Source organism: Pseudomonas sp. StFLB209, from assembly GCF_000829415.1.
In the GTDB taxonomy this organism is placed as follows: domain Bacteria; phylum Pseudomonadota; class Gammaproteobacteria; order Pseudomonadales; family Pseudomonadaceae; genus Aquipseudomonas.
Window position 1 is genome coordinate 3,911,053 of record NZ_AP014637.1, and the last position, 228,466, is coordinate 4,139,518.

Genomic DNA, 228,466 nt, shown 5'->3' on the forward strand with positions numbered 1-228,466 from the left:
TAGGTGGCTATTTGCCTGCATATTAGCTGGCACTCTTGTTGCTACGACTTGAGTATCGCTGTTGCAGTGTCAAAAAAATGCGGGCCTCACGAGAGATAATGTCCATGAGCCAAGGTGTTGAATTTAATCGCTTGATGTTGGATATGCGGGCCATGCAGATGGATGCCATGGCGGCGTCCAAGCCGGTCGGCAATGTGCCTGAGGTCGCTGGCAGTAACTTTGCCGACCTGCTGGGGCAGGCGATCAACAAGGTGGCCGATACCCAGGCAGCCTCCAGTCAGTTGTCCAATGCGTTCGAAATGGGCAAAAGCGGCGTGGACCTGACGGATGTGATGATTTCCTCGCAGAAGGCCAGCGTGTCCTTCCAGGCCTTGACCCAGGTGCGCAACAAGCTGGTGCAGGCCTACCAAGACATCATGCAGATGCCGGTTTAAGGGACGTACTGAGTCATGGCCGAAGCAGCATCTGATTCTGTCCCAGCGCGGGCGGGTAACCCGGACAAGAAGCCGCTGTTCGGCTTTGCTTTTCTGGAAAATCTTTCCGAAATGACCATGCTTCGTCAGGTCGGCCTCATGGTCGGTCTGGCAGCCAGCGTGGCCATCGGTTTTGCCGTTGTGCTCTGGTCTCAGCAACCCGACTACCGGCCGCTGTATGGCAGCCTGGCGGGTCTGGACAGCAAGCAGGTGATGGACACCCTGGGGGCGGCCAATATTCCTTACACCGTCGAGCCCAATTCCGGTGCTCTGCTGGTCAAGGCCGATGATCTGCAACGTGCCCGTATTCAGCTGGCCCAGGCCGGCGTCAGCCAGACCGATGCCAATATCGGCTTTGAGATTCTTGATAAGGATCAGGGGCTGGGTACCAGCCAGTTCATGGAAGCGACCCGCTATCGGCGTGGTCTAGAGGGTGAGCTGGCGCGAACCATTTCCTCGCTGAACAACGTCAAGGCGGCCCGTGTTCACCTGGCAATTCCGAAAAGCTCGGTGTTTGTCCGTGACGACCGTAAGCCGACCGCTTCGGTATTGGTCGAACTGTATCCGGGCCGTGCGCTGGAAGCCGGTCAGGTCGCCGCGATCGTCAATCTGGTCGCCACCAGCGTCCCTGAGCTGTCCAAATCACAGGTGACGGTGGTCGACCAGAAAGGCAACCTGTTGTCCGATCAGGCCGAGAACTCTGAGCTGACCATGGCCGGCAAGCAGTTCGACTACACCCGGCGCATGGAGAGCATGCTGACCCAGCGGGTGCAGAATATCCTGCAGCCGGTGCTGGGCAGTGATCGCTACAAGGCCGAGGTCTCGGCCATGGTTGATTTCAGTGCGGTGGAGTCTACCTCGGAAAGCTTCAATCCGGACCAGCCGGCCCTGCGCAGCGAGCAGTCGGTCAATGAGCAGCGCTCCAGCAGCACTGGCCCGCAAGGTGTGCCTGGTGCGCTGAGCAACCAGCCGCCAGGTCCTGCCACGGCACCGCAAAATGCGGCAGCCGGTGCCGGCGGTGCCGCGCCTGCGATTGCGGCGGGTCAGCCGCTGCTTGATGCCAATGGTCAGCAGGTCATGGACCCCGCCACCGGTCAGCCGGCGCTGGCGCCGTTCCCGACCGACAAGCGTTCGCAGTCGACCAAGAACTTCGAGCTCGACCGCTCCATCAGCCACACCAAGCAGCAGGCCGGTCGGGTTACCCGGTTGTCGGTCGCGGTGGTGGTCGATGACATGGTCAAGACCAACCCGGCCAACGGTGAAGTCACCCGGGCGCCCTGGAGCGCTGCCGACCTGGCCCGCTTTACCCGTCTGGTGCAGGACGCAGTGGGCTACGACGCCAGCCGCGGCGACAGCGTCAGTGTGATCAACGTACCGTTCTCCAGTGAGCGCGGCGAAGTACTGCCGGATATTCCGTTCTACACCCAGCCGTGGTTCTGGGACATTATCAAGCAGGCTGCCGGGGTGATTTTCATCCTGATCCTGGTGTTTGGTGTGCTGCGCCCGGTACTGAGCAACATCACCAACCCCAAGAGCAAGGAGTTGGGCGGCTTTGGTGGCGATGCCGAACTCGGTGGCATGGGCGGTCTGGATGGCGAACTGTCGAACGACCGGGTCAGCCTGGGTGGTCCGCAGAGCATCCTGCTGCCTAGCCCGACCGAGGGCTATGACGCGCAGTTGAATGCAATCAAGGGCTTGGTGGCCGAAGACCCGGGTCGTGTGGCTCAGGTCGTAAAAGAGTGGATTAACGCTGATGAATGACCGCGCCGTGGCTGTCAAGTTGACCCAGGTCGAAAAGGCCGCAGTTCTGTTGCTGTCGCTGGGCGAAACCGATGCCGCCCAGGTGTTGCGGCATATGGGGCCCAAAGAAGTGCAGAAAGTCGGCGTGGCCATGGCGCAAATGCGCAATGTGCACCGCGAGCAGGTCGAAGAGGTGATGAGCGAGTTCGTCGACACGGTCGGCGATCAGACCAGTCTCGGCGTTGGCTCCGATGGCTACATTCGCAAGATGCTGACCCAGGCGCTGGGCGAAGACAAGGCCAACGGCCTGATCGACCGCATCCTGCTCGGTGGCAACACCAGCGGTCTGGACAGCCTCAAGTGGATGGAGCCGCGTGCGGTGGCCGACGTCATTCGTTACGAGCACCCGCAGATTCAGGCCATCGTGGTGGCGTATCTGGACGCTGACCAGGCGGGTGAGGTGCTTGGCCACTTCGATCATAAAGTGCGTCTGGATATCATCCTGCGGGTGTCGTCGCTCAACACGGTGCAGCCGGCGGCACTCAAGGAACTCAACCAGATTCTCGAGAAGCAGTTCTCCGGCAATGCCAATACCTCCCGGACCACGCTGGGCGGCATCAAGCGTGCTGCGGACATCATGAACTTCCTCGACAGCTCCATCGAAGGCGCGCTCATGGATTCGATCCGCGAGGTCGACGAAGACCTGTCGACGCAGATCGAAGACCTTATGTTTGTCTTCAACAACCTGGCCGACGTCGACGACCGCGGCATTCAGGCACTGCTTCGCGAAGTGTCTTCCGATGTGCTGGTGCTGGCGCTCAAGGGTGCCGACGAGGCAATCAAGGAGAAGGTCTTCAAGAACATGTCCAAGCGTGCTGCCGAGCTGCTGCGCGACGACCTGGAGGCCAAAGGGCCGGTGCGGGTCAGCGATGTGGAGACCGCGCAGAAGGAAATCCTCACCATCGCCCGCCGAATGGCCGAAGCTGGCGAGATTGTGCTGGGTGGCAAAGGTGGCGAGGAAATGATCTAAGCCATGTCCAGCTCTGTAAAAGATTCGTTACCCAGTGATCTGATTCGCGCCAAGGATGTTCGTGACGCAGATGTCTGGGCCTTGCCCAGCTTTGACCCCTATGTGGAGCCCGAGCCGGAACCGGAGCCTGAGCCTGAACCGCTGGAGATGGAAGAGGTGCCGCTGGAGGAAGTCCAGCCACTGACGCTTGAAGAGCTGGAAAGCATTCGCCAGGAGGCCTGGAACGAAGGCTTCGCTACCGGCGAAAAAGAAGGTTTTCATAGTACCCGGATCAAGGTTCGCCAAGAGGCTGAAGTGGCTCTGGCGGCCAAGCTCGACAGCCTTGAACTGTTGATGAGCCAGTTGCTCGACCCTATCGCCGAGCAAGACACCCAGATTGAGAAGTCGCTGGTCCATTTGGTCGAGCATATCGCCCGCCAGGTCATTCAGCGCGAACTGCAAACCGACTCGCAGCAAATCGCCCATGTGTTGCGCGAAGCGTTGAAACTGCTGCCGATGGGCGCCAATAATCTGCGCATTTTTGTCAATCCGCAGGACTTTTCCGTGGTCAAGCTGCTGCGCGAGCGTCATGAAGAGAATTGGAAGATTCTTGAAGATGACGCGCTGATGCCCGGTGGCTGCCGCATTGAAACCGAGCACAGCCGGATCGATGCCAGTGTCGAGACCCGGATCAGTCAGGCGATTGCCCGCCTGTACGATCAGATGCATGAACAGGTCGCGCATCCGGCAGCGCCTGATCTGAGCATCGAACTGCCTGATGTTGAAGTGCCGCGCAGCAGTGATATCCCCGAGCAGCCGGTCGGCGCTGACTCGCTGGCGGCGGACGAAGAGCCGGGCCATGCGCCTTGAACGCCTGAGTTTCGCCAAGCGCCTGGGCGGTTACGCCAGCGCCATCGACCTGCCGACTCAGCCCGTGGTTGAAGGCCGTCTGCTGCGCATGGTCGGCCTGACCCTGGAAGCTGAAGGTTTGCGCGCAGCGATGGGCAGCCGCTGTGTGGTCATCAACGACGACAGTCACCATCCGGTCCAGGTGGATGCCGAAGTCATGGGTTTTGCCGGTGGCAAAGTGTTCCTGATGCCGGTGGGCAGTGTGGTCGGTATTGCGCCAGGTGCGCGGGTCGTGCCGCTGGCTGACACTGGCCGGCTGCCCATGGGCATGAGCATGCTGGGTCGGGTGCTTGACGGTGCCGGTCGCCCGCTCGACGGTCGCCCGCCGGTCAAGGCTGAAGACTGGGTGCCGATGGACGGCCCGACCATCAACCCGCTCAAGCGTGACCCGATCAGTCGGCCGCTGGATGTGGGCATTCGCTGCATCAACGGTTTGTTGACGGTAGGGCGTGGTCAGCGGCTGGGGCTGTTCGCCGGTACCGGGGTGGGCAAGAGTGTGTTGCTCGGCATGATGACCCGCTTTACTGAGGCCGACATCATTGTGGTCGGGCTGATCGGTGAACGGGGTCGGGAGGTGAAGGAATTCATCGAGCACATCCTTGGCGAAGAGGGGCTCAAGCGTTCTGTGGTGGTGGCCTCACCCGCCGATGATGCACCGTTGATGCGTTTGCGGGCGGCGATGTATTGCACCCGTATCGCGGAATACTTCCGCGATCGGGGCAAGAACGTGCTGCTGCTGATGGATTCATTGACCCGTTTTGCCCAGGCCCAGCGTGAAATCGCTCTCGCCATTGGCGAGCCGCCTGCGACCAAGGGCTACCCGCCATCGGTGTTTGCCCGTTTGCCCAAACTGGTGGAGCGTGCCGGTAATGCCGAGGCCGGTGGTGGTTCGATTACCGCGTTCTATACCGTGCTGTCTGAGGGTGATGATCAGCAGGACCCGATTGCCGACTCGGCCCGTGGCGTGCTGGACGGGCATATTGTGCTGTCACGGCGCCTGGCCGAAGAGGGGCACTACCCGGCCATCGATATCGAGGCCTCCATCAGCCGGGTCATGCCGGCGGTGGTCAGCCCTGACCATATGATGCGCGCGCAATACTTCAAGCAGTTGTGGTCCCGTTATCAGCAGACCCGTGACTTGATCAGCGTCGGTGCTTATGTGGCCGGCGGTGACCGGGAAACCGACCTGGCGATTCAGTTGCAGCCGGCACTGGTGCGCTTTCAGCGCCAGGGCCTGACCGAAAGCTTCAGCATGCAGGACAGTGAGGGTGCTTTGGCGGCGGTGTTCGGTCCGGCACCGGGCGGTTGATGAGCCATGGCACAGAGTCGTGCGGCGCGCCTGGCGCCGGTTGTGGAAATGGCCGAGTCGGCAGAGCGAACCGCGGCGCAGCGCCTTGGGCATGCCCAGGGGCAGGTCAATCTGGCGCACAGCAAGCTTGAGGAGCTGGAGCAGTTTCGCCTCAACTATCAGCAGCAATGGATCGACAAGGGCAACCATGGTGTTTCAGGTCAGTGGCTGATGAACTACCAGCGCTTTCTCAATCAGCTTGAAACTGCGATCGGCCAGCAGCGCAAGAGCCTCGCCTGGCATCAAGCCAACCTGGATCGGGCGCGCGGCGTCTGGCAGCAGGCCTATGCGCGGGTCGAAGGGTTGCGCAAGCTGGTGCAGCGCTACATTGATGAGGCGCGGGCGCTGGAAGACAAGCGTGAGCAGAAACTGCTCGATGAGCTGTCTCAGCGCTTGCCGCGTCACGAGATGTAGCGCCGATCATGGTCTAGTCTGTGTCTTATCATTGATGCAGCGCAGGAGTGGGTTATGACAGTCACTTGCGGTCTCTCGCCAGACGGTCGGCAAGTCACGCTGTTTATCGAGGGGAGGTTCGACTTCTCCTGCCATCAGGATTTTCGTGCCGCTTATGAAGCTTTTTCCGGCGAGCTGGATTATGTCGTGGACCTGCGCGGCACTCACTATCTGGACAGCTCGGCGCTGGGCATGCTGCTGTTGTTGCGCGACCATGCCGGTGGCGACCATGCGCAGGTACGGCTGATCAACTGCAGCAGCGACGTGGTCAAGATCCTGACCATCTCCAATTTCTCCAAACTGTTTACGCTAGGTTAAGTCTTGCAGTCTGTGGGGCAAGAGCTGCGGGTGCTGATTGCTGATGACAGTGCCAGTGACAGGCTGCTGTTATCGACCCTGATCAGTCGGCAGGGGCACCAGCCGCTGGTCGCTGCCAATGGTCAGGAGGCTGTGCAGCTGTATCGCGATCACCAGCCGCAGTTGGTACTGATGGATGCCCTGATGCCGGTCATGGACGGCTTCGAGGCCGCCCGTCAGATCAAGCAGATGGCCGGTCAGGCGCTGGTGCCAATCATCTTTCTGACCTCTCTGACCGAGGGGGAGGCGCTGGCCCGATGCCTGGATGCCGGCGGTGACGACTTTCTGGCGAAGCCCTTCAATCCTCTGGTGCTGGCCGCCAAGATCAATGCCATGAATCGACTGCGGCAACTGCAGGATACTGTGCTGCGCCAGCGCGACCTGATTGCCAGTCATCGTGAACATTTACTCAACGAACAGCGGGTGGCCAAGGCGGTATTTGACCAGGTGGCGCATTCCGGCTGTCTTGACGCATCGTGTATCCGTTATCTGCAGTCGCCTTATGCGCTGTTCAATGGCGACCTGATGCTGGCGGCCTATACACCGGCCGGGCACATGCATGTGTTTCTCGGCGACTTCACCGGGCATGGTTTGCCGGCAGCAGTAGGTGCCATGCCGCTGGCCGAGGTGTTCTACGGGATGACCGCCAAAGGCTACGAGCTGGCGGAAATCCTGCGGGAGATGAACGGCAAGCTCAAACGTATCCTGCCGGTAGACATGTTTTGTTGCGCCGCGCTGTTGTGCATCGATGCCGGTCAGCAGCAGGTCGAGCTATGGAATGGCGGGTTGCCTGACGGTTATCTGCTGCGCGCCGACAACGCCGGGTTTGTCCCGTTGCAGTCCCGGCACCTGCCGCTGGGCGTGTTGTCACCCAAGGCGTTCGAGGCGCATACCGAGGTTCACCCGTTGGGGGCCGGGGACCGGATCTTTCTGTTGTCTGATGGAGTGATCGACACCCGGGATGCTCAGGATCAGCTGTTTGGCTCGCAACGCCTGTGCGAAGTCCTGGCTGCCAATCGCGAGCCCGAGATGCTGATTCAGGAGATTCTCCAGGCGCTCAACGATTTTGGCGGCCGTGCCCGTGACGATGTCAGCATGCTGGAAATCAGTGCCGGGCATGGGGCGCTGCCGGCCACTGCATTGACTCAGGGCTGGTCCGACAGTGGTCTGGCGGAGCCGGTGGACTGGTCGGTGGCCTTCGAGTTTCGCGCTGCGACCCTCAAAGCGAGTAATCCGCTGCCTGGCGTGCTGCAACTGCTGCTGGAGCAGCGCGGCTTGCGTGAGCAGGCGGCCACGATTTACAGCGTGCTCACCGAGCTTTACAGCAATGCGTTGGAGCATGGCGTTCTCGGGCTGGATTCCACCCTCAAACAGGATGCGGCCGGTTTTGCCCGGTATTACGAGGCGCGCGCCAAGCGTCTGGCTGAGCTGCAAAACGGGTTCATCCGCCTGGAGTTGGTGCTTTGTTCTGCTGCGCAAGGCGGCAGGTTGCAGATTTGCATGCAGGACAGTGGCCAAGGTTTCGACGTCCAGGCGGTGCTGGCCAGGCTGCCGGATGATGCGGGCCTGCACGGTCGCGGGCTGCGCCTGATTCGCTCGTTGTGCCGGGATGCGCGATGGTCCGCCGATGGTTGTACGGTGCATGTGGAATTTGTCTGGGGGGCGATGGCATACTTGCCTTCGGGGTCTTGATCAAGGAGTGAGCAAGTGTCGTTCGTACAGATTGACTACGCGGTATTGAATACCTTGCAAGAGGTCATGGAAGACGAGTATCTGACGCTCATCGACGTCTTCCTGAGCGACTCCGAGCAGCGCCTGGCATTGCTTCGTCAGGCGGCGCGCAACCTGGCCGGCGGTACATCGCCTGATCTGACGGAACTGGGCCTGGCGGCGCACAGCTTCAAGGGCAGCAGCAGCAATATGGGCGCTCTGCGCTTGTCTGAATTGTGTCGTCAGCTCGAAGAGCAGGCCCGGCGTCAGGCGCTCGATGGCCTTGAAGAGCTTGTCAGCCTGATCGACAGCGAGTATCAGGCCATTCGCCAAGTGTTCAATGCCGAGCGACAAGTGCTGGTTGCTCAGACCTGAGTATTGCTCTGCTTGCTATCTCCCTTGTTAGTTTGGCCTGCATTTTGCTAATGCAATAGCATTGTGCTGCTTTATGTGGAGATCCCGATGCCCCTTGCTCCAGATGTGTTCCCCCAGGCGAATGTAGCGGCTCCGGCCAAGACCGGTGCCGTCAGTAATTCGTTCAAGCCTGCCGAAACCAGCAAGGCTGACGCCTCCAGCTTCTCTGATGTCTATGCGCAGCAGTCTCGCGACAAGCCTGCCGTCGAGCGCGATATACCGGCCAGGCCTGCTCGGGACAAGCCCGCTGCCGATAAAGACAAGGCGGTCGCAACCAAAGACAAGCCTGCTGCGGTCGGCAAAGACAAGCCGGATACGGCAGACAAGGCCAAGAGTGAGCCTGATCAGGTTGCCGGAAGCGGCAATTCGTTGCCAGTCCAGGCCAAGGGTCAGACCGCTGATGCTGATGATCAGAGTGCCGATCCGTCCGAGGCTGTCGAGCAACTGGTGGGGCTGCCGACGCTGATTCAGATTCCGGTTGAGGTCGCGGTTGACGCTCCGGTGTCGGCAGATGCGGCCATTGATGGCCTGCAGCAGTCCCAGCTCGCAGCGTCGCCGCTGGCAGCGGCGCCTGCGGCAACTTCTGCTGCTGTGGAAGAGGCGTTCAATCCGGAGGCTGACCCGCTTGACGGTCTGCATGCCTTGCAGTTTGCGCTTGAAAGTGCAGGCGGCAAGAGTCGTGCGGCTGCGCCGGTGGCGACTAATCAGGCCGGGCAGGCTCAGGCGAATCCGGACCTCAACGCCGACGACACTCGGGCGCAGAACGTTGTCAATAATCTGGCGAGCCTTAATGGTGACCCGGCAGCTCAGGATGGTTCTACCGAGAGCAGTGATCAGTCTTTTACTGCGGTGCTCGGTGATGGGCTTAAGGATGTAAAGAGCGCTGCCGGTGATACCCGGGTCGATAACTTTGCCGAACGTCTTGCCGCGTTGAGTCAGGCCGCCCAGCCGGCGCGGCCGGTGACTGCGCCGGTGGCTTCGCCATTGGGTCAGCCGTTGGCCATGCATCAGAGTGGCTGGACCGAGGGTATTGTCGATCGGGTCATGTACCTGTCGAGTCAGAATCTCAAGTCGGCAGAGATCAAGCTTGAGCCTGCGGAGCTGGGGCGTCTGGACATCCGTGTCAATATGGCGCCGGATCAACAGACCCAGGTGACCTTTGCCAGTGCGCATCTGGGCGTGCGCGATGCATTGGAGAGCCAGGTCGCGCGCCTGCGTGAGTCGTTCAGTCAGCAGGGCCTGGGTCAGGTTGACGTCAATGTCTCTGACCAGTCACAGCAACAAGCCCAGCAGCAGGCGCAGGAGCAGGCCAGTCGCGCGCAGCGTGGCGGGCGAGGGTCTATGGCGCAGGATGAAGTTGAGGATGAAGTGGCGCCGGCAGCGGTTGCTGCAGTGTCTCAGCCTGCCCAGCGGATTGTGGGTAGCAGCGAAATCGATTACTACGCCTGATCCGCAAAAAAGCGCGCCTGAAATTGCTCAGTGCGCGCTTTCCTTTGCTGTGCTCGCCACTCTGGCATAACACTTGCTCAAACTCTGTTACGTATCAACGAACCCCTTGAATACTGACGGATTATTGGCATGGCGAGTGACGCAGTTAAAGAGCCCGGCTCGAAAAGTAAACTCAAGCTCATCATTATCGGCGTTGTTGCCCTGTTGCTGGCGGTAGGCTTGTCGGCAGGCGCGACCTGGTTTCTCATGCACAAATCCGAGCCTAAGCCTGATCCGGCAGCGGCGGCTGCAGCGGCGAATGTCAAGCAGCCAGCGGTATTTGAAGCCATGACGCCGGCCTTTGTGGTCAACTTCAATGTCAATGGGCGCCAGCGCTATATGCAGGCCAGTATCACCATGCTCGCGCGTAATCCTGCCGACATGGAAGCACTGAAAGTGCATATGCCGACCATTCGCAATAATCTGGTCATGCTGTTCGCCGGTATCCCGTTCGAATCGCTGTCATCGCCGATCGGCCAGGAAATGTTGCGCCAGAAAGCCACGGCCAGCATTCAGGAAGTCGCTCAAAAAGAGCTGGGCAAGACTGTGATTGAGCAGCTGCTCTTCACCAACTTCGTATTGCAGTAGGACTCCAGGACATGGCCGTGCAAGACCTGCTGTCCCAGGATGAGATCGACGCGCTGCTGCACGGCGTGGACGATGGAATGGTCCAGACCGATAACGCAGTCGAGCCTGGCAGCGTCAAAAGTTATGACCTGACCAGCCAGGACCGGATCGTCCGGGGTCGCATGCCGACCCTGGAAATGATCAACGAGCGGTTCGCCCGTTACACCCGCATCAGCATGTTCAATCTGCTGCGCCGCTCGGCGGATGTTGCGGTGGGTGGCGTACAGGTAATGAAGTTCGGTGAGTACGTGCATTCGTTGTATGTGCCCACCAGCCTCAACCTGGCCAAGATCAAGCCGCTGCGCGGCACTGCCTTGTTCATTCTTGACGCCAAGCTGGTGTTCAAGCTGGTGGACAACTTCTTTGGCGGTGACGGGCGCCATGCCAAGATCGAGGGGCGTGAGTTCACGCCGACCGAACTGCGTGTGGTGCGTATGGTGCTCGATCAGGTATTTATCGACCTCAAGGAGGCCTGGCAGGCAATCATGGAGGTCAATTTCGAGTACATCAACTCGGAAGTGAACCCGGCCATGGCCAACATCGTCGGGCCCAGTGAAGCCGTCGTGATCTCGACCTTCCATATCGAACTCGATGGCGGTGGCGGCGACCTGCACGTGACCATGCCTTATTCGATGATCGAGCCGATCCGCGAGATGCTTGATGCCGGCTTTCAGTCTGATCTGGATGATCAGGATGAGCGCTGGATCAAGGCACTCAAGGAGGACGTGCTGGATGTATCGGTCCCGCTGACGACTACGGTTGCGCAGCGTCAGTTGCAGTTGCGCGACATCCTGCACATGCAGCCTGGCGATGTGATTCCTGTCGAGCTGCCCGAGGCGCTGGTCATGCGCGCCAACGGTGTGCCGTCATTCAAGGTCAAGCTCGGTTCGCACAAGGGCAATCTGGCCTTGCAGGTTATCGAACCGATAGAGCGGCGTTGACAGACCGTCGCGCCACAACCCAATTGCGTAATTGAATTACTGCCCGCAGAGGACAACCGATGGCTGATGAAAACGATATGACGTCTGCTGATGATCAGGCGTTGGCCGATGAGTGGGCTGCCGCGCTGAATGAAGCCGGCGAGGGAGGGCAGTCTGATATTGATGCGCTGCTGGCGGCTGATGAAGCGAGCCGCCCCAGCTCCAATCGTATGCCCATGGAAGAGTTTGGCAGTGTGCCCAAGAGCACTGCGCCGGTCACGCTCGATGGTCCGAACCTGGATGTGATCCTGGATATCCCGGTGTCGATTTCCATGGAAGTGGGCAGCACCGATATCAGCATTCGTAACCTGTTGCAGCTCAACCAGGGTTCGGTGATCGAGCTTGATCGCCTGGCGGGAGAGCCGCTGGATGTGCTGGTTAATGGCACCCTGATCGCCCATGGCGAGGTGGTGGTGGTCAATGAAAAGTTCGGCATTCGCCTGACTGACGTGATCAGTCCGAGTGAACGCATCAAGAAGCTGCGCTAAGTGAACCGCTGGTTGATGCTGTTGCTGGCTGCGCCTTTGGCTGTGCTGGCAGCCGAGCCGACAGCTCAGGCGGCTGCCCCGCAGGTGGGTAGCGCTCTGTCCGGTGGCTGGGGTGGGCAACTGTTGCAGTTATTACTGGGGCTGTTGCTGGTCATCGGGCTGATCTTTGTGCTGGCGTGGGTGATGCGTCGGGTTCAGGGGGCGTCGATCGGCAATCAGCAGGTTATCGAATTGGTTGGCTCCAGAGCTTTGGGGCCGCGTGACCGGCTGGTACTGGTTCAGGTGGGTAAGGAACAGATTTTATTGGGGATCACGCCTGGGCGTATCACGCCTCTGCATGTGCTCAATGAAAATGTTCAGGTGCCGGTTCGCGAGCCGGCCACTCCCGAGTTCGCCCAGCGCCTGCTGGAGCTCATGGGCAAGGATAAGGACAACAAGTGATGGGTGCCTTGCGTTGGCTGGTGGTGCTGTTGTTGGGGCTGGGAGCACCTGTGGCCCTGGCGGCCGATCCGTTGTCGATTCCGGCTATTACGCTGTCCAACGGGACTGACGGTCAGCAGGAGTATTCGGTCAGCTTGCAGATCTTGCTGATCATGACGGCGCTGAGTTTCATTCCGGCATTCGTCATGCTGATGACCAGTTTCACCCGGATCATCGTGGTGTTCTCGATTCTGCGCCAGGCTCTGGGCTTGCAGCAAACCCCATCGAACCAGATTCTGATTGGCATGGCGCTGTTTCTGACCATGTTCATCATGGCGCCGGTGTTTGATCGGGTGAACAACGATGCTCTGCAGCCTTATCTGGCTGAGACCCTTACTGCCCAGCAAGCGGTCGCCAAAGCCCAGGTGCCGATCAAGGACTTCATGCTGGCCCAGACCCGGACCAGCGACCTGGAACTGTTCATGCGTCTGTCCAAACGCACTGATATTCCTACACCGGATGCCGCGCCCCTGACCATCCTGGTGCCGGCATTTGTGATCTCTGAGCTCAAGACGGCGTTCCAGATCGGTTTCATGATCTTCATCCCGTTTCTGATCATCGACATGGTGGTGGCCAGTGTGCTGATGGCGATGGGTATGATGATGCTCTCGCCGCTGATCATCTCATTGCCATTCAAGATCATGCTGTTTGTGCTGGTTGATGGCTGGGCGTTGATTGTCGGTACTTTGGCTGGCAGTTTTGGCGGCGTATGAAGAGTCTGGTGGAGGCGTCGTTGTCATGACCCCTGAAGTCGCGGTCGATCTGTTTCGCGAGGCGTTGTGGTTGACCACCATGCTGGTGGCCATTCTGGTGGTGCCGAGCCTGATCTGCGGTCTTATCGTGGCCATATTTCAGGCGGCCACGCAAATCAACGAACAGACCCTGAGCTTTCTGCCGCGCCTGTTGGTGATGCTCATCACGCTGATTGTCACCGGTCCCTGGTTGTTGAAAGTGTTCATGGACTATGTCCTGAATCTGTTCAACAGCATTCCCACCTTGATCGGCTGAGGATCATGCAGCCATTGCTCATGCTGACCGACACCCAGATCAGCACGTGGGTGGCCAGTTTCATGCTGCCGTTGTTTCGTATTGTCGCTTTGCTGATGACCATGCCGATTATCGGCACGACGCTGGTGCCACGGCGTGTGCGCCTGTATTTAGCGGTCGCTATCACAGTGGTTGTAGCGCCGGTGCTGCCACCGGTTCCGGCTGTGCAGGCATTGGATCTCAGTGCGTTACTGCTGATTGGCGAGCAGGTAATCATCGGGGTTGGCATGGGGTTGTGCCTGCAGCTGTTCTTTCAAGTGTTCGTGATCGCCGGCCAGATCATCGCTACCCAGATGGGTATGGGCTTCGCCTCGATGGTTGACCCTGCCAACGGCGTATCTACAGCTGTGGTCGGGCAGTTCTTTACCATGCTGGTCACCCTGATGTTTCTGGCCATGAATGGCCACCTGGTGGTGCTGGAGGTTCTCATCGAGAGCTTCACTACGCTCCCGGTTGGCGGGGGCTTGCAGATCAACAGCTTCTGGGGGTTGGCCAATGGTCTGAGCTGGACGCTGGCAGCGGGGTTGCGTCTGGTTCTGCCAGCCATTGCCGCCTTGCTGATCATCAACATTGCGTTTGGCATCATGACTCGCGCCGCGCCGCAATTGAACATCTTCTCCATCGGTTTCCCGATGACTCTGGTGCTTGGTATGGTCATCTTGTGGATGAGCATGGCTGACATGCTGGGCCAGTATCAGCCAATGGCGGTCGAAGCCTTGCAGCAACTGCGAGATCTGGTGAGGGCGCGTTGAATGGCCGAGAGCGAGAGTGGTCAGGACAAGACAGAAGACCCCACGGAGAAGAAAATCCGTGACACCCGGGCTGAGGGGCAGATTGCCAGATCCAAGGAGCTGACCACGCTGGTTGTTACGCTTATGGGGGCGGTCGGGCTGTTGATATTTGGTGGCGGTATTGCCCAAATGATGCAGGAGTTGATGCGCGACAACTTCTCGATTTCTCGTGAAGCGCTCATGGACCCGACCTGGATGGGAACCATGCTTCTCAAGTCGGGAAAGTTCGCGATCATTGTCATGTTGCCGTTCATGGTCGCCATGCTGGTAGCGGCTCTGGTGGGGCCGATCCTGCTTGGTGGCTGGCTGTTCACGACCAAATCGCTGATGCCCAAATTCAGCCGGATGAATCCGTTGTCCGGCATCAAGCGCATGTTCTCGATGCATTCGCTGGTAGAGTTGCTCAAGTCGTTGGCGAAGTTTCTGATCATCCTTATCGTTGCGCTGGTGGTGATCGACGGCGACCGTGATGATCTGGTGGCTATCGCTTATGAGCCGCTTGAGCAGGCGATGATCCATAGTCTGCAAGTGGTGGGTTGGAGCACCTTGTGGATCGTGTCCGGGCTGTTCCTGATTGCGGCGGTGGATGTGCCGTTCCAGCTGTACGAGGCGCATAAAAAACTGCTGATGACCAAGCAGGAAGTGCGTGATGAGCACAAGAACAGTGATGGTAGTCCGGAAGTCAAACAGCGTATTCGCCAACTGCAGTTTCAGATGTCTCAGCGGCGGATGATGGCTGCAATTCCCGAGGCGGACGTGATCATTACCAACCCCACCCACTTTGCCGTAGCGCTCAAGTACGACCCTGAAAAGGGTGGGGCGCCGATGCTGCTGGCCAAAGGGGTGGATATGATTGCCCTGAAGATTCGTGAGATCGGTGCGCACAACCAGATCCTGATCCTGGAGTCGGCTGCCCTGGCGCGTTCGATTTACTACAGCACCGAGCTGGAAGAAGAGATTCCGGCCGGTCTGTATCTTGCTGTGGCGCAGGTGCTGGCCTATGTCTTTCAGATTCGTCAATTCCATGCCGGGCGCGCCAAGCGTCCGGATCCTTTGGGCGATCTTCCCATTCCGCCCGATCTGCAGCGCGACTCCTGATGACGATTTCTGCGTCGACGATGGGTGGTTTTATCGACGCGGTTGTGGCGGCAAAGTTGGACGGTTTCTTGCAATAGGCCAGTGCATGGCGCGTGGGGCGTCAAAGTTTTGGTCTGATGCAGGAAAGAACCGGTGGATCGCTCTCAGTTAATCAGTAACGCGCGCAGCAATCTGGCCGGGTTCGGGCGCGGCCAGTTGGGCGTGCCGATATTATTGCTGTCGCTGCTGGCAATGATGATGTTGCCAATCCCGCCGTTCCTGCTCGACGTGTTTTTCACCTTCAACATTGCCTTGTCGATCGTGGTTCTGCTGGTCTGTGTGTACGCCATGCGGCCGCTGGACTTCTCGGTATTCCCGACCATCCTGCTGGTCGCCACCCTGTTGCGTCTGGCGTTGAACGTCGCCTCGACCCGGGTGGTGCTGTTGCACGGCCAGGATGGTCACGACGCTGCCGGTAAGGTCATCCAGGCCTTTGGTGAGGTGGTGATCGGTGGTAACTACGTTGTCGGTATCGTGGTCTTCACCATCCTGATGATCATCAACTTCGTGGTAATCACCAAGGGTGCCGGGCGGATTTCCGAGGTCAGTGCGCGCTTTACTCTTGACGCCATGCCGGGTAAGCAGATGGCGATCGATGCCGACCTCAATGCTGGATTGATTGACCAGAACCAGGCCAAGGCGCGTCGTTCTGAAGTGGCCGCCGAGGCCGAGTTCTATGGCTCGATGGACGGTGCCAGCAAGTTTGTGCGCGGTGACGCTATTGCCGGTCTGCTGATTCTGTTCATCAACCTGATCGGCGGCATGCTGGTGGGCATGTTGCAACACAGCATGAGCTTTGGCGACGCCGGGCGTGTTTATACCTTGCTGGCGATCGGTGACGGTCTGGTGGCGCAATTGCCATCTCTGCTGCTGTCGACCGCAGCGGCGATCATGGTGACCCGTGCTTCCGGTTCGGAAGAAATGGGCAAGCAGATCAACCGCCAGATGTTCTCGTCTTATAAGGCGCTGGCGGTGTCGGGGGCGATCATGATCGTCATGGGCCTGGTGCCTGGCATGCCGCACTTTGCCTTCATTGGTCTGGGGGCAATCGCCTCGGGTGCTGCCTACTGGCTGTGGCGCCGTGACCAGAATGCCAAGGCTGTGGCGCTGGCCGAGGTGCAGCGTCAGCAGGACCTGCTGCCTTCGCCAGTGCGTGCCCAGGACTCCAAGGAGTTGGGCTGGGACGACGTAACGCCGGTCGACATCATCGGCCTGGAGGTCGGTTACCGGCTGATTCCGCTGGTGGATCGCAATCAGGGTGGTCAGTTGCTGGCGCGGATCAAGGGTGTGCGCAAGAAGCTTTCACAAGACCTGGGCTTTCTGATGCCCACGGTGCACATTCGCGACAACCTCGATCTGGCGCCCAGCGCCTATCGTTTGACGCTGATGGGGGTGATTCTGGCCGAGGCGGAGATTTATCCGGACCGTGAACTGGCGATCAACCCGGGTCAGGTGTTCGGTACCCTCAACGGTATCAATGCGCGCGATCCGGCGTTTGGTCTGGAAGCGGTGTGGATCGAAATCAGTCAGCGCAGCCAGGCCCAGTCGTTGGGTTACACAGTGGTGGATGCCAGCACCGTTGTGGCGACGCACCTGAACCAGATTCTCTACAAGCACTCCCATGAATTGATCGGCCACGAGGAAGTGCAGCAACTGATGCAGTTGCTGGCCAAGAGTTCGCCCAAGCTGGCTGAAGAGCTGGTGCCTGGGGTGCTGTCGTTGTCGGCGCTGCTCAATGTGCTGCAGGCGCTGCTGGCCGAGCATGTGCCGGTGCGTGATATCCGCACGATTGCCGAGGCCATCGCGAACAATGCGGCCAGGAGTCAAGATACCGCCGCGTTGGTGGCTGTGGTGCGGGTCGGGTTGAGCCGGGCGATCGTGCAAAGCATTGTAGGGACTGAGACAGAGCTGCCTGTCATCACCCTTGAGCCTAGATTGGAACAGATTTTGCTAAATAGTATGCAGAAGGCGGGTCAGGGTCAGGAAGAAGGCGTTCTTCTGGAGCCAAGCATGGCCGAGAAGCTGCAACGCTCGTTGATTGAGGCGGCGCAGCGTCAAGAGATGCAAGGCTCGCCGGTGATTTTGCTGGTGGCAGGTCCGATTCGGGCCATGCTGTCACGATTTGGACGATTGGCTGTACCGAACATGCATGTTCTGGCGTACCAGGAAATTCCTGACAACAAGCAAGTCACCATCGTAGCGACTGTCGGGCCTAACGGCTGAGGTAGTGAGTCATGCAAGTTAAGCGTTTTTTCGCCGCCGATATGCGTCAAGCCATGAAACTGGTTCGCGATGAGCTGGGCGCCGAGGCGGCCATCATCGGAAATCGGCGCATTGCCGGTGGCGTTGAGCTGACTGCTGCTCTTGATTACAAGCTGTCTGCGCTGGCGCCGCGGGTGCCGAACATGGAGCTTGAAGACGAGCTGCGCAAGACTCAGTCGCGGATCGTCTCGGCGCAAGCTGAACTCGAAAGTCGCAACGAAGGCGATGACGTATCGAGCAACCGTCAGTTGTTTTCTGGCTTGCCGCTGAGCGCTGCCGACCGGCACATCGAGCCGACCCTTGAAGAACCGCCGCGTCCTGCTGTTGCCGTCGCTGCACCCGGCGTTGCCGAGCCGACGCTGAACCAGCGTGCGTTTGACTCGATGCGCTCGGAGCTCAACGGCTTGCGCGAGCTGCTGGAAGTCCAGTTGGGTTCGCTGGCCTGGACGCAATTGCAGGGCAGTCGTCCGCAGCAGGCCAACCTGTGGCGGCGTCTGCAGCGCGTTGGCCTGTCCGGCCCGCTGTCGCGGGATCTGCTGGATATGGTTCCCGATATCGACGATCCCCGTCATGCCTGGCGCATGTTGCTGGCGCATCTGGCGCGGATGATCAATGTGCCTGACAACGAGCCGCTGGAAGAGGGCGGGGTGATCGCGATGGTCGGTCCGGCAGGGATGGGCAAGACCACTACGCTGGCCAAGCTGGCGGCGCGTTACGTGCTCAAGTACGGCGCGCAGAATATCGCGCTGGTGAGCATGGACAGCTTCCGGATCGGTGCCCAGGAGCAGCTCAAGACCCTTGGGCGTATTCTCAATGTGCCGGTGACCCACGTCGATCCGGGACAGTCCCTGGCCCAGGCGCTCGAACCGCTGATCCGCAAGCGTGTGGTGCTGATCGATACCGCCGGCCTGCAAGCCAGCGATCCGGCGCTGCGCCTGCAGCTTGAAAGCCTGGCCGGGCGCGGGATTCGCTCGCGCAACTATCTGGTCCTGGCCACTACCAGCCAGAAGCAGGTGTTGACCGCCGCTTACCACAGCTACAAACGCTGCGGGCTGGCCGGCTGCATCCTGACCAAACTGGATGAAACTGCCAGCCTGGGTGAAGTGCTGAGCCTTGCGATCGGGCATGAACTCCCCGTGGCCTATCTGACCGATGGGCCGCGTATTCCTGATGATTTGCATCTGCCACGCCGCCATCAACTGGTGAGTCGGGCCGTCAGTGTGCAAATGCAGGATGAACCCAGCGAAGAGGCTATGGCGGACATGTTCGCCGACCTTTATCACAACCCCGGCAAGCGAGTGGGGTGATTGATGAACACGACTAAAAAATTACTGCATCGGTGGTCTGCCAGGCATTGTTCGTCACGGAACGTGCAGCCCGTAATGTGGCTCCAGTCTACGCATGACAAGGTAAAGAAATAACATGGGCAGCATGCATCCCGTACAGGTTATCGCCGTGACCGGCGGCAAAGGTGGCGTTGGCAAGACCAACGTTTCAGTGAATCTGTCGCTGGCGCTGGCCGAGCTCGGCCGTCGCGTCATGCTGCTTGATGCTGATCTTGGTCTGGCCAACGTTGATGTTTTGCTGGGCCTTACGCCCAAACGCACCCTGGCCGATGTCATCGAGGGCCGCTGTGAGCTGCGTGACGTCCTGCTCCAGGGGCCTGGCGGAGTGCGTATCGTGCCAGCGGCCTCCGGTACCCAGAGCATGGTGCACCTGGCGCCCGCGCAGCATGCCGGCCTGATCCAGGCGTTCAGCGAGCTTGGCGACAATCTTGATGTGCTGGTGATCGACACCGCAGCCGGTATCGGTGAATCGGTGGTCAGTTTCGTGCGTGCCGCCCAAGAGGTCTTGCTGGTGGTCTGCGATGAACCGACCTCGATCACCGACGCTTACGCGCTGATCAAACTGCTCAATCGCGACTACGGCATGAACCGCTTCAGGGTCCTGGCCAACATGGCGCAGACGCCGCAAGAGGGTCGTAACCTGTTTGCCAAACTGACCAAGGTGACCGATCGTTTTCTGGACGTGGCCTTGCAGTATGTCGGCGCAGTGCCCTATGACGAATGTGTGCGCAAGGCGGTGCAAAAGCAACGTGCGGTCTACGAAGCCTTTCCACGCTCCAAATGCGCGCTGGCATTCCGAGCCATTGCCCAGAAGGTCGATACCTGGCCGTTGCCGGCCAATCCGCGTGGGCACCTTGAGTTCTTTGTCGAGCGACTTGTTCACCAGACCAGTGCAGCGGGACCGGTTCAATGACAGCCAGCGGTTATCAGATGTACAGCAAGGCATCAAGGAATTCGCAATACGAGTTGATTGAGCGCTATGCGCCACTGGTCAAGCGTATTGCCTACCACCTGCTGGCCCGTCTGCCTGCCAGCGTCCAGGTCGAAGACCTGATCCAGGCGGGCATGATCGGCCTGCTTGAAGTATCGACCAAATACGACTCCACCAAGGGTGCCAGTTTCGAAACCTACGCCGGCATTCGGATCCGTGGCGCGATGCTTGACGAGGTGCGTAAAGGTGACTGGGCGCCGCGTTCAGTGCATCGAAATACCCGGATGGTCAGTGATGCGATTCGCGCTATTGAAGCAAGAACAGGGCGCGACGCTAAAGATCATGAAGTTGCTGCCGAACTCCAGTTAAGTCTTGATGATTATTACGCTATCTTGAACGACACTTTGGGCAGTCGGCTGTTCAGCTTTGACGACCTGCTGCAGGACGGCGAGCATGATGGGCTGCACGAAGATGGCGCCAGCGGTTCGCTGGAGCCGTCGCGCGATCTTGAGGACGAGCGCTTCCAGAAAGCATTGGCCGATGCCATTGCCAATCTTCCGGAGCGTGAGCGTTTGGTGCTGGCGTTGTACTATGACGAGGAGTTGAACCTCAAAGAGATCGGTGAGGTCCTTGGGGTCAGCGAATCTCGGGTCAGCCAGTTACACAGTCAGTGCGCAGCCCGCTTGCGAGGTCGTTTGGGGGAATGGCGGGCGCGCTGACAGATCCATTGGTTTCAGGCCGGCTGTGCAGGGCTTGAGGTGTCGACTACCCGGACAAGGCAGGAGCCTGTCAATCAACTCTACAGGGTTGTTTGCAGGCGATTTGGCCGTGTTCTGGTGTCTGGTGCGTCGAGCGCTGGTTGCACCGGGGGGTTGCTGTACCTGTATTGAGTGAACGGCGGGTCCGGGGAGCGGGCTCGTTAAAGACTGCTTGGAGGTCGAATTGGACAAGAACATGAAAATCCTCATCGTTGATGACTTTTCAACGATGCGGCGGATCATAAAAAATCTGTTGCGTGACCTGGGGTTTACCAATACATCGGAAGCAGATGACGGTCTTACCGCGCTGCCGATGCTGCAAAGCGGTGCCTTTGATTTTCTGGTAACCGACTGGAACATGCCTGGCATGTCGGGTATCGACCTGCTGCGCCAAGTGCGTCAGGACGAGCGCCTGAAGAACATTCCGGTGCTGATGGTGACTGCTGAAGCCAAGCGTGAGCAGATCATTGAAGCGGCCCAGGCCGGTGTGAACGGCTATGTGGTCAAGCCTTTCACCGCCCAGGTATTGCAAGAGAAGATTGAAAAGATCTTCGAGCGCGTCAATAGCTGAGTGCATGCCGCGAGGGCGCTATGGATAACAATGATTCATTGGGTGACTTCGAGTCGACCCTGAAAAAACACGCGCACGAGCTGGTCGCCAGCCTTGAAAAAGGCAAATTCGGCGACGCCGTGCAACTGATCCATGAGCTCAACCAGGCGCGCGACCGCGGCCTGTATCAGGAAGTGGGCAAATTGACGCGTGAGCTGCACAGCGCGATCGTCAATTTCCATATCGATCCGCAGATGCCGCAAGCCGAAGAGGTGTCTCAGATCACTGATGCCGCCGAGCGTTTGTCGTATGTTGTAAGGCTGACCGAGGGTGCGGCCAACCGCACCATGGATCTGGTGGAGCAAAGCACACCGTTGATGAACAGCCTCAGTGACGACGCCAAGGCGCTGAGTGCCGACTGGGGGCGCTTCATGCGCCGCGAAATCGGTGCTGAGGAGTTTCGTGATCTGGCCAAGCGGGTGGACGGTTTCCTGTCGCGTACCGAGAAAGAGAGCCATGCCGTTGCCAGCCATCTCAACGACATTCTGCTGGCCCAGGATTATCAGGACCTTACCGGTCAGGTGATCAAGCGCGTGACGCAACTGGTCACCGAAGTTGAGAGCAACCTGCTCAAGCTGGTACTGATGGCCAGCCATGTCGATCGCTTTGCCGGGATCGAGCATGACCGTGAAGCGATGCAAGCAGAAAAAGATCCGAAAAAACATCTTGCTCAGGGTGAAGGTCCGCAGATTCATGCCGATAAACGGGAAGATGTCGTTTCCGGTCAGGATGATGTGGACGACTTGCTATCCAGCCTTGGCTTCTAAGGTCAGTTGACGGTTAATTTTAGGGAGCACCCCAATGAGCTTCGGCGCCGATGAAGAGATCCTCCAGGATTTTCTGGTAGAGGCCGGCGAAATTCTCGAGCAATTGTCTGAACAACTGGTCGAGCTTGAAAGTCGCCCGGATGACGCGGACTTGCTCAACGCAATTTTTCGCGGTTTTCACACTGTAAAAGGAGGCGCCGGCTTCCTTCAGTTGCATGAGCTTGTCGAGTGCTGCCACATTGCCGAGAACGTGTTCGACATCCTGCGCAAGGGTGAGCGTCGCGTTAACGCCGAATTGATGGACGTGGTCCTCGAAGCACTGGATACCGTCAACAGCATGTTCGGCCAGGTGCGTGAGCGCAGTGACATCACGCCTGCTACCCCTGAGCTGCTGCAGGCACTGTCACGGCTGGCAGAGCCTGAGTCAGCTGACGAAGTGGCTGCGGTGGCAGCGGCTCCGGAGCCGGCGCCGGAACCGGTGGTCGAGGCGGCTGCACCGGCTGCCGGGGAGGCCGGCTCCGACCTGATCACCGACGATGAGTTCGAGCGGCTGCTCGACTCCCTGCACGGCCCGGCCGGCAGCCCGGTCGCCGCTACGCCGTCTGCGCCAGCCGCGCCTGCGGCTGCAGCGAGTGATGAAATCACCGATCACGAATTCGAAGCGCTGCTCGATCAGTTGCATGGCAAGGGTTCGTTCGATGCCAGCGTCGCCACTGTCAGTGCTGCAGCACCTGCTGTCGCAGCGCCCGCTGGCGCTGCCTCGGATGAAATCACCGACGACGAATTCGAGTCGCTGCTTGATCAGTTGCACGGCAAAGGCTCGTTCAGCGGCGCTGTAGAAGCGGTGGCCGTTGCCCCTGCGGCACCTGCCAGCAGCCCTGCATCGGATGAAATCACCGATCACGAATTTGAAAACCTGCTCGACGAGTTGCACGGCAAGGGCAAGTTCGAACCGGCGGCAGTAAGCGGCGCGGTTGCCGCCGCAGCGCCGGCGGCCAAGCCGCCAGCCCCTGTCGCCAAGGTCGAGCCTGCGGTGGCCAAGCCTGCTGCTGCGCCTGCGCCCGCGGCGGCCAAGCCTGCCGCTGCCGCACCGGCCAGAGCTGCTGCCGCGCCAGCCGAGAAGCCGACCGCGACAGAAGCCGAAACCACGGTGCGCGTCGATACCGCGCGGCTTGACGAGATCATGAACATGGTCGGCGAGTTGGTGCTGGTGCGTAACCGTCTGGTACGCCTTGGCCTCAACAGCGGCAATGAAGCGATGTCCAAGGCGGTTTCCAACCTGGATGTGGTCACCGCCGACCTGCAAACCGCGGTCATGAAGACCCGCATGCAGCCGATCAAGAAAGTCTTCGGCCGCTTTCCGCGTCTGGTTCGTGACCTGGCACGCCAGCTCAAGAAAGAGATCAACCTGGAACTGGTGGGTGAAGAGACCGACCTGGACAAGAACCTGGTCGAGGCGCTCGCTGACCCGTTGGTGCACTTGGTGCGTAACGCGGTCGACCACGGTGTGGAAACTCCTGAGGAGCGTGAGGCCAGCGGCAAGTCACGCAGTGGCCGGGTGGTGCTGTCGGCCGAGCAGGAAGGCGATCACATCCTGTTGTCGATTTCCGATGACGGCAAGGGTATGGACCCGGCCGTGCTGCGCGCCATTGCGGTCAAGCGCGGCGTCATGGACAAGGACGCGGCCGATCGTCTCAGCGACAGCGACTGCTACAACCTGATCTTCGCCCCCGGCTTCTCGACCAAGACCGAGATTTCCGATGTGTCCGGTCGTGGGGTTGGCATGGACGTGGTGAAAACCAAGATTTCCCAGCTCAACGGTACGATCAACATCTATTCGACCAAGGGCCAGGGTTCGAAGATCGTCATCAAGGTGCCGCTGACCCTGGCGATCATGCCGACCCTGATGGTGATGCTCGCCGACCAGGCGTTTGCATTCCCGCTGGTCAACGTCAACGAAATCTTCCACCTCGACCTGTCGACCACCAATGTGGTTGACGGCCAGGAAGTGGTTATCGTGCGCGACAAGGCACTGCCACTGTTCTACCTCAAACGCTGGCTGATCAAGTCGGCAGCTCATGAGGAGCAGCGCGAAGGGCACGTGGTGATTCTGTCGGTCGGCACGCAGCGCATTGGTTTCGTGGTCGATCAACTGGTCGGCCAGGAAGAGGTGGTCATCAAACCGCTGGGCAAGATGCTGCAAGGCACCCCTGGCATGTCGGGCGCCACCATTACCGGTGACGGTCGGATTGCCTTGATCCTTGATGTTCCGAGCATGCTCAAGCGTTACGCCGCACGGCGTATTTGATTCTGGCCCCGGGGCAGTATTGTCCCGGGGTCTATTGGAGTGTTTATGGCAGTCAAGGTCCTGGTGGTGGATGATTCGGGTTTTTTCCGCCGCCGCGTTACGGAAATCCTCTCTTCGGACCCGCTCATTCAGGTGGTCGGTACCGCAACCAACGGCAAGGAAGCCATCGAACAGGCCCTGGCGCTCAAGCCTGATGTGATCACCATGGACTACGAGATGCCGATGATGGACGGCATCACTTCGGTCCGCCACATCATGCAGCGTATCCCTACGCCGGTATTGATGTTCTCCTCCCTGACCCACGAGGGCGCGCGGGTCACACTCGACGCGCTGGATGCCGGTGCGGTCGACTTCCTGCCCAAGAATTTCGAAGACATCTCGCGCAACCCTGACAAGGTCAAACAGTTGCTGTGCGAGAAGATCAACAGCATCGCGCGCAGTAATCGTCGTTTCAGCTCGTTTGGCAGCAGCTCGCAGTCAACGCCTGCGGCTACGGCATCCGCCCCGGCACCTGCGGCCAGCCCGAGTGTGCGGCGCACGCCGCCCCCTGTGGCGCCGGCGCCTGCTCCGGCGGCTACCCGGCCGTTGACCAGTCGCGCGGCGCCGGTCACAGCATCCGCCAGCCCGGCTGCTGCGCCGGCCCATGCTCATCATTCGCCGGCGCCACGGCGCAAGGCCTACAAGCTGGTAGCCATTGGCACCTCCACCGGTGGGCCGGTTGCGTTGCAGCGCGTGTTGACCCAATTGCCTGCCAACTTCCCGGCGCCCATCGTGCTCATCCAGCACATGCCGGCAGCCTTTACCAAGGCGTTTGCCGAGCGCCTCGACAAGTTGTGCAAGATCAGCGTCAAGGAAGCCGAAGACGGTGATCTGCTGCGTCCGGGTCTGGCGTTGCTGGCTCCGGGTGGCAAACAGATGATGGTCGATGGCCGTGGCGCGGTGAAAATCCTGCCCGGTGATGAGCGCCTGAACTACAAGCCGTGCGTGGATATCACCTTTGGCTCGGCGGCCAAGGCCTACGGTGACAAGGTGCTGTCGGTGGTCCTCACCGGAATGGGCGCCGACGGCCGTGAAGGTGCGCGCATGCTCAAGCAGGGCGGCAGCACCGTATGGGCCCAGGATGAGGCCAGTTGCGTGATTTATGGTATGCCGATGGCCATCGTCAAGGCTGATCTGGCGGATGCGGTGTACAGCCTGGACGATATCGGCCGGCACATCGTGGAGGCGTGCCTGTAATGGATGTACTGAGCCTTATCGGCCTGATTCTGGCGTTTGTCGCGATTCTGGGTGGCAATCTGCTTGAGGGTGGGCATGTCAGCTCGCTGGTCAACGGCCCGGCCGCGCTGATCGTGCTGGGCGGCACCCTGGCGGCTGCGTTGTTGCAGGCACCGATGAGTGCGTTCAAACGTGCCGTGCAGATCCTGCGCTGGATTCTGTTTCCGCCACGCATCGATCTGCCTGGCGGCATTGACCGGATCATTGGCTGGAGCATGACGGCGCGCAAGGAAGGCCTGCTGGGGCTGGAGAGCGTGGCAGACACCGAGCCTGACCCTTATGCGCGCAAGGGCCTGCAATTGCTGGTTGATGGCGCGGAGCCGGCGTCGATTCGCAGTATTCTGGAAGTCGATTTCATTACCCAGGAAAACCGCGATATCCAGGCCGCCAAGGTTTACGAAAGCATGGGCGGTTACGCGCCGACCATCGGCATCATCGGTGCGGTCATGGGCCTGATCCACGTGATGGGCAATCTGGCCGACCCGAGCCAGTTGGGTGGCGGTATCGCGGTCGCGTTCGTCGCCACGATCTATGGCGTGGCCAGTGCCAACCTGTTCCTGCTGCCGGTGGCCAACAAACTCAAGGCGATTGCCCTGCGCCAGTCGCGCTACCGCGAGATGCTGCTCGAAGGCCTGCTGTCCATTGCCGAGGGTGAAAACCCGCGCTCCATTGAGCTCAAGCTGCAAGGCTTCATGGAGTAACCGCATGTCCCGTCGCCGCCGCCACGAAGAGCATGAAAATCACGAACGCTGGCTGGTGTCCTACGCGGATTTCATCACCTTGCTGTTCGCCTTTTTTGTGGTGATGTACTCGATTTCGTCACTCAACGAGGGCAAGTACAAGATTCTGTCCCAGGCGCTGGTCGGGGTGTTCAATGACGCTGAGCGGACCATGCAGCCGATTCCGATCGGTGAGCAGCGGCCACAGACCACCCGGCCTGCCGAGCCTCTTCTGAAAGACAGTGAGCAGACCGACGCCGGTATCGGTGCCAAAACGGTCGATCCGTTGCAGGCCATCGCCGATGATGTGCGCGCCGGATTCGGCGACCTGTTGCGCTCCGACCAGATGACCGTGCGTGGCAACGAGTTGTGGGTTGAGATCGAGCTTAATTCCAGCCTGTTGTTCGGCAGCGGTGACGCCATGCCCAGCAATCAGGCCTTCAGCATCATCGAAAGGGTGGCCAATATCGTCAAACGCTTCGATAACCCGGTGCATGTCGAAGGTTTCACAGACGATCAACCGATCAACACCGCGCAGTTCCCGACCAACTGGGAGCTGTCCGCTTCACGGGCGGCGAGCATCGTGCGTCTGCTGGCCATGTACGGCGTCAATCCGGCGCGCATGGCTTCAGTGGGGTACGCTGAGTTTCAGCCAATCGCCAGTAATGCCACCGCGCAGGGGCGGGCGCAGAATCGCCGCGTGGTGCTGGTTATTTCCCGTAACCTGGATGTGCGCCGCAGTCTGACCGCAGGTGGTTCAGCCAATGCCACCCCTGATGCAGCATTACGGCGTGCTGGCACACAAACTGCACCGGCTCCGGCAAGTCCACCGTCAGGCACCAATGCCGTCAATTCTCCGTCACCCGCTCGCTAGAACGGTCAGGGACATTGCCGTGCACAAGGAATACAGCTAAATGAGAGTCTGGGCAGTCGCCAATCAGAAAGGTGGGGTCGGCAAGACCACCACGACCATTGCCCTGGCCGGCCTGCTGGCTGACTCGGGCAAGCGTGTGGTCGTGGTCGATCTGGACCCGCATGGCTCGATGACCAGTTACTTCGGCCATAACCCTGACGAGCTGGAGCACAGCGCTTTCGACCTGTTTCTGCATAAAGGTGCAGTGCCTCAAGGCCTGCCCGGCCAGTTGCTGCTGCCGACCAGCGATCAGCGGATTTCGCTGTTGCCGTCCAGTACCGCACTGGCCACTCTGGAGCGCCAGTCGCCAGGCCAGAGCGGCCTGGGCTTGGTGATTGCCAAAAGCCTTGCGCAACTGTGGCAGGATTTTGACTATGCGCTGATCGACAGCCCACCGTTGTTGGGCGTGTTGATGGTCAATGCGCTGGCGGCCAGTCAGCAACTGGCGATTCCGGTGCAAACCGAGTTTCTCGCGGTCAAGGGCCTGGAACGCATGGTCAACACGCTGGCGATGATCAATCGCTCGCGCAAGGTGCCGTTGCCGTACACCATCGTGCCGACCCTGTTCGATCGACGCACCCAGGCTTCAATGGGCACCCTCAAGCTGCTGCGTGACAGCTTCCCGGAACATGTCTGGAAAGCCTACGTGCCGGTCGACACCCGCCTGCGCGATGCCAGCCGGGCCGGAGTGACCCCTTCGCAGAATGACCCCAAGAGTCGTGGGGTACTGGCCTATCGTGCGTTGCTCAAGCACCTGTTGGCCGAACAACTGACAGCGCAGGTGGCCTGAGGTGACGTTTAAATCCTTGTTCGTGCGCTCAAGCCTGTGCACCCGGCAGCCGATAACCCGGTCAATGAGGCATGGCACTTTTTCTGGTTGGGTTCTGACATGATTCGCCCCGTAGATTTGGCAACCCGGCCACAGGTGGCTTTGCAGTCGTATCTGGATGCGCTGCTGCAAGACGTCACCGACGAGCTGTTGGTGGTGCCGGCGCCGGTTGATCATTTCGATGAATTCAAGGCGGCTGTGCTTGAAGAGCAGGCGCATGACGCCCGTATGCTGGCACCCAAACCGCTGGCAGTGGCTGTCGCGGCGCCGGCACCGGTGGCAGTACCGGTTGCTGTTGCGGTCCAGGCCAAGGTTCAGGCCAGGGTCGAGCTGCCGGTTCCGGTGGTGGTGCCTGAAGTGGTGGTGCCCAAGCTCGAGGTTCCGGTCGTCGAGGCGCTGGAGTCGGCCATTGCGCGGGCCGAGCCAGTGGCTGAGCTCAACACCCGGCTCGATCAGAGCCCGCCACCACCACCGGCCACCGATGGGCGTCCGGACTGGGCTGCCGAGCCGTTCGAGTGCCTGTTGTTCGATGTGGCGGGTTTGACCCTGGCGGTGCCGTTGGTGTGTCTGGGGGCGATCTATTCTCTGGAAGGGCAGGAACTGACGCCGCTGTTTGGTCAGCCTGACTGGTTCCTGGGCATCCTGCCGTGCCAGGCCGGCAACCTGAAGGTGCTCGACACCGCCCGCTGGGTCATGCCGGACCGCTATCGGGAAGATTTCCGCCAGGGATTGAAGTATGTGATTTCGGTACAAGGTTACGAGTGGGGGTTGGCGGTGCATCAGGTCAGCCGTTCGCTGCGCCTGGACCCGCAGGAAATCAAGTGGCGCGCCCAGCGCGGTCATCGGCCATGGCTGGCCGGTACAGTGATTGAGCATATGTGCGCCTTGCTCGATGTTGCACAGTTGGCCGAGTTGATCGCCAGTGGCGCGGTCAAGCAAATGAACACGCTCAGATAATCGATAATCATTGGCTGGCGCTTGTTGCGCTGCCTGCACAGCACTAGGTGAGGGGTTGGAAACATGAATAAGTCGTCTGCACAAGGTTCCGAAGATCCCATCCTGCAGTGGGTGACCTTCCGTCTGGACAACGAGTCGTACGGCATCAATGTGATGCAGGTCCAGGAAGTGCTGCGCTACACCGAAATCGCGCCGGTGCCAGGTGCTCCCAGCTATGTGCTGGGTATCATCAACCTGCGCGGTAACGTGGTCACGGTGATCGACACGCGCCAGCGCTTTGGTCTGGCCCCGGTCGAGGTCAGTGACAACACCCGGATCGTGATCATCGAAGCCGACAAGCAGGTGGTCGGTATCCTGGTCGACAGCGTGGCGGAAGTGGTCTATCTGCGTCAGTCCGAAGTCGAGACCGCGCCGAACGTGGGTAACGATGAGTCGGCCAAGTTCATTCAGGGCGTGTGCAACAAGAACGGCGAATTGCTGATTCTGGTTGAGCTGGACAAGATGATGACCGAGGAAGAATGGTCCGAGCTGGAGAACATCTGACCGATGCTGTGGATCGCTGTCGGTGTTCTGGGCATGCTCTGGGTCGTGACCCTGGTTGTGCTGCTGAATCATATCAAGCGCCAGCGTCAGCTCGATGAGCAGCGTAGCAAGGCTGATGAAGCCCGTGAGCAACGTCTGCGCGAGCTGGCCCGGCGAGTGGAAAACTTCCAGAAGGGCACGGTCGGCATGGGCGAGGATCTGCACGAACTGCGTGCCATCGTCGCCGTGTTGCCGGACAAGATCACGGCCCTGGAGCAACGTGATCCTTCGACCCTGACCTTTGCCCAGGCGGCGCGGCTGGTGGGGATGGGGGCCAGCGTCGAAGAGCTCACCCAGTCTTGCGGCCTGACCCAGGCCGAAGCGCAACTGATGAGCAAGCTGCACAAGAACAGTTGAAGGCGGCAAGCCACGAGCGGCATGGATGCCGCTTGTGGCTTGAAGTTCGCGCCTAGCGCCCTCTGAGCGGGGTGATGTCTTTTTCCCGCGGTGGGTCATTCGGCCCCTGGCCCGCCGGAAACTTGCCCTTCAAATGCCAGGCAAAAGCGATGATTTCGGCGATGGTGCGATACAGCTCCTGAGGAATGCTGTCGCCCAGCTCCAGGCGTGCCAGCAGCTTGACCAGTTCGGCATTCTCATAGATCGGCACTTCGTGCTCGCGGGCAATGCTGAGGATTTCTTCCGCGAGGCGGTCGTCACCTTTGGCGCTGAGGGTGGGTGCCTGCTGGCCGTCGTAGGTAAGGGCAATGGCCTGGCGAGGGTTGGCAAGGTCAGAATGGCTCATCAGGCGTTCTCGTCGATCCAGCGTTGTTCAAGGTGGGTACGTGGGCCTTGTGGTGCGCTGCCATGGGAGCACGCCAGCTCGCCCACCGCCAGGCCGCAGGCAACCAGGCGCTCGCGCAGGTAGCCAAGTTCGCGCTCGATCAACTGCGCACTGTCCTCGCGCTGGGCCCAGAGCTGGCTGGACAAAGTGCCGCGCACCAATTGCGCGTGAACCTGCAAAGGCCCCAGCGGCTCCAGATCAAAACTCAGGTCGATGCGCCAGAGCTGCTCGCGCTGCTGTGCTCCTGATTCCTCTTCGCGGCCCTGTTGTTCTTGCCGCTCTGGCGAGTCTTCGCGTTGTACCTTGACCTGCAGCGGCACGATTTCATGCGCATGGCGCATCGGCACTTCAGTCTGCCAGGTGGTCAGCTGGGTTCCATCGGGCTGGGTGCGGGTCTGTTCCAGCGCGCCGAGTTGATGGCTCTGCACCCGTGATACCGCTGCGGCCGCCAGTTTGAGCAACAGCTCCAGGTCATCTTTTTCTGCGCCTGCACCGGCATCGCGTGCCGGCAGCGGAAAGCTGCTCGGCATCACCGGCGGCGCGAGCTGGCCCAGAGTGCCCAAGGCGGCGCGGATGGCGCTGGGCATCACCCGGACCAGCGTGTTGGACGCGGCGGCGGCGCTGTAGGCGGTGTTGGCCGGCACTCCGGGCGGCAGGATCTGGGCGATCAGGCGCATCAGATTGGCTTTCATGTCCGGCAACTGCGTCAGGTTCTGGCCGGCCAACAGTTTTGACTCCATGAACAGGCCGCTGGCGTTAAGCGCTTGTGCCACATTGCGCGGGCTGGCCATTTGCTCAATGTCGGGAATATCGGCCAATAACTGGTCAACCCTGGCTTGCAGTGCAGGGGCGATCGGGGCCTGGCTGCGTGGCAGGTTCTGCAGGGCGTTGAACAAATTCTCCAGCGACCCTTGGCGGCTCTGTTGAGTGCTCAGTTGCTGAGCGACCGCCAATTGATCGAGGCCGCCGGGCAGGGGGACAAAGATCAGCGCTTGGCTGCCCAGCACCCGGGCGCTGAGCAGGCTGCCCAGCTTCAGTGGCTCTGGGCTGTCGATGCTCAAACTGGTGCCCGCCAGCGCGGTGTTGAGCAGCAGCACGATCGAGCGATACTGGCCGGTGAGCCCTTGGCCCGAGGCCGGGCCAGCGGGTTGGCCGGGACCCGAAGGCGCTGTGGTCAGTGAGTTGATGACCTGACTGGTCAGCACCTTGCCCTGCAACAGCGTACCGATCGGTATCTGCCGGGTATCGAGTTCGGTCTTGAGGTTATTCAATGCACTGTTGATCTGCTGCAACGACAGCGTCAGTTCATTGGGTGATGCTTGCGCCACCAGCAATTGGGTGCCGGGTGTCAGCGGCAGGTTGCTCGTCACCTGCAGGCTGGTCTGGTTACCGTTACCCAGCATCACCCGCAGCAGCAACTGAAATTGCTGGTCGATCTGCTTGAGGGTGACCACTTCAGCTTCGGCGGTCTGACCTTGGGGGATCAGATTGGCCGCAGCGTTGAACAGGGTCAGAACCTGATTGGCCGTGATGCTGGCACGCAGTTGGGCCAGGTTGGGATTGGCCGGCGGGACGCTGGCAATATCACCTGTCATTAAGCTGTGACCTGCTGAATTAGACGCTTTGGGGAGCGGGCTGCCATGTATAATCCCAGCTTTTTTTGCCGGGCTTGCAAGAACCTTGCATCAGTGTAACGGCCGTTACGAGGCCGACTTGAACCTCCATTTAACCCGCTCGCAGCGCCGTGTCTGTTCCGGCTGTGCGCAGTGTACTGGCGGATGTGTGCGATGAGTGTGACTCTACAGGCTGAGGGCCTGTGTTGCGAACGTGACGGGCGGCTGCTGTTCGAGCATCTTGACCTGCAATTGCGGTCGGGGGACATGCTGCAAGTCAGCGGCCCCAATGGCAGTGGCAAGACCAGCCTGTTACGTCTGCTCTGTGGCCTGATGCGCCCGGCCGCCGGGCAGGTTAGCCTCAACGGCCTGCCATTGGCCGGGCAGCGAGGGCAACCGGACCGTCATCTGCTGTGGATCGGCCATGCCACCGGGATCAAGGATGTGCTGACGCCACTGGAGAACCTCGCCTGGCTGTGCGCGCTGCATCAACCGGTGCCGCCTGCTGAGCTGTGGCAGGCGTTGGAGCGGGTGGGGTTACGCGGTTTCGAGGACGTGCCTTGCCATACCCTGTCGGCCGGTCAGCAACGCCGGGTGGCATTGGCCCGGCTGTATCTGCCCGGTCCTGATACCTGGATTCTTGACGAGCCGTTCACCGCGCTTGATGTGCACGGTGTGGCGCAGCTGGAGGCACGGCTGGTCGAGCACTGTGAGCAGGGTGGCTTGCTGGTGATGACCACCCACCACCTGCTGCAGCGTCGGCCGGCCGGTTACCGCAACCTTGATCTGGCGCAGGTGCAGGCATGAGGCAGGTCTTTATCCTTCTGCTGGGGCGCGAAGTCCGCCTGTTGGTCCGCCGTCCGGCGGAGTTGCTCAACCCACTGGTTTTTTTCGCTATCGTGATTGCTCTGTTTCCCCTCGCGGTAGGGCCACAAGCGCAGTTGTTGCAGACCCTGGCGCCGGGATTGGTGTGGGTCGCAGCGCTGTTGGCGGTGTTGTTGTCGCTGGACGGTCTGTTTCGCAGCGATTTTGAAGACGGCTCGCTTGAGCAGTGGGTCCTTTCGCCGCACCCGCTGGCGCTTATGGTGTTGGCCAAGGTGCTGGCACACTGGCTGTTTTCCGGGTTGGCGCTGGTGTTGCTGGCACCTGTGCTGGCCTTGATGCTGGGGTTGCCCACGCGCTGCGTGCCGGCACTGGTGGCGTCACTGTTGCTGGGCACCATGGTATTGAGCCTGTTGGGCGCGGTCGGTGCCGCGCTGACCGTCGGCCTCAAGCGTGGCGGTCTGTTACTGGCCCTGCTGATTTTGCCGCTGTACATTCCGGTGCTGATTCTGGGCAGCGGTGCGCTACAGGCGTCCCTGCAGGGCATGCCGGTTGCTGGCTACCTGCTGTGGTTGAGTTGCCTGGCGGTGCTGGCATTGACGCTCTGCCCATTGGCCATTGCTGAGGGCTTGAAAATCAGCGTAGGTGAATAATCGAGGTGCCGAGACCGCTGTAGCGGTCATCAGCGACCCCCTTGCAGGCGATGCGGGTAACCGGCCCATAGCGTTTGTGTAACCGTGAACAAAGGCAGTTTCATGAAAAGCAGCATTAGTTGGGCCTGGTTTCACCGTCTGGGCTCACCGAAAACCTTCTACGACTTCAGCGGCCGCTGGTTGCCCTGGCTGGCGGCGTTTGCCGCGCTGTCGCTGACTGTGGGAGTGGTCTGGGGTCTGGCCTTCGCGCCAGCGGACTACCAGCAGGGCAATAGCTTCCGGATCATCTATATCCATGTGCCCAGCGCCATCCTGGCTCAGTCGTGCTACATGATGCTGGCGGCCTGCGGCGTGGTGGGGCTGGTCTGGCGCATGAAACTGGCTGACGTCGCGCTGCAATGCGCGGCGCCCATCGGCGCCTGGATGACCGCCCTGGCGCTGCTGACCGGGGCGATCTGGGGCAAGCCGACCTGGGGGTCGTGGTGGGTCTGGGATGCGCGGTTGACGTCCATGCTGATTCTGTTGTTTCTGTATCTGGGGCTGATCGCGCTGGGCAACGCCATCAGCAACCGCGACAGCGCCGCCAAGGCCTGCGCGGTGCTGGCGATTGTCGGGGTGGTGAACATCCCGATCATCAAGTACTCGGTGGAGTGGTGGAACACCCTGCACCAAGGCGCGACCTTCACCCTCACAGAAAAACCGGCGATGCCCGCTGAAATGTGGCTGCCGCTGCTGTTCACCACATTGGGTTTTTACGCGTTCTTCGCCAGCGTGCTGCTGCTGCGCATGCGTCTTGAAGTGCTCAAGCGCGAGGCCCGGACCCGCTGGGTCCAGGATGAAGTGCTCAAAACCCTGGGGCGTCCGGTCACGCAGGTGCAACCATGAGTTTCGAATCCTTTGCCGACTTTCTGGCCATGGGCCGCCACGGGCTGTTCGTCTGGTCGGCCTATGGCCTGTTCGTGCTGGTGGTGTTGATCAATATCGCGTTGCCGCTGCTGTCCCGGCGCCGCTATTTGCAGGAGCAGGCCCGTCGCCTGCGCCGGGAGGGGAAGTGATGAACCCGCAGCGTAAAAAGCGTCTGCTATTGATCCTTGCGTTGCTGACGGGCATCGGCGTGGCGCTGGGGCTGGCCCTCAGCGCCCTGCAAGAGAACATCAACCTGTTCTATACCCCGACCCAGATCGCCAATGGCGAAGCGCCGCTGGACACCCGTATCCGCGCCGGTGGCATGGTGCAAAAGGGCTCATTGCAACGCTCGCCGGATTCGCTTGAGGTACGCTTTGTGGTCACCGACTACAACCGTTCGGTGACCATCCGCTATCAGGGCATCCTTCCGGATCTGTTCCGCGAAGGGCAGGGCATCGTCGCCCTGGGCCGGCTCAATGCCGCAGGCGTGGTCGAAGCCGATGAGGTGCTGGCCAAGCACGATGAGAAATACATGCCGCCGGAGGTCACCAAGGCTTTGCAAGACAGTGGCAAGACTGACAGCCCGACGCCTGCCGCAGCCGTTCCATCAGTCTCCAGGGAGGGGTAAGCCATGCTTCCCGAACTCGGCCATCTGGCCATGATTCTCGCGCTGTGCTTTGCCCTGGTCCAGGCCAGCCTGCCGCTGATTGGCGCCTGGCGCGGTGATCGCTTGTGGATGAGCATCGCCCGTCCCGCTGCCTGGGGGCAATTCGCGTTTCTGCTGTTCGCCTTTGGCTGCCTGACCCAGGCGTTCATGAGCGATGATTTTTCGGTGGCTTATGTCGCGCAAAACTCCAACAGCGCGCTGCCCTGGTATTACAAGTTCAGCGCGGTGTGGGGCGCCCACGAGGGTTCGCTATTGCTCTGGGCATTGATTCTGGGGGGCTGGACCTTCGCGGTGTCAGTCCTTTCACGGCAATTGCCACACGAGATGCTGGCCAGAGTGCTGGCGGTGATGGGCATGATCAGCGTGGGCTTTCTGTCGTTTCTGATTCTTACCTCCAACCCGTTCTTGCGCCTGTTGCCGCAGAGCCCGGCCAACGGCCGCGACCTCAACCCGTTGTTGCAGGATATTGGCCTGATCGTCCACCCGCCGATGCTGTACATGGGCTATGTGGGCTTTTCGGTGGCCTTTGCCTTTGCCATCGCGGCGCTGCTCGGTGGCCGTCTGGATGCCGCCTGGGCGCGCTGGTCGCGGCCATGGACCATGGTCGCCTGGGCATTTCTCGGCGTTGGCATCACCCTTGGTTCCTGGTGGGCCTATTACGAACTGGGCTGGGGCGGCTGGTGGTTCTGGGACCCGGTGGAGAATGCCTCGTTCATGCCCTGGCTGGTGGGCACGGCACTGATCCACTCACTGGCAGTGACAGAAAAGCGCGGCGTATTCAAAAGCTGGACGGTGCTGCTGGCCATCGCTGCCTTTTCCCTGAGCCTGCTGGGGACCTTCCTGGTCCGTTCCGGGGTGCTGACCTCGGTCCACGCCTTTGCTACCGATCCGGAGCGCGGGGTGTTTATCCTGGCTTTCCTGCTACTGGTGGTCGGCGGCTCGCTGACGCTGTTCGCGGTGCGTGCGCCGGTGGTCAAGAGCCAGGTCGGCTTCGCCCTCTGGTCGCGCGAAACCCTGCTGTTGGCCAACAACCTGCTGCTGGTGGTCGCGGCGTCGATGATTTTGCTGGGCACCTTGTATCCGTTGGTCATTGATGCCCTCAGCGGTGCCAAGATGTCGGTCGGCCCGCCGTACTTCAATACCCTGTTCGTGCCGCTGATGGCGTTGCTGATGGCGGTGCTGAGTGTCGGCGTGCTGGTGCGCTGGAAAGACACACCGGTCAAGTGGCTGTTGGGCATGCTGACGCCGGTGTTGATCGGCAGCGTGGTATTGGCGGTGGCGCTGGGCCTGATCCTTGGCGAAGGCCAGTGGGCGGTACTGGCCGTGGTATTGCTGGCTGGCTGGGTGGTGCTGGGCGCGTTGCGGGATATCCACGACAAGATCCGCCACAAGGGCCTGTTCAAAGGGCTGGCCGGTCTGAGCCGCAGTTACTGGGGCATGCAGCTGGCGCACCTGGGGCTGGTGCTGTGCGCGCTGGGGGTGGTGCTTTCCAGCCAGCACAGTATCGAACGCGACCTGCGCCTGGCGCCGGGGCAATCCACCGAACTGGGCGGTTACCGCTTCGTGTTCGAAGGTGCCCGGCATTACGAGGGGCCGAACTTCACGTCCGACCGGGGCACGGTGCGGGTCCTGCGTAATGAGCAGCCAATCAGCGTCCTGCACCCGGAGAAGCGTCTGTACACCGTGCAGCAGTCGATGATGACCGAGGCCGGTATTGATGCAGGCTTTACCCGCGACCTGTATGTGGCGCTCGGCGAGCCGCTGGAGCAGGGCGCCTGGGCGGTGCGTATTCATGTCAAACCGTTCGTGCGCTGGATCTGGCTGGGCGGCCTGCTGACCGGGCTGGGCGGTTTCCTGGCGGCGCTGGATCGCCGCTATCGGCTCAAGGTCAGCCAAAAGGTACGCCAGGCCCTCAGTCCTGCCGGAGCAATCTCATGAAACGCTGGATTCTGTTGATCCCCCTGGTGGTCTTTCTCGGCCTCAGCGCGCTGTTGTTTCGCGGCCTGTTTCTTGACCCTGCCGCGTTGCCGTCGGCGCTGATCGGCAAGCCGTTTCCCGAGTTCAGCCTGCGCGATGTCAGCAGCGCCAGGACCCTGACCCGTGCCGACTTGATCGGGCGCCCGGCGCTGGTCAACGTCTGGGCCACCTGGTGCGTGGCCTGCCGTGCCGAACACCCGGTGCTCAACCGGCTGGCGCAGCAGGGGGTGGTGATCCATGGCATCAACTACAAGGATGTGAACGCCGAGGCGCAGAAGTGGCTCAAGGACTTTCATAACCCTTACCAGCTCAATATCCGCGACGATGACGGTACGCTGGGTCTGAACCTTGGCGTATACGGCGCTCCGGAAACCTTCTTGATCGACAGCCAAGGCATCATCCGCCACAAATTCGTCGGAGTGATCGACGATCAGGTCTGGCGCGAGCAACTGGCCGGCCGTTATCAGGCACTGGTTGACGAGGCCCGGCCATGAAGCGCTGGCTGGCCGCTGCGCTGTTGAGTCTGGGGCTGACCGGTCTGGCCCAGGCCGCCATCGAGGCGCATACCTTTCGCGATGAAGCCGAGCGGGCGCGGTTTGCCGAGCTGACCCGCGAACTGCGCTGCCCCAAGTGCCAGAACCAGGACATTGCCGACTCCAATGCGCCGATCGCTGCCGATCTGCGTAAGGAAATCTACCGGTTGCTGGAAGAGGGCCGCAGCAATCGCCAGATCGTCGATTACATGGTCGATCGCTACGGCGAGTTCGTGCGCTACAAGCCGACCCTCACGGCCCGCACCTGGCTGCTGTGGTTCGGCCCGGCCGGCCTGTTGATCGTCGGCGGCGCTGTGATTGCGCTGATCGTCCGGCGTCGGCGCCTTGCGGTGCACAGCGATGCAACGCTTTCTGACGAAGAGCGCGAGCGTCTGGCGAATCTTTTGAATAACCACCCCATGGATAAACACCGGCAATGATCGATTTCTGGATGGCCGTCGGGCTTGTGTCACTGGTGGCTGCAAGTTTCCTGCTGATTCCGATCCTGCGTAGCCGCCCGCTGGCGGCTGCTGCGGATCGCACGGCAGTCAATATCGAGCTGTACGAAGAGCGGCTGGCGCAGTTGCAGGCCCAACGTGATGCGGGCGGGCTGAGTGCCGAGCAACTGGACATCGGCAAGGCCGAAGCCGCCCGCGAACTGCTGGCCGATACCGAAGGCAGCGACCGCGCCCGTGCGGCGGGCAGCCTGGGTAAAGCCTGGCCGTTGACCGCCGCCATCCTGGTGCCGCTGCTGGGGGTAGGTCTTTACCTGCATTACGGCGCCAGTGAGCGGGTCGAGCTGAGCCGGGAGTTCGCCGAACCGCCGACTTCGCTGGCAGAAATGACCCATCGCCTGGAGCGGACCGTCGAAGTCCAGCCCGAATCGGCCGAGGGCTTCTACTTTCTGGGCCGCAGCTACATGGCCCAGCAACGCCCGGCCGATGCAGCGCGGCAGTTCGAACGCGCAGCGGCACTGACCGGCCGTCAACCGGAACTGTTGGGGCAATGGGCTCAGGCGTTGTACTTCGCCGCGAACAAGACCTTTACCCCGCAGGTGCAGGCGCTGACTGACGAAGCCCTGAAAGCCGATGCCAACGAAGTCACCAGCCTGGGCTTGCTGGGCATCGCGGCGTTCGAGAGCAAGCGTTATCAGGACGCGGTGGACTACTGGACCCGCCTGCAACAGTTGCTGCCGGTTCAGGACCCGTCCCGTGCCGCGCTGGAAGGTGGCATCGCCAGAGCCCGTGAAAACCTCGGCACCACCGCGCCGGCGCCAGCCGTCAGTGGCCCGCAGCTCAAGGTCCGGGTCGAACTGGCCGCCGCGTTAAAAGACAAGGTACAGCCCGGCGACAGTGTATTCATCTTTGCCCGTGCCGTAGGCGGCCCGCCTGCGCCGTTGGCGGTCAGGCGGGTGACTGTGGCTGACCTGCCGATCGAGGTGCAGATGAGCGATGCCGACGCCATGATGCCGCAACTGAAACTGTCGAACTTCGCGCAAGTCCAACTCAGTGCACGGGTGTCGCGTGCCGGGCAGCCAACCAAGGGTGAATGGGTGGGCAACAGCCCACCACTGGCGACCAGCACGACGGCCCGTCAAGCGTTGATCATTGACCGTTCTGAATAGGTACTTGCCATGTCTGCTGTCATCACCTGGCGCCTTGCCCGCACAACCTTGCTGGCCGCCGTCATGGGCCTGAGCGCCTGTGCGGTACACCAGCCACCCTCCGGGCCGCGCAGCCAGGAGTCGATCAAGAGCCTGCCGGGCCCGTCGCAACCGGGCACGCCGAAGCCCAAGCCGAGCCAGCCTGTGAAACCGGCTCCTGCCAAAACCTCGGCCAGCTTCGCGCCGCCACCAGGCGGCAATAGTCATTGGGATCAGAAACTGGGCGTCTATGTGCTTGATGGCAAGACCAACACGTTTTATCGCCAGCGCACGTATTACCAGTGGAACAACGGCTGGAGCTGGTCAACCCAGCCTGACGGGCCCTGGCAGCCGACCGATGCCAATGGTGTGCCGGGTGGATTGGGGCAGAAGTTCGGTAATTGATGTGCGATGAGATTTTGACGGGTTGAGCGGTGTACATTCGCCGCGGCGGCGGTGGCGTCCTGCCCAGCGCACCTAAAGCCGGCTTTCGCACCAAATCGACACCTGCGCTTGGCCTGCGCCCAAGTCGCGTTCGGCGGCGCCTGCAAGATCGCATTTCAAATGATCTGTGCTCGGCTGTAGATCGTTGCCGTTGATTTTGCTTTTGATCTTTGAGCCGAGATGGCACAGGCGCCGCAAATCGCGACTTGGGCGCTGGCCGAGGGTAGGCGTTGATTCGGGGGAGAAACCGACATGGATGTCGCTGCTCTTGATATCAGGAGCAGGTGCGTTGGGCAGGACGCCCATCGCGCCGGCCCCCGAATCGACGCCGGACGGAGGGAAGTTCGCCCGCAGTCCAGACAACCGCGGCAAAGACTCTTGCGCAGAACGGAAGGTCTTCGCGGCTAAAGCCGCTCCTACTTGCCGGTGTAAATCTGGTCGAACACGCCGCCATCGATAAAGTGAGTCTTCTGCACGGTGCGCCAGTCACCAAAGGTCTTCTCAACCGAAAGGAAGTCGACCTTCGGGAAGCGATCCTTGTACTTGGCCAGCACCGTTTCATCACGCGGGCGCAGGAAGTTATTGGCCGCGATCTCCTGACCCTCAGGCGACCACAGGTACTTCAGGTAGGCTTCAGCCAACTCGCGTGAGCCCTTCTTGTCGACCACCTTGTCAACCACACTCACCGGTGGCTCGGCCTGGGCAGAAACGCTCGGGTAGATCACTTCAAACTGATCACGGCCAAATTCACGGGCGATCATTTCCGCTTCGTTCTCGAAGGTCACCAGCACGTCGCCGATCTGGTTGGTCATGAATGTGGTGGTCGCGCCACGGCCACCGCTGTCCAGAACCGGCACATGCTTGAACAGCTTGCCGACAAACTCCTTGGCCTTGGCTTCATCGCCGCCGTTTTTCAGGGTATAGCCCCACGCCGACAGATAGGTGTAACGACCATTACCCGAGGTCTTGGGGTTCGGCACGATGACCTCGACGCCATCCTTGATCAGATCCGGCCAGTCTTTCAGGGCTTTAGGGTTGCCCTTGCGCACGATGAATACCGTGGCGGAGGTGAACGGCGCGCTGTTGTTTGGCAGGCGCGTCACCCAGTCTTTGGGCACCAGCTCGCCGTTGTCGGCCAGGGCGTTGATGTCGGTGGCCATGTTCATGGTGATCACATCCGCCGGCAGACCGTCGATGACCGAACGGGCCTGCTTGCTCGAACCACCAAAGGACATCTGCACGGTGGCCTTTTCCTTGTGCTGGGCCTCCCAATGCTTCTGGAACGCGACGTTGTAGTCTTTATAGAAGTCGCGCATCACGTCGTAGGAGACGTTCAGCAGCGGCGCGGCCTGGGCGCTGCTGCCCAGAGCCAGGCCGGCGGCCAGCAGTGAGGCGGCGAATAGTTTCTTCACAGCAGATTCCTTTAGATGAGTGCGTCGTTGTTATGCGGCAGATATTCAGCTGCCGCGATCATAACGGCGGGGCACCTTGCCATTAAAGATTAAAAAAATATTTACTTATGCCCGATCGTCGAGTTTCGGGAACAGCGCGTTGCCGCACCGTGAACAGAACGCTGCGCCGTGTTCATGCTGTTTCTTGGCGCACACCGGGCAGTCGTGCTTGAGCTGTTCACCGCGCATGGCATTGGCCAGCTCGGCGGTGAAGATTCCGGTGGGGACCGCGATGATCGAGTAACCGATGATCATCACCAGCGATGAAACCATCTGGCCCACCGGGGTCTTGGGCACGATGTCGCCAAAGCCGACGGTGGTCAGGGTCACGATGGCCCAGTAAATGCCCTTCGGAATGCTGGTAAAGCCATGCTCCGGGCCTTCGATCACGTACATCAGGGTGCCGAACACCGTTACCAGGGTCGAGACGCTGGCCAGAAACACGATGATCTTCTGTTTGCTGCCGCGCAGTGCTTCGAGCAGGTAGTGGGCCTGGCGCAGGTACATGCCCATTTTCAGGACCCGGAAGATCCGCAACATGCGGATGATCCGCACGATCAACAGATACTGAGCGTCGCTGTAATAGATCGCCAGGATGCCGGGGATGATCGCCAGCAGGTCGACCAGCCCATAAAAGCTGAAAGCGTACTTCAATGGCCGGGGCGAGCAGTACAGGCGCAGCAGGTACTCGACGGCGAACACCGCTGTGAAGCCCCATTCGATCCAGGCCAGCGCGGTGGCGTATTCGGCGTGGATGCTCTCGATACTGTCAATGATGGTGACCAGCAGGCTGAGCAGGATGATCACCAGCAAGGTCTGGTCGAAGCGGCGGCCGGCGGGGGTGTCGGTCTGGAAGATGACCGTGTGCAACCGCTCGCGGCGGTTTGGGGTGGTGCTCATGGGTGGTCTCTGCGTGGCAAGGATGGCTCGGTGGTCATTCGACAGCGATGGCGAGCGTATTCAAGCGCTCAGCCTGTGATTTCGCCTCCTTGAGCAATTGCTCCCAGTCGCCTGGCTGCAGGTTAAGCCTTGTTCAGGGAAACGTCTGTTTCCCTGGTGCTGAAAAAGTTGTGAGAGTCTGCTCCTGGTTTCTGACGTTTACTACCTGCTGGATGTCAGATTTTTCCGAAATTTTGTGAGAGATTTCTGCGAAGCCGCCCGTTCGGGCATGCTCGGGGCTTGAGTCGGGCTACTGCTGCCAGCCCCCACCCAACGCCAGAAACAGATCGATCTGCCCCATCGCCACCTGGGTATTGGCCTGCGCCAGTTGTGCACGCATCTGGGTGTAGGTGCGGGTGGCCTGCAGGTCCGCCAGGAATGACTCCCGGCCGGCCTGGTAAAAGCGATGGGTCTGTTCGGCGGCTTCTTTGGCCGATTGCTCGGCTTCTACCAAGGCATCGCGGCGGTCGAGCAGGGCGGTGTACTGGGCCATGCTGGTCTGGGTTTCGCGGATGGCATTGAGCACCACGGCGTCGAAGCGCGCCAGCGCGACCTGGCTTGCCGCCTCGGCCTGATGGATGCGCGCCCGGGTGCCATTGCTCGGCACGGTCCAACTGATCAGCGGGCCGAAGCCCCAGCGGTTGGTGGCGGGTTTGCCCAGATGATCAAGAAAACCGATGGTCGCCACCGAGGCGCCAATGCTGATGTCCGGGTACAGCTCGCCGGTGGCCACGCCGATTTCGGCAGTGGCCATGTGCAGGTGACGCTCGGCCTGGCGGACATCGGGGCGGCGCTTGAGCAGCGCGGCGCCGTCGCCCACCGGAATGACCTGGGCGAGGTGCGGCAGCTCGGCGCAGTTCTCGACTCCGGCCGGCAGTTGCGCCACGGGTTTGGCCAGCAGCATCGACAGCCGGAACAGCGCGCTCTGGCGTAGCGCTTCATAGCGCGGCAGTTCGGCGCGCAGCGACTTGAATTGGGTCTGCGAGCGGGTCACCTGGGTCTGATCGCCACGCCCGGCATCGCGCAGGCGCTGGTTGAGGTTCACGCTCTGTTGTTGCAGGTCCAGCGACTGGTGAGCGATGGCCAGCTCTTCGTTGGCGGCGCAGACCTGGGTGTAGGCCCGCACCACGTCGGCCACCACGGTAATGCGCGCCGTATCAGCCGCCGCCTGGGTGGCGTCGACATTGGCCTGGGCCGCTTCGATGCCGCGTTGCAGGGTGCCGAACAGGTCAAACTGATACGAGGTGGTCAGACCCACATCACCCACGGTTGCCACCGGGACTTTTTCAGCCAGCAGAAAGGCTTCGCCCGATTCCTGTAAACGCTGGGCGCCGGCCTTGGCGCTGCCGTGAAAACCTCCGGCGGCTTCGGCCTCGGCGCTCTGGTAGCGCGAGCGTTGCAGGTTGGCCGCTGCGATGCGCAGGTCGGTGTTGCTGGCCAGCGCCTGGCGCACCAGCTCATCGAGTTGCCGGTCCTGGTACAGCCGCCACCAATGCTCAGGCACCGGCGCTGAAACCACATTGGCCGAGTTGCCCAGCGTACCTTGCAGGTCGGCACGATTGACTGCGGCGTCCTTGGGTGGCTGGTAGTCCGGGCCGACCACCTGACAGGCCGATAGCAGGGCGCCGACGCTCAGCGCCAGCAGGCGTAAGGCCGGTTTCATTGCGCGGCCTCCTGGTGTGAGGCGTCGATGATCGACACGGTGGCGGTACGTCCGGCGATCATGCGGAAATTCTCGGGCACTTGATCGAAGGCAATGCGCACCGGGATACGCTGCGCCAGGCGTACCCAACTGAACGCGGGGTTGACGTTGGGCAACAGGTTGCTGCTGCTGGTGCGGTCACGGTCTTCGATGGCGGCGACCATGCTCACGACATGGCCTGTCAGGCGCGCATTGTCGCCCACCACGCGGATATCGACCTTTGAGCCAATATGGATGCCGTCGAGCTTGGTTTCTTCGAAGTAGCCGTCGATGTGATAGGAGGCTGCATCCACCAGTGACAGCACCGGCCGCCCGGCAGTGACGAATTCATGGGGGCGTGGGGCGCGGTCGTTGAGGTAGCCATCCACCGGGCTACGGATCACCGAGCGATCCAGGTTCAGTTGCGCGGCGTCCACTGACACTCTGGCTTCATTGAGTGCTGACAGCGCCCGGGCCTCTTTGGACTGGCTCTCTTCCAGTTGTTCGCGCGATACCAGATTGCCCAGCGACCGGTTGCGGCGATTCTCGCGTTGCGCCTGCTGCCAGGTTTCCTGACGCTCGGCTGCGGTGGCCTGGGCCTGGCGCAGCGCCAGTTTGAAGCGGTCCTGGTCAATGCTGAACAGCACCTGGCCCTTGCTGACCTGCTGGTTGTCGCGCACCTGGACCTGCTGGATCAGCCCGGATACATCCGGGGCGATTTGCACGATGTCGGCGCGAATGTGCCCGTCGCGGGTCCAGGGCGCGAACATGTAGTACATCACCATGCGCCACACCAGCACGCTGGCCAGCGCCACCACAATTAACGTCAGGACCACGCGGCCCAGGGTCAGGATCGGTTTTTTCATGTCATCAGGTACCGGCTAAAGGTGTCCAGTACGCCCAGCAGCAGGGCATACAAACCTGTGTTGAACAACGCCCGGTGCCAGACCAGACGATAAAAGCGGGTGTGCGACAGCACAGCGTGAACAGCCAGAAACAACAGGTACGCCAGGCCCATCAGCACCAGAAAGGTCGGGATGAAGATCCCGTTGATATCCAGCTCGCCAATCATGCAGGTGCTCCATCGGGGCCGTGGATCGGTTGTTCGATGCTTTGGCCATTGACGTCGATGATCTCCAGCCCCGGCAGCAGTGCCAGGCGCAGGCCGCTCAGGGCATGCAGCAGGTGCAGGCGTGCCTGAGGTTCGGCCGGGGCCTGGCTGTTCAGCGCCCGCCGGGTTCGGTCCAGCGTCATCAGCAGGCCATTGGGGGCCGGCAGGCGCTCCCCGGCCTTGAGGCAGGCGGCAAAATAACCGCCGATCTGCGCGACCACCTGACGCAGCGGTGCCTGACAGGAGGTCGGGATCCGGGGTGTCCAGGCCAGCAGGTCAAGCAGGTTCAACGCCACCCGCAGTTCACGCAGTGGCGTGCTGCTGTCCTGGGCGGTCTGGGCCAGGCGTGGCACCTGCTGCATGAGGCGGTCGATCATCTGCACGCCCAGGCGCCGATGTTCGGCCAGAGTGGCCGGTTCGCTCAGGCTGACAATGTCCTGCCAGTTGAAACGGGTCATGCGGCGCACGGCCATCTCTACACCGAACGGGCGCATGATCAGCGTCCAGATGAACGCGAACAGCAGACCGGCGGGGCCGGCCAGATTGTTGTTGATAAACACCAGAAAGTCGGCGTCATAGGCGCCCTGCACGCTGACGAACGTCGCGGTGTTTACCGCCGTCAGCACCGTAGGCAGGAAGAATTTCGGCTGGGCGCTGAGGGTCGCCACCGTGATGAATGGCGCTGCAAAGGCCAGTACCAGCATCGGGAAGTCATGCACTGTGGGCAGCACCACGAACAGGTACAGGCTCGACAGCACCACCGAAACCAGGGTCCAGAAGAAGAACCGGTAGATCTGCGGCGCCGGGTCATCCATGGCGGCAAAGAAGCTGCACGACACTGCGGCCAGAATCACTGCACTGGCGCCGTCCTGCCAGCCCATGAAAATCCAGATCAGCGAAGCGACGACAATCGCCAGCACCGCCGAAGCCACCGAGTAGAGCATCAGACCGCGATCCAGCGCCGGGCTGATCCGTCCCAGCCGCCAGTGTCGGTACACCGCCTGCCAGGGCCGGCCATCATCGGCCTCGATAGCCTGTTGCAAGCTTCGGCAGTCCTGCCACAGATCGATCCACTCGCCCAGGCGATACAGGGCGTTGGAGAGCAGCAGGTGCTCGCGTTCGTCGAGCTGTTCGGCGTCCGGTTGCAGGCGTTGCAACGCCTGATGCAGATAGTCCCACTGCTCCGGTTGCAGGCCGCTGGCAGTGGCTCGCAGCCAGTGGCGCGCCTCGATCAGCAGGGCCGAAAGGTCGGCCATGCGTTCCGGGCAGCGCCGTTCCAGCGCCCACAGCGCGTCGTTGAGCGCGTCGATCACCGGCAGCAGATGGATCATCCGCCCGCGCAGTTCCAGCGCGTGTCGCACGGTCTGTTTATGCGCACCCTCATGGCGCAATTGGCCAATCATTGGCTCCAGGCTGTTGAACCCGGCGGCCATGGCGGTGCGCAGGCCCGCGACCTCGCCGGGGTCAACGTTGCGGCTGAGAAACTGCTCGCTGTACAGGGTGGCATCGCTGAACCATTTGTCGGTGCTGGCCCGGAACACCGGCGCCAGGCGCCGTGGCCAGAACATGGCGCCGACCACCGCGGCGCAGGTGATGCCGAGGAAGATTTCCTCGGTACGCGACACCGCGATTTCAAACACCGCCTGGGGGTTGTCCACGGCGGGCAAGGCAATCAACGGCATGGTGTAGCCGGCCAGCATCAGCGCGTAGCTGTTGGCGGTACGCAGGTGCAGCGACAGGTACAGCAGGGTGCCGGTCCACAAGGCAATAACGATGGCCAGCAGGATCGGCGTCTGGACGAAAATCGGCACCAGGATCACCGAGGCGCAGGCGCCAGTCAGTGTGCCTAGCGCCCGGTACAGGGCCTTGGAACTGGTCGGGCCGACAAACGGGCTGGCGACGATGTACACCGTGGCCATGGCCCAGTAAGGACGCGGCATTTCCATAACCAGCGCGATGTACAGTGCCAGCATCGAGGCAGCGAAGGTGCGTACTCCGTGCAGCCAGTCGCGGCCGGGCGGCAGGTCGCTGAGAAAGTCCTTCATGCTCAAGCCGGATCCCCCTCGGGCGGCAGCGCATCAGAAAACGCCTGCAGCACGCGCAGGGCAATTTGCAGGTCTTCAGCGGTGATGCCGCTCAGCACCCCTGCACGCAGGCGGGTCAGCTCGACCTCGATTGAGGCGGCCAGCTCGCGGCCCTTGTCGGTCAGGCTCAAGGCCTTGGCGCGGCGGTCGTTGGGGTCTTCGGTACGGCAGACGATCCCGGCCTTGCATAACTGGTCGAGCAGGCGCACCAGAGTCGGACTTTCCATCCCCGCAGCATGCGCCACCCTGACCTGATGCACCCCGTCGCCCAGGCGAGCGATGGCCAGCAGGGGACCGGCGCAGGCTTCGCTGATGCTGTAGCTGGACAGCGTGGCATGGCACAGCCGCCGCCAATGACGGGAGGCGGCGACTATGGTGCTGCTGATGGCGCGATGCAGGGTCGGGTCAGACATGGCTCAGGTCGTTAGGGTGAGTATTATTAGTGAGGACATTAATAGCTTGCTAACTATTACTATCCTGTAACAACCTGTTTCAGTCAAATGAAATTTCTTGCTTGCAGGCGCGGCTTCAGCCGCGAACACGCTCCGCCGCTGACTCAGCGAAAAACGCCTGCGCCGCTTCGACAAACCGCTGGTTGGCCAATGACAAGTACTCCTGAGGACGCCAGCACAGGCCAAAGCTCAGCAGTAACGGCGGATCGAACGGCACGCCGACCAGCCTTGGTTGCTGACGCTGGATTGAGCGCAGCAGGGTGCAGATGCCCATCCCGTCGCAGGCCAGGCGGCTGATCAGCGACACGAAGTTGCTCTCCAGGGCAATCCGGTAGCGGACCTGACGGTTGGCGCAGAAGGCGTCTAGCAGGTGACGCTGCAAGAAGCTCTGGTCGAACACCAGCATGTCGATGTCCTGCAGTTGCTCGGCGCAAATTGCTGTTTCGTTGGCCAGCGGGTGGTCGTGAGCCATGCACAGGACCATTTCGTCGCTGCCCAGCGCCACGTGCTCCCATTCAGGATCGATTCGGCGCTGCTCGAGCAGCGCAACGTCTATCTGCCGGTCCTTGAGGCGCTGGCGGATATCGTCAGCGCTGCCCTCGACCACGTGCATGGCCATAGCCGGATACCGCGCCCGAAACTGCGCCAGCAACTCAGGAATATGACCAATACCGTACAACGGCGGGATGCCGACGCGGATCTCGCCGCACTCCAGCGCGGTCAGGTCCTTGAGTGCTTGCCGCGCTCCGCGTAACTGCACCAGGCCAGCTTCTACCCGTTGCACGAACAACTGGCCTTCAGCGGTGATCGTCAGTTGCCGGCCGGCGCGGTTGAACAGTTGCACGCCGAGTTCTTCTTCCAGCCGCGCCACGGCCATGCTCAGCGCCGGTTGCGCCACATGCAGCGCCTGCGCCGCCTTGGTGAAGCTGCCCAGTTGCGCGACCGTGACGCAGTAAGTCAGTGCCTTGAGATTCATGACTCGCCATAGCTAACAAAAATTGATAGGTGGCATCACAAATGAATATTTTTTGTGATGAGCGCGATGCGGCAGGATGGTGTCACGTTTTCCAGCTCATGAGGGTTCGTTTTGAACACGCCGCGCATTTTCCTGATCCATGCCACTCCCTTGTCGATCAGCCCCATCAATACGGCCTTTGACCGGCACTGGCCGCAAGCCGAGCTTGTCAACTTGCTGGAAGACTCGCTGCCCCGTGATTTGAAGGCTGCCGGGCAGCTGACCCCGGCCATTATCCAGCGCTTTCTCGATCTGACCCGTTACGCGGTCAGTGCTGGTGCCGATGCCATTCTGTTTACCTGCTCGGCGTTCGGTGAAGCCATCGATGCCTGCAAGCGCGAAGTGAGCATTCCGCTGCTCAAGCCCAATGAGGCGATGATCGAAGCAGCGTTGGCACAAGGCAGCCGGATCGGGCTGTTGGCGACCTTTGAACCGACCCTGGCGTCGATGCGTGCCGAATTTATCGCGGCTGCCGAACGCCAGGGGCAGGCCTTGGACTTGCAACTGCAACTGGCTGAGGACGGCATGCAGATCCTGGCTCAGGGTGATGGCCCTGAGCATGACCGGCGAGTGGCGCAAGCAGCTGATGCGTTGGGGCCGGCTGAGGTGATCTGCCTGGCGCAATTCTCCATGGCCCGTGCCAGTGAGTGGGTGCGTCAGGTCAGCGGCCTGCCGGTGTTGACCACGCCAGACAGCGCGGTTCTGAAGCTGCGCGGCCTGCTCGATCAGGCTGGTTGATGACCGTTGGTCGGAAGGCGTGCAACTTTTATTCGGTGTTTGAGTCGCGCCATTCAAAAAACTGACACTGCGATGTCGCCGCCTATCCCGATTAATCCGGCGCCGGAGCTGAAACGGTCCTGCACAAGGACGGTCATCGGTGATATCGCAATAATGGCCAGGCGGCTCGGGCAACGATTCATTGACGCTTTCAGGGGGTCAACAAAAAACGCTCCAGGCCGATAGCGGTGGCGAACAGGGCAGGCCGAAAGGCCCGCTCCAGAGCCATTCTGTCGGTGCGCATGCGCACCTTGCGAGCCCCCTATGATTGACCTCGCCACCTGGAATTTGTCCGTTCCTGTCGGCATTCCCGCCACTACCATCAACACCCCGCAATTGGTGCGCGGCTACCAGGATGGTTACTTCCGCTCTGGCGAAACGCTGTTCTTCTGGGCGCCGGTAACCGGCTCGACCACTGACAACGCCAAGTACCCGCGCAGTGAACTGCGCGAGACCACCGCAGATGGTCGGGCTTTCAACTGGAGTTACACCTCGGCAGACAACGTTTTGCGTGCCGCCTTGACCGTTAACCAGGTGCCATCGAGCGGCAAGATTGTCATCGGCCAGATTCACGCTTATCAGAGTAATGAGCCGCTGCTCAAGGTGGAGTATCAGTACAAGGAGAAACTCCAGACCGGCAACATCGTTGCCAAACTGCGGCGCAACCCGGATGCCGAGATTGAAGTCATCACCCTGGCGCAAGGGGTGCCGCTCAATGTGCGCTTCAACTACACCATTGCGTTGACCAGCACCGGCGAGCTGAGCGTCAACGCTTATGATCACGACTGGAAAGTGCGCCTGGATCAGCAGTGGAGTACCAAACTTTTGTACTTCAAGGCCGGGGTCTATACCCAGGACAATACCGGCTATGCCAGTGAAGGGGGGGCGGCGACCTTTTATCTGCTGCGCATCAGCCACGACAAAAAGGCTTGAACCTTTGTAGGAGCAGCTTTAGCGGCGAAGCTAATTCGCGGCTAAAGCGGATCGCCGCCCGACCACTCCTACGGGGCAATGTCGATCAGTTCAGGCCCAGTTTGCCGCGCAGGGTCGAGAGGTCTTCGGCCAGGGTGTTGACCGGACCCACCAGTGCCTTGCGGTCGTTTTCCTTGACCTTGTCATAGGTCATAAAGCCGCCGTCAGCGGTCTGGTACTTGGCCAGGATCTTGTCCACCGAGGCGAAATTCTTGTCCACCTTGGCGGCAAAGGCTTTGTCCTGCTTCTCGATCTGCGGACGGAACAGGTCGACGATTTTCTTCGCGCCGTCAACGTTGCCCTGGAAGTCATACAGGTCGGTGTGGCTGTAGCGGTCTTCTTCGCCGGAGATCTTGGTGGCTGCCACTTCTTCGAGCAGCACGGCGGCGCCGCCGACTACTTTCTCCGGAGGGAAGGTCAAATCGGCAATGCGCTTTTGTAGGTCATTGACGTCAGCCATCAGCTTGTCAGCAATCGCGCCCTGATCTTGCGCGGTGTTCTTCTCGAACAGCGCGTGTTCCAGGCGGTGGAAACCGGTGAAGTCTTCGGCGTCCACGCCTTGTTCGTGGTCATCGACCCGCGAGTCGATGGAGGCGTCGAGGTCGCTGAACAGTTCGGCAATCGGCTCCACGCGCTCGTAGAACACACGGGTCGGTGCGTAGAGTTTTTTCGCGGTGGCGATGTCGCCTTTTTTAACCGCATCGGTGAACTGGCGGGTGTGGCTGACCAGTTCATCGATGTTTTCGGTCACGTAGATCTTGTAGTCGGAGATCGGGCCGACCAGATCCAGCGGTGCGGGGGCGGCAACGGCGGCGAGCGGTGCGCTCAACACACCAAGGGCGAACAGCAGGGCGAGCGGGGTCTTGTTCATATCGACTCTTCCAGTTGAGGTTCAGACAGATTTCGGTGAAGTGGCGGCCAGCAGCGAGCGACCGATGAAATCTTCATCATTGGTCACCCCCGGCAGGGTGAAGAAGTAACCGCCGCCGACCGGCTTGAGGTATTCCTCCAGCGGTTCACCGTTAAGGCGGGTCTGGACGGTAATGAAGCCCTTCTCAAGGTCAGCCTGGTAGCAGATAAACAGCAGCCCCATATCCAGCTGACCATTCTTGTTGACGCCGTTGGAGTAGTTGAACGGGCGGCGCAGAATCAGGTTCTTGCGGCTCTCAGGGGTGCGCGGGTTGGCCAGGCGAATATGCGAATCCAGGCGGGTCTTTTTGCCGTGCGGGTCGGCGGCGTAATTCGGCTCGTCACTTTCGAGCTTGCCGTCCATGGGCGCACCGCTGGCTTTGGTGCGGCCGAAGATCGACTCCTGCTCCTGCAACGGGGTACGGTCCCAGCGTTCGACGAAGTTGCGGATGATGCGTACCACCTGATAGCTGCCGTGCGCGGCCCAGGCCGGCTCGTCACTGCCGGGCTGGACCCAGACCAGTTCGTCCATCTGTTTCTTGTCGTTGGAGTCCGGGTTGGCCGAGCCATCACGGAAACCCAGGAAGTTACGCGCGCTCTCTGCCGGCTGACCGGGCTTTTTCGGTGCCTGCGGCGGTACGGTGCCTTCCTGCTTCCAGCGCACCAGCAGCAGGTCCGGCAGGTTTTTGACGATGTCGCGCAGGGCGTGGATGTTGGTGTCCGGGGTGTTGGCGCAAAACTGAATGCTCAGGTCGCCATGGCAACTGGCGGCGTCCAGCGCGTCATTGGGAAAACCGACCATACGGCTCAGCCGCTTGGGTTTTGCCGCTTGCAGGCCGAAACGCTCGTCGAACAGCGAATCGCCCACCGAAACGGTGATGGTCAGGTTGTCCGGGGTTACCAGTGGGCCGAGGATGCCGGAGTCCAGCGGTGGAAGCTTTGGATCAATGTCCTGGACCAGGCCGCCTTTCATCAAAAATGCGATGCGCTCGTTGAGGGTGCGCAGCAGTCGCTCCAGGTCTTGGCGGTCAGTGGCCAGTACATCGAAAGCGACGAACATGCCGGCCGCCGGGCGCGGGTTGACGATGCCGCTCTGGTGCACGCCATGAAAGGCGTTGCTGTCCTGGGTCTTGTCGCTGTTCGGTGCTTCGGTGACCTGCGCAGGTTTTGCGGCCATCGCTGGACCTGCCAGGCTGCTGCCGGCCAACGCCGCCCCGGCGGCGCCCAGCCCCATCAGCACGCGGCGGCGCTGGGGCGATTCGATCACAGCGGTTGCGTCTGGTTTTTTCATCTTGATTGAGTACTCCGCAGTCTTACAGGCTCGACAGGCCCAAGGCCGGATCGATTTGTTGCAGGGCATCGGCCAGCGCCGTGGACTGGCTGGCGATCAGTTGGCGGGCGGCGGCATCGACCTGATCGTAAGGTCGATAGCCGTCTGCGCTTTTCAGGCCGTTAAAGGTGCTGTCCAGGTTGGTCACGGCGCTGTCCAGGCGCTGTTGCAGGTCAGCGTGGTTCTTCGCCAGCAGTGGACGCAGCAGGTCGATGACCTTACGCGCGCCCTCAAGGTTGGCGGCAAACCCATTGAGGTCGGTGTGGCTGTAGCGTTCCTCTTCACCCTTGCTGCGGTTCTGCGCCAGGCTCAGCAGGTTGCGGATCACGATGCTGGTCAGTTGCTCCGGGGCAATGCTCTGGGCCAGCAGTTCCTGCTTGAGCCGCGCCACATCGGCACTGAGCTTTTGCGCCACAGGAGCAAGACCGTCGAGGCTGGCTTGCTTGAACAGACCGAATTCGATCCGGTGGAAGCCGCTGAAGCCTGGGTCTTGCTCACGTTGTTCGAAGTAATCGGCCCGGGCGTTGATGGTGTTGTCCAGTTCGGCCAGGCGCTGGGCGGCCGGGGCGATGCGCTGATAGGCGCTGCGCGCGGGCAGGTAGGCCGCCTGGGCAGCGTCGAGGTCGCCGGCTTCGATGGCTTGTTGCAAGCTGGCAACCGCTTTGATCAGCGCCGAGCCTTGCTGGCTCAGGTACACCCGGTACTCGGATAACGGGCCGATGAATGCGGTCATCGACGGGCGCGCCTTGGCCTGCGCCTCGGACTCGGCGGTCGGGGTCACGTGCAGGGTGCCGCGCGGGTTGCTCAGCAGGCCGCACGTGATGGCGTAATCGCCGGGCATCAGATTGGCGTTGATCACCTGGCTCATGCCGGGGGTGATGTTTTCGCGCTCTTCGACCACCAGCACGCCGTCGAGGATTTCCCATTCCACAGCACGTTCGGACTGGTTAACGATGCGGAAGCTGTGCTTGCCCGCCGGCACGGTCAGGGCATTGGGCTCGCAACTGCGCGGGTGAATATTGATCACCGTTTCGTTACCGGCATTGGCGGCACGCTTGTGCGCGGCCACTTGCGAGGCGTAGTAGAACAGCCCGCCAGCGGCGAACATCAGGACCACGGAGCCGGCGACGGCCACGCGCAGGGCACGGGGAGACCAGGCTCCCGATGAGGCGTTGGACATGAGTATCCCTTGAGACTAGTGATTCGTGACGGCCGGGCGCGGCGCCTGCGGCTGGTCTTTGTGCGGCAGGAAAAACAGCGTCAGGGCGGCCAGCAGATACAGCAGCCATGCGCCGAGCACACTGACGGTGGGGGCGTCCTGGTAACCGAACATCCCGGCCAGGATCGCGCCGGTCGGACCATCCATCGGCAGCGTGGCGCTGAAATCGAAGACCACCTCTTGCCAGTGGTTCCAGATACCGGCTTCATGCAGTGACCTGACCGAATTGGCCAGCACTCCGGCCGCCACGACGAGGATGAACAGCCCGGTCCAGCGAAAGAACAGGCTCAGGTTCAGGCGCAGACTGCCGCGGTACAGTGCCACCCCCACGGCTACCGAGACCAGCAGGCCGAGCAGGGCACCCAGCGGGGCGCCGGAGCCGGTGCTCTGCTGGAATACCGCGAGCAGAAAAAACACGGTCTCCAGACCTTCGCGGGCCACGGCGAAGAACACCATGGCAATCAACGCCCAGGTTTGATTGCGCGAACCGCTCAATGCGCTGTCCAGTGACTGTTGCAAATCGTCTTTGACCGAGCGCGCCACTTTGCGCATCCAGAACACCATGGAACTGAGGATGCCCACTGCCAGCAGGCCAACGATGCCTTCGAACAGTTCCTGCTGTTTTTGCGGAAATTCGGCGCTCATCAGTTCCAGGCCGCCACCGACGAACAAGGCCAGGGCGCCTGCGAGGAACACGCCGATCCACACCGCCGGCATCCATTGGCCGCGGCCGGTCTGTTTGAGATAGGAGGCAATGATGCCTACGATGAGCGCGGCTTCAATGCCTTCGCGCAGCATGATCAGAAAGGGAACGAGCATTTTTCACCAGGAATGACTACGGGCGGGTGAAGCGTTTCAAAGTGTTGCCACCGAAACAATGCGCAACATAATGATAGTCATTCCCGTGTAAGGGCCAGTTGTTTTTCCCTTATCCAAGGATTTCTGGCTGCTGTTCAGGGGCGGTTCAGGTGTTTGTCAAGCGCCGGTTGTCATAGCCAAAGCGTCTGGCGATGCCTTGTTTATCAATTCCAATCGGCGCTTTTAAACGGTTTTCAACGCACTAGTGGCGTGTCCGCAGCGTTGAGAATGGACTGTGCCAGGCGCACTCGCTCTGGGTTCGGGTAGTTGCGGTTGGCCAGGATCACCACGCCCCATTCGCGGTCGGCCATGAAGGCCACATAACCACCGAAACCATTGGTCGAGCCGGTCTTGTTGAGCCAACTGCCGGGTACTGGCTGCACGGGGGGGCGCAGTGCCTGCGCCGGTTGGGTCTTGAGCGCCATGTCATTGGAATTGCCTGCCAGCAGTGCCGACAGGTCCGCCGGTGGCGGATAGCTCTCCCAGGCCAGCGCCTGAATCGCCGGGCCAAAGCTGAAATAACCCGTGTGGGTCGCTCGCAGCGCTTCTTGCAACGGACTGGTTGGCGGGTGGCTGGCGATATTGGCCTCGACAAAACGGATCAGGTCGGCGCTGCTGGATTTCACCCCGTAAGCCTGATCGGCCAGTATGCCGGGATTGAGCCGTACCGGTTGGTCCTGCCGGTCATAGCCTTGGGCATACAGGCTCTGTTTGTCCGCAGGCACCTTGATCCAGGTCGCCGACAGCCCCAGGGCCGGCAGCAACCCTTGCTGCATGGCCTGGTCGAACGGCAGCCCCAGGCTTTTGGCGGCAATCATCCCGAGCAGGCCGATACTCGGGTTGGCATAGCTGCGATGCGTGCCGGGCAGGTACTGCGGCTGCCATGCCTTGAAGTACGCCATCAGTTGTTGCTCATCCTGCACTCGATCCGGCACCTGTAACGGGAAGCCGCCGGCCGTGTGGGTGGCCAGGTGCAATACGGCGACCTTGCCCAGGCGGCTGTCATGCAGGGCGGGCAGGTAGCTGTCGATCGGGGCGTCGAGCTGGAGTTTGCCTTGCGCCTGAGCCCAGGTGGCGAGGGTCGCGGTGAAGGTCTTGCTGATCGAGCCCAGTTCGAACAGCGTGTCGCTGGTCACCGGTGAGCCCGTGTCTTTGGCCGCCACGCCGAAATTATAGAAGCGCTGGACGCCATGGTCAGTGACCGCGATGGCCATGCCGGCGATACCGTTTTGTTGCATGACTTGCCGGGCGGCCTGCTCGATGAGCAGGTCCCGGGCCTGCGAATCGGTGGTCTGGCTCCAGGCCGCAGGGCTGCCGAGAAGGGCCAGCGTTACCGCGGTCAGCGTGATTGTTCGGTTCATTGTCAGTCCTGTTGCGCGGGGGGCCGGTACATTGCCTGCCAATAGGAGAACGCTCAATAGACATTTGTTCTCTGAATATTGGCGAATGCACGCGCTGTAACCACATGTGTCTGGCTGCATTGGGCACGTTTGCGTACCATGCCAGCTTTTTCGCGTGCCCACGCGCCGCCTGGTCTGGTAACCCATGAAATTCTCCCGTCTGCGCGCCGATGTTCTTGCCGGCCTGACTACCTCTTTTGCGCTGGTGCCCGAGTGCATCGCCTTTGCCCTGGTGGCGCATCTCAACCCGCTGATGGGCCTGTACGGGGCTTTTATCATCTGCATCCTGACCGCCCTGTTGGGTGGTCGGCCGGGCATGATCTCCGGCGCAGCAGGCTCAATGGCGGTAGTGATCGTCGCGCTGGTGGTCGAACATGGCGTGCAATACCTGCTGGCCACGGTGCTGCTCGGCGGGGCGCTAATGGTGCTGTTCGGCCTGCTGCGCCTGGGCAAGCTGGTGCGGCTGGTGCCGTACCCGGTGATGCTCGGCTTCGTCAACGGTCTGGCCATTGTCATTGCCATGGCCCAGCTCGAACACTTTCAACATGACGGCGCCTGGCTCAGCGGCCAGGCGTTGTACATCATGCTCGCCCTGGTCGCGGTCACCATGGCCATCGTTTACCTGCTGCCGCGTCTGACCCGTGCGGCACCGCCCGCATTGGTAGCGATTGTCGGGGTTGGCCTGGGGGTGTACCTGCTCGACCTGCCGACCCGCACCCTGGGGGATATGGCGCACATGGCCGGTGGTTTGCCGGCCTTTGCCTGGCCGCAAGTGCCCTGGACGCTGGAAACCCTGTACATCGTCGCGCCTTATGCGCTGGTTATGGCCATGGTGGGCCTGCTGGAGACGTTGCTGACCCTTAACCTCACCGATGAAATCACCGAGACTCGTGGTTACCCGGACCGCGAGTGCGTGGCGCTGGGGGCGGCGAACATGGTGTCAGGGGTGTTCGGCGGGATGGGCGGCTGCGCCATGATTGGCCAGACCGTGATCAACCTTGGCTCCGGCGGTCGTGGGCGGCTGTCCGGGGTTGTGGCCGGTGGCATGATCCTGATGTTCATCCTGTTTCTGGCGCCGCTGATCGAGCGTATTGCGCTGGCGGCGCTGGTTGGTGTGATGTTGGTGGTGGCGCAGCAGACCTTCGCCTGGGCGTCGCTGCGCATCCTGCGCAAAGTGCCGGTCAGCGACATGCTGGCGATTGTCGCGGTAACCGTGGTCACGGTGCTCACCGACCTGGCCATGGCGGTGCTGTTCGGGGTTATCGTCGCCGCGCTGGACTTTGCCTGGAAGCATGCCCGTGACCTGTATGTCGACAGCTATCAGGCCGTCGATGGCAGCAAGGTCTACAACGCGCATGGCACGCTGTTCTTTGCCTCGACCACACATTTTCTCGAACAGTTCTCGCCGCAAGATGATCCTGAGCAGGTGGTACTCGACTGTCAGCACCTGAGCTTCGTCGACTACTCGGCCATTGCCGCACTCAAAACCCTGCGCGAGCGCTATGAAAAGGCCGGCAAACACCTGCGCGTGATCCATCTGTCCGAGCGTTGCCGCAGCCTGCTGCGGCGTGCCGGCATCCAGCCACAAGGAGTGTGAACAATGACTGGCCCGACGCCGCTGCAAGCCTATGAACAAGCCCTGCAACGGGGCTTTCATGCTGATGCGTCCCAGCGTGATGCCGCTGAACAGTTGCAGGCCTGCTGGCAGGCGCTGGCTGATGGCGGCGGCGCCAGGGGCATCTACTTGTGGGGGCCAGTGGGGCGCGGCAAGACCTGGCTGATGGATCGCTTCCATGAAAGCCTGCAAGTACCGTCGCGGCGTCAGCACTTTCATCACTTCATGCGCTGGGTCCACAAGCGCATGTTTGAACTGACCGGCATCGCCCAGCCGTTGGCGGTGATCGCCCGGGAACTGGCGGCAGACGTGCGAGTGCTGTGTTTCGACGAGCTGTTCGTCACCGACATCGGCGACGCGGTGATTCTCGGCGGGCTGCTACAGACCATGTTCGAAGCCGGTGTGGTGCTGGTCTGCACCTCGAACATCCCGCCGCCGCAGTTGTACAGCCACGGCCACAACCGCGAACGCTTCCTGCCCGCCATTGCCGCGATCGAGCACTACATGCAAGTGGTCGAGGTCGATGGCGGCGCAGACCACCGATTGCATCCGGGGCAACTGCTGCAACGCTACTGGGTCAGCGAACCCGGCAAGCCCGGCGCCCTGGCTGAAATCTTCAAGGGCCTGACCCACGGCCAGACCGTGCACGACACTCAGGTCATGCTGGGCTACCGCAGCGTCAATGTCCTGCAACATACCGACAACGTGATCTGGTGCCGTTACCGCGACCTGTGCGAACAACCACTGGCGGCGATGGACTTCATCGCCCTTTGCGACCGTTTTGCCGTGGTCATGCTCAGCGAAGTACCGCTGCTCAGCGCTGTACAGCGCGAGGCGAAGATTGCCCGCGGCACCGAAGACGGCGTCGAACAGGTCAAAGCCGGTGACCGCGAACTGCCGCAACTGTCACCCAAAGATGACAGCGTGCGGCGCTTCATCGCCCTGGTCGACGAATGCTACGACCGCCGCGTCCCGCTCTATGTCGAAGCCCCCGTGCCCATGGACCAGCTTTACACCCAGGGCTACCTGGAATTCGCCTTCCGCCGAACTTTGAGCCGTTTGCAGGAGATGCAGTTGCAGCGGTTTAGTGAGTGAGTGAGAGAGCCCCGGCAGATTAAAACCCGTCCTGCCAAGCGCACCTGCTCCTTATAGAAAGAGCAGCGACTTCCCTGCCGGCTTTCCCACCAAATCGACACCTGCGTTCGGCCAGCGCCCAAGTCGCGTTCGGCGGCGCCTGCAAGAACATTCCAAAACAAATCGCGCATGGCTTGAGAACTTCGTTGCCGTTGCCGTTGCCGTTGCCGTTGCCGTTGCCGTTGCCGTTGCCGTTGCCGTTGCCGTTGCCGTTGCCGTTGCCGTAGATTTTGATTTTTGAGCCGAGATGGCACAGACGACGCGGGCCGCGACTTTGGCGCTGGCCGAGGGTAGGCGTCGATTCGGGGGAGAAACCGACATGGAGGTCGGTTTCAGGTGCGCTGGGCAGGGATGCCCATCGCGCCGACCCCCGAATCGATGCCGGACGGAGGGAAGTTCGCCCGCAGGGCGGACCCAAGCCAGGAGCAAGCGGTTTTCCCCTATTTTGCCAAGCACAAAATAGGGTCGCCCGTCGGGGCGAAACCCGCAGGCCAGACAACCGCGGCAATGAACCTGCCAAGACATCAGCTGTTCGCGGCTGAAGCCGCTCCTACAGCCGTTCAGGAAACCGCGTTGCGCCGCCGCTGCGCCAACAGATGCTTAGCCCCCTCGATCACCAACACCAGCACCGCCAGCCAGATCGGCACATAGGTCAGCCACTCATCAGCGCCGATACTCTCGCCCAGCAACAACGCCACGCCCACCAGCAACACCGGCTCCACATAACTGAGCAGCCCGAACAGGCTGAACGACAACAGCCGGCTCGCCAGCAGATAGCTGATCAACGCCGACGCACTGATCACCCCCAACAGCGGAATCAACACATACAACATCGGCGTCGCCTGCGCCGCCGCCGGATTACCGCTGACAATGAACCACACCCCGACCGGCAACATGAACAACATGTCAAACCACAGCCCGCCCAGATTGTCTGTCTGCAACCGTCGGCGCAGCACGAAATACACCGGATAACCGGCCGCGACCACCAGCGTCTCCCAGGAAAAACTGCCCAGTCGCCACACTTCATGCGCCACCCCAAACGCAGCAAAGGCTGCCGCCACCTTCTGCAGGTGCGACAGGTGCTCGCCATACACCAGACGCCCGGTCAGGATCATCGTCAGTGGCAACAGAAAATAACCCAGCGACACCTCCAGGCTGCGACCGTGCAACGGCGCCCACATGAACAACAGCAACTGCACACCCATCAGAAACGAAGACAGCATGATCCCCGGAATCAGCACCGGGTGACGCAAAATGCGCGCGCCCAGCGCCTTGACCAGCGGCCAGTCACCGCACATGAACATGAACAGCGTCACGCACGGCACCGTCAGCAGCATGCGCCAGCCGAAAATCTCTTCACCGCTGAGCGGGGCCATCAACGAGGTGTAGTAGTACATGACTCCGAACAGACAGGAAGCCAGTACCGAAAGCGCAATTCCTTTCTGCACGAGGGACTCTTGGGAAGGCAATGGATGAAAGAGAAGGGTTGCACCGCAGTGGTGCAATGCCTGCCTATTCTAAGGACTGTTCGCGATTCAAAACAGTCGTGTAGTTGAAAATGCTACAGAATTTGTCCGTCTGCCTGCCCAGATGCGTCCCTTGAATACCCGAACGCGATGCCGTGCACTGAATGGGGGCGAGGTTGTAACTGGTTATTAAGTTTCGTTTAAGCCAAGTGCCATACATTTGCCTGACATCAAATGTTCACATTGTTAGGGAGAGGGTGAGTCATGGCGGATATCGATCTGAAGCGTTTCGATATTGTTTCCGGGCAGATCCAGCGGGTCTATGAGTTCGACGACGGTCGCTGGGAGCTTGAGAACATTGATCGCGACGAGACCTACAGCGTGTCTGGCACTGATGTGCTGCATGTCGAGCGCGACGATGGCTGGATCGAGACCACCGTTTACCGCGACCTGGACGGCAGTGGCATCTATCAGGAAATCTCGGTGTCGCACAGTCGTCCGGGCGAGACCGGCCAGCCGTTGGTGGCGCAAGTCAGTGATGCGTCACTGGCGCGCCTGTACATGACCACCTTCGACCGCAGCCCGGACCTTGGCGGCTTTCGTTACTGGGAACAGCAAGTGGACCGCGGCATGTCACTGACGGACGTGGCTGCAAGCTTTGTGAACAGTAGCGAGTTCAATCAGACCTACGGTGCCCTCAACAATACCGACTTCGTCAATCAGCTGTACCTCAATGCCCTGGATCGCAGCGCCGACGCCGGTGGCCGGGATTGGTGGACCGGCCATCTGGACAACCAGACCATGAGCCGTCAGGAAGTGGTAATCGCCTTCTCCGAGTCGGCCGAGTTTGTCGCTTTGAGCAACCAGGCCGTCGACGGCTTCATTCAACTGGCCGGCCAGCCGGTCGCTACTGAAGCATTTGTCTGACGCTTATTCGACTTTTCCAGCGTTGTCAGGTCTGAGTCGCTACCATGGCCCTTTTTTGTCATGGATGAGGAGCCCGCATGACCGCTTGTGACACCGCTACCGCTGCCTCGCGCAGCACCCCGCGCCAGGAGCAGATGGCAACGCGCCTGGCGTTTTTCATTGCCGGTTTCGGGATGGCCGCCTGGGCACCACTGGTGCCTTACGCCAAGCTTCGCGTCGGCCTGGATGAGGGCATGCTCGGCCTGCTGCTGTTGTGTCTCGGGGTGGGTTCGATCAGTGCCATGCCGGTGGCCGGAGCGCTGGCGGCGCGTTGGGGGTGTCGACGTCTGCTTGTAGGCGGCACCTTGCTGATCTGCCTATGCCTGCCCCTGCTGGCCACGGTCGACAGCCTGGCGCTACTGATTGCCGCGCTGTTTATGTTCGGGGTGGGGATGGGCGCTGTGGACTGCACGGCCAACATCCAGGCGGTGATTGTCGAGCGTGAAAGCGGCAAGACCATGATGTCGGGCTTTCACGGCTTGTTCAGCCTTGGCGGGATCGTCGGTGCTGCCGGCGTCAGCGTACTGCTGGTGCTGGGCGCCTCGCCGTTGCAGGCGATTTTGGTGGTGCTGTTCATCATCGCGTTGGCGCTGCTCAAGGCCATGGCGCATTTGCTGCCTTATGGCAGTGCTGCTGAAGGCCCGGCGTTTGCGATTCCGCGCGGGGTGGTGCTGTTTATTGGCCTGCTGTGCTTCACCGTATTTCTCGCCGAAGGTGCAATGCTCGACTGGAGTGCGGTGTTCCTGACCGCCAGCCGCGGCATGGAGACCGCCTACGCCGGCCTGGGTTATGCGGTATTTGCCGTGACCATGACCTTTGGCCGGTTGTTCGGCGATGCCATCGTGCGCCGGGTCGGGCCGAACCGCATCATTGTTTTGGGTGGCCTGCTGGCGGCGCTGGGCCTGGCCATCGCCACCCTGGTGCCGGCCTGGGAAGCGGCCTTGCTGGGGTATGCGATGGTTGGCGCCGGCTGCTCGAACATCGTTCCAGTGTGTTACAGCGCCATAGGGCGCCAGCAAGACATGCCCGAAAGCGTGGCCATCCCGGCAGTGACCACGGTCGGCTATGCCGGGATTCTGATGGGGCCGGCAGCCATCGGCTTTGTCGCCCACCTCAGCAGCCTGGGCGTGGCGTTCATGGTCGTGGCGATCATGCTGCTGGGCGTTGCCGCCAGTGGCAGCCGGCTGAGGGCGTGATGCCTGATTATAGGTAGCGGGCCATTCCCGATACCCGGATCGAGCTGCCCGGCTGTGCGCTGATTTCTGCCCGCAGCCGCGACGGGCTGCCCATGTCTTCGCCCTGCAGGATATCGATCACACCGCCATGTGGCCAACCGATGTCACGCAGGTAACCGGCCAGCGCGGCAGTGGCGGCGCCGGTTGCCGGGTCTTCGTAGACACCGCCGAACGCGAACGGATTGCGGGTATGGAAAAACTGCGCGCTTTCAGCAAACACCAGCACAATTGTGGCCCAGCCTTCACGCACCATCAGCTCGCGCCCGGCGGCCTGGTCATAACGCATGGCGCTGAGCGCTTCACGGCTGTTGAGCGCCAGCACCAGGTGCCCCGCACCGCCATTGATCGCTGCTGGCGCAATGCGCAGGTCCAGCTCATCGCGGCGATAACCGAACAGATCCAGCGCCTCGTTCAGCAGTGCTTCGCTGATCGGCTGGCTGTGGGTCGGGGGTGATTGCAACGCCGCCGAAACCAGTCGCCCCTGCGCATGGCCCTCCACGGTAATGCTGGCCTGGTTCAATTGCAGATCGAACACTCCGTCACCGTGCTGCGCCGCCAGTGCCGCTCCCAGGGCAATGGTGGCATGGCCGCAGAATGGCACTTCGGCCAAGGGCGAGAAATAACGTACCCGCCAGCGCCCGCCGTCCAACGGGGCGGCAAACGCGGTCTCGGAAAACCCGACCTCTGCCGCGATGGCTTGCATGCGTGGCTCATCGGGCAGGGCATCGCCAATCCACACCCCGGCCGGGTTGCCGCCTGTTTCGCCGTCGCTGAAGGCTGCCAGTTTGAGGATTTCTGTCATGGTATTGCGCTCCCTGTCTTGTCAATTTCGGTCAGTGTGCAAGAAGCGGGCGAGCGCGGCCCCATACAGCCATGCGGTTTTTTGACCGGTCAGTTGTAGCGTTGCACTGGCCGGTTAGCCAGCAACCGCTCCCGCGCACCATCCCAGGCCCAGTTGAACGCCATGGTGTAGGGCAGGAAGAACAGCAGCACGCCAATGTCCAGCCAGAACGCCTGAACCAGGCTGATCGACAGCCACCAGGCGGCCAGCGGTACCACGGCCAGAATCAGACCCGCCTCAAAGCACAGCGCATGCAGCGTACGGTTGGTCAGGGTCATGTTGAAGCCCATCCGGGCGCGGATGCGGTCAAAAAGCAGGTTGAACAGCATGTTCCAGAGCATCGCCACGGTGGAGATCATCACTGTCAGGGCGCCCATGCTGCCAATAGAGCGATCCATCACCCAGGCCAGGATCGGCGCACAGATGATGACCCCGATCGTCTCAAAGGCGACGGCGTGCAGCACGCGTTCCTTGAGGGTTTTGGCAGGGAGTGAATGGGCTGAGCTGTTCATGACGGAGCCACCTGTCAATAAAGATCCTGCATTCTTATCGGTCATCGGGCTAAAGTGAAAATACGATCAATCGGTAAAACCGATGGAGGCCGCGTCATGAATTATTCACCCGAAGCCCTTGAGGCGTTTGTCCAGATCGCTGCGCTGGGTTCGTTCAGTGCGGCGGCGCGCCGGCTGGGTAAAAGCCAGTCAACCATCAGCGAGGCCATTGCCCGGCTGGAGATCGATCTGGACCTGCAACTGTTTGATCGTTCGGCGCGCCAGCCGGTGTTGACCGCAGCGGGCAGGGCCATGCTGGAGCGGGTCGAGGATGTGCTGTGTGCCCAAGACTTGCTGCGTCGCACCGCCGGGCGGCTGGCGGCTGGCGTTGAGCCGCGCCTGACCCTGGTGTTGTCCGATGCCAACCAGTTCGTCGAATTCGAAGCGCGTATGACCGAGCTGGACCAGCGTTTTCCGGATATCGAGCTGGAATGCGTATTTGCCGAACACGGCGATGCCATCAATCTGATCCAGAGCGGCCGGGCGACGCTGGGCCTGCTTTCGGCCCAGGCCGGTTATCCGCCCGAGATCGGCCATGCAACCATCACCGAACGCGCCGATTTTGGCTTGTTCGTTGCGCACCAGCATCCTCTGGCTGGCCAGCAGCAGGTCAGCTATGCGCAATTGGCGGGTCATCGGGCCTTGCGACTCAACACCCTGGTAGAGCACCTCAACCCGACCGATGACCTGCCCACCAGCAGCCGGCGCAGTTGGTCGGCGCCTAACTATCTGCTGCTAATGGACATGGCGGTGTTCGGCTTTGGCTGGGCCGCCTTGCCGCGCTGGCTGGTGTCTGGCTACGCCCAGGGGCGCTTGCAGGAGTTGCAGGTGCCGGGCTGGCCACGCCGCTCGGCGGTTGATGTGATCTGGTCGCGGCAGCGCACCCTGGGTCCTGCCGGCGCCTGGTTGCTGGAGACCCTGATGCCCTGAAAGGACACTGTAATATCAGTTTAATATCGCTGTAGTAGGGTCACGTATTTATGATGTGCAGTGGCCCGCGAATGAAAGCAGAGCATTTTCAATTCATGCGTCCCCGATTGCCCCGTGACCACAAAAGTGCGGGGGATCTGTGCAACTTCGTTCCAGCCATCGACATAGACGACAGTAACTCACTGGTCATGGAGGTCTTTACCACCCAGCGCGACCTGGTGTGCCTGGCGGTGGTCGATCAAGAGCGGCCGGTCGGGCTGATCAATCGCAATATCTTCATGTCACAGATGAGCAAGTTGTATCACCGCGAGCTGTACGACAAGAAAAGCTGCATCGCCTTCATGGACAAGGAGCCGCTGATCGTCGATGCCGAGATGAGCATCGAAGAGCTGACCTTCAAGACCGTCGAGTTCGGAGAAAAAGCGCTGGCCGACGGCTTTATCGTGACCCGTGAAGGGCGGTTTGTCGGCTTGGGCAACGGTCTGCAACTGATCGCGGTGGTGGCGGCGATGCAGGCGGAAAAGAACCGCCAGATGATGCAAAGCATCGAATACGCCAGTGTCATTCAGCGCGCCATGCTGCGTGCTTCGCGCGAGACGCTGGCCTCGACCTTGAGTGACGCCTCACTGGTCTGGGAGCCGCGTGATGTGGTGGGCGGCGACTTCTATCACTTCTGCAAGTACCCCGATGGCTGGTTCGGCGCGATTGCCGACTGTACCGGCCATGGTGTGCCCGGTGCGTTCATGACCCTGATTGCCTCCAGCGCGCTGGGTCAGGCGCTCGATCAGTACGGGCCGCGCAACCCGGCGACCCTGCTGTCGGCGGTCAACCGCAGCGTCAAGAGCATGCTCGGTCAGGACCGCGACGCCGACGGCACCCCGGAATCCGATGACGGCCTGGACGCTGCGTTCTTCTGGTTCGATACCCATACCTGGACCCTGCGCTTTGCTGGTGCGCGGCTGTCCCTGCATGTGCTGCACCCGGAGGCTGAGCAGTTTCAGACGGTTGCCGGCCAGCGGATGGGCGTCGGCTACGTCGACAGCGGCATGGATTACCAATGGGAGATGCACAGTGTGCCGCTGGAGTCCGGCAGCCTGATTTTTATCACCACCGATGGCCTGACCGACCAGATTGGCGGGGTCAAGAACATCGCCTTTGGCAAGCGCCGGGTATTTGAAAGCCTGCTGGCCAATAGCGATAGCCCGGCGGCCGAGATTGGCCAGGGGTTGTTGCAAGTCCTGTCGCACTGGCAGGGCGAACAGAATCGTCGTGACGATTTGACTTTCTTTTGCGCTCGTCTCAGGAGCAATGATGACTAATCTGCTGCGCGCCATTGAGGACCATGACATGAGCTTTTTCGACCTTGCCCAACAGCGCAACGTGATTTTCTACCACATGGGCTACTTCTCCCACAGCGTCGTTTCGGCGATGGCCGAGGTGGTCAAGCTGCAGCTTGAAGTATCCGGTGTCAGCGGCCCGACCCGCCGCAAGCTGTTCTCATCGTTCATCGAGCTGTCGCAAAACATCGTCCACTACTCGGTCGATGCCTTGGGCGTGTCGGCCGAGGACGACACCGGGCTGCGTCATGGGGCGGTCTGCATCAGTGCCGAAAACAATCGGTTCACCATGCTCTGTGCCAACCCGGTGGCCAGTGGCGAGGTCGAGCGGCTGCGCGCCAACCTCGAACCGCTGCGCGGCATGTCGGTTGAAGAAATCAAACAGGCCTACAAGGTGTCCCTGCGGGCTGAAACGCCGGAGGGCAGCAAAGGCGCGGGGCTGGGTTTTCTGACCATGGCCCGCGACGCCAGCGAGCCGCTGGAGTACAGCTTCCAGCCGCGCCCGCAAGACCCGGAGACCACCTTGTTCTGCCTCAAAGCCACTATTTGAATGGATTGATGACTGTGATGGACAATTTTTTCATTGAAGCCACTGCCACTTCGCCTGAAGTCGATTTTCGTTATGACCAACGCCTGCTGACCATCAAGGGCGAGTCCTATCCTGAAAACGCCGCCGCGTTTTATGCGCCGATCGTCCAGCAACTGCGCGACTTTCTTGCTAATTGCGCCGGCGTTGAAGTGACGGCCAACATTGCACTGGCCTACTTCAACAGCTCCAGCACCAAGATGCTGTTCAATATCTTCGATACCCTTGACCACGCGGCCATGGCCGGTAACAAGATCGTGGTCAACTGGTATCACGATGAAGAAGACGAAACGATCTTCGAGTTCGGTGAAGAACTGCAGGCCGATTTCACCTCGTTGACCTTCAATGATCATCCCGTGTCGGTTTCATAAAGGAGATTGGTCATGGTGACTGCTGGCTCTGCGCTCCAGGCGCGTGCGGATCAGACCGTGGACTTGTTCAGTAGCGAGACCGACGCGTTGCGGCGTGCCCGCTCGGTCCTCGCTCAGGCCGATGCCGACGCTGAGCTCTACCAGCAGTCGCTGGCCGAACTGACCAGCCACTTCGAGCGCCTGATTCGAGAAACCCGGCGCTTGATCACTCGCAGTGACCGTGCCGAACGCGAGATGAACGCGCTCAATCTGCAGTTGCAAACGCTGGCCGAACAGCTGGAGTTCCGCGCTACCCATGATGCCCTGACCGGGGTGCTGAACCGCGGTGCTGTGATCGAGCGGGCCAAGCGGATGCTGGAAAGCACCGGCGCGGTATTGATCGTGCTGGACATTGATCTGTTCAAGCAGATCAACGATGACTTTGGTCATCCGGCGGGCGATGCAGTGATTCGCGGGATCGTCGAATGCCTGGCGCCGATCGTGGCCAAGGTCGGGGTGATCGGCCGGGTGGGCGGTGAAGAGTTCACCGTCGTGCTGCCTGGCAGCGACTTGCAGCAGGGGCTGGACTATGCCGAAGCCATGCGCGCGGCGATCGCCGGGCATTGCTTTGCTGCCCCGGTCAACCGCCAGGTCACTGCCAGTTTCGGGGTCAGCGCCAGTGCGGCCGGCCTGCGCTTCGATGCCGCTTACAGCTCTGCGGACACGGCGTTGTACCAGGCCAAACGTACCGGGCGTAACCGGGTAGAGCGGGCCCAAGGCTGACTCTGGCGGGCTGAAAACTATCTGCCCATCGGGCAGAGTCAAATTGCTGGCGCTCTGACATAATGCGAGGGTGCTTGCAGCCCTTTGTCCAGAAGCCGCCGTTCATGTTGCTCAGCGATCCCTTCTCGTTACTGTTGATCATCACTCCGTTCGGGATCATGACGGCGCTATTGCTGTGCCTGTCGTATGTCGGTGCGGGGCGCAGCAACAAGGCCCTGCACTGGTGGCTGTTGGGTGAACTGTGCAATACCTCGTACCGGGTTGCCGAAATGCTCCAGCCCGGCCTGTTGCTGCCGTCGCTGCACTGGCTGGAGATTCTGTCGCCACGCGCTGCCTTGCTGGCCAGCACCGGTCTGCTGATTGCCAGTATTGGTTGTCATACCGTGGCGTTGCGTCATTTTGTCGGGCTGCCGGGACGCCTCGGCCAGCAGCTCGGCTGGGTGCTGGTGCCGCTGGCCGGCTATCTGGCTCTGGCGGTGGCGTTGATCGACACTTCCTGGATTCTTCCCTGGTTTGCCGGGGTGGCGGCGCTGGCGATTGCCGTGCAGATGCGGGTCTGTGCCGGGCTGTTGAGGACTTATCGCGGCGCTTGGGGGATTGCCGCGACCCAGGTGTTCGCCTTCGGCTTCCAGCTGTGGTCATGTGTCAGCCTATTGATCGAGCCGATCCCGCCGCTGCCTTATGACGAGCCGGACATGCCCTCGCGGATGGCGCTGCTGGTGGATTTTACGGTGTCATTCCTGTTTACCCTCGGCTTTGCCCTGATGCTTCAGGAGCACTTGCGCATGCAGGCCCTGCAACTGAGCATCACCGACGTGCTGACCGGGGCCTTGAACCGGCGCGGCGCCCAGCCGATTCTCAACCAGCAATGGGCGCAGGCCGCACTCGGCAGCTATCCGCTGACGGTGGCGATGATCGATCTGGACAACTTCAAGAACATCAATGACAAGTACGGCCATGCGGTGGGCGACAGTGCCTTGCAGGCGTTCTCGGCGGCGGTGTTTTCGCTCAAGCGTCATAGCGATGTGTTCGTGCGCTGGGGCGGGGAAGAGTTTCTGTTGATGTTTCCGCACACCGATGTCGCCCAGGCGCAGGTTTTTATGGCGCGCCTGCGCGATGCGCTGGCCAGTCGCGAACTGGACCCGCAGTTGCCATTGCCGATTGCGTTCAGTGCCGGTCTGACCCAGTCCGGCAGCCGCCATCTGCAGCACAGCTTCGATGCGCTGCTGCGCACCGCAGACCAGGCGCTGTACCGGGCCAAGCAGCACCGTGACCGGGTCGAAGTCGGCGAGATCGCCGGTTAAGCAAGGCTTGAGCGTTTGAGCACCAGGGTCAGGATGTCGTAACTGGCCACCAACTCGTCGTGCTGGTTGGTCACCTCCACATCCCAGGCCACCACCCCTTGCGGTTCGTCCCTGGCGCTGAGCTTGCCCTGGTCGATCTTGCGCTTGCAGGTCAGCCGCGCACGGATCGTGTCACCAATGCCCACCGGGTTGATGAAGCGCAGCGTATCCAGGCCATAGTTGGCCAGTACCGGACCCTCTGCGGGGGAGACGAACAGCCCGGCGGCCGCAGAGAGTACGAAGTAGCCGTGGGCGATGCGCTTGCCGAACTGCGATTGGCGGGCGGCAATCTCGTCAAAATGCATGTAGAAGTGATCCCCCGACAGGCAGCCAAAGTTGACCAGGTCAGCTTCGGTCACGGTGCGCCGATGGGTCAGCAGCGATTCGCCGATCTGCAGGTCGTCAAAATAGCGGCGGAAGGGGTGGACTTCGGTTTCGATCAGCCTGGCACCGCGCACGTACTCGCCGGTGACGGCCATGAGCATACTCGGCGAGCCTTGCACGGCGCTGCGGTGCAGGTAGTGTTTCACCGCCCGCAGACCGCCCAGTTCCTCACCGCCGCCGGCCCGCCCGGGGCCGCCGTGCTTGAGTTGGGGCAGGGGCGAGCCATGGCCGGTGGACTCGGCGGCTGATTCACGGTCGAGAATGTGCAGCCGACCATGCAGCGCGGCTGCGGCGGGCACCACTTTGGCGGCGACCTGCGGGTCTTTGGTGATCAGGCTGGCAACCAGGCTGCCTTTGCCACGGGCGGCCAGGGCAATGGCCTCGTCCAGATCCTCGTAGGCCATCAATGTGCTGACCGGGCCAAACGCTTCGATATCGTGGGCGCCGCCCTCGGCATGCGGGTTGCGGCTGCGCAGCAGGGTCGGGGCAAAGAACGCGCCCTCGGCCACCCCTTCGCCACGCGGCGCAAAACCGTCGGCGGCCCCCAGCAGCAGCTCACTGCTGGCCAGCAGCAGCTGCAAGCGCTCGGTAACGTCGGCCTGTTGCGCATGGGACGCCAGGGCGCCCATCTTCACGCCTTCCACTGACGGGTCGCCGACCACCACTTTACTGAGCCGCGCATGCAACTGTTGCGCGACCGCATCGATGTGTCTGGCCGGCACGATGGCGCGGCGGATGGCGGTGCACTTCTGGCCGGCCTTGACGGTCATCTCGCGGGCCACTTCCTTGATGAACAGCTCGAACTCCGGATCGTCCGGGGTCACTTCCGGGGCGAGGATCGCGCAGTTCAGCGAGTCGGCCTCGGCGTTGAACGGCACGCACTGGCGGATCAGGTTAGGGTTGACGCGCAGTTTCGCGGCGGTGTCGGCCGAGCCGGTGAAGGTCAGCACATCCTGACCTTGCAGGCGGTCAAGCAAATCGCCCGTGCTGCCGATGATCAGTTGCAGGCTGCCAGCGGGCAGCAAGCCGGACTCGTGCATCAGGCGCACGGTCGCTTCGGCCAGGTAACTGGTCGCGGTGGCCGGTTTGACGATGCACGGCATGCCGGCCAGAAAGCTCGGCGCAAACTTTTCCAGCATCCCCCAGATTGGAAAGTTGAACGCATTGATATGCACTGCCACGCCGCCGCGCGGCACCAGAATATGGCTGCCAACGAAGCTGCCCAGCTTGCCCAGCGGCATGGCCGGGCCTTCGTGCAGCAGGTTGCCCGAGGGCAGTTCGCGGCGGCCGATACTGGCATAGGCGAACAGCGTACCGGCACCGCCCTCGATGTCGATCCAGCTATCGGTCCGCGTGGCGCCGCTATGGTGCGACAGGCTGTACAGCAGTTCCTTGCGTTCGAGCAGGTAGTTGCCGAGCGCCTTCAGGCATGCGGCGCGCTGCTGGAAATCCAGAGCCAGCAGGCTGTCACGGCCTTGCCGGCGCGCGTGCTCCAGGGCCTCGTTGAAATCCAGCGGCTCGTCATGCGTGTGGGCAATGCCCTGGCCATTGACAGCGCTGCGCAGCGAGGCGGCGCCATGCTCGCCAATCCAGCGACCAGCGATAAAACTTTGCAGGGTAGGGGCGTTGCTCATCAGAGTGTCTCCACATTTATGGTGGGCGGGGCCAGCACTACCAAAGCGCCAGGGTGTAGCCCAGGATCAGCCGGTTCTCGTCCAGATCGGTGCTCAGCCCGTTGCCGGAGCGAAAGGTCAGGTTGCGCCAGCGCATGCTCAAGCCCTTAAACGGGCCGCTTTGCAGCACGTAGGCGATATCGGTATTGCGTTCCCATTCTTCGCCGTGATCGCCGCTGGCGGTGCGCGCATTGCGGCCATCGACATAGCGGGTCATGAAGCTCAGGCCCGGCACGCCGAGGGCAGCAAAGTCATAGTCGTAACGCAGTTGCCAGGCGTCCTCTTCGGCGCGGGTAAAGGTGTTATAGGTCACCAGGTTGACCGAGTACGGGTCACCGCCATTGAGAAACGCAAAGGCGCTGTCGCCCGACATGCGCTGAAAGCCCAGGCCGACTTTGTGCCCGCCGTAGCCCAGCGTGAACATGCCGTTGAGGTTGCGGTTATCGATGCGCCCGGCGCGTTGCTGGCCATCGTTGCCGCTGTCGAAATAGCGCAGGTCACTGCGCAGGCTCAAGTTCGTCCCCAGCGGCACGCTGTGCACCAGGCCGATAAAGTGCTGGCGGTAGATGTTGGTGAGCTTGCCGTAGTAGTAACTGGCGGTCAGTCGCGGGCTGAACGCGTAGCTGCCACCGGCAAAGTCAAACGCGTCGCTGCTGGCGGCGCCGTAGCCAATCGCATCGCGGCTGGACGAATCGCGCAGGTTGGCGCGGGTCAGGCGTCCGGCATTGATGGTCAGGCCGTCGATGTCTGTGGAGGTCAGCATGCCGCCCTGAAAGGTCGACGACAGCAGACGGGTGTCGTTATAGGTCACCACCGGCAGCATGGGTTGCAAGGTGCCGAGTTTCAGAACGGTTTTCGCCACCCGCAGTTTGGCCGCGATGCCCAGTTCGCTGTACTGGTCGATCGGCTCACCGCTGGCCGGGTCGAATGCCAGCAGCCCGGTATTGCGCCGGCTGGCACTGGAGTCGAGCTTGATACCCAGTTCGCCGATGGCGTCCACGCCCAGACCCACGGTGCCCTCGGTAAAGCCCGACGTCAGGCGGGCGGTGAAGCCTTGCGCCCATTCTTCAGCCTTGGCCTGAGGCGCATCGCTCTGGCGAAAGTCGCGGTTCAGGTAGAAGTTGCGCATCTCCAGGCTGGCCTTGCTGTCTTCGACAAAACCGGCCTGGGCGCTGGCGGCTCCCATGGCCAGCAGCAATGAGGCAGAAACACGGACGTTATGCATTGTTATTGTTCCGTCGGTTATAGGAGCGGACTGAGCCGCGATCAATGCGAAAGTGTTTATCCAGAACCTAATGCCGGCTGGCCGCCGCAGCCCCCAGCCCGGTCATCGAGCGAATGAACTGCGCCAGGTAGCGGCCACGTTCCTGAGTGGCGCGTTCGGAGCGGTCGGTGACCGAGAACAGCCAGGCGCAGGCAAACGCGCAGCTCATGGAGAACAGCGCGGGGTTGGAGTAGGGGAACAATGCTGTGTCGTGGCCAAGCAGCTTGACCCACACCACCGGGCTCAAGACCAGCAGCACCACCGCCGATATCAGGCCCGCCAGGCTGCCGGCCACCGCACCACGGGTGGTCAGGCCTTTCCAGAACATCGAGAGCAACAGCACCGGGAAATTCACCGAGGCGGCAATCGCCAGCACCAGACCTGACAGGAAGGCGATGTTCTGCGACTCGAACAGCAAACCGAGAATGACCGCCAGCACGCCGATCACCAGGGTGGTCAGGCGCGACATGCGCATCTCTTCGCGCTCGCTGGCCTGGCCTTTACGGATCACGCAGGCATACAGGTCGTGGGCCACTGCCGAGGCGCCAGACAAGGCCAGGCCCGCGACCACCGCCAGAATGGTGGCGAAGGCCACGGCCGAGATGAAACCGAGAAACAGGCTGCCGCCGACCGCCTGGGCCAGATGCACCGCGACCATATTGCCGCCACCGATGATGGCGCCAGTGCCGTCGCGAAAGGCCGCATCGGTGCCGACCATGACAATTGCGCCGAAGCCGATGGCGATCAGCAGCAGGTAGAAGTAGCCGATGAAACCGGTGGCATACAGCACGCTCTTGCGCGCCTCGCGGGCATCCTTGACGGTGAAAAAACGCATCAGGATATGCGGCAGACCCGCCGTGCCGAACATCATCCCCACTGCCAGCGACAGGGTGTCGATGGGGCTGCTGAGCATGCCGCCCGGCGCCATGATCGCGGCCCCCTTGGCATGCACCGCTGCCGCACCGGCGAACATCGCCTCGGTGCTGAAGTTGAAGTGGCGCAAGACCATGAACGCCATGAAGCTGGCGCCCGAGAGCAGCATCACGGCCTTGATGATCTGGACCCAGGTGGTGGCCAGCATGCCGCCGAAAGTGACGTAGCACACCATCAGCACCCCGACCAGCAGCACCGCTTGCAGGTAACTGATACCGAACAGCAGCTCGATCAGTTTGCCGGCACCGACCATCTGCGCCATCAGATACATCAGCGCCACGATCAAGGTGCCGAACGCGGCCGTGATACGGATGGGTGTCTGTTGCAAACGGTACGACACCACATCGGCAAAGGTGTATTTGCCCAGGTTGCGCAACCGCTCGGCAATCAGGAACAGAATGATCGGCCAGGCGGCGACGACGCCCAGCGAGTACAGCAGACCGTCATAGCCGACCATGAAGATCATCGCCGAGATCCCCAGGAACGACGCCGCGCTGATCATGTCGCCAGCAATCGCCAGACCGTTCTGCAAACCCGTGATGCCGCCGCCTGCGGTGTAGAAGTCGCTGGCCGAGCGGGTCCGCAATGCCGCCCAGCGGGTCACCCCGAGGGTGAACAGCACGAACACCACAAACATGCCGATGGCATGCCAGTTCAATGGCCGTGCAGGCGCGTCGGCGGCCAGCGCGTTGGCACTGCACAACAGGCTGCCGAGGGCAGTGACCAGCAGCGAAGGCTTCATGGCTGCACCTGCTGCAACAGTTTTTCGGTCAGCGGATCGAGCACCCGGTTGCTCTGGCGCACATACAGGGCGGTCAACACAAACGACAGGAGGATCACCGCAACGGCCAGCACGATCCCCAGGCTGGTCACCCCACCGCTGAGCGAGCGGCCCAGTGTCTGTGGGTAGAAGGCCATCAATACGACGAAGCCATAGTAAATCCCCAGCATGATCAGGGTCAGCGACCAGGTCAGGCGTTGCTTGCGCTTGACCAGCTCGATGAAGTCGGGGTGGCGCTGTAACTGTTCGATGTCCTGTGGCGTCATGGGGCGGCTCTCTTTTTTGTGATTGTTTTAGAAACGCGGTGTGGCGGGGGCAGGGATGCATCCGCTGCTAACGGGCTCGCAGGCGCAATACCGATCGGTTAGGGTCTGTGTGGTCCGCTGGGCGATCGCCCGGCGGCGCCTATGGGTTCAGCGCTGGTCAAAATCCAGCACCACCTGGTCGCTCAACGGGAAGGCCTGGCACGACAGCACGTAGCCGGCGGCGACTTCGTAATCTTCCAGGGCGAAGTTGCTGTCCATTTCCACCTCGCCGCTGATCACCTTGCATTTGCAGGTCGAGCACACGCCGGCCTTGCACGAATACGGCAGCTCGGCGCCCTGGGCGTTACCGGCTTCGAGCACGCTGACGCTGTTGCGGGGCAGGGCGAAAGAGAGCTCGCGACCGTCGCTGATCACGGTGATCTGGCTCGTGGCGCTGCCTGCCTGGGCGGCGATCTGGCGGGCCTGGCGGGTGTGGCTGCTGCCCGCTGCGGCGAACAGCTCAAAGTGAATGCGCTCGCTTGGCAGACCGTTGGCCCGAAGCTGCTCGCGCACGGTCTCGGTCATCGCTTGCGGACCGCAGATAAACGCCGCATCCAGCGCCTTGACGTTGATCCAGCGGCTGAACAACTGGCTGCATTTGTCGGCATCGATGCGCCCGTTGTACAGCTCGACATCCTGTTGCTCGCGGCTGAACACGAAGATCAGGTTCAGGCGTTGCAGGTAGCGGTTTTTCAAGTCTTCGAGTTGCTCGCGAAACATCGCGGCAGTGCTGGAGCGGTTGCCGTAGATCAGCGTGACCTGGCTGTGCGGCTCGCTCTGCAGGGTGGTTTTGATGATCGACAGGATCGGGGTGATGCCGCTGCCGGCGGCCACCGCCAGATAGCGGCCATGGCGCGCCGGGTCGAGTGGCACACTGAAATGCCCGGCCGGTGGCATGACCTCCAGTTGCTGGCCGACCTTGAGACGGTCGTTGGCCCAGGCCGAGAACATCCCGCCGGCGACCCGCTTGATCGCCACGCGCAGTTCGCCATCGTTGGCGCCGGTGCAGATCGAGTAGGAGCGGCGCACTTCTTTGCCGTCCAGATGGGTGCGCATCACCAGATGCTGACCGTGTTCGAAACGAAAGCGCTCGGCCAGTTCAGGCGGAATGTCGAAGGCAATCGATACCGCATCACGGGTTTCGGTGCGTACGTCGCTGACGGTCAGGCTGTGGAATTTGCTCATTATTGTTCTCCTGCAGCAGGCCGCTCAGATGCACTTGAAGTAATCGAAAGGTTCCAGGCAGTCGCGGCAGCGATACAGCGCTTTGCAGGCTGTGGAACCAAACTCGCTGAGCCGCTCGGTGTGTGCGCTGCCGCACTGCGGACAGTTGATCTGTGCTGCCTCGCCCAGCAGGCTGCGTTTGCTGACGCTGCCCTCAGGCGGGGCGATGCCATAACCGCGCAGCCGCTCGCGGCCGCTGGCGCTGAGCCAGTCGGTGGTCCACGCCGGGGTCAGGCGCCGCTCCAGCTGCGGCGCAGCAAAGCCGGCCTGTTCCAGCGCCGCGGCGATGTCCTGCTCGATCACCTCGGTGGCCGGGCAACCCGAGTAGGTTGGGGTCACCACCACATGCAGGTGGCCGCCCTGCCAGCCCAGATCACGGACAATCCCCAGCTCGACCACGCTGACCACCGGCACTTCGGGGTCCATGACATTGCCAAGCACCGCCCAGGCATGGGCCAGATCGCCAGGCTGCAGCGGCCGCGCACCACGGTCGCCCGCGATCAGTTCGGGGCTTGGCTGTTCACCAGGTCGCATCGGGATGACTCCTGTGCAGCGACTGCATTTCTGCCAGCAGCAGGCCCAGATGTTCGCTGTGCAAGCCTTGCCGGCCACTGAGGTAGAACGGGCTGGCCGGCGCGGGCAGTGGCAGGGTGGCGCGGGCCAACTGGTCGGCCACCGTGCTTTGCCAGGCATCGGCCACTTGTTGCGGGTTGGCGGCGATACCCGCCTCGAACAGGCGCTGCTCCAGCTCATCAGCGGCGGTCAGCTCGACCGTGAAGCGCCATAGCTGATCAATGGCGTTGAGCATGCGCCGATGGCTTTCGTCGGTGCCATCGCCCAACCGCTCGACCCATTCGCCGGAGCGGCGCAGGTGATAGGTGACTTCCTTGAACGCTTTGGCGGCGATGCCGGCGATACGCTCATCACTGGAACTGCTCAGCCCGCGCAGCATCTGTAAATGCCAGGCGTCATACAGAAATTGCTTGGTCATGGTCACGGCATAATCGCCGTTGGGTTGTTCGACCAGCAGCAGGTTGCGCAAGGCGCGCTCATCGCGGCGAAACGCCAGATGATCTGCATCGCGGCCGTCGTCCAGCAGCTCGGCGGCGTACTCCAGCCAGTTGCGCGACTGGCCAATCAGATCCAGGCCCACATTCATCAACGCCAGCTCTTCTTCCAGGGCCGGTGCACTGCCGCACCACTCGCACAGGCGCTGGCCCTGGATCAGGGCGCTGTCACCCAGACGCAGCAGGTATTCAATAAGGTCGGCAGACGGGTTCATGCTCGGTTCCTCACATGTGGCCGACTTCAGGCGGCAGTTCATAGAAGCTGGCATGCCGGTAGACCTTGTCTTGCGCCGGGTCGAACAACGGGTCTTTCTCGTCTGGCGAGGACGCGGTAATCAGCGCCGAAGGCACCACCCACAGGCTCACCCCTTCGTTGCGCCGGGTGTATAGCTCGCGGGCATTCTCGATCGCCATCGCGGCGTCGGCGGCATGCACGCTGCCAACATGTTTGTGATTGAGTCCATGCTTGCTGCGCACGAACACTTCGAACAGGGTCCATTCGGACATGGCGGTGTCTCCCGATCAGGCGGCGGTGTGCCTGGCGTGTTGTTTTTGCGCGTAGGCCACGGCGGCTTCACGGACCCAGGCGCCGTTTTCAATGGCCTGGCGGCGTTTGGCGACCCGTTCCTGGTTGCACGGGCCGTTGCCCTTGAGCACTTCATAGAACTCCTGCCACTGGATTTCGCCGAAGTCATAGTGACCACGTTCGGCGTTCCACTTCAGGTCCGGGTCGGGGGCTGTGCAGCCGAGCAGTTGCAGTTGCGGCACGGTCTGGTCGACGAAGCGCTGGCGCAACTCGTCGTTGCTCTGGCGCTTGATTTTCCAGGCCATGGACTGGGCGCTGTTGGGCGAGTCGGCGTCGCTTGGGCCGAACATCATCAGCGCTGGCCACCACAGGCGGTTGATGGCGTCCTGGACCATGTCTTTCTGGGCCTGGGTGCCTTCTTTCATCATGGTCAGCAGCAGTTGATAGCCCTGGCGCTGGTGGAAGCTTTCTTCCTTGCAGATGCGCACCATGGCCCGTGAGTAGGGACCGTAGGAGGTGCGTTGCAGGACGACCTGATTGACGATGGCAGCGCCGTCGACCAGCCAGCCCACTGCGCCCATGTCGGCCCAGCTCAAGGTGGGGTAGTTGAAAATGCTGGAGTACTTGGCCTGGCCGTTGTGCAGTTTGGCGATTTCTTCGTCGCGGTCGGCGCCGAGGGTTTCCATAGCGCTGTAGAGGTACAGGCCGTGGCCGGCTTCGTCCTGGATCTTGGCCATCAGTTGCAGCTTGCGCTTGAGGGTCGGGGCGCGGGTTAGCCAGTTGCCTTCGGGCAGCATGCCGACGATTTCCGAATGCGCGTGTTGGGATATTTGCCGGATCAGGGTCTGCCGGTAGGCATCGGGCATCCAGTTCTTTGGCTCGATCTTGATCTCGGCGTCGATTTTTTCCTGAAACGCCCGTTCCTCGGGCGACATGTCTTGCAGTGCCTTGATGCGCTTGACGCCGGTCTCGACCAGTTGTGCGTACATGCTGCGTCTCCCGCGTGTGGTGGGTAGGTGGTTTGGGCCCTTGAGACAGTTTTAAGTGATACACAAAAAAATATCAAACAGAAATTTATGTTTTGTATTTTGGTTTCGTATCGCTTTATAGGGTTGGTATCAGGTTGCGTATGTTGTTTATGGGCTTTTATGCAGGTTTTTTGGGGTGATTTTCGAGTGCTTGGTTGGTGATAAGTGATACAGGAAAAATTTAATTGTCGTTTTTAAGGTTTTTTATGGATGGGCAGCATTGGCTGCGGCGGTGGTGGTTTTTAGTCACCTTTGCGCGTTTACAGCGGGTCACAGCCCGAAACAAACACAAGTGCGGCGCAGCCCCTTGCGTAAAGCGAAAGGTCTTCCCGGCTAAAGCCAGTCACAGATTAATGCCGATCAGTTAAGGTCCAGTCGGTCAATGTGGGAGGCATCTTTGCTGGCGACAGGGCCAGTAAAACCAACACATCAGCTACTGGTTCGCCGCTGAAGTCGCCAGCAGACCGGGGCGTCGGCCGGCTCCTCCCGGATGATCGGCATTAGTTCGGCAGATTGCCCTGCGCATGAGGGCTCACGCGCTGGGCCGCTTGTCAAACACATGACAAGCCTTGCCCTCAGACCGCTTGAGGGTATGAAACGGCTGGATCAGCACCCGTGAACTGATCCCGATATGGGTCTTGATCCGGCGCCCCAGCTCGTCGGCGACCTGTTGCTGCTGCGGGGCCGCCAGCCCTTGCAGGTCATGCTTGAGCTCAACATGCACATCGACGCTGTCCAGGTTGCCGTTACGATGCAGATGCAGCTCATAGACCTGGGCCAACTGGCCGATCTTGAGAATCTGCTCTTCGATCTGCGTCGGAAACACATTCACCCCGCGAATGATCAACATATCGTCACTGCGCCCTGTGATCTTGTCGATGCGCCGCATTGGCCGCGCTGTGCCCGGCAGCAACCGGGTCAGGTCGCGGGTGCGGTAGCGGACCATCGGCAGCGCTTCCTTGGACAGTGAGGTGAACACCAGTTCGCCCATTTCGCCGTCGGGCAACACCGCACCGGTCGCCGGGTCGATGATTTCCGGGTAGAAATGATCTTCCCAGACCGTCGGGCCGTCCTTGGTTTCGGCGCACTCCATGGCGACGCCCGGCCCCATGATCTCCGACAGGCCGTAGATATCCAGGGCGGTGATGCCCAGACGCTGTTCCATGGCGCGGCGCAGCTCGGCGGTCCACGGCTCGGCACCGAAAATCCCCAGGCGCAGTTTCAGTTGATGCGGGTCGATGCCCTGGCGTTCGAACTCATCGGCCAGGTTCAGCATGTAGGACGGCGTGACCATGATGATGTCGGGCTGGAAGTCCTGAATCAGTTGCACCTGCTTTTCGGTCTGCCCGCCCGACATCGGGATCACCGTGCAGCCCAGCCGCTCAGCGCCGTAGTGCGCGCCCAGTCCGCCGGTAAACAAACCGTACCCATAAGCGACATGCACTTTGTCGCCACGGCGGCCGCCTGCCGCACGAATCGAGCGGGCCACCACGTTGGCCCAAGTGTCGATATCGTTCTGGGTGTAGCCGACCACGGTCGGCTTGCCGGTGGTGCCACTGGAGGCATGCAGGCGCACCACCTCGCTCTGTGGCACGGCAAACATGCCGAAGGGGTAGTTGTCGCGCAGGTCGCTCTTGGCGGTAAACGGAAACTGGCTGAGGTCTTCCAGAGTACCCAAGTCATCAGGGTGCACGCCACGTTCGTCAAAGCGCTGGCGGTACAGCGGCACATTGTCGTAGGCGTGCTTGAGACTCCAGCGCAGGCGGTCGAGCTGGTGCTGGCGCAACTGGTCGATGCTGGCGGTCTCGAGCGGGTCGAGCAAGGCGCTAGCGGGGCTATTGGCGGCGATCATGTTCATGGTTCACTCGGTTATTTTTATGTTTGAGTGCTGATGAGGAGAAGACTCCTCGCCTGGGTGGCCAATGGTGTTTATCGGTATCAGAGTCTTTCGATAATCAGCGCGATGCCCTGGCCGACGCCGATGCACAGGGTGCACAGCGCGTAGCGGCCCTGGCGGTTTTCCAGTTCATACAAGGCCGTGGTGACCAGTCGTGCACCGCTCATGCCCAATGGATGCCCCAGGGCAATAGCGCCGCCGTTGGGGTTGACCCGCGGGTCGTCGTCGGCCAGCCCCAGTTCGCGCAGCACGGCCAGGCTCTGGGCGGCGAAGGCTTCGTTGAGTTCGATGATGTCCATGTCGGCCAGGCTCAGGCCGGTCAGTTCCAGCACCTTGCGGGTTGCAGGGACAGGGCCGACGCCCATTATCCGGGGGGCGACGCCTGCCGTGGCCATTCCTGCCACCCGCCCACGGGCCTTCAGGCCATGGCGGCGCGCCGCTGCCGGGCTGGCCAGCAACAGGGCGCAGGCGCCGTCGTTGACCCCTGAGGCATTGCCGGCGGTGATGCTGCCACCTTCGCGGAACGGGGTGCCGAGCCTGCTCAGTTGCTCCAGGCTGGTATCGGCGCGGGGATGCTCGTCCTGTTCAATGAGCCTGGCCGGGCCTTTGCGCTGGCTGATTGCAACTGGGGTGATTTCCTGTGCCAGGCGGCCATTGGCTTGCGCCGCAGCGGCCTTGTGCTGGCTGCGCAGGGCGAAGGCATCCTGGTCGGCGCGGGAGATATTGAATTGTGCTGCGACGTTCTCGGCGGTTTCCGGCATCGAATCGATACCGAACTGCGCCTTCAGCAGCGGATTGACGAAGCGCCAGCCAATGGTGGTGTCGAACAGCTCGGCAGCGCGGCCGAAGGCTTGCTCGGACTTGCCCATTACAAAGGGGGCGCGGGACATTGACTCGACGCCGCCGGCGATCAGTAGACCGGCTTCACCGGCACGAATCGCCCGAGCTGCACTGCCCACCGCATCCAGGCCCGAGCCACACAGGCGGTTGAGGGTGGTGCCCGCTACGCTGACCGGCAGGCCGGCAAGCAGTGCCGACATGCGCGCGACATTACGGTTGTCTTCACCGGCCTGATTGGCGCAGCCGTAGAACACGTCGTCGATCTGGCTGAAGTCCAGGTGTGGATGGCGCTGGATCAAGGCGCGAATCGGCACGGCGCCCAGATCGTCGGCGCGCACGCTGGCCAGCGCGCCGGCGTAGCGGCCAATGGGGGTGCGGATCGCGTCGATGATCAGCGCTTGAGGGTTCTGGGTATCACTCATCAGGAGTCTCCAGGTCGAGCAGGGTGCCGCGCACCTTGTAGGATTTGCCATGAAACAGGGCAATCAGCTGCCCGTGCTGGTTTTCGATACGCACGTCGTAGTTGCCGGTGCGGCCGCTGCGGCTCTGTTCACTGGCGCTGGCGGTGAGCAGGTCGTCGAGCTGCGCAGGCGCCACATAGTCGATGCTGCAGCCAATCGCTACGGTGACCGCGTTGTAGGTATTGCAGGCAAAGGCGAAGGCCGAGTCGGCCAGGGCAAACAGATGACCGCCATGGCAGGTGCCGACGCCCTGCAGCATGTCGGCACGTACCCGCATGCTCAGTTTTGCGCTGCCGGGGCCGACACTCAGCAGGTGCATGCCCATGGCCTGGCTGGCGGCGTCGCGTTCGTACAAGGTGCTGGCGCAGCGCTGCGCCAGTTGTTGCGGGTCAAGTGTCATGCAGGTGCCTCCCTTCGGTGGCGCGGCGGCGCAACAGCAGTGACGGGCGATAGCGTGGCTCAGCATAGGCGGCTTGCAGGTTGTCGAGGGTCGTCAGCAGCCGTTGCGGGCCGATGGCATCGGCCCAGGCCAGTGGTCCAAGCGGGTAGTTGACGCCAGCGCACATGGCCAAGTCGATGTCCGCTGCGCTGGCCACCCCGTGCAGCAGGGCATCAGCCGCCTCGTTGGCCAGCATCGCTACAGTACGCAGCACTGCCAGCGCCGGGGTGTCGCTGAGCAGGCTGACCTTGAACCCGGCACGCTGCAGCAGCGCCACGACCTGCTGGCAGGCCAGTACCGAGGTGTCGGCAGCGCAACTGATGGCGATGCGTGCGGCGCGGCGGTAATCCAGTGCCAGGTCGAACAGCAGCAGATTGTCGATGCCTTGTGCCTGGGCGCGCTGGCTGGCCAGCCGTCCGTCACTGAGCGCCAGCGTGGCCGTTCCGACCCGGATCACTCCGCTGCCGGCGCGTTGGGTGACCTGCACGCCGGCCTGTTGCAGGCGCGTAATCAGCGGCGCGGCAATGCCCAGATCGCCCTCCACTGCGCAGCTGTCAATGTGCAGCGGGCTGCTGATTTCCTGCGGCTGGGGGCGCTCTGCCGTCTCGCTGTAGTCATAGAAGCCGCGACCGCTTTTGCGTCCCAGATGGCCGGCATCGACCAGCTCCTTCTGGACCAGTGAAGGCTGGAAGCGCATGTCGCCGTGGTAAGCGTCGAACACCGAGCAGGTCACCGCGTAATTGACATCATGGCCGATCAGGTCGGTCAGCTCGAAGGCGCCCATGCGAAAGCCACCGGCATCGCGCAGCAGCGCGTCGAGGGTGGCGCAGTCGGCGGCGCCTTCCTGGAGCAGGCGCAGGCTTTCGGCATAAAACGGGCGTGCTACCCGGTTGACGATAAAGCCGGGTGTCGAGCGGGTGTGCACAGGCTGTTTGCCCCAGGCGTCGGCGGTGTCATACAGGCGCGCTGCCAGTTGCGGGTCGCTGGCCAGGCCCGAGACAATTTCGACCAGCGCCATGAGCGGTGCCGGATTGAAAAAGTGCATGCCGAGTATCCGCTGAGGATGCTTGAGGCCGGCCGCCAGCCGGGTGAGCGACAATGACGACGTGTTGCTGGCCAGGATGCAGTGGGCGCTGCAGATGCTTTCCAGTTGCTCGAACAGCTGGCGCTTGAGGTCGAGGTTTTCCACGATCGCTTCGATCACCAGCGCGGCGTCGGCCAGCGCTTGGAGGCTGTCTGCCGGTTGCAGGCGCGCGGCAATCACGCGGCGCTGCGAGGCATCCAGTTGGCCTTTGTCGACCAGCCGCGCCAGTTGCCGGTCAATCCCGCTGATGGCCTGGGCGGCGGCGCCCTGGTGGGTATCGAATAGCCAGACGCGATGACCGGCCTGCGCGGCCACTTGGGCAATCCCTGCGCCCATGGCGCCGGCGCCAATCACCGCGACGATGCTGCTGGTGTCCAGTGCGGTCATTGTTCAGCGTCCTTTGAAAGTCGCAGTGCGTTTGTTGATGAATGCCGATACGCCTTCGCGGTAATCCTCGCTGCGTCCGGCCAGGCGTTGCAGGTCGCGCTCCAGTTCCAGTTGCGCATCAAGGCTGTTGTGCGCACTGGCGTTGAGCGCGCGTTTGATCAGGGCCAGGCCGTAGGTGGGCTGGGTCGCCAGATGCCGGGCCAGCTTGAGGGCTTCGTCGCGCAGATCGGCATCGTCGTGTACCTGATAAATCAGCCCCCATTGCTCGGCCTGCTCGGCGCTCAGTTTGTTGCCAAGCAGGGCCAGTGCCTTGGCCCTTGCCATGCCCACCAGGCGCGGCAGGTGCCAGGTGCCACCGGAGTCGGGCACCAGGCCGATTTTGCAAAACGCCTGGATAAAGCTTGCCGAGCGGGCGGCCAGCACCAGGTCGCAAGCCAGCGGGATATTCGCCCCGGCACCGGCGGCCACGCCGTTGACCGCGCAGATCACCGGTAATGGCAGGTCGCGCAGACTGCGGATCAGCGGGTTATAGAATGTGTCGATGGACTCGCCCAGATCCGGCATCGCGCTGCCCGGTGCGACATTGCGGTCAGACAGGTCCTGGCCGGCACAAAAGCCCCGGCCTTCACCGGTGAGCAGCAGCACCCGTGCTGTGCTGCTTTGGCGAACCTGTTTGAGTGCTTCGCGCACTTGCAGATGCATGGCGGCATTGAAGCTATTGAGTTGCTCGGGGCGGTTGAGACTAAGGAAGGCAACGCCGTCCTCGATGGAAAACAGGATGTGCTCAAAGTCCATGGCTGGAGCTCTCTGTGCAGGACGAAGGATTACCGGCCGGTGAACGCCGGAGCGCGTTTTGCCTGAAAAGCCTGAATGCCTTCGTTGCGGTCGGCGGTGCCGGCCAGCAAGGTGAAGGCATGGCGTTCGAAGCGCAGGCCGCTGGCCAGGTCAAGGTCCTGGGCCTTGAGCACGGCCTCCCTGGCCAGGCGGACCGCCAGCGGCGCTTTGCTGGCGATGACGCGGGCGATCTCCAGGGCCCGGTCAACGGTGAACTCCGGCTGGGTGAGCTCGCTGACCAGCCCGGCGCGCCGGGCGTGACGGGCATCGATCGGCAGGCCGGTAAGCACCATCTGCATCGCCAGTGACTTGCCCACCGCGTGCAGCAGGCGTTGGGTGCCGCCGGCGCCGGGCATGATGCCAAGGTTGATTTCCGGTTGCCCGAAACGGGCATCTTCACCGGCGATGATCACGTCGGCATGCATCGCCAGTTCACAGCCAGCGCCGAGGCAGAAGCCGTTGACGGCGGCGATCAGCGGTTTGCTAAAGGCGCCGATGCGTTGCCAGTGTGCCTGGCGTGGGTCGTCAAGGATGCCGACCATGTCGCGCTCTGCCATTTCGTGGATATCGGCGCCAGCGGCAAACGCTTTGCGGCTGCCGGTGATGACCACCGCCCGGATGTCAGGGTCTGCCGCTGCCACCTCAAGCGCCTCGGCCAGGTCACCCAGCAGCGCGGTGTTCAGGGCGTTCAGCGCCTCGGGCCGGTGCAGGGTCAGCAGCCGCACACCGGTCATCGGCGTGGTCATGACAAGGGTCTGAGGCATGGGGCAGTCCTCCGGCAGCAAGGGCGGTGTGAGCACCGCTGATTATTGGAAAGGCGCGCTCTGTGAGGCGGGCTGAAATGAGTATAGGCATAACGCGATACGGAAAAACAGATTTGTGTATTTGTTTTTGTGTCTAGTGTGTTTGTTTTTATCCGGTTTTTTTTAGTAAAAGCATTATTTATCAGGCGTTTGTATTAGTTTTTTCCTGTATTTTTCAGATCTTTATACGATACGTTTATCAATAATTTTCATTGATTTAAGGGTTGTTTTTATAGGAAGGTGGTGTGTCTGCAGCCCACCTGCCGGGCGTTCCCGGCCAGAGGATTACCCATGACCTGCTACAGCCTTGATGGCCTGACTCCGGTGGTTCATCCCACCGCTTATGTGCATCCTTCTGCGGTATTGATTGGTGATGTGATCATTGGCCCTGGCTGCTATGTCGGGCCGCTGGCCAGCCTGCGCGGCGATTTCGGGCGCATCGTGCTGGAGGAGGGCGCCAACCTGCAGGACACCTGCGTCATGCATGGTTTCCCTGACAGCGACACGGTGGTGGGGCGCAACGGCCATATCGGCCACGGCGCCGTGCTGCACGGTTGCCGTATCGGCGCGGATGTTCTGGTGGGTATCAATGCCGTGGTAATGGATGCAGCCCAAATCGGTGCGCGGTCGTTTGTCGCCGCCGCCAGCCTGGTCAAGGCGAATTTCAGTTGCGCCGAGCAATCGCTGGTGATGGGCTCTCCGGCCAGCGTCAAACGCCTGCTCAGTGATGACGAGGTTGCCTGGAAACAGGCCGGTACCCGTGAGTATCAGGCGCTTGCCCGGCGCTGCCAGCACAGTCTGGTGGCGTGTGAACCGTTGCTGGAGGCCGAGCCAGACCGGCCCCGTATCAGTGCCAGTGCCCATCGGCCCAAGGCTGCCGGTTGATGGGCAGACTCGCGGCGATCGGTGGCGGGCGGTATATTCGGCATCCTTTTCGTTGTCCGGTAAGCCCATGTCGTCCCTTGCCCCGCTGAATCACCTTATCCAGCGCTTCCAGGAGCGCACCCCGATCCGCGCCAGTTCGTTGATCATCACCCTGTACGGCGATGCCATCGAACCTCATGGCGGCACGGTCTGGCTGGGCAGCCTGATCCAGTTGCTGGAGCCGGTGGGGATCAATGAGCGGCTGATCCGCACCTCGATCTTTCGCCTGAGCAAAGAGGGCTGGCTGAGCGCCGAAAAAGTCGGGCGCCGCAGCTATTACAGCCTAACCGGCACCGGGCGGCGGCGCTTCGAGCAAGCCTTCAAACGGGTGTACAGCGCCAGCGTCCCGGCCTGGGACGGTGTCTGGTGCCTGGTGATGCTGTCGCAATTGAGCGCCGATAAACGCAAACAGGTGCGTGAAGAGCTGGAGTGGCAGGGCTTTGCCGCTATCTCTACGACGGTGCTGGCCAGCCCGCGCTGTGACAAGGCGGAGCTCAATGCCAGCCTGCAAGCGCTCGATGCATTGGACGACAGTATCGTGTTCGAGACCAAGGCGCAGGATGTGCTGGCGTCCAGAGCGCTGCGCATGCAGGTGCGCGAGAGCTGGAATATTGACGAACTGGGCCGCCATTACAGTGAGTTCATCCAGCTGTTCCGGCCGTTGTGGCAGGCGCTGCGCGAGCAAGACAACCTCAGCGGCGCAGACTGCTTCCTGGCCCGGACCCTGTTGGTCCATGAATACCGTCGCCTGCTGCTGCGCGACCCGCAGTTGCCCGACCAGTTGCTGCCCGGCGACTGGGAAGGCCGCGCGGCGCGTCAGTTGTGCCGCAATATCTACCGGCTGGTCTGCGGCAAGGCCGAAGAATGGCTGGCCGGTGTACTGGAAACCGCCGACGGCCCGTTGCCGGATGTGGGAGAAAATTTCTGGCAGCGCTTTGGCGGCTTGCGCTGAGCCAACGATATTGTTGAAACGCTCTGATTCGGTATTGGCTGCGCATCAACGCCTTGCAAACGAGTGGATTGTCTTTGCCAGCGCACGCTTTTTCTCGTAGCGTGCTGCTGTCGTCCTGCCTGTCGCCAGAGCGGCACCTTACATCGGGACTTCACGCCTTGACCGACCACCCAATCCAGAGCCTGCGCAACCGGCTGCAGAGCCTCGAAGACGAAAATGCCCGCCTGCGCCAGCAGATGGCGATCCTTGACCAGCAAGCCCAAAGCGCCCTGGCCCAGTCCCGAGAGCGCTATCGCTTTCTGTTCGACTCGATGGACGAGGGCTTTTGCATCATCGAGTTCTTCGACGGCCCGCACGGCCCGCTCAGCGACTACATCCACATTGAGGCCAACGCGGCCTACGCCTTTCACGCCGGGATCAGCAATGTGGTCGGCCAGAAAGTGCGCGAGATGGTCGGTGCCGAAGCCGATGGCTGGGTGCAGTTGTACGGTGAAGTGCTGCGCACCGGCGAGCCGATCCGCTTCGAGCGCGAACTGGTCGCCACCGGGCGCTACCTGGCATTGGCGGCGTTTCGTATCGAACCGGCCAGTTGCCGGCAGGTTGCCGTGCTATTTCAGGACATCACCGCCCGCAGACGTGCCGAGCTGGCCCTGCAGCAGTTGAACGAGACCCTGGAAAGCCGCGTGCGTGATGCGGTGGCCGAGCGCAATGTGCTGGCCGATGTGGTCAATGGCACTGACGCGCGCATCCATGTGATTGATCGGAACTATCGCTGGCTGGCAATCAACGCGGTGGCGGTCTGGGAGTTTGAGCGGCTGTACGGCGTCAAACCCCAGGTTGGCGAGAGTATTCTTGACGCGCTGCAGGGCCAGCCTGAGGTGCGCGAAAAGGTGCGCAAGCTCTGGGGCCGGGTGCTGGCGGGCGAGGAATTCATTGAGATCACCCACTTCGGTGAACCACACCGTCACTATGAAATTCGCTACAGCTCCTTGCGCGACGCTGACGGGCAACCGGTGGGCGCCTACCTGTTTGCCTATGACATCAGTGAGCGACTGCGCGAGCAGGAGCGTTTGAAGCAGGCCGAGGAAGCGCTGCGCCAGTCACAGAAAATGGAAGCGGTCGGTCAGTTGACCGGCGGCATCGCGCATGACTTCAACAACCTGCTGACCGGTATCAACGGCGCGCTGGAACTGTTGCGTACGCGCCTGACCCAGGGGCGCTATAACGATATTGATCGCTATGCGGCCACTGCCCAGGACGCCGCTCGCCGTGCGGCCTCGCTGACTCACCGTTTACTGGCTTTTTCCAGGCGCCAGACGCTGGACCCCAAAGCGGTGGACGTAAATCGTCTGGTCAGCAGCATGGAAGAGCTGGTGCGGCGTTCGGTCGGGCCGCACATTGCCGTGGAAGTGGTGACCGCCATCGGTCTGTGGTCGACGTTCATTGATGCACCGCAGCTGGAAAATGCCTTGCTCAATCTGTGTCTCAACGCCCGGGATGCGATGCCGAACGGCGGCCGGATTACCATTGAGACGGCCAATAAGTGGATCGATGAGCGCGAATCGAGGGTTCGTGACCTGTCGCCTGGGCAGTACTTGTCGTTATGTGTGACCGACACCGGGACCGGCATGACTCCAGAGATCATCTCGCGGGCCTTCGACCCGTTTTTCACCACCAAGCCGCTGGGGCAGGGCACTGGGCTGGGGCTGTCGATGGTCTATGGCTTTGTCCGCCAGTCGGGCGGCCAGGTGCGGATTTATTCCGAGCCCGGTCAGGGCACGACCATGTGCCTGTACTTGCCGCGTCACTATCAGGATGAGGTGGCGGATGAGCCTGACGAGCAGGCCAGTGAGGTCGCTCAGGCACCGTCGCTGCGCACGGTGATGATCGTTGACGATGAACCGACCATTCGCATGCTGGTCAGCGAAGTGCTCGAAGACCGCGGCTACGCGGTGATCGAGGCGCCGGAAGGCGCCAGCGCATTGCGGTTACTGGAAAGTGATATCCGGGTCGATCTGCTGGTTACCGATGTCGGCTTGCCGGGCGGCATGAATGGCCGGCAGTTGGCCGATGCGGCACGCTCGCTGCGCCCGCAGCTGAGCGTGCTGTTCATCACCGGTTATGCGGAAAACGCCATTATCGGCAATGGCCACCTCGACCCCGGCATGTGGATCATGACCAAACCCTTCACCATGGAGGCCTTCGCGGCGCGTATTTTCGACATGCTGGAGCGCGAGGGTTAAGTCACGGTAGCATTCCCGATGGAAAGTAAGCTTTACATCTGGCAGTCTCTGAGGCAGGGTGTAAAGCGTGCTTTACATTGACGAGGTTTTTTCATGAGTCCCTACTTGCGCGAGTTTGGCCTGGCCATGGGCTGCTATATGCTGGTTTTGCTGATTTCTCTGCTGATGTTGACCGTCGATGGCCTGGGCGCTGCGACCCGCATCGCCATCAGTGTCGCACCGGTATTGCCTTGCCTGTTGGTGTGTTGGGCAGTGGTCCGGCAACTGCGGCGGATGGATGAGCTGCAACTGCGCATTCAGTTCGAGGCACTGGGTTTTGCTTTTGCGGCCAGCGCATTACTGACCTTCAGCTACGGTTTTCTGGAAAACGTCGGCCTGCCAAAGCTGTCACTGTTTGTGGTCTGGCCACTGATGGCGGCGATGTGGATGCTGGGCCTGTTGATCGCTTCGCGGCGCTACCGGTGAACAATCGGCTCAAGGTGCTGCGCGCCGAGCGGCGCTGGTCTCAGGAGGATCTGGCCAGCCGCCTGGGCGTATCGCGGCAGACCGTCAACGCCATCGAGAATGGCCGCTACGACCCCAGCCTGCCCCTGGCGTTCCAGATATCGCGGGTATTTGGCCTGCCCATCGAGGCGATTTTCCAAGATCAGGACGCTGTGCCGACCAACTGAGCTAACCCGCCTGCCCAGGCCGGCTGGCCGGCTGGGTGGCCTGGGTCCGTGGTGTGGGGGTGCGCAGCAGCGCCTGGAGGGCTTCGCTGTAGGCCTGACGGCCCAGGCGCATGCTGTTGTTGTGGCTGCCGCCGGGCACCAGCAAGAGTTTTTTCGGCTCTACGGCGGCGGCATAGAGTTGCTCACTGAAGCGCGGCGGCACGTAGCGGTCGTCCGTGCCGTGGACGATCAGCACCGGCATGTGGATGTCAGCGATCTTGTCTTGCGAGTCGAACTTCTGCGACAGCAGCCAGCGCACCGGCAGTGAGGTATAGCTGCTGGCGATCGCGGTAGCGACGTCGGCAAGGTTGGTGAAGGTCGACTCGATGACCAGTGCCCGAGCTTGTGGCAGATCTTCCTGGCCCAGTTCTGCGGCCAGGTCCACGGCCACCGCGCCACCGAGCGAGTGGCCGTAGATCAGGCGGCGGTCAGGGTCCGGTTGCAGCAGTTTGAGCCGCTGCCAGGCAATGCGTGCGTCTTCATATACGCTTTTCTCCGATGGCAGCTCGCCTTTGCTCTGGCCGAAACCGCGGTAGTCGATGGCCAATACCGAGAAGCCCAAGGCACGCAGTTGCTCGATACGGAACAACTGACCGGTCAGGTTCCAGCGCGAGCCATGCAGGTAAAGCACGGCCGGGGCATCCTTGCGCGGCGCGGGCCACCACCAGGCGTGAATGTTTTGTGCAGGACCGAAGTCGGGGGCCTTGAGTTCCAGTTCCTGAACCCCGGCTGGCAGGCCGCCGTACCAACTGGCGGTGCCCGGTTCGATACGAAACACCAGTTCGCGCTCTTTGCGTTCGAGCAGGGTGCAACCTACGGGCAGGCCGATGATGATCAGGGTCATCAACACCCAGGTCAGGCGACGAAGTCCGCGACGGGCAGGCAAGTCTGAAGGCATGTTGAATCCCGTAACCAAAATGACATAGATGCCGTTTATAGGGTGGCATTGCACGATAGTGCAGGAAAGATCGGTTACAGAATATTGCTTATTGCCCAGTACGCCCCGCTGTCAGGCAATCAATGGGCGGTGCAGGTGGCAGCTCCCGGTCTTGTTATCGACCGGTTAGCCGACAGACAGATGCGCGCAGGTGGCCAGAGGGTGCTGTACTGACAGGTGCGCAGGCAGAGCGAAAGTGGTCCGCACGCGGGCTTGGCTGATTGCCACCCGACGGGGTTGTGAAAGGCCTGGCACGCTCACTCAGGCCGGTTGAGCGTTCGGCGCATGCTAAGCGGGCAGTGATTTCGAGCGGCCATAAAGCTGCTCAGTGATAAGGCACAATGCAACTGCGCACCCGACCGTTGGCACAATGCGCTATGGTGCACCCTCCAGTTTCTTCAAGAGGTTATTGCCCATGCTGCTTTACCGTGCTCTGGAAGAGAAAGACGTCGCCGCCGTCTGCGCCTTGCCACAGAATGCCGACGAACTGTTCTACATGTTCCCCCGGGCGAGCTGGCCGCTGACCGCGGCGCAATTGCACGAATCGCTTGAGCAGCGTTCAGACCCGACGGTGATCGAGAACAACGGTGAAGTGGTGGGCTACGCCAACTTTGTGCGCTGTGATTTTCGCGGTCGCTGCACGTTGGGCAATGTCATCATCGCTGCCCGCGCACGCAGTAAAGGCGTAGGCCGTTATCTGATCGGCTGCATGGCTGAAATTGCGTTCGATAAACACGAGGCCAAGGAAATGACCGCTTCGTGCTTCAACCACAACGTCACCGGCCTGCTGTTTTACTCCCGTCTGGGGCTGCGTCCTTTTGCGATTGAAGAGCGCCGCGACAAGCAGGGCGCTTCGGTGGCGTTGATTCATTTAAGGTTGTTGCGGCCGGAGTGATGAGGCCGTGTGTTGGATGGCGGTCTTAAAGACCGCCTGCTTGATAGTTTTTAACAACTCAGGTTCATTGTTTAACAAGGTGTATTCGAACCGTTGTTCAATAAAACGGTGAAACGATTTTTCAATGACCCACTGTCGGATAAGTAGCATAATGCTGGCTCGTTAGTCGGATGTTGATTGCTCCACTTTCGGGCGGCGCGTATAAGGGTTGAAGATCGCCGCTGGTTTGGCGGTAATCCTTAAAGTCAGAATATTTTCTGATTATAACTTTTGATTGGACAATAAGCGTAAGTGTGCAGGGTTAAACCTGTTGTGCTTGCAAATAAGGAGATGGCTAATGATCGCTTGTGGACTGTCTACTCTTGAGCTGAGAAGTATCGTGGAAGGCGCTTTTCTGCCTTTGAACTGCACCTGCACCATTGCGCAGGATCAGTCGATGACCGTACAGATCACTGAACCCAGTACCGGCCAGGTCAATCTGTTCGTCACCGGCATTTCCCTGGGCCGGTTGAATACCAGTCGTGAGATCAGCAACCTGGTGGCTGAACTGCGCGACGAATTGCACAGTGTCGCCCAGCCCCAACTCTACTCGCGCATGGCCTGAGTAACCGTTACGGCTGTGCTTCGGTCGACGCCTGTGTGCGTCGACCGTCAGGTTTACGGCGTCGGTTCTCTGCGCCGTGCTTGCCGGGTGATTAGTAAATACTACTTATCGACCTTTTTTCGTGGTCTGGTCCTGAACAGCGCCCAATGGACCCGATCTTACGATTTTCTCCAGCCAGTCAATCACTGGATCCTGCCTGATTCAATCTTGCATCCGCTGCGGTTTATTTGACTCTTTTTACGTTGTTTGAAATTATTCGCCCAGCTCGCCATTTAACTGGCGGCGGCTTGCTTCTCTCCCTCTCGGCGTTTTATTGCCCTGCATTCAACAGGTCGGCGGTAGCGTGGCCGGCGGTTTTGTTTGAATCGAGTTTCATATCGGAAAGTCCGCAACTATCTCCCGGTCCGGTCAGGCCGTTGTGGCGGGATGGCGTCTGTCTTTAATTTCTCCACCGACCTGTATGCAGACAACTTGTAACAGGTCAGACAAGGAAGCCATTATGTTCGAAGATCATTTAGACACTGAGTGTGCCTGCGTCGTGGGCGGCGCCGGGTTGGCGGGCATGGGCTTTTTATTCAATGCGTTGAAGACCGGAGTGCTGCCACAGTTGTGTCGCGACGGTCTGATTGTCGTCGACGCCAGTGACCGCCCCGGTGTCGGCAGCCTGGGGCAGTACCGGATTACCGCCAATTCGGTCGGCGATGTTTTCATTGATTGCCTGCGCGATCCCCGCCTGGCGAGCATTTTCGAGCCACTGGAATACTCGCCGGCCTATTGGCGGATCCGCCGTCAGGCTGACAGCGCGCCGCCGTTGGCTGAGGTCGGCGAACTGATGGCCGAGGCCCACCGGCTGGTGCTTGAGCATATCGTCAAGCATTTCGGGGTCAGGATATGGCACAGCACCGCTATTACCGCCGTCACCTGGCAGCCTGGCGAGGTCCACCTGCTGGTTGAAACCGCCGGTTTTGAACGGCGTATCCGCTGCCGTGCACTGGTGCTCAATCTGGGCGGCCGGCAAACGCCGCAGCATCTGTGTGCGGGCCTGGCTGCGCATGGCTTGAGCCTGCCTGCGGCAGCCGACGTGCTGGGGTCAGATGTGCTGTTGCGCATGAACGCGGTGCAGATTCGCGAGCGGTTGGTGCCGGTGCTGGCTGCCGGGCGACGCATCAGTGTGATCGGCGGTTCGCACAGTGCGTTCTCGGTTCTGGAAAACCTTGCCGATGCGCTGGAGTTCGCCGGCCTGCAGGAACTGACCCTGATTCACCGCAACCCTGTGCGGTTGTTCTATGAATGCGCCGAACAGGCCCACGCGCAAGGTTATGACTTCGATGCGCAACGTGATGTCTGCCCGGTCTCGGGGCGTATCAATCGCTCCGGCGGGTTACGTTACCGGGCCCAGCAAATCGGTCGTGAGGTGCTGCACAACGGCCGGGTCGGCAAAACCGGGGTGACCGTCCGGCGTGCCCAGTTGCAAGGTGGTGCACCGGCTGATCTGGAGCTGGCGGCTCAGGCACTGGGCGAGTCTGGTGCGGTGATCCAGTGCACCGGTTATCAGCCGGTATTGCCGCAGCTGTATCATGCCGACGACACCTCGATTCAATTGCGTCAGGCCAATGGCGGGCTGGATGCCAACGCTCAAGGCTGCCCACAGGATCAGGACGGACGACGGCTGGACGGCATCTATCTGTTCGGCATCGGTGCCGGTCTGGCGCCAGACCCGCAACTGGGCAGCGAGCAGGCGTTTGAAGGGCGTATCTACGGTGTCTGGCAGTTCCACCACACCGCCAGCAGCGCCGTGCTCGAAGCGGTGCTGGCACGTGTGCAGCGCCTGGCCCGCAAGCCGGAGCCAGCACGACCGTCGTTGGTGCAGACCCTCGATGAGCGCATGCACCTGCTATTACCGGGGCTGTCCGGGAAAGTCTGAGAGGCTGCTGGCTGTTTCAGGTGCGGACCTGATCGGGTTGTGCAGGCTTTTTCCAGCGATTGGCTACTATTAGGCTTTCAGTTTTCTACCGAGGAGGCCTGTTCATGCCAGTCAAACATGATTTATTCGCGGACCTGAATCTGGATAAAGAAGCGGTGCTGGCACGTGGCAAGGCCGATGAGCGCTTACAGCAGCTCCTCGACGACTACCGGCATGCCGACCTGCAGGTCGTGGATGCCGAGAAGGGCATCGCCGGCGGGATTGGCGATGACCAACTGAAAAAACTCAAGGAGCATCGACTGCTGATCAAGGACCGGATCGTCCAGCGCCTTGAACTGCATGGCTGAGAGCCGGCGGCCCTGCCTGGCGAGCAGGGCCGCGAGGCGGTTCAGAGTGCCGCGCCGCGCGCCGGTGAGGCAGGAAGCTGGCGCGCCCATTGCCGCTCGCCGGGCGGCAGGTTTTGGCCAATCGCGGCGCCCAGAGCGATTGCGACACCGGCCAGGGCCAGGGGTTGCTGGTGCATCAAGTCAGTCATCCCCGATTGCAACCGCTGCCCCTGCTGACGCAGATTCAGGTCACCCAACTGGCTGGCCTTGTCTTTGAGGTTCGAAGCGCCGGCCTGGAGTTTGTCTTTCAGGCTGTCCACACCGTTACCCACCGTGCTGGCTGACGAACGGTCTGCGGTACTGCGCTGGCCGAGCATCAGCCAGGCGATGCTGACCGACAGCAAGACCGCGGGCAGGGGATTTTGCTTGATGTTCTGACCCAGATTGCCGGCAAGCTCGCCGCCGTTTTCCCGGGCGTAGGCGATGGTCTGATCAATCCACTGGCCGGGTGACATTTTTTTTTCCAGCGCTTCGACAATCTGATCGATGCTGGAGCGTTGTTCATCGACTTCGCGCTGGAGCTGCTCAGGGCTGCCGGTGCTGTTGTTTGTGCTCATGATGCTTTCCTCTGGATAACATCTTTGTCTTTGTTAAACGCCTCGACCGTGCGCTCCGGGGTCAGGCTGGTCAGTTTGAGCTGACGGTTGCCGCCCTTGAGCATCATCATGCCGCCGGCCATTGCCGCGATCCCGACCAGTAGCGCTGCCAGCCAGGACGCGAGCCACCAGGCCAGGATCTGGACCACGCCCAGCAGCAGGATCACCAGGCCTGCGAGCATCAGCATGATGCCGCCGGCAATCTCCTTACCGCCGGCCTGGGCCGTATTTAACGATTCACGGAACTCGGCCTTGGCCAGTGCGATTTCCTTGCTTATCAGTACCGGCACTTCATGCACCAACTGGCCGACCAGGCCAAGGATCGAGGTGTCGTTGTCAGGACCGGGTGCTTGTGGGGTGTCAGTCATCGTCATGCTCCTTGCGGACCTTCGCCGCCATCGCGAAGCTGGCCGTTCGGCTCAAGCGGGTCATGGGGGAACAGCGTGTTGTCGGTCGCACCGGTTGGCAGCGGGTCGAAGGGCGGCTGCTCATCCGGGCTCTGGTCCTTGAGGACTCGCGACAGGCCGAAGCCCAGCGCCAAGCTGCCAAGCAGGAACAGCGCCGGGTTTTCACGGGCCATGCTGCCAGCCTGTTGCAGTGCTTCATCGGCATTTTGATGACGCAGGTTATCGGCCAGCTGACTGATGCCTTGCGCCAGCTCTTCGACATAGTGCGCCAGGCTTTGGGTGTGGCTGTCGGTGCCTTGAGAGTTGCGCAAGCTGTCGTCTTGCAGGGTATCGAGAGGATCGTGCAGGGGCGAGTCAGATGTGCGAGCAGCACCGCCCGCCAGGTTTTCGTAGGGAGTTGCCATGGTCATTCACCGTTGAGTTGACGGATAAAATGCCCGGCTCACTGCTCACTTCGGGGCAGGCATGTGTGATGGACTGACGCTGCTCATGGCATGTTCCAGCTGGATGACCAGTGGGCATTTACGGGTTTTTGACGAAAACGGCCTGCGCTCGGCCATGCTGCGTTAAACACCGGCCACAAACGAAAACGGCACCGCCAAGGGTGTCCCTGGGGCGCCGTGCACAGCTTCTTGCGTCGTGAAAAAGCCGTTCGAATCGAGGGTGGCAGCAATAATTATTGGGAGTTCTGGTTCGGCGCCAGTTCTGCCTGGATGCGCTTGTAGATTTCTTCGCGATGCACGGAGACATTCTTGGGGGCGTTGATGCCCAGGCGCACTTGCAGCCCTTGAACACCAAGAATGGTGACGGTGATGTCGTCACCGATGTTTATGCTTTCGCCTACTTTGCGGGTCAGTATCAACATAATCTTTTCCTTGATGGCCTCTTTTGACGCCTCTCTCAAGAGGCTGGCATGTGCCTTTGCGTGGTGATTGTTGCCGAGTGCATCCAAATGCGTCCATCAATATGACGTTGCAGCGGTGAATTTAATTCCCTCGGTTCATTTTCTTGTCACCTTGATTTGCATCAGCGCGGTGACGAGCCTGCCAATTCTGCCCGTTTTGTCCTGCAAATGCCCGTATTTACTGGCAAAAGATTGAAAAAGACCAGATTGGATCCTGATTGACCCGTAGACCACGCATTAGTTGCCTTGCAGGATGGCTAATCCTGATTTGTAGTCCTTTACCGAGTTGTAGCGTAGGCGTTCTCCTGAAAATTTGCCTGAAGATTCTGATATTTCAAATGGAAAGTAGGAAAGAGGCTGTAGGACATTGATTCGTAAAAGCACAGCAGCGCTTTTTTTGGGTGCACAAGAAGCACCCTCAGCCTATACAGGCTGAGGGGGTACTAGACAATGCGTTGAAATGTCGCAGGCAGTGTTCGCCGTTTTCCTACGGCGAACCCGGAAGGGTCATACCACAGTAGCAAGTAGCAGGATAAAGATAAGGCCGACCACCGAAAGAATGGTTTCCATCACGGTCCAGGTCTTGAATGTTTCGCTGACGGTCATATTGAAGTACTGCTTGACCAGCCAGAAACCGGCGTCGTTGACGTGGGAGAGAATCAGCGAGCCGGCGCCGGTGGCCAGCACCAGCAGTTCGCGGTTGACGCCCGGGATCAGCCCGACCACCGGCGCCACGATGCCCGCGCCGGTAATGGTTGCCACGGTGGCGGAACCGGTGGCAATGCGGATCACCGCCGCGACCAGCCAGGCCAGCAGAATCGGGTTGAGCTGCGCCTGCACGGCCATGTGACCGATTACATCACCCACGCCGCTGGCCACCAGCATCTGCTTGAAGCCGCCGCCGGCACCGACGATAAGCACGATGGCCGCGACCGGTGTCAGGCTCTGATCGAGCATTTTCATGATTTGGCTGCGGTCAAAACCGCGCGCCGCACCAAAGGTGTAGAACGCCAGCAGCAGGGCGGCGAGCAGGGCGCTGATCGGATGGCCGATGAAGTCCATCCAGATACGGAAGATGTTGGTCTCCGGCAGCACCACGTCGGCAAAGGTCTTGAGCAGCATCAGGAGCACTGGCAGCAGGATGGTTACCAGAGTGATGCCGAAACCTGGCAGGTTCTGCGCGCTGGACTCCTTGCCGATTTGCGCCATCAGTTCTGCCGATGGGCTGCCGGGGATGTATCGCGAGATCCACATGCCGTAGATCGGGCCGGCAATAACGGCGGTAGGCAGGGCAATCAGCAGGCCGTAGAAAATGGTTTTGCCGATGTCGGCGCCGAAAATGCCGATGGCCAGCAACGGACCCGGGTGCGGCGGAACCAGGCCATGGACCGCCGACAGGCCGGCCAGCAACGGGATGCCGATGCGGATAATCGAGATGCCGGTGCGCCGGGCCACGATATAGACCAGCGGAATCAGCAACACGAAGCCGATTTCAAAGAACAGCGGGATGCCCACCAGAAAGGCGGAGAACATCATCGCCCAGTGGACCTTCTGTTTACCGAAGGTGCGGATCAGTGTCTGGGCTATCTGATCGGCACCGCCGGAGTCGGCCATCAGCTTGCCGAGCATGGTGCCCAGGCCAAGGATGATACCGACAAAGCCCAGTACGCCACCGAAGCCGTCCTGGAATGCCTTCATTACTTTTTCCACCGGCATGCCCGAGGTCAGGCCGAGAAAACCGGCAGCCACGGTCAACGCGATGAACGGGTGAACCTTAAACTGTGTGATCAGCAGAATCAGGCCGACGATGGTGACCAGGGCGTCGACCAACAGATAGGTCTCGTGGGTCATTCCGAACATGGGTGTTCTCCAGTTGTCATTTTTTCATTGTTGTATGGAGCGGCCGCCGAGGGCGGAGTTCTTCTAAGACAGCGCTATCTTTAGCGGGTATGGTTTTATTCCCCACGTGAAGCGTCCCACCAGTCGGCGGCCTGGCGGCCCAACTGCTCGATGCTTTGCGTGGCGTCGACGATCAGGGTGCGTGGCTCATCGTGAGGGACTTCAAGGGTGTTGAACTGGCTGTCGACCAGGCTGGCCGGCATGAAATGCCCGCGGCGATGGGCGCAGCGTTGCCGCGCAGTTTCCTTCGACAATTGCAGGAACACGAAGCCTAGCCCGGGTACTGCCTGGCGCAGGCAGTCGCGGTAGCTGCGCTTGAGCGCCGAGCAGGCAAGAATCGGTCGCTCGCCGCGTGCCACGGCCTCAGCCAGCTCCTGGCCCAGGCGGGTCAGCCAGCCGGCGCGGTCTTCGTCATCAAGGGGAATGCCGGCGCTCATCTTGTCGATGTTGGCTTGGGGGTGGAAGGCGTCGCCTTCGATCAGTTGACCGCTGGTGTGCAGGGCGATGCACTGACCGACCTCACTCTTGCCGCAGCCGGAAACGCCCATCACCACGAGGGCAGAAATCTTGGTTGTTGCTGTTGTCACGTTAGCCACCTTGCTTTTAGCCTAGTCGCTCTGAGACAGCGCTGTCTTTGCTCGATAGGCCTACCGGCTGCTGCGCTGTTTCAGCTCTTGTCATTATTCTGGAGTGCTCAGTCACCATGCTCGGGTGCTCCGCGGGCAGTTCAGGCATTGCCACGGATGATGGGACAGCGCTACCTTAGTGCCGTCTCATTCCTCTGGCAACCCCTTCTATTCAGTTGGCAACACATGGCACGTATTGGTTCCCGCTCCACCGGCCGGCCGACGCTCAATGAAGTAGCGAAACTGGCTGGCGTCTCTCCCATTACCGCATCCAGGGCCTTGCGTGGCGTGGCGACGGTGGCTCCCGAGCTGGTCGAGAAGGTCCGCGCCGCTGCCCAGCGCCTGGGTTATGTGGCCAACCCGGCAGCTCGTGCCCTGGCGTCATCCAGCAGCCCGACGGTGGTGGTGCTGGTGCCGTCGCTGTCCAACCAGTTGTTCATCGAACCTCTGGAGGCGATTCAGAATGTGCTGCGCCCGCGTGGTCTGGAAGTGGTGATCGGCAACTACCATTACGACCCCAAAGAAGAAGAGACATTGCTGCGTAACCACCTGATCAACCGGCCGCGTGGTTTGCTGTTGACCGGGCTGGATCACACCCCGTCGGTCCGTCAGTTACTGGCCGACAGCGAGATCCCGTGCGTGCACATGATGGAGCTGGATATCACCGAGCAGACCCATTGCGTCGGCTTTTCCCAACATCAGGCCGGGGCCGGTGCGGCCAAACACTTGCTTGGTCGCGGCCGCAAACGGCTGGCCTACATTGCCGCGCAGCTTGACCCTCGTGTATTGCAGCGCGGCGCCGGGTTTCGTCAGGTGCTGGTCGAGGCGGGCATGGACGACCCGCAACTGCATGTAATGTCGCCGTTACCTTCATCCATCGGCCTGGGCTGCGAGCTGTTCGCCAGGCTGCTGGTAGAGCACCCGGATGTCGATGGGGTGTTCTTCTGCAATGACGACCTGGCCCAGGGCGCGGCGCTGGAGGCCCTGCGCCTGGGTATCAAGATTCCCGAGCAGGTGGCGCTGGTAGGTTTCAACGACCTGCCAGGCTCTGCCCACATGGTTCCGCGTCTGACCTCGATCCGCACGCCGCGCGCCGCAGTAGGCCAGCATGCGGCGCAGATGCTGCTGGCGTTGCTCGACGATCAGTTGCCTGAGTCGCAACAGCTGGATCTGGGCTTCGAGCTGGTGGTGCGCGAGAGTTCCTGAGCGCCCCTGGCTGACGCCATCAGTCACGCTATCGGCTGACTGCAGCACTCATCCAGCAGGCTCGCACAGTGCTGCTGCAGGTTGTCCTGCTCAATAGCCCGCTGCACCTCAGCCACGTCGACCTGATGATGGTGCAGGGCATGCAGCGTGGCAGCGATGGGCGTGCACACCAGCATGCCGCTGGCGCCCTGCTGCAGCGGCTCAATACCTGCTTCGAGCAGCGCCGCCATGTGTTCTGGCTGGCTCCATAGCCCTTTGCTGATCTGTGCCCGGCCACGCAGGCCGCAGGCCAGGGCTACCGGCACGGTGCGTCGCTCGGCCAGGCGCTGCCAGGGTGTGGTCGCGAGGGCGTTTCGCCAATCAACCGCGCCGCTGTGCAGCAGGGCAGTGCGGGCCGCAGCGGCATGGATACAGGCTTCCAGATTGAGGCTGGTGCGCCAGTGTTCGTCGGTCAGGCCCAGCTTGAGCGTTTGCGCTGCCAGCCCGAGCAGGGTTTCGATCCGCCCGAACAGCAGGTCGACGAATGCCACTTCCTGCACGCCCTCAAGGCCGGGCACGCTGAGATAGATGCTGCCGCTGCGCGAGTTGCCACGCCGCTGCAGGTCATGCAGGGCAATCAGGCTACCCAGTACCGCGTCGAGAATCAGCTGTGCAACTGGCTGGCCGTGGGCATCGAGCAGTGCCGGGTTGTGTCTGGCCAGGCCGTTGATATGCAACAGCGACAAGGCGCGGCCGGGCAGTTTCAATTCACCGCCAGCCGCGCCTTGCCAGGTCTGGTCTGGCTGCAGCGCCTGGCCTTTCATCAGGCTCAGCCAGTTTGCGTAGCCGTCCAGCTCGCGGGTGCGCAGCGGTGTGCTGATGTCGATCCAGGCGGTCAGTGCTGCTTCAAGCAGCACGTCGCTGATCCCGGCCACATCACAGCCACCGGCGCGGCTTTGCGGATCGATACGGACATCTACATGCAGCCGGTGATGGCCGAACAGCAAGGCATTGGGTTGCAACGCCTGGCCTTGATGGCCGAGAAACTGCTCCGGGCGTTGCAGGCCGGTTTCCTCGCCATTGGCCAGGGTGACGCTCAACTGACCATGACGCACCCGATAGTGCCGGGCATTGACGTGGCTGCCACTGCTCAGGGGAATGACCTGATCAAACCACTCGCGCACTTGCACCACCACTTTGGCGCCGCGTTGCGGATTGTACTGAGCGTCGAGTTCATAACCTTGCTGCTGGGCAACCGCATCGCTGTAATACAGTGCGTCGTATAGCGAACCCCACCGGGCACTGGCCGCATTCACGACCGCTTGCGCATCGTGACCGGCGGCCAGCAACTGAGGACCGGACTGATCGCTGATTTCCATGTCGACACTGGCGGTACTGATCCGCACCGGTTGGGAGCAGGCTTGCGGGTAGCCCAGTTGCTCCAGAAAACTGCGCCAGGCGCCCGGCTCAGGGGGGCAATGGGCCTTGTGCCATTCGCTGAGCGCCAGTTGCACGCGCTCGCGCTCGGCCAGCAGGTCGCGGTGCAGCGGGGCCAGGTCCTGGAGCAGGTCGTCCAGGCCTTCCCAGAACGTCTCGCGGTCGATCAGTGTGCCGGGCAGCACCTGTTGTTCGATGAACTGGTGCAGCGCGGCGGTGACTCTCAGACGATTACAGCGAAGGTAGTCCGTCATGGCGGTTCCTTGAGATTGTCAGTGAACTGCAATCCTGAAGGCGGTTCCGCCACGGCCCGGCTGCGGTGCGCTTCAGGTCAATCGGCGTTGAGGGCGGCAATCCCGGCTTTGGCGATTTGCGCATCCTGATCGGAACGAACCCCGGAGACGCCGACAGCGCCGATCACCTGGCCATCGACGATGACAGGTACGCCGCCTTCCAGGGAGGTCAGCAGTGGCGCGCTGAGAAACGCCGTACGGCCACCGTTGACCACCTCTTCATAGCTTTTGGATTCGCGCCGGCCCAGCGCCGAGGTGCGGGCTTTCTCGGTGCTGATGTAGCTGCTGCTCGGGCTGGCATTGTCCAGGCGCTCGAAGGCCAGCAGGTGGCCGCCGTCATCGACAATGGCAATCGACACGGCCCATTCGTTGTGCAGGGCTTCCTGACGGGCGGCGGCGAGAATCTGGCTGACTTCAGCCTGGGTCAGAACGGCTTTTATTTTCATGCGAGGTCCTTGGCGGATGGGGGGAGGCGTCCCGGCAACGCTCAGCAAGCGCCCCTCGGGTCTGGCAGGATAGCGGCTGACGACAGATTTTTCATGCATGGGCTGACAAGCCGGGCTAGGCTCAATGCATGAACACCTCAGCCTTGCAGTTACTCATCGGGGATTTTCTTGCGCGCAGTGTGCGTGGCATTCCCTGCGCGCCGCCTGCGTGAACTGATCGCGATTGCCGCCATTTTCAGTTTCCTGCAAGGAGCCATACCATGGCTGATCTATACGACAACCCGATGGGGTTGATGGGGTTTGAGTTCATCGAGCTGGCCGCGCCGGTGGCGGGTGTGCTTGAGCCGGTGCTGCAGATGCTCGGCTTTACCAGGGTGGCCGTGCACCGCTCCAAGGCGGTGGCCCTGTATCGTCAGGGTGATATCAACCTGATCCTCAATAACGAGCCGCACAGCCTGGCGTCTTATTTTGCGGCCGAGCATGGCCCCTCGGTCTGCGGCATGGCCTTTCGGGTCAAGGACTCGCATCTGGCCTACCAGCGTGCACTGGAACTCGGTGCGCAGCCGCTGGAGATTCCGGTCGGGCCGATGGAGCTGCGGCTACCGGCGATCAAGGGCATCGGTGGTGCGCCGTTGTACCTGATCGACCGTTTCGGCGAAGGTACGTCCATCTACGATATCGATTTCAATTTCATCGAGGGCGTCGATCGTCACCCGCCGGGCGCTGGCCTGAAATTCATCGATCACCTGACTCACAACGTTTATCGCGGACGTATGGCCTACTGGGCCGGGTTCTACGAGAAACTGTTCAACTTTCGTGAGATTCGTTACTTCGACATCAAGGGTGAATACACCGGCCTGACCTCCCGTGCGATGACCGCGCCGGACGGGCTGATCCGTATTCCGCTCAACGAGGAGTCGTCCAGAGGCGCAGGGCAGATCGAAGAGTTCCTCATGCAGTTCAACGGCGAGGGTATCCAGCACGTGGCGTTCTGCACGGACGACCTGATTGCCACCTGCGATGCTCTCAAGGCGCTGGGGCTGCCATTCATGACCGCGCCCCCCGAGACCTATTACGAGATGCTCCCGGAGCGCTTGCCGGACCATGGTGAGCCTGTCGCCGAGCTCAAGGCACGGGGCATTTTGCTCGACGGCAGCAATGAGGGCGGCCAGCGGCGCCTGCTGCTGCAGATATTTTCCGGGACGCTGTTAGGGCCGGTGTTTTTCGAGTTTATCCAGCGCAAGGGGGATGAGGGCTTCGGTGAGGGCAATTTCAAGGCGCTGTTCGAGTCCATCGAACGTGATCAGATCCGCCGTGGCGTGCTGACCCAGGCACCGGCTGATGGCTGATAACGCATGCGCGCTTGCCCGCCATTGACTTGCCTCAGGCTAAGGAAACCCGCATGTATCAGTCAGGCTTCGGTAATCATTTCACCAGCGAGGCAATCCCCGGTGCCGTGCCGGTGGGGCAGAACTCGCCACAGCGGCACCCCTTTGGGTTGTACACAGAGCAACTGTCCGGCACTGCATTCACAGTGCCGCGCAGTGAGTCACGACGTACCTGGTTGTACCGGATCATGCCGTCGGCAGCGCATCCGCCTTTCCAGCGCTTGGCGCAGCAGTTATGCGGCATGCAGCCGGGGCCGCTGAACCCCAACCGCATGCGCTGGAACCCGTTTTTGGTGCCTGCCCAGGACACGGATTTTCTCGATGGACTCATCGGTCTGGCACGCACCGCCGCCGCTGAGCAGGCCGACGGCGTGAGCATCTATGTGTATGCCGCCAACCGGTCAATGAAACGGGTATTTTTCAATGCCGACGGTGAGTTGTTGATCGTGCCGCAACTAGGCCGATTGCGTATCGTCACAGAGCTTGGGGTGCTGGAGGTGGCGCCGCAGCAAATCGTGGTACTGCCTCGCGGTCTGAGGTTCAGTGTCGAGCTGCTCGACCGCGAAGTCAGGGGCTATGTCTGCGAAAATCACGGCAGCCTGCTGCGTCTGCCCGATCTGGGGCCGATCGGCAGCAATGGCTTGGCCAATGCCAGGGACTTCCTTGCGCCTTGTGCCGCGTTTCAGGACAGCCAGGAGCCGGTTGAGCTGGTGCAGAAGTTCCTTGGCGAACTGTGGGGTACTACGCTGAGTCACTCGCCGTTCGATGTGGTGGGGTGGCATGGCAATAACGTGCCGTACCTTTATGACCTGCGCCACTTCAATACCCTGGGGACGGTGAGCTTCGACCACCCGGACCCATCGATCTTTACCGTATTGACCTCGCCCGGTGCAGTGGCTGGTCAGGCCAATGTGGACCTGGTAATTTTTCCGCCGCGCTGGATGGTGGCGCAAAACACCTTTCGCCCACCGTGGTTCCACCGCAACCTGATGAACGAGTTCATGGGCTTGATCGAGGGTGTCTACGATGCCAAGGCCGCAGGTTTCCTGCCTGGCGGGGCGTCGCTGCACAACTGCATGAGTGCCCACGGGCCGGACAACGCCACAGCGCAGGCCGCCATGGCTGCAGAGCTTGCACCGCATAAGATCGCAGGCACCCTGGCGTTCATGTTCGAGACCGGCCAGGTATTGCGCCCGACCCGCCATGCGCTCGATTGCGCACAGTTGCAGCGTGACTACGATCATTGCTGGGATGGCATGCGCCGATTGTTCAGGAGCTCTGACGATGAGTGATGAACGTCAGCGCCGCAGTTGGCTGGCATCGGCCAACGGACATGCGGATTTCCCTTTGCAGAATCTGCCGTTGGGCATCTTCAGTCATGATGATGGGCGCAAGCGTGGTGGTGTGGCGATCGGTGAGCGCATTCTGGATCTGCAGGGAGCGCTGCAGGCAGGTGTGTTTCAGGGCCTGGCCAGGCAGGCCGCCGAGGCCGCCAGTACGGATTGCCTCAATGACTACTTTGCCCTGGGCAGCACCGCACGCCAGGCCTTGCGCGCCGCGTTACTGGCCTTGCTTGATGTCTCCAGTCAGCAGCGAGAGGCGCTTGAGCCATTGCTGTTGCGCAGCGATGAGTGCCAGATGCATTTACCTGCACGGGTAGGCGATTACACCGATTTTTACGTCGGTATTCATCACGCGCACAATGTGGGCAAGCTGTTTCGTCCCGACCAGCCGCTGCTGGCCAACTACAAGTACTTGCCCATTGCCTACCACGGTCGGGCTTCGACCCTGTGTGTGTCCGGCACCCCGGTGCACAGGCCGCAGGGACAGATTCGCCCGGATCCATCGCAGCCGCCGACTCTCGCGCCGTCGCAGCGCCTGGACTTCGAGCTGGAAGCGGGCATCTGGATCGGTCCGGGCAACGCTCAGGGGCAATCCATTGGCATTGCGGCCGCGCCGGCCCACATTGCCGGTTTCTGTCTGCTCAACGACTGGTCGGCGCGCGATATTCAGGCCTGGGAATACCAGCCGCTGGGACCGTTTCTGTCCAAGAGCTTCGCCACCAGCCTGTCGCCCTGGGTGGTCAGCCCCGAGGCGCTGGCGCCGTTCCGCTGCGCCCAGCCAACACGCCCGGCCGGTGATCCGCAGCCATTGCCTTACCTGTTCGACAGCGCCGATCAACAAAACGGGGCATTGGATATCGAACTGCAGGTGCTACTGCTCACCGAGCGCATGCGCAGCGCGGGTCAGCCGCCGCAGTCACTGGCAGTGAGCAACACGTTGTTCATGTACTGGAGCGCGGCACAGATGGTTGCCCATCACAGCGTCAACGGTTGTAAGCTGCAGCCTGGCGACCTGTTCGGCACGGGGACGTTATCGGGGCCGCAGCCGGGGCAGTATGGCAGCCTGCTGGAAATCACCGGCGGTGGCCGCCAGCCGCTGGTGCTGGACAATGGCGAGCAGCGCAGCTTTCTTGAATGCGGCGATGAGGTGATTCTGCGTGCCCGTTGCCGTGCCGAGGGGCAGGTGTCAATCGGCTTTGGCGAGTGTCGCGGCCGGGTGCTGGACTGAGCGGCTCAGTTCAGCAGCAAGGTGGGTTCAGCAACGAGCGGCAGGGTCTTGAGGGTAAAGCCCTGTTCGTCGACCTGCAGCATCCAGCCCTGGCGATCCCAGTCGCCCAGCACGATGCGCTGTGCGGTGTGCTCGCCGATCTGCAACTTATGAATGGCAGGACGGTGAGTGTGGCCATGGATCAGGGTGCGCACGCCGAACGCCTGCATGATGCGTGGGACTTCGTCAGGGGTGACGTCGACGATGTCATTGGCTTTCATGCGGGTTTTGGCCTGGCTCTGGTTGCGCAGCTTGCGCGCCAGTTTGTGGCGGGTGGCCAGTGGCAGGTTGCGCAGGATGAACCGGCTCAGCGGGTTGCGTAACAACCGGCGCATCTTCTGGTAGCCCACGTCCCGGGTGCACAGGCTGTCGCCGTGCATCAGCAGCACTGGCTCGTCGTTCATGACCACCAGACTGGGTTCGCGCAGCAGGGTGCAGCCGGCGGCCTTGCAGAATTTGCGGCCCACCATGAAGTCCCGGTTGCCGTGCATCAGAAATACTCGCGTGCCGCTGTCGCTGAGTGCACGCAATGCCTGGCAGATCGAAAGCTGGAACGGCGACATGGCATCGTCGCCGATCCAGACTTCGAAGAAATCCCCGAGGATATACAGCGCCTGGGCCTGGCGGGCAGGCCCGGCCAGCAGATCCAGAAACGCCCGGCTGATGTCCGGACGCTCCTCTTCAAGATGCAGATCGGAGATCAGCAGAATCACTCAATGATCTCTGCTTTTTCAATGATCACGTCTTCTACAGGCACATCCTGGTGACCGGCCTTGCTGGTGGTGGCGACGGCTTTGATCTTGTCGACCACGTCCTGGCCTTCGGTCACTTCACCGAACACGGCATAGCCCCAACCCTGGGTGGTCGGTGCGGTGTGGTTCAGGAAGCTGTTGTCCGCGACGTTGATGAAAAACTGTGCCGACGCCGAATGCGGGTCCATGGTGCGGGCCATGGCGATGCTGTACTTCTTGTTCGGCAGGCCGTTGTTGGCTTCGTTCTGGATGCTTGGGCGCTTGTCTTTCTTTTCTTTCATGCCCGGCTCGAAGCCACCACCCTGGATCATGAAATTGCCGATCACGCGGTGGAAGATCAGGTTGCTGTAATGGCCGGCGTTGACGTACTCGATGAAGTTGGCGACGGTCAGCGGCGCCTTTTCAGCGTTGAGTTGCAGCACGATGTCACCGTGGTTGGTGGTCAGCTTTACCTTGGACATAAAAACTCGCTCTCTTGGCATTCATTGATAGGTGCAAAAACACCCTGACGCGCAGTTTACCGTGCGCGATACATCTTTCAGGGCTTTTTTCTGCATTTGCCAGGGCAACCTTGGGTGGCAACCGGCAGTTTTCGCACAGTCTGTTGTCAGGGACTTGACAGCATCGGCTATGATAGGCGCTTTGATTTGCCGGCCCATCCTGGTCGCGCGCTAGAAGTTCAAGGATCCTATGAGCAAGCCCACTCCCGAATCCGCAGCCAATACCAAGGCAGCCCCTGTCGTCCCAACCAATTTCCTGCGCCCGATCCTGCAGGCCGACCTGGATTCGGGCAAGCACAGCCAGATCGTGACGCGCTTTCCGCCAGAGCCCAACGGCTACCTGCACATCGGCCACGCCAAGTCCATCTGTGTGAACTTTGGTCTGGCCAACGAGTTCGGTGGCAGCACCCACCTGCGCTTCGACGACACCAACCCGGCCAAGGAAGACCAGGAATACATCGACGCCATCATGAGCGATGTCAAATGGCTGGGCTTCGACTGGGCGGGCGAGGTGCGTTACGCCTCGCAGTATTTCGACCAGTTGCATGACTGGGCGGTAGAGCTGATCAAGGCCGGCAAGGCCTATGTCGACGACCTGACCCCCGAGCAGGCTCGCGAGTACCGTGGCACCCTGACTGAGCCTGGCAAGAACAGCCCGTTCCGTGAGCGCAGCGTCGAGGAAAACCTCGACCTGTTCGCCCGCATGAAAGCCGGTGAGTTCGAAGACGGCGCCCGTGTACTGCGCGCCAAAATCGACATGGCTTCGCCGAACATGAACCTGCGCGACCCGATCCTGTACCGCATTCGGCATGCCCATCACCACCAGACCGGTGACAAGTGGTGCATCTACCCGATCTACGACTTCACCCACGGTCAGTCCGATGCGATCGAAGGCATCACCCACTCGATCTGCACTCTGGAGTTCGAAAGCCATCGGCCGCTTTACGACTGGTTCCTCGACAACCTGTCGGTGCCGTGCAAGCCGCGCCAGTACGAATTCTCGCGTCTGAACCTGAGCTACACGGTGACCAGCAAGCGCAAGCTCAAGCAACTGGTCGACGAGCAGCACGTCAATGGCTGGGACGATCCGCGCATGTCGACCTTGTCGGGTTTCCGCCGGCGTGGCTATACCCCGGCGTCGATCCGCAACTTCTGCGAAATGATCGGCACCAACCGCTCTGACGGCGTGGTCGACTTTGCCATGCTCGAATTCAGCATTCGCGATGACCTGGACCGCAATGCACCGCGGGCCATGTGCGTGCTGCGTCCGCTCAAGGTGGTGATTACCAATTACCCAGAAGGTCAGGTCGAGAAGCTGGAACTGCCGCGCCACCCTAAAGAAGACCTTGGCGTGCGCGAGCTGCCGTTCTCCCGCGAGCTGTACATCGACCGCGACGACTACATGGAAGAACCGCCAAAGGGCTATAAGCGTCTGGAGCCTAATGGCGAAGTGCGTCTGCGTGGCAGCTATGTGATTCGTGCCGACGAAGCAATCAAGGATGCCGACGGCAATATCGTCGAGCTGCGTTGCTCGTTTGATCCCGACACGCTGGGCAAGAACCCTGAGGGCCGCAAGGTCAAGGGCGTGATCCACTGGGTGCCGGCCGCCGAGAGCGTTGAATGTGAAGTGCGTCTGTATGATCGCCTGTTCCGCTCGCCGTCGCCTGAAAAAGCCGAGGAGGGCGCGAGCTTCCTGGACAACATCAACCCTGACTCCCTGCAAGTGCTGACCGGTTGTCGGGCCGAGCCTTCGCTGGCGCAAGCGCAGCCTGAGGACCGTTTCCAGTTCGAGCGCGAAGGTTACTTCTGCGCTGACATCAAGGACTCGAAACCTGGCCGGCCGGTATTCAATCGTACCGTTACTTTGCGGGACTCCTGGAGCTAAAAGCGTTCGGGCTTCGGCCCGCAGGCTTTCAGGAACAACAAGGGTAGGAACAACGTGCTTTCCATCTACAACACGCTCACCAAGAGCAAAGAAGTCTTCAAGCCACTCAATGGCAATCAGGTACGTATGTATGTCTGCGGCATGACCGTGTACGACTACTGTCATCTGGGCCATGGGCGCAGCATGGTTGCCTTTGATCTGGTGACCCGCTGGTTGCGTTTCAGTGGTTATGACCTGACCTATGTGCGCAACATCACTGATATCGACGACAAGATCATCAACAGGGCCAGGGAAAACGGCGAGTCGTTCGACGCGCTGACCGAGCGCATGATCGCCGCCATGCATGAGGACGAGGCGCGGCTGAACATCCTCAAGCCGGACATGGAGCCGCGTGCCACCGATCATATTCCGGGCATGCATGCCATGATCCAGACCCTGATCGACAAGGGCTACGCCTACGCACCGGGCAACGGTGACGTTTACTACCGGGTCGGCAAGTTCCAGGGGTATGGCAAGCTGTCGCGCAAGAAAATCGAAGACCTGCGCATCGGTGCGCGGATCGAGGTCGACGAATCCAAGCAGGATCCGCTGGACTTCGTTCTGTGGAAAGGCGCCAAACCGGGCGAGCCCAGTTGGGACTCGCCGTGGGGCGCCGGGCGTCCGGGCTGGCATATCGAGTGTTCGGTGATGTCCACCTGCTGCCTGGGTGACACCTTTGATATTCACGGTGGCGGCAGCGACCTGGAATTTCCGCACCACGAGAACGAGATCGCCCAGAGCGAGGCGGCCACCGGCCAGACCTATGCCAATGCCTGGCTGCATTGCGGGATGATCCGTATCAATGGCGAGAAGATGTCCAAGTCGTTGAACAACTTCTTCACCATTCGTGATGTGCTGGACAAATATCACCCGGAAGTGGTGCGCTACCTGTTGGTGTCGAGTCATTACCGCAGCGCGATCAACTACTCCGAAGACAGCCTGCGTGAGTCCAAGGGCGCGCTGGAGCGTTTCTATCATGCCCTCAAAGGCCTGCCGGCGGTTGAACCGGCAGGTGGTGAGGCGTTTGTCGAGCGCTTCAAGGCGGCCATGGATGACGATTTCGGCACGCCGGAAGCCTGCGCGGTGCTGTTCGAGATGGTTCGTGAGATCAACCGCCTGCGTGACAGCGATCCAGCCACCGCCGCTGGCCTTGCGGCGCGGCTCAAGCAACTGGCCAGCGTGCTGGGCGTGCTGCAACTCGAAGCTGACGAGTTCCTGCGTGCCGGTGCCGAAGGCAAGGTGGATGCCGCTGAGGTAGAGGCCTTGATCCAGGCGCGTCTGGAGGCTCGGGCCAACAAGGACTGGGCTGAATCCGACCGTATCCGCGACCAGATCACCGCCATGGGCGTGATTCTGGAAGATGGCAAGGGCGGCACGACCTGGCGTCTGGCTGACTGACGGGCACCCTGACGTTGCTGGGTAAACAAAAAACGGCACCTCGGGTGCCGTTTTTTGTGGGTGTATGCCAGCCAGAAATCAGTTGTGCAAGGTTTCTGCTGCGTACAGGGTGTTTTCCAGCAGGCAGGCGCGAGTCATCGGGCCAACGCCGCCCGGTACTGGCGTGATCCAGCCGGCGCGGGGCAGGGCGGTCTCGTAGACCACGTCGCCGACCAGTCGGCCGTCGGCCTGCCGGTTGATACCGACGTCAATCACGATCGCGCCGGGCTTGATCCACTCACCTTTCACCAGGCCAGGCTTGCCGGCGGCGACGACCACCAGGTCGGCACGGCCTACATGAGCGGCCAGGTCCTGGGTGAAGCGGTGAGTCACGGTTACGGTGCAGCCGCCCAGCAGCAGTTCCATGGCCATCGGCCGGCCGACGATGTTCGAGGCGCCGACAACCACCGCATCCATACCGTACAGATCGGCGCCGGTGCTCTCCAGCAGGGTCATGATGCCCTTGGGGGTGCAGGGGCGCAGCAGCGGGATGCGCTGAGCGAGGCGACCGATGTTATAGGGATGGAACCCGTCGACGTCCTTGTCCGGACGAATGCGCTCCAGCAGCAAGGAGGCATCCAGATGCGCCGGCAGCGGCAGTTGCAGCAGAATGCCGTCAACCTGGGCGTCTTCATTAAGGCGGTCGATCAGTGCGGTCAGGTCTGCCTGGGACGTGCTGGCCGGCAGGTCATAGGCCTGGGACAGGAAGCCTACTTCTTCACAATCCTTGCGTTTGTGCGAGACATAGACCTGGGAGGCGGGATCGCTGCCGACCAGGATCACCGCGAGGCCCGGGGTGCGCAGGCCTTGCTGGCGGCGTTCGGCGACACGTTGGGCGATCTGCTGGCGCAGGTTCGCGGCGATCGCTTTGCCGTCGATTAGTTTTGCAGTCATGCGGGTGATTAACCATCGAGAAGGATTAAAAAGAGTGCGTATTCTCTCATGACATGGCTTCAGGGCAAAGGCGCTCGCTGCGCCTAATAAGCTAACTCCTTTATCTGCCTGAATTTTTTTTAAAAAAAGTGTTGACGACCTTCGGGGTCGTCTATAAGATTCGCACCACTTGCCGGGCAGAGCCCAGCGCCGAAGACCTCGGTACTGGATAATGCTAGTCAGATTGAACAAGGTTAACGCCCGGTTCGAGATGATCTAAAGCCTGTAATTTGTAATCGTTAAAGATGCAGATTATATAAGTGCCCGTAGCTCAGCTGGATAGAGCATCCGCCTTCTAAGCGGATGGTCGCAGGTTCGAGTCCTGCCGGGTGCGCCATTCAAGGCAGCTTTGGCACAAGTAAATGCAATATGGTGGGCGTAGCTCAGTTGGTAGAGCACAGGATTGTGACTCCTGTTGTCGTGGGTTCGATCCCCATCGTCCACCCCATATTCGAGAGAGGCGCCGGATTTAAAAGTCTGGCGCCTTTGCTTTAAAAGCTGGTTGCGCGGAAGTGGCGAAATTGGTAGACGCACTGGATTTAGGTTCCAGCGCCGCAAGGTGTAAGAGTTCGAGTCTCTTCTTCCGCACCATGAAACAAGCAGGTATTGGCTACATGTCTTTATCCTGTTAAATGAAAAAGCCGCTCTAGAGCGGCTTTTTCTGTTTTGGCAAACTGGTTTTTGGTTTCCCGGACTGATGCCGTCGGTCTGGTGAAACGCAGTATCCGGATGGAATCGGTGCTGCCCGGTCCGGTAGCTCCTCATGGGGGCAGGGCGGGGTAGACGGGTTGCCGGGGAAGCGGCCAGTTGCATCAGTCCTTTCATCGGCGATTCGATAACATCCTCTTAAAACTGCCCTTTTTCAGTAGGGTGACTTCTTGAGTTCGACCCACTAGAATGCATGCCCTTGATTCTAGGGTCGGAAACGCCGGCTAACGTCTGTGCAACGAGGAATATCCATGCAAGTTTCTGTTGAAAACACTTCTGCTCTCGAACGCCGCATGACCATTGGCGTGCCTGCCGAGCGCATCGAGACCGAAGTCAACAAGCGTCTGCAACAGACTGCGCGCAGGGCCAAAATCCCGGGCTTCCGCCCAGGCAAAGTGCCAATGAGCGTGATCCGTCAGCGTTTTGAAGAGGGTGCTCGTCAGGAGGCTCTGGGTGAGCTGATCCAGGCGACCTTCTACGAAGCTGTGGTTGAGCAGAAGCTGAACCCGGCTGGCTCGCCTGCTGTTGAGCCAAAGTCTTTCGAGAAAGGCAAGGATCTGGAATACGTCGCCACTTTCGAAGTTTTCCCTGAATTCACTGTTTCCGGCTTTGAAACCATCGCTGTCGAGCGCCTGTCTGCTGACGTGGCTGATGGCGATCTGGACAACATGCTGGACATCCTGCGCAAGCAGAACGTGCGTTTTGAAGAGGCTGACCGTGCCGCTCAGAACGACGATCAGGTCAACATCGATTTCGTTGGCAAGGTCGACGGCGAAGCGTTCGCTGGCGGCTCCGCCACCGGCACTCAGCTGGTACTGGGCTCCGGTCGCATGATTCCTGGCTTCGAAGACGGCCTGGTCGGTGCCAAGGCCGGTGAAGAGCGCGTTCTGAACGTGACCTTCCCTGAGGACTATCAGAACCTTGAGTTGGCTGGCAAGGCCGCTGAGTTCACTGTGACCGTCAACAGCGTTTCCGAGCCTAAGCTGCCTGAGCTGAACGAAGAGTTCTTCAAGCTGTTCGGCATCAAGGAAACCGGTCTGGACGGCTTCCGCACCGAAGTTCGCAAGAACATGGAGCGTGAACTGCGTCAGGCGATCAAATCCAAGGTCAAGAACCAGGTCATGGACGGTCTGCTGGCTGCCAACCCGATCGAAGTGCCAAAAGCGCTGCTGGAAAACGAAGTCAACCGTCTGCGCGTTCAGGCTGTTCAGCAGTTCGGCGGCAACATCAAGCCTGACCAACTGCCGGCCGAGCTGTTCCAGGAGCAGGCCAAGCGCCGCGTTGAGCTGGGTCTGATCGTTGCTGAAGTGGTCAAGCAGTTCGATCTCAAGCCTGATGAAGATCGCGTTCGCGAGCTGATCCAGGAAATGGCTTCGGCCTACCAGGAGCCAGAGCAGGTCGTGGCCTGGTACCTGAAGAACGAACAGCAGATGAACGAAGTTCGTTCGGTTGTGCTGGAAGAGCAAGTTGTAGATACTGTTTTGCAGAAAGCTAGCGTGACCGACAAATCGGTCTCCTACGAAGAAGCGGTCAAGCCGGTAGAAGCTCCACAAGCCGACTGATTTCGTTGTTTCGTTCGAAAACACTCACAAGCCAGCCTTCGCGCTGGCTTGTGCGTATTCAAGACTCGACTATTTGGGAGTGAGTGCAGGACATGTCCCGCAATTCTTATTTTCAGCACAACTCTGACATCCAGGCTGCTGGCGGCCTGGTCCCGATGGTTATCGAGCAGTCCGCCCGTGGCGAACGCGCGTACGACATCTATTCGCGCCTTCTCAAGGAGCGGGTGATTTTCATGGTGGGTCCGGTAGAAGACTACATGGCCAACCTGATCGCGGCGCAGCTCCTGTTCCTGGAAGCGGAAAACCCGGACAAGGATATCCATCTCTACATCAACTCACCTGGCGGTTCGGTGACAGCAGGCATGTCGATCTACGACACCATGCAGTTCATCAAGCCGGACGTGTCCACCATCTGCATCGGCCAAGCCTGCAGCATGGGTGCATTCCTGCTCGCAGGTGGTGCCAAGGGCAAGCGGCATTGTCTGCCCAACTCGCGGATGATGATTCACCAGCCACTGGGAGGTTTCCAGGGCCAGGCTTCGGATATCGATATCCATGCCCGTGAAATTCTGCATATCCGTCACCGCCTGAACAGCCTGTTGGCCGAGCATACCGGCCAAAGCCTTGAAACCATTGAACGTGACACAGAGCGCGACAATTTCATGAGTGCGGATCGCGCAGCCGAATACGGCCTGATCGACTCCGTCATCACCAAGCGTGAAATGCCTGCCTGAGTAACCCGGGATGTGGGCGGTCCTGCAACTGACCGCCTGCGGACTTGAAAAAGCCCGCAAGAGCCTTCATCTTGTGTTGCAAGCCTATCGGACTGGATCGATCGAATGACTGACACCCGCAACGGCGAGGACAACGGTAAATTGCTCTATTGCTCCTTCTGCGGCAAAAGCCAGCATGAAGTGCGTAAATTGATTGCCGGCCCCTCGGTCTTTATCTGCGACGAGTGCGTCGACCTGTGCAATGACATCATCCGTGAGGAGGTGCAGGAAGCACAGGCCGAAAGCAGCGCACATAAACTGCCTTCGCCTAAAGAAATCAGCGGCATCCTTGACCAGTACGTCATCGGTCAGGAGCGCGCCAAGAAGGTTCTCGCAGTAGCGGTGTACAACCACTACAAGCGCTTGAACCAACGCGACAAAAAAAATGACGACGTTGAACTGGGCAAGAGCAACATCCTGCTGATCGGGCCTACCGGCTCGGGCAAGACCCTGCTCGCCGAAACCCTGGCTCGCCTGCTCAACGTGCCGTTCACCATCGCCGACGCCACCACCCTGACCGAAGCCGGTTATGTGGGCGAGGACGTGGAGAACATTATTCAGAAGCTGTTGCAGAAATGTGATTACGACGTAGAGAAGGCCCAGATGGGTATTGTCTACATCGACGAAATCGACAAGATTTCGCGCAAATCCGACAACCCTTCCATCACTCGCGACGTGTCCGGCGAAGGTGTTCAGCAGGCTCTGCTGAAGCTGATCGAAGGCACTGTGGCTTCCGTACCGCCACAAGGCGGTCGCAAGCACCCGCAGCAGGAATTCCTGCAGGTTGATACCCGCAATATCCTGTTCATCTGCGGTGGCGCGTTCTCGGGTCTGGAGAAAGTCATCCAGAACCGCTCGACCCGCGGCGGCATCGGCTTCAATGCTGAGGTGCGCAGCAAGGAAGAGGGCAAGAAGGTCGGTGAGTCGCTGCGTGAAGTCGAGCCGGACGATCTGGTCAAGTTTGGCCTGATCCCCGAGTTCGTCGGTCGTTTGCCGGTATTGGCAACACTGGACGAACTGGATGAGCCGGCGCTGATCCAGATTCTGACCGAGCCAAAGAACGCCTTGACCAAGCAGTACGGCAAGCTGTTCGAGATGGAAGGCGTTGACCTGGAGTTCCGTTCCGATGCACTCAAGGCCGTGGCTCGCCGCGCCCTGGAGCGCAAGACCGGTGCTCGTGGCCTGCGCTCGATTCTCGAAGGCGTGCTGCTCGACACCATGTACGAAATCCCGTCGCAAAACGACGTGAGCAAGGTGGTGATCGACGAGAGCGTCATCGAAGGCACCTCCAAGCCGCTGCTGATCTATGAAAACAGCGAGCCTGCCGCCAAAGCTGCACCCGATGCCTGACGCCTGTGCGTGAGTGCTGACAAGGGGGTGTACGAAACGTCGGCGAATGCAGGCAGTTTTCGTGCAAAACCCAAGAAGGGGCCCTTGTGGCCCCTTCTGCATTTTGGGGTTATGCGCCGCCAGCAGTGCGGCGTTCGTCGTTGGTCGGGCAAGCCCTGCCGGATCCGGGAAATAAAATCGTAACTATTTCCTGATCGGGCCGCTAAGGCTTGTATTTTTGCAACGCAGACCCCATCTTGGTTTCAAGCACATTCAATCTGTCCACGGCCAATTGGCCGCTGTAGAGGCGAAATCATGAAAGCCACCATCGAATTGCCTCTTTTGCCATTGCGTGATGTTGTGGTTTATCCGCATATGGTTATCCCGCTGTTCGTGGGGCGCGAGAAGTCTATCGAAGCCCTTGAGGCGGCGATGACCGGTGACAAGCAGATTCTCCTGCTCGCGCAGAGAAACCCGGCTGACGACGATCCGGGCGAAGAAGCCCTCTATGGTGTCGGTACTGTCGCCACTGTCCTGCAACTGCTCAAACTGCCTGATGGTACTGTCAAAGTGCTGGTTGAAGGCGAGCAGCGCGGCAGCGTTGAGCGCTTCATGGAAGTCGACGGTCATTGCCGCGCCGAAGTTGCGCTGATCGATGAAACTGCCGCGCCGGACCGTGAGTCCGAGGTCTTTGTACGCAGCTTGCTCGGCCAGTTCGAGCAATATGTGCAATTGGGTAAAAAAGTCCCTGCCGAAGTCCTGTCCTCGCTCAACAGCATCGAAGAACCAGGTCGCCTGGTCGATACCATGGCGGCGCATATGGCGCTGAAGATCGAGCAGAAGCAGGAAATCCTCGAAATCATCGACCTGTCTGCACGTGTCGAGCATGTGCTCGCTCTGCTGGATGCTGAAATCGACCTGTTGCAGGTCGAGAAGCGCATTCGTGGCCGGGTCAAGAAACAAATGGAGCGCAGCCAGCGCGAGTACTATCTGAATGAGCAGATGAAGGCCATTCAGAAAGAACTGGGTGATGGTGATGAAGGCCACAACGAGATCGAAGAGCTGAAAAAGCGCATCGACGCTGCTGGTCTGCCTAAAGATGCTCTCACCAAAGCCACCGCCGAGCTGAACAAGCTCAAGCAGATGTCGCCGATGTCCGCTGAAGCGACCGTGGTGCGTTCGTACATCGACTGGCTGGTACAGGTGCCCTGGAAGGCGCAGAGCAAGGTGCGTCTGGACCTGGCCCGTGCCGAAGAGATTCTTGACTCTGATCACTACGGTCTGGAAGAGGTCAAGGAGCGCATCCTTGAGTACCTCGCCGTGCAGAAACGGGTGAAAAAGATCCGTGGTCCGGTGCTGTGTCTGGTCGGCCCGCCGGGTGTCGGCAAGACATCGCTGGCCGAGTCGATTGCCAGTGCGACCAATCGCAAGTTCGTGCGCATGGCCTTGGGTGGCGTGCGTGATGAAGCAGAAATACGCGGTCACCGTCGTACTTACATTGGCTCGATGCCGGGTAGATTGATACAAAAGATGACCAAGGTCGGGGTCCGCAATCCACTGTTCCTGCTCGATGAGATCGACAAGATGGGCAGTGACATGCGTGGCGATCCGGCTTCGGCGCTGCTCGAAGTGCTCGACCCCGAGCAAAACCACAATTTCAACGATCATTATCTAGAGGTTGATTACGACCTTTCGGACGTGATGTTCCTGTGCACCTCCAACTCGATGAATATCCCGCCGGCGCTGCTCGACCGTATGGAAGTCATCCGTTTGCCAGGCTACACCGAAGACGAAAAGATCAACATCTCCGTCAAGTACCTCGCGCCCAAACAGATCCAGGCCAATGGCCTGAAAAAGGCCGAGCTGGAGTTCGACGAGAGCGCCATTCGCGACATCATCCGCTACTACACCCGTGAAGCGGGCGTGCGCGGCCTTGAGCGGCAGATTGCCAAAGTCTGCCGCAAGGTAGTCAAGGAGCACGCCAAGGAGCGTAAATTCGCCATCAAGGTCACCTCGGACAATCTTGAGCATTATCTGGGCGTGCGTAAATTCCGCTACGGACTGGCCGAGCAGCAGGATCAGATCGGTCAGGTGACCGGCCTTGCGTGGACCCAGGTGGGCGGCGAACTGCTGACCATCGAGTCGGCAGTGATTCCGGGTAAAGGCCAGTTGATCAAGACCGGTTCGCTGGGCGACGTAATGGTCGAGTCGATCACCGCCGCACAGACGGTTGTACGTAGCCGTGCCAAGAGCCTGGGGATTGCGTCGGACTTCCATGAGAAGCACGATACGCACATCCACATGCCTGAAGGGGCAACCCCCAAGGATGGCCCGAGCGCCGGTATCGGCATGTGCACCGCGCTGGTGTCGGCCCTGACCCAGATCCCGGTGCGCGCCGATGTGGCGATGACCGGTGAGATCACCCTGCGTGGTCAGGTACTGGCGATTGGCGGTCTGAAGGAAAAGTTACTCGCCGCACATCGTGGCGGGATCAAGACTGTAATCATTCCCGAAGAAAACGTACGCGATTTGAAGGAAATTCCTGACAACATAAAGCAAGACTTGCAGATCAAGCCCGTTAAATGGATTGACGAAGTCCTGCAAATTGCGCTGCAATACGCCCCTGAGCCCTTGCCGGATGTAGCTCCCGACAGGGTGGCGAAGGACGAAAAGCGCGAGTCTGACTCTAAGGAAAGAATTAGCACGCATTAAGTCTGAGTGGGCTTTCTTGACAGCTTTTTGGAGCGCTTGTTATAAAGCGGCTCTTTCAGGCCAGTATTTGAAGACCCTCAGCGCTCGTTTTGCTTAACACCAAAAACTTAGAAACATACTCCATATAGAGATAAGGGGACTTAGAGTGAACAAGTCGGAACTGATTGATGCTATCGCTGCATCTGCTGATATCCCGAAAGCTGCTGCTGGCCGTGCGCTGGATGCAGTGATCGAATCCGTCACTGGCGCTCTGAAGGCTGGCGACTCGGTTGTTCTGGTTGGCTTTGGTACGTTCTCCGTTACTGACCGTCCTGCCCGTGTAGGTCGTAACCCGCAGACTGGCAAGACCCTGGAAATTCCAGCGGCCAAGAAGCCAGTATTCAAAGCCGGCAAGGCTCTGAAAGAAGCTGTCAACTAAGTTTCTTTCAAGCCTTGACGCGCTGGTTCGCGTGCATTCGCGAACCGGTCGCGGAAGGTTCGAGACCTTCCGCTACGCGATTTACGGGAAGGCGCATCCTCGGATGCGCCTTTCTTCTATCCGCTTTCTACCCACGCTCCGCGGTTGGTTCGTGAGTTCAACCGTTCTGGGGGACGCATGCTGCAGAACATCAGGGACAATTCCCAAGGCTGGATTGCCAAAACCATTATCGGGATCATCGTTGCGCTGATGGCCCTGACGGGCATCGAAGCGATGTTCACCTCTTCGAGCAGCAAGCAGAATGCTGCCGAGGTGAATGGCGAAGAGGTGACCCAAAACGAATTGAGTCAAGCGGTCGATATGCAACGTCGCCAACTGGCTCAGCAATTGGCTCAGCAGTTGGGCAAGGACTTCGATCCTGCGCTGCTGGACGAAAAGCTGCTGCGTGAATCGGCTCTCAAGGGCCTGATCGAGCGCAAACTGCTGTTGCAGGCAGCCGCAGACGACAAGTTCGCCTTTTCCGAAGCCGCCGTTGACCAGCAACTGTTGATGACGCCTGAGTTCCAGGTCGATGGCAAATTCAGTGCCGACCGGTTTGATCAGGTCATTCGTCAATTGGGCTATAGCCGTCTGCAGTTCCGGCAGATGCTGACCCAGGAAATGCTCATCGCTCAGACCCGTGCCGGTATCGCTGGCAGCGCGTTCGTGACCGATGCCCAGGTCGAGGCGTTTGCCCGACTGGAGAAGCAGACCCGTGATTCGGCCACCCTGACCATTGCTGCCAATACAGCTGGCGTTTCGGTAAGCGATGACGAGGTCAAGGCCCACTACGATCAGCACGCCAAGGAGTTCATGAGCCCCGAGCAAGTGGTTCTGGACTATATCGAGCTGAAGAAGTCGGCGTTCTTTGACAAGGTTCAGGTCAAGGATGCAGACCTGCAGGCCGCTTACCAGCAGGAAATAGCCAATCTGACCGAACAGCGTCGGGCTGCGCACATCCTGATCGAAGTCGGCGACAAGGTGAACGATCAGCAGGCCAAGGCCAAACTGGAAGAAATCCAGCAGCGCCTGGCCAAAGGTGAAGACTTTGCCGCCCTGGCCAAAGAGTTCTCTCAGGATCCGGGTTCGTCCACCAAGGGCGGTGATCTGGGTTACGCCGGCAAGGGGGTATACGACCCGGCTTTCGAAGATGCCCTGTACGCGCTGAACAAGGACCAGGTCTCGCAGCCGGTACGCAGCGATTACGGCTGGCACCTGATCAAGCTGCTGGGCGTTGAAGCACCTTCGGTGCCGAGCTTCGCCAGCCTCAAGGACAAGCTGACCGCCGACCTGAAATCGCAACAGGTTGAGCAGAAGTTCGTCGAAGTCACCAAGCAACTGCAGGACGCGGCATTTGAGTCTGCCGATCTGAGCCAGCCGGCTCAGGATCTGGGGCTCAAGGTCCAGACCACCGCGGCGTTCGGGCGTGAAGGTGGTGAAGGTCTGACAGCCAACCGTGCGGTGATCCAGGCAGCGTTCAGTCCGCAAGTGCTGGAAGAGGGTTCCAACAGCAACGTGCTGGAACTTGATCCTGACACCGTGCTGGTGGTGCGCGCCAAGGAGCACCTGCAGCCTCAGCAACTGCCACTGGAACAAGTGGCCGGCGCCATTCGTAACCAGTTGGTCCATGACAAGGCTGCCGCTGCGGCCAAAGCCAAGGGCGAGGCGCTGCTCGCGGGCCTGCGCGATGGCAAGGTTGCGCTGGCTGCGCGCCAGGACGGTATCGAGTGGAAGGTTCTGGAAGCGGTCAGCCGCGGTCAGGACGGTGTCGATCCGGCTGTGTTGCAGACCCTGTTCCGTATGCCCAAGCCTGAAGGCCAGGACAAGTCCGAGTACGCCAGCCTGAGCGCTCGTGACGGCAGCTTCGTGATTGTGCGCCTCAAGGGCGTCAACCAGGCCGCTGCGCCGTCTGAAGAGGAAAAGGCCCAGTACCGCCGCTTCCTGGCATCGCGTGCCGGGCAGCAGGATTTCTCGGCCTATCGTGCCGAGCTGGAGCACAAGGCCAAGATCGAGAAGTACTAACGTTAGCTGTGTAGGAGCGGCTTCAGCCGCGAATGGTGCCAAGGCCTTCGTTGCTGAAGCAGCTCCAACAGCGCAAAAAAGAAGGCCGCCCCTAGGGGCGGCCTTCTTTTTTTGCGTCTGAGTAAGCGGCTTGCCGATTACTCTTCGATGTTGCCCATCGCAGTGGTGTTGAAGCCACCGTCGACGTACATGATTTCACCGCTGATGCCCGATGCCAGGTCCGAGCACAGGAAGGCGGCGGCGTTGCCGACTTCTTCGATGGTCACGTTGCGGCGCAGTGGGGTCTGGGCCTCGTTGGCGGCCAGCATCTTGCGGAAGTTCTTGATGCCGGAAGCGGCCAGGGTGCGGATCGGGCCAGCCGACACGGCGTTGACGCGAGTGCCTTCAGCGCCCAGGCTGCCGGCCAGGTAACGTACGCCGGCTTCCAGGCTGGCCTTGGCCATGCCCATCACGTTGTAGTTTGGCATGGTGCGCTCGGCGCCCAGGTACGACAGGGTCAGCAGGCTGCCATTGCGGCCTTTCATCAGCTCACGACCGCCTTTGGCCAGTGCCACGAAGCTGTAAGCGCTGATGTCGTGAGCGATGCGGAAACCTTCACGGGTGGTGGCGTCGGTGAAGTCGCCATCGAGCTGGTCGCCCGGGGCGTAGCCAACCGAGTGCACGATCACGTCCAGACCATCCCACTTCTTGCCCAGCTCTTCAAAGACCTTGGCGATTTCTTCATCGCTGGCCACATCGCAAGGGAAGCACAGCTCGGCGCTCGAACCCCAGCCAGCGGCGAATTCTTCGACACGGCCCTTGAGCTTGTCGTTCTGATAAGTGAAGGCAAGCTCTGCACCTTCCCGGTGCATGGCGGCAGCGATGCCGGATGCGATGGACAGTTTACTGGCGACACCGACGATCAGGACGCGCTTACCGGCGAGAAAACCCATGTGTTGTTCCTCTTCAGGTTAATCGACAGCTACTGGTGCCATGAAGGCGGCTTCCAGCAGCTGCTGTGTGTAAGGATGTTGCGGTGCGGCGAAAACAGCCTCTGCTGCACCTTGTTCGACCACTTTGCCTTGCTTGACCACCATCAGTTGATGGCTCAGCGCCTTGACCACAGCCAGGTCATGACTGATGAACAGATAGGTCAGGTTGTACTTGGCTTGCAGCGAGCGTAGCAGCTCGACTACCTGGCGCTGGACGGTCCGGTCGAGCGCCGAAGTGGGCTCGTCCAGCAGAATCAGCGCCGGTTTTAACACCAATGCCCGGGCAATGGCGATTCTTTGTCGTTGCCCGCCGGAGAACTCGTGGGGGTAGCGGTGCCGGGTTTCCGGGTCCAGGCCTACCTCTTTGAGTGCTTCGACGATCGCGACCTGTTGTTCCTGGGCGCTGCCGATGTTGTGAATGCGTAAACCTTCACCCACGATTTCAGCCACTGACATGCGCGGGCTCAGGCTGCCAAACGGGTCCTGGAACACCACCTGCATCTGCCGCCGCAACGGACGAACCTGCTGCTGCGTCAGCCCGTTCAGGGGCTGCCCTTGAAACCGTATGGCGCCTTCGCTGCTCAATAGCCGCAAAATCGCCAGGCCCAGCGTGGACTTGCCTGATCCGCTTTCCCCGACGATCCCCAGTGTCTGCCCCTGCGGCAGGCTGAAGTCTACGCCATCGACTGCTCTGACGTGATCAACAGTGCGTTTGAACAAGCCTTTTTTGATCGGGAACCAGACCCGCAGGTTCTCGACTTCCAGTAATGGCTTGCCTGGCACATTGGCCACCGGGCGACCACTGGGCTCGGCATTGATCAGCATTTGGGTGTACGGGTGCCGGGGCGAACGGAACAATTGTTCGCACGATGCCTGTTCGACGATGGAACCGCGCTGCATGACACATACCCGATGGGCTATTTGTCGAACCACGTTCAGATCGTGGCTGATCAGCAGCAGCGCCATGCCCAGGCGGGCCTGCAACTGCTTGAGCAGTTCGAGGATTTTCAGCTGCACCGTGACGTCCAGCGCGGTGGTCGGTTCGTCGGCGATCAGTAGCTCCGGCTCGTTGGCCAGCGCCATGGCAATCATGACTCGTTGGCGCTGGCCGCCAGACAGCTCATGGGGCAAGGCCTTGAGTCGCTTGTGCGGCTCGCTGATACCCACCAGCTCCAGCAGCTCCAGCGTCCGTTTACGCGCCGCCTGACCGGTCAGCCCCTTGTGCAGGGCGAGCACCTCATTGATCTGCTTCTCCACCGAATGCAGCGGATTGAGCGAGGTCATCGGCTCCTGGAAGATCATCGCGATGCGGTTGCCGCGCAGGCCGCGCAGGCGTTTTTCACTGAGGCTCAGCAGGTCTTCGCCGGCATAGCGGATGCTGCCTTTGGGATGGCTGGCGATAGGGTAGGGCAGCAGGCGCAGAATCGAATGCGCGGTGACTGACTTGCCCGAGCCGCTTTCGCCGACCAACGCCAGGGTTTCACCCCGGCGGATATCCAGATTAACGCCTTCGACCACGCGCTGACGGTTATCACCGGTGGTGAATTCGACCGCCAGGTCGCGGATTTCGATCAGATTGTCCTGGCTCATGTCATTTCCTTGGGTCGAAGGCGTCGCGGGCCGATTCACCGATGAACACCAGCAGGCTGAGCATGATCGCCAGTACCGCAAAGGCGCTGATGCCCAGCCAGGGGGCCTGCAGGTTGGCCTTGCCCTGGGCGACCAGCTCGCCGAGCGACGGTGCGCCGGCTGGCAGGCCGAAGCCGAGAAAATCCAATGCGGTCAGGGTGCCGATGGCGCCGGTGAGGATAAACGGCATGAAGGTCATGGTCGAGATCATCGCGTTGGGCAGAATGTGCCGGAACATGATTTCGCCATCGCGCATGCCCAGTGCCCGGGCTGCACGCACGTATTCAAGATTGCGGCCGCGCAGAAACTCGGCGCGCACCACGTCAACCAGGCTCATCCACGAAAATAGCAGCATGATGCCCAGCAGCCACCAGAAGTTGGGTTGTACGAAGCTGGCAAGAATGATCAGCAGGTAAAGCACCGGCAGGCCCGACCAGACTTCCAGAAACCGCTGGCCCAGCAGGTCGACCCAGCCGCCATAGAAGCCTTGCAGCGCACCGGCAATCACGCCGATGACCGAGCTGAGTAGCGTCAGGGTCAATGCGAACAGCACCGAAATACGAAAGCCATAGATGACCCGGGCCAGTACATCGCGGCCCTGGTCATCGGTGCCCAGCCAGTTGTCCGGTGACGGCGGAGCCGGGGCGGGGACTTTCAGGTCGTAGTTGATGCTCTGGTAGCTGTAGGGGATCGGTGCCCAAAGCGTCCAGCCATCTTTGGCGGCGAGCAGGTCCTGGATATAGGGGCTTTTGTAATTGGCTTCCAGCGGAAACTCGCCGCCGAAGGTGGTTTCCGGGTAGCGCTCGAACACCGGAAAGTACCACTGGCCGTCGTAACGCACTGCCAGCGGTTTGTCATTGGCGATCAATTCAGCGCCCAGGCTGAGGACGAACAGGGCCATGAACAGCCACAGAGACCACCAGCCACGGCGGTTGGCCTTGAAGCGCTCGAAGCGGCGGCGATTGAGGGGGGACAACGGCATATCAATGCTCCCTGCTTTCGAAGTCGATGCGCGGGTCGACCAGGGTATAGGTCAGATCGCCGATCAGTTTCACCACCAGGCCCAGCAGGGTGAAGATGAACAGGGTGCCGAACACCACCGGATAGTCGCGGTTGATGGCCGACTCGAAACTCATCAGGCCCAGACCGTCGAGCGAGAAGATCACCTCGACCAGCAAGGAACCGGTGAAAAATATGCCAATGAATGCCGCCGGAAAACCGGCAATCACCAGCAACATGGCGTTGCGGAATACATGGCCGTACAGCACCCGGTTGTTACTCAGGCCCTTGGCCTTGGCGGTGATCACGTATTGCTTGCTGATTTCGTCGAGGAAGCTGTTTTTGGTCAGCAGGGTCAGGGTCGCGAAGTTACCAATGACCAGAGCGGTGATCGGCAGCACCAGATGCCAGAAGTAATCCAGCAATTTGCCGGTGGTGCTCAGCTCATCGAAGTTGTTCGAGGTCAGGCCGCGTAGCGGGAACCAGTCCAGATAACTGCCACCGGCGAACAGCACGATCAACAGAATCGCGAACAGGAACGCCGGAATTGCATACCCCACGACGATGGCCGAACTGGTCCACACGTCGAATTGGCTGCCGTGCCGGGTGGCCTTGGCGATCCCCAGCGGGATCGACACCAGGTACATGATCAGGGTGCTCCATAACCCCAGCGAAATTGAAACCGGCATCTTTTCCAGAATCAGGTCGGTGACCTTGGCGTCGCGGAAGAAACTGGTGCCGAAGTCCAGTTGGGCGTAGTTCTTGATCATGATCCACAAGCGTTCCGGCGCCGGTTTGTCGAAGCCGTACATACGCTCGATTTCTTCGATCAAAGCCGGGTCCAGGCCTTGTGCACCCCGGTAGCTGGAGCCGGCCACGCCGACCTCCGAGCCACCGCCGCCGATGCGGCTGGTGGCGCCGTCGAAGCCTTCGAGCTTGGCGATCGTCTGTTCCACCGGCCCGCCAGGGGCGGCCTGGACGATAATGAAGTTGATGATCAGGATGCCCAGTAGGGTCGGAATGATCAGCAGCAGGCGCCGCAGGATATAAGCCAGCATTTCAGCGTTCCTCGTTGCCGGTGGCGGTGTCGCCGGTGCTGTCATCTTCACTGACTGGCGGCTGGCTTGGCGGTGCAGGCTGGACATCTGGCTTGGCCCACCAACTGCTTAGGCCGATGTCCGACAGCGCCTTGGCTTGCGGATGCGCCAAGTGGTCCCAGTAAGCGATGCGCCAGCTCTTGATATGCCAGTTGGGCACCACGTAAAAGCCCCACAGCAGCACCCGGTCCAGGGCACGGGTATGGGCCACCAGGCTTTCGCGCGAGTCGGCGCGGATCAGGCCGTCAACCAATGCATCGACTGCCGGATCGTTCAGGCCCATGTAGTTACGGCTGCCGGGACGGTCGGCGCTGACCGAGTGGAAGAATTCGCGCTGTTCATTGCCAGGCGAGCTGGACTGCGGGAAGCTGCTGACGATCATGTCGAAGTCCCGTGAGCGCAGGCGGTTCATGTATTCGGCGACATCGACCCGACGGATCGACAGTTCAATCCCCAGATCCTTGAGGTTGCGCTTGTAGGGCAGCATGACCCGCTCGAAGGCGGTCTGCACCATCAGGAACTCAAGCTTCACCGGGTTGCCCTGGGCGTCGGTCATGCGATCATCCTTGATCTGCCAGCCAGCCTCCTGCAACAGCTGGTAGGCGCGGCGCAATTGCGGGCGGATCATGCCGCTGCCGTCGTTGACCGGCAGCGTGAAGGGCTCGGTGAATACCCGCTCAGGAATCTTGCCGCGCAGCGCTTCAAGCAGTTTCAGCTCTTCACCGGTGGGCAGTCCGCTGGAGGCCATTTCCGAGTTGTCGAAGTAGCTGCGGGTACGGGTGTAGGAGCCGCTGAATAGCTGCTTGTTGGTCCACTCGAAATCGAACAGCAAGGTCAGTGCTTCGCGCACCCTTGGGTCCTGGAACACCGGGCGACGCAGGTTGAGGATGAAGCCCTGCATGCCTTGCGGGTTGCCGTTGGGCAGCTCTTCCTTGATCAGGCGTCCGTCACGCACCGCCGGCACGTCATAGGCGCTGGCCCAGTTCTTTGCAGTGTTTTCTTCGCGGTAGTCATACTGCCCGGCCTTGAGCGCCTCCAGGGCCACATCGGGGTCGCGGTAGTAGTCAACGGTCATCACATCGAAGTTGTAAAGCCCACGGTTAACCGGCAGATCCTTGGCCCAGTAGTCCTTGACCCGCTCGAAGCGCAGCGAGCGACCGGCCTTGACCTGGGTGACCTTGTACGGCCCGTTGCCCAGCGGCAATTCAAGATTGCCCTTGGTGAAGTCGCGCGTCGCCCAGAAATGCTTGGGCAATACCGGCAACTGGCCGATGATCAGTGGCAGCTCACGGCTGTGGCTGTCCTTGAAGACGAATTTGACTCGCAACGGGTCTTCGACGATGACCTTGTCGATGCCGGCATAGTAGGCGCGGTACAGCGGCGCACCGTCCTTGATCAGGGTATTGAAGGTGAACTCGACGTCTTCGGCACGAATCGGGTGGCCATCGTGAAAGCGCGCCTGAGGGCGCAGATAGAAACGCACCCACATGTTGTCAGGGGCTTTTTCGATTTTTTCAGCGATCAGGCCATATTCGGTGAGCGGCTCATCGAGGCTGGAGCGCGCCAGAGTGTCGTAGATCATGCTGATATCGGCGGCGGCTGTGCCCTTGCTGATGAAGGGGTTGAGGCTGTCGAAGCTGCCGAACCCGGCCTGGCGAAAGGTCCCGCCCTTGGGCGCATCGGGGTTCACGTAATCGAAATGCTTGAAGTTCGCCGGGTACTTGGGCGCTTCGTCGTACAGGGTCACGGCATGCTGGGGAGCAGCCTGGGCGGTGCAGGCCAGGGCCACCAGCAACAGGCTGCCGGCGCTGGCCAACAGCGTACGCATCGGGTTCATCGGGTGTTCTCCTGAGGCTTGAGCCACCACGCGCGCAAGCCCAGGGTATAGGGCGGCGTGGTGACCATGGCGAAGCGATTGCGCCAGGCCAGGCGGTGGTTGTTCAGATACCAGTTGGGAATCATGTAGTGCTCTGACAGCAAAACCCGGTCAAGTGCCCTGGCTGCGGCGACCTGATCTTCGCGGCTGGAGGCGGCGAGCAACTGGTTGAGCAGGCCGTCGACCACCGGGCTGCTAATGCCCGCGTAGTTCTTGCTGCCATTCACGGCGGCCTGGCTGGAATGAAAGTACTGCCACTGTTCCAGGCCCGGACTCAGGGTCTGCGACAGGGTCATGAGGATCATGTCGAAATCGAAACGGTCCAGGCGCTGCTTGTACTGGGCGCGGTCCACGGTTCGCAGCCCTGCGTCGATGCCGATGCGCCGCAGATCCTCTACATAAGGCTGCAGGATGCGCTCCAGGTTGGGATTGACCAGCAGGATTTCGAAGCGCAGCGGTTGCTGTTGGGCGTTGACCAGGCGTTGCCCGGAGAATGTCCAGCCGGCTTCGCCGAGCAGCGCCAGAGCCTTGCGCAGTGTCTCGCGCGGGAGGCCGCCACCGTCGCTGGCAGGCAGGCTGAACGGCTGGCTGAACAGGCTGGCCGGCAGACGCTCGCGGTACTGGGATAGCATCAGCCATTCGCGGCCACTGGGCAGCCCGCTGGCGGAAAACTCGCTGTTGGGGTAATAGCTGGTCGAGCGCTGGTAGGCGTTGCTGAACAGTGCCCGGTTGGTCCACTCGAAATTGAACATCAGCCCCAGTGCTTCGCGCACCCGCACGTCGCTGAAGGTGCTGCGCCGGGTGTTCATGAACAGACCCTGGGTCTGGGTCGGGATCTGGTGGGCTATGGCAGCCCTGACGACCTCGCCACGTTGCAACGCTGCGAAGTTGTAGCCGTTGGCCCAGTTCTTGGCCTGGTGCTCGATATAAATGTCGAACTCACCGGCTTTGAAGGCTTCGAAGGCCACCTCACTGTCGCGGTAGAACTCCACTTCGACCCGGTCGAAATTGTATTTGCCGCGATTGACCGGCAGGTCTTTAGCCCAGTAATCCTTGACCCGCTCGAAGATCAACTGGCGACCGGGCTGGACGTTGCTGATCCGGTACGGGCCGCTGCCCAGCGGCGGGTCGAAGGTGGTGGCCTTGAAGTCGCGGTCTTTCCAGTAATGCTGGGGCAGCACCGGCATCTCGCCCAGGCGCATGATCAGCAGTGGATTGCCGACCCGTTTGAACACGAAGCGGATGCGGTGACGGTTGAGAATGTCGACCCGCTGCACTTCCTGCAAGGCGGTGCGGTACTGTGGGTGGCCGTCCTTGAGCAGGGTGCGATAAGAGAACGCCACATCATAAGCCGTGATCGGCTGGCCATCATGAAAACGGGCTTGCGGGCGCAGGTTGTAGACCACCCAGCTACGGTCCTCGCTGTACTCGACACTGCGGGCTATCAGCCCGTAACTGGAGGTCGGCTCATCGCCGGATGGGTCGTAAGCACCGGTGCCCACCATCAGCGGTTCATTCAGCTCATTGACGCCGTACTGCAGGAAGTTGCCGGTCTCGACCGGGCTGGTGCCCTTGAAGGTATAAGGGTTCAGGGTGTCGAAGGTGCCGAATGCCATGATCCGTAAGGTGCCGTTTTTCGGCGCCTCGGGATTGACCCAGTCGAAGTGGGTAAAGCTGGCCGGGTACTTGAGCGCGCCAAACTGCGCGTAGCCATGGCTTTCGCTGATGGCGGCGCTGGCATTGGAGCTCAAGCCCAGGCTGATGGCTAACAGGATGGGACGAATCACATTGCGCACGGCTTGGGCTCTGGGCCGCTAACAGTAGCAGTTTGTCCTGTCTGGAAAAAGACTGCGGCACAGCACGACGCCTGACCGTCGTGGCTGATCAACGCGGCAGGTAGACCGTCAGGGTCTGGCCGGGGCGCAGTGCCTGGCCACTGCGTGGATTCCAGCGCTTGAGATGCTTCATCTCGACATTGAAGCGTTTGGCCACTAGGTACATGGAATCGCCTTTCTGGATCTTGTACTGCACCGGCTTGCCTTCGGCGGTCTTGGCGCTGGCCGCCGCAACGGCTTTGCCGGCTGCCCGGCTATTGTCCTGAATGACCAGCGACTGGCCGATTTGCAGGCGATGACCAGAGAGCTTGTTCCAGCGTTGCAGGGCTTCGACATCGACCTTGTTGGCGCGGGCGATGCTCGACAGGTTGTCACCGCTCTTGACCCGGTAGGTGCGTGAACGGCTCGGTTTGTCTTCACTGGCGACCAGCTCGAAGGCCGGTTTCGCTGTGCCGCCCGGTTGCAGCGGGATATTCAGTGACTGGCCGACCTTCAGGCTGTTGCCTGACAACTGGTTGTTGCCTTTGAGTGAACTGACCGATACCTGATAACGCTTGGCCAGGCTGTCCAGGGTGTCGCCGCGACGGACCCGGTAATGCTGCCATTGCATCAGCTCGGCCGGCTGCAGGTTGGGCAGGTTGGCAGCCAGCAGCTGTGCCTTGGAGGTCGGCACCAGCAGGTGCTGTGGGCCATCAACTGTCAGGCGCTTCTTGAACGCCGGATTGAGCTGGATCAGTTCGTCTTCGTCGATGTCGGCCAGGCTCGCGACCTTGGACAGGTCGACGCGCTTGTTCAGCTCGACGACTTCAAAGTAGGGTTCGTTGGCGATCGGCGTGAGGTTCACACCATAGGCCGCCGGGGTCAGGACCACCTGTGAGAGGGCCAGCAGTTTGGGCACATAGTCACGGGTTTCCTGCGGTAGGGGCAGGTTCCAGTAATCGGTGGGCAGGTTGAGCTTGTCGTTGCGCTCAATGGCCCGGCTGACCGTGCCTTCACCGGCGTTATAGGCCGCCAGGGCCAGCAGCCAGTCACCGTTGAACATGTCATGCAGGCGGGTCAGGTAGTCGAGCGCCGCATTGGTCGAAGCCTGGATGTCGCGGCGGCCATCATAAAAGCTGGTCTGGCGCAGGTTGAAGTAACGCCCGGTGGACGGGATGAACTGCCACAGGCCGACCGCCTGGGCGCGGGAAATCGCCATCGGGTTGTAGGCGCTTTCAATCACCGGCAGCAGCGCCAGCTCAAGCGGCATGTTGCGTTCTTCGAGGCGCTCGACAATGTAGTGCATGTACAGGCTGCCACGCTCACCGGCAGTCTCAAGGAACGACGGGTTGTTGGCGAACCACAGGCGCTGCTGATCGATGCGCGGGTTCAGGTTGTCGCCTTGTTGCAACTGGAAACCCAGCCGCATCCGCTCCCATACATCTTGCGGCTCGGCCTGGGCGGCGGGGGTCGGATTGACGAAGATCGGCTTCTGCTTGATGCCCGTCGCCAGGTTGGCCTTGCTGCGGTAGGTGCCGTCGTGCTCGACCTGACCAGTCGTCTGGCCGGTGCTTTGGCAGCCTGCCAACAGTGCGCTGGCGGTCACCGCGATGGCCTGTGCCAGGCGCGTCAAGGTGGCGGAATTCGCGGGTTTTCCAGTAGATGACGACATTGTCCGGGGGTGTTTCCAGGAAAAAATGTCGGGCGATTCTAGGAAGGGACCCCGCGATGGTCAACCTTTACGGGGTTTTCCGTACATGAGCGGGTGTGTCAGAACTTGTTTTTCCAGTCGCGCAGGCTGGCAAATACCTCACTGGGCGAGGCATTGTCACGGCCGTTCCACTCGTCCGCTTTTTCTTTAACGGATGTTACATGGACCCGGATAAATGGGTTTGTCAGGCGCTCCAGACCCAGTTGTGACGGCAGGCTGATGCGGTCCATGCTCCGCCATTGGCTGACCTGCGCCAGACGCTGGGTGATGTCAGCGTTGTCCGGTTCCACGGCGTGGGCGAAGCGCAGGTTACTCAGGGTATATTCATGGGCGCAGTAGATGGCCGTGTGGTCGGGCAGGGCGGCCAGCCGGCTCAGCGAGGTGTGCATCTGCTCGGGGGTGCCCTCGAACAACCGGCCACAACCGGCGGCAAACAGGGTGTCGCCGCTGAACAGCAGGGGCTTTTCAGGGCCTTCATGATAGAAGGCGATATGCCCGGCGGTGTGACCTGGGACCAGAATGACCTGCAGCGCCAACCCCAGTACCTCGATACGGTCGTTGTCGTGCAGCGCGACATCGCGCGCCGGAATCGTCTCGCCGGCCGGCCCATAGACCCGTGCATCAGTGATCGCCTTGATCGCCGCCACGCCGCCGACATGATCGTTATGATGATGAGTGATCAGGATGTCACTCAGTTGGTAGTCAGGGTTGGCCTTTAGCCAGCCAAGCACCGGTGCGGCGTCACCCGGATCGACCACTGCACAGCGTCGGGTCGAAAGGTCTTGTAACAACCAGATGTAGTTGTCACTGAAAGCGGGCAGGGCGTGGATCTGTATCATGGCGCAATTCGCTTGGCGGGAAACAATAGTGCATCTTAGGGGCTGTATACAAAATAGGCGAATGAAGGCAATACAAGGCGAGGTCAGGCGAAAAAGCGCAGCGTACATAACGTACATGAGCATCTTGAGGCTGATTTCAACGCAATATTGCCGAGTGCAGCCATTTTGTAGGCCACCCTTAGACACACGTATTGATGCCCGTCGAGCAAGCGGCCACAAGCCATGCCTGCCCTGTATCGCTCAAAGCGTCCAGCTGGCGCTGCGAGTCCCGGAGGAACATATCCCATGATCGATCAATCCTTCGCCCAGGCCGATCCGCAATGGCTGGAGCTGACCTGTGTGGCCCGTGAGTGGCTGGACGGACCGTTGGGGCGCATGCTGATTGAAGAAGAGCGGCGTGCTCTGGAAGAAGAACTGGCGCGGTTTTTCGGCGGTTATCTGGTGCATTACGGGCCGGCGCAACAGACGCCGCCGCAGGCCGTGCAAATCCAGCGCACCGTGCGTCTCGGTGCGCCCTTGCCGGGGATGGAAATCGTCTGCGAAGAGCAGGCCTGGCCGTTATGCGAGCACGCGGCTGATGTGGTGGTGCTGCAACATGGCCTGGATTTCTGCCTGTCTCCCCATGGCTTGTTGCGTGAGGCGGCCAGCAGTGTGCGTCCCGGCGGACATTTGCTGATCGTCGGTATCAACCCCTGGAGCAGTTGGGGCATGCGCCGGGTGTTTGCCCGCGACGCCTTGCGCAAAGCGCGCTGTATTGCGCCGACAAGGGTGGCCGACTGGCTCAACCTGCTGGGCTTTGCGCTGGAGAAGCGCCGCTTCGGGTGTTATCGTCCGCCGTTTGCATCGGCCAAGTGGCAGACGCGCTTGCAAGGCATGGAGCGCTGGAGCACCAGCGGTCAGGCATTGGGTGGCGGCTTTTACCTGCTGGTGGCGCGCAAGCTGGTGGTCGGCCTGCGGCCATTGCGCCAGCCACGCCGCGAGCCCATGGGCAAGCTGATTCCGTTGCCGCTGGCCAAGGTCAACCGTGACGGTTGTGAGCCTTGAGCGGTTACTGGCTGCCGATGCCCAGGTTTTTTGAATTCGGAATACAGCCATGAGTGAACGCATAGAACTTTTTACCGACGGCGCCTGCAAGGGCAACCCTGGCCCTGGGGGCTGGGGCGCGCTGCTGGTTTACAAGGGCCAGGAAAAGGAACTTTGGGGTGGCGAAGCCAACACCACCAACAACCGCATGGAACTGACTGGCGCGATTCGCGGCCTCGAAGCGCTCAAGCGCCCCTGCGAAGTGACCCTGGTCACCGACTCGCAGTATGTGATGAAAGGCATCACCGAGTGGATGGTCAACTGGAAAAAACGCGGCTGGAAGACGGCAGCCAAAGAGCCTGTGAAAAATGCCGACCTCTGGCAGCAACTCGATGAGCAGGTCAGCCGTCATCAGGTGGAGTGGAAATGGGTGCGCGGCCACATCGGCCACCCCGGCAACGAGCGTGCCGACCAGCTCGCCAATCGTGGCGTGGATGAGGTGCGCGGCAAGGCCTGACGGGCACCTCTAAAAACTACCTGCTGGCTGGGCGCCTGCGGCGTTACGCGCGCCATCGCGTTGTTGAAATCAGGCTCGTGCGCGAGTCCGACGGAGTGCCGCCCAATCAAAATGCTCATGTACAACCCGTAAAGTCGAGCGCGACTCCGACCGTTTTTCGCCTGATTTCGCCTAGCGCTGACTGCCTCGCCTACGTTTTTAGAGGTACCCTTGAAGTGCTGCCGGGGCAGTGCTGCCAACCGCGCACTGTCTGAACCCATGCTAATATTCGGGCCTGCACAAGAGGCAACAGAATATGTCATCGCAAAACCTTGATAATCGTTCGATCGTGCTCGATACCGAAACCACCGGCATGCCGGTGACTGAAGGTCACCGGATCATCGAGATCGGTTGTGTCGAGTTGATTGGCCGGCGCCTGACCGGCCGGCACTTTCACGTCTACCTGCAACCTGACCGCGAAAGCGATGAGGGGGCAATTGGCGTGCACGGTATCACCGACCAATTCCTGGTCGGCAAGCCGCGGTTTGCCGAGGTCGCCGACGAGTTCTACGAGTTCATTCGCGGCGCACAGCTGATCATTCACAACGCGACGTTCGACGTTGGCTTCATCAATAACGAATTCGCCTTGCTGGGGCAGCAGGATCGAGCCGACGTCAGCCGTTACTGCACGGTACTCGATACCCTGGCCATGGCCCGTGAGCGCCACCCCGGCCAGCGCAACAGTCTTGATGCACTGTGCAAACGCTATGACGTAGACAACTCTGGCCGTGACCTGCACGGCGCATTGCTCGACTCGGAAATTCTGGCCGACGTCTACCTGGCCATGACTGGCGGGCAGACCACGCTGTCGTTGTCGGGGCAGGGCGCCGATGGCGGTGAAGGAGGCTCGGATCGCCCAAGTGAAATTCGTCGTCTGCCAGCCGACCGGCCTGCCGGGCGCATCTTGCGTGCCAGCGCCGATGAACTGGCGGCTCACGAGGCGCGCATGGCAATCATCGCCAAGGCCGCCGGCGCTCCGGCGCTGTGGGTGCAGATGCAGGAAGCCGGGCAGTCGGCCAACTGACCAGCCTCTGAGCCGACCCGTATGAAAATCCATCCGGCCCTGGCGATTCGTCCCGCCGACGAGCAGTTCGAGGACTACCTGCTCAACGGTGTGTTCACCTTCATGGTGCGCAGTTTCGCCACGGTTCGGCTCGGTGAGCCGGTGGCTGACTGGCCGCTTGAGCAGGTCAAGCCGTTTGAAAAAAACTACGGGATTGACTCAGAAGAGTTCAGCCAGCGGCGCGAATCGACCAACGCCACTGTGCTGGTGGCCTGGCTGGATGATCAGCCGGTCGGCCATCTGGCGATCCGGCCACACTGGAATGGCTTTGCCTATATAGATGAACTGGCGGTGGACGCGCCTGCCCGCCGCAATGGCGTGGCCCGCTCGCTGCTGGAAAGTGCCAGAGGCTGGAGCGAGAAGCACAACCTGGCAGGCATCATGCTTGAAACCCAGAACAACAATCTGGACGCCTGCCGGTTGTATGAGAAATTCGGTTTTGTGGTGGGTGGAGTCGACCATCTGAGTTATCGCGCAATTGATCCGCAGACCCGCGAAGTGGCGATTTTCTGGTACCTGATCTTTCCCGCAGGCTAAGACGCCCTCAAGGGATGCGGGTCATCTTCACGCCATTTTGTACCAGTTCGAACTCGTCGCCGCCCAGGTGATTGACCCGGTCGCCAATCGCCAACCGATACGTGGTCACCACAGTTGCGCCACCGACCCCATCAATCTGCGCCTCCTGAAATTCATGCACCGGATAGACGCGACCCTCGGCATCTCTTGCTTGAAACTGCCCGACCAGAACTGAAGCCATTTGCCTTGAACCTCTGAAAATAACCGCATAATTGCCTGTCAATCGCGGCTGTAGACCATCAAATCGGCGACTGGTTCGCTCTCTGCCCGAGCATCAAGGTGCAGCAAGGCTTAAAGAAAAAAGCACAGGCTTCATACATTCAACGCGGGCGCTGGTCTATAACTCAAGTTTCCTTGAACCCAGCGCCGGAGTTTTTTATGAGTCAGGTCCATCGCATTGCCGTACTGGTCGGCAGCCTGAGAAAAGAGTCGATCAACCGCAAGATTGCCCTGGCCCTGGCCGGGCTGGCACCGCCGAGCCTGGAGTTGAAGATCGTCGAGATCGGTGATCTGCCGCTGTATAACGAAGATATCGACGGTGCCAGCCCGCCAGCAGCCTACACCCGTTTTCGCGATGAGCTGGCCGCTGCCGATGGCCTGCTGTTCGTGACCCCGGAGTACAACCGCTCGGTGCCCGGTGCCCTGAAAAATGCCATCGACGTCGGTTCGCGCCCTTACGGCCAGAGCAAGATGAGCGGCAAGCCAGGCGCGGTGATCAGTGCCTCGCCGGGTGCCATTGGCGGCTTTGGTGCCAACCATCACCTGCGTCAGTCACTGGTGTTCCTCGATGTAGCGACCTTGCAGCAGCCAGAATCCTACCTGGGTAACATCGGCGCCAGCTTTGATGAAAATGGCGAGCTCAACGAGCGCACCACGGCCTTCCTGAAAACCTTCATCGAGACCTTCGCCGCCTGGGTCGAGAAAACCCGCAAATTCTGAGTCAGTCAGTGCAGGGATTGCCATATGTATGGCAGTCCCTCGTCACACTCTGGTTACGCTCCTTTTCCATTTGATGCATTACCGGCACCTGTTGTGTCCGGTGATGCCTTGTGCAAAAGGAAATTTGCCATGTCGCCCACACCTTATTTTCACCCTGAGCCGCTACGTCAGCGGTTCATGCAGCATGTGCAGGCTGCACAAGCTGCACAGCGTATCGATGCCGATCAAGCACACTGGCTACAGCGATTTTCCGATATCGAGCAGCCTCTGCTCAGCGATGATCCGCCGGTTTTGCACTGCCTGATTCTGGAGGACGGCTCGCCGGTACCGTTGGCACTGGCCTCGGCGATTCTGATCGTGCGTCGTCATGCGACGGGCGAGACCCTGTACCTGGACAGCCTGGCGCACGGGCTTGAGTGTTTCACCGAGCGTAGTCAGCTGGCGAGCTGGTTGAGGCAACGCTTCGCGATTCGCAGCGGGCTCAATCCGGAGTTCGAGTATCAGGTTCTTGAAGGCTCGCTGTTTGAGCAGCGCATGCTGTTGATCGTCGATCACCAGGTGCAGGCCTTGAACGGGCTGTTGGCTACGCTGCAAAAGCTGCCGTCGCTACAGCAGGCCATCGGCCGGATGCTCAAGCCCAGACTGCAAGCGATCTGGCCCGCAACAGCGATCGACCCTCAAGCGCTTACGGTGCAGATTGTCGAGACCGAGCCTGGCAAGTCTGGAGCTGATGCTCAGACCATCGTTCGGGTACTGCCCCCTGAGCAGGCGGTACTTGGCCTTCTGACTGGCGAGGCATTGCCGGACAACCAGCAGTTGCGCTTTCTGGACCGGCATGGTGAGGAACTGGGTTCACTTGGGGATGCACAGTTCAAGTGGCAGCTCAATGAGTTGACCGGTGATTATGAAGCGTTGCTTGCCGACTACTGGGCGATTGCCGATGAACAGCGAGTGAGTCGCCGCGAGCGTGTAGCTCAACTACTGGCTGACGGCTTTACCCATCAGGCATTGGCGCTGCAAGCGTTATCGCCAACAGATACGCAGGTGTTGCTCAGATTGGGTGTGCAGCCGCTCGGGACAGAGCCCGCGGTGGCGGTCAAGCGGCTTTCGTTGAGCGCCGCCCAGCAGGGGCCGTTCAAGCTGGTCAGTCTTTATCTTGTTCATCTGGAGGGCGGCTACGCGCTTTATTCGCCGGGCAAGGGCCTGCGCCTTGTCGGCAACTGGCAAGCCTTGATGCAACTGGCCAACAGCTCTGCCGGGCGCAGCGAACTGCGCGATTATCTGTCGCTGGACGACCAGCGCCTGTTCACCGCAAGCACCGGCCTGCAACTGCACAGCCACGACCTGGCCCGGCCGTTGTTCCTCGACTGTATCGACTCAATCATTGGCCTGCAGAAGCGCAACCTGAACGAGGTGCTCAAGCGCCACAGTGACGATGCCGATGAGCTGCTCGCCATGGTTGACGATGCCCTCGACGTGCGGACTCTCATTGATCCACGGCTGAGCGGCATCGAACCGGGCGGACGCTGGCAGGCCATACCCGCAAGATTCCTCGACATCTGGAGTAACCCGCCCGAGCCGGTCGCCTGGCCGTATGGCCTGACTCCTTCGTGGATGGAGCAAGTGACGCTGCACGATACCTTGCTCAAGGAACTGGACACGTTGCGTCCGCGGCTGGAGGCGTTGGCCAGGCAGGCATTGAATCCCTGGCTGGCGGTTGTGGGTGGTGCCAAGCCACTCGATGCGCAGCAGATTCGGGTCCGTGGGACCGGGTCGTCTTTGCTCGACCCAGACAGTGATCAGGACGATACCCAACCTGACAGTACGGCCCGGCCACTGACCGACCTGTTGCTTGAGCGTCTGACCGGCCTGCGTAACGCGCCACTAGCAGACAACTGTGAAGTACTCGGCCAGGGCCAGCCCCCCGAGGTGCTAGCCAGCATTACGCCGGGATTGCTTGAGCATGTGCTTGCCCAGGCCGGTGTTCAACTGCTGGCGTTGTCCGCAGGGTCGGTCTCGGCGTTTTTCGATCGCCCGCTGCGCCAGGACCATGCGCAGTCAGTGCCTGGCCAGATGATGGGCGCGCTGCATTACAACCTGCTGCGTCTGGAACTGCAGGTGGCGCGGCGGCTTGGGCAATTTCCCCAGGCAGCGCTAGACATGCTCCAGCAGGTGCTGGATCGCCCGGGTCGTGACTTGCGTCTGGTTCATGGCAATAAGCTGGTCGAGGTCCATGCCGTGCACCTGCAGGTTGAAGGGCGACGGATTTCGCTGGGCTTGAGTGATGCCTGGGTCATGCAGTGCAGCGCCCATCCCGATCAAGGGCTATTGTTCTGGTCGCGGTTGTCGGGTTTGCAGGCAATGCCCTCACTGGCGAGCTTGCAGGTGTGGCTCAAGCGGCGCCTGGTACTGCCCGATTGGCGGGCCCGATGGCTGGAACTGTTCGACGCCGACGCCCAGGTCTGGCTCGACCAGTCTATGGCAGCGGGAAAAGAGCCTCATCCGGGCCTGCTCGAAGTCGATGGGCATTTCATTGAGCGGCTGCAAGCGGCTGAACAGCAGGGTCAGCAGCGAGCCATCGCCAGGGCATTCGAGCAGCTCAGGCAAAGCCGCTTTTCGGCTGAAACCTGTCGGCGGCACATCGATCTGGTCCTGGCTAACGATCGACAACAGGCCTGGCTCGACACTGTGGCGATTCGCATCCAGAACCTGTTGTTCGCGGCCGTACTGCCCGATTGGTTGCGCACAGCTGCGGACGCCGATCTTGAGCTTTACGTCCATTTGCTCGAAGCCTTCTACGGCAATGGCAATCCCGCCGACGATTTTCTTGCCGATATCCCGATGCTGCGACCCTTCGCCCGCGAACAGTTGCTGGCGGCCTTGAGCCGCGACTTTCCTGCGCAGGTGCTCGACCCGCACGCTATCCGTGTAACCATGACCCGCTATGTTGCCGCACCGGTACCGCCAGGCAGCATCCCGTCAGCCGTCCCTGCGGCCACGATCGTCGACAGCGAGAGCCTGGTGAGTTTTTCTCTCAACCATTTCGCCAGAATCCAGGACGCCAGTCTCAGTGTGAGCATGGCGAGTGGCGGCACCCTGCCTATGGGGCTTACGGCGGAGTATGTAACGTCATTGGTGCACCGGCTGGATATCGGCAAGCGTTATCAGGCATTGCTGAGCAGCCACTTCGATCCCGGTCGGGCAGATTATGCCGCAAGGCGCCTGAAGTTCATGCGCCAGATACCGGCGCGCCTGCTGTTGCCGGCCCTGGAACTCAAGTTGCAAGGCGAGCTTAGCCAGCAAGCCTTCGACTTCATCGCCAGCGTTATCGATATGCCTGATGGCAAGGCCCGTCAGCCGCTGCACCGGCAGACGGTCGTGTTGCGCCCCTTGACCCTGGTGCCGCGTGCAGACATGGCACCTGATGAAGTGGAGGGCGCCTGGCTGATCGGCCCGCTCGACTCCCGCCAAGGGCCGGTGGTGCTGCATACCTTGTTCAACGACAAATTCACCTTCAAGGAGTTTCGCGATCAGGACCAGTTGTTGAGTCAACTGCGCAGCGACGGCCCGTTGCAGACCCTGGTGCTTGAGCGTCTCAAACCGGCCGCGCGAACCCGCTATGACAATGGCGGGCTGACCGAGGCGCACGTCATCCCCTGGAGTATTGGCGGGTACCTGGAGCCGCCGCTGGGTACACCGGGCAAAGTCAGCATCGGTAGCGCGACAGTCGAAGGCAATGCGTTGCGCTATCTGTTCAAGGCTGCCCTGCAATTGCTCCAGGATCTCAGCCACAAGCAGGCCGTGACCAGTGCCCAGGCCGACTGGGCGTCCTTTGTGCACGTCATGACCCTGAGCGGCGAGCAGATTCTGTTGTTCCTGCCGGGCAGGCTGGGGCTGTTGGTAGGTGCCTGGCAGAGCCAGAACCTGCTGCGCGAATCGGCAGGCGCGGTGGCCGAGCAACGCTGGGGCAAGGCGTTGTCCGAGTTTTCCGCGGCACTGGGCATGCTGGTCACGGCCCGGCGTGAGCAGGTCGAGGTTTCCCGTGCCAGCCCACATGTGCGCTTGCCAGAGTTTTCCTGGCGGCACTCATCGTTGGGCAACGACATCAGGGTAAGGCTGGCTCAGCTCGAAGTGCATGACATCGAATTGGCCGATCTGAATTACGACGCGTTGTACAACCTGTATCAGGACCCTGGCACCCGGCTTCGCTATGCGGCCGTCGCTGGCAAGGTGTATGAAGTTCACCAGCAGGACGGTGTGTGGCGAATCAAAGGGCCTGATGGCAACGGGCCGAAGCTGCGCCTGAATTCAAGCCAGCATTGGGAGCTGAGTCTGGAGCTGGGCTTGCGCGGCGGTGCGCCGTCTCTGCTGGTCAGCAGCGAGCAGCAGATGCAGAACCGGGTTGCGCAGATCATCAACGTGCAGGCCCGGGGCATGGATCAGATCCGTGCCCTGTCTCGCGACCAGGCACGGTTTATCAGCCTGGCTCGTCAGCGCGCGCTGGGTTACCTGGAAAATGCTCTGTTCAACCTCAACGCTCCCTTTGCCGAGGGTTTGCCGTTGCCGGTACAGACCCTGCTGAGCGAGTTTTTTGGTGTGACCACGCCGGGCACGGTGCTGATCGATACGCTCAGAAACCGTATCAGTCAGTTGTTCGTCGCACTGTCGGAGCCTTCACTGTCGCCGCTCGACTCAGTGCGTTTCGTCAGCGGTACGGTCAGGCCGGGATATGAAAACCTGGCAGCTTTCGTGATCACGTCTGATCCACTGCAACGCCTGTACCTGAGCGATATGTTCTTTACCCCACCGGTTTATATCCTCAAGTCGGCAAGCGGTATCCGTGCGTTCAATCCCGACGACCATTTTCGCGCCATCACTCTGGTACACGAACTGTCCCATCTGGTCTGCCGAACCCAGGACATTGCTTACATGGATGCCGTCGCGCCGCCGCTCGATCTGCTCGATGACAGCCTGCCGCTCTCGGCGGATTACAAGCAAGAGTTGCAGTTGTTACGTGAGGCTTCGCTGTCGCATCAAACGCCTTTGGCGAATTTGTTCCGAACCTGGGACAGCAATGGCTGGAGGGACTTTCAACCCAGCGATGGCTCGGTATTGCCGACCATTCTCCAGCTCGCTGGCCAGCCAGACCTGACGCAGGCGCGCAGAGCGTTTCTCATGGACGTGCACGCTCGTCGGCGGGTCATCCTCGGTAATGCAGATTCTTTGGCGTTGCTGGTGGCGCAGTTGGGACGCGAGCGATTTACCTGAACGGGCAATAGCGTTATGTAGCGCAGGCTGGGTGGTATGCATCGATAGGCTCTTGTTTCACTTTCCTGCCCTGTATTGCCATGCAGCAGGGCAGGTCATGCACAAGGAACCTTGCCATGACTCAATCAGCAACACCCTGGTTTTACCACCACGCGCTCAGCCAGCGCTTCGTCCAGGACGTGCGCGCAGCGCTGAGTGCGGCACGCATCAGCCCCGAGCAACAGCAATGGCTGCAACGCCTGATCGACAACCCCGACAACGGTCAGCCACTCCCCCGAGTCGACCGCTTGCTCACCGACACGCAGTTGCCCATGAGTGCCGAACTGGCGGGTGCCTGGGTGATCAGCGCCCCCTCGCAAGTCGCTGCACCTCTTTTACTCAGCACCCTGCTGCGTGGTATCGAGTCTTTTGCTGATCGTGACGCGCTCAATGCCGAGCTGATCTTGCGTCTGCCGGTGGGGGCAGGCATGTCGGTGGTGCTGGAAGCCGAACGGGTCGAGGGCAAGCTTTTCGAGCAACGCATGCTGGCGATTGTCGATCAGCAGGCCGGGCAGTTGCAGGCGCTCAGCCAACAGCTCGATGCGCTGCCATCGTTGTATACGGCCATCGGCAAGCACCTGCAGGAAGCCGTTGACCGGCAGCTACCGGGCGCCGGCCTTGATGTTTTCTCACACCTTCTGCAGGTGGTCAGCGCCGACGGCACGCAAGTGCTCGGGACCATGAGCCTGGCCGACGCGGCTTACCAGGATCATGGCAGCCAGACCGCCAATCCTGGCAAGGACACCCGGCGTCGTTTCATGAGTGCCAGCGGCGAGCTGGTGTCTGAAACCCAGGCGCAGCCCTGGGTGATGGCGCTGGCCGAAGCAGGCAATGGATTGGCCGGACAATTCGAGCGCTTGCTGGATCAGTACTGGCTCTCGCGGCGCGACGAGGACGTCACCGTGCGTGAGTTCGCCGCTCGCGGCCTGGCCGAAGCGTTCGGCCATGAAATCCTCAAGTCCGCTCACGAGCAACGCTTGACTGAGACAGAGCTGCACTATCTGGGACGAATACTGGAGCGTCCCGCCTTGCCACTCGATGAGGACCTGTGCCGCGCCTGGCAACTGTCGCTGGAGCTCGAGGGGCAGGGCTCGCCCAAGCTGGCTGGTGTGTTCCTGCTGGAATTCACCAACCAGCAGATGCCGGGACTGTACCTGTTTTCGGCGGCGTACGGGCTGCGCCACTTCGCAAGCCGCCAGGTGCTGGAGCAGCACTTTTCCAGTGCCCAGGCATTACCTGAGTTGAACCGCTGCACTTCATTGGATGAACACGACGGCTTGCAGGTACACAAGGTGCAGCGTGTACGCCTGGATTTGATCGAGCAACCGCTGTTTCTGCGCATGCTCGACTCAATCATCGCCTTGCAGAAACGCAACCTGCAGCATGTGTCTGGGCTGGCGGCGATCCACCATCAGCGCGCCGCAGTGCGAGTGGACGATGCACTGGATATCCGCCATCTTCTGGACCTACGCCTGACTGGCCTGCACGACGCCTGGCGCTGGACGGTCGAGCAGGACAGCTTCGAGCAGCGCTGGGCGGCCCGGCAGACCGTTGCCGAGTTCGGTTCCGCGCAACTGGACGCGCCCCTGTATTCGCTGTCGAGTTCTTGGTACGGGCAATTGAGTTCAATGGATGTATTCGTCGAACGCCAGTGCCAGCTTTACGAGCATGTAGTTGGCTGCATGCGCCTGGCACTCAACCGGTACCTGAGCGTTTTCGGCGAGCAGGGCATGGATGCTCGCGATCTGTGGGTGCACAGTGCGGGGGCGGCCAACGCCCATCTCATCTCGCTGGCTCTGGAGCGGTTCAGTGGCCATGTTATCGGGCCTCTGCCAGCGGGCAGCCAACTGCTGCCTGAAGCACTGAGCGCCCGGCTGCCGGTCGACTTGCTCGAAGTGATTCTCAACCGGGTGGTGAGCGATTTTGATCGGCGTTACGACTGGCACCTGCGCAGCTTCTTCATGCGGCCGGTGCGCTGGCTGGATACTCAACTGCGTCCGCGGTTGCTCAACGGTCTGATTCGCGATTGCGCCTTGCGCCTGGACGTCTCCATGGAGCGCCGCCGTCAGGAACTCGATGCGCAGAGTCTGGACATGTTCCAGCAGGTGCTTGACCGACCCACCGCTGCGCTACGCCAGGCATTGGGTACCCACCAGGTCGATGCGCACCGTGTGCAGTTGATTTTTGATCCAGCCCGGCCGGCGCTGGCGCTGGGCAGCGTGCTGGTCCTCAACAGCGCAGCGGCGCCCGGGCGCCATGTGCTCTGGTCGCTGAGCGATGGCCTAAGCGACCATGCTTCATTGCAGGCGCTGGAGGAAAACCTGACCCGCCGCTTCGACTGGCCGGCGGCGCGCCAGGCCTGGATGGCCCTGTTGGGCGAAGCCGACCGGCAACAATTGCAGGGACATCTGGACCGCCTGCAGCATCCTCTACGTTTGAAGCTAAGCCTGCAGCGTCTGGACGGGCATGTGTTTCACGCCTTGCAACAGACCGAGATCGAGCGCCATTGCCAGAAGGTTGTTCAGGTTTGTCAGCAGGCATTGCCGCACAAACTGTCTGCTGACTTGCTGCGTCATGTGCTCAGAGAAAGCGAAGATGACGATAGCAATCGTCCGCTGCTCGATCATCTGGGCCTGACCATGGAACTGATGCTCACCGATGCCTTGCTGCCGGCCTGGATGAAGCAAGCCTCGATTGCACAGTTGTTCAGCCTCTCGGCATTGATCAAAAACTGGTACATCGCCTGCAATTCCGGCAAGGATTTTCTCTTCGATATCCCTGAGCCTGGCCGCTATGCCCGCGACAGGCTGCTGGCGCGTTTGCAGGCTGACTTTCCTGGGGCTGAAGTCGACCCCGATCGGATCATGGTGACCCTGACCCGCTACATACCGGCACCGGTCGCTATTGGTCAGATCCCGCAAGCAATACCTGCGGCCAGCAATCGCGTGCAAACGAGCTTGAGCGAGTATGCCATCGGGCGCTTCAGTGCCAGCCAGGATGGCATCCTTTCGGTGTCGACGGGCGAGGCGGCATGGCCGGGCAAGCCGATCAGCGCAGAGTATCTGAGCGCCTTGATTCGCGAACTGGACATCGCCGCCGGCTATCGGACGCTGCTCAGACAGACACTCAGCCACGACAGCCCGGACTACGCGATACGACTCAAGTACTACGCCTTGCAGGTGCCGGCACTGGAGTTGCTCAGGACCTACGCCATGCGCGTGCGCGGTGAACTGAGCGACGAGGCGTTCTGTTTTGTCGAGGGGGTAATGATCATGCCTGACGGCCTCGGGCGCCTGCAGGTGCTGGGCCGGGATATCATCATCAGCCCCTTGCAACTGCGCGCCGCTCCCGGCCTGGCTGCCGATACGGTGCTGGGTGCGTTCATCATCGCCCCGTTGGCGCCGCAGCCAGGCCCGTGGCTGCTGTACACGCTGTTCAACGCTGATTTTGTCGTCGAGGAATATGCCAGCGAAGCCGCGCTGCTCAGTGATATCCACACTGACCAGAACTTGCAGAAGTTCATCCTTAGTCGCCTGCCTGCTCAGGCGCGGCGCTTGTATGACAACGGCGGCTTTGTAGAGCCGCATCTGCCTTTCAGTGCCGAGTCGGACCTGGACGTGCCCTGGGAAACCCCGACGCCGGTCAGCCTGGCGCTTTCACCGGTGCAGGGCAACGCGCTGCAGGCGTTGTTCGATAGCACCGGGCAAGTGTTGCGTTGGTGGTTCGAGCAACTGAGTGTGACCAATGCCGAAGATCAGCGCATGGCCTCCAGGTTTCTCTGGGGGCTGGGGGCCGAACAGGTGCTGGCCCTGTTGCCGGGGCGTCTTGGGGCGTTGGTGGGTTTGTGGCAAAGCCATGATCTGTTGCATGCGTCGGCCATGGATGTCGTTCAGATGCAATGGGGCAAGGCCGCTGCGGAGTTGCTGGCCGCCGTGGGTGTGCTGATTACCGTCCGACGCTCCCGCCAGGAAGAACTGCTCGAACCCGAACGGCTCGCTGTCGACCGCGAGGTCCCACGACTGCCGGACCTTTCACAGTTCGGCTGGGGTAAAAACAGCCTGACCCCGGACCTTTGGTCACGGCTGCGCCTTTTCCAGGCCAACGACGTGGCCTTGGCCAACCTGACCCACGATCCGCTGTTCAACACCTACAAAGATACGGCAGGCCGGACCTATGCCTCGATTGCCGGCGCGGTGTACCGCGTCGACAAGGACGAGTATGGCTGGTTCATTGTTGGTGATAACACCCAGGGTCCCAGGGTTGCGCTGCGTCAGCAGCAATGGGAGCTGAACCTGCAACTGGGGCTCAGGGGGGGAGGCGGCATCCTGACCCGGGTCAAGACCGGTTTGATCAATGCAGAGGTCGACGACGTGCTGATCGTCGAAGCGCGCGGCATGACTGATATACGTCACAAGTACCGCACGCGTGCCGACGACATCGCCCTGGCCCATGCGCAGGCACGTGAGTACCTGGAAAACAGCCTGGACAATCTGCTGCAGCGCACGCCTGACGGCCAGCCTCATCCAAGAGTCAACGCCATCCTCAAGGACTTTTTTGATATCAATGCTCCTGATGAGCGCCTGCACAGCGCGGTGAGCACGATCGTCAAGCAGCTCTACAGCGCCCTGATGGATGGCAGCCTGTCGCCCTACAACTCTGCGCGCTATGTGGTCGGGGTGCGTCGATCAAGCGTCGACGACAGCACCGCGTTCACCTTTCCCAACGAACCACAGAAACACATCTACCTGACCGACCGTTTCTTTCGTGACCCGGTATGTCGCCTCAAACCTCATGTCCTGAGCCGCAGCCGCTTCAATGCGGGCATCCATTCGCGGGCAATTGTTCTGCTGCATGAGCTGTCGCACCTGTACAGCGCAACCGAGGACATCGCCTACCTCGATGCACACATGCCGTTCATCGACATGCTTGAGGACCATTCAGCCTATCGGGCTTCGCTCAAGAGCGACCTGATCGTCCGGCAGCGCGGTTTGTCTTACCGCACCTCGCCCCACGAACTGTTCCGCGACCGGGACGACACTACCGATATCTGGTACGAGGTCAGTGACGGCAACGCCGTCAGCAAGATTCTGCGAAGCGCCAACACCCGGACCATGGAAAAGGCCCGTGATGCGTTCTACGCCGATGCGCGGGTGCGTAGCGACATCATGCTCGGCAATGCCGACTCGGTGGCGTTACTGGTGTCGTTGCTGGGCAGGGAGAAGCTGGTGCCGTAGAGCGCTTACAACAGGTAATGGCGCAACTCGCGGGCGATCAGCAGGCGCTGGATTTCGCTGCTGCCTTCGTAGATCTGGGTGATGCGTGCATCGCGGTAATAGCGCTCTACCGGATAGTCCTCAAGATACCCATAGCCACCGTGAATCTGCACGGCGCTGGAGCATACCTGCTCGGCCATCTCCGAGGCGAACAGCTTGGCCTGGGAGGCTTCGGACAGGCAGGGCAGGCCGGCGCTGCGCAGGCGGGCGGCATGCAGCACCAGCAGGCGACTGGCATTGATACGGGTGTGCATGTCGGCCAGCAGGTTGGCGATGCTTTGATGTTCGATGATCGGCTGGCCGAACTGCACCCGTTCACGGGCATAAACCAGCGCGGCCTCAAAGGCGGCGCGCGCGATGCCGAGGGCCTGGGCGGCGATGCCGATGCGCCCGCCTTCCAGGTTCGACAGGGCAATGGCCAGGCCCTTGCCGCGCTCACCCAGCAGGTTGGCGGCCGGAATCCGGCAATCGCTCAGGCTGATGGCGCAGGTGTCGGAGGCCTTGATCCCCATCTTGTGCTCGCGGCGTTCGACCCTGAACCCTGGGGTGTCGGTAGGGACCAGAAACGCCGACAGGCCCTTTTTGCCCAGCTGCGGGTCGGTCACGGCAAACACGATTGCCAGTTGTGCACGCTGGCCGTTACTGACGAACTGCTTGGCACCATTGAGCACCCAGCTGTCACCTTGTCGTTCGGCGCGGGTGCGCAGATTGTGCGCCTCTGAGCCCGCCTGCGGTTCGGTCAGGCAGAAGCAGCCAATCGCCTTGCCGGTCGCCAGTTTCTCCAGCCAGGCGGCTTGCTGTTCAGCGTTGCCGTACTTGAGGATCGGCCCGCAACCCACTGAGCTGTGCACGCTCATCAGCGTCCCGGTGGCGGCGTCGGCGGCGGAGATTTCCTCCACTGCCAAGGCATAGGCGACGTAGTCAAGGTAGCAACCGCCGTATTGCTCGGGGACGATCATGCCCAGTAATCCCAGCTCGCCCATGCGCGTTACCAGGGCGTCGTCGATCCAGCCAGCCTGTTCCCAGGCTTTGGCATGCGGGGCAATTTCGTTGCGGGCGAACTCGCGTGCCATGTCGCGGATCATCACCTGTTCTTCGCTCAGTTCGATGTCGTGCATGATCAGCTCTCCAGTGGGGTGAAGAAACGCTGCACATCTTCTTGCCTGACGGCCTGGACGGTGGCGTATTTCCAGTTGGGCTTTTGGTCTTTGTCGATCATCAAGGCGCGCACCCCCTCGATCAGGTCGCCGTGCTCGAACCATTGGCGGTCCAGGCTCAGTTCCAGCTCGAAGCACTCGGGCAATGACAACTGGCGACCGCGGCGCAACAGTTCAAGGGTCACGGCCATGGCCAGCGGCGAGCGGCTGTGCATCGCCGCGACGGTGTCCAGCGCCCATTCCCGGCTGTCAGCCACCGAGACCTGCTGCAGTTGTTCAAGCATGCTGGGGATGTCTGGCAAACCGAAAAAATGATCGATGGCCGGGCGCAGCGCCTGCAATGGCGGGTCTGGCAGGCGCTGGCTGCCCAGCCGGGCCATCACGCCTTGCAGGTCCTTGAGCGGGTTGATGTGCCATTTCAGGTGGTCGAGCATGTGGTCAAGGCGCGCCAGCGACTGGCTGGGCATGTGCCAGTCGGCCAGCCCGCAATACAGTGCGTCAGCGGCGCCGATGCGGGTGCCGGTGATCCCCAGGTACAGGCCCACTTCGCCGGGCAAACGCGGCAGGAAGTAGCTGGCGCCGACATCGGGAAAGTAACCGATGGCCACCTCCGGCATGCCCAGCGAGCTGCGCTCGGTGACCACTCGCAGGTCGGCGCTTTGCACCAGGCCCAGCCCGCCGCCCAGCACCAGCCCGTCCATCAGCGCCAGAATCGGTTTGTGATAGGTGTGAATACTCAGGTCCAGCCGGTACTCTTCTTCAAAAAAACGCTGATGCTGATCCTGGCCGCTCTGGTGGCTATGATACAAGGCGCGGATATCGCCACCGGCGCAGAACGCCTTGTCACCGGCACCGCGCAGTACCACGGCATACACCGTGTCATCCTCGGCCCAGGCGTCGAGCTGCGCTTGCAGGCTGCGCACCATCTCCAGATCCAGCGCGTTCAGACCGGTCGGGCGATTGAGCACCAGGTGGCCGATGTGGTTGCGCACCCCGGCAAGGATGGCTTTGTCGCTGCTGTGCTGGGGTTGGCCCGAGGATGAAGCCGATGAACTCATGGTGAACTCCTTGTAGTTGTTGTGGGCTTTGGGCCTGGCCATTGAGGTGTCAGCTCTGAGCATAGCCGGTCGGTGTTCGACTCTGGCGGTTTATGCCCGGTTGCGCTTCACTGCCGGCACTGGCAAGTATTTTTTGCCCGCCATGAGCAATCGATGTGTTGTGAATGTCACAAGGTATTCTGGAAGGACTGCCTCTTGAAAGCTGCCTCATGAAAGATACGTTCGCCCCTCGCCAGTGGCAGCCCCACGAGCGCCCGAGCATGCCGGGTTCGCCGTCCACGCCGTTACATCCCACCCACAAGCGCTGGGCCTTCGCGCTGGTCGGGGTGATCGTGGCATTGACCGGCGGCCTGGGCAATGCGCTGGTCGTCGCCAACCTGCCTTACCTGCAAGGTGCGCTGGGCGCCACCTCACAGGACATCGCCTGGTTGCCGGCAGCCTATGTGATGACCAATGTTTCGATGAACCTGCTGCTGGTCAAGTTCCGTCAACAATACGGGCTTCGGGCCTTTACCGAACTGTTTCTGGTGCTCTATGCGCTGGTGACCCTGGCGCACCTGTTCGTCAACGACATCGATTCGGCCATCGCGGTACGCGCGGCCCACGGCATGGTCGGCGCAGCACTCAGCACCCTGGGCCTGTACTACATGATTCAGGCCTTCCCGCAAAAGTGGCGGCTCAAGGCGTTGGTGCTGGGCCTGGGCACCGCGCAACTGGCTACACCGATTGCCCGACTGGTGTCGGAAGACCTGCTACAGATTGCCGAGTGGCGCGGCCTGTACCTGTTCGAACTGGGCCTGACCCTGCTGTCGCTGGGGTGTGTGCTGATCCTCAAGCTGCCGCCGGGGGATCGTTTCAAGGCTTTTGAAAAACTCGACTTCCTGACCTTTGGTCTGCTCGCCAGCGGTTTTGCGCTGCTCTGTGCGGTGCTGTCGCTGGGGCGTATCGAGTGGTGGCTGGAGGCACCGTGGATCGGCATTGCGTCGGCGGCGTCGATCGCCTTGATCTGCGCGGGCCTGGCCATCGAGCACAACCGCTGCAACCCTCTGTTGATTACCCGCTGGCTGGGCAGTGGCGCAATCCTGCGGCTGGGGCTGGCGGTGGTACTGTTTCGGATCGTGCTGTCCGAGCAGTCGGTGGGGGCGGTGGGATTCTTTCAGACCCTGAACCTTGGAAGCGAGCAATTGCACACGCTGTACCTGGTGATGCTGCTGGGCAGCGTCGCCGGATTGCTGGTCAGCGCCCTGACTATCAACCCGGCGCACCTGATCAAACCGCTGCTGATTTCGCTGGTGATGATGGCGGTGGGCGCCTGGATGGACAGCAGCTCCACCTCCCAGACCCGCCCGGAAAATATGTACTTCAGCCAGTTCCTGCTGGCCTTTGGTGGCACCTTTTTTCTTGGCCCGACGCTGGTGATGGGCATCAGCGGGGTATTGGCCAACCCGCGCAACATGGTCAGCTTCTCGGTGCTGTTCGGCATCACCCAAAACATCGGTGGGCTGATCGGCTCGGCGGCGTTGGGCACCTTTCAGGTAGTTCGTGAGAAATTTCACTCCAGCCAGCTGATGGAGCACCTCACCTTGTTCGATCCGCTGGTGCAGGCGCGCCTGCAAAGCGGCGCGGCCGCCTATGGCGGGGTGATCGCCGACCCGGCTGCCCGTACAGCCCAAGGCATGCGTGCGCTGGCCAGCACCGCGACCCGTGAGGCCAATGTGCTGGCCTATAACGACGTATTCATGCTGATTGCCTTGATCGCCGTGCTGACCATGCTGTGGATCAGCGTGCGCGTGCTGTGGCTGAAGATGACCACCAAACCTATTGCGCCGCTGTCGGCGGCGCCCGTTTCCACCAGTAGTGCGCAGGCTTCATGAACGACACCACTCGCAACGACCCGACCCCGCCAGGCGCATCTTCAGGCGCTTCATCCTCGCCGGCCAGCGCTGCGCCGCCAGCGCCGCTGACCTCGCCGGCGACCAGCAAGCCGCGTTCGACCCGCGCGCGGGTGATATCTTCAACGCTGTTTGGCCTGGTGGCCCTGGCCGGCATTCTGGTGGTGTTGTATGCCTGGCAATTGCCCCCGTTCACCAGCCCGATCCAGAGCACCGAGAATGCTCAGGTGCGCGGCCAGACCACGTTGATCGGTCCGCAACTGAGCGGCTATGTGCATGAGGTGCTGGTTCAGGACTTTCAGCACGTCAAGGCCGGGCAATTGCTGGTGCGCATCGATGACCGCATCTACCGCCAGCGGCTGCAGCAGGCCGAGGCGCAAGTGAGCGTGCAACAGGCTGCACTGGCCAATAACCTGCAGCAACGACGCAGTGCCGAAGCCACCATCAGCCAGCGTGAAGCTGCGTTGCAAAGCTCAAGCGCCCAGGCGCGCAAAAGCGCTGCGGATCTCAAACGCAACAGCGCACTGGTCACCGACGGTTCGGTGTCGCGCAGCGAACTCGACGTCGCCCGCGCCGCCGATGCCCAGGCCCAGGCGGCCGTGGCCGAAGCCAAAGCGGCATTGCAGATCGCCAAAGAAGACCTGCAAACGGTTATCGTCAACCGCGACTCTCTCAAGGCTCAGATCGAAAACGCCAATGCGGCCCTGGAACTGGCGCGCATCGATCTGGATAACACCCGCATCACCGCGCCAAGAGACGGCCAGCTTGGTCAGATCGGTGTGCGACTGGGGGCCTATGTCAACTCTGGCGCGCAACTCATGGCGCTGGTGCCAGACACCCTGTGGGTGGTCGCCAACATGAAGGAAACCCAGATGGCCCACGTACGGCTGGGCCAGCCGGTCAGCTTCACGGTGGACGCGCTGGATCATCAGAAACTCAGCGGCAAGGTCGAACGCATCTCGCCGGCTACCGGTTCCGAGTTCAGCCTGTTGCCGGCTGACAACGCCACCGGCAACTTCGTCAAGATCGCTCAGCGCATTCCGGTGCGCATCAGCGTCGACGCCGACCAGCCACTGGCTCAGCGCCTGCGACCGGGGATGTCGGTGGTGGTGAGTATTGATACGTCGTTTGAGAACGACAGTACGACGCCTTAGGTTTTGTACGAAAAGTCGGCGAGCGAAGGCCAGGCCAGGCTGAAACAGGCCAGCAAGTGGAGTTTGGCTGTTGGCCTTAAACAGCCTGCCACTGTACCTGTTGCCAGGTCTGCGCACTGAGCTATTGTCCGGGGCTTGAGCCTATGGAGGGGCATTGATGCTGGACGCGACGAATCTGTACCTGTTCCTGATCGCGGCGATGCTGCTGCTGATCGTTCCCGGCCCGAACATGCTGTTTGTCACCAGTCACGCCATGGCGCATGGCTGGCGCGGCGGCTTTGCCGCGGCGCTGGGGATTTCTGTGGCGGATCTGCTGATGACTGCGCTGGTCAGTGCCGGCGTCGGGGCTTTGGTGATGAGCTGGCAGCCGGCGTTTGATGTGCTGCGCCTGTTGGGCGCCGGGTATCTGTTATGGATTGCCTGGCAGACCTTGCGCGCCGCGTCTGCTGATGATCAGGCCCCGGCAAGGCTGGCCTCGCTGCGCAAGGTCTTCATCCGCGGCGCACTCAACTGCCTGCTCAATCCCAAGGCGCTACTGTTTTTCATGGTCTTTCTGCCGCAGTTCGTCAACGTTGCCAACGGACAGGTTGGCCTGCAATTGCTGATGCTTGGCACCTTGCTGGCGCTGATCGCACTGATCTTCAATACCGTATTGGGAATCTGCGCTGCGCGGCTGGGCGCCAGCCTTGGCGGAAGCCGGGTGGCCCGACGCTGGGGGGATTTCGGGTTTGCCGGGGTGATGACGGCCCTGGCGGTGCGGCTGCTGTTTCTGGAACGGGCGGGGTGAGCGTTGCCCGGGGGCAGGACCGGTCGGCAGGTCCTGCCGCAGCAATCGGTCAGCGGTGTTTCAGTAACCCATGACTGTCGGCCAGTTCAACCGGGCGCCGGTCCATGCTCCTGTTCCACAGCCTGTGCCAGAACCCTGATGGAGGTGGCACCTGTGGAATCAGGTTGGGCATGTCCTGCCAGCGTACCCAGGATTCATTACGCCAGCTCAGCATCAACAGGGTTTTGCCCAGCCACTGCAGGCGCTCCACCTGCGGTTCATCCATCAATAGTTCATCGCGGCGGCGCAATTGCGGTAGCACCTCGTGGGTGAGCCACTGGCGCAGGGCGCGGTTTTCCGGCACGTAATGATGAATGAGCAGGGCAAAGACGCCGGACTCGCTGATCATCACGCATTTTTCCCATTGGCTGTGGCATTCGAGCCAGGCCAGGCGGCGCTGGTCAGGGTCGAGCTTAAGCGTAGAGCGCTCATCCAGACGAATGCCCATCAGTCGCGCCAGATCAGCCAGGCAGAACCACGCCTGACCCAGATGACGCATGGCACGCAGACGTCGGTGATGGCGGAAGAAGGATTCGGCGCGATAGTGTTCTTTGCATGGCGTACAGATATCAAAATTTTGCATAGCGTATTCTCTGTTGATGTATCGGTTATTGCCACTTCACCGTCGCCAAACGATAAGGTGGCAGCTGTGCGCAGGTTGGCGAACCGGCCAACAGATAAACCGGCAGACCCGAGGGTCTCCCACGCACAGCTACCATGACACGCTATCAGGCACTATTGTACGTGCGTGAGAGCGCTATGGTTCGCTATGTGTCTGTTGAGTTCGGGTCGCCAAACCCTACCCGCTGGGTTTCAGCGAGTGACGGGGAGGTTAGTCACGCAGAATACCCGGCTCAAGTGATGGCCGGGTTTTACTGGTAGATCGAAAATATTTCAGAAATACCCTACAAGGCAGGCGGCGGTCTTCGCACACCTTGTCAATACGGTAAGGTTTTATTCAGACACGTACTGCCGTTCATAACGCCGCTGAATCCGCGCCAGTTCGCCCGATGCACGCAGTTGCTCAAGGGCGCGGGACCAGGCTGCCACCTGCTGGTCTTCGCTGTCGAGGCTGAAGGCGATGTAGAGCGTTGAGCGATACAACTCGACGGGAATCCGCCGCAGCATGCCGGGGGCGATCTGCAACTGGCGGCTGTAGTGAGCCACCCCGGCGTCGGTGTCGCCAGCGATGATCGCTGTACGCCCGGCCAGCAGCATGCGATACAGCTGCAGGTTCTCGGTGGCGCTTCTGTCGAGGTTGGTGAAACCCTGCGCTTGCAGCGTGTCTGGCAGCAGGCCGGCGTGCCGGGTAGTGATTTGCGCGGCCCGCATCAGTTGTTCAAGGGTTTCGAGGGGCGCAGCATCGGCCCGTTGCCAGGCGTGGATGGACTCTTCGACGATGGGGCCGACCCACTTGTACAACGGCTCGCGCGCAGCGGTGCGAAACATTGAATACATGATGGTCTTTGAGCGGGTCTGCAAGGTCAGGCTGGCGCGCATGGACGGCAGCAGTGTCACTTCGAAGTCGTCACCGGTCAGGTTCATGATGGCACGCACGATCTCGGTGGTCATACCGGTGAGCCGGTCGCCCTCCAGGTAGTTGTACGGCGCCCACTCTTCGGTCACGACCTGATACGGCCCGGCCTTGGCGAAGGTGCCGAGCGACAGGCAGAACAGTACGGCAATGAGTGTCGATTTTTTCACGTGTTCTGCCTGGCCAAGGGAATGCTGTCAAAGGCGTGTATCGTTTGAAGCAGCAGGCTAAGAATAGCCCGTCGTAGTGTTCTGTTATCGCTATTGCGGCGGGTGGATCAATGCAACGCTCACGTGCAGGAGGTTTTCAGGCAGGCATGGCTGCCATGAGGGAACTTGAGCGAGCTGTGTGAGTCAGTGCGCTGAACCTTGGCCAGGACAATGCCTGGCTGGACCCTGCGCTTTCTTCTCAAGGAAGATAACCCATGATTGCTGTTCTGAAAAAAACAGCGCTGCTGGCGATGGTGGCAGGCGCTGCCATTGTGCTGAGCGCGTGTAATCACAGGGCTGGCTCACAGCCTGACCCACAGACTCGCGAGGCAATGATTGAACAAACGATCAATGCCGCGGTGGTCGATGGCATGAAGCCACTCACCGGCCCGGCAATGCAGTCGGCGCGGGAGGCCGCGTTGGAGGCTGCGATCACCCAACGCAAAGAGACGATGGGCATTGCTCTGAGTCCTCAGTATTGGAGCGAGTACCGGCGCAACATGGATCTGGCGCTGACTGAAATCGAAGCGGGCAAAGACCGTGTATTGCAGTCGACCATCGATTGGTATCGCGATAGCCTGCAAAAAAGGGACCCCGCGCTTCTTAAGTACGGCGTTCCGGGCAATGAACATGCTGACTACCGTGCCATCAGGGCGAGTAACCTGATCTTCGCTGATAAATACAAGCGTGAGTTTCAGGTTGCGCTGCTTGAGTATGGCCGTATCCACCAGGCACGCATGGCCGATCTTGATCGGCGTTACGGGGTTTGCGCGCGCTACCCGAAGTGCTGGAAGGATGATCCGCCCAGTGCAGCCAACCCGGCAGGAGACTTCTGAGGGCCTGCCGTCTTCACTCTTGAAAGGAACTCCTGCATGCAGGCCGCTCGTGACGCTCTGGAAAACAACCAGGCCACCCTCTACTTCGTTGCCGTGTTGCTGGCTGGTGCTTCGGCGTTTGCGCTGCCGGCGACTGCCGTGCTAGAGGCGCTGATCAATCCGGCGCTGGCGTTCATGCTGTTCGTCACTTTTTTGCAGGTGCCGGTCGCTGAACTGGGCCAGGCCTTTACCCGGCTGAGGTTTCTCGGTGCCTTGTTGACCGCCAATTTCATTGTGGTGCCGCTGCTGGTGTTCGCCTTGCTGCCATTGATGCCCGCCGATCCGCTGATCCGGCTGGGTGTGCTGCTGGTGCTGCTGGCGCCGTGTATCGACTATGTGGTGACGTTCACCCATCTGGGGCGTGGTGATGCCCGCTTGCTGCTGGCGGCGACCCCGGCGCTGTTGTTGGCCCAGATGCTGGCCTTACCCCTGTACCTCAATGCCTTTCTCGGTGAAGCGGCAGCGGCGGTGGTGCAGGTCGGGCCGTTTGCCCATGCGTTTGCCTGGCTGATTGCGGCGCCGCTGTTGCTGGCCGCTGCGGTGCAGTTGCTGGCTGGCAAAAGCCCGCCAGTTGCGCGCATCAATAGCGTGTTGGGCCTGTGCCCGGTGCCGGCCACTGCGCTGGTGCTGTTTATCGTGGTGGCGGCCGTGGGCCCGCGTATCGAGACTGCGCTGCCAGCCACGCTGGCGGTGATTCCGGTGTACCTGGCGTTTGCCGTGGCGGCGCCGTTGCTAGGATGGTGGGTCGCCCGCTGCTGGCGCCTGGAGTCAGCGGCGGGCAGGGCGGTGGCGTTCAGCAGTGCGACGCGCAATTCGCTGGTGGTGTTGCCGCTGGGCCTGGCGGTGCCAGGTGCACTTGCGGTACTGCCAGCGGTGATTATCACCCAGACCCTGGTCGAGTTGCTGAGTGAGTTGGTGTATGTACGGGTGTTGCCAAGACTTGGTGCAACCAGCGCGGGCACGCTGGCTGATCAGTAACACCCGGCTGAGTGGCACCGCAGCCGTGGTTCAGGTGCCGGTCTTGAGGAACTTCACACACAACCCCGGGCGCATGCGCAGGTGTTGCACTGGCTCGACGCTCTCTACGCCGTTCTGGCTCTTGATGACCTGTACGCCGCAGTACTCCTGGTCGACGGTCTGATTGAACAGGAAGCTTTGTTTGGGCAGGGTCCAGCTTCCGGCTCGCAGGGTATAGATCGCGCCCGGTTCAGGAATGAACGAGAAGGGCACCTGGCAAACCTTGTCGCCACTGCTCAGTGCATAGGCCAGAACCAGTTCTTTACCGACGTGTACTGGGGTGTCGAAGAAACCATTGGCGCCAGGGGCGGGCGTGTAGCCAGCATAGCAACGGTCTTCGCCAATGCTGATCAGCCGCAGATTAGTGCCTGGCGTGTATTGCAGGCGCACCGTGGCTGAAGGTTCTTCGGGCTTGGGAAAGACATACTGTTTGCCCATCATCAGCGAGCTGCAGCCACTCATGCCGAGCACGGCCCCCAGCCACAGGCAGGTGCCGAAGGTCTTGAAATTTGAACGCATCATCCGCTCCCTGGCAGGTCTGGCGGCGCAGCAGGCGCGCCACCGATATCGAGAAAACATCCCGTTGGGCGCCCCCTCTGACCGCCGATTAAAGGATGAGTTCTGCTGCTTGCCAGGTCGGTGCGTTTTCACACGGTGCCGGGTGTTTACACCATCTCCAGCGGCATCTTCCTCTGCGGCGCGGGCCAGGCGCGGTCAAGGTCGGCCAGGTCCTGTTCGCTCAGACGGATGTCCAGCGCCGCGACGTTTTGACGGATATGCTCGGGATTCACCGCCTTGGGAATCGCGATCATATTGTCCTGGCGCAATACCCAGGCCAGGCTGACCTGCGCGGGGGTGGCGTTGTGGCGACGGGCAACGGCTTGCAGGGCCGGGTGCCAGAGCAGGTCGCCGCCCTGGCCGATCGGGCAGTACGCCATCAGCGGCAGATGACGGTCGGCGGCCCATGGCAGCAGGTCGAATTCGATCCCGCGCTGTGACGGGTTGTACAGCACCTGATTGCTCGCGCAGCGCGAGTCGTCCAGCTCCAGCAAGTCCGAGACGTCGAAATTGGACACGCCCCAGGCGCCAATCTTGCCTTGCTCGCGCAGGCGCTCGAAGGCTTGCACGGTTTCGGCCAGTGGATACTGGCCGCGCCAGTGCAGTAAATACAGGTCGATATGTTCGGTGCCCAGTCGGCGCAGGCTGGCTTCGCAAGCCTTGGCCGTGCCCTGCTTACTGGCGTTGAACGGGTAGACCTTGCTGACGATAAACAGCTTGTCGCGTTGCCCGCGAATGGCGTGTGCAACGACCTCTTCAGCGCCGCCATCGGCGTACATTTCGGCGGTGTCGATCAGGGTCATGCCCTGATCGATGCCTTGGCACAGCGCCGCAATTTCGTCCGAGCGCTGATGACTTTTCTCGCCCATGTGCCAGGTTCCCTGGCCCAGCGCGGGCACGGTTTGGCCCGCCAGTTTCAGAGTACGCATATCAAGGGCTCCTGTTGGTCTGGATAACAGGCTTGGATAGGCAATTGCCCGCCGGGTTCAACCCCGGCAGGCCGGTCCTTGCAGCTTGATGGCCCAGGGTCTGTTGCCGTTTCAGCGCAGGCCGCGTTGCAGCGCCAAATCGTGTCAGGCGAGGCGAAGGACGCGGGAAATGGTCACTCCCTTTTCAAGCTCCCTAGACCTTGAATGGCCGCAGCCAGTCATTCAACTGCTGGCTCAGGCGCGCGAGGTTGAGGCTGGCGGCGCTGGACTGCTCGGCCGCCAGGGTGGTGCTCTGCGACAGTTGCGCGGTCTGGGTGACATTCTGGTTGATGTCATCCACCACATGGGACTGCTGCAGGGTGGCGCTGGCGATCGAGGCGTTCAGGCCATTGAGGTTGCGCAATGCCTGGCTGATCGAGTTCAGGCTTTGCCCGGCCAGGTTGGCCTGGTCGATGGTCAGTTGCGAGGCGCGGCTGCTGTCGCCGATCACTTTCACGGCGGCGGCGGAATGGCCTTGCAGGCTTTCGATCATGGTCTGGATCTGCGCCGTGGACTTCTGCGTGCGCTGCGCCAGCAGCCGCACTTCATCGGCCACCACGGCAAAACCGCGGCCCTGCTCACCGGCCCGCGCCGCCTCGATGGCGGCATTGAGCGCCAGCAGGTTGGTCTGCTCGGCAATGCCGCTGATGACTTCCAGCACACCGCCGATCTGGGTGGTTTCGCTGGACAGGGTGCGAATCACTTCGACTGCCTGTTCGATGGTGCCGGACAACTGCTGGATCTGCCGCAGGCTGCCGTCGATGTTTACCAGACCCTGTTGCGCCTCGGATTCGGCATTGCGCATTTCGCTGGCGGCGTGTTCGGCATTGCGTGCCACGTCCTGTACGCCATAGGTGACTTCGTTGATTGCAGTGGCGACCAGCTCCATCTGTTGTGATTGTTGCTGGCTGCGTTCCTGGGCCTGCTCGGCGCTGCCGCCCATTTCCCGCGAGGCTTCGCCCAACGCGACGGCCGATTGCTGCAACTGGCTGATCACATGGCGCAACTGGGCGGTGAAGGTGTTGAAGTGCTGGCTGAGCAGGGTGATTTCGTCATTGCCGTCGGTTTCCAGGGTTCGGGTAAGGTCGCTTTCGCCGCTCGCCACGTTGGCCATGGCCTGAACCGCCTTGCGTAATGGCAATACGATGCTGCGCACGATGACGATCACCAGCAGCGCCATGATCAGGCTGATGCCCAGGCACACCAGCGCAGCCTTGATCACCTGACCGCGGAACTCGGCGGCCACATCATCGACGTACACCCCAGAGCCAAGTACCCAGCCCCATGGCTCGAACAGTTGCACGTAGGAGGTCTTGAGCACCGGCTCGCTGGCACCGGGTTTGGGCCAGCGATAGTCGACGACCCCGGCGCCCTGGCGCTTGGCTATGGCGACCATTTCATTGAACAGCGCCAGCCCGTCCGGGTCCTTGATGGCCGACAGGTCCTGGCCTTCGAGCTTGGTGTTCATCGGGTGCATGACCATGAACGGGCGCAGGTCGTTGATCCAGAAGTAGTCATTCTGGTCGTAGCGCAGCCCGCGCACGGCTGACAGCGCCTGCTGTTGGGCGGCTTCGCGAGTCAGGGTGCCGGCAGTTTCCAGACTGTTGTAATACTTGAGGATACCGCTGACGGTCTGCACCACATGCATGGTTTTCAGGGTTTTGGCCTGGTAGAGATCGTCATGGGTCTGCTTGAGCAACGCTGCGGCAAGCACGAAAAGCATCAGGATGCAGACGACGAGAATCAGCCACAAACGCCGGCTGATAGAGAGATTACGCATGCTCATGGCATTGGTCGCCTTATGTTGTTGTTATTGGGGGAGGGGCTGGCAGCAAGGCACTCTGTTATCAAGACTGTCGGCGTATGCTGACCAAAGTTTAGAAGTCGGTCACGTTAATTTTTATGTCATGTTGCTACTACTTTAGTCGTGTTCGTTTTTCGGGGTTAACTCTGTAAGTTTTTGTTTCTAATGATTTTTTATTAAGGCTTTTGATGCTGATCTGCGCTCATGCAAGGGCTGACGGATCATCGTTTGAGCCTTGCTTGCCCAGCCTCCAATCTGCCTGGCACAACAGATCCACTGCCAGATGCATCACGGAGGTCACTGCATGAGTCCCACCACTTCACTGCTCATCCTGGGCGCTGCCATCGTGACGATCGTCGTCATGATCGGTCGCTTTCGCATCCATCCTTTTCTGGCGTTGCTCACCGCCAGCCTCATGGTCGGCGTCGGGGCTGGCATGGCGCCGCTGGCGGTATTGGCCGCCATCGAAAAAGGCGTCGGCGGCACCCTGGGTTTTCTGGCCGGAATCATTGGCCTGGGCAGCATTCTCGGCAAACTGCTGGAGGTGTCCGGCGGCGCCCGTCGCATCGCCGAAGCCCTGCTGTCGTCGCTGGGCAGCCAGCGTGCAGCCTGGGTCATGATGCTGGTCGGGTTCATTGTCGGCATTCCGGTATTTTTCGAAGTCGGCTTTGTCTTGCTGATCCCGCTTATCTATGTGGTTGCCCGGCAGACCGGTTTGAGCCTGGTCTATCTGGGGGTGCCGCTGGCCGTGTCGTTGATGGTGGTGCATGCCATCCTGCCGCCGCACCCGGCGGCCACCGCAGTGACCAGCCTGCTCGGCGCCGACATTGGCAAGGTGATCATCTATGGCGTACTGGTGGGGCTGCCGACGGCGGTCATCGCCGGTCCCTTGTGGGCCAGATTGTTCTGCCCGCGTCTGGCGCCGCCCGGCCAGCAGGCTTTTCTTGCCGGGCACAACGAGCAACAGCCTCTTGAGGTTCGTGCGCCGGGTGTCGTTCTGACCCTGTTCACCGTGTTGTTGCCGCTGCTGTTGATGGTTGGCAAGACGCTAGCGATTACCGTGCTGGAGCAAGGCAGCGTGGCGTATGAATGGGTCGCTTTTCTCGGCAGCCCGCTGATTGCGCTGCTGATCGCGGTGTCCTTCGCCTACTGGTCGTTCGGTCTGCGTCAGGGCCAGGGGATGGCGCAACTGCTTGAGCTGACCGGACGTTGTCTCGCGCCACTGGCTGGCATCGTGCTGATCATCGGTGCTGGCGGGGCGTTCAACGAGGTGCTGATTGGCAGTGGTATGGACAAGGCAATGGCCGCAGTGCTGCAGCAGTCATCCTTGAACCCGATCATCCTGGCCTGGCTGATCGCGGGGCTGCTGCATTTTGCCGTCGGGTCGGTCACTGTGGCGATGATCAGTGCAGCCGGCATCGTCTTGCCGGTCATGGCCCAGTACCCGCAATACAGCCCGGAAATCATGGTCATTGCGATCGGCGCCGGTGCGATTGGCTGGACCCACGTCACCGACTCGGCGTTTTGGGTGGTGAAAGAGTATCTGGGGCTGTCGCTGTCGGAGGCCATCAAAAAATTTACCGGCGCGACGGTTGTGGCGTCGTTCACTGCATTGTTGGCCACGCTGCTGCTGGCCCGGTTTGTCTGATCTATCTGGAGATACCCCATGATTCACAACAAGACCCTGCCCGCCTGGTACCAGTCTCACCCGGTGCTGGAGACGATGGTCGCACTGCGCGAAACCCAGTGGTTCAACCCGTCTGTCGCGCCCACGGCCCAAGCCCTGGGCGATGTGGGGCTGACCGCGCAGGATGTGGCTGCCGCCAGTGCCCGGCTGCGCCGCTTCGGGCCTTACCTGGCCAGTGTTTTTCCCGAGACGGCCGAGGCTGGCGGGATCATCGAATCTGGCGTGGTGCCAGTCGAGTCGTTGCGTCGACACCTATTGAGTGAGGCCGGTCTGCACGACAGTGGCAGGTTATGGCTCAAGACCGACAACCAGTTACCGGTGTCCGGATCAATCAAGGCCCGCGGCGGTATTCATGAAGTGCTCAAGCATGCCGAAGACCTCGCGCTGCAGGCCGGTCTGATCGTTCCGGGCGATGACTATCGCAAGCTGGACAGCGACGCGGCCAGGGCATTTTTCGGCCAGTACCGCATCGCGGTAGGCTCGACCGGCAATCTGGGGCTGTCGATCGGCATCATCAGTGCCACGCTGGGCTTCCAGGCCTGCGTGCATATGTCTGCCGATGCCCGGCAATGGAAGAAAGACCGGCTGCGCGCGCATGGTGTGCAGGTGCTGGAGTACGAGTCTGACTACAGTGTTGCGGTTACCGAGGGTCGGCGTCAGGCCGAGGCGGACCCAATGTGCTACTTCGTCGATGATGAAAACTCGCCACATCTGTTTCTCGGCTATGCCGTGGCCGCTGAACGCCTGGCCGGGCAGTTGAGCGAAGCGGGCATCGTCGTCGACGAGCAGCATCCGTTGTTCGTTTATCTGCCTTGCGGCGTGGGCGGTGGTCCCGGCGGCGTGGCGTTTGGCTTGAAGCTGGTATTCGGTGACGCTGTGCATTGTGTATTTGCTGAACCCACTCATTCCCCCTGCATGTTGCTGGGCGTGTACACCGGCTTGCACGATGCGGTGAGCGTTCAGGATTTCGGCATCGACAACCTCACCGCCGCCGACGGGCTGGCGGTGGGGCGTGCGTCGGGGTTTGTCGGCAAGGCCATGCAGCGGCTGATCGACGGCTACTACACGGTGGACGATGCGCAACTCTATCGGCTGCTGCGCTGGGTTTTCGAGCACGAAGGCATACGTCTTGAGCCGTCGGCACTGGCTGGCGCGCCAGGGATGCTCAGGGTGTTGCAGGACCTGCCGTACCGCAAGCGTATCGGGCTTGATCCAGAAACAGCAGCCAGGGCAACGCACCTGATCTGGGCTACCGGCGGCAGCATGGTACCGGCTGACGAATTCAGTGACTATTTGCGCAAGGCTCAGCCAGCGCCGACCCTCTTATAATCGCGGCCCGCAGTTTCGCGAAGGAGGTGAGTATGCCGTACTGGGGACACCGGGCAGGAGAACGGCTGACCGGCCGCAACCTGACCAATTTGCATACGTTTCTGGTGGTGGCCCGGCACATGAGCTTTGCCCGGGCCGCCGATGAGCTGTGTCTTACGGCCAGTGCGGTCAGCCACCGGATTGCCCGGCTCGAAGGCAGCCTGCATGTAAAACTGTTCTGGCGCCTGCCCCGGGAAATCAGCCTGACCGATGATGGCGAACGGATCTTCCTGATCATGCAGGGCGCCATGGACAGCTTGTCTGAAGTGTTCCAGCAGCAGGCCGACGCGCCGGTGGCCGGCCCGCTGACCCTGTATGTCAGGCCTTCGATTGCGCGTTGCTGGCTGGTCCCGCAGTTGGGCCGGTTCGCCGCACAGTATCCGCAGGTGCAACTGGACATCCGGGTCGGTAACGAACGAATCGACTACCGTACGCGCAAGATCGATCTGGCGCTGTGCTATTCCAGCGACGGTTTTCCCGGTCTGGTCAGCACGTTGCTGATGAGCGAACGCATCGCCCCGGTGTGCAGCCCAGAGTATGCAAGGCGGCTAGCGCTGCTCCACACCCCGTCTCGCTTGCATGCCTGCACCTTGCTGCATGACGTCGAAGCCTGGGAAAACGCCGCGTTCGATGCCGAGTGGCGACTCTGGGCCAAGGCGGCGGGTGCGCTGGATTATCTGCCGGAACATTCGATCACCTTTGACCGGTCAGACCTGTGCGTGACCAGTGCGCTGGGCCATGGCGGCATCGCGATTGGCCGCGAACGTCTGGTGCGTAGTCATATCAAGCGCGGTGAACTGGTCTTGCCCTTCGGTGACTTCGTCGATTGTGGCAACCATGGCTACTATCTGGTCCATCCTGCTCACTCAAACATGCCCAAGCGCCTGCAGGTGCTGATCGACTGGCTGCGCGCCTTGGCCGGGGAGGCAGCAAAGCCCTGAAACCGGCAGCGCAGAGCGCTTGAAAGAAGTATTTCAGAGCATTTCCGATAAAAGGTTCGGGCAGATGTGAAAAAATTGTGATTTCATACGAACGGTTCTCAAAAGCGCTTATTACTCTTTGTCTTTTGAGAAGCGTCCGTATTGCCAGGAAGGCCTCAATCACTCTTGCCCAGGTACCCCGTTTCATGGCCCTTTGTTTTCCTTCCCGCCCGACCCTGCTCGCACTCTGCTGCTGCGCAAGCTTCACCACTCACGCTGCTGATCAGGTCGTCGAGCTGGGCGCTACTGATGTCAATGCCACGGCCGTTAAAGCCAATACCAGCACCCAGCCCGAGGCGTATGCCGGCGGTCAGGTCGCGCGCGGCGGGCAGATGGGCATTCTGGGCAATCAGGACAACATGAATGTGCCGTTCATCATGACCAGCTACACCTCCAGGCTGATCGAAGACCAGCAGGCTGAAGACGTTGGCGACGTGCTGCTCAACGACCCGTCGGTGCGTCAGTCGTTCGGTTTCGGCAACCAGTCTCAGGTGTTCGTGATTCGTGGCATGCCTCTGAGCGGTGACGACATTTCCTACAACGGTCTATACGGCGTGCTGCCACGCCAGATTCTCTCGATCGATGCGCTGGAGCGGGTCGAGGTGTTCAAAGGGCCGAACGCCTTTATCAACGGCGTGACCCCCACCGGCAGCGGCTTGGGCGGCGGTGTCAACCTGCAGCCCAAGCGCGCCGGCGACACCCCGACTCGGCGCTACACCCAGGACATCAGCACTGATGGCCGGATTGGCGAACACCTGGATCTGGGCCAGCGTTTCGGCGCAGACAACCGCTTTGGCGCGCGCGTCAACCTGAGCCAGCGCGAGGGCGAAACCGCCATCGACGATCAGGACCAGCGCAGCAAGCTGTTTGTGGCCGGCCTGGACTACCGTGGCGACAATTTCAGGGTATCCAGCGATTTCGGTTACCAGAAAGAGCGCATCAACCACCTGCGCAACACCGTGCAGATCGGCAATGCCACTCGTGTACCCCGCGCGCCGAGTGCCAGCCACAACTATGGCCAGGACTGGACCTACAGCGAGACCGAAGACACCTTCGGCATGCTGCGCGGCGAGTGGGACCTGAGCGACAACTGGACCGCCTACCTGGCCGGTGGCGTCAAGCACACCCGTGAAACCGGGATCTACGGCACCCCGACCCTGGTAGGCAACAACGGCGCGGCAACCGTCGGCGGTTCGGAAATTCCGCACAACGAAGACAACACCACCTTCAGTGCCGGCCTCAACGGCCGCCTGCAGACCGGTCCGGTCAGCCATCAGATTGCTGTTGGTGCGTCGACCATCTGGACCCAGCAGGAAAACGCCTACGTCTTTTATCGCTCGACACCGGGCAACACCAATATCTACAGCGGCGGGCGCCTGCCGATGCCGACGGTGGTTTCCAGCACCGGTGGTGAAATGGGTGATCCGGGCGTGACCGGCAAGACCCGCAACCGCAGCCTGGCGATTTCCGACACCCTGGGGCTGTTCGATGACAAGCTGCTGGTGACCTATGGTTTGCGCCGTCAGCAACTGCGTGTCGAAAACTACCTGTATGACGGCACAAGTTCCAACGGGGTTATCAACCCGGCCAACAACGGCAGCCGCAGTTCGCTCTATGACGAGTCCATTACCACTCCGGTCTATGGCATCGTCTACAAACCGGTTGAAAGCGTTTCGTTGTACGCCAACCGCATTGAAGGTCTGGCCCGTGGCCCCATCGCTTCAGGGACCAACATCACCAACCTGGGCCAGGCCTTCCCGCCGGGCCGCACCAAGCAACTGGAAGCCGGTGTGAAGCTTGACCTGCAGAGCTTTGGCGCCAACCTGGCGGTGTTCCGCATCGAGAAGCCCAGCGACGGTTACGTTGACAGCAACCAGCAGCTTTATATTCGCGACGGAGAGCAGGTCAACAAAGGTATCGAGCTGAGCGTGTTCGGCGAGCCGGTCGAAGGCCTGCGCCTGATGGCCGGCGGCACCCGTATGAGGTCGCAGCTGGAAAACACCGCAGGCGGCACCAATGACGGCAACCATGCCATTGGCGTGCCGACCTTCCAGCTCAATGCCAGCGTCGATTGGGACGTGCCGGGTATCGAAGGTCTGGCCCTCAACGCCCGCGCCCTGCGCACCGGTGGCCAGTACGCCAACGCCAGCAACACCCTGAGCCTGCCGACCTGGAATCGTTTCGACGCCGGCGCTCGCTACAGCTTCAAGGCCTGGAAAGACCTGACCCTGCGTGTGAATGTGGAAAACATCACCGACAAAAACTACTGGGCCTCGGCCAACGGCGGCTACCTGACCCAAGGTGAGCCGCGTCTGGTGAAGTTCTCGGGGACGATTGATTTCTAAACGTTCAGGTGGGCAGCAGTCACCATGGACTACTGCTTGAACGCCCCACTGAACGAAGTATCGATAATGCCCTTGGTATCGAACGCCTTGGGCAGCGCACCGGTCTGCACCAGAAAATCGGCAGTGCCTTGATAATCCCTGGCTGCCTGTTCGTCCACCGGGCCGACGGTCATGTTGGCCTGGCCGATCCAGTGGCGTGACACGGCCGGGTCGAGGTTGGCCTTTTTTGCCCACTGGTCAGCGTAGGTCTGCTTGTTGGCTTCGACCCAGGCGCGGGCTTTGTGCAGGCGGCCGAGGAAGTCGGCAATGGCTTCACGCTTGGGCTCGATGCTGTCGGCATTGGCCGCGATGCTCGACAGGCCGGGCATCAGGTCACGGGCAGTGATGATCGGCCTGGCGCCTGAGAACACTACCTGCTGTGAGATATAGGGCTCCCAGACCGGGAAGGCGTCGATGCTGCCCCGTGGAAAGGCGGCTGCCGCGTCAATCGGCATCAGTTTGACAAACTCCACGTAGTCATGGGGCAGGCCGGCTTTATCGAGGGCGCGAAGGGTCAGTTGCTGACTCCAGGCACCCGGCCAGTAGGCGACCTTCTTGCCCTTGAGGTCTTCAATGGTCTTGATCGGCGAGTCCTTGCCCACCAGCAGGGCGATGGTGTCCGGGTTCTGCCGGGATACTCCGATCAACTTGACCGGTGCGCCTTTGGCGGCCAGAAACAAAAAGCCCGAGTCGCCCAGAAAACCCAGGTCCAGGGCACCCACCTCCAGGCCTTCGGCCACCGGCGCGGCGGACTGGAAGTGTTTCCATTCCACCTTGTAAGGTGCGCCTTCCAGTACCCCGGAGGCTTCCACAGAGGCGCGCACGTTGTAGTAGTTCTGATCGCCAATGCGCAGCACCGTGGTGTCGGCGGCATGGGCGAGCGGGGTGATGATCGCCAGCGCCGCAAGGCTGCGGCGCAGTACACGAGGCAGTTTCATAGGTCAGGTTTCCTTAGCCGACCTTGCGCGGTTGCAAGGTGGCAATATGTTCACGGATCGCCGGGATCAGGCCCCGACCGTAGAGTTCGGCATCGTCCAGCGGATCGAAACCGCGAATCAGAAAGGTGCTCGCCCCATGCTCCCAGTAGCGGCCCAGTGAGGCGGCCACTTGCTCAGGCGTGCCGACCAGCGCGGTGGAGTTCCACTGCGCACCGGTCAGCCGCGCCACGCCGGTCCACAGGCGTTCGTCCAGCACTTCGCCGCGTTGAGCTGCGGCCAGCAGACGCTGTGAACCGGTATTGCCCGGTGCATGGCCGTTTACGGGCAGACCAAAGCGTTCGCGGTTATCGCGGATGCGTTCGAGAATCTCGGCGGCGCGTTTCCACGCGGCCTCTTCAGTGTCGGCGACGATGGGCCTGAACGACACCGAGATCCGCGGCTGGCGGCCACTGGCCCGAGTGGCCCGGCGCAGGTGCTGCACGTGTTCGGCAAAATCGGCCAATGGCTCGCCCCACAGCATGTAAGTGTCGGCGTGCCGGGCGGCCACTTGCAGCGCGGCCGGGGACGAGCCGCTGAAGTAGATCGGGATGTGCGGCTTCTGCCTGGGCCGCACGTTGGGCAACGCGCCCTTGAAGTGATAGAACTCACCCTGATGGTCCACCGGACCTTGCGCGGTCCAGATTGCCTTGAGCGCTTGCAGGTATTCGTCGGTGCGCGCATATCGCTGATCATGGTCCAGCCAATCGCCATCGCGCTGCTGGTCGACGTCGCTGCCGCCGCTGATCACATTAAGTGACAGGCGGCCGTTGCTGAACTGGTCAAGGGTCGCCAGTTGCCGGGCGGCCAGTGGCGGGGCGATCACGCCGGGACGGTAGGCCAGCAGGATACCCAGACGCTCCGTGGCCGCCGCAATGAACGAACTGACCACTGCGCCTTCGGCACCGTTGGAGAAATAGCCCACCAACGCCTTGTCGAAGCCGGCTTGTTCATGAGCCTGGGCGAAGCGACGCACGAAGTCGGCGTCTACTGCGTCGCCCAGCGGCTGGTCCACCTCGGCACTGGGGGTGGCGGTGATCATGCCGATGATTTCCACGCTCATGAAAACTCCTTCGCTGTTTGCCAGGATATGGTCGTCGGTTATAAGCAAGGCAATGCAGCCTGCCTGACGCTTATAAGAGTATTGGCGAGTGCGTGCGAAGGGAAATTCGTTTTTGATATAAGCTAATATTTTAAAAATGCATCAAAACTAATATTTAAAATGCAACAAATATATTTTAAGCGTGGTCATCATGCAGATCGGTCATGCATGAGGTGCAGGCACCCACTGCCGAGTGTTTTTTTCAACAGCAACAACGGCTTGCCGAGGCTGGTGCCAGAATAATGACGTTGCGCGAAATATCACTGCCGCTTGATCTTTATCTCTGCTGGTATGCAGCTATTCTCCAGCCTGACCCCGCTTCAATCTCACCTGGAATCAAGGTCGCTCTCAATAGCCGGTATTTGAGGAGTCTGCGATGCGCCTGCACTCGATTCGTGTTCAGATGATTTTGCCCATAGCCCTGCTGGCCCTGATTATGGTGGGCTTGCTGCTGTTCATGTTTCTCATGACCCAGGTGCAGCAGGATGCAATGCGCCGTCAGGCGGAGACCTATTTCGAGTCGGTGGCGGTGGTGCTCAACGCTGATCGGGATATCTATCAGGCACTGATCGCGCAAGAGCGGCTGATGGCTGGCGAGGGCAAGGTCGCCGACAACCAGCGCGAATTCACTGAAAACGCCCAGCAGGTGTTTGACCGGTTCCAGAAGTTTCGCGGTTTCATGGCCGATGAACCTCAGGTGCTGGCCCCCTTCGCCAATTTCGACCCGCTGTATCGTGAGTGGCTGGACGCCAGCACCTCATTGAATGCCTCGGCCGAAGCGGGACGCTCGCTGGCCAACACCTTGCAGCAGCAGGACAGCCAGTTTCAGATCATCCGCGACATGCTTGACCAGGCCGGCGAGCGCTTGCGTGAGCACACCAGCCAGCGCAAGGCCGAAGCGGATGGCAGTGCTGACTTACAGCAGTATGTCGAAGCGCTCTCGGAGGTTCTCAATGCTGACCGTGATGTCTATCAGGCGCGGCTGGCGCTGCAGAAAATGGCCGCAGGCTCCGGTGATGTAGCGGAAAATCGCGCTTTTTTCGAAGAGAATGTCGAGCAGGCGCTGCAGCGTTTCCATAACTACCGCAGCTACCTGATCCGCGAGCCTGAGCTGGTCGCGCCGTCAGCGCAATTCGATCTGCTTTTCAATCAATGGGTGCAAGCCAGCCGGGCGATGTTCGACTCGCCGCCAGCGCGTACCCAGGCCAGCGTGCCGCAGGCCAGAGTCATTGCCGATCAGCGCTTTGCCGCCATTCGTGAAGTGTTGAACAAGGCCGGTGAGGCTGTGACCGCTCACGCCCGCCAGCAGAAAGAGGCGGTTCGCAAGCAGATTGCCAGCTATGAGCACATTGCGATTGTGGTCATTGCCCTGGCCTTCGGCGTGGCCTTGTTGATCGGCTATTACATGCCGTTGATGCTGACCCGCAAGGTCGAGCATGTGACGCGGCGGATCCGGGAAATCGCTGAAGGCGATGGCGACCTGACCCAGCGCATCAATTCGGGCTCGCGTGACGAACTCGGTGATCTGGCCAGGGAGTTCGACGGCTTTGTCGAGCACTTGCGCGGGATCATCCGCGCCATCCAGAGCCAGTCAGTCACGCTGGGTGGCATGACCGGCGAGCTCAATACCGTTTCCGACCAGGCCGGGCGGATCAGTGAAGGGCTGGTGAGCGCGTCCGACTCGATGGTCAGCGCCGGCAACCAGATGAACGTCTCCAACCAGCAGATGGCCGATCTGGCCAAGGGCACCGCCGATGAGGCCAGCCACTCCAGCCAGTTGACCCATCAGGGCGGCACGGCGGTGAGTCTTTCCAATACCGCCATCGAACGCCTGGTGGTCGATATCGAACTGGCTCTGGAGCGCTCAGTGGATCTGGAGCAGAGCTCGGCGGCCATCACCTCGGTGCTGGAAGTGATCCGTACCATCGCCGAGCAGACCAACCTGCTGGCGCTCAATGCCGCCATCGAGGCGGCCCGGGCCGGCGAGCAGGGCCGCGGCTTTGCCGTGGTGGCCGATGAAGTGCGGACCCTGGCGACCCGTACCCAGGACAGCACCCGTGAGATCGAGACCATGATCGAGCGGCTGCGCCAAAGTGTCAGCGAGTCGAGCACGGCGATTCGCAACAGCCGCAGCAACGCGCGTAACACGGTGGAGCATATCAATCAGGTCAGCACGATTTTCAGCTCCCTCAACACCTCGTTCGACCGGGTTCAGGAGATGGCGGCGCAGACTGCGCTGGCCACCGATGAGCAGGCCAAGGTTTCCCATCACATCAGCGAGAACCTGACCTCACTCAGAGAACAGACTGACGGTGTGCGCGGCATGTCCAATCAGGTGCATAGCCAGTCCAGGCAGATTTCCGCGCTTTACCAGGAACTCAGCCGCCAGGTAGACAGCTTCAAGGTCTGAGCCGCATTGATTACACCTGGTCGCGCCGGTGCACCTGCTGCCCGGCCGACCAGGTTTCGCGCACCACCCGGTCATCGCCCAGGGTCATGAGCACAAACAGAATCTCTTCAATAGTGCGCGTCTGTTGCAAACGCTGGCTGAGCAACGGCGTGGCGTGATAATCGAGGACCACGAAGTCAGCTTCATTGCCGGGCTTGAGGCTACCGATCCGGTCGTCCAGGCGCAGCGCGCGGGCGCCGCCCAGGGTGGCGAGGTACAGCGACTTGAACGGGTGCAGCTTTGCACCTTGCAACTGCATTACCTTGTAGGCCTCGTTGAGGGTCTGCAGGATCGAAAAGCTGGTGCCTGCGCCAACATCGGTACCCAGCCCCACCCGAACCCGATGCCGTTCGGCCATCGGCAGGTTGAACAGGCCGCTGCCCAGAAACAGGTTCGAGGTCGGGCAAAAGGCGATGGCTGAACCGGTTTGCGCCAGCCGTGCGCACTCGGCATCACACAGGTGTACCCCATGCGCAAACACCGAGCGCTCGCCGAGCAACTGATAATGGTCATAAACATCCAGGTAGCCGCTGCGCTGTGGGTACAGCGCCTTGACCCAGTCGATTTCCTGAAGGTTTTCACTGAGATGGGTTTGCAGGTACAGACCGGGGTATTCCTGTAACAGGCGTCCGGCCATGGCCAGTTGTTCAGGGGAACTGGTCGGCGCGAAGCGTGGCGTCACCGCATAACTGAGGCGGCCCTTGCCGTGCCAGCGCTCGATCAGCGTCTTGCTGTCGGCGCAGGCTGACGCCACCGTGTCTGTCAGATCGTCGGGGGCATTGCGGTCCATCATCACCTTACCGGCGATCATCCGCAGGTTATGCTGCTCGGCGGCCCGGAAAAACGCCTCGACCGACTCACGGTGCACGCTGCCGAACACCATGGCAGTCGTAGTGCCATTACGCAGCAGCTCATCAATGAATGACTGCGCAGCCGTCGCGGCATGGTGCGGGTCGGCAAATTGCCGCTCGCACGGGAAGGTGTAGGTGTTCAGCCAGTCCAGCAGTTGTTCGCCATAGGCACCGATCATTGCGGCCTGGGGCAAATGAATATGGGTGTCGATAAAACCAGGCGTGATCAGTGCATCGCGGTGCTCGATCACGCTGACCTCGCTGCCCAGCGTCGGCAGCAGGTCGCCAGCCTCGCCCACGGCGCTGATATGCCCGTCCTCGACCAGCAGCAGGCCGTCGGCGAAATACTGGTAACTGGCCTCAATACCGACTTGGGCAGGATCCTCGATGCTGTGCAGCAAAGCCCCGCGGTGAGCAGTGCGATGGGCTGAAGCAGGACTCATGAATACCTCTTGCAAGACCGGTTGATAAATACAGGTTACAGGACGCCGGTTCGACGTGTTTGCAGCGCTGGAGTTTCCGGATGTTTTGCTCATCCATGTTTGTGCGCTTGAGATACACTGCGCCGCCATGTGTAGCGCGGAATCTGAAGGAATTACATGATGTTCAAGGCGCCGGACAGTCTGGCAGAGCAAATTGCCCAACATTTGGCCGAGCGGATCATCCGTGGCGAGCTTAAACCCGGCGAGCGTATCCAGGAGCAGAAAGTCACCCAGGCGCTGAATGTCAGCCGCGGCTCGGTACGTGAAGCACTGCTGGTGCTGCAGCGCCGGCACCTGGTGGTGATCCTGCCGCGCCGTGGCGCCCAGGTCACGGCGCTCAACGCTCACCATGTGACCAGCCTGTGCAAGCTGATGAGCGAGCTGTACATCCTGCTGGCCATCGCGGTGTCCGAGCGCTGGCAAACGGAAAGTGACCTGCATGGGTTTCTGGCCATCCAGCAGCGCCTGACCGCCAGTTTCGAGCGTCAGGACGTCCAGGCCTTTGTCGATGACAGCTTCAGCATCATGCGCGCGGCGTTTCCGTTCGCCGACAACCCGTACCTGCAAGAAACCATCGAGAACCTGCAGCCGTCGATGAGCCGCAACTATTACCTGGCCCTGGAGCAGCGCAAGGCCGAAATGGGCGATTTCCTGGTGCTGTTCGCGCAATTGCTGCAGGCGGTGATTGATCGCGAGCCGGCGCGCATCCGCAGCGTGCTCGCCGAATACGGCCAGCGCAATTGCCAGCTGGTGCTGGCTGCTTTGACGGCAGCCTGACCCCATGCGCCTCAAATGCATCAAGCTGGCGGGGTTCAAATCCTTCGTCGACCCGACCACGGTGAACTTCCCCAGCAACATGGCGGCGGTGGTCGGCCCCAACGGTTGCGGCAAATCCAACATCATCGACGCGGTACGCTGGGTGATGGGCGAGAGTTCAGCGAAAAACCTGCGCGGCGAGTCGATGACCGACGTCATCTTCAATGGCTCGACCAGCCGCAAACCGGTCAGCCAGGCCAGTATCGAGCTGGTGTTCGATAACTCGGCCGGCACCCTGGTCGGTGAATACGCCGCTTACGCGGAAATCTCGATTCGCCGCAAGGTGACCCGCGAAAGCCAGAACACTTATTACCTCAACGGCGTCAAATGCCGCCGCAAGGACATCACCGACATCTTCCTGGGCACCGGTCTGGGGCCGCGCAGTTACTCGATCATCGAACAAGGCATGATCTCCAAGCTGATCGAAGCCAAGCCTGAAGAACTGCGTAACTTTATCGAAGAAGCCGCCGGCATTTCCAAGTACAAGGAGCGCCGCCGCGAGACCGAAAGCCGTATTCGCCGCACCCAGGAAAACCTGGAGCGCCTGACCGACCTGCGCGAAGAACTCGAACGCCAGATCGAGCGTCTGCACCGTCAGGCCCAGGCAGCCGAAAAGTACCAACAGTACAAGGCCGAGGAGCGTCAGCTCAAGGCGCAACTGTCGGCCCTGCGCTGGCAGGCACTCAACGATCAGGTTCGCCAGCGCGAGTCGGTGATCGGCGACCAGGAAGTGGCTTTCGAGGCGCTGGTGGCTGAGCAGCGTAACGCTGACGCCGGGATCGAGCGGCTGCGTGACGGCCATCACGAGCTGTCAGAGCGTTTCAATCTGGTGCAGGGCCGCTTCTATTCGGTGGGCGGCGACATTGCCCGGGTCGAGCAGAGCATTCAGCACGGCCAGCAACGCCTGCGCCAGTTGCAGGACGACCTGCGCGAGGCCGAACGGGCGCGGCAAGAAACTGAATCGCACCTGGGCCATGACACCACCTTGCTGGCGACCCTGAACGAAGAGCTGGAAATGCTCGAACCCGAACAGGAAATGACCGCCGCCGCTGCCGAAGAGTCGGCCGTGGCGCTGGAAGGCGCCGAAGCCGCCATGCATGGCTGGCAAGAGCAATGGGACCAGTTCAACCAGCAGTCCGCCGAGCCACAGCGCCACGCCCAGGTGCAGCAGGCGCGCATTCAACAACTGGAGCAGGCCCTGGAACGGCTGGCCGAGCGCCAGCGGCGGCTGGCAGAAGAGTTGCAATTGCTCGCAGCCGACCCTGAAGACGCGGCGATCCAGGCGCTGGACGAAGAGTTGGCGACCCGCCAATTGACCCTTGAAGACCTGCACATGAGCGAGGAGCAGGTCGTCGAGCAACTGGAAAGCGTGCGTGCAACGCTGCAGCGCAGCACCCACGACCAGCAGCAGGCGCAAGGCGAACTGCAGCGGCTGCACGGTCGCCTGGCTTCGCTGGAGGCCCTGCAACAGGCTGCGCTGGACCCCGATAGCGGGACCGCCGAGTGGCTGCGTGATCAGCAGTTGAGCCAGCGGCCACGATTGGCTGAAGGGCTGAGCGTCGAATCAGGCTGGGAGCTGGCGGTCGAAACCGTGCTGGGCGCCGATTTGCAGGCGGTGCTGGTCGATGATTTCGCTGGGTTGGATCTGGCCGGTTTCAGCCAGGGCGACCTGCGGCTGGTCAGCCCGGCCGGTGACGCGGCGCGGCTGCCGGGAAGCCTGCTGGATAAAGTCAGTAGCGATACTGACCTGTCGGCCTGGCTGGGCCAGGTGCTGCCAGTGCAGGATCTTGACGAAGCGCTGGCCAAACGTAGCGCTCTGAGCAGCGGGCAAAGCCTGATCAGCCGTGATGGCTATTGGGTAGGCCGGGACTTTCTCCGGGTTCGACGGGTCAGCGAGGCGCAGAGCGGGGTGTTGGCCCGTGGTCAGGAAATCCAGCAGTTGCAGCTCGAGCGTGACGAGCGTGAAGCGGCGCTGGCTGAGCTTGACGAGCGTCTGCAGGGGTTGCGTGAGCAGCAGACTCAGCAGGAACAGCAGCGGGAGGAACTGCGCCGCAAGCTGCAGGACGAAAATCGCCAGCAGGGCGAGCTCAAGGCACGCCTGTCGGCAGCCAAAGCCAAGGCCGAGCAACTGACCCTGCGCCGCGTGCGGCTTGAAGAGGAACTGGCCGAACTGGCCGAGCAACGCAGCCTGGAGCATGAAAACCTCGGTGAGTCGCGCCTGCAATTGCAGGAAGCGCTCGACAGCATGGCGCTGGACACCGAGCAGCGGGAAGTGCTGCAAGAGCGCCGCGACAGCCTGCGCGAGCGGCTCGACCGGGTGCGCCAGGAGGCGCGCCAGCACAAGGACCGCAGCCATCAGTTGGCGGTACGCCTCGGCTCGCTCAAGGCCCAGCACAACTCCACTCATCAGGCCCTGGAGCGGCTGCGCATGCAGTCCGAGCGCCTCAGCGAACGCCGCGAGCAACTGAGCCTGAACCTGGAGGAGGGCGCGGCGCCGCTGGAAGAGTTACGCATGAAGCTCGAAGAGCTGCTGGAGCGGCGCATGGTCGTCGATGACGAAATGCGCACCGCCAAAAATGCCCTGGAAGATGCCGACCGCGAATTGCGCGAGGTCGAGAAGCGCCGCAGCCAGGCCGAGCAACAGGCACAGCTGTTGCGCGGGCAACTGGAGCAGCAGCGCATGGACTGGCAGTCGCTGACCGTACGGCGCACCGCCTTGCGCGATCAACTGCACGAGGACGGTTACGATCTCGATGGGGTGCTCGCCACCCTGTCGGCCGATGCCGACGAGCGTCAGGCCGAGCAAGAGCTGGAAAACATCGCCGCACGCATCCAGCGCCTGGGGGCGATCAACCTGGCGGCCATTGATGAATACCAGCAGCAGTCTGAGCGTAAGCGTTACCTGGATGCCCAGGACGCCGATCTGGTCGAAGCTCTGGACACGCTGGAGAACGTGATCCGCAAGATCGACAAGGAAACCCGCAACCGTTTCAAGGACACCTTCGATCAGATCAACAGCGGCGTGCAGACGCTTTTTCCAAAAGTTTTCGGTGGCGGCTCGGCTTATTTGGAACTGACGGGCGAAGATTTACTCGATACAGGGGTGACAATCATGGCGCGCCCCCCAGGCAAGAAGAACAGCACCATTCATTTGTTGTCCGGTGGCGAGAAAGCCCTGACTGCTTTGTCTCTGGTGTTTTCGATATTCCAGCTCAATCCGGCGCCGTTCTGCATGCTCGACGAGGTCGATGCGCCGCTGGACGACGCCAACGTGGGCCGCTATGCACGTCTCGTGAAAGAAATGTCACAAACCGTGCAATTCATCTACATCACCCACAACAAGATTGCCATGGAAATGGCTGATCAATTGATGGGGGTCACCATGCACGAACCCGGATGTTCGCGCTTGGTGGCGGTGGATGTCGAGGAAGCCATGGCCATGGTGGACGCCTGATTGCGGGCCGCCATGGCGGCAAATATGGCTTTTTGATAGGACGGTTGTGCGCCAGATAACGGTTCAGGACACAACAGGTGATACAGACGGTGTTAAGTTACCGAAGGTCGTGCTAGTTTAATGACCACTTTTTTATTTCAGCGTGGGCAAAATGCCAGTTAGAACATAGACTTGGCTCCACGTTTTAAAGGGGTTTAACCCCCTGGTTTTCGAATTTCTCATTTGAGGCACTGGATTACATGGAAATCGGTCTGCGTGAGTGGCTGATCGTCATCGGCATTATCGTCATCGCCGGCATTCTCTTCGACGGCTGGCGCCGTATGCGCGGCGGCAAGGGTAAATTGAAATTCAGGCTTGACCGCAGCTACTCCAACCTGCCGGATGACGACGAAGCCACGTCGCCTGAGCTGTTGGGCCCCTCCCGGGTGCTGGAGTCGCAAAAAGAACCGGAACTCGACGAGCATGACCTGCCATCGATGAGCGCCGAAACGCGCGAGCCGCGTCGGCGCTACAACGACAAGAAGCCGCGCAAGGACGAGCCGCAGGCGGGCGACCTTGAGCTGGACGACGAAACCCCCAGCTTCTCGGCCCGTGATCGTGAGCGTGACCGCGAAGAAGTGCTGGTGGCGGAAGAAAAACCGGCCTCACGCACCTCGTCCGGCTATGGCAATGTTTCTGACGACAAAGAGCAGACACCGCTGGAAGAAGTGCTGGTGATCAGCGTGATTTCCCGCGACGAAAGCGGCTTCAAGGGCCCGGCACTGCTGCAGAACATCCTGGAAAGCGGCCTGCGTTTCGGTGAAATGGACATTTTCCACCGCCACGAAAGCATGGCTGGCAACGGCGAAGTGCTGTTTTCCATGGCCAACGCGATCAAGCCGGGTGTGTTCGATCTGGACGACATCGACCATTTCAGCACCCGTGCGGTGAGCTTTTTCCTGGGGCTGCCAGGTCCGCGTCATCCCAAGCAGGCGTTTGACGTGATGGTTGCGGCGGCGCGCAAGCTGGCCCATGAGCTTAACGGTGAACTCAAGGACGATCAGCGCAGCGTGCTGACCGCCCAGACCATCGAACATTATCGCCAGCGCATCGTCGAATTCGAGCGCCGTGCACTGACCCAGCGCCGCTGAGCGAGGCGGGCGCGGCATGCAGGCCCGCCCGTGTTTCACCCTTGCGTACTGAGCAGCCCCGGCTGCTCTTTTGCTTTTTGAGATTGAGAGAACACTTCCCATGAAGGCAGTCGAGACCCGAATCCTGGAACTGCGTGCAGAGCTGGATCAGCACAACTACCGCTATCACGTGCTGGACGAGCCGAGCATCCCGGACGCCGAATACGACCGACTGTTTCATGAACTCAAGGCGCTGGAGGCCGACCACCCGCATCTGGTGACCCCGGATTCGCCCACCCAGCGGGTCGGCAGTGCTGCCCTGAGCGCGTTCAGCCAGGTCCGTCATGAGCTGCCGATGCTCAGCCTGGGCAATGCCTTTGAAGAAACCGACCTGCTGGACTTCAACCGGCGGGTCGCCGAAGGGCTGGATTTGCCGGCCGGCGATCTGTTTGGTGGCGGCGCCAAGGTGCAGTACAGCTGCGAACCCAAGCTCGATGGTCTGGCGGTCAGCCTGCTGTACCGTGATGGTGCACTGGTGCGCGGCGCGACCCGTGGGGACGGCACGACCGGTGAAGACATCAGTGTCAACGTACGGACCATTCGCAACGTGCCGCTCAAGTTGCACGGCACGGGCTGGCCTGAGCTGCTTGAAGTGCGCGGTGAAGTGTTCATGTCCAAGGCCGGTTTCGAAAAACTCAATGCCAGCCAGGCAGAAGTGGGTGGCAAGACCTTTGCCAACCCGCGTAACGCGGCGGCTGGCAGCCTGCGGCAGCTGGATTCGAAGATCACTGCCAGTCGTCCGCTGGAGTTCTGCTGTTATGGGCTGGGCCAGGTCACTGCAGATATTTCCGACACGCATGTAGGTGTACTTGAGCAACTTAAAACCTGGGGGTTGCCGGTCAGCCGCGAATTGAAACTGGCTGATGGCGTTGAGCAATGTCTTGAGTACTACCGTGATATCGGCGAGCGGCGTTTAACCCTGCCCTATGAAATCGACGGCGTGGTATTCAAGGTCAATAACCTGGGTTATCAGCGTGAACTTGGCTTTCGTGCCCGTGAACCGCGCTGGGCCATTGCTCACAAATTCCCGGCCCTCGAAGAGCTGACCGAACTGCTGGATGTGGAATTTCAGGTCGGCCGCACCGGCGCAGTCACGCCTGTAGCACGCCTCAAGCCGGTCAAGGTGGCAGGGGTCACGGTGTCCAACGCCACGCTGCACAACATGGATGAAGTGGCCCGTCTGGGGGTGATGATTGGCGACACCGTGATTATCCGCCGGGCCGGTGACGTGATTCCGCAGGTGGTACAAGTGGTCACCGAGCGGCGCCCCGAGGACGCCCGGCCGGTCGCAGTGCCAGAAGCCTGCCCGGTGTGTGGCTCGCATGTCGAGCGCACCCAGCTGGTCAAGCGCAGCAAGGGCAAGGAAACCCTCAGTGAAGGCGCGGTGTATCGCTGTATTGGCCGTCTGGCCTGCGGTGCACAGCTCAAACAGGCCATCATCCATTACGTATCGCGCCGCGCCATGGATATCGACGGGCTGGGCGACAAGACCATCGAGCAACTGGTCGATGAAAAACTCATCGGCTCGCCAGCGGACCTGTACGCACTCAAGTACGAGCAGATCATCGACCTGGAAGGCTTTGCCGAGGTGTCGACCAACAAGCTGCTCAAGGCCATTGACGACAGCCGGCAGCCGCCGCTGGCCCGCTTTATCTACGCGTTGGGCATCCCGGATGTCGGTGAAGAGACCGCCAAGGTTCTGGCCCGCTCGCTGGGCGCGCTGGCGCGGGTCAGGCAGGCCTTGCCACAAGTGCTCACCTACCTGCCGGACATCGGCCTGGAAGTGGCCCACGAGATCCACAACTTCTTCGAAGACCAGCACAACCGCAACGTCATCGACGCCTTACTGGGCGAGCGGGGCCTGAAGCTGCAGGACGAAGTCGAACTGAGCGCGGACTTCGCCGCCAGTGCGACCCTGGGCAGCCTGCTCGACAAGCTGCACATCCCGTTTGTAGGGCCGGGCGGTGCGCAGAAGCTGGCCGAGCGTTTCGGCTCGCTGGACGGCGTGCTGCAGGCCGACTGGCTGGACATGCGCCAGGCTTTGCCAGAGAAACAGGCCAACTCGGTGCGTGAGTTCTTTGCCAATCAAGACAACGTTAAACGCGCCCAAGAGATCGAAGCCCAGCTCAAGGACTTCGGCATGCACTGGCAAAGCGAAAAGAAAGTGGCCGAAGGCTTGCCGCTGGCCGGTCAGACCTGGGTGCTGACCGGCACGCTGGAGCGCATGAGCCGCGACATCGCCAAAGACAAACTGGAAAGCCTCGGTGCCAAGGTCTCAGGCTCAGTATCGGGCAAGACCCACACCGTCGTCGCTGGCCCCGGTGCCGGCTCCAAGCTGACCAAGGCCAATGAGCTGGGGGTCAAGGTGCTGGATGAAGATGCTTTCGTCGAGTTTCTGGCCGGGCAGGGCATCAGCGTCTGACGCGGCATGGCTTTTTTGCGGCGCTCATGCTGCCTCTGCGGGAGCGAATGGGGCGCTGTATCGTTAAACCTGTTGTGGCAGTTGCCGCTAAACCAGGCAGCGAATAAACGGAACCCCTGTAAACACCCATGATCTAGTCATGCAGGCCTACAGGGGAATCCGCCATGTTCCAGTTCTTCGAGCAGTTGAGTTCGCGCATCGCCGCGCCGTTCATCGGTGAAACCCGGCGCAATAGCAAAGTCTGGCAGTGCCGTTGCGGCCAGTCGGTGTTTTTCCCCAATACCCAATGCCTGGCCTGCGAAGCCGCGCTTGGCTGGCTGCCGGAGCAGGGCCGGGTCGTGGCGCTGGAACCGGCCGGTGAAGCCGGTAGCTGGCGGGTTGCGGATGAGGCGGGCGAGGGTGTTTATCGGCGCTGCGCCAACCTGGCAACGCCGGCGGCCTGCAACTGGCTGCTGCCGGTACATGATGCCGGTGACTTCTGTGTGGCCTGCAGCCTCAATCGCACCATCCCTGACATGAGCATCCCGGAAAATCATGAGCGCTGGCGCAAGGTCGAGACCGCCAAGCGGCGCTTGGTGGCGCAGCTGATCGGCCTGGGCCTGAAGGTCATCCCCAAGAGCGTGGATGAACAGCGCGGTCTGGCCTTCGACTTCATCGGCATCGACCTGGAGGGCCGCAAGCCCACCACTGGCCACGCCAACGGCTTGATCACGCTGGATATCAAAGAGGCCGACGACGCCCACCGCGAAGCGGTACGGGTGCAGATGCGCGAACCCTATCGGACCCTGCTCGGGCATTTTCGCCATGAAGTCGGCCACTACTACTGGGACCGGCTGATTGCCGATACTCACTGGCAAGCGCCGTTTCGCCAGTTGTTCGGCGACGAGCAAGCCAGCTACGCCGATGCGCTGGAGCGGCATTACCAGAATGGTGCACCGACCGACTGGCAGGCCCGCTATGTCAGTGCCTACGCCACCATGCACCCTTGGGAAGACTGGGCCGAAACCTGGGCGCATTACCTGCACATGGTCGATGCGGTCGACACTGCACTGGGTTTTGGCATGAGCGCCCGTGACATGGAGCTGGACTACCAGCCATTCCCGCTCGACACCCTCTACCAGCCGCAGCACCCCGGCGGTCCTGCGTTCCTGGCCTTCGTCAACGCCTGGATCGAACTGGCCAGCATGCTTAACGAACTGTCGCGCAGCATGGGCCAACCGGACTTCTACCCCTTCGTCCTGACCCCGGCAGTGATCGCCAAGCTGCACTTTATCCACCTGGTGATCCAGGAGGCCGGCGGTAAGGCGGATGAGGTGGTACAGGTTTAGCGCTTGTTGAGGCTGAAACGGGCTCCAGGGACGCCTATGTTGTAGGAGCGGCTTCAGCCGCGAAGATCCAAGTCCTTGACCCGATTAAATTTTTAATCGCAATCAGAGGTTGTATCTTGGCTCAGGACCGGTACAATGGCGCGGCTCGCTGATGGCGAGCTGCGTTATGGTGACCCCACCGGTCCCCCCGCAACGATTACCCGTTAACCTGGTCAGGTCCGGAAGGAAGCAGCCATAGCGGGAACATTGTGTGCCGGGGTGTGGCTGGTGGGGTTGCCACCTTTCTCAAGGCTTGTTCAAGCCGTCTTTGCTTAAAACAAATCTCAGGCCATTAGTACCGTCATCTCCGTCAATCGTGAGTATGTCTTCGGCCGGGCTTGTTGTCGCGCCAATACGCCTCTTTCAGGCTCATAACCGGGTTATCATGCCACCCAGTCCCCCGCGAGCCTTTCTATATTCATGTTCACCATCACCCGTCTGGAAAACCCGCCGCCCGAGTCGATCAAGAACCAGATCATGCAGATGGTCGTCGATTACGTGACCGATATCGGCATGGCGGGCATCTTGCCCAGCAACCCCTTGTACCCGCTGTACCAGTACGGGGTCGGCTTTGAGGTCAACCGTTATCAGGAAGCCATGGACGGGTCGTTGGGGTTGTCGGTGGAGCTGGTACTGGCGCTGGACGCTGAAGATCCGGCCACGGTCGTCGGCTTTTTGCTGTATTTGCCTTATGAAGACGATCCCCAGGCTTGCGCGGTCGCCTATATGGCGGTGCTGGCCAGCCGGCGCCGGCAGGGTGTGGCGCGGGGCATGCTGGCGGCGATGCTGGCGCGTTATCCGCACGCCGAACTGGCCTGCTTTGCCAGCAAGGTGCCATGCTTTGAGGCACTGGGCTTTCAGGTGCTGGGCGCGCGCGGGCCGCAGGTGTTGATGAACAGCCACTCGCGCAGTTCCGATGGGCGGCTGGCGGTGCTGGATGTTGAGCCGATCTACCGCAGCGAGCAGGTGCAGCAGATCCACGCCTACCTGCTGAACCGTCATGGTCGGCGGGCGATGATCGATGCCGAGAAGAGCCGTGACCGTAACCTTGATCGCCTGGCGCGCCAGGCCGATGCATTGGTAGCCGAGCGGCTGGGCGAGGGCGCGTTGAATGCCGACCGGCGGCCGCTGCGCCTGGTTCAGGCGCCGGGTACTGAGGTGTAACGCTCGATGATCTGCTGAATCTCTCCGGATTCGGTCATGTTCTGCAAGCTGTCCAGAATCTGCCTGACCGGCAGTGCCGGGTCGTTGCGTACCACGCAGGCGGTGGGCTGTTCGCTGATTACTGACACCACTTTCAGGCGCTGCGCGGCGGGCAGTTCACGGTTGATCCAGTTCATCGTCAGTTCGTTGCTCACTGCATAGTTATAGCGAGCGGCGACCAGTTTGCGCAGCACATGCTCCTGGTTGCGCGCATCTTCACGCACCAGATTGTGGCGGTCGAACAAGTGTTGCAGTTGCGGGTAGTTATAGCCCAGCACGGTGCCGACCACTTCGTTGTCGAACTGGTCCGGATAAGGGCCGACGGTGACCGGCGAGGCAAGCAGCAGGTCACGCTGGATCAGGATCGGCTGGCTCCAGAGAAAATCACCTTTCAAGGGTGTGATCCAGGCTTTGGCGGTGTAGCAGCGCACGTCGATTTCTGCGCTTTCCAGGGCGGCCTGGATGCGCAGGCGCGGCAACACATGAAATTCGGCCGGGCGCCCGACCTGCTGTGCCACGCGGGTCATGATATCGAACAGAATGCCGGAAGTAGGCTGATGTTCGTCGATCTCGGCCAGTGGCATCGACCAGCTTTCGGACACCGCAAACCGCAGCGCAGGCTCATTGGCCGTGCTGGCCTGGCTGACCAGCAATAACAGGCTCAGCAGAATGCGGTGCATGGAGCCTCGCGGGGATCAACGGATTGAATTGACGGCATCGGCAAAGATTCTGACAGTGTAGATCGGGCTCTGTTCGTACTCTCGCTGCTCAGGGTAGCCGAGAGCAGATGCAATTTTAGCCTTCCTCCATTAGCATTGGCGGTCTTTCTGCTACCAGTCGCGACGGATTTCAATGAGTTATCAGGTTCTTGCACGTAAATGGCGTCCGCGCTCGTTCCGCGAAATGGTCGGCCAGACCCATGTGCTCAAGGCCCTGATCAACGCTCTGGACAGTCAGCGGCTGCACCATGCTTATCTGTTTACCGGTACGCGCGGGGTGGGCAAGACCACCATCGCGCGGATCATTGCCAAGTGCCTGAACTGCGAAACCGGGATCACTTCAACCCCGTGCGGCAGTTGCTCGGTGTGCCAGGAAATCGACGAAGGGCGCTTTGTCGACCTGATCGAGATCGACGCCGCGAGCCGCACCAAGGTCGAAGACACCCGTGAACTGCTGGATAACGTGCAGTACGCACCGAGCCGCGGGCGCTTCAAGGTCTACCTGATCGACGAAGTGCACATGCTCTCCAGTCACTCGTTCAATGCCTTGCTCAAAACGCTGGAAGAGCCGCCGCCCTACGTCAAATTCATCCTGGCGACCACTGATCCGCAGAAGCTGCCGGCCACCATTCTGTCGCGCTGCCTGCAGTTTTCCCTGAAAAACATGACCCCGGAGCGGGTGGTCGAGCACTTGAGTCATGTGCTCGGTGCCGAGAACGTGCCGTTTGAAGAGGATGCCCTGTGGCTGCTGGGCCGCGCCGCCGACGGCTCGATGCGCGATGCCATGAGCCTCACCGACCAGGCGATTGCCTTCGGCGAGGGCAAGGTGTTGGCCGCTGACGTGCGGGCGATGCTCGGCACCCTGGACCATGGTCAGGTGTTCGACGTACTCGGTGCGTTGCTCGCAGGCGACGCCCGGGCGCTGCTTGAAGCCGTGCGCCACCTGGCCGAGCAAGGCCCTGACTGGAACGGCGTGCTGGCGGAAATGCTTAACGTGCTACACCGGGTGGCGATTGCCCAGGCGTTGCCTGAGGCGGTCGATAACGGCCATGGTGACCGCGACCGGGTATTGGCGCTGGCCCAGACCCTGCCCGGCGAAGACGTGCAGTTCTATTACCAGATGGGCCTGATCGGCCGCCGCGACCTGCCGTTGGCACCGGACCCGCGAGGTGGTTTCGAGATGGTCCTGCTGCGCATGCTGGCATTTCGTCCCGCCGACAGCAGCGATGCGCCGAGCCAGGCGTTAAAGCCAGTGGGGGTCAGCCAGGCCAAGGCTGATCCCCGCCCGACACCGGCCGCCGCGGTCAGCCCGGTCTCTGCCGCCACTCAACAGTCCGCGTCGGCACCTGCGCCCGCCATCGAGCCTGCCCGCCCGGCACCGCAGGCGGCCCAGCCGACCACTGCCTGCCCTGAGCCCGCGGCTGCACCGGTGGTCGAGCCCGCGCCGGTTGTGGCGCCTGCGCCAGTCGCCGAGGCTGCCGAGGTCGTTGACCTGCCGTGGGAAGACTCGTCTGCCAGTGCCCAGCCAGTCCCGGCCACGCCGATCACTCCTGAGCCGGTGCTGGACACCGTCGCCGAGCCTCCCGCGCTGCCGTCGATGCCGGTGCCCACGCCGGCCAGTCCGGTGCCGGATGCGCCGCAAGTGGTCGAGCCTGAGGCCCTCGCGCAACGCAGTGCCGGTGCGCTCGAAGACATCCCCGACAGCGCCTACCTGTCGGCCCCGCAGCAGCGTGATGATGAGCCGCCGCAGGATGACGATTATGTCGAGCCGGATATCGATATTGACCCGGCCTCGTTCAGCTACCTGGACGAGCTGGCCCAAGATCATGTGCACGCCGACGAAGCCCCGGAGCCTGAGCCTGAACCGGCGGCGATGCCGGCCACCGGGCTTGCCGCGCAATGGCTGGAAATCTTTGCGCAATTGCCGATCTCTGGCCTGACCGGCAGTATTGCCGCCAACTGCACGCTGATCAGCGTCGAGGGCGACCGTTGGTTGCTGCATCTGGACCCTGGGCACGGCGCGCTGTTCAACTCGACCCAGCAGCGGCGCTTGAGTGAGGCGTTGAACCAGTACCACGGCAGTCCGATCCAATTGACTATCGAGCTGATCCGTCCGCAGCAGGAAACCCCGGCGCAAGCGGCGTCACGTCGGCGTGCCGAACGTCAGCGCCAGGCGGTGGCCTCGATCCACGCCGATCCGCTGATCCAGCAACTGATGCAGCAGTTTGGCGCGGTGGTGCGTGAAGATACGATCACTCCGGTGGACGCCGCGCAATGATTGACGGCACGCTGTCAGTGACGGTGTGCAAACCAAGTAACCCGCTATTTCGAGGAGATATCCCATGATGAAAGGTGGCATGGCTGGCCTGATGAAGCAGGCCCAGCAAATGCAGGAAAAAATGGCCAAGATGCAGGAAGAGCTGGCCAACGCGGAAGTCACCGGCCAGTCGGGCGCAGGCCTGGTCAGCGTGGTGATGACCGGCCGTCACGATGTCAAGCGCATCACGCTGGATGACAGCCTGATGCAGGAAGACAAGGAAGTGCTGGAAGACCTGATCGCCGCCGCCGTCAATGACGCGGTACGCAAGATCGAGCAGTCCAGTGCCGAAAAGACCGCCAGCATGACCGCTGGCATGCAGCTGCCACCAGGCATGAAGCTGCCGTTCTAACGGTCGCTCGCTGCTGTACACGATGCCAGGCTTGCCCTGGCATCGTGCTTTCTGGCCATTGTTGATCGAACATCAGGTGGCGAAGGTGGTCTGCTTTTTATACCCCCAATGCATTCAAGGAGAGGTCCCGATGACCCAAGAGCTGATCCTCAACCAACGTATTGTGCTGGCTTCGCGCCCGAAAGGCCGTCCGGTTCCGGAGAACTTTCGTCTGGAGCGTGAAGCACTGCCGGAGCTCAAGGGCAGCCAGGTGCAACTGCGCACTCTGTATCTGTCCCTCGACCCCTACATGCGTGGCCGGATGAGCGACGCGCCGTCCTACGCCGATCCGGTGGCGATTGATGCGGTGATGGAAGGTGGTGCGGTCAGTGTGGTTGAGCAGTCGCTGGACTCGCGGTTTCAGCCCGGTGACCTGGTGGTTGGCCAGACCGGCTGGCAGAGCCACAGCATCAGCGATGGTTCGGCCCTGATCAAGCTGCCTGCCGACTTGCCCAACCCGTCACTGGCGCTGGGTGTGCTCGGCATGCCAGGCATGACCGCTTACATGGGCCTGATGGACATCGGCAAACCTCAGGCCGGCGAAACCCTGGTGGTCGCGGCGGCGTCCGGCGCGGTCGGCTCGGTGGTCGGTCAGGTCGCCAAGCTGCATGGCCTGCGGGTGGTCGGTGTGGCCGGTGGCGCGGACAAATGCCGTTATGTGGTCCAGGAGCTGGGCTTTGATGCCTGCATCGACCACCGCAGCGAGAACTTTGCCAGTGAACTGGCCGAGGCCTGCCCCAAGGGCATCGATGTCTACTATGAGCTGGTGGGCGGCAAGGTCTTCGAAGCGGTGCTGCCGCTGCTCAACCCACGTGCGCGTATTCCGCTGTGCGGGGTGATTGCCCAGTACAACGCTCAGGGCGAATTTGCTGGCCCCGATCAGTTGCCATTGCTGATGCGTACGCTGTTGACCAAGCGCATCGTCATCGAAGGCTTCATCGTGTTCGAGAAATACGCCAGCCGTCGTCAGGAATTCATCGACGCCATGACCCCGCTGGTCACCAGCGGCAAGGTCAAGTTCCGCGAAGACGTGGTACAGGGTCTGGAAGCTGCGCCAGAGGCGTTGATCGGCCTGCTTGAGGGGCGCAACTTTGGCAAACTGGTGGTCGAGGTTTCCCGGCTTTGATTGACGCTGACAGCAAGGCGCGGGTATAAACCGCGTCTTTCGATTATCCGGGATCTTTGTTCATGAGCTTCAGCCCCCTGATTCGCCAACTGATCGATGCCTTTCGTGTGTTGCCAGGCGTCGGCCAGAAGACCGCCCAGCGCATGGCATTGCAGTTGCTGGAGCGTGATCGCAGCGGCGGCTCGCGGCTGGCACTGGCGCTGCAACAGGCCATGGACGGGGTCGGGCACTGCAAGAGCTGCCGGACCCTGACCGAACAAGACCTCTGCCCGCAATGCGCCGACCCGCGCCGCGACGATACGCTGCTGTGCGTGGTGGAGGGGCCGACCGACGTGTACGCGGTGGAGCAGACCGGCTATCGAGGTCGTTACTTCGTCCTCAAAGGCCACCTGTCGCCCCTCGATGGGCTTGGCCCCGAGGCTATCGGCATTCCACAACTGATTGAGCGCATCGACAGCCAGGGCACCTTCACGGAAGTCATCCTGGCGACCAACCCCACTGTCGAAGGCGAAGCCACCGCGCACTACATCGCCCAGTTGCTCAACGACAAAGGCCTGATCGCTTCACGCATCGCCCATGGCGTACCGCTGGGCGGCGAGCTGGACCTGGTCGACGGCGGCACCCTCGCGCATTCCTTTGCCGGGCGCAAGCCGATTACCTTGTAAAACCATTCCTCCCGGCGGGGCTGACGTGCCCCAGTGGGTGCCCGGATGGGTCGGAAAAGTCAGCGCGGTATCACAGCTCATCCAGCGCAAAGCTGGTGAGGCTGAAGGTCGGCACTTGCAGGTCATTCAGGCGTTTTGAGCCACCCAGCTCCGGCAGGTCGATGATCGCCGCCGCCTCATGAACCCTGGCGCCCATGCGGCGAATCAGGTTGACCGCCGCCGTCAGCGTGCCGCCGGTGGCAATCAGATCATCGAACAGCACCACACTGTCGCCGTCGCACAGGCTGTCAGCGTGTACTTCCAGAAAGGCTTCGCCGTATTCGGTCTGGTAACCCTCCGACAACACGTCGGCCGGCAACTTGCCTTGCTTGCGAAACAGCACCAGCGGTTTGTTCAACTCGTAAGCCACCACCGAGCCGATCAGAAAACCGCGCGCGTCCATCACACCGATCTGGTTGAAATCAGCGTCGATATAGCGTTGTACGAAATGATCAATCACCTGGCGGGTCGCCTTGGGCGACTGGAACAGCGGGGTGATATCGCGGAACACCACACCGGGCTTGGGAAAGTCCACGACAGGCCGGATATGGGACTTGAGCAGGGAGACATCGAAAGACATGCGTACAATCCAGAACAGGTTTGCCCGACAGTATAAGCTGGACTGCTCTGGATCGCAGTTGGGCACCCCTAAAAACTACCTACGTTGCCATCGCTGCGTTGAAGCCAGGCTCAGAATGCTCATTTACAACCCGTAAACTCCGCTTCTTCGCCTGTCTTCGCCTTGCGCTGGCTGCCTCGCTTACGTTTTTAGAGGCGCCCAGTTGTTCTCAACTTTCAGCGTGCAACCGGCAGTGGCTCAGCTTTCCATCGCGCCACCGGCCAGGGCGCACAGCTGGATCGGGTCAATGATGTGGATTTCCTTGCCTTCGGCGGCAATCAGCTCGTTCTGCTGGAAGCGGGTAAAGACCCGCGATACGGTTTCCACAGCCAGGCCCAGATGGTTGCCGATTTCGTTGCGCGACATGCTCAGGCGGAAATGGTTGGCCGAAAAACCGCGGGCACGGAAGCGCGCCGACAGGTTGACCAGAAAGGTCGCGATACGCTCATCGGCGGTTTTTTTCGACAGCAACAGCATCATCTGTTGATCGTCACGAATTTCCCGGCTCATTACGCGCATCAACTGGCGGCGCAGTTGCGGCAGTTGCACCGACAACTCGTCGAGACGCTCGAAGGGGATTTCACACACCGAGGTGGTCTCCAGTGCCTGGGCCGATACCGGATAGGCTTCGGCGTCCATGCCCGACATACCGACCAGCTCGCTGGGCAGGTGGAAACCGGTCAGTTGTTCGGCACCGCCGTCACTGATGCTGAAGGTTTTCAGGGCGCCGGAGCGCACGGCGTAGACTGACTCGAACGTATCGCCCTGACGGAACAGGAACTCACCCTTCTTCAAAGGGCGGCCGCGCTTGACGATCTGGTCCAGCGCATCCATATCTTCCATGTTCAGCGAGAGGGGCAGGCACAGCGGGGCGAGACTGCAATCCTTGCAATGAGCCTGATTATGAGCACGCACCTTGACTGGCTCGGACATCACTTGATTCCTTGTGGGAGAAGCACACATAGGATGTAAGGGTAACTCAGGCGTGATGACTTGGGCCAGCATGGCAGCTCTACCTTGATCTCTGATTGATGTCATATGACGCGTGAAAACCGTTGGCTGCTCGCAGGGTTGAGATAAGCATCAAACAGCATGCACACGGCGCGCACCAGCAACCGACCAGCCGGTAGCACGCGGATACCGTGGTCATCCATCACGATCAAACCGTCGCGGCACATGTTCAGCAACGGTGGCCAAAGCTCATGGAAATAGCCGCGAAACTCGATGGCAAAGGCTTGCTCTATGGCGGCGAAATTCAGTTCGAAGTGGCAGATCAGTTGCTGGATGACCGCACGGCGGATACGGTCGTCCTGATTGCACAGCAGCCCGCGCTTGGTCGCCAGTTGATCGCTGGCCAGCAGGCTCTGATAGTCGCTGAGGTCGTTGCTGTTCTGGCAATACAGGTCACCGATCTGGCTGATGGCCGAGACCCCGAGGCCGATCAGGTCGCAATGGCCGTGAGTGGTGTAGCCCTGGAAATTGCGTTGTAGCGTGCCTTCTTCCTGAGCAATGGCCAGTTCGTCGTCGGGCAGGGCGAAGTGGTCCATGCCGATGTAGCGATAGCCGGCCCCGGTCAGTTGTTCGATGGTGCGCTCAAGCATGCGCAGTTTCTGTTCCGGTTTGGGCAGGGCGTTATCGTCGATGCGCCGCTGCGGCATGAAGCGTTCGGGCAGGTGGGCGTAGTTGAACACCGACAGCCGGTCTGGCTGCAGGGCGATAATCTCTTCCACCGTGCGCGCGAAGCCTTCCGGTGTTTGCAGTGGCAGGCCGTAGATCAGGTCGATATTGACCGAGCGAAACTGCAGGGTGCGCGCCGCTTCAACAATCGCCCGGGTTTGCTCCAGGCTTTGCAGGCGGTTGACGGCGCGTTGCACCGCCGGGTCCAGGTCCTGCACGCCGAGGCTGACCCGGTTAAAGCCCAGCTCGCGCAGCAAGCCCATGGACGACCAGTCGGCTTCGCGGGGGTCGATTTCGATGCCGTAGTCACCGGAGTCATCCTCCAGCAGGTTGAAGTGGCTGCGCAGGCAGGCCATCAATTGGCGTAGCTCACCATGGTTGAGAAAGGTCGGCGTGCCGCCGCCCAGATGCAGTTGCTCGACCACCTGATCGGGTGCCAGATGGCAGGCCAGGGTCTTGATTTCATGCTCCAGGCGCTGCAGATAGGCCGGGGCGCGGCTGCGATCCTTGGTGATCACTTTATTGCAGGCGCAGTAGTAACAGATGTTGGCGCAGAACGGGATGTGCACGTACAGCGACAACGGGCGACGCGCCTTGCGGCTGTCACGCAGGGCATGCAGCAGGTCGAACGTGCCCACCTGCGTGCTGAACTGCACGGCGGTGGGGTAGGAGGTGTAACGCGGTCCTGCCAGATCGTAGCGACGGATCAGGTCAGAATCCCAACGAATGACGTCGAGCATGCGGGCATTCCCCTGGTTAGGCTGGCGATGCCCGAGTCTAGATCAGCGTGGGCAGGCGGATCTTGATGTACATCAATGCAGTCAATGCCCCATCAACCAGTGTTGATGCGGGCCTGGCAGGCTCCATAACCCAAAACCAATCACCAGCAGTCCTCCGGCGGTGCGCAGGCCACGGCGGCGCAGCAGTGCACGGGTGCGCTCGGCGGCCGCTCCGGTAAGCAGCAGTACCGGGCAGGTGCCCAGACCGAACGCCAGCATCAATGCGGCGCTGGTCAGTGCATTGCCCTGAATCGCTGCCCACAGCAGGACGCTGTACACCAGCCCGCATGGCAGCCAGCCCCATAGTGCACCCACCGCGGCGGCGCGGGGCAGGGTGCTGATCGGCAGCAAACGGCTGGCCAGCGGTTGCAGATGGCGCCACAGGCCACGGCCGAGGCGCTCGATGCGGGTCAGGCCGCTCCACCAGCCGGCCAGGTACAGGCCCATGGCAATTAACAACAGGGCGGCAATGACCCGCAGCACCATGGCCGCCGGGCCGTTGGCCACCGCGTGACCGAGCAGCCCGGTGAGCAGCCCGGCCAGGCCATAGCTGCTGATCCGTCCCAGGTTATAGGCCAGCAGCAGTGGCCAGCGCCGCGGGTTCGGGGCGGACAGGCTCAGCGCGCCCATCAGCCCGCCACACATACCGATGCAATGCCCGCCGCCGAGCAGCCCGAACATCACGGCCGAGCCCAGCAGGGCAAGGATTTCAGGCATGCCGGTCGCGGTCCTTGTCCTGTTGTTGACGGATCGCGGCCTGGTGACCGGGGTCCTGATCGTCGAACAGGATGCTGTGCGCCGGGCTGTCGAGATCGTCGTACTGGCCGCTGTCCACCGCCCAGAAAAAAATCCAGATGGCCAAGGCGACCAGTAACAGCGCGGCGGGAATCATGATGTAGAGCGCAGGCATGTTTGCTCCGTGACCACAGGTGAATCGGAGGTGGCCGGCACGCGGCTCAGGCGCAGGGCATTGAGCACCACGGCCAGTGAACTGAGCGACATGCCGATGGCTGCCCACACCGGGGTGATCCAGCCCAGTGCGGCGAACGGCAGCATCAGGCCATTGTACAGCGCAGCCCACAGCAGGTTCTGGATGATGACTCGTTTGCTGCGCCGCGCCAGACGCAGGGCATCAACCAGCGTCTGCAACCGGTTGGACAGCAGTACGGCATCGGCGCTGGTCTTGGCCAGGTCGGTGGCCGAACCCATGGCAATGCTGATATCGGCGGCGGCCAGCACCGGCACGTCGTTGACCCCGTCACCGAGCATCAGCACTTTGCGACCTTGCTGATGCAGGCTGTGCAGCACGGCGAGTTTGTCAGCCGGGCGCAGACCGCCCTGATATTGATCGATACCCAGCTCAGTGGCCACGCTGGCGACCATCGGTGAGCTGTCGCCCGACAACAGCAGGGTTTTCCAGCCCCGTGCCCGGCAGGCATTGAGCAACGCCGGGGCATCGCTGCGCAGGCGATCGTCGAGCACCAGCCAGGCCAGTGGCCCGTGTTGGTCGCCCAGCAGCAGCCATTGCCCGGCTTGATCAGGCATGGGCGGCACCGTATGGCCGCTCAGGGCGCAGACAAACGCGGCTTGGCCGATGCGCAGGGTGCGGCCGTCGACCTTGCCTTCCAGGCCCATTCCGGCATGGGCCTGGGTTTGCGTGGCGCGTTGCGTGGCAGGTCCGAAGGCGCGGGCGATGGGGTGTTCGGAGCGGCTTTCCAACGCAGCCGCCAGGGCCAGGCAGGTATCGGCATCCAGGGCTGCAAGCGGCAAGATACGGCGCAGTTGCAGGCGACCTTCGGTCAAGGTGCCGGTCTTGTCGAAAATCACGGTGTCGACTTGCTCCAGTGCTTCGAGCACGTGGCCACGGGTCACCAGCAAGCCCAGGCTGTGCAGGCTGCCGGTGGCGGCGGTCAACGCGGTGGGGGTGGCCAGCGACAGTGCGCAGGGGCAGGTGGCAACCAGCATGGCCAGGACAATCCAGAAGGCGCGGTCGGCGTCCAGTTGCCACCACAACGCGCCGATCAGCACCGCCGCCACCAGCGAGATGACCAGAAAAATCTGTGCGGCGCGGTCGGCCAAGCGTGCCAGTCGGGGTTTTTCTGTCTGAGCGCGTTCCAGCAAACGGACGATGGCCGACAGCCGGGTGTTCTGGCCCAGCGCCCGCACCTGGACGGTCAGCGGGCTGTCGACGTTCAGCGTGCCCGCAGTGACCGCATCGCCGGGGTTGCGCGGTTGCGGCAGGTACTCACCGGTCAGCAGCGACTCATCGATGCTCGAATGCCCCTCGATGATCGTGCCGTCAGCGGGCAGCACCGCGCCGGGCAGTACCAGCACCTGGTCGTCGAGCTGCAGTTCGCTGAGCAGAATGCGTTGCTGCTGGCCATCGGCAGTCAGGCGCAGGCATGACGCCGGCAGCAACCTGACCAGTTGCGTGGTGGCTGCGGCGGTGCGCTGCCGGGCGCGGCGCTCCAGATAGCGGCCAGAGAGCAGAAACAGCGCGAACATGCCTACGGCATCGAAGTACAGCTCGCCGCTGCCGGTAATGGCGGTCCAGATCCCTGCGCCGTAGGCCAGGCCGATGGCCAGCGACACCGATACGTCCATGCTCAATTGCCGGTTGCGCAGGTCGCGCAGTGCACCGCTGAACAGTGGGGCACAGCTATAGAACACGATCGGTGTGGTGAGAAACATCGCCACCCAGCGCAGGATGGTATGCATCCCGGCGCTGAGGTCGACATTGAACTCCGGCCAGGTCGCCATGGTTGCCATCATCGCCTGAAACCACAGCAGGCCTGCCACACCGAGGCGGCGCAGGGCCTGGCGGTTCTCACGGGCCAACTGCTCACTGGCCTGGTCAGCTTGCCAGGGATGCGCGAGGTAGCCGATCAGGCGCAGCCGTTCGAGAATCTGGCTCAGCGGCAACTGCGCGGCGTCCCAGCTCAGGTGCAGGCGATGTGTCGTCAGATTCAGCCGTGCGTGGGCAACGCCGGGCAGGCTGTGCAACTGGCGCTCGATCAGCCAGCCGCAGGCCGCGCAACTGATGCCCTCGACCAGCAGGGTGGTGTCGCTGAGTGGGCCGTCCTGGCGGACGAAGCCTTGCTGGACCTCGGGCCGGTCGTAGAGCCGCAGCTCATCGGCCAGCAGGTCGGGTAGTTGTTGCGGGTTGCTGGCCGCCGCGCTGCGGTGCTGGTAGTAGTGTTCCAGGCCGCTGGCCACGATGGTCTCGGCCACGGCCAGGCAGCCAGGGCAGCAGAACTGCCGAGGTTCGCCGAGCACTACTGTCGTGAAAGGGCGGGCGCCGGGCACTGGCAGGTCGCAGTGGTAGCAGGGTGTGGTGCAGGCTTGCTGGTCAGCCAGGCCGCCGTCTGCCACTGCATCTGACGCAGCGGGGTGGCTCAAGGTGCCGCCTGCAAAGGCTCGTCACCCAGGCTCAAAGTGCGCCCCTGGGCGATGAATTCCTCTTCGAACAACCGCCATGTACGGTTCTGCTCGCGGCCCAGCAGTTCGACAAAGCGCCGTCCCTGGACCTTGTCATCGAGCTGCCCGACATAACGGCCGGGCTCGGCCGGGCTGCGATTAAGCACCACATGACGGTCTTTGTCCGGCTGGGTTGGCGACAACAGGTTCAGCTCCAGCGTGGCGGGCAGGTGCTCGCCGCTCAGGCGCAGGTCCACTTCGCCGGTCAGTTCGTCCAGTTGCAGAGTGGCGCGCAGCTTCAGGGCCACCGCCAGTTGTTCGCGCTCCAGCGAGCGGTTGATGCCCTTGCCGGCGTCGTAGTAATTGTCGCTGACCAGATTGACCGGGTTATTCACCGCGATCACCACCATGCTCAGGCTCAGGGTCACCGAACAAGCCAGCAGGCCGATGATGAACCAGGGCCAGCGATGCCGGTACCAAGGGGCGACGGGGGAGGTAAGGTGCATGTCGAGTACTTCCTGTTAGCGAATCTGCGGGCCAATGAAACGGCTCTTGGCTTCGATACGGCTGCTGTTGTCGTCGATATCCTGAAGGGTGAACGTCACCTCGTTGGTGGACGACGGCATCTGCTCAGGAGCACTGGACAGCTCCACCGCCAGGCTCAGGCTTTCGCCGGCCGGCACCCGGATTTCCTGTTGGCCCTGCAGGCGCAGGTCAGGCAGGCCGCTGGCTTGCAGCAGATAGCTGTGCGGTTTCTGGTCCTTGTTGAGGATTTTCAGGCTGTAGACGTTCTCGATCCGGCCTTGCGCGTTTTCACGATACAGCATGCGATCCTTGCTGACATCGAAGCCCACCAGCGGACGCAACAGGAACGCGCTGACCAGCGCGCCGATCATCACCAGCAAGACCACGGCATAACCGATCAACCGGGGGCGCAGGGTCTGGGTGACCTGGCCGGACAGGTTGTGCTCGGTGGTGTAGCTGATCAACCCGCGCGGGTAGTTCATCTTGTCCATCACGTTGTCACAGGCGTCGATACAGGCCGCGCAACCAATGCATTCGATTTGCAGGCCGTCGCGGATATCGATACCGGTCGGGCACACCTGCACGCACAAGGTACAGTCGATGCAGTCACCCAGGCCCTCGGCCTTGTGATCGGCCTGCTTGCGCCGTGGGCCGCGTTGCTCGCCACGGCGCGGGTCATAGGAGACGATCAGGGTGTCCTTGTCGAACATCACGCTCTGAAAGCGCGAGTACGGGCACATGTGGATGCACACCTGCTCACGCAGCCAGCCGGCGTTGCCGTAGGTGGCCAGGGTGAAGAACGCTACCCAGAAATACGCCCAGCCGTCGGCCTGGCCGGTCAGCAATTCGATGCACAGCTCACGGATCGGCGCGAAATAGCCGACAAAGGTCAGGCCGGTGGCAATGCCGATCAATAACCACAGGCTGTGCTTGGCGCCTTTGCGCAGCAGTTTGTTGGCACTCAGCGGCGCCTTGTCGAGCCTGATGCGCTGGTTGCGGTCGCCTTCGGTGACCTTCTCGCACCACATGAAAATCCAGGTCCACACGCTTTGCGGGCAGGTGTAGCCGCACCACACCCGGCCGGCATAGACGGTGATGAAAAACAGGCCAAAGGCCGCGACGATCAGGATACCCGACAGCAGGATGAAGTCCTGCGGCCAGAAGGTTGAACCAAAAATGTAGAACTTGCGCTCCGGCAGGTTCCACCACACCGCCTGGCGGCCGTTCCAGTCGAGCCACACGGTGCCGAAGTAGATCAGAAACAGCAACGCACCACCGGCCATGCGCAGGTTGCGGAACAAACCCTTGAACGCCCGGGTATGGATCTTTTCGCGGGCGGCGTACAGCTCGACGCTGTTGCTGCCCTTGTCAGGTGGCGGGGTAATGTCTTGAAGCGGTATCCGATGACTCATCGCAACGTCCCACGGCAGTACGAAAGTGCCCGGTTCAGGCCGGGTCGAGCAGTGCTTTCTTATGCCTCGATGATACGCCCGGACCTTGGCAAGGGCCTGCGACATTGGGTCGCTTTGCCCCCTTGTGGCGCTCTGTGCAGGTGACCTGGATCAATTGACACACTAAATAGACGAATAGCCGGGCCAATCTTCATGCAACGGGCTGAACCATGGGTTGAGAACCGGCACGCGGCAATGCTGGAGATCCTGAGTGTTACGGGTCACCACCGTCAACCCATGAACCCGTGCGGTGGCGGCGATCAGGGCATCGCATTGCATTGGGGGGCGAGCTTGCCAACGAATACAGACATAGCGGATGCAGTGATCTCGCCGACCCCTTCGCCAGCAAGCTGGCTCCCACCGGATCAGAGTCGTGCCGGCTACTTGAGCCCGACGCGGGAACGGTGTACTCAGAAAGTGGGCATGACGCGGCTCCGGTGGGAGTCGGCTCAGCCGACGAATGCTGCGAGCGCGCGGCGCCGAGGCGGTGGGTGATCTTCTACGGTTCAGGTTTCTGCGACAAGCTGTAAATATAAGCCGCCAACACATGCACCCGGTCATCACCCTGAGTCGCTTTCTGGGCCGGCATCTGTCCCTGGCGCCCATTGCGGATGCTCTCCTGCAACTGGGCAAAACTGGTGCCGTAGATAAATGCCTCAGGGTGCTTCAGGGCCGGCGCTCCGAGCAGCGGCTGGCCGTTGAGCTCAGGGCCATGACAGGCGATGCAGGTCGTGGCGTAGAGCGTCTGGCCGGCCAACGGGTCGGCCTTGGCATCGGCCGGCAGCTCGCGGCCCAGGCCGGTGTACACATACGCCGCGACGTCTCTCACCCCTTGCTCGCCGAGCACCGCGCCCCAGGCCGGCATCACCGCCTGGCGACCATTGAGAATGCTGGTCTTGATCGATTGCGGATCGCCGCCCCAGCGCCAATGCTCGTCAGTCAGGTCGGGAAAACCGTAGGCGCCCTTGGCGTCAGAGCCATGACACACAGAGCAGTTGGAGGCGAACAGGCGCGCCCCCATTTGCAGTGCCTCGGGGTCTTTGGCGACGGCCTCGATCGGCATCGCGGCGAAGCGCGCAAAGGTTGGCGCATAACGCGCCTCGGCCCGCTGCATTTCCTTTTCCCACTCATGCACGCCGCTCCAGCCTTGCTGGCCGTCGGCGAAGCGCACTTTATTGTCGGCATCCAGCCATTGGTAGCCCGGCAACAGCCCGCGCCAGTTGCCCAGCCCCGGATACAGCAGCAGGTAGATCAGCGAGAACAGCAAGGTGGCGATGAACAGGTTGAACCACCAGCGCGGCAGCGGGTTGTCGTATTCCTCGATACCGTCAAAGCTGTGTTTGAGGGTTTCATCGGTCTGCTCCTGGCGCTCGCCCTTGCGGGTCGCCAGCAACAGCCAGGTCAGGCCCGCCAGGGTTGCGAGGGTCAGCAGGGTAACGTACAGGCTCCAGCCGCTGCTCATGCGTCGGGCTTCCGGTGGTCAGGGTCAAGGCTGTCGGGTTCATCGGCGAACGGCAGCAGGGTCGCTTCGTCGAAGTCCTGTTTGCGTTTGGGACTGAACACCCAGAGCGCCAGGCCGATGAACGCCAACAGCACCACCAGCGTACCCAGGCCACGAATCATTCCGCTGTCCATGCGCTCACCTCTTGCTCTTGATCTGCACGCCCAGACCTTGCAGGTAGGCCACCAGGGCGTCCAGTTCGGTCTTGCCGGTCACGGCGGCCTGGGCACCGGCGATATCGGCATCGGTATACGGCACGCCCAGGCTGCGCAGGGCTTGCATCTTCTTTGCGGTCTGGCTGGCGTTCACCGGTTTATGGGCGAGGAACGGATAGGCCGGCATCTTCGACTCGGGCACTACATCGCGCGGGTTGATCAGGTGAATGCGGTGCCACTCATCCGAATAACGTGCGCCGATTCGCGCAAGATCCGGCCCGGTACGTTTGGAACCCCATAGAAACGGATGGTCCCACACGCTCTCACCGGCCACCGAGTAATGGCCGTAACGCTCGGTTTCAGCACGAAACGGGCGGATCATCTGCGAGTGACAGCCCACGCAACCGTTAGCGATATAGACGTCGCGGCCTTCGAGTTGCAGGGCGGTGTAGGGCTTCATGCCGTCCACCGGGGTGTTGACCGTGTCCTGGAAAAACAGCGGCACGATTTGGGTCAGACCGCCAATGCTGACCGCCAGCACCATCAACAGGGTCAGCAGCCCGACGTTTTTCTCGACGACTTCGTGCTTCATGACTGAGCACCTGACGCGGGTGCCTTTGACACCTGAATGCGCGCGGCCTCGGCGGCGGCCTGCGGGTCGGCGCCGCGTACGGTGAGCCAGGTGTTCCAGGCCATCAGCAGCATGCCGCTGGCAAATAGCGCGCCGCCGATCATCCGCACCACATAGCCGGGATGGCTGGCGACCACCGACTCGACGAAGGAAAAGCTCAGGGTGCCGTCGGCATTCACTGCCCGCCACATCAGCCCCTGGGTAATGCCGTTGACCCACATCGCGGCGATGTAGAGCACCGTGCCGATGGTTGCCAGCCAGAAATGCGCGTGGATCAGACTGACGCTGTGCATCGCCGTGCGGCCAAACAGCCGCGGGATCATGTGATAGGTCGCGCCGATGGTGATCATCGCCACCCAGCCCAGCGCGCCGGCGTGTACGTGGCCGATGGTCCAGTCGGTGTAGTGCGACAGGGCGTTGACGGTCTTGATCGCCATCATCGGCCCTTCGAAGGTCGACATACCGTAGAACGCCAGCGACAGCACCAGAAAGCGCAGGATCGGATCGCTGCGCAACTTATGCCAGGCGCCGGACAGGGTCATCATGCCGTTGATCATCCCGCCCCAGCTCGGCACCAGCAGGATCACCGACATGACCATGCCCAGCGACTGCGCCCAGTCTGGCAGGGCGGTGTAGTGCAAATGATGCGGGCCGGCCCAGATGTACAGGGTGATCAGCGCCCAGAAGTGCACGATCGACAACCGGTACGAGTACACCGGGCGTTCAGCCTGCTTGGGCACGAAGTAATACATCATGCCCAGAAAACCGGTGGTGAGGAAAAAGCCCACCGCGTTGTGCCCGTACCACCACTGGATCATCGCATCGGTGGCCCCGGCATAGATCGAGTATGACTTGAACAGGCTGACCGGTACGGCCAGGTGATTGACCACGTGCAGCATCAGGGTCACCACAATGAACGCACCGTAAAACCAGTTGGCGACATAAATATGCGGCGTGCGGCGGCGCATCAGGGTGCCGAAAAACACGGTGGCGTATACCGCCCAGACCACCGCCAGCAAGATTGCGATGGGCCATTCCAGTTCGGCATATTCCTTGGTCGTGGTGTAGCCCATCGGCAGGCTGATCAATGCCGCGACAATCACCGCCTGCCAGCCCCAGAAAGTAAAGGCCGCCAGCCGGTCGGACATCAGCCGCGTCTGGCAGGTGCGCTGCACCACGTAGTAGGAAGTGCCAAACAGCGCACAGCCGCCGAAGGCGAAGATCACCAGGTTGGTGTGCAAGGGCCGCAATCGGCCGAAGGTCGTCCACTCCAGGTCGAGGTTCAATTGCGGCCAGACCAGTTGCGCGGCGATGAACACCCCGAGCCCCATGCCCACGATCCCCCAGACCACCGTCATGATGGCGAACTGGCGGACCACCTTGTAGTTGTAGGCGGTGCTATTCATTAAGGGGGTCAAAACTCCTGAAGAAACGACAACAAGGCAGTCGAACACAGCGACATTCGCAATGGACGAGCAGGGTGCTGGAAAATTCAACGCCGGCCAGCTTAATGCCTCGAATGCGGGGAGGGAAGCGCGCAGTGTGCGGCTAAATCGCGGGCAAAAAAAACGCACCCCTATCGGGGTGCGTCATTCTCACAAGAGACAGGGTTACAGGAGACAGGGTCTCAGTGGGCGCCTGCCTGAGCCTGGGTCGCTGCGGTGGGTTTGGACAGGCTGTAAACATAGGCCGCCAGTAACTGCACCTTGTCATTACCGAGCAGCTCAGCCTGCGCCGGCATATGACCCTGACGGCCCTGACGGATAGTCTGTTGCAGTTGCGCCAGGCTGGTGCCGTAGATAAAACCGCCTGGCTGGGTCAGGTCGGGCGCGCCCATCAGCGCCATGCCCTTGCCGCCCGCGCCGTGACAAGCCACGCAGGTAGTGCTGTACGCTTGCTGCCCGGCGGCCAGGTCAGCCTGATTGCCTTCTGGCAGTGGCAGCCCCGCCAGTGAGTGACGTACATAGGCTGCAACATTTTTTACGCCTTCTTCACCCAGCACCGGACCCCAGGCGGGCATTGCGGCGATGCGCCCGGCCATGATGCTGGCCTTGATGGTGTCGGCATTGCCGCCCCAGCGCCAGTTGTCGTCGGTCAGGTTTGGAAAACCGAAAGCCCCCTTGGCGTCGGAGCCGTGACACACCGAGCAGTTGGAGGCGAACAGCCGAGCGCCCATGCGCAGTGCCTGCGGGTCTTTGGCCACGTCCTCAAGCGGCATGGCGGCATAGCGGGCAAAGATCGGGCCGAACCTTGCGTCAGCCTGCTGCATCTCCTTCTGCCACTCGGCATCGCTGGTCCAGCCGTTTTCATAACCGGGCATGATGCCTTTCCAGTTGCCCAGGCCTGGGTAGAACACCAGGTAGATCAGCGCGAACACCAGGGTGCCGACAAACAGCTGGAACCACCAGCGTGGCAGCGGGTTGTCGTATTCCTCGATGCCATCGAAGCTGTGCCCCATGGTCTTGTCGGCGCCGTCGGCCGGCTGGCTTTTGCGGGTACCGATCAGCAACCAGGTCAGGCCAAACAGGCTGCCCAGGGTCAGCACGCTGATGTAGATACTCCAGAAGGTACTCATGGCTGGTTACTCCGCTCAACGGATTGTGCTTTATCGACTGGTGGCTGTGAGGCCAGGGGTTCGTCGGCAAAGGGCGCCATGCGCGCTTTGGCGAAGTCCTCGTTGCGGCGGCTGCTGCATACCCACAGCGACATGCCAAGGAACGCGATGGCCACCACCAGGGTGCCGAGCCCGCGCAGGTCTGCGATGTCCATGTTTCACCTCTTGCTCTTGATGGCGGTGCCCAGCACCTGCAGGTAGGCGACCAGCGCGTCCATTTCGGTCTTGCCCTTGAGGCTGGCCACGGCGCCTTCGATGTCGCTGTCGGTGTATGGCACGCCCAGCGTGCGCATGGCTTTTAGCTTGGCCACCGTGTCACGGCTGTCGACCGGGTGCTCCACCAGCCAGGGATAGGACGGCATCTTCGACTCCGGCACCACGTTGCGCGGGTTGTACAGGTGGGCACGGTGCCAGTCGTCCGAGTAACGGCCACCGACCCTGGCCAGGTCCGGGCCAGTGCGCTTGGAGCCCCACAGGAACGGGTGCTCCCAGACGCTTTCGCCGGCCACCGAGTAATGCCCATAGCGTTCGGTTTCAGCGCGGAACGGGCGGATCATCTGCGAGTGGCAACCCACGCAGCCTTCACGGATATAGATGTCGCGGCCTTCGAGTTGCAGCGCGGTGTAGGGCTTCATGCCTTCGACCGGGGTGTTGACCACGTCCTGGAAGAACAGCGGCACGATCTGGGTCAGGCCGCCGATGCTGACGGCCAGCACCATCAGGATCATCAGCAGGGTGACGTTCTTTTCGATCACTTCATGTTTCATGGCGCTCTCCTCAGGCCATCTGCGCGGCAGATGCGATTTCGTCAGGCTGCGCGGCGCGCACCGTGCGCCAGGTGTTCCAGGCCATCAGCAACATGCCGCTGAAGAACACCGCACCGCCGACCAGCCGCACGATAAAGCCCGGATGGCTGGCCACCAGGGTTTCGACGAAGGAGTAGGTGAGCGTGCCGTCGTCGTTGATCGCCCGCCACATCAGGCCCTGAGCGATGCCGTTGACCCACATCGAGGCGATGTACAGCACGGTGCCGATGGTCGCCAGCCAGAAGTGCGCGTTGATCAAACCGATGCTGTGCATGGCCGGGCGGCCGAACAGGCGCGGGATCATGTGGTACATGGCACCGATGGAAATCATCGCCACCCAGCCCAGCGCCCCGGCGTGTACGTGGCCGATGGTCCAGTCGGTGTAGTGCGACAGGGCGTTGACGGTCTTGATCGCCATCATCGGCCCTTCAAAGGTCGACATGCCGTAGAACGCCAGCGACACCACCAGAAAGCGCAGGATCGGGTCGCTGCGCAACTTATGCCAGGCGCCGGACAAGGTCATCATGCCGTTGATCATCCCGCCCCAGCTCGGTGCCAGCAGCACCAGCGACATGATCATGCCCAGCGACTGCGCCCAGTCTGGCAGCGCGGTGTAGTGCAGGTGATGAGGGCCGGCCCAGATGTACAGGGTGATCAGCGCCCAGAAGTGCACGATCGACAACCGGTAGGAATACACCGGACGTTCGGCCTGCTTGGGCACGAAGTAATACATCATGCCCAGAAAACCTGCGGTGAGAAAAAAGCCCACCGCGTTGTGGCCGTACCACCACTGGATCATCGCGTCGGTGGCGCCGGCGTAGATCGAGTAGGACTTGGTCAGGCTGACCGGCAGTTCCAGGTTGTTGACGATGTGCAGGATCGCCACGGTCAGGATAAAACCGCCGAAGAACCAGTTGCCCACATAGATGTGTTTGGTCTTGCGCGTGGCCAGGGTGCCGAAGAACACCACGGCGTACGCGACCCAGACAATGGTGATCAGAATGTCGATCGGCCATTCCAGCTCGGCGTATTCCTTGGAAGAGGTGTAGCCCAGCGGCAGGGTAATGGCCGCCAGCACGATCACCAGTTGCCAGCCCCAGAAGGTGAACGCTGCCAGTTTCGGCATGAACAGCGGCGTCTGGCAGGTGCGCTGCACCGAGTAATAGGAGCTGGCGAACAGCGCGCAGCCGCCGAAGGCGAAGATCACGGCGTTGGTGTGCAACGGTCGCAGGCGCCCGAAGCTGGTCCATGGCAGATCAAAGTTCAACTCTGGCCAGACAAGCTGTGCAGCCAGAAAAACGCCTAACCCCATCCCGACAATTCCCCAGACCACCGTCATAATGGCGAACTGGCGAACCACCTGATAGTGATAGGCAGAGCGGTGTGTTGTATTCATTTTTAGCGGTATCCCATCCAGCGTGGTCGGAGCCAGCGCCCTACGGTCCAAAGGTGTTGGCAGACTCATCAGAAGCGAGGCAAGCATGGGTAATGGGCTAACTGCCTGTATTGACAGGGATCAATGCGCACAATGGGCGCATGACCAGGGCTGGTTATGGACCAGGGGGGCAGTCATCGACGGGCAGACGCCGCCGACCCTGATCCTGGCGCATGGCGCTGGTGCGCCCATGGATAGCGAATTTATGAGCGAAATGAGCCGATACCTGGCAGAACTGGGGGTGAACGTGCTGCGTTTCGAGTTCCCCTACATGGCTCAGCGGCGGCTCGGAGGCAGCAAAAGGCCACCTAACCCGCAAGGCCAACTGCTTGATGTCTGGCGTGGGGTGTATACCAGGGTGCGACTTCATGTCGCTGGGCGTCTGGCCGTAGGCGGCAAGTCGATGGGCGGGCGGATGGCCAGCCTGCTGGCCGATGAGCTGCACGCCGATGCACTGGTGTGTCTGGGGTATCCGTTCTATGCAGTGGGCAAACCCGAGAAGCCCCGGGTTGCGCATCTGGCCGATCTGCAGACTCCGACCCTGATCGTGCAAGGCGAGCGTGATGCGCTGGGTAATAAAGACGCGGTGCAGGGTTATGCGTTGTCGGCCGCCATCGACGTGCATTGGTTGCCGACAGCGGACCACGACCTCAAGCCATTGAAAGCCAGCGGCCTGAGCCACGCCCAATGCTTGAGCGAAACGGCGCAGCGCATTGCCCGATTCTTGCGCCGCTAACGTTGTGGCTCAGCCTGCCACGGACACGGCAAATTGAAGCGCCCGCCACTGACCCGAAAGCCGAGCGCGGAAATCCCGAACTCGAATTCACCCTGCAAGTGGCGGTGTTCCCGATCAACCCTCTGTAAGTTCAGGGTGCCACTTTGCAGATGCCGGGAGTGATAGATCCGGTTGCGGGCGTTGGGCGTGTCGTTATAGACCACCTGGATTTTCGGGTTGCCTACCAGGGCGTGGTGGCCCGGCTGCAGATCGTGATCCAGATAAAGACCAATGCTGACGCGCATTCGGCCGGCTTTGCCTTTGGCGATGATCTTCCAGATCCAGTGGCCGCTGGGTTTGGACAGTTCCGGGCGCAAGGTCAGGCAGCCGAGCAGCGCGTCGATATGGACCGGTGTGCCATTGACACAAACACGGAAAAGCTCAGGGTTGATAACCGGCGGGACATTACCGGGGTGGCGGGTACAGAATTCGGGCATGGTATGCATCATGGCAATAATAAAGACGAACAAAAGGGCGCTACCTAGTCGGTAGCGCCTTGCTGTGGTGTGAGTAGCGGTCAGCGCAGGCCAACCCCCAGCGCGGGTTTATGGTGCAGCAGGTTGGTTTCTGTACCGGTCACCAGGTTTTTCAGGAAGAACCACTGCCAGCCCGCCAGGTTCTGTTGGGCGACGGTTGACGACCAGTACAAGGCGTTGCCCATCGGCCAGCGACTGCCATAGGCGGTATGCAACTCCCGCAATTCATGGATCGAACACAGCCGTGCGCCCAGTTGAGTGGCCGCCGCGACAACCGTGGCAACGCTGCCGTTGCCCAACCCCAGCGCATGAATCACGCCGGTCACGGTAACCTGATAGCTGAGTTTTTCTCCGCGGCTGTCGGTTGCCGTGATATGTGCGATGCCTTTGCCACGGACGGTCACCAACCCGTTGCCATCGACCTTGGCCACCAAGGGATTGCTGGTGCTATAGGTGTAAGGCGCCTGGCCGCCACTGGCGGTACGCTGAACCGTCGTGCCCGCCGGCATATTCGGCAGCAGGTCGGGCGTGCCGGGTAGCAGGTACACCTTGCCGTCCAGCGTCACCGGCCGGGTGTCCAGGCTCAAGCCTTGACGAACGGTCAGCCACAACGGTGCCGAGCTCTGCGGGCGACCGGCCCGGGTGACGGTATAGCCCAGGGTTGCGGTGCTGCCGATACTGGCCAGGATCAGCGCTTTGGGCAGCTTGAACAACAACTCAGGCTGGTTGCCGACACTTTGTTCGGGCGTGTCCTGATGCACCGCACCGCGCCAGTTGACCACCACCCGGTCATCACTGCTCATACCCGGATAGCGCACCCGCACCGTGGCGCCCGACTCAGGGATGCGCGCCGGGTCCACCACACCGTCGGCCCCGACAGTGTCCATGCTCGGGGCCGGCAGGTCATCGAGCCGGTCGAGAATATGCAGGTTAAGGGTTTCGGAAGTCTGAACCTGGCCATTGACCCGGTTCACGGTGTAGGCAATGGCCACGGTCTGACCGGCATTGGCGATGACCAAGGCATAGGCGAACAGCAACGCCAGCGGCTTGCCGGCCTCGTCCTGAGCAATGGTTTTTTCCTTGCTGTCACTGCCCTTGGGGCCTTGCCAGGTCATGGTTACCCGGTCACCGACTCGCAAGTCGGCACTGGCTGCGACCTGGGCAGTGGCACCGTAAGGCGCAAGGGCGGGGTCGAGCTGGTTGCCTTGTGCTTCTTTTACTGTTGGGGTGGGCAATGGGGCGAAGTAAGAGAGTTTCAGTGTGACGCTTATCGGCTGGGAGTTCTTGGAGATGTTCCCGGCAGGATCTGTCACGGTGTATGACACGGCTGCTTGTCCGTCGCCTACGGACTCCAGAAACGGCCTGACGAAATCGACTCTAACTTTTTTGAGCCCCATGTCATCCTCACTGACGATCGAGATAGGGCCAGGGGTCTCGTTCCAGTAGGTTCGCACTGCATCGCCTGCCTGCATGCCGTTGTATCCCGGCACGACGCCAGGCAGCGAGCCGTTGAGACTGTCCAGTTCCTCCGACGTCAATCCATCCTTGATCACATCCGGGAAAAGTAGCGGAGCGAGCACGGGGCGGCCGGGTGGCGTTCGGTCAATTGTAATTGAGGTGCTTTCTGAAAAAGTGGTGATAAGGCTCGCCGGGTTTTTAACCAGGTATGAGACCTCGTGCGTACCTTCGGATAACAACGCGACCGGAATTTCCAGTGTCAGAGGGTTGCCCGGACTATCTTGCTCACCGATAGTCTTTTGCGGGCCCACTTCCATGTTGTTCCAGCGAAGCTGATAAATGTATCCAGGCCGAGCCCCCGGCCACACCTTGAGTGTGACGAGAACGGGCATGTTGTAAAACTCGATGGGCAGAATTCCGCCTTCCAGTGCGCCGGGAACTTCGGGTGCGTCGAGTTGCAGTGTTTCGGATGCGCGTGCTGTATTTGGCATTTTTGTTATTCCTTGTTGTTGAGCAGCGGGCTGAGAACAGCCCGCTGTTGTTAAACGTCAGGGTGCAGGATTGATAATTATCTGAACAGCGGGTGAGTCCTGGATTACTTCCGAGGTGGGGTTTCGTACCAGGTAGCCAATACTGTGAATGCCGGGTGTTAAAGAACTGGCCGGTATTTCCAGTGTCAGCGTATCGCCTGCTCTGTCTTGTTCGGTGATGGATTTTTCTGGTCCTTCATAGTGCCAGTCATCAAGAGTCCATCTGTATGTATATCCAACTAGAGGGTTGTCCCAGCATTTGAATTCAACGATAAGCAGGCTGTTGTGGAGTTCCGGTGGCAATACCCCGTTATTGTCGAGCGCGGGAATGACAGGGGCGTGGAGTTTCAGTATGTGGCAGTTCATGCATAGAGTCTCTATTGTTTAAAGTGGAAATACTTACCGTCAATCGTACGGTTAACGCACCAGGCAAGTAGGCTGTACGGCGTCAAGCATGTGTACCGGCGCGCGATTGACCGGTGAGTTGACGGCGCTCTGATTAGTACCCTCAGGTGGCTCCACGCGATACCAGGCTTCAGCAAAACCGGTGCAGATCAAGCGCAGGTTGCGATCAGGTACTGTAAAGGTATAGCCGTTCAGTACGTCGTTACGGTCCAGACGTCGGTCCGCGATGTAAGTGGCTTCTTCAATCGGATTGTTATCATCATCGAAACCCTTGAAGGTCAGGGTCAGCAGTTGACTCTCAGCGATGTTGATGTACGGGGCAATTTTGATATCCGCGCCATCAGGATTAAGGATTGGCGCGATGTAGCCCGGCCCGTTAAGTTTGAACGGTGGCGGTAACAGCCCATCCGAACCCCCAGGAAGTTCTTCTTTGGACCTGACAGTCACCTGCTGCACGGGGCTTTTGACCGGGTTGGGGTTATTGGTGCGGGTCAGGGTGAAATGAACCGGGATCTGTGCCCCGGTCCCTTGGGCTTTCATCAGCGTGTTGTCGATCGGCAGGGTAAGGTTGATACCGGCGGCGACATCACTGGATCTGATCTGATACCACTGCAGTTTTACCTGATCACCCCAATGAAGGTTCAGATCATCACTGACCGCAAAGCTGTCGTTCCATGCCACGATAGCCCGCCCGTTGAGTTCATAGTCGTCCTCATCGATGAAGTTATCAATGGTGTTCGGGTTCTCGACGCTGGTGCCTTGAATCACCAGTGCCTGCATTGGCTCCGGCACGGGCAGGGTGAGGAACACATCAGCAGTGCTGACCAGCGAGCGGCCTTCTGGCTCGCCTTGTCGGGTCACGCTGTAGTGCACATTCACCGTTCCGACCGGCGTATGCTCAAGTGCTTCGAAAGGTACTTTCAATGACAGTACAACCGGTTCGTTTTCATTTCCGGGTGTCAACTGCACTGGCGTCAGCCCATTGTCCTCGCCCCAATACAACTGAATCAGGTCATACGCGCTGGCCCCAGGGTAATGCGGGATATCCACCTTAACCCCGGCTCTGGCTTCGTTATGATCGATCAGCGGCAGGACTTGTGGATCAATGATCGGGGCAGGAAAGTTCTCGGGGATTTCCCGCAGCTTGAGCAGGACCGGGACGCTGTTGGAATCGATGGACGGGTTACCGGCGCGGTCGAAGACCACATACTTCACCGCTTTTTCGCCTTCACCAATGCTCTCCAGAAAGGCTTTGTCGAAGGTGACGACAACCCGATCCAGCCCCATGTCGCTTTCTGTCACGGTAGCGGTAGGGCCCAGGACATCTCCCCACCAGGTTTGAATAACGTCATGTTTGGCCATGCCGGTGTAACCGGCGACCTGGCCATCGAGTTTGCCGCCCAGTTGGGCCAGTTCAGCCAGGGTCAGGCCATTCTGGATCTCCACGGGGAACAAAATGGCGCTGAGTTCCGGATCTCCCGCTGGAGTGGTATCAATGACAACCGTAAAGATTTTTGATGTGTTGGTAACCTCACTGGATGGGTTAAAAGCCAGGTATTGGAGTTGATGTACGCCTTCTACCAGCGACTCGACGGGAACTTCAAGTGTCAGTGTATCTCCGGGTTGGTCCGACTCTTGAATGACTTTTCGCTCGCCAAGTTCAGCGGCGTTCCAGATGATTGCGTATTGATAACCAGGCTGGGCTGCAGCCCAGACAGGAAAGTCAACCACCAACGGAGCCTGAAGGGCGCTGACAGGAATAAGGCCAAAATTGTCTTCGTCGTGAAAGGCAACTTTAACGTCGGGCGCGATCAGAGTGAACTCGTGCAACTCGCGAAGTGACGGAACAATAATGGGGTCGGTCGTAATGGATTGCATGTTTTATACCTATTTAAATAGTGAGGTCGAACGGGTTTGCGGCTTATTTAAAGCCTGTGCCCAGTCATGTGTTTGGCAGCGATAGATTTGGCTGCGAGGTGGAAGTAACCGCTTTTTTGAAGCTTGGTCAACAGCTGGTTCGTGTTTTTTTAATATTTTTTATTTGCTCGTAAGACGCTTCTTACAAGAACTGTTTTTTGTAGGATTGTCCGTGGGAAATGTCTGACCTTTTTTGCGATAAGTCTTACTCGGTTGCTTGCTTGTCGAACGTCCGGTTTTAGAGATAAAGCGCTCTACTGACGGTTCTACAGTATGGGAGTAGTGTCGTGTCGAGACGAAGTTTAATCATGAAGGTTTGTTGGCTTTCGAGTCGGGATAAACATTTTTGTTTTCCTGCGAGTGGCAGTGTGCTGCTTTGTTTCGGGCTATTGGCAGGCGCATCCGCTCAGGCTGGGTTTGAAGTTGATGCTTTGTATTCCAAACCTGCCAGTTCGCGTACCGAATTTGTCATTGGTAGACCTGAAACCGTCGATTCGACGACGCCGGTCACTGACTGGATCGTCGATCAGAGGGGGGTGCTTAATATTGTCGATGGCGGCCGAGCGTTAAAAGTTGAAGCAAGCAATAGCAGAGTGTTTATTGATCATGGAGGCGTTGAAGCCGGTTTGACATTAAAAGACAGTACAGCCGAGATCCGGCACGGCACATTGACCAATTCGAACTCTTATGGACTATTGCTGAACACTCATGTAGGCACTGTAAATCCGGGCTCAACGGCTGTGCTTTATGACAGTACTGTCAGGGGGCGCAATGCGGGAATCTCGGCAGGTGCTCATGGCTCACTGAGTGTGTACAGGACAGATGTCTACGGTGCGGCAGGTCAATTGTGGGGGGCGGGAATCAAGTTGTCCGGTGCAGAGGTCCTGATTGCTGATAACAGTAACGTCGTGGGCGAGCTCAATGGTTTAGTGGTTCTAGAGGGGCTATCGGGCCATGGACCGTATGCTGTAGATCCTCATTTCAACAACGTGGAGATCGACTCGTCAACGATACAGGGCTTGCAAGGTGCTGCCATTCGAGTCGATTGGACCTACAGACCTGCAACTGCCGAAATCTATCTGCGTAATGGCACCGAGCTGCTGTCAGGTAACGGCAACCTGGTCGAGGTGGTTAAGCGCTCGAAGCTGGATTTCACAGTCGACGACAGCCGCCTGACCGGCAACCTGTTTGCCGATGACACCAGCACCCTTAACGTCACCCTGCAAAACAACGCGCAACTCACCGGCAATATCATCAACGGTAACTGGTTGGCGTTGGCTTCCGGTGGCTATTGGCAGATGACCGGGGATAACAGCCTCAAGACGCTGAACATGGATGGCGGTGCGGTCGGTTTTGGTGACGGGGCCTTCAAAACGCTGTCGCTGAACGAGCTGTCGGGGCATGGCAATTTCGCTATGCGGGTCGATCTGGACCACGGTATTGGCGATCTGCTGAACGTCAATGGTCAGGCCAACGGGCAATTCGGTTTGCGCGTGCAGAACACCGGGCATGAGGTGGTTTCGCCGGATCTGCAGCCGCTGCGTGTGGTGCACACCGAGGGGGGGAGTGCGCAGTTCAACCTGATTGGCGACCGGGTCGACCTGGGCGTCTACTCCTACGGTCTGGAACAGCAGGGCAATGACTGGTTCATTGTCGGTGAGGACAAAACCATCAGCCCTTCCACGGGCAGCGCCCTGGCGTTGTTCAATGCTGCACCGGTGGTCTGGATGGGTGAGTTGTCGACCCTGCGCAGCCGCATGGGCGAGGTGCGGGGCACCGGTCTGGGCGGCGGCTGGATGCGTGCTTATGGCAACCGCTTTGAGGCTTCGACCAGTAACGGCATTGATTACCGGCACCAGCAGCAAGGCTTCAGCCTGGGGGCGGATGTGCCGGTACCGGTGGGCAATGGTCAGTTGTCGCTGGGTGTGATGGCGGGTCATAGCCAGTCGGATCTGGATTTGAGTCGCGGCTCCAGCGGCACGATTGACAGTGTGTATGTCGGCACCTATGGCACCTGGTTGAGTGAGCAGGGCTACTACCTGGATGCGGTGCTCAAGCTCAATCGGTTACGCAACAAGGCCAAAGTGGCGATGAGTGACAGCACCAGGGCCAAGGGCGATTACGCCAATACGGCGGTGGGCGCGTCGCTGGAATTTGGCCGCCAGATCCGCCTGGCCGATGGCTGGTTCGTCGAGCCGTATACTCAGTTGGCAATGGTGGATGTGCAGGGCGAGGGCTACCAGCTGGACAATGGTTTGCGGGCCGATAACAGCCACACCCGATCGGTGCTGGCCAAGGCCGGTGCCTCGTTAGGGCGGGATATTGCGCTCAAGGATGGTGGCGTATTGCAACCCTATGTGCGGCTGGCCGCAGCCCAGGAGTTTTCACACAATAATGAGGTGAAGGTCAATGATCGCCACTTTGACAACGACCTGTCCGGGTCGCGGATGGAGGTCGGCGCCGGGGTATCGGTGGCGTTGTCTGAGCGCCTGCAGTTGCATGCCGATTTCGATTACATGAACGGCAAGCGGGTCGAGCAACCCTGGGGGGCTAATGTGGGGCTGCGTTTTGCATTCTGACAATAGGGCATCTTTAAACTCTGCCTGCAGGCGGCCTTGCCTGCGTTGTTAGAGGCATCCATCTGAACCTTGGTTGAGCAAAGCCCCCGGTGAGTGATCACCGGGGGCTTTGTGCTTTAGCCGATGGTCGTTGGCTGCTCCACGACCACTTGCAGGACGGGTGATGTGCCGATCAATTGGTCAGCGCGATAAACCTCGTAGTACAGGTTCAAAGTGCCGTACTGCGGTCGGTCGATCAGTGGATATGCCAGGCATAGCAGCCAGACGACGTCCTGATCGCCGCTGTTGTGATGCAGGGGTTGGTAGCATTCATGGTTGCCCCAGTAGAACAGAATGACATCTTCCTTGCGCATCTGTGGCGAGCCCGGAATCAGTACGGTGACGCCGCTATTGGCCTGTTCCAGGGTGATGGCTTCGGGGTTGGCGTTGGGCAATTGTGGCGCTTTGAGACTGGCTGAAATGGTCGGCAATGAGCGCAGCAGATCAGGGTCTTTAATGAACTGGCGTTTGATGGTTTGTTGTTCCTGAGTAGTAGCGAGTGGCTTGTCAATGTTGGGTGTGTTTTTTTCTATGTCGTCCATTAGAGCCTCTATGTTGTGAGTGGTTGCGATTGTGCGGGGATATTTAATCCATCTGTCAGAGCTTTGATCAAGAGATGCCAAAATGATGGTTTTCTTGAGCGGTTTTTGTTTTGGTGTTTCTGGATATTTCAATTATTTCTCGGTGGCTATTTAGTGGCGTCTAGCATAGCCCCGTAGTTAAAGGGTTTTCCAATTGTGCAGGAATAAGTGCTGAGATTTCATACGGCTCTGCAGGTAGGAAGAGGATTACAGATCTGCTTATTTATAAGTAGGAATAATCTCCAGTGTCTCGAATCCACTGAAATCATCAGAAAAATCCTTCAACATTTTGCAAGTCATCCTGCACTCAAATAGGTGCAGGATGAATTTTTTGGTGCTCAGACGGATTGGCCGTCGTTTGTTTCATTGCTGCATGGACAGAGTGACGGGGCTGGCCAGCCGGGACTGATTACCGGCCCGGTCGGTGACCTGATAGGTCATGGTGATGGTAGGGCTCTGCAGGCTTTGCAGAAAATCACGGCTGAAGCTGATCTGCATGGCTCGCTCGGCCAGGTCTTCGTTGCCGACCTGATAGATCGGACCCTGCACGCCATTGCACAGGGTCATGAGCGTGTCACCGGCAGCCATGTGCGCGTAGCCCGGTACATGGCCGGCCAGCGCATCGCCGAAATTGATCTGCCGGAACATCATGGGGGCGAGCAGGGCGGCGCCGAGGGCGGTTCGGTCGATGCGGATCAGTACGGTCGGAGAATCGATAGCGACTCCGCCAGGATAGCCCGTCAAACGATAACCGATTCGGTAAGTACCTTCTGCTTGTAGTGCCTCAAGGGGAAGTTTCAGTTTGATGGGTTCTTCTGGAATCGTACCGGGTAACGGGAACGCTACTCCAACTGGCGAATGGTTGACTATTAATTGACAGATATCTCCTGGTTTCGGCTCTTGCCAGATAGGGCACATGACGAGAAGATCATGCGCCAGATCGATTAGTTTGATCAGTCCATCTGCTTCGGCTACAGGGACGGTGGGTGGCATGAGTGGAAAGTTTTTTTGGTTGTACATAGGTGCTTTCACTGTGGGGTTCGTAGAAGGTCGTGATCTTGCAATTGCTTAAGGCAAGGTTTGATTTATGCGGCGGTCAATTGACTTGCCTGGTAAATTACCTAATCGCCTGGTAATCCCTCTGTCAACACCTCTGTGAGAACTTTCCCTATTTATGAGAAATTTAAGAAATCTCCTACTGGCTCTAATTGAAAGAGCCTACTCTGTTCTATTCATAAGTTACTGTTCTGCCCCGCCAGACCCTGAGCAAACACCAATAAAAAACCCCGTCAGGCCTGCACCTGACGGGGTTTTTATAAGCGCGCGACTTAGCGGTTGAAACGCTCTACCAACGAGTACTGCGAGTTGGCGGTATGGGTCAGTTCGGCGCTGAGCACTGCCGAGCGCTGGGCGCCGTCGGAGGTCTGGTCGGCGAGGTCGGCAATGTTGGAGATATTGCGGCTGATCTCGTCGGCCACCGAGCTTTGCTGTTCAGTGGCCGCAGCGATCTGGGTGGCCATGTCGGTGATGTTGGCCACTGCTTCGCTGATGCCCACCAATGCCTGGTCGGCTTCCAGTACCCGGGCCACGCCTTCTTCGGCCTGGCGGTGGCCGGCGTTCATGGTTTGCACGGCGTTGTTGGCGGTTTGCTGCAGCTTGGCGATCAGGCTGTGGATCTGCCCGGTGGATTCGCTGGTGCGTTGCGCCAATTGCCTGACCTCATCGGCGACCACGGCAAAACCACGGCCCATTTCACCGGCGCGGGCCGCTTCGATAGCCGCGTTGAGGGCCAGCAGGTTGGTCTGGTCGGCGATGCCTTTGATCACATCGACCACGCCGCCAATTTCATCGCTGTCCTTGGCCAGTTGGGTGACGGTCAGGCCGGTCTCGCCCACCGACGCCGACAGGCGCTCAATCGCTTCGCGGGTTTCCCCGGCGATGTCGCGACCCCGGCGGGTCAGAGCGTTGGCCTGCTGGGTGGCGTCGGCGGTGTTTTGCACATGCCCGGCCACCTGCTGGGTGGTCGCGGCCATCTCGTTAATGGCGGCGGCCACTTGCTCGGTTTCGACGCGCTGGCGTTCCAGGCCGACAGAGCTGGCGTTGGCCAGATCGTTGGACTGCCGCGCCTGGGTGTTCAGGTGCTCGGCGGTGTCCTGCAGACGAGTCAGGCAGGTTTTCAGGCGTGCGTCCTGGCTGAGGATCGACATTTCCAGACGTGCCTGCGCGCCGCGGCTGTCGGTGTACATCTGCGCGATCAGGGCGTCGGAGGTGGTCTGTTCAGCCAGCCGCAACAGACGCTTGATACCGCGCTGCTGCCAGCTCAGGCCAAGCAGCCCCAGCGGGACCGACAGGGTGGCGGCGAGGATGAAGCCCCACCAGGAGTTGAGCCAGATGCCGATCAAGAAGCCGATCTGGCTGACCATGATAAATGGCAGCCAGTCTTGTAGCACCGGCAGCCAGGTATCGCGTTTGGGCAACGCCGACTTGCCGGCATTGAGGCGGGCATACAGGGCCTCGGCACGGCGTACCTGTTCGGCAGTCGGTTTGACCCGCACTGACTCGTAACCGACAACCTTGCCGCCGTCCAGAATCGGCGTTACGTAGGCGTTGACCCAATAGTGGTCGCCATTCTTGCAACGGTTCTTGACGATCCCCATCCACGGCAGGCCCTTTTTCAGGGTGCTCCACATGTGTTCGAAGACGGCTTGCGGAACATCGGGATGGCGGACCAGATTGTGCGGCGCCCTGAGCAGTTCATCCTGGCTGAAGCCGCTGATCTGCTGAAACGCTTCATTACAGTAGGTGATCACGCCTTTGGTGTCGGTCGTGGAAATCAACCGCTGTTGTGCTGCGAATGTCCGCTCACGTTGGGTGATGGGCTGATTGTTGCGCATGGGCTGTTCGATCCTTCGATCCAATAGGCTTTGGCGGGTTATCGGCAGGGACGATAAAAAATTGAGGTGCCGCTCACATTTATGAGCGCAATGCTTGTCAGCGATCAATACTCAAGGTGCCAGCATTGGGTAGGCAAACAGGCAGAAATGCACCAGGTTCAGGCCAAAGTGGGCCAACACCGCAGCCCAGAGCCCTCCATAGCGCCAGGCCAGTCCATAACCGACGCCAGCCAAACCGGCCAGCACTGCCCAAAGCCAGCCACCGCCGATATGGGTCAGGCCAAACAATGAGGCGGTAATGCCTACTGGCAGTATGCCCTGCAGTCGCCGACGATGACAGTAATGTTGCAGCGCGCCCTGAATATAGCCACGAAACAGCAATTCTTCTGTCAAGGTCACCAACAGCAGGTTGTTGAGCAGCCAGAGCATGGCGTAGGGCGGCCACTTCGGCGCCCATGTGGTCAGGCCGGCCATGCAGGCCAGGGCCAGAGTCAGGCTGATGGTTGCAATGACGACGACCGCTGCTTGGCGGTAGGCCCTGCTCTGGCCGTGCAAGATCCACGGGCAGGCCAACAGCAGCCACAGGCCGATCAGCGGCTTGTCCAGGTTCAGGTTGCTGATAAAGGGTGCTGCATCCGGGCTGGAGCGGCTGTATTCCATGATCGGCGCATTATCGAAGCCCGGTAGCCCATGCAACGCCAGCGCCAGGCCGGTGACAATAAACAGCACATGACCCAGCCAGCGCAGCCATGGCGGGTTTGTGTGGCGCACTGCCATGGCGGCCAACACCAGCAGCCCGAAGGCGAGCAGCGCTGGCGCTTGCAGTGCGCCGTGACTCAGTGCGATGCCATACCCGAGGCCCAGCAAAGCCAGGGCCACCCAGCGCGTAGTGCTCATCAGAATCTCCCGCAGATCAGGCGGGCGATTCTACTGAGACGGGTGCATGAGCGGGTGAGAGTTTGCTGCCCGCCGCCCTTTTTGGTGGACGGCGGGCAGAGCGGTCAGGCAGCGATCAACTGGCGCAGCACGTAATGCAGAATGCCACCGGATTTGAAGTACTCGACTTCATTGAGGGTATCGATCCGGCATAGCAATTCGATTTCTTGCTGACGACCGTCTTCGAAGCGGATGTGCAGCGTCAGGCTCATGCCGGGGCGCAGCTCAGCCTGGCTCAAACCGGTCAGGCTCAGGGTTTCCCGGCCGGTCAGGCCCAGGCTCTTGCGGGTGTGTGGCGCTTTGAACTGCAACGGCAAGACGCCCATGCCGACCAGATTGGAGCGGTGGATTCGCTCGAAACTCTCGGCGATCACCGCCTTGACCCCCAGCAGGTTGGTGCCCTTTGCTGCCCAGTCACGGCTGGAGCCGGTGCCGTATTCCTGACCGGCAACGATCACCAGTGGCGTGCCTTCCTGCTGATAGCGCATTGAGGCATCGAAAATCGGCAGCTTCTCGTCGGTAGGGATATGCAGGGTATAGCCGCCTTCTTCGCCGCCCAGCATTTCGTTACGAATGCGGATATTGGCGAAGGTGCCGCGCATCATGACTTCATGGTTGCCGCGCCTTGAGCCGTAGGAGTTGAAATCCACCGGTTCCACGCCTTGCTCGCGCAGGTAACGGCCTGCCGGGCTGTCGGCCTTGATGTTACCGGCCGGCGAAATATGGTCGGTGGTGACCGAGTCGCCCAGCAAGGCCAGGATGCGTGCGTTCTGGATGTCTTCAATCACCGGCAGAGGGCCATCGATACCCTCGAAAAACGGCGGGTGCTGGATGTAGGTCGAGTCGGCCTGCCAGACATACGTCGCGGCCTGCGGCACCTCGATCGCTTGCCATTGCGCGTCGCCCTCGAAGACCTGGGCGTATTCCTTGTGGAACATGGCAGTGTCGACCTGTTGCACGGCCTCGGCGATTTCCTGCTGGCTGGGCCAGATATCGCGCAGGTAGACCGGCTGGCCATCGCTGCCTTCACCCAGCGGATCGCGGCTGAGGTCAACGCGCACGTTACCTGCCAGCGCGTAGGCGACCACCAACGGCGGGGAGGCCAGCCAATTGGTTTTGACCAGCGGATGCACACGGCCTTCGAAGTTACGGTTGCCTGACAGCACCGACGCCACCGTGAGGTCGGAGCGCTGGATAGCATTTTCAATCGGTTCGAGCAGCGGACCTGAGTTGCCGATGCAGGTGGTGCAGCCATAGCCGACCAGGTCGAAGCCCAGTTCGTCCAGGTAACGGGTCAGCCCGGCGGCGTTATAGTAGTCGGTGACCACCTTGGAACCTGGCGCCAGCGAGCTTTTTACCCATGGCTTGCGTTGCAGGCCCTTCTCCACGGCTTTTTTCGCCAGTAACCCGGCGGCCATCATCACGCTGGGGTTGGAGGTGTTGGTACACGAGGTAATCGCCGCGATTACCACCGCGCCGTTTTTCAGACGATAGCTCTGGCCGTTGTGCTGGTATTCGGCTTCACCGGTCAGTTGTTCGGCATTGCCCACTGCCACGCCACCGCCGCCTTCGCTTTCCAGACGGCTTTCTTCGACCTGGGCCGGCTTGAGTTGCAGGCCGAGAAAATCATCGAAAGCCTGGGCAACATCGGCCAGTGCAACCCGGTCTTGCGGGCGTTTCGGCCCGGCCAGGCTGGACTGTACTTCACCCATGTCCAGCGCCAGGGTGTCGGTGAACAGCGGCTCCTGGCCTGGCAGGCGCCACAGGCCCTGAGCCTTGCAATAGGCTTCTACCAGTTCGACCGTCTCGGCAGGGCGGCCCGACAGGCGCAGGTATTCCAGAGTGACCTCGTCAACCGGGAAGAAGCCGCAGGTGGCGCCGTATTCCGGGGCCATGTTGGCGATAGTGGCGCGATCCGCCAGCGGCAGTTCAGCCAGGCCGTCGCCGTAGAACTCGACAAATTTGCCCACCACGCCCTTTTTCCGCAGCATCTGGGTCACGGTCAGCACCAGGTCGGTGGCGGTGATGCCTTCCTTGAGTTTGCCGGTCAGCTTGAAGCCAATCACTTCAGGAATCAGCATCGACACCGGTTGGCCCAGCATTGCCGCTTCCGCCTCGATACCGCCGACGCCCCAGCCCAGCACCCCCAGGCCGTTGATCATGGTGGTGTGTGAGTCCGTGCCCACCAGCGTGTCAGGGAATGCGTAAGTGTGGCCGTCTTGTTCGTTGGTCCACACCGTGCGGCCCAGGTATTCAAGGTTGACCTGATGGCAAATACCCGTGCCCGGCGGCACCACACTGAAGTTGTCGAACGCGTCCTGGCCCCAGCGCAAGAACGCATAGCGTTCGCCATTGCGCTGCATCTCGATGTCGACGTTCTGCTTGAATGCGTCGTCCGAGGCATAGGTGTCGACCATCACTGAGTGGTCGATCACCAGATCCACTGGCGACAGCGGGTTGATCCGCTGTGGGTCGCCCCCGGCCTTGGCCACTGCTGCGCGCATCGCGGCCAGGTCGACCACCGCCGGCACGCCGGTGAAGTCCTGCATCAGAACCCGGGCCGGGCGGTACTGAATTTCCCGATCCGAGCGGCGTTCTTTGAGCCAGTCGGCCAGCGCCTGGAAGTCCTCGCCGCTGACAGTCTGGCCGTCTTCCCAGCGCAGCAGGTTTTCCAGCAGCACTTTGAGCGACATGGGCAGCTTGTCCAGATCACCCAGGGTGCGCGCGGCATCGGGCAGGCTGAAGTAGTGGTAGGTCTTGTTATGAAGGTCCAGGGTCTTGTGGCTTTTCAGGCTATCCAGGGAGGGCATTTAACGACTCCTTTAAACGGTAAGCGAACGGTGGCAGGCGAGCTTTTGTGACAGGTCTGGCTCAAGCGCTACTGTTGTTGTGGACCCACGCGGCACGTCAGAGGTTCAGCTTTTCAGCTATCATGCGCGGCTTTGATTGCGCAGGCTGGGAGTTGCCCGTGAATACGCTGTTTATGCATTGCCGGCCGGGTTTCGAGGGCGAAGTCTGTTCGGAGATATCCGATGTCGCAGCCCGCTTGAATGTGGCCGGTTACGCCAAGGCCAAACCTGACAGTGCTTGCGCGCAGTTCATTTGCCTGGAGCCCGACGGCGCTGCAAGGCTGATGCAAGGCCAGCGCTTTGACCGGCTGATCTTCCCGCGTCAGTGGGCGCGGGGGGCGTTTGTCGAGTTACCGGAGACCGACCGCATCAGCGTGCTGCTGGAGCATCTGCAGGAGTGGCCGGTGTGCGGCAGCCTGTGGCTGGAGGTGCTGGACACCAATGACGGTAAAGAGCTGTCGACCTTCTGCCGCAAGTTCGAAGTGCCGCTGCGCAAAGCCTTGAGCAAGGCTGGCAAGCTGCGCGACGACGCCAGCCTGCCGCGCCTGCTGCTGACGTTCAAGAGTGGTCGCGAGGTGTTTCTGGGGCTGGCTGAGGCCGCTAACAGCGCCATGTGGCCGATGGGCATCCCGCGCCTGAAGTTTCCCCGCGAGGCGCCCAGCCGTTCGACCCTCAAGCTCGAAGAGGCCTGGCACCACTTCATCCCGCGCGACCAATGGGAGCAGCGGCTGTCTGATGACATGACCGGTGTCGACCTGGGCGCAGCACCCGGTGGCTGGACCTATCAACTGGTGCGTCGCGGCATGCTGGTCACCGCCATCGACAACGGCCCGATGGCCGAAAGCCTGATGGACACCGGCCTGGTGCAGCACCTGATGACCGACGGTTTTACCTGGAAGCCGCGCCAGACTGTTGACTGGATGGTCTGCGATATCGTTGAAAAGCCGGCGCGCAGCGCTGCGCTGCTGGAAACCTGGCTGGGCGAGGGGTTGTGCCGTGAAGCGGTGGTCAACCTCAAGTTGCCGATGAAACAGCGCTACGCTGAGGTGCGGCGCCTGCTCGATCGCATTGAAGAGGGTTTCAAGGCGCGCGGGGTGAGGGTTTCGATCGGCTGCAAGCAGCTGTATCACGACCGTGAGGAAGTGACCTGCCATTTGCGTCGGCTGGATCTGGTTCGCTCTTGAGCGATCCGATAGCTGAAGCATCCCGACACTATTTGCTCGTTTGTGGAGTCATCCATGTCTGAACCCGTTGAAAACCTTGCTGCCGACGCCACCCTGGACGCGAGCGGCCTCAATTGTCCCGAGCCGGTAATGATGCTGCACCAGAAGGTCCGTGACCTGGCTGCCGGCGGTTTGCTCAAGGTGATCGCCACCGACCCCTCGACCCAGCGTGACATTCCCAAGTTTTGTGTGTTTCTGGGCCACGAACTGATCGAGCAGCAGGTGGCTGGCAGCACTTACCTGTACTGGATCCGCAAGAAAGCCGATTGACGGTCATAACGGCGGCTTATCATTTTATTCCCGATTGCGGAGCATCCCATGCAGATCGTTGCTGACGAAAATATCCCGCTGCTTGACGCCTTCTTCGCCGGGCTTGGCAGCATTCGCCGCCTGCCCGGCCGGGCCATCGACCGTGCGGCGGTGGCGGATGCCGATATCCTGCTGGTGCGTTCGGTCACCCAGGTCGACCGCGCCTTGCTTGAAGGCAGCCCGGTGCGATTTGTCGGCACCTGCACGATCGGCACTGATCACCTGGAGCTTGGTTACTTTGCCGAGGCCGGCATTCAGTGGTCCAGCGCGCCGGGCTGCAATGCCCGTGGCGTGGTGGACTATGTGCTGGGCAGCCTGCTGACCCTGGCGGAAATCGAAGGCGTCGAGTTGCCCGGCCGCACCTACGGCGTGGTCGGCGCCGGCCAGGTGGGCGGGCGGCTGGTCAGCGTCCTGCGTGGCCTTGGCTGGAACGTGCTGGTGTGTGACCCGCCTCGGCAAAAGGCCGAAGGTGGCGACTTTGTCAGTCTTGAAGAGATCATCCGCCGGTGCGACGTCATCAGCGTGCATACCCCGCTGGAGCGTGGCGGGGACCATCCGAGCTGGCACCTGTTCGACCGCCAGCGCTTGCAAAACCTGCGTCCAGGCGCCTGGCTGATCAATGCCAGTCGCGGTGCGGTGGTGGATAACCAGGCGCTGCACGATGTGCTGCTTGCCCGCGATGACCTGCAGGCGGTGCTGGATGTCTGGGAAGGTGAGCCGCAGGTGCATGTTGCGCTGGCCGAGCTGTGTACACTGGCGACCCCACACATCGCCGGTTACAGCCTTGATGGCCGGCAGCGCGGCACCGCACAGATCTATCAGGCGCTGTGCGCGTTTCTCGGTCAGCCGGCCAGCATTGAACTGCAAGACCTGCTGCCCCGCCCATGGCTGGCCCAGGTTGGTCTGGATGCCGAAACGGACCCGGCCTGGGCGCTGGCCATGCTGTGCCGGGGGGTTTATGACCCGCGCCGCGACGATGCGGATTTTCGGCGCACTCTGGAAGGCGGCACCGATAGCCAGCGCCTGGCATTCGATGCGCTGCGCAAACACTACCCGCCGCGCCGTGAGATCGATGCGTTGCAGGTCCGGCTGCAAGGGCAGGGCGCTCATGCTCAGCTGTTGCAGCAGATGGTCAAGGCACTGGGTGCCACGGTGCTCTGACAAGCAGGCAAAAAAAAGCCCGACTGAAAAGTCGGGCTTTTTTTGAGCGGTGGTTATTCCTGTTTGTCAGGAGTGATCCAGTGCTTGTCGCATTCCTGACAGGCCTGCTGCACCATCGCTTCGGTAATCAGCACTTCTTTGCCGTGCTCATCCAATACTGCCCCGCCGACCGGCAGGCTCGGAGTGGAACGAATGACTTCGACCTGGTTGCTGTTGTCTTGCAAGCTCATGATCCTTCTCCTTATCAGGTGTAGCCGTTCAAACTAGCCATGCTCTGTGACTGCGCCATGACATCCGCCCACCGTTGGGCCGATGCCTGATTGCAGCAGAGGTTTGCGTAAATCTCCAGTCAGTGACCGGCGAACACAGCGCTTGCGGGCAGACTCGCCGTCACAAGGTGTGTAGCCTGCGCCTATTGTGTGAGCCTAACAGGTGGCCAAAGTTCATGGTTTCAGTGTTACGCGGTAATCCGGCTCAGTCCCTGAGCCTGGTGTGGCGCTTTATTTCTCCTTATCGCTGGCGGGTTGGGGCGGCGCTATTGGCACTGCTGGTCACGGCAGGGATTACCCTGTCGATGGGGCAGGGCATCCGTTTGCTGGTCGATCAGGGCTTCATGACCCGCTCGACCGAACTGCTGAACCAGTCCATTGGTTTGTTTTTGCTGCTGACGCTGGGGCTGGCGGTCGGTACGTTCGTGCGTTTTTATCTGGTCTCGTGGATCGGCGAGCGGGTGGTCGCCGATGTGCGCAAGGCGGTGTTCGAGCACCTGATCGACCTGCATCCGGGGTTTTACGAGCACAATCGCGGCTCGGAGATACAGTCGCGGCTGACCGCCGATACTGCCTTGCTGCAGTCTGTGGTCGGTTCATCGCTGTCAATGTTTTTGCGCAGCGCCTTGATGGTCATTGGCGGCATTGTGTTGCTGTTCGTCACCAACCCGCGCTTGACCAGTATCGTGGTGGTTTCCCTGCCCTTGGTGTTGGCGCCAATCCTGATTTTCGGCCGGCGGGTTCGGCGCCTGTCACGGCTCAATCAGGATCGGGTCGCGGATGTCGGCAGCTACGTGGCCGAGACGCTGGGTCAGATCAAGACCGTGCAGGCCTACAACCATCAGGCCCAGGACCGGCAGCGCTTCAGCGGGACGGTGGAGCAGGCGTTCGATATCGCGCGTCGGCACATCCTGCAACGAGCCTGGCTGATTACGCTGGTGATCGTGCTGGTGTTGGGCGCGGTGGCGGTCATGCTCCGGGTTGGCGGCATGGACGTCATAGAAGGGCGCATTACCCACGGTGAGCTGGCCGCCTTTGTGTTCTATGCCTTGGTGGTCGGCACCTCATTTGGAACGATCAGTGAAGTGATTGGCGAGTTGCAACGTGCTGCCGGGGCCGCGCAACGGATTGCCGAGCTATTGCAGGCACGCAGTGAAATTGTTGCCCCCGCCCCCCAGGTGCAGGCCTTGCCGGGGCGGGTCAGCGGTCGCCTGGCGTTGGACAATGTCGGCTTCAGCTATCCGTCGCGGCCCGAGCATCCAGTGCTCAAGGGCCTGAGCCTGGAGATCGAGGCCGGAGAAACGCTGGCGCTGGTTGGTCCCTCCGGGGCTGGCAAGTCGACGCTGTTCGATCTGCTGTTGCGCTTCTACGACCCGCAGCAGGGTGAAATCCGTATCGAAGGCGTGCCTGTGCGGCAACTGAATTTGCACGAGCTGCGCCGCAGCTTTGCCATCGTCGCGCAAACTCCGGCACTGTTTTTTGGTAGTGTTGCAGACAACATTCGATATGGTCGCCCCGAGGCTACGGACGAGCAGGTTGAAGCTGCAGCGCGAATGGCCCACGCCCATGAGTTTATCCAGCAGATGCCGGAGGGCTATCGTACCCACTTGGGTGAAGGCGGTTTGGGACTGTCAGGCGGGCAGCGGCAACGTCTGGCGATTGCCCGTGCGCTGCTGGTCGATGCGCCAATCCTGCTGCTCGACGAAGCCACCAGTGCCCTGGATGCGCAAAGCGAACACTTGATTCAGCAGGCTCTGCCCGGCCTGATGCAGGGCCGTACTACGCTGGTCATCGCCCACCGCCTGTCGACCGTACAAAGCGCCGACCGCATCGCGGTGCTGGATCAGGGGCAGTTGGTCGCGGTAGGCACGCACCGCGAACTGATCGCCAGCAACCCGCTGTATGCACGGCTGGCGTCGTTGCAATTCAATGTGGAGGGGTAGTTGGGGGCAGGACCGGCCGGGCGCGAGCCGCATGAGCCGTCAAGCAGCCTGACCGGTCCTGAGCGGCATTCAATCAGCGGTATTCACACAGGTAAGCGGTGTCGACGCTGACCTTCAACTGGAACTTGCTGTTGGCCGGTACGTTGAACAGGCTGCCCGAGGCAAAGGTCTGCCACTGTTCGCTACCCGGCAGCTTGACGATCAGCTCGCCAGAGATGACGTGCATGATTTCGGCCTGTGCGGTACCGAACTCATATTCGCCCTTGGCCATCACGCCAATGGTAGCCGGACCTTCAGCCTGAGCGAATGCAATGGACTTGACGGTGCCGTCGAAATACTCGTTGACCTTGAACATGGTGAATCCTTGGAAAAGGCTGAAAAATGGCCGCTCAGTATGCCCAAGCCGTTTGCCTGCGTCACTCTTATCAGGCGGGCGTCAGTTGGGCAGTATCAAGGGCAGAAGACGCGCAGTATTGCGTGCATCGACCAAGGCCCGGTGTTGCTGGCCGCTGAAGTGCATGCCGGCCAGTTGCAGGGCGTTATTGAGCCCGACCGGGCGCTGCAGCTGGCGGGCCTGGGCAAAACGGTCTTTCAGATTGACGTAGGGTAATTCGTGCAAGGCGCTATCGAGTTGATGGCTGCGCCATTCCTGTTGCAACTGGCGATGATCGTAATCACCCCAACTGGCCCAGCCCACCACCCGCGCCTGATGATGGCTCAGCCAGCGTTCGAACTGCGGCCAGACACTCTCCAGCGGCTCGGCGCTGTCGATATCGTGCTGGCTGATATGCGTCAGCTCGCGGCAGAAGTGGGTCAGCAGCGGTCGGCGCGCCGGACGCACAAACCGTTCGAAGTGGTCCAGCTCCCGCCCATACTGATTCACCAGGGTGGCACCGATTTCGATGATCTCCATTTCCGCGACCGGCCAACCGCCTTCCTCGGTGGTGGCCTCCAGGTCAATCACCAGCCAATGCGGCATGCTCTAGCTCCCATCCAACGGTTTCGATATACAGACAACAGCCTCCAGCGTAGTCATGTTCGCCCCGGTATGCGCAAGGAGGTTCTACATCGACCGCGAACACCATTAAATGTGCCTGGCTGGACGATCATTGGTCTGAATTATGCCGGGGCATTGATGCGTCGGGCAGCATAGGCGAAGCGTCAGGAGCGTGCTGGTTGTACATGACCTTGTTGTGTAAACGGATAAAACCGCATAGCGTGTGGCAATTTGTCACTGTACGCGTTCCATGATGACCTTATCTCGCCCGTTGATATTCCTGGCAGCAGGAGTCTTGCTGACAGCCGCAGATCATGCTGGCGCTGCTCAGTTGGTCAGGGTCGGCGCTGCGCATTTTCCGCCCTATGTCGTGCGCCCCGAGAAAAGCGATCAGCAAGGGTTGCTCCCGCAACTGCTGGCCAGCCTCAACCGTAGCCAGTCCACGTACAATTTTGTGATGGTCCCGACCTCGGTCACCCGTCGCTTTCGCGACTTTGCCCAAGGGCGCGTGGACCTGGCGATATTTGAGAACCCGCAATGGGGCTGGCGCGACATTGCACATACCGCGGTGGACCTGGGCCTGGAAGACGAAGAAGTGTTCGTCGCGCGCCAGGTGCCGGGGCGTGGGCAGGACTACTTTAATGAGCTATCTGGCAAGCATCTGGTGCTGTTCAACGGCTATCACTATGCGTTTGCCCAGTTTAATGCCAGCCCCGATTACCTGACGGCCCATTTCAAGGTGACACTGACCTACTCGCATGAGAGCAACCTGTTGATGCTCAACCGGGGGCGGGTGGATATTGCCCCGATGACCCGGTCGTTTTTGCGTGACGCGGCACTGCGTGGGGTGGTGAATGCCGATGAATTACTGATTTCAGAGCGCGTGGATCAAGTCTATCGTCACTATGCACTGATACAGCCCGGCAGCCCTATCAGTGGTGCCGAACTGACCCGACTGCTGCGCCTGTTGCATGACAGCGGACAGATGAAGCAGATTTTCAGCCCCTATGACATTCGGCAGGTCAGTGCCGCCCGTTCGAAAGCCCCGCTGGGCCTGTCAGCGAACGCGGCGGCACATTTGCAGTAGATACTGTGAGTTGTCGGGCTGCTCCCAGCGGTCTAACAACAGTATTGGGTTAGCGGTCTTTGGCTTCCTTGGCATCCATTTCGGCATTGCGTTCATGGACGCGCTTGAGCTGCTCTTCGGTCAGGGGCAGTTTGTGCGCAGTGTCACGCAACAATAGCAATCCGCCGACAATAGAACCGATCGCGATGATCAGGATCAACCAGGCATACCAGGGCATAGCGTGCACTCCTTTTGCTGATACTCGTTTGAGATGTTGCTGAGGCTATTGGTTCCAGTGCGTTAACCCTTGCGCCGGTCGTGCAGCCAATGCCCCGTGGGGCGAGCGGATCGGCTACAATGCGCGCCGATTTCGACTTACCTGAGAACCCGCTCATGTCCGTTTGCCAGTCCCCTGTCATTGTTGCCCTGGATTTCCCGACCCGTGAAGCGGCGCTGCGCCTCGCCGATCAGCTCGATCCTAAGCTATGCCGGGTCAAAGTCGGCAAAGAACTGTTCACCAGCAGCGCATCGGGCATCGTCGCCAGCCTGTGCGAGCGTGGCTTCGAAGTATTTCTCGACCTGAAATTCCACGACATCCCTAACACCACCGCCATGGCGGTCAAGGCCGCAGCAGAAATGGGCGTATGGATGGTCAACGTACACTGTTCCGGTGGTTTGCGCATGATGCAGGCTTGCCGCGATGTCCTTGACCAGCGCAGTGGCCCGCAGCCGTTGCTGATCGGGGTGACCGTACTGACCAGTATGGAGCGTGAAGACCTGGCCGGTATCGGTCTGGATATCGATCCGCAGGAGCAGGTTCTGCGCCTGGCAGCCCTGGCCGAAAAGGCTGGCATGGATGGTCTGGTGTGTTCGGCCCAGGAGGCCCGCGCACTCAAGGCGGTGCATCCGGCGCTGCAACTGGTGACCCCCGGCATTCGCCCGGCCGGCAGCGCCCAGGACGATCAACGCCGCATCCTGACCCCGCGCCAGGCGCTGCAAGCCGGTTCCGATTACCTGGTAATCGGCCGTCCGATCAGTCAGGCCGCCGACCCGGCCCAGGCACTGGCCGCAGTGGTTGCAGAGCTGGCTTGAGGTTCAGATCTTCAGCACCAGTTTGCCGAAGTTCTCGCCGCTGAACAGCTTGAGCAGGGTGTCGGGAAAGTTTTCCAGTCCTTCGACCACATCCTCGCGGCTGCTCAGGCGGCCCTCGGCCATCCAGCCGGCCATCTCCCGGCTGGCTTCGGCATAGCGTGCCGCGTAGTCCAGTACCACGAAGCCCTCCATGCGCGCGCGGTTGACCAGCAGCGACAGGTAGTTGGCCGGGCCTTTGATCGCCGTGGTGTTGTTGTACTGGCTGATAGCGCCGCAGATCACCACTCGGGCCTTGGGCGCCAGACGCGCCAGCACGTGATCGAGAATCTCGCCGCCGACATTATCGAAAAACACGTTCACATCGTTGGGGCACTCGCGTTTCAGGGCTGCCGGGACGTCTTCGTTTTTGTAGTCGATGGCTGCGTCGAAGCCCAGTTCGTCGACCAGCCAGGCGCATTTTTCAGCGCCGCCAGCGATGCCCACGACCCGGCAGCCTTTGATTTTGGCGATCTGCCCGGCAATGCTGCCCACCGCACCGGCCGCACCGGAGATCACCACGGTCTCGCCCGTTTGTGGCTGTCCGACCTCCAGCAAGGCGAAGTACGCGGTCATGCCGGTCATGCCCAGTGCCGAAAGGTAGCGCGGCAGGGGCGCCAATTGCGGGTCGATGCTGTAGAAGCCTTTGGGCGCCCCGAGAAAGTAGTCTTGTACGCCCAGTGCCCCTTGCACATGATCGCCCACCGCAAAGCGCGGGTGTTGCGAGGCCAGCACCTCACCGACGCCCAGCGCGCGCATTACCTCGCCCAGGCCCACAGGCTCGATATAGGACTTGCCCTCGTTCATCCAGCCGCGCATGGCCGGGTCCAGTGACAGGTAGTGGTTACGCACCAGGATCTGGCCTTCTTCAAGCTCTGCAAGCGGAGCCTGCTCGAAGTGGAAGTCGTCCCGGGTTACCGGGCCGACAGGGCGTTTGGCAAGTACAAAGCGGCGGTTGGTCGGCTGGGTCATGGTGGTTGCTCGGTCGACAGAGTGAAAATTCATTGAAGTCGCTGATGCGCCTGCGAGCAAATGCCAAGAGCTGCTGTGCTGCGTTCTGGCGCAATCACCACGCTTGAGTCGCAGGCGTGGCTGCTCTACATTGCAGGTTTGCCAACTGCCTGGAATGTCTTGATGTCTAGCCT

206 protein-coding genes, 3 tRNA genes, 1 other RNA gene and 3 pseudogenes (1 of these 213 cut by a window edge) are annotated in these 228,466 nt (G+C 60.9%); 116 read left to right on the forward strand and 97 right to left on the reverse strand.

Features of this window, described 5'->3' with window-relative positions:
* Nucleotides 1-104 precede the first annotated feature (104 nt).
* The 32 genes from fliE to PSCI_RS17670 all read left to right on the forward strand — a co-directional run bounded on the left by fliE (nt 105) and on the right by PSCI_RS17670 (nt 30,065).
* Nucleotides 105-434, forward strand: coding sequence for a flagellar hook-basal body complex protein FliE (gene fliE / locus PSCI_RS17515; protein WP_045494508.1), 330 nt, complete (start codon nt 105-107; stop codon nt 432-434).
* A 15-nt stretch (nt 435-449) separates the two neighbouring features.
* The gene (fliF, locus tag PSCI_RS17520; RefSeq protein ID WP_045489428.1) at nt 450-2,234 is read left to right on the forward strand and encodes a flagellar basal-body MS-ring/collar protein FliF; all 1,785 of its coding nucleotides are present in this window, start codon (nt 450-452) and stop codon (nt 2,232-2,234) included.
* On the forward strand, nt 2,227-3,243 hold the full coding sequence (gene fliG / locus PSCI_RS17525; RefSeq protein WP_045489430.1) for a flagellar motor switch protein FliG: 1,017 nt from the start codon (nt 2,227-2,229) through the stop codon (nt 3,241-3,243). The genes fliF and fliG overlap by 8 nt, the downstream gene beginning before the upstream one ends.
* Nucleotides 3,244-3,246: 3 nt before the next feature.
* The gene (gene fliH / locus PSCI_RS17530; RefSeq protein WP_045489433.1) at nt 3,247-4,092 is read left to right on the forward strand and encodes a flagellar assembly protein FliH; all 846 of its coding nucleotides are present in this window, start codon (nt 3,247-3,249) and stop codon (nt 4,090-4,092) included.
* On the forward strand, nt 4,082-5,440 hold the full coding sequence (fliI, locus tag PSCI_RS17535; RefSeq protein WP_045489436.1) for a flagellar protein export ATPase FliI: 1,359 nt from the start codon (nt 4,082-4,084) through the stop codon (nt 5,438-5,440). Before fliH ends, fliI begins: the two co-directional genes overlap by 11 nt.
* A gap of 6 nt (nt 5,441-5,446) precedes the next feature.
* Nucleotides 5,447-5,893, forward strand: a complete 447-nt coding sequence (fliJ, locus tag PSCI_RS17540) for a flagellar export protein FliJ (protein WP_045489438.1) — start codon at nt 5,447-5,449, stop codon at nt 5,891-5,893.
* A 54-nt stretch (nt 5,894-5,947) separates the two neighbouring features.
* Nucleotides 5,948-6,250, forward strand: coding sequence for an STAS domain-containing protein (locus PSCI_RS17545; protein ID WP_045489440.1), 303 nt, complete (start codon nt 5,948-5,950; stop codon nt 6,248-6,250).
* A 3-nt stretch (nt 6,251-6,253) separates the two neighbouring features.
* Nucleotides 6,254-7,981, forward strand: a complete 1,728-nt coding sequence (locus tag PSCI_RS17550) for an ATP-binding SpoIIE family protein phosphatase (protein WP_045489442.1) — start codon at nt 6,254-6,256, stop codon at nt 7,979-7,981.
* Between the two features lie 66 nt (nt 7,982-8,047).
* Nucleotides 8,048-8,374: an Hpt domain-containing protein gene (locus PSCI_RS17555; protein ID WP_045494511.1), complete on the forward strand. Its 327-nt coding sequence runs from the start codon at nt 8,048-8,050 to the stop codon at nt 8,372-8,374.
* Nucleotides 8,375-8,461: 87 nt separating this feature from the next.
* A complete protein-coding gene (locus PSCI_RS17560) occupies nt 8,462-9,862 on the forward strand; it encodes a flagellar hook-length control protein FliK (protein WP_045489445.1) in 1,401 nt (466 codons plus the stop codon).
* Between the two features lie 129 nt (nt 9,863-9,991).
* Nucleotides 9,992-10,489, forward strand: a complete 498-nt coding sequence (gene fliL, locus PSCI_RS17565; protein WP_045489448.1) for a flagellar basal body-associated protein FliL — start codon at nt 9,992-9,994, stop codon at nt 10,487-10,489.
* Between the two features lie 11 nt (nt 10,490-10,500).
* A complete protein-coding gene (gene fliM, locus PSCI_RS17570) occupies nt 10,501-11,469 on the forward strand; it encodes a flagellar motor switch protein FliM (protein ID WP_045489451.1) in 969 nt (322 codons plus the stop codon).
* Nucleotides 11,470-11,528: 59 nt separating this feature from the next.
* Nucleotides 11,529-11,996 carry a flagellar motor switch protein FliN gene (gene fliN / locus PSCI_RS17575; protein WP_045489454.1) on the forward strand — a complete coding sequence of 156 codons (468 nt, stop codon included), beginning with the start codon at nt 11,529-11,531 and terminating at the stop codon, nt 11,994-11,996.
* Nucleotides 11,997-12,437 carry a flagellar biosynthetic protein FliO gene (fliO, locus tag PSCI_RS17580; RefSeq protein WP_045489457.1) on the forward strand — a complete coding sequence of 147 codons (441 nt, stop codon included), beginning with the start codon at nt 11,997-11,999 and terminating at the stop codon, nt 12,435-12,437.
* On the forward strand, nt 12,437-13,189 hold the full coding sequence (fliP, locus tag PSCI_RS17585; RefSeq protein WP_045489461.1) for a flagellar type III secretion system pore protein FliP: 753 nt from the start codon (nt 12,437-12,439) through the stop codon (nt 13,187-13,189). Before fliO ends, fliP begins: the two co-directional genes overlap by 1 nt.
* Nucleotides 13,190-13,214: 25 nt before the next feature.
* Nucleotides 13,215-13,484: a flagellar biosynthesis protein FliQ gene (fliQ, locus tag PSCI_RS17590; protein WP_045489464.1), complete on the forward strand. Its 270-nt coding sequence runs from the start codon at nt 13,215-13,217 to the stop codon at nt 13,482-13,484.
* Between the two features lie 5 nt (nt 13,485-13,489).
* The gene (gene fliR / locus PSCI_RS17595; protein ID WP_045489467.1) at nt 13,490-14,275 is read left to right on the forward strand and encodes a flagellar biosynthetic protein FliR; all 786 of its coding nucleotides are present in this window, start codon (nt 13,490-13,492) and stop codon (nt 14,273-14,275) included.
* Nucleotides 14,276-15,412, forward strand: a complete 1,137-nt coding sequence (gene flhB / locus PSCI_RS17600) for a flagellar biosynthesis protein FlhB (protein ID WP_045489470.1) — start codon at nt 14,276-14,278, stop codon at nt 15,410-15,412. It abuts the gene before it with no gap.
* A 132-nt stretch (nt 15,413-15,544) separates the two neighbouring features.
* Nucleotides 15,545-17,674, forward strand: coding sequence for a flagellar biosynthesis protein FlhA (gene flhA, locus PSCI_RS17605; RefSeq protein ID WP_045489474.1), 2,130 nt, complete (start codon nt 15,545-15,547; stop codon nt 17,672-17,674).
* 11 nt (nt 17,675-17,685) lie between these two features.
* Nucleotides 17,686-19,020 (forward strand): flagellar biosynthesis protein FlhF, encoded by a 1,335-nt coding sequence (gene flhF, locus PSCI_RS17610; protein WP_045489477.1) that lies wholly within the window; start codon nt 17,686-17,688, stop codon nt 19,018-19,020.
* Nucleotides 19,021-19,135: 115 nt separating this feature from the next.
* Nucleotides 19,136-19,972 (forward strand): flagellar synthesis regulator FleN, encoded by an 837-nt coding sequence (gene fleN, locus PSCI_RS17615; protein ID WP_045489480.1) that lies wholly within the window; start codon nt 19,136-19,138, stop codon nt 19,970-19,972.
* On the forward strand, nt 19,969-20,709 hold the full coding sequence (gene fliA, locus PSCI_RS17620; RefSeq protein WP_045489483.1) for an RNA polymerase sigma factor FliA: 741 nt from the start codon (nt 19,969-19,971) through the stop codon (nt 20,707-20,709). The genes fleN and fliA overlap by 4 nt, the downstream gene beginning before the upstream one ends.
* A 235-nt stretch (nt 20,710-20,944) precedes the next feature.
* The gene (locus PSCI_RS17625) at nt 20,945-21,319 is read left to right on the forward strand and encodes a chemotaxis response regulator CheY (RefSeq protein WP_173426689.1); all 375 of its coding nucleotides are present in this window, start codon (nt 20,945-20,947) and stop codon (nt 21,317-21,319) included.
* Nucleotides 21,320-21,339: 20 nt separating this feature from the next.
* Nucleotides 21,340-22,125: a protein phosphatase CheZ gene (locus PSCI_RS17630; RefSeq protein WP_045489489.1), complete on the forward strand. Its 786-nt coding sequence runs from the start codon at nt 21,340-21,342 to the stop codon at nt 22,123-22,125.
* Between the two features lie 34 nt (nt 22,126-22,159).
* The gene (locus PSCI_RS17635) at nt 22,160-24,433 is read left to right on the forward strand and encodes a chemotaxis protein CheA (RefSeq protein WP_045489492.1); all 2,274 of its coding nucleotides are present in this window, start codon (nt 22,160-22,162) and stop codon (nt 24,431-24,433) included.
* 45 nt (nt 24,434-24,478) lie between these two features.
* The gene (locus PSCI_RS17640; RefSeq protein ID WP_045489495.1) at nt 24,479-25,669 is read left to right on the forward strand and encodes a protein-glutamate methylesterase/protein-glutamine glutaminase; all 1,191 of its coding nucleotides are present in this window, start codon (nt 24,479-24,481) and stop codon (nt 25,667-25,669) included.
* Nucleotides 25,669-26,409, forward strand: coding sequence for a flagellar motor protein (locus tag PSCI_RS17645; RefSeq protein WP_045489498.1), 741 nt, complete (start codon nt 25,669-25,671; stop codon nt 26,407-26,409). The genes PSCI_RS17640 and PSCI_RS17645 overlap by 1 nt, the downstream gene beginning before the upstream one ends.
* A 4-nt stretch (nt 26,410-26,413) precedes the next feature.
* On the forward strand, nt 26,414-27,301 hold the full coding sequence (gene motD / locus PSCI_RS17650) for a flagellar motor protein MotD (protein WP_045489502.1): 888 nt from the start codon (nt 26,414-26,416) through the stop codon (nt 27,299-27,301).
* Nucleotides 27,302-27,341: 40 nt separating this feature from the next.
* Nucleotides 27,342-28,130 carry a ParA family protein gene (locus PSCI_RS17655; protein WP_045489505.1) on the forward strand — a complete coding sequence of 263 codons (789 nt, stop codon included), beginning with the start codon at nt 27,342-27,344 and terminating at the stop codon, nt 28,128-28,130.
* Between the two features lie 99 nt (nt 28,131-28,229).
* On the forward strand, nt 28,230-29,126 hold the full coding sequence (locus PSCI_RS17660; protein ID WP_045489508.1) for a CheW domain-containing protein: 897 nt from the start codon (nt 28,230-28,232) through the stop codon (nt 29,124-29,126).
* Between the two features lie 63 nt (nt 29,127-29,189).
* Nucleotides 29,190-29,669: a chemotaxis protein CheW gene (locus tag PSCI_RS17665; protein WP_045489510.1), complete on the forward strand. Its 480-nt coding sequence runs from the start codon at nt 29,190-29,192 to the stop codon at nt 29,667-29,669.
* 3 nt (nt 29,670-29,672) lie between these two features.
* Nucleotides 29,673-30,065: a DUF2802 domain-containing protein gene (locus PSCI_RS17670; RefSeq protein WP_045489513.1), complete on the forward strand. Its 393-nt coding sequence runs from the start codon at nt 29,673-29,675 to the stop codon at nt 30,063-30,065.
* A gap of 52 nt (nt 30,066-30,117) precedes the next feature.
* On the opposite strand, the gene PSCI_RS17675 is transcribed toward PSCI_RS17670, so the two are convergent.
* Together PSCI_RS17675 and fliK are read right to left on the reverse strand one after the other, a co-directional pair.
* Nucleotides 30,118-30,450, reverse strand: coding sequence for an EscU/YscU/HrcU family type III secretion system export apparatus switch protein (locus PSCI_RS17675; protein ID WP_045489516.1), 333 nt, complete (start codon nt 30,448-30,450; stop codon nt 30,118-30,120).
* Complete coding sequence (fliK, locus tag PSCI_RS17680; RefSeq protein ID WP_045489519.1) at nt 30,450-32,084, reverse strand: flagellar hook-length control protein FliK; 1,635 nt, start codon at nt 32,082-32,084, stop codon at nt 30,450-30,452. The genes PSCI_RS17675 and fliK overlap by 1 nt, the downstream gene beginning before the upstream one ends.
* Before the next feature lie 192 nt (nt 32,085-32,276).
* On the opposite strand from fliK, the gene ccmA reads away from it, so the two are divergent.
* From ccmA to PSCI_RS17730, 10 genes are all read left to right on the forward strand, one after another.
* A complete protein-coding gene (gene ccmA, locus PSCI_RS17685) occupies nt 32,277-32,909 on the forward strand; it encodes a cytochrome c biogenesis heme-transporting ATPase CcmA (protein WP_045489522.1) in 633 nt (210 codons plus the stop codon).
* Entirely contained in the window at nt 32,906-33,577 is a 672-nt protein-coding gene (gene ccmB, locus PSCI_RS17690; protein WP_045489525.1) for a heme exporter protein CcmB, read from the forward strand. Before ccmA ends, ccmB begins: the two co-directional genes overlap by 4 nt.
* Nucleotides 33,578-33,679: 102 nt before the next feature.
* Nucleotides 33,680-34,462: a heme ABC transporter permease gene (locus tag PSCI_RS17695; RefSeq protein ID WP_045489528.1), complete on the forward strand. Its 783-nt coding sequence runs from the start codon at nt 33,680-33,682 to the stop codon at nt 34,460-34,462.
* Nucleotides 34,459-34,632: a heme exporter protein CcmD gene (gene ccmD, locus PSCI_RS17700; RefSeq protein WP_045489531.1), complete on the forward strand. Its 174-nt coding sequence runs from the start codon at nt 34,459-34,461 to the stop codon at nt 34,630-34,632. The genes PSCI_RS17695 and ccmD overlap by 4 nt, the downstream gene beginning before the upstream one ends.
* A complete protein-coding gene (gene ccmE / locus PSCI_RS17705; RefSeq protein WP_045489532.1) occupies nt 34,632-35,111 on the forward strand; it encodes a cytochrome c maturation protein CcmE in 480 nt (159 codons plus the stop codon). The genes ccmD and ccmE overlap by 1 nt, the downstream gene beginning before the upstream one ends.
* A gap of 3 nt (nt 35,112-35,114) precedes the next feature.
* Nucleotides 35,115-37,088: a heme lyase CcmF/NrfE family subunit gene (locus PSCI_RS17710; RefSeq protein WP_045489534.1), complete on the forward strand. Its 1,974-nt coding sequence runs from the start codon at nt 35,115-35,117 to the stop codon at nt 37,086-37,088.
* Entirely contained in the window at nt 37,085-37,621 is a 537-nt protein-coding gene (locus PSCI_RS17715; protein ID WP_045489536.1) for a DsbE family thiol:disulfide interchange protein, read from the forward strand. The genes PSCI_RS17710 and PSCI_RS17715 overlap by 4 nt, the downstream gene beginning before the upstream one ends.
* Complete coding sequence (locus PSCI_RS17720) at nt 37,618-38,100, forward strand: cytochrome c-type biogenesis protein (RefSeq protein WP_045489539.1); 483 nt, start codon at nt 37,618-37,620, stop codon at nt 38,098-38,100. Before PSCI_RS17715 ends, PSCI_RS17720 begins: the two co-directional genes overlap by 4 nt.
* On the forward strand, nt 38,097-39,284 hold the full coding sequence (gene ccmI, locus PSCI_RS17725; protein ID WP_045489542.1) for a c-type cytochrome biogenesis protein CcmI: 1,188 nt from the start codon (nt 38,097-38,099) through the stop codon (nt 39,282-39,284). The genes PSCI_RS17720 and ccmI overlap by 4 nt, the downstream gene beginning before the upstream one ends.
* Nucleotides 39,285-39,293: 9 nt before the next feature.
* Nucleotides 39,294-39,707, forward strand: a complete 414-nt coding sequence (locus tag PSCI_RS17730; RefSeq protein ID WP_045489544.1) for a hypothetical protein — start codon at nt 39,294-39,296, stop codon at nt 39,705-39,707.
* Between the two features lie 72 nt (nt 39,708-39,779).
* Here PSCI_RS17730 and PSCI_RS17735 read toward each other — a convergent pair whose 3' ends face one another.
* The 9 genes from PSCI_RS17735 to PSCI_RS17775 form a co-directional block, all read right to left on the reverse strand.
* The gene (locus tag PSCI_RS17735) at nt 39,780-40,052 is read right to left on the reverse strand and encodes a hypothetical protein (protein WP_045489546.1); all 273 of its coding nucleotides are present in this window, start codon (nt 40,050-40,052) and stop codon (nt 39,780-39,782) included.
* Nucleotides 40,053-40,162: 110 nt separating this feature from the next.
* Nucleotides 40,163-41,158 (reverse strand): sulfate ABC transporter substrate-binding protein, encoded by a 996-nt coding sequence (locus tag PSCI_RS17740; protein WP_045489548.1) that lies wholly within the window; start codon nt 41,156-41,158, stop codon nt 40,163-40,165.
* A 105-nt stretch (nt 41,159-41,263) separates the two neighbouring features.
* The gene (locus PSCI_RS17745) at nt 41,264-42,097 is read right to left on the reverse strand and encodes an ion transporter (RefSeq protein WP_045489551.1); all 834 of its coding nucleotides are present in this window, start codon (nt 42,095-42,097) and stop codon (nt 41,264-41,266) included.
* 289 nt (nt 42,098-42,386) lie between these two features.
* The gene (locus tag PSCI_RS17750) at nt 42,387-43,799 is read right to left on the reverse strand and encodes an efflux transporter outer membrane subunit (protein WP_045489554.1); all 1,413 of its coding nucleotides are present in this window, start codon (nt 43,797-43,799) and stop codon (nt 42,387-42,389) included.
* Nucleotides 43,796-44,683 (reverse strand): efflux RND transporter periplasmic adaptor subunit, encoded by an 888-nt coding sequence (locus PSCI_RS17755; protein ID WP_045489557.1) that lies wholly within the window; start codon nt 44,681-44,683, stop codon nt 43,796-43,798. The genes PSCI_RS17750 and PSCI_RS17755 overlap by 4 nt, the downstream gene beginning before the upstream one ends.
* Nucleotides 44,680-44,889, reverse strand: coding sequence for a DUF1656 domain-containing protein (locus PSCI_RS17760; RefSeq protein ID WP_045489560.1), 210 nt, complete (start codon nt 44,887-44,889; stop codon nt 44,680-44,682). The genes PSCI_RS17755 and PSCI_RS17760 overlap by 4 nt, the downstream gene beginning before the upstream one ends.
* Nucleotides 44,886-46,973, reverse strand: a complete 2,088-nt coding sequence (locus tag PSCI_RS17765; RefSeq protein WP_045489563.1) for an FUSC family protein — start codon at nt 46,971-46,973, stop codon at nt 44,886-44,888. The genes PSCI_RS17760 and PSCI_RS17765 overlap by 4 nt, the downstream gene beginning before the upstream one ends.
* A 2-nt stretch (nt 46,974-46,975) precedes the next feature.
* Complete coding sequence (locus PSCI_RS17770) at nt 46,976-47,425, reverse strand: MarR family winged helix-turn-helix transcriptional regulator (protein ID WP_045489566.1); 450 nt, start codon at nt 47,423-47,425, stop codon at nt 46,976-46,978.
* Nucleotides 47,426-47,540: 115 nt separating this feature from the next.
* A complete protein-coding gene (locus tag PSCI_RS17775; protein ID WP_045489568.1) occupies nt 47,541-48,440 on the reverse strand; it encodes a LysR family transcriptional regulator in 900 nt (299 codons plus the stop codon).
* Between the two features lie 111 nt (nt 48,441-48,551).
* On the opposite strand from PSCI_RS17775, the gene PSCI_RS17780 reads away from it, so the two are divergent.
* Together PSCI_RS17780 and PSCI_RS17785 are read left to right on the forward strand one after the other, a co-directional pair.
* A complete protein-coding gene (locus PSCI_RS17780) occupies nt 48,552-49,217 on the forward strand; it encodes an aspartate/glutamate racemase family protein (protein WP_045489571.1) in 666 nt (221 codons plus the stop codon).
* A 303-nt stretch (nt 49,218-49,520) separates the two neighbouring features.
* Complete coding sequence (locus tag PSCI_RS17785; RefSeq protein ID WP_045489574.1) at nt 49,521-50,189, forward strand: polysaccharide lyase family 7 protein; 669 nt, start codon at nt 49,521-49,523, stop codon at nt 50,187-50,189.
* 85 nt (nt 50,190-50,274) lie between these two features.
* On the opposite strand, the gene efeO (PSCI_RS17790) is transcribed toward PSCI_RS17785, so the two are convergent.
* The 5 genes from efeO (PSCI_RS17790) to ampC form a co-directional block, all read right to left on the reverse strand.
* The gene (efeO, locus tag PSCI_RS17790) at nt 50,275-51,099 is read right to left on the reverse strand and encodes an iron uptake system protein EfeO (RefSeq protein ID WP_045489576.1); all 825 of its coding nucleotides are present in this window, start codon (nt 51,097-51,099) and stop codon (nt 50,275-50,277) included.
* 21 nt (nt 51,100-51,120) lie between these two features.
* Nucleotides 51,121-52,428: an iron uptake transporter deferrochelatase/peroxidase subunit gene (gene efeB, locus PSCI_RS17795; protein ID WP_045489577.1), complete on the reverse strand. Its 1,308-nt coding sequence runs from the start codon at nt 52,426-52,428 to the stop codon at nt 51,121-51,123.
* A gap of 22 nt (nt 52,429-52,450) precedes the next feature.
* The gene (efeO, locus tag PSCI_RS17800) at nt 52,451-53,647 is read right to left on the reverse strand and encodes an iron uptake system protein EfeO (protein ID WP_045489580.1); all 1,197 of its coding nucleotides are present in this window, start codon (nt 53,645-53,647) and stop codon (nt 52,451-52,453) included.
* A gap of 15 nt (nt 53,648-53,662) precedes the next feature.
* A complete protein-coding gene (efeU, locus tag PSCI_RS17805; RefSeq protein ID WP_045489583.1) occupies nt 53,663-54,505 on the reverse strand; it encodes an iron uptake transporter permease EfeU in 843 nt (280 codons plus the stop codon).
* Between the two features lie 233 nt (nt 54,506-54,738).
* Nucleotides 54,739-55,911 (reverse strand): class C beta-lactamase, encoded by a 1,173-nt coding sequence (ampC, locus tag PSCI_RS17810; RefSeq protein ID WP_442965474.1) that lies wholly within the window; start codon nt 55,909-55,911, stop codon nt 54,739-54,741.
* 178 nt (nt 55,912-56,089) lie between these two features.
* On the opposite strand from ampC, the gene PSCI_RS17815 reads away from it, so the two are divergent.
* Together PSCI_RS17815 and zapE are read left to right on the forward strand one after the other, a co-directional pair.
* Nucleotides 56,090-57,541, forward strand: coding sequence for a SulP family inorganic anion transporter (locus PSCI_RS17815; RefSeq protein ID WP_045489589.1), 1,452 nt, complete (start codon nt 56,090-56,092; stop codon nt 57,539-57,541).
* A gap of 3 nt (nt 57,542-57,544) precedes the next feature.
* Nucleotides 57,545-58,654, forward strand: a complete 1,110-nt coding sequence (gene zapE, locus PSCI_RS17820; RefSeq protein ID WP_045489591.1) for a cell division protein ZapE — start codon at nt 57,545-57,547, stop codon at nt 58,652-58,654.
* A 599-nt stretch (nt 58,655-59,253) separates the two neighbouring features.
* On the opposite strand, the gene rarD is transcribed toward zapE, so the two are convergent.
* Complete coding sequence (rarD, locus tag PSCI_RS17825; protein WP_045489594.1) at nt 59,254-60,141, reverse strand: EamA family transporter RarD; 888 nt, start codon at nt 60,139-60,141, stop codon at nt 59,254-59,256.
* 282 nt (nt 60,142-60,423) lie between these two features.
* On the opposite strand from rarD, the gene PSCI_RS17830 reads away from it, so the two are divergent.
* Nucleotides 60,424-61,086 carry a DUF4214 domain-containing protein gene (locus PSCI_RS17830; protein WP_045489597.1) on the forward strand — a complete coding sequence of 221 codons (663 nt, stop codon included), beginning with the start codon at nt 60,424-60,426 and terminating at the stop codon, nt 61,084-61,086.
* A gap of 77 nt (nt 61,087-61,163) precedes the next feature.
* A complete protein-coding gene (locus PSCI_RS17835; protein ID WP_045489600.1) occupies nt 61,164-62,321 on the forward strand; it encodes an MFS transporter in 1,158 nt (385 codons plus the stop codon).
* Between the two features lie 7 nt (nt 62,322-62,328).
* Here PSCI_RS17835 and PSCI_RS17840 read toward each other — a convergent pair whose 3' ends face one another.
* Both PSCI_RS17840 and PSCI_RS17845 read right to left on the reverse strand, forming a co-directional pair.
* Nucleotides 62,329-63,162 carry a PhzF family phenazine biosynthesis protein gene (locus PSCI_RS17840; RefSeq protein ID WP_045489603.1) on the reverse strand — a complete coding sequence of 278 codons (834 nt, stop codon included), beginning with the start codon at nt 63,160-63,162 and terminating at the stop codon, nt 62,329-62,331.
* An 89-nt stretch (nt 63,163-63,251) separates the two neighbouring features.
* Nucleotides 63,252-63,713, reverse strand: coding sequence for a multidrug/biocide efflux PACE transporter (locus PSCI_RS17845; protein ID WP_045489605.1), 462 nt, complete (start codon nt 63,711-63,713; stop codon nt 63,252-63,254).
* Between the two features lie 96 nt (nt 63,714-63,809).
* On the opposite strand from PSCI_RS17845, the gene PSCI_RS17850 reads away from it, so the two are divergent.
* From PSCI_RS17850 to PSCI_RS28240, 6 genes are all read left to right on the forward strand, one after another.
* Nucleotides 63,810-64,682 carry a LysR family transcriptional regulator gene (locus PSCI_RS17850; protein WP_045489608.1) on the forward strand — a complete coding sequence of 291 codons (873 nt, stop codon included), beginning with the start codon at nt 63,810-63,812 and terminating at the stop codon, nt 64,680-64,682.
* A gap of 95 nt (nt 64,683-64,777) precedes the next feature.
* The gene (locus PSCI_RS17855) at nt 64,778-66,001 is read left to right on the forward strand and encodes a SpoIIE family protein phosphatase (protein ID WP_045494514.1); all 1,224 of its coding nucleotides are present in this window, start codon (nt 64,778-64,780) and stop codon (nt 65,999-66,001) included.
* A complete protein-coding gene (locus PSCI_RS17860; protein ID WP_045489610.1) occupies nt 65,994-66,569 on the forward strand; it encodes a SiaB family protein kinase in 576 nt (191 codons plus the stop codon). Before PSCI_RS17855 ends, PSCI_RS17860 begins: the two co-directional genes overlap by 8 nt.
* A 17-nt stretch (nt 66,570-66,586) precedes the next feature.
* A complete protein-coding gene (locus PSCI_RS17865; RefSeq protein ID WP_045489613.1) occupies nt 66,587-66,976 on the forward strand; it encodes a DUF1987 domain-containing protein in 390 nt (129 codons plus the stop codon).
* Between the two features lie 12 nt (nt 66,977-66,988).
* Entirely contained in the window at nt 66,989-67,738 is a 750-nt protein-coding gene (locus tag PSCI_RS17870; protein ID WP_045489616.1) for a GGDEF domain-containing protein, read from the forward strand.
* Between the two features lie 104 nt (nt 67,739-67,842).
* On the forward strand, nt 67,843-69,042 hold the full coding sequence (locus tag PSCI_RS28240; RefSeq protein WP_158497591.1) for a GGDEF domain-containing protein: 1,200 nt from the start codon (nt 67,843-67,845) through the stop codon (nt 69,040-69,042).
* Here the strand turns inward: PSCI_RS28240 and paaZ are convergent.
* The 15 genes from paaZ to paaF form a co-directional block, all read right to left on the reverse strand.
* Nucleotides 69,039-71,099, reverse strand: a complete 2,061-nt coding sequence (paaZ, locus tag PSCI_RS17880; RefSeq protein WP_045489619.1) for a phenylacetic acid degradation bifunctional protein PaaZ — start codon at nt 71,097-71,099, stop codon at nt 69,039-69,041. The genes PSCI_RS28240 and paaZ overlap by 4 nt on opposite strands.
* Before the next feature lie 37 nt (nt 71,100-71,136).
* On the reverse strand, nt 71,137-72,363 hold the full coding sequence (locus tag PSCI_RS17885; RefSeq protein WP_045489622.1) for an OprD family porin: 1,227 nt from the start codon (nt 72,361-72,363) through the stop codon (nt 71,137-71,139).
* A 67-nt stretch (nt 72,364-72,430) separates the two neighbouring features.
* Nucleotides 72,431-74,077 (reverse strand): cation acetate symporter, encoded by a 1,647-nt coding sequence (locus PSCI_RS17890; protein ID WP_045489625.1) that lies wholly within the window; start codon nt 74,075-74,077, stop codon nt 72,431-72,433.
* Nucleotides 74,074-74,382 (reverse strand): DUF485 domain-containing protein, encoded by a 309-nt coding sequence (locus PSCI_RS17895; RefSeq protein WP_045489627.1) that lies wholly within the window; start codon nt 74,380-74,382, stop codon nt 74,074-74,076. The genes PSCI_RS17890 and PSCI_RS17895 overlap by 4 nt, the downstream gene beginning before the upstream one ends.
* Nucleotides 74,383-74,529: 147 nt before the next feature.
* Nucleotides 74,530-75,606: a 1,2-phenylacetyl-CoA epoxidase subunit PaaE gene (gene paaE / locus PSCI_RS17900; protein ID WP_045489629.1), complete on the reverse strand. Its 1,077-nt coding sequence runs from the start codon at nt 75,604-75,606 to the stop codon at nt 74,530-74,532.
* Nucleotides 75,607-75,630: 24 nt separating this feature from the next.
* Complete coding sequence (paaD, locus tag PSCI_RS17905; RefSeq protein WP_045489633.1) at nt 75,631-76,179, reverse strand: 1,2-phenylacetyl-CoA epoxidase subunit PaaD; 549 nt, start codon at nt 76,177-76,179, stop codon at nt 75,631-75,633.
* Nucleotides 76,166-76,927: a 1,2-phenylacetyl-CoA epoxidase subunit PaaC gene (gene paaC, locus PSCI_RS17910; RefSeq protein WP_045489636.1), complete on the reverse strand. Its 762-nt coding sequence runs from the start codon at nt 76,925-76,927 to the stop codon at nt 76,166-76,168. The genes paaD and paaC overlap by 14 nt, the downstream gene beginning before the upstream one ends.
* 10 nt (nt 76,928-76,937) lie before the next feature.
* Nucleotides 76,938-77,219, reverse strand: a complete 282-nt coding sequence (gene paaB, locus PSCI_RS17915) for a 1,2-phenylacetyl-CoA epoxidase subunit PaaB (protein WP_024764426.1) — start codon at nt 77,217-77,219, stop codon at nt 76,938-76,940.
* Nucleotides 77,220-77,234: 15 nt separating this feature from the next.
* Complete coding sequence (gene paaA / locus PSCI_RS17920) at nt 77,235-78,227, reverse strand: 1,2-phenylacetyl-CoA epoxidase subunit PaaA (protein WP_045489661.1); 993 nt, start codon at nt 78,225-78,227, stop codon at nt 77,235-77,237.
* Nucleotides 78,228-78,798: 571 nt separating this feature from the next.
* Nucleotides 78,799-80,124, reverse strand: coding sequence for a phenylacetate--CoA ligase PaaK (paaK, locus tag PSCI_RS17925; RefSeq protein WP_045489664.1), 1,326 nt, complete (start codon nt 80,122-80,124; stop codon nt 78,799-78,801).
* A gap of 80 nt (nt 80,125-80,204) precedes the next feature.
* On the reverse strand, nt 80,205-81,425 hold the full coding sequence (gene pcaF, locus PSCI_RS17930) for a 3-oxoadipyl-CoA thiolase (RefSeq protein ID WP_045489666.1): 1,221 nt from the start codon (nt 81,423-81,425) through the stop codon (nt 80,205-80,207).
* Nucleotides 81,418-81,864 (reverse strand): hydroxyphenylacetyl-CoA thioesterase PaaI, encoded by a 447-nt coding sequence (paaI, locus tag PSCI_RS17935; protein ID WP_045489669.1) that lies wholly within the window; start codon nt 81,862-81,864, stop codon nt 81,418-81,420. Before paaI ends, pcaF begins: the two co-directional genes overlap by 8 nt.
* The gene (gene paaH, locus PSCI_RS17940) at nt 81,854-83,374 is read right to left on the reverse strand and encodes a 3-hydroxyacyl-CoA dehydrogenase PaaH (protein WP_045489671.1); all 1,521 of its coding nucleotides are present in this window, start codon (nt 83,372-83,374) and stop codon (nt 81,854-81,856) included. Before paaH ends, paaI begins: the two co-directional genes overlap by 11 nt.
* Before the next feature lie 3 nt (nt 83,375-83,377).
* Nucleotides 83,378-84,169: a 2-(1,2-epoxy-1,2-dihydrophenyl)acetyl-CoA isomerase PaaG gene (gene paaG, locus PSCI_RS17945; protein WP_045489674.1), complete on the reverse strand. Its 792-nt coding sequence runs from the start codon at nt 84,167-84,169 to the stop codon at nt 83,378-83,380.
* Between the two features lie 29 nt (nt 84,170-84,198).
* Complete coding sequence (gene paaF, locus PSCI_RS17950; protein WP_045489677.1) at nt 84,199-84,972, reverse strand: 2,3-dehydroadipyl-CoA hydratase PaaF; 774 nt, start codon at nt 84,970-84,972, stop codon at nt 84,199-84,201.
* A 330-nt stretch (nt 84,973-85,302) separates the two neighbouring features.
* Between paaF and paaY the strand changes: the two genes are divergently transcribed.
* The 5 genes from paaY (at nt 85,303) to PSCI_RS17975 (ending at nt 89,801) form a co-directional block, all read left to right on the forward strand.
* Nucleotides 85,303-85,896, forward strand: a complete 594-nt coding sequence (paaY, locus tag PSCI_RS17955; protein WP_045489679.1) for a phenylacetic acid degradation protein PaaY — start codon at nt 85,303-85,305, stop codon at nt 85,894-85,896.
* Nucleotides 85,897-85,963: 67 nt separating this feature from the next.
* The gene (paaX, locus tag PSCI_RS17960; protein ID WP_045489681.1) at nt 85,964-86,887 is read left to right on the forward strand and encodes a phenylacetic acid degradation operon negative regulatory protein PaaX; all 924 of its coding nucleotides are present in this window, start codon (nt 85,964-85,966) and stop codon (nt 86,885-86,887) included.
* Nucleotides 86,888-87,198: 311 nt separating this feature from the next.
* A complete protein-coding gene (locus PSCI_RS17965; protein ID WP_144403389.1) occupies nt 87,199-89,130 on the forward strand; it encodes a PAS domain-containing protein in 1,932 nt (643 codons plus the stop codon).
* Between the two features lie 93 nt (nt 89,131-89,223).
* The gene (locus PSCI_RS17970) at nt 89,224-89,595 is read left to right on the forward strand and encodes a hypothetical protein (RefSeq protein WP_045489685.1); all 372 of its coding nucleotides are present in this window, start codon (nt 89,224-89,226) and stop codon (nt 89,593-89,595) included.
* Complete coding sequence (locus tag PSCI_RS17975) at nt 89,592-89,801, forward strand: helix-turn-helix transcriptional regulator (protein WP_045489688.1); 210 nt, start codon at nt 89,592-89,594, stop codon at nt 89,799-89,801. Before PSCI_RS17970 ends, PSCI_RS17975 begins: the two co-directional genes overlap by 4 nt.
* Before the next feature lies 1 nt (nt 89,802).
* Here the strand turns inward: PSCI_RS17975 and PSCI_RS17980 are convergent, their stop codons facing one another.
* Entirely contained in the window at nt 89,803-90,738 is a 936-nt protein-coding gene (locus PSCI_RS17980) for an alpha/beta hydrolase (protein WP_045489691.1), read from the reverse strand.
* 454 nt (nt 90,739-91,192) lie between these two features.
* Between PSCI_RS17980 and PSCI_RS17985 the strand changes: the two genes are divergently transcribed.
* From PSCI_RS17985 to PSCI_RS18000, 4 genes are all read left to right on the forward strand, one after another.
* Complete coding sequence (locus PSCI_RS17985) at nt 91,193-91,672, forward strand: GNAT family N-acetyltransferase (protein ID WP_045489693.1); 480 nt, start codon at nt 91,193-91,195, stop codon at nt 91,670-91,672.
* Between the two features lie 337 nt (nt 91,673-92,009).
* Nucleotides 92,010-92,276 (forward strand): DUF1652 domain-containing protein, encoded by a 267-nt coding sequence (locus tag PSCI_RS17990; protein WP_045489696.1) that lies wholly within the window; start codon nt 92,010-92,012, stop codon nt 92,274-92,276.
* Between the two features lie 499 nt (nt 92,277-92,775).
* Nucleotides 92,776-94,200: a pyridine nucleotide-disulfide oxidoreductase gene (locus PSCI_RS17995; protein WP_045489698.1), complete on the forward strand. Its 1,425-nt coding sequence runs from the start codon at nt 92,776-92,778 to the stop codon at nt 94,198-94,200.
* Between the two features lie 104 nt (nt 94,201-94,304).
* Nucleotides 94,305-94,547 (forward strand): DUF465 domain-containing protein, encoded by a 243-nt coding sequence (locus PSCI_RS18000; RefSeq protein ID WP_045489700.1) that lies wholly within the window; start codon nt 94,305-94,307, stop codon nt 94,545-94,547.
* Between the two features lie 41 nt (nt 94,548-94,588).
* On the opposite strand, the gene PSCI_RS18005 is transcribed toward PSCI_RS18000, so the two are convergent.
* The 6 genes from PSCI_RS18005 to PSCI_RS18030 form a co-directional block, all read right to left on the reverse strand.
* Nucleotides 94,589-95,143: a DUF3618 domain-containing protein gene (locus PSCI_RS18005; protein WP_052483419.1), complete on the reverse strand. Its 555-nt coding sequence runs from the start codon at nt 95,141-95,143 to the stop codon at nt 94,589-94,591.
* Nucleotides 95,140-95,550, reverse strand: a complete 411-nt coding sequence (locus tag PSCI_RS18010; RefSeq protein WP_045489702.1) for a phage holin family protein — start codon at nt 95,548-95,550, stop codon at nt 95,140-95,142. Before PSCI_RS18010 ends, PSCI_RS18005 begins: the two co-directional genes overlap by 4 nt.
* Before the next feature lie 2 nt (nt 95,551-95,552).
* Nucleotides 95,553-95,993 carry a hypothetical protein gene (locus tag PSCI_RS18015; protein WP_144403274.1) on the reverse strand — a complete coding sequence of 147 codons (441 nt, stop codon included), beginning with the start codon at nt 95,991-95,993 and terminating at the stop codon, nt 95,553-95,555.
* 272 nt (nt 95,994-96,265) lie between these two features.
* Nucleotides 96,266-96,454 carry a carbon storage regulator CsrA gene (gene csrA, locus PSCI_RS18020; protein WP_045489705.1) on the reverse strand — a complete coding sequence of 63 codons (189 nt, stop codon included), beginning with the start codon at nt 96,452-96,454 and terminating at the stop codon, nt 96,266-96,268.
* A 546-nt stretch (nt 96,455-97,000) separates the two neighbouring features.
* Nucleotides 97,001-98,353, reverse strand: a complete 1,353-nt coding sequence (locus tag PSCI_RS18025; protein ID WP_045489708.1) for a GntP family permease — start codon at nt 98,351-98,353, stop codon at nt 97,001-97,003.
* Nucleotides 98,354-98,448: 95 nt separating this feature from the next.
* Nucleotides 98,449-98,940 (reverse strand): gluconokinase, encoded by a 492-nt coding sequence (locus PSCI_RS18030; RefSeq protein ID WP_045489711.1) that lies wholly within the window; start codon nt 98,938-98,940, stop codon nt 98,449-98,451.
* A 264-nt stretch (nt 98,941-99,204) separates the two neighbouring features.
* On the opposite strand from PSCI_RS18030, the gene PSCI_RS18035 reads away from it, so the two are divergent.
* Entirely contained in the window at nt 99,205-100,224 is a 1,020-nt protein-coding gene (locus PSCI_RS18035; RefSeq protein ID WP_045489714.1) for a LacI family DNA-binding transcriptional regulator, read from the forward strand.
* Nucleotides 100,225-100,247: 23 nt separating this feature from the next.
* Here PSCI_RS18035 and PSCI_RS18040 read toward each other — a convergent pair whose 3' ends face one another.
* Together PSCI_RS18040 and PSCI_RS18045 are read right to left on the reverse strand one after the other, a co-directional pair.
* The gene (locus PSCI_RS18040) at nt 100,248-101,894 is read right to left on the reverse strand and encodes a hypothetical protein (RefSeq protein WP_045494526.1); all 1,647 of its coding nucleotides are present in this window, start codon (nt 101,892-101,894) and stop codon (nt 100,248-100,250) included.
* Between the two features lie 77 nt (nt 101,895-101,971).
* Entirely contained in the window at nt 101,972-102,379 is a 408-nt protein-coding gene (locus PSCI_RS18045; protein ID WP_045489716.1) for a heme-binding protein, read from the reverse strand.
* A gap of 260 nt (nt 102,380-102,639) precedes the next feature.
* Between PSCI_RS18045 and hppD the strand changes: the two genes are divergently transcribed.
* Genes hppD through fahA form a run of 3 tightly spaced genes read left to right on the forward strand, consistent with a single transcriptional unit; the run spans nt 102,640 to nt 106,338 of the window.
* Nucleotides 102,640-103,728, forward strand: coding sequence for a 4-hydroxyphenylpyruvate dioxygenase (gene hppD, locus PSCI_RS18050; protein WP_045489718.1), 1,089 nt, complete (start codon nt 102,640-102,642; stop codon nt 103,726-103,728).
* Nucleotides 103,729-103,781: 53 nt separating this feature from the next.
* A complete protein-coding gene (gene hmgA, locus PSCI_RS18055) occupies nt 103,782-105,059 on the forward strand; it encodes a homogentisate 1,2-dioxygenase (RefSeq protein ID WP_045489720.1) in 1,278 nt (425 codons plus the stop codon).
* Nucleotides 105,052-106,338: a fumarylacetoacetase gene (gene fahA, locus PSCI_RS18060; RefSeq protein ID WP_045489722.1), complete on the forward strand. Its 1,287-nt coding sequence runs from the start codon at nt 105,052-105,054 to the stop codon at nt 106,336-106,338. The genes hmgA and fahA overlap by 8 nt, the downstream gene beginning before the upstream one ends.
* A 5-nt stretch (nt 106,339-106,343) precedes the next feature.
* Here fahA and PSCI_RS18065 read toward each other — a convergent pair whose 3' ends face one another.
* Nucleotides 106,344-107,090 (reverse strand): UDP-2,3-diacylglucosamine diphosphatase, encoded by a 747-nt coding sequence (locus PSCI_RS18065; protein WP_045489723.1) that lies wholly within the window; start codon nt 107,088-107,090, stop codon nt 106,344-106,346.
* On the reverse strand, nt 107,087-107,590 hold the full coding sequence (locus PSCI_RS18070) for a peptidylprolyl isomerase (RefSeq protein ID WP_045489724.1): 504 nt from the start codon (nt 107,588-107,590) through the stop codon (nt 107,087-107,089). Before PSCI_RS18070 ends, PSCI_RS18065 begins: the two co-directional genes overlap by 4 nt.
* 229 nt (nt 107,591-107,819) lie before the next feature.
* Between PSCI_RS18070 and PSCI_RS18075 the strand changes: the two genes are divergently transcribed.
* Entirely contained in the window at nt 107,820-109,514 is a 1,695-nt protein-coding gene (locus tag PSCI_RS18075; protein WP_045489726.1) for a glutamine--tRNA ligase/YqeY domain fusion protein, read from the forward strand.
* A gap of 54 nt (nt 109,515-109,568) precedes the next feature.
* On the forward strand, nt 109,569-110,951 hold the full coding sequence (gene cysS, locus PSCI_RS18080; RefSeq protein WP_045489728.1) for a cysteine--tRNA ligase: 1,383 nt from the start codon (nt 109,569-109,571) through the stop codon (nt 110,949-110,951).
* A 78-nt stretch (nt 110,952-111,029) separates the two neighbouring features.
* Here cysS and folD read toward each other — a convergent pair whose 3' ends face one another.
* Entirely contained in the window at nt 111,030-111,884 is an 855-nt protein-coding gene (folD, locus tag PSCI_RS18085) for a bifunctional methylenetetrahydrofolate dehydrogenase/methenyltetrahydrofolate cyclohydrolase FolD (RefSeq protein ID WP_045489729.1), read from the reverse strand.
* Between the two features lie 299 nt (nt 111,885-112,183).
* Between folD and PSCI_RS18090 the strand changes: the two genes are divergently transcribed.
* From PSCI_RS18090 to PSCI_RS18130, 9 genes are all read left to right on the forward strand, one after another.
* Nucleotides 112,184-112,260: transfer RNA gene (locus tag PSCI_RS18090), tRNA-Arg, on the forward strand.
* 35 nt (nt 112,261-112,295) lie between these two features.
* Nucleotides 112,296-112,371: transfer RNA gene (locus tag PSCI_RS18095), tRNA-His, on the forward strand.
* A 58-nt stretch (nt 112,372-112,429) separates the two neighbouring features.
* Nucleotides 112,430-112,514, forward strand: a tRNA-Leu gene (locus PSCI_RS18100).
* A 368-nt stretch (nt 112,515-112,882) separates the two neighbouring features.
* Nucleotides 112,883-114,193, forward strand: a complete 1,311-nt coding sequence (gene tig, locus PSCI_RS18105) for a trigger factor (RefSeq protein WP_045489732.1) — start codon at nt 112,883-112,885, stop codon at nt 114,191-114,193.
* A 92-nt stretch (nt 114,194-114,285) separates the two neighbouring features.
* Nucleotides 114,286-114,927: an ATP-dependent Clp endopeptidase proteolytic subunit ClpP gene (gene clpP / locus PSCI_RS18110; RefSeq protein WP_045489734.1), complete on the forward strand. Its 642-nt coding sequence runs from the start codon at nt 114,286-114,288 to the stop codon at nt 114,925-114,927.
* 105 nt (nt 114,928-115,032) lie between these two features.
* Nucleotides 115,033-116,316 carry an ATP-dependent Clp protease ATP-binding subunit ClpX gene (clpX, locus tag PSCI_RS18115; protein ID WP_045489737.1) on the forward strand — a complete coding sequence of 428 codons (1,284 nt, stop codon included), beginning with the start codon at nt 115,033-115,035 and terminating at the stop codon, nt 116,314-116,316.
* A 294-nt stretch (nt 116,317-116,610) separates the two neighbouring features.
* The gene (lon, locus tag PSCI_RS18120) at nt 116,611-119,007 is read left to right on the forward strand and encodes an endopeptidase La (protein ID WP_045489739.1); all 2,397 of its coding nucleotides are present in this window, start codon (nt 116,611-116,613) and stop codon (nt 119,005-119,007) included.
* 145 nt (nt 119,008-119,152) lie between these two features.
* A complete protein-coding gene (locus PSCI_RS18125; protein WP_045489741.1) occupies nt 119,153-119,425 on the forward strand; it encodes an HU family DNA-binding protein in 273 nt (90 codons plus the stop codon).
* Nucleotides 119,426-119,602: 177 nt separating this feature from the next.
* Nucleotides 119,603-121,486 carry a SurA N-terminal domain-containing protein gene (locus tag PSCI_RS18130; protein ID WP_045489744.1) on the forward strand — a complete coding sequence of 628 codons (1,884 nt, stop codon included), beginning with the start codon at nt 119,603-119,605 and terminating at the stop codon, nt 121,484-121,486.
* A gap of 137 nt (nt 121,487-121,623) precedes the next feature.
* Here PSCI_RS18130 and fabI read toward each other — a convergent pair whose 3' ends face one another.
* The 8 genes from fabI to gloB all read right to left on the reverse strand — a co-directional run bounded on the left by fabI (nt 121,624) and on the right by gloB (nt 132,422).
* On the reverse strand, nt 121,624-122,418 hold the full coding sequence (gene fabI / locus PSCI_RS18135) for an enoyl-ACP reductase FabI (RefSeq protein ID WP_045489747.1): 795 nt from the start codon (nt 122,416-122,418) through the stop codon (nt 121,624-121,626).
* Nucleotides 122,419-122,436: 18 nt separating this feature from the next.
* A complete protein-coding gene (locus PSCI_RS18140) occupies nt 122,437-124,047 on the reverse strand; it encodes an ABC transporter ATP-binding protein (protein WP_045489749.1) in 1,611 nt (536 codons plus the stop codon).
* 1 nt (nt 124,048) lies between these two features.
* A complete protein-coding gene (locus tag PSCI_RS18145; RefSeq protein ID WP_045489752.1) occupies nt 124,049-125,068 on the reverse strand; it encodes an ABC transporter permease in 1,020 nt (339 codons plus the stop codon).
* Between the two features lies 1 nt (nt 125,069).
* Nucleotides 125,070-126,143 (reverse strand): microcin C ABC transporter permease YejB, encoded by a 1,074-nt coding sequence (locus PSCI_RS18150; protein WP_045489754.1) that lies wholly within the window; start codon nt 126,141-126,143, stop codon nt 125,070-125,072.
* A gap of 1 nt (nt 126,144) precedes the next feature.
* Nucleotides 126,145-128,019 (reverse strand): extracellular solute-binding protein, encoded by a 1,875-nt coding sequence (locus PSCI_RS18155; RefSeq protein ID WP_045489756.1) that lies wholly within the window; start codon nt 128,017-128,019, stop codon nt 126,145-126,147.
* Nucleotides 128,016-129,845, reverse strand: coding sequence for an extracellular solute-binding protein (locus PSCI_RS18160; protein WP_045494529.1), 1,830 nt, complete (start codon nt 129,843-129,845; stop codon nt 128,016-128,018). The genes PSCI_RS18155 and PSCI_RS18160 overlap by 4 nt, the downstream gene beginning before the upstream one ends.
* A gap of 97 nt (nt 129,846-129,942) precedes the next feature.
* The gene (locus tag PSCI_RS18165) at nt 129,943-131,544 is read right to left on the reverse strand and encodes a LysM peptidoglycan-binding domain-containing protein (protein WP_045489758.1); all 1,602 of its coding nucleotides are present in this window, start codon (nt 131,542-131,544) and stop codon (nt 129,943-129,945) included.
* Nucleotides 131,545-131,642: 98 nt separating this feature from the next.
* Nucleotides 131,643-132,422: a hydroxyacylglutathione hydrolase gene (gene gloB, locus PSCI_RS18170; protein ID WP_045489760.1), complete on the reverse strand. Its 780-nt coding sequence runs from the start codon at nt 132,420-132,422 to the stop codon at nt 131,643-131,645.
* A 285-nt stretch (nt 132,423-132,707) separates the two neighbouring features.
* Here gloB and PSCI_RS18175 point away from each other — a divergent pair, with 285 nt between their 5' ends.
* The 4 genes from PSCI_RS18175 (at nt 132,708) to PSCI_RS18190 (ending at nt 135,601) form a co-directional block, all read left to right on the forward strand.
* Nucleotides 132,708-133,466 carry a methyltransferase domain-containing protein gene (locus tag PSCI_RS18175; protein ID WP_045489763.1) on the forward strand — a complete coding sequence of 253 codons (759 nt, stop codon included), beginning with the start codon at nt 132,708-132,710 and terminating at the stop codon, nt 133,464-133,466.
* A gap of 49 nt (nt 133,467-133,515) precedes the next feature.
* Nucleotides 133,516-133,962 carry a ribonuclease HI gene (gene rnhA, locus PSCI_RS18180; RefSeq protein WP_045489766.1) on the forward strand — a complete coding sequence of 149 codons (447 nt, stop codon included), beginning with the start codon at nt 133,516-133,518 and terminating at the stop codon, nt 133,960-133,962.
* Nucleotides 133,963-134,257: 295 nt separating this feature from the next.
* Nucleotides 134,258-135,025, forward strand: a complete 768-nt coding sequence (dnaQ, locus tag PSCI_RS18185; RefSeq protein WP_045489767.1) for a DNA polymerase III subunit epsilon — start codon at nt 134,258-134,260, stop codon at nt 135,023-135,025.
* A gap of 21 nt (nt 135,026-135,046) precedes the next feature.
* Nucleotides 135,047-135,601: a GNAT family N-acetyltransferase gene (locus tag PSCI_RS18190; RefSeq protein ID WP_045489768.1), complete on the forward strand. Its 555-nt coding sequence runs from the start codon at nt 135,047-135,049 to the stop codon at nt 135,599-135,601.
* A gap of 7 nt (nt 135,602-135,608) precedes the next feature.
* Here PSCI_RS18190 and PSCI_RS18195 read toward each other — a convergent pair whose 3' ends face one another.
* Entirely contained in the window at nt 135,609-135,821 is a 213-nt protein-coding gene (locus PSCI_RS18195) for a hypothetical protein (RefSeq protein ID WP_045489770.1), read from the reverse strand.
* 197 nt (nt 135,822-136,018) lie between these two features.
* Between PSCI_RS18195 and PSCI_RS18200 the strand changes: the two genes are divergently transcribed.
* The 3 genes from PSCI_RS18200 to PSCI_RS18210 all read left to right on the forward strand — a co-directional run bounded on the left by PSCI_RS18200 (nt 136,019) and on the right by PSCI_RS18210 (nt 147,120).
* Nucleotides 136,019-136,579, forward strand: a complete 561-nt coding sequence (locus PSCI_RS18200; RefSeq protein WP_045489771.1) for an NADPH-dependent FMN reductase — start codon at nt 136,019-136,021, stop codon at nt 136,577-136,579.
* A gap of 129 nt (nt 136,580-136,708) precedes the next feature.
* Nucleotides 136,709-141,847, forward strand: a complete 5,139-nt coding sequence (locus PSCI_RS18205) for a dermonecrotic toxin domain-containing protein (protein WP_045489774.1) — start codon at nt 136,709-136,711, stop codon at nt 141,845-141,847.
* A 116-nt stretch (nt 141,848-141,963) separates the two neighbouring features.
* Nucleotides 141,964-147,120 (forward strand): dermonecrotic toxin domain-containing protein, encoded by a 5,157-nt coding sequence (locus tag PSCI_RS18210; protein WP_045489776.1) that lies wholly within the window; start codon nt 141,964-141,966, stop codon nt 147,118-147,120.
* A 5-nt stretch (nt 147,121-147,125) separates the two neighbouring features.
* Here the strand turns inward: PSCI_RS18210 and PSCI_RS18215 are convergent, their stop codons facing one another.
* The gene (locus PSCI_RS18215) at nt 147,126-148,277 is read right to left on the reverse strand and encodes an acyl-CoA dehydrogenase family protein (RefSeq protein WP_045489778.1); all 1,152 of its coding nucleotides are present in this window, start codon (nt 148,275-148,277) and stop codon (nt 147,126-147,128) included.
* Nucleotides 148,278-148,279: 2 nt separating this feature from the next.
* Nucleotides 148,280-149,374, reverse strand: coding sequence for an enoyl-CoA hydratase/isomerase family protein (locus tag PSCI_RS18220; RefSeq protein WP_045489780.1), 1,095 nt, complete (start codon nt 149,372-149,374; stop codon nt 148,280-148,282).
* A gap of 209 nt (nt 149,375-149,583) precedes the next feature.
* Between PSCI_RS18220 and PSCI_RS18225 the strand changes: the two genes are divergently transcribed.
* The 3 genes from PSCI_RS18225 to PSCI_RS18235 all read left to right on the forward strand — a co-directional run bounded on the left by PSCI_RS18225 (nt 149,584) and on the right by PSCI_RS18235 (nt 153,207).
* A complete protein-coding gene (locus tag PSCI_RS18225; protein ID WP_045489781.1) occupies nt 149,584-151,248 on the forward strand; it encodes an MFS transporter in 1,665 nt (554 codons plus the stop codon).
* Nucleotides 151,245-152,420 carry an HlyD family secretion protein gene (locus PSCI_RS18230; RefSeq protein ID WP_045489785.1) on the forward strand — a complete coding sequence of 392 codons (1,176 nt, stop codon included), beginning with the start codon at nt 151,245-151,247 and terminating at the stop codon, nt 152,418-152,420. Before PSCI_RS18225 ends, PSCI_RS18230 begins: the two co-directional genes overlap by 4 nt.
* Before the next feature lie 157 nt (nt 152,421-152,577).
* A complete protein-coding gene (locus tag PSCI_RS18235; RefSeq protein WP_045489787.1) occupies nt 152,578-153,207 on the forward strand; it encodes a LysE family translocator in 630 nt (209 codons plus the stop codon).
* 49 nt (nt 153,208-153,256) lie between these two features.
* Here the strand turns inward: PSCI_RS18235 and PSCI_RS18240 are convergent, their stop codons facing one another.
* Both PSCI_RS18240 and PSCI_RS18245 read right to left on the reverse strand, forming a co-directional pair.
* A complete protein-coding gene (locus tag PSCI_RS18240) occupies nt 153,257-153,829 on the reverse strand; it encodes a BRO-N domain-containing protein (RefSeq protein WP_045489789.1) in 573 nt (190 codons plus the stop codon).
* 371 nt (nt 153,830-154,200) lie between these two features.
* Complete coding sequence (locus tag PSCI_RS18245) at nt 154,201-154,950, reverse strand: substrate-binding periplasmic protein (protein WP_045489790.1); 750 nt, start codon at nt 154,948-154,950, stop codon at nt 154,201-154,203.
* A 254-nt stretch (nt 154,951-155,204) separates the two neighbouring features.
* Here PSCI_RS18245 and PSCI_RS18250 point away from each other — a divergent pair, with 254 nt between their 5' ends.
* Both PSCI_RS18250 and PSCI_RS18255 read left to right on the forward strand, forming a co-directional pair.
* On the forward strand, nt 155,205-155,825 hold the full coding sequence (locus PSCI_RS18250) for a hypothetical protein (protein WP_045489793.1): 621 nt from the start codon (nt 155,205-155,207) through the stop codon (nt 155,823-155,825).
* Between the two features lie 36 nt (nt 155,826-155,861).
* Nucleotides 155,862-156,842 (forward strand): arsenic resistance protein, encoded by a 981-nt coding sequence (locus PSCI_RS18255; protein WP_045489796.1) that lies wholly within the window; start codon nt 155,862-155,864, stop codon nt 156,840-156,842.
* 30 nt (nt 156,843-156,872) lie between these two features.
* On the opposite strand, the gene PSCI_RS18260 is transcribed toward PSCI_RS18255, so the two are convergent.
* The 3 genes from PSCI_RS18260 to PSCI_RS18270 form a co-directional block, all read right to left on the reverse strand.
* Nucleotides 156,873-157,400 carry a hypothetical protein gene (locus PSCI_RS18260; protein ID WP_045489798.1) on the reverse strand — a complete coding sequence of 176 codons (528 nt, stop codon included), beginning with the start codon at nt 157,398-157,400 and terminating at the stop codon, nt 156,873-156,875.
* Between the two features lie 146 nt (nt 157,401-157,546).
* Nucleotides 157,547-158,368, reverse strand: a complete 822-nt coding sequence (locus PSCI_RS18265; protein ID WP_045489800.1) for an aldo/keto reductase — start codon at nt 158,366-158,368, stop codon at nt 157,547-157,549.
* Nucleotides 158,369-158,561: 193 nt separating this feature from the next.
* Complete coding sequence (locus tag PSCI_RS18270) at nt 158,562-160,193, reverse strand: methyl-accepting chemotaxis protein (RefSeq protein WP_045489802.1); 1,632 nt, start codon at nt 160,191-160,193, stop codon at nt 158,562-158,564.
* A gap of 322 nt (nt 160,194-160,515) precedes the next feature.
* Between PSCI_RS18270 and PSCI_RS18275 the strand changes: the two genes are divergently transcribed.
* The 4 genes from PSCI_RS18275 to PSCI_RS18290 all read left to right on the forward strand — a co-directional run bounded on the left by PSCI_RS18275 (nt 160,516) and on the right by PSCI_RS18290 (nt 166,591).
* Entirely contained in the window at nt 160,516-161,859 is a 1,344-nt protein-coding gene (locus PSCI_RS18275) for a GntT/GntP/DsdX family permease (RefSeq protein ID WP_045489803.1), read from the forward strand.
* Nucleotides 161,860-161,877: 18 nt separating this feature from the next.
* Nucleotides 161,878-163,227: a D-serine ammonia-lyase gene (locus PSCI_RS18280; RefSeq protein WP_045489805.1), complete on the forward strand. Its 1,350-nt coding sequence runs from the start codon at nt 161,878-161,880 to the stop codon at nt 163,225-163,227.
* A gap of 32 nt (nt 163,228-163,259) precedes the next feature.
* Nucleotides 163,260-164,207 (forward strand): DNA-binding transcriptional regulator DsdC, encoded by a 948-nt coding sequence (gene dsdC, locus PSCI_RS18285; protein ID WP_045489807.1) that lies wholly within the window; start codon nt 163,260-163,262, stop codon nt 164,205-164,207.
* Nucleotides 164,208-164,392: 185 nt separating this feature from the next.
* A complete protein-coding gene (locus tag PSCI_RS18290; protein ID WP_045489809.1) occupies nt 164,393-166,591 on the forward strand; it encodes a TonB-dependent receptor in 2,199 nt (732 codons plus the stop codon).
* Between the two features lie 29 nt (nt 166,592-166,620).
* Here the strand turns inward: PSCI_RS18290 and PSCI_RS18295 are convergent, their stop codons facing one another.
* Both PSCI_RS18295 and PSCI_RS18300 read right to left on the reverse strand, forming a co-directional pair.
* Nucleotides 166,621-167,568 (reverse strand): ABC transporter substrate-binding protein, encoded by a 948-nt coding sequence (locus PSCI_RS18295; protein ID WP_045489811.1) that lies wholly within the window; start codon nt 167,566-167,568, stop codon nt 166,621-166,623.
* Nucleotides 167,569-167,581: 13 nt separating this feature from the next.
* Nucleotides 167,582-168,646, reverse strand: coding sequence for an LLM class flavin-dependent oxidoreductase (locus PSCI_RS18300; RefSeq protein WP_144403392.1), 1,065 nt, complete (start codon nt 168,644-168,646; stop codon nt 167,582-167,584).
* Nucleotides 168,647-170,120: 1,474 nt separating this feature from the next.
* On the opposite strand from PSCI_RS18300, the pseudogene PSCI_RS30225 reads away from it, so the two are divergent.
* Nucleotides 170,121-170,258, forward strand: a pseudogene (locus tag PSCI_RS30225) (HAMP domain-containing protein); the annotation flags it as partial.
* A gap of 351 nt (nt 170,259-170,609) precedes the next feature.
* Nucleotides 170,610-171,116: pseudogene (locus PSCI_RS30230) on the forward strand (methyl-accepting chemotaxis protein); the annotation flags it as partial.
* A 10-nt stretch (nt 171,117-171,126) separates the two neighbouring features.
* On the opposite strand, the gene guaD reads toward PSCI_RS30230, so the two are convergent.
* Nucleotides 171,127-172,449 (reverse strand): guanine deaminase, encoded by a 1,323-nt coding sequence (gene guaD / locus PSCI_RS18310; RefSeq protein ID WP_045489815.1) that lies wholly within the window; start codon nt 172,447-172,449, stop codon nt 171,127-171,129.
* A 156-nt stretch (nt 172,450-172,605) separates the two neighbouring features.
* Here guaD and PSCI_RS18315 point away from each other — a divergent pair, with 156 nt between their 5' ends.
* The 7 genes from PSCI_RS18315 to PSCI_RS18340 all read left to right on the forward strand — a co-directional run bounded on the left by PSCI_RS18315 (nt 172,606) and on the right by PSCI_RS18340 (nt 182,880).
* Nucleotides 172,606-173,265, forward strand: a complete 660-nt coding sequence (locus PSCI_RS18315) for a GntR family transcriptional regulator (protein ID WP_045489817.1) — start codon at nt 172,606-172,608, stop codon at nt 173,263-173,265.
* Nucleotides 173,266-173,269: 4 nt separating this feature from the next.
* Nucleotides 173,270-176,758 carry a chromosome segregation protein SMC gene (gene smc, locus PSCI_RS18320; RefSeq protein WP_045489819.1) on the forward strand — a complete coding sequence of 1,163 codons (3,489 nt, stop codon included), beginning with the start codon at nt 173,270-173,272 and terminating at the stop codon, nt 176,756-176,758.
* A 239-nt stretch (nt 176,759-176,997) separates the two neighbouring features.
* Nucleotides 176,998-177,888 (forward strand): cell division protein ZipA, encoded by an 891-nt coding sequence (gene zipA / locus PSCI_RS18325; RefSeq protein ID WP_045489821.1) that lies wholly within the window; start codon nt 176,998-177,000, stop codon nt 177,886-177,888.
* Between the two features lie 100 nt (nt 177,889-177,988).
* Entirely contained in the window at nt 177,989-180,349 is a 2,361-nt protein-coding gene (gene ligA, locus PSCI_RS18330) for an NAD-dependent DNA ligase LigA (RefSeq protein ID WP_045489822.1), read from the forward strand.
* Between the two features lie 164 nt (nt 180,350-180,513).
* Entirely contained in the window at nt 180,514-181,677 is a 1,164-nt protein-coding gene (locus PSCI_RS18335) for a zinc-binding metallopeptidase family protein (RefSeq protein ID WP_045489824.1), read from the forward strand.
* Nucleotides 181,678-181,853: 176 nt separating this feature from the next.
* An RNA gene (ffs, locus tag PSCI_RS28690) (signal recognition particle sRNA small type) lies at nt 181,854-181,950 on the forward strand.
* 186 nt (nt 181,951-182,136) lie between these two features.
* Nucleotides 182,137-182,880 (forward strand): GNAT family N-acetyltransferase, encoded by a 744-nt coding sequence (locus tag PSCI_RS18340; protein WP_045489826.1) that lies wholly within the window; start codon nt 182,137-182,139, stop codon nt 182,878-182,880.
* On the opposite strand, the gene PSCI_RS18345 is transcribed toward PSCI_RS18340, so the two are convergent.
* A complete protein-coding gene (locus tag PSCI_RS18345; RefSeq protein WP_045489828.1) occupies nt 182,856-183,599 on the reverse strand; it encodes a substrate-binding periplasmic protein in 744 nt (247 codons plus the stop codon). The two genes, PSCI_RS18340 and PSCI_RS18345, sit on opposite strands and share 25 nt — an antisense overlap.
* A 172-nt stretch (nt 183,600-183,771) precedes the next feature.
* On the opposite strand from PSCI_RS18345, the gene dnaX reads away from it, so the two are divergent.
* From dnaX to recR, 4 genes are all read left to right on the forward strand, one after another.
* Nucleotides 183,772-185,916 carry a DNA polymerase III subunit gamma/tau gene (dnaX, locus tag PSCI_RS18350; RefSeq protein WP_045489830.1) on the forward strand — a complete coding sequence of 715 codons (2,145 nt, stop codon included), beginning with the start codon at nt 183,772-183,774 and terminating at the stop codon, nt 185,914-185,916.
* Nucleotides 185,917-185,980: 64 nt separating this feature from the next.
* Nucleotides 185,981-186,307 (forward strand): YbaB/EbfC family nucleoid-associated protein, encoded by a 327-nt coding sequence (locus tag PSCI_RS18355; protein WP_045489832.1) that lies wholly within the window; start codon nt 185,981-185,983, stop codon nt 186,305-186,307.
* Between the two features lie 130 nt (nt 186,308-186,437).
* Nucleotides 186,438-187,472, forward strand: coding sequence for an NADP-dependent oxidoreductase (locus PSCI_RS18360; protein ID WP_045489834.1), 1,035 nt, complete (start codon nt 186,438-186,440; stop codon nt 187,470-187,472).
* 62 nt (nt 187,473-187,534) lie between these two features.
* Complete coding sequence (gene recR, locus PSCI_RS18365; protein ID WP_045489836.1) at nt 187,535-188,137, forward strand: recombination mediator RecR; 603 nt, start codon at nt 187,535-187,537, stop codon at nt 188,135-188,137.
* A 70-nt stretch (nt 188,138-188,207) separates the two neighbouring features.
* On the opposite strand, the gene PSCI_RS18370 is transcribed toward recR, so the two are convergent.
* The 17 genes and pseudogenes from PSCI_RS18370 to ccoN (PSCI_RS18445) form a co-directional block, all read right to left on the reverse strand.
* The gene (locus tag PSCI_RS18370) at nt 188,208-188,756 is read right to left on the reverse strand and encodes an adenine phosphoribosyltransferase (RefSeq protein ID WP_045489838.1); all 549 of its coding nucleotides are present in this window, start codon (nt 188,754-188,756) and stop codon (nt 188,208-188,210) included.
* 237 nt (nt 188,757-188,993) lie between these two features.
* Nucleotides 188,994-189,728, reverse strand: a complete 735-nt coding sequence (fnr, locus tag PSCI_RS18375; RefSeq protein ID WP_045489840.1) for a fumarate/nitrate reduction transcriptional regulator Fnr — start codon at nt 189,726-189,728, stop codon at nt 188,994-188,996.
* A gap of 101 nt (nt 189,729-189,829) precedes the next feature.
* Nucleotides 189,830-191,212: an oxygen-independent coproporphyrinogen III oxidase gene (gene hemN / locus PSCI_RS18380; RefSeq protein WP_045489842.1), complete on the reverse strand. Its 1,383-nt coding sequence runs from the start codon at nt 191,210-191,212 to the stop codon at nt 189,830-189,832.
* An 81-nt stretch (nt 191,213-191,293) separates the two neighbouring features.
* On the reverse strand, nt 191,294-191,968 hold the full coding sequence (locus tag PSCI_RS18385) for a sulfite exporter TauE/SafE family protein (protein ID WP_045489844.1): 675 nt from the start codon (nt 191,966-191,968) through the stop codon (nt 191,294-191,296).
* Nucleotides 191,961-192,161 carry a cbb3-type cytochrome oxidase assembly protein CcoS gene (gene ccoS / locus PSCI_RS18390; RefSeq protein ID WP_045489846.1) on the reverse strand — a complete coding sequence of 67 codons (201 nt, stop codon included), beginning with the start codon at nt 192,159-192,161 and terminating at the stop codon, nt 191,961-191,963. Before ccoS ends, PSCI_RS18385 begins: the two co-directional genes overlap by 8 nt.
* Nucleotides 192,140-194,608: a heavy metal translocating P-type ATPase gene (locus PSCI_RS18395; RefSeq protein WP_045494535.1), complete on the reverse strand. Its 2,469-nt coding sequence runs from the start codon at nt 194,606-194,608 to the stop codon at nt 192,140-192,142. Before PSCI_RS18395 ends, ccoS begins: the two co-directional genes overlap by 22 nt.
* Before the next feature lie 38 nt (nt 194,609-194,646).
* Nucleotides 194,647-195,174: a FixH family protein gene (locus tag PSCI_RS18400; protein WP_045489848.1), complete on the reverse strand. Its 528-nt coding sequence runs from the start codon at nt 195,172-195,174 to the stop codon at nt 194,647-194,649.
* A gap of 15 nt (nt 195,175-195,189) precedes the next feature.
* Nucleotides 195,190-196,605 (reverse strand): cytochrome c oxidase accessory protein CcoG, encoded by a 1,416-nt coding sequence (ccoG, locus tag PSCI_RS18405; protein WP_045489850.1) that lies wholly within the window; start codon nt 196,603-196,605, stop codon nt 195,190-195,192.
* Between the two features lie 162 nt (nt 196,606-196,767).
* Nucleotides 196,768-196,929 (reverse strand): annotated as a pseudogene (locus PSCI_RS29835) (type II toxin-antitoxin system VapC family toxin); the annotation flags it as partial.
* A gap of 214 nt (nt 196,930-197,143) precedes the next feature.
* Nucleotides 197,144-198,106 (reverse strand): cytochrome-c oxidase, cbb3-type subunit III, encoded by a 963-nt coding sequence (gene ccoP, locus PSCI_RS18410; RefSeq protein ID WP_045489852.1) that lies wholly within the window; start codon nt 198,104-198,106, stop codon nt 197,144-197,146.
* Nucleotides 198,103-198,279, reverse strand: coding sequence for a CcoQ/FixQ family Cbb3-type cytochrome c oxidase assembly chaperone (locus tag PSCI_RS18415; RefSeq protein ID WP_045489854.1), 177 nt, complete (start codon nt 198,277-198,279; stop codon nt 198,103-198,105). Before PSCI_RS18415 ends, ccoP (PSCI_RS18410) begins: the two co-directional genes overlap by 4 nt.
* 4 nt (nt 198,280-198,283) lie before the next feature.
* A complete protein-coding gene (ccoO, locus tag PSCI_RS18420; protein WP_045489856.1) occupies nt 198,284-198,892 on the reverse strand; it encodes a cytochrome-c oxidase, cbb3-type subunit II in 609 nt (202 codons plus the stop codon).
* Entirely contained in the window at nt 198,889-200,337 is a 1,449-nt protein-coding gene (ccoN, locus tag PSCI_RS18425) for a cytochrome-c oxidase, cbb3-type subunit I (protein ID WP_162484336.1), read from the reverse strand. The genes ccoO (PSCI_RS18420) and ccoN (PSCI_RS18425) overlap by 4 nt, the downstream gene beginning before the upstream one ends.
* A gap of 221 nt (nt 200,338-200,558) precedes the next feature.
* The gene (gene ccoP, locus PSCI_RS18430) at nt 200,559-201,506 is read right to left on the reverse strand and encodes a cytochrome-c oxidase, cbb3-type subunit III (RefSeq protein ID WP_045489860.1); all 948 of its coding nucleotides are present in this window, start codon (nt 201,504-201,506) and stop codon (nt 200,559-200,561) included.
* Nucleotides 201,503-201,700: a cbb3-type cytochrome oxidase subunit 3 gene (locus PSCI_RS18435; RefSeq protein WP_045489862.1), complete on the reverse strand. Its 198-nt coding sequence runs from the start codon at nt 201,698-201,700 to the stop codon at nt 201,503-201,505. The genes ccoP (PSCI_RS18430) and PSCI_RS18435 overlap by 4 nt, the downstream gene beginning before the upstream one ends.
* A 3-nt stretch (nt 201,701-201,703) precedes the next feature.
* Nucleotides 201,704-202,312, reverse strand: coding sequence for a cytochrome-c oxidase, cbb3-type subunit II (ccoO, locus tag PSCI_RS18440; RefSeq protein WP_045489864.1), 609 nt, complete (start codon nt 202,310-202,312; stop codon nt 201,704-201,706).
* 10 nt (nt 202,313-202,322) lie between these two features.
* A complete protein-coding gene (gene ccoN, locus PSCI_RS18445) occupies nt 202,323-203,747 on the reverse strand; it encodes a cytochrome-c oxidase, cbb3-type subunit I (protein ID WP_045489866.1) in 1,425 nt (474 codons plus the stop codon).
* Between the two features lie 85 nt (nt 203,748-203,832).
* Here ccoN (PSCI_RS18445) and PSCI_RS18450 point away from each other — a divergent pair, with 85 nt between their 5' ends.
* On the forward strand, nt 203,833-204,522 hold the full coding sequence (locus PSCI_RS18450; protein WP_045489868.1) for an alpha/beta family hydrolase: 690 nt from the start codon (nt 203,833-203,835) through the stop codon (nt 204,520-204,522).
* Here the strand turns inward: PSCI_RS18450 and PSCI_RS18455 are convergent.
* The 4 genes from PSCI_RS18455 to PSCI_RS18465 all read right to left on the reverse strand — a co-directional run bounded on the left by PSCI_RS18455 (nt 204,519) and on the right by PSCI_RS18465 (nt 209,308).
* Nucleotides 204,519-204,998: a hypothetical protein gene (locus tag PSCI_RS18455; RefSeq protein WP_052483424.1), complete on the reverse strand. Its 480-nt coding sequence runs from the start codon at nt 204,996-204,998 to the stop codon at nt 204,519-204,521. The two genes, PSCI_RS18450 and PSCI_RS18455, sit on opposite strands and share 4 nt — an antisense overlap.
* A gap of 80 nt (nt 204,999-205,078) precedes the next feature.
* Nucleotides 205,079-206,986, reverse strand: coding sequence for an Ig-like domain-containing protein (locus PSCI_RS18460; RefSeq protein ID WP_084710013.1), 1,908 nt, complete (start codon nt 206,984-206,986; stop codon nt 205,079-205,081).
* A gap of 57 nt (nt 206,987-207,043) precedes the next feature.
* A complete protein-coding gene (locus PSCI_RS29145) occupies nt 207,044-207,391 on the reverse strand; it encodes a hypothetical protein (RefSeq protein WP_144403275.1) in 348 nt (115 codons plus the stop codon).
* Between the two features lie 51 nt (nt 207,392-207,442).
* Entirely contained in the window at nt 207,443-209,308 is a 1,866-nt protein-coding gene (locus PSCI_RS18465; protein ID WP_045489870.1) for a hypothetical protein, read from the reverse strand.
* A 347-nt stretch (nt 209,309-209,655) separates the two neighbouring features.
* On the opposite strand from PSCI_RS18465, the gene PSCI_RS18470 reads away from it, so the two are divergent.
* A complete protein-coding gene (locus PSCI_RS18470) occupies nt 209,656-211,926 on the forward strand; it encodes an autotransporter outer membrane beta-barrel domain-containing protein (protein ID WP_084710015.1) in 2,271 nt (756 codons plus the stop codon).
* Nucleotides 211,927-212,042: 116 nt separating this feature from the next.
* Here PSCI_RS18470 and PSCI_RS18475 read toward each other — a convergent pair whose 3' ends face one another.
* The 5 genes from PSCI_RS18475 to acnA all read right to left on the reverse strand — a co-directional run bounded on the left by PSCI_RS18475 (nt 212,043) and on the right by acnA (nt 219,186).
* Nucleotides 212,043-212,507, reverse strand: coding sequence for a hypothetical protein (locus PSCI_RS18475; RefSeq protein WP_052483426.1), 465 nt, complete (start codon nt 212,505-212,507; stop codon nt 212,043-212,045).
* A gap of 402 nt (nt 212,508-212,909) precedes the next feature.
* Complete coding sequence (locus tag PSCI_RS28245) at nt 212,910-213,566, reverse strand: hypothetical protein (RefSeq protein WP_045489872.1); 657 nt, start codon at nt 213,564-213,566, stop codon at nt 212,910-212,912.
* A 308-nt stretch (nt 213,567-213,874) separates the two neighbouring features.
* Nucleotides 213,875-215,440, reverse strand: coding sequence for a methyl-accepting chemotaxis protein (locus PSCI_RS18485; protein WP_045489873.1), 1,566 nt, complete (start codon nt 215,438-215,440; stop codon nt 213,875-213,877).
* A gap of 111 nt (nt 215,441-215,551) precedes the next feature.
* Nucleotides 215,552-216,337: a CPBP family intramembrane glutamic endopeptidase gene (locus PSCI_RS18490; protein WP_045489875.1), complete on the reverse strand. Its 786-nt coding sequence runs from the start codon at nt 216,335-216,337 to the stop codon at nt 215,552-215,554.
* 104 nt (nt 216,338-216,441) lie between these two features.
* The gene (gene acnA / locus PSCI_RS18495) at nt 216,442-219,186 is read right to left on the reverse strand and encodes an aconitate hydratase AcnA (RefSeq protein WP_045489876.1); all 2,745 of its coding nucleotides are present in this window, start codon (nt 219,184-219,186) and stop codon (nt 216,442-216,444) included.
* Nucleotides 219,187-219,344: 158 nt separating this feature from the next.
* On the opposite strand from acnA, the gene rlmM reads away from it, so the two are divergent.
* From rlmM to pdxB, 3 genes are read left to right on the forward strand one after another with little or no spacing between them, the layout of a single operon-like run.
* Nucleotides 219,345-220,409 carry a 23S rRNA (cytidine(2498)-2'-O)-methyltransferase RlmM gene (rlmM, locus tag PSCI_RS18500; RefSeq protein ID WP_045494544.1) on the forward strand — a complete coding sequence of 355 codons (1,065 nt, stop codon included), beginning with the start codon at nt 219,345-219,347 and terminating at the stop codon, nt 220,407-220,409.
* Nucleotides 220,410-220,463: 54 nt separating this feature from the next.
* On the forward strand, nt 220,464-220,718 hold the full coding sequence (gene tusA, locus PSCI_RS18505) for a sulfurtransferase TusA (protein WP_045489878.1): 255 nt from the start codon (nt 220,464-220,466) through the stop codon (nt 220,716-220,718).
* A 48-nt stretch (nt 220,719-220,766) separates the two neighbouring features.
* Nucleotides 220,767-221,918, forward strand: a complete 1,152-nt coding sequence (pdxB, locus tag PSCI_RS18510) for a 4-phosphoerythronate dehydrogenase PdxB (protein ID WP_045489880.1) — start codon at nt 220,767-220,769, stop codon at nt 221,916-221,918.
* A gap of 53 nt (nt 221,919-221,971) precedes the next feature.
* Here the strand turns inward: pdxB and PSCI_RS29535 are convergent, their stop codons facing one another.
* Nucleotides 221,972-222,148, reverse strand: a complete 177-nt coding sequence (locus PSCI_RS29535) for a PA1571 family protein (protein ID WP_045489882.1) — start codon at nt 222,146-222,148, stop codon at nt 221,972-221,974.
* A gap of 215 nt (nt 222,149-222,363) precedes the next feature.
* Between PSCI_RS29535 and PSCI_RS18520 the strand changes: the two genes are divergently transcribed.
* Nucleotides 222,364-224,130 carry an ABC transporter transmembrane domain-containing protein gene (locus PSCI_RS18520; RefSeq protein ID WP_045489884.1) on the forward strand — a complete coding sequence of 589 codons (1,767 nt, stop codon included), beginning with the start codon at nt 222,364-222,366 and terminating at the stop codon, nt 224,128-224,130.
* A gap of 73 nt (nt 224,131-224,203) precedes the next feature.
* On the opposite strand, the gene ppnP is transcribed toward PSCI_RS18520, so the two are convergent.
* Together ppnP and PSCI_RS18530 are read right to left on the reverse strand one after the other, a co-directional pair.
* Nucleotides 224,204-224,485, reverse strand: a complete 282-nt coding sequence (gene ppnP, locus PSCI_RS18525; RefSeq protein WP_045489886.1) for a pyrimidine/purine nucleoside phosphorylase — start codon at nt 224,483-224,485, stop codon at nt 224,204-224,206.
* Nucleotides 224,486-224,566: 81 nt separating this feature from the next.
* Complete coding sequence (locus tag PSCI_RS18530; protein WP_045489888.1) at nt 224,567-225,109, reverse strand: exonuclease domain-containing protein; 543 nt, start codon at nt 225,107-225,109, stop codon at nt 224,567-224,569.
* Nucleotides 225,110-225,377: 268 nt separating this feature from the next.
* Between PSCI_RS18530 and PSCI_RS18535 the strand changes: the two genes are divergently transcribed.
* Nucleotides 225,378-226,214 carry a transporter substrate-binding domain-containing protein gene (locus PSCI_RS18535; protein ID WP_084710017.1) on the forward strand — a complete coding sequence of 279 codons (837 nt, stop codon included), beginning with the start codon at nt 225,378-225,380 and terminating at the stop codon, nt 226,212-226,214.
* A gap of 49 nt (nt 226,215-226,263) precedes the next feature.
* On the opposite strand, the gene PSCI_RS28700 is transcribed toward PSCI_RS18535, so the two are convergent.
* Nucleotides 226,264-226,431: a DUF2897 family protein gene (locus PSCI_RS28700; protein WP_084710019.1), complete on the reverse strand. Its 168-nt coding sequence runs from the start codon at nt 226,429-226,431 to the stop codon at nt 226,264-226,266.
* 155 nt (nt 226,432-226,586) lie between these two features.
* Between PSCI_RS28700 and pyrF the strand changes: the two genes are divergently transcribed.
* A complete protein-coding gene (gene pyrF, locus PSCI_RS18540) occupies nt 226,587-227,285 on the forward strand; it encodes an orotidine-5'-phosphate decarboxylase (protein WP_162484337.1) in 699 nt (232 codons plus the stop codon).
* A gap of 3 nt (nt 227,286-227,288) precedes the next feature.
* On the opposite strand, the gene PSCI_RS18545 is transcribed toward pyrF, so the two are convergent.
* Complete coding sequence (locus tag PSCI_RS18545) at nt 227,289-228,293, reverse strand: NADP-dependent oxidoreductase (RefSeq protein ID WP_045489892.1); 1,005 nt, start codon at nt 228,291-228,293, stop codon at nt 227,289-227,291.
* A gap of 162 nt (nt 228,294-228,455) precedes the next feature.
* Between PSCI_RS18545 and PSCI_RS18550 the strand changes: the two genes are divergently transcribed.
* Nucleotides 228,456-228,466, forward strand: partial view of a S66 peptidase family protein gene (locus PSCI_RS18550; RefSeq protein ID WP_045494548.1) — the 5' portion only. Its footprint extends 925 nt past the window's final position; only the first 11 of its 936 coding nucleotides appear in the window; the start codon lies at nt 228,456-228,458; its stop codon lies off the right edge, out of view.

Coding starts and splice junctions, on each gene's coding strand:
- fliE (WP_045494508.1), top strand. CDS start 105: ATGAGCCAAGGTGTTGAATTTAATCGCTTGATGTTGGATATGCGGGCC.
- fliF (WP_045489428.1), top strand. CDS start 450: ATGGCCGAAGCAGCATCTGATTCTGTCCCAGCGCGGGCGGGTAACCCG.
- fliG (WP_045489430.1), top strand. CDS start 2,227: ATGAATGACCGCGCCGTGGCTGTCAAGTTGACCCAGGTCGAAAAGGCC.
- fliH (WP_045489433.1), top strand. CDS start 3,247: ATGTCCAGCTCTGTAAAAGATTCGTTACCCAGTGATCTGATTCGCGCC.
- fliI (WP_045489436.1), top strand. CDS start 4,082: ATGCGCCTTGAACGCCTGAGTTTCGCCAAGCGCCTGGGCGGTTACGCC.
- fliJ (WP_045489438.1), top strand. CDS start 5,447: ATGGCACAGAGTCGTGCGGCGCGCCTGGCGCCGGTTGTGGAAATGGCC.
- PSCI_RS17545 (WP_045489440.1), top strand. CDS start 5,948: ATGACAGTCACTTGCGGTCTCTCGCCAGACGGTCGGCAAGTCACGCTG.
- PSCI_RS17555 (WP_045494511.1), top strand. CDS start 8,048: ATGGAAGACGAGTATCTGACGCTCATCGACGTCTTCCTGAGCGACTCC.
- PSCI_RS17560 (WP_045489445.1), top strand. CDS start 8,462: ATGCCCCTTGCTCCAGATGTGTTCCCCCAGGCGAATGTAGCGGCTCCG.
- fliL (WP_045489448.1), top strand. CDS start 9,992: ATGGCGAGTGACGCAGTTAAAGAGCCCGGCTCGAAAAGTAAACTCAAG.
- fliM (WP_045489451.1), top strand. CDS start 10,501: ATGGCCGTGCAAGACCTGCTGTCCCAGGATGAGATCGACGCGCTGCTG.
- fliN (WP_045489454.1), top strand. CDS start 11,529: ATGGCTGATGAAAACGATATGACGTCTGCTGATGATCAGGCGTTGGCC.
- fliP (WP_045489461.1), top strand. CDS start 12,437: ATGGGTGCCTTGCGTTGGCTGGTGGTGCTGTTGTTGGGGCTGGGAGCA.
- fliQ (WP_045489464.1), top strand. CDS start 13,215: ATGACCCCTGAAGTCGCGGTCGATCTGTTTCGCGAGGCGTTGTGGTTG.
- fliR (WP_045489467.1), top strand. CDS start 13,490: ATGCAGCCATTGCTCATGCTGACCGACACCCAGATCAGCACGTGGGTG.
- flhB (WP_045489470.1), top strand. CDS start 14,276: ATGGCCGAGAGCGAGAGTGGTCAGGACAAGACAGAAGACCCCACGGAG.
- flhF (WP_045489477.1), top strand. CDS start 17,686: ATGCAAGTTAAGCGTTTTTTCGCCGCCGATATGCGTCAAGCCATGAAA.
- fleN (WP_045489480.1), top strand. CDS start 19,136: ATGGGCAGCATGCATCCCGTACAGGTTATCGCCGTGACCGGCGGCAAA.
- fliA (WP_045489483.1), top strand. CDS start 19,969: ATGACAGCCAGCGGTTATCAGATGTACAGCAAGGCATCAAGGAATTCG.
- PSCI_RS17625 (WP_173426689.1), top strand. CDS start 20,945: ATGAAAATCCTCATCGTTGATGACTTTTCAACGATGCGGCGGATCATA.
- PSCI_RS17630 (WP_045489489.1), top strand. CDS start 21,340: ATGGATAACAATGATTCATTGGGTGACTTCGAGTCGACCCTGAAAAAA.
- PSCI_RS17635 (WP_045489492.1), top strand. CDS start 22,160: ATGAGCTTCGGCGCCGATGAAGAGATCCTCCAGGATTTTCTGGTAGAG.
- PSCI_RS17640 (WP_045489495.1), top strand. CDS start 24,479: ATGGCAGTCAAGGTCCTGGTGGTGGATGATTCGGGTTTTTTCCGCCGC.
- PSCI_RS17645 (WP_045489498.1), top strand. CDS start 25,669: ATGGATGTACTGAGCCTTATCGGCCTGATTCTGGCGTTTGTCGCGATT.
- motD (WP_045489502.1), top strand. CDS start 26,414: ATGTCCCGTCGCCGCCGCCACGAAGAGCATGAAAATCACGAACGCTGG.
- PSCI_RS17655 (WP_045489505.1), top strand. CDS start 27,342: ATGAGAGTCTGGGCAGTCGCCAATCAGAAAGGTGGGGTCGGCAAGACC.
- PSCI_RS17660 (WP_045489508.1), top strand. CDS start 28,230: ATGATTCGCCCCGTAGATTTGGCAACCCGGCCACAGGTGGCTTTGCAG.
- PSCI_RS17665 (WP_045489510.1), top strand. CDS start 29,190: ATGAATAAGTCGTCTGCACAAGGTTCCGAAGATCCCATCCTGCAGTGG.
- PSCI_RS17670 (WP_045489513.1), top strand. CDS start 29,673: ATGCTGTGGATCGCTGTCGGTGTTCTGGGCATGCTCTGGGTCGTGACC.
- PSCI_RS17675 (WP_045489516.1), bottom strand. CDS start 30,450: ATGAGCCATTCTGACCTTGCCAACCCTCGCCAGGCCATTGCCCTTACC.
- fliK (WP_045489519.1), bottom strand. CDS start 32,084: ATGACAGGTGATATTGCCAGCGTCCCGCCGGCCAATCCCAACCTGGCC.
- ccmA (WP_045489522.1), top strand. CDS start 32,277: ATGAGTGTGACTCTACAGGCTGAGGGCCTGTGTTGCGAACGTGACGGG.
- ccmB (WP_045489525.1), top strand. CDS start 32,906: ATGAGGCAGGTCTTTATCCTTCTGCTGGGGCGCGAAGTCCGCCTGTTG.
- PSCI_RS17695 (WP_045489528.1), top strand. CDS start 33,680: ATGAAAAGCAGCATTAGTTGGGCCTGGTTTCACCGTCTGGGCTCACCG.
- ccmD (WP_045489531.1), top strand. CDS start 34,459: ATGAGTTTCGAATCCTTTGCCGACTTTCTGGCCATGGGCCGCCACGGG.
- ccmE (WP_045489532.1), top strand. CDS start 34,632: ATGAACCCGCAGCGTAAAAAGCGTCTGCTATTGATCCTTGCGTTGCTG.
- PSCI_RS17710 (WP_045489534.1), top strand. CDS start 35,115: ATGCTTCCCGAACTCGGCCATCTGGCCATGATTCTCGCGCTGTGCTTT.
- PSCI_RS17715 (WP_045489536.1), top strand. CDS start 37,085: ATGAAACGCTGGATTCTGTTGATCCCCCTGGTGGTCTTTCTCGGCCTC.
- PSCI_RS17720 (WP_045489539.1), top strand. CDS start 37,618: ATGAAGCGCTGGCTGGCCGCTGCGCTGTTGAGTCTGGGGCTGACCGGT.
- ccmI (WP_045489542.1), top strand. CDS start 38,097: ATGATCGATTTCTGGATGGCCGTCGGGCTTGTGTCACTGGTGGCTGCA.
- PSCI_RS17730 (WP_045489544.1), top strand. CDS start 39,294: ATGTCTGCTGTCATCACCTGGCGCCTTGCCCGCACAACCTTGCTGGCC.
- PSCI_RS17735 (WP_045489546.1), bottom strand. CDS start 40,052: ATGGGCGTCCTGCCCAACGCACCTGCTCCTGATATCAAGAGCAGCGAC.
- PSCI_RS17745 (WP_045489551.1), bottom strand. CDS start 42,097: ATGAGCACCACCCCAAACCGCCGCGAGCGGTTGCACACGGTCATCTTC.
- PSCI_RS17750 (WP_045489554.1), bottom strand. CDS start 43,799: ATGAAACCGGCCTTACGCCTGCTGGCGCTGAGCGTCGGCGCCCTGCTA.
- PSCI_RS17755 (WP_045489557.1), bottom strand. CDS start 44,683: ATGAAAAAACCGATCCTGACCCTGGGCCGCGTGGTCCTGACGTTAATT.
- PSCI_RS17760 (WP_045489560.1), bottom strand. CDS start 44,889: ATGATTGGCGAGCTGGATATCAACGGGATCTTCATCCCGACCTTTCTG.
- PSCI_RS17765 (WP_045489563.1), bottom strand. CDS start 46,973: ATGAAGGACTTTCTCAGCGACCTGCCGCCCGGCCGCGACTGGCTGCAC.
- PSCI_RS17770 (WP_045489566.1), bottom strand. CDS start 47,425: ATGTCTGACCCGACCCTGCATCGCGCCATCAGCAGCACCATAGTCGCC.
- PSCI_RS17775 (WP_045489568.1), bottom strand. CDS start 48,440: ATGAATCTCAAGGCACTGACTTACTGCGTCACGGTCGCGCAACTGGGC.
- PSCI_RS17785 (WP_045489574.1), top strand. CDS start 49,521: ATGATTGACCTCGCCACCTGGAATTTGTCCGTTCCTGTCGGCATTCCC.
- efeO (WP_045489576.1), bottom strand. CDS start 51,099: ATGAACAAGACCCCGCTCGCCCTGCTGTTCGCCCTTGGTGTGTTGAGC.
- efeB (WP_045489577.1), bottom strand. CDS start 52,428: ATGAAAAAACCAGACGCAACCGCTGTGATCGAATCGCCCCAGCGCCGC.
- efeO (WP_045489580.1), bottom strand. CDS start 53,647: ATGTCCAACGCCTCATCGGGAGCCTGGTCTCCCCGTGCCCTGCGCGTG.
- efeU (WP_045489583.1), bottom strand. CDS start 54,505: ATGCTCGTTCCCTTTCTGATCATGCTGCGCGAAGGCATTGAAGCCGCG.
- PSCI_RS17815 (WP_045489589.1), top strand. CDS start 56,090: ATGAAATTCTCCCGTCTGCGCGCCGATGTTCTTGCCGGCCTGACTACC.
- zapE (WP_045489591.1), top strand. CDS start 57,545: ATGACTGGCCCGACGCCGCTGCAAGCCTATGAACAAGCCCTGCAACGG.
- PSCI_RS17830 (WP_045489597.1), top strand. CDS start 60,424: ATGGCGGATATCGATCTGAAGCGTTTCGATATTGTTTCCGGGCAGATC.
- PSCI_RS17835 (WP_045489600.1), top strand. CDS start 61,164: ATGACCGCTTGTGACACCGCTACCGCTGCCTCGCGCAGCACCCCGCGC.
- PSCI_RS17840 (WP_045489603.1), bottom strand. CDS start 63,162: ATGACAGAAATCCTCAAACTGGCAGCCTTCAGCGACGGCGAAACAGGC.
- PSCI_RS17845 (WP_045489605.1), bottom strand. CDS start 63,713: ATGAACAGCTCAGCCCATTCACTCCCTGCCAAAACCCTCAAGGAACGC.
- PSCI_RS17850 (WP_045489608.1), top strand. CDS start 63,810: ATGAATTATTCACCCGAAGCCCTTGAGGCGTTTGTCCAGATCGCTGCG.
- PSCI_RS17855 (WP_045494514.1), top strand. CDS start 64,778: ATGCGTCCCCGATTGCCCCGTGACCACAAAAGTGCGGGGGATCTGTGC.
- PSCI_RS17860 (WP_045489610.1), top strand. CDS start 65,994: ATGACTAATCTGCTGCGCGCCATTGAGGACCATGACATGAGCTTTTTC.
- PSCI_RS17865 (WP_045489613.1), top strand. CDS start 66,587: ATGGACAATTTTTTCATTGAAGCCACTGCCACTTCGCCTGAAGTCGAT.
- PSCI_RS17870 (WP_045489616.1), top strand. CDS start 66,989: ATGGTGACTGCTGGCTCTGCGCTCCAGGCGCGTGCGGATCAGACCGTG.
- PSCI_RS28240 (WP_158497591.1), top strand. CDS start 67,843: ATGTTGCTCAGCGATCCCTTCTCGTTACTGTTGATCATCACTCCGTTC.
- paaZ (WP_045489619.1), bottom strand. CDS start 71,099: ATGAGCAACGCCCCTACCCTGCAAAGTTTTATCGCTGGTCGCTGGATT.
- PSCI_RS17885 (WP_045489622.1), bottom strand. CDS start 72,363: ATGCATAACGTCCGTGTTTCTGCCTCATTGCTGCTGGCCATGGGAGCC.
- PSCI_RS17890 (WP_045489625.1), bottom strand. CDS start 74,077: ATGAAGCCTTCGCTGCTGGTCACTGCCCTCGGCAGCCTGTTGTGCAGT.
- PSCI_RS17895 (WP_045489627.1), bottom strand. CDS start 74,382: ATGACGCCACAGGACATCGAACAGTTACAGCGCCACCCCGACTTCATC.
- paaE (WP_045489629.1), bottom strand. CDS start 75,606: ATGAGCAAATTCCACAGCCTGACCGTCAGCGACGTACGCACCGAAACC.
- paaD (WP_045489633.1), bottom strand. CDS start 76,179: ATGCGACCTGGTGAACAGCCAAGCCCCGAACTGATCGCGGGCGACCGT.
- paaC (WP_045489636.1), bottom strand. CDS start 76,927: ATGAACCCGTCTGCCGACCTTATTGAATACCTGCTGCGTCTGGGTGAC.
- paaB (WP_024764426.1), bottom strand. CDS start 77,219: ATGTCCGAATGGACCCTGTTCGAAGTGTTCGTGCGCAGCAAGCATGGA.
- paaA (WP_045489661.1), bottom strand. CDS start 78,227: ATGTACGCACAACTGGTCGAGACCGGCGTCAAGCGCATCAAGGCACTG.
- paaK (WP_045489664.1), bottom strand. CDS start 80,124: ATGAACATGATCGCCGCCAATAGCCCCGCTAGCGCCTTGCTCGACCCG.
- pcaF (WP_045489666.1), bottom strand. CDS start 81,425: ATGAGTGATACCCAGAACCCTCAAGCGCTGATCATCGACGCGATCCGC.
- paaI (WP_045489669.1), bottom strand. CDS start 81,864: ATGACACTTGACCCGCAACAACTGGCGCAGCGCTGCGCCAGCACCTTG.
- paaH (WP_045489671.1), bottom strand. CDS start 83,374: ATGACCGCACTGGACACCAGCAGCATCGTCGCGGTGATTGGCGCCGGC.
- paaG (WP_045489674.1), bottom strand. CDS start 84,169: ATGGACTTTGAGCACATCCTGTTTTCCATCGAGGACGGCGTTGCCTTC.
- paaF (WP_045489677.1), bottom strand. CDS start 84,972: ATGCCTCAGACCCTTGTCATGACCACGCCGATGACCGGTGTGCGGCTG.
- paaY (WP_045489679.1), top strand. CDS start 85,303: ATGACCTGCTACAGCCTTGATGGCCTGACTCCGGTGGTTCATCCCACC.
- paaX (WP_045489681.1), top strand. CDS start 85,964: ATGTCGTCCCTTGCCCCGCTGAATCACCTTATCCAGCGCTTCCAGGAG.
- PSCI_RS17965 (WP_144403389.1), top strand. CDS start 87,199: ATGGACGAGGGCTTTTGCATCATCGAGTTCTTCGACGGCCCGCACGGC.
- PSCI_RS17970 (WP_045489685.1), top strand. CDS start 89,224: ATGAGTCCCTACTTGCGCGAGTTTGGCCTGGCCATGGGCTGCTATATG.
- PSCI_RS17980 (WP_045489691.1), bottom strand. CDS start 90,738: ATGCCTTCAGACTTGCCTGCCCGTCGCGGACTTCGTCGCCTGACCTGG.
- PSCI_RS17985 (WP_045489693.1), top strand. CDS start 91,193: ATGCTGCTTTACCGTGCTCTGGAAGAGAAAGACGTCGCCGCCGTCTGC.
- PSCI_RS17990 (WP_045489696.1), top strand. CDS start 92,010: ATGATCGCTTGTGGACTGTCTACTCTTGAGCTGAGAAGTATCGTGGAA.
- PSCI_RS17995 (WP_045489698.1), top strand. CDS start 92,776: ATGTTCGAAGATCATTTAGACACTGAGTGTGCCTGCGTCGTGGGCGGC.
- PSCI_RS18000 (WP_045489700.1), top strand. CDS start 94,305: ATGCCAGTCAAACATGATTTATTCGCGGACCTGAATCTGGATAAAGAA.
- PSCI_RS18005 (WP_052483419.1), bottom strand. CDS start 95,143: ATGAGCACAAACAACAGCACCGGCAGCCCTGAGCAGCTCCAGCGCGAA.
- PSCI_RS18010 (WP_045489702.1), bottom strand. CDS start 95,550: ATGACTGACACCCCACAAGCACCCGGTCCTGACAACGACACCTCGATC.
- PSCI_RS18015 (WP_144403274.1), bottom strand. CDS start 95,993: ATGGCAACTCCCTACGAAAACCTGGCGGGCGGTGCTGCTCGCACATCT.
- csrA (WP_045489705.1), bottom strand. CDS start 96,454: ATGTTGATACTGACCCGCAAAGTAGGCGAAAGCATAAACATCGGTGAC.
- PSCI_RS18025 (WP_045489708.1), bottom strand. CDS start 98,353: ATGTTCGGAATGACCCACGAGACCTATCTGTTGGTCGACGCCCTGGTC.
- PSCI_RS18030 (WP_045489711.1), bottom strand. CDS start 98,940: ATGGGCGTTTCCGGCTGCGGCAAGAGTGAGGTCGGTCAGTGCATCGCC.
- PSCI_RS18035 (WP_045489714.1), top strand. CDS start 99,205: ATGGCACGTATTGGTTCCCGCTCCACCGGCCGGCCGACGCTCAATGAA.
- PSCI_RS18040 (WP_045494526.1), bottom strand. CDS start 101,894: ATGACGGACTACCTTCGCTGTAATCGTCTGAGAGTCACCGCCGCGCTG.
- PSCI_RS18045 (WP_045489716.1), bottom strand. CDS start 102,379: ATGAAAATAAAAGCCGTTCTGACCCAGGCTGAAGTCAGCCAGATTCTC.
- hppD (WP_045489718.1), top strand. CDS start 102,640: ATGGCTGATCTATACGACAACCCGATGGGGTTGATGGGGTTTGAGTTC.
- hmgA (WP_045489720.1), top strand. CDS start 103,782: ATGTATCAGTCAGGCTTCGGTAATCATTTCACCAGCGAGGCAATCCCC.
- fahA (WP_045489722.1), top strand. CDS start 105,052: ATGAGTGATGAACGTCAGCGCCGCAGTTGGCTGGCATCGGCCAACGGA.
- PSCI_RS18070 (WP_045489724.1), bottom strand. CDS start 107,590: ATGTCCAAGGTAAAGCTGACCACCAACCACGGTGACATCGTGCTGCAA.
- PSCI_RS18075 (WP_045489726.1), top strand. CDS start 107,820: ATGAGCAAGCCCACTCCCGAATCCGCAGCCAATACCAAGGCAGCCCCT.
- folD (WP_045489729.1), bottom strand. CDS start 111,884: ATGACTGCAAAACTAATCGACGGCAAAGCGATCGCCGCGAACCTGCGC.
- tig (WP_045489732.1), top strand. CDS start 112,883: ATGCAAGTTTCTGTTGAAAACACTTCTGCTCTCGAACGCCGCATGACC.
- clpP (WP_045489734.1), top strand. CDS start 114,286: ATGTCCCGCAATTCTTATTTTCAGCACAACTCTGACATCCAGGCTGCT.
- clpX (WP_045489737.1), top strand. CDS start 115,033: ATGACTGACACCCGCAACGGCGAGGACAACGGTAAATTGCTCTATTGC.
- lon (WP_045489739.1), top strand. CDS start 116,611: ATGAAAGCCACCATCGAATTGCCTCTTTTGCCATTGCGTGATGTTGTG.
- PSCI_RS18130 (WP_045489744.1), top strand. CDS start 119,603: ATGCTGCAGAACATCAGGGACAATTCCCAAGGCTGGATTGCCAAAACC.
- fabI (WP_045489747.1), bottom strand. CDS start 122,418: ATGGGTTTTCTCGCCGGTAAGCGCGTCCTGATCGTCGGTGTCGCCAGT.
- PSCI_RS18140 (WP_045489749.1), bottom strand. CDS start 124,047: ATGAGCCAGGACAATCTGATCGAAATCCGCGACCTGGCGGTCGAATTC.
- PSCI_RS18145 (WP_045489752.1), bottom strand. CDS start 125,068: ATGCCGTTGTCCCCCCTCAATCGCCGCCGCTTCGAGCGCTTCAAGGCC.
- PSCI_RS18150 (WP_045489754.1), bottom strand. CDS start 126,143: ATGCTGGCTTATATCCTGCGGCGCCTGCTGCTGATCATTCCGACCCTA.
- PSCI_RS18155 (WP_045489756.1), bottom strand. CDS start 128,019: ATGAACCCGATGCGTACGCTGTTGGCCAGCGCCGGCAGCCTGTTGCTG.
- PSCI_RS18165 (WP_045489758.1), bottom strand. CDS start 131,544: ATGTCGTCATCTACTGGAAAACCCGCGAATTCCGCCACCTTGACGCGC.
- gloB (WP_045489760.1), bottom strand. CDS start 132,422: ATGATACAGATCCACGCCCTGCCCGCTTTCAGTGACAACTACATCTGG.
- PSCI_RS18175 (WP_045489763.1), top strand. CDS start 132,708: ATGATCGATCAATCCTTCGCCCAGGCCGATCCGCAATGGCTGGAGCTG.
- rnhA (WP_045489766.1), top strand. CDS start 133,516: ATGAGTGAACGCATAGAACTTTTTACCGACGGCGCCTGCAAGGGCAAC.
- dnaQ (WP_045489767.1), top strand. CDS start 134,258: ATGTCATCGCAAAACCTTGATAATCGTTCGATCGTGCTCGATACCGAA.
- PSCI_RS18190 (WP_045489768.1), top strand. CDS start 135,047: ATGAAAATCCATCCGGCCCTGGCGATTCGTCCCGCCGACGAGCAGTTC.
- PSCI_RS18195 (WP_045489770.1), bottom strand. CDS start 135,821: ATGGCTTCAGTTCTGGTCGGGCAGTTTCAAGCAAGAGATGCCGAGGGT.
- PSCI_RS18200 (WP_045489771.1), top strand. CDS start 136,019: ATGAGTCAGGTCCATCGCATTGCCGTACTGGTCGGCAGCCTGAGAAAA.
- PSCI_RS18205 (WP_045489774.1), top strand. CDS start 136,709: ATGTCGCCCACACCTTATTTTCACCCTGAGCCGCTACGTCAGCGGTTC.
- PSCI_RS18210 (WP_045489776.1), top strand. CDS start 141,964: ATGACTCAATCAGCAACACCCTGGTTTTACCACCACGCGCTCAGCCAG.
- PSCI_RS18215 (WP_045489778.1), bottom strand. CDS start 148,277: ATGCACGACATCGAACTGAGCGAAGAACAGGTGATGATCCGCGACATG.
- PSCI_RS18220 (WP_045489780.1), bottom strand. CDS start 149,374: ATGAGTTCATCGGCTTCATCCTCGGGCCAACCCCAGCACAGCAGCGAC.
- PSCI_RS18225 (WP_045489781.1), top strand. CDS start 149,584: ATGAAAGATACGTTCGCCCCTCGCCAGTGGCAGCCCCACGAGCGCCCG.
- PSCI_RS18230 (WP_045489785.1), top strand. CDS start 151,245: ATGAACGACACCACTCGCAACGACCCGACCCCGCCAGGCGCATCTTCA.
- PSCI_RS18235 (WP_045489787.1), top strand. CDS start 152,578: ATGCTGGACGCGACGAATCTGTACCTGTTCCTGATCGCGGCGATGCTG.
- PSCI_RS18240 (WP_045489789.1), bottom strand. CDS start 153,829: ATGCAAAATTTTGATATCTGTACGCCATGCAAAGAACACTATCGCGCC.
- PSCI_RS18250 (WP_045489793.1), top strand. CDS start 155,205: ATGATTGCTGTTCTGAAAAAAACAGCGCTGCTGGCGATGGTGGCAGGC.
- PSCI_RS18255 (WP_045489796.1), top strand. CDS start 155,862: ATGCAGGCCGCTCGTGACGCTCTGGAAAACAACCAGGCCACCCTCTAC.
- PSCI_RS18260 (WP_045489798.1), bottom strand. CDS start 157,400: ATGCGTTCAAATTTCAAGACCTTCGGCACCTGCCTGTGGCTGGGGGCC.
- PSCI_RS18265 (WP_045489800.1), bottom strand. CDS start 158,368: ATGCGTACTCTGAAACTGGCGGGCCAAACCGTGCCCGCGCTGGGCCAG.
- PSCI_RS18270 (WP_045489802.1), bottom strand. CDS start 160,193: ATGAGCATGCGTAATCTCTCTATCAGCCGGCGTTTGTGGCTGATTCTC.
- PSCI_RS18275 (WP_045489803.1), top strand. CDS start 160,516: ATGAGTCCCACCACTTCACTGCTCATCCTGGGCGCTGCCATCGTGACG.
- PSCI_RS18280 (WP_045489805.1), top strand. CDS start 161,878: ATGATTCACAACAAGACCCTGCCCGCCTGGTACCAGTCTCACCCGGTG.
- dsdC (WP_045489807.1), top strand. CDS start 163,260: ATGCCGTACTGGGGACACCGGGCAGGAGAACGGCTGACCGGCCGCAAC.
- PSCI_RS18290 (WP_045489809.1), top strand. CDS start 164,393: ATGGCCCTTTGTTTTCCTTCCCGCCCGACCCTGCTCGCACTCTGCTGC.
- PSCI_RS18295 (WP_045489811.1), bottom strand. CDS start 167,568: ATGAAACTGCCTCGTGTACTGCGCCGCAGCCTTGCGGCGCTGGCGATC.
- PSCI_RS18300 (WP_144403392.1), bottom strand. CDS start 168,646: ATGATCACCGCCACCCCCAGTGCCGAGGTGGACCAGCCGCTGGGCGAC.
- guaD (WP_045489815.1), bottom strand. CDS start 172,449: ATGAGTCCTGCTTCAGCCCATCGCACTGCTCACCGCGGGGCTTTGCTG.
- PSCI_RS18315 (WP_045489817.1), top strand. CDS start 172,606: ATGATGTTCAAGGCGCCGGACAGTCTGGCAGAGCAAATTGCCCAACAT.
- smc (WP_045489819.1), top strand. CDS start 173,270: ATGCGCCTCAAATGCATCAAGCTGGCGGGGTTCAAATCCTTCGTCGAC.
- zipA (WP_045489821.1), top strand. CDS start 176,998: ATGGAAATCGGTCTGCGTGAGTGGCTGATCGTCATCGGCATTATCGTC.
- ligA (WP_045489822.1), top strand. CDS start 177,989: ATGAAGGCAGTCGAGACCCGAATCCTGGAACTGCGTGCAGAGCTGGAT.
- PSCI_RS18335 (WP_045489824.1), top strand. CDS start 180,514: ATGTTCCAGTTCTTCGAGCAGTTGAGTTCGCGCATCGCCGCGCCGTTC.
- PSCI_RS18340 (WP_045489826.1), top strand. CDS start 182,137: ATGTTCACCATCACCCGTCTGGAAAACCCGCCGCCCGAGTCGATCAAG.
- PSCI_RS18345 (WP_045489828.1), bottom strand. CDS start 183,599: ATGCACCGCATTCTGCTGAGCCTGTTATTGCTGGTCAGCCAGGCCAGC.
- dnaX (WP_045489830.1), top strand. CDS start 183,772: ATGAGTTATCAGGTTCTTGCACGTAAATGGCGTCCGCGCTCGTTCCGC.
- PSCI_RS18355 (WP_045489832.1), top strand. CDS start 185,981: ATGATGAAAGGTGGCATGGCTGGCCTGATGAAGCAGGCCCAGCAAATG.
- PSCI_RS18360 (WP_045489834.1), top strand. CDS start 186,438: ATGACCCAAGAGCTGATCCTCAACCAACGTATTGTGCTGGCTTCGCGC.
- recR (WP_045489836.1), top strand. CDS start 187,535: ATGAGCTTCAGCCCCCTGATTCGCCAACTGATCGATGCCTTTCGTGTG.
- PSCI_RS18370 (WP_045489838.1), bottom strand. CDS start 188,756: ATGTCTTTCGATGTCTCCCTGCTCAAGTCCCATATCCGGCCTGTCGTG.
- fnr (WP_045489840.1), bottom strand. CDS start 189,728: ATGTCCGAGCCAGTCAAGGTGCGTGCTCATAATCAGGCTCATTGCAAG.
- hemN (WP_045489842.1), bottom strand. CDS start 191,212: ATGCTCGACGTCATTCGTTGGGATTCTGACCTGATCCGTCGCTACGAT.
- PSCI_RS18385 (WP_045489844.1), bottom strand. CDS start 191,968: ATGCCTGAAATCCTTGCCCTGCTGGGCTCGGCCGTGATGTTCGGGCTG.
- ccoS (WP_045489846.1), bottom strand. CDS start 192,161: ATGCCTGCGCTCTACATCATGATTCCCGCCGCGCTGTTACTGGTCGCC.
- PSCI_RS18400 (WP_045489848.1), bottom strand. CDS start 195,174: ATGCACCTTACCTCCCCCGTCGCCCCTTGGTACCGGCATCGCTGGCCC.
- ccoG (WP_045489850.1), bottom strand. CDS start 196,605: ATGAGTCATCGGATACCGCTTCAAGACATTACCCCGCCACCTGACAAG.
- ccoP (WP_045489852.1), bottom strand. CDS start 198,106: ATGAGCAGCGGCTGGAGCCTGTACGTTACCCTGCTGACCCTCGCAACC.
- PSCI_RS18415 (WP_045489854.1), bottom strand. CDS start 198,279: ATGGACAGCGGAATGATTCGTGGCCTGGGTACGCTGGTGGTGCTGTTG.
- ccoO (WP_045489856.1), bottom strand. CDS start 198,892: ATGAAGCACGAAGTCGTCGAGAAAAACGTCGGGCTGCTGACCCTGTTG.
- ccoN (WP_162484336.1), bottom strand. CDS start 200,337: ATGAATAGCACCGCCTACAACTACAAGGTGGTCCGCCAGTTCGCCATC.
- ccoP (WP_045489860.1), bottom strand. CDS start 201,506: ATGAGTACCTTCTGGAGTATCTACATCAGCGTGCTGACCCTGGGCAGC.
- PSCI_RS18435 (WP_045489862.1), bottom strand. CDS start 201,700: ATGGACATCGCAGACCTGCGCGGGCTCGGCACCCTGGTGGTGGCCATC.
- ccoO (WP_045489864.1), bottom strand. CDS start 202,312: ATGAAACATGAAGTGATCGAAAAGAACGTCACCCTGCTGATGATCCTG.
- ccoN (WP_045489866.1), bottom strand. CDS start 203,747: ATGAATACAACACACCGCTCTGCCTATCACTATCAGGTGGTTCGCCAG.
- PSCI_RS18450 (WP_045489868.1), top strand. CDS start 203,833: ATGGGTAATGGGCTAACTGCCTGTATTGACAGGGATCAATGCGCACAA.
- PSCI_RS18455 (WP_052483424.1), bottom strand. CDS start 204,998: ATGCCCGAATTCTGTACCCGCCACCCCGGTAATGTCCCGCCGGTTATC.
- PSCI_RS18460 (WP_084710013.1), bottom strand. CDS start 206,986: ATGCCAAATACAGCACGCGCATCCGAAACACTGCAACTCGACGCACCC.
- PSCI_RS29145 (WP_144403275.1), bottom strand. CDS start 207,391: ATGAACTGCCACATACTGAAACTCCACGCCCCTGTCATTCCCGCGCTC.
- PSCI_RS18465 (WP_045489870.1), bottom strand. CDS start 209,308: ATGCAATCCATTACGACCGACCCCATTATTGTTCCGTCACTTCGCGAG.
- PSCI_RS18470 (WP_084710015.1), top strand. CDS start 209,656: ATGAAGGTTTGTTGGCTTTCGAGTCGGGATAAACATTTTTGTTTTCCT.
- PSCI_RS18475 (WP_052483426.1), bottom strand. CDS start 212,507: ATGGACGACATAGAAAAAAACACACCCAACATTGACAAGCCACTCGCT.
- PSCI_RS28245 (WP_045489872.1), bottom strand. CDS start 213,566: ATGTACAACCAAAAAAACTTTCCACTCATGCCACCCACCGTCCCTGTA.
- PSCI_RS18485 (WP_045489873.1), bottom strand. CDS start 215,440: ATGCGCAACAATCAGCCCATCACCCAACGTGAGCGGACATTCGCAGCA.
- PSCI_RS18490 (WP_045489875.1), bottom strand. CDS start 216,337: ATGAGCACTACGCGCTGGGTGGCCCTGGCTTTGCTGGGCCTCGGGTAT.
- acnA (WP_045489876.1), bottom strand. CDS start 219,186: ATGCCCTCCCTGGATAGCCTGAAAAGCCACAAGACCCTGGACCTTCAT.
- tusA (WP_045489878.1), top strand. CDS start 220,464: ATGTCTGAACCCGTTGAAAACCTTGCTGCCGACGCCACCCTGGACGCG.
- pdxB (WP_045489880.1), top strand. CDS start 220,767: ATGCAGATCGTTGCTGACGAAAATATCCCGCTGCTTGACGCCTTCTTC.
- PSCI_RS29535 (WP_045489882.1), bottom strand. CDS start 222,148: ATGAGCTTGCAAGACAACAGCAACCAGGTCGAAGTCATTCGTTCCACT.
- PSCI_RS18520 (WP_045489884.1), top strand. CDS start 222,364: ATGGTTTCAGTGTTACGCGGTAATCCGGCTCAGTCCCTGAGCCTGGTG.
- ppnP (WP_045489886.1), bottom strand. CDS start 224,485: ATGTTCAAGGTCAACGAGTATTTCGACGGCACCGTCAAGTCCATTGCA.
- PSCI_RS18530 (WP_045489888.1), bottom strand. CDS start 225,109: ATGCCGCATTGGCTGGTGATTGACCTGGAGGCCACCACCGAGGAAGGC.
- PSCI_RS18535 (WP_084710017.1), top strand. CDS start 225,378: ATGATGACCTTATCTCGCCCGTTGATATTCCTGGCAGCAGGAGTCTTG.
- PSCI_RS28700 (WP_084710019.1), bottom strand. CDS start 226,431: ATGCCCTGGTATGCCTGGTTGATCCTGATCATCGCGATCGGTTCTATT.
- pyrF (WP_162484337.1), top strand. CDS start 226,587: ATGTCCGTTTGCCAGTCCCCTGTCATTGTTGCCCTGGATTTCCCGACC.
- PSCI_RS18545 (WP_045489892.1), bottom strand. CDS start 228,293: ATGACCCAGCCGACCAACCGCCGCTTTGTACTTGCCAAACGCCCTGTC.